The sequence below is a fragment of the Solwaraspora sp. WMMB335 genome (genome assembly GCF_049179075.1).
Lineage (GTDB): Bacteria > Actinomycetota > Actinomycetes > Mycobacteriales > Micromonosporaceae > Micromonospora_E.
The window spans coordinates 4311100-4539487 of the sequence record NZ_JBMHMF010000001.1; the positions used below are offsets into that span (position 1 = coordinate 4311100).

218 protein-coding genes, 7 tRNA genes, 4 pseudogenes and 1 riboswitch (1 of these 230 cut by a window edge) are annotated in these 228388 nt (G+C 69.6%); of the genes and pseudogenes, 87 read left to right on the forward strand and 142 right to left on the reverse strand.

All coding sequences use genetic code 11. The features are described 5' to 3' along the window. Together ACN27F_RS18535 and ACN27F_RS18540 are read left to right on the forward strand one after the other, a co-directional pair. On the forward strand, window positions 1-905 hold the end of the coding sequence (locus ACN27F_RS18535) for an LppU/SCO3897 family protein (RefSeq protein ID WP_421435034.1). It extends 1273 nt beyond the left edge of the window; 905 of the gene's 2178 nt are visible here — the last part of the coding sequence; its start codon lies beyond the left edge, outside the window; the stop codon is at window positions 903-905. Between the two features lie 49 nt (window positions 906-954). Beyond that, a complete protein-coding gene (locus tag ACN27F_RS18540; protein ID WP_421435036.1) occupies window positions 955-2802 on the forward strand; it encodes an NHL domain-containing thioredoxin family protein in 1848 nt (615 codons plus the stop codon). A 53-nt stretch (window positions 2803-2855) separates the two neighbouring features. On the opposite strand, the gene ACN27F_RS18545 is transcribed toward ACN27F_RS18540, so the two are convergent. Genes ACN27F_RS18545 through ACN27F_RS18555 form a run of 3 tightly spaced genes read right to left on the reverse strand, consistent with a single transcriptional unit; the run spans window position 2856 to window position 5161 of the window. Further along, window positions 2856-3605 (reverse strand): LamB/YcsF family protein, encoded by a 750-nt coding sequence (locus ACN27F_RS18545; RefSeq protein WP_421435039.1) that lies wholly within the window; start codon window positions 3603-3605, stop codon window positions 2856-2858. Next, a complete protein-coding gene (locus ACN27F_RS18550) occupies window positions 3580-4440 on the reverse strand; it encodes a biotin-dependent carboxyltransferase family protein (protein WP_421440294.1) in 861 nt (286 codons plus the stop codon). The genes ACN27F_RS18545 and ACN27F_RS18550 overlap by 26 nt, the downstream gene beginning before the upstream one ends. Window positions 4441-4453: 13 nt before the next feature. Then, entirely contained in the window at window positions 4454-5161 is a 708-nt protein-coding gene (locus tag ACN27F_RS18555) for a 5-oxoprolinase subunit B family protein (RefSeq protein WP_421435042.1), read from the reverse strand. Between the two features lie 86 nt (window positions 5162-5247). Between ACN27F_RS18555 and trhA the strand changes: the two genes are divergently transcribed. Beyond that, the gene (trhA, locus tag ACN27F_RS18560) at window positions 5248-5925 is read left to right on the forward strand and encodes a PAQR family membrane homeostasis protein TrhA (protein WP_421435044.1); all 678 of its coding nucleotides are present in this window, start codon (window positions 5248-5250) and stop codon (window positions 5923-5925) included. Between the two features lie 30 nt (window positions 5926-5955). Here the strand turns inward: trhA and ACN27F_RS18565 are convergent, their stop codons facing one another. Then, a complete protein-coding gene (locus ACN27F_RS18565) occupies window positions 5956-6234 on the reverse strand; it encodes a DUF6458 family protein (RefSeq protein ID WP_421435045.1) in 279 nt (92 codons plus the stop codon). Window positions 6235-6350: 116 nt separating this feature from the next. Here ACN27F_RS18565 and ACN27F_RS18570 point away from each other — a divergent pair, with 116 nt between their 5' ends. Further along, a complete protein-coding gene (locus ACN27F_RS18570) occupies window positions 6351-6851 on the forward strand; it encodes a SixA phosphatase family protein (RefSeq protein ID WP_421435047.1) in 501 nt (166 codons plus the stop codon). An 87-nt stretch (window positions 6852-6938) separates the two neighbouring features. Here ACN27F_RS18570 and ACN27F_RS18575 read toward each other — a convergent pair whose 3' ends face one another. From ACN27F_RS18575 to ACN27F_RS18590, 4 genes are all read right to left on the reverse strand, one after another. Continuing rightward, the gene (locus tag ACN27F_RS18575; RefSeq protein ID WP_282224681.1) at window positions 6939-7199 is read right to left on the reverse strand and encodes a DUF6458 family protein; all 261 of its coding nucleotides are present in this window, start codon (window positions 7197-7199) and stop codon (window positions 6939-6941) included. A gap of 101 nt (window positions 7200-7300) precedes the next feature. Further along, window positions 7301-9157 (reverse strand): acyl-CoA dehydrogenase, encoded by a 1857-nt coding sequence (locus tag ACN27F_RS18580; RefSeq protein ID WP_421435048.1) that lies wholly within the window; start codon window positions 9155-9157, stop codon window positions 7301-7303. Between the two features lie 424 nt (window positions 9158-9581). Then, entirely contained in the window at window positions 9582-10712 is a 1131-nt protein-coding gene (locus ACN27F_RS18585; protein ID WP_421435050.1) for a PP2C family protein-serine/threonine phosphatase, read from the reverse strand. A gap of 196 nt (window positions 10713-10908) precedes the next feature. Continuing rightward, window positions 10909-11577, reverse strand: a complete 669-nt coding sequence (locus ACN27F_RS18590; protein WP_421435053.1) for a septal ring lytic transglycosylase RlpA family protein — start codon at window positions 11575-11577, stop codon at window positions 10909-10911. Window positions 11578-11744: 167 nt separating this feature from the next. Between ACN27F_RS18590 and ACN27F_RS18595 the strand changes: the two genes are divergently transcribed. Further along, window positions 11745-12269, forward strand: a complete 525-nt coding sequence (locus ACN27F_RS18595) for a phosphoribosyltransferase family protein (protein ID WP_421440296.1) — start codon at window positions 11745-11747, stop codon at window positions 12267-12269. 59 nt (window positions 12270-12328) lie between these two features. Here the strand turns inward: ACN27F_RS18595 and ACN27F_RS18600 are convergent, their stop codons facing one another. After that, window positions 12329-12772 (reverse strand): hypothetical protein, encoded by a 444-nt coding sequence (locus ACN27F_RS18600; RefSeq protein ID WP_421435056.1) that lies wholly within the window; start codon window positions 12770-12772, stop codon window positions 12329-12331. A 47-nt stretch (window positions 12773-12819) separates the two neighbouring features. Between ACN27F_RS18600 and ACN27F_RS18605 the strand changes: the two genes are divergently transcribed. From ACN27F_RS18605 to ACN27F_RS18615, 3 genes are all read left to right on the forward strand, one after another. Next, window positions 12820-13566 (forward strand): glycosyltransferase, encoded by a 747-nt coding sequence (locus ACN27F_RS18605; protein WP_421435057.1) that lies wholly within the window; start codon window positions 12820-12822, stop codon window positions 13564-13566. A gap of 453 nt (window positions 13567-14019) precedes the next feature. After that, entirely contained in the window at window positions 14020-14304 is a 285-nt protein-coding gene (locus ACN27F_RS18610; RefSeq protein ID WP_421435060.1) for a hypothetical protein, read from the forward strand. Next, window positions 14292-14672 (forward strand): ribbon-helix-helix protein, CopG family, encoded by a 381-nt coding sequence (locus ACN27F_RS18615; protein ID WP_421435062.1) that lies wholly within the window; start codon window positions 14292-14294, stop codon window positions 14670-14672. Before ACN27F_RS18610 ends, ACN27F_RS18615 begins: the two co-directional genes overlap by 13 nt. 75 nt (window positions 14673-14747) lie before the next feature. Here the strand turns inward: ACN27F_RS18615 and ACN27F_RS18620 are convergent. Together ACN27F_RS18620 and ACN27F_RS18625 are read right to left on the reverse strand one after the other, a co-directional pair. Continuing rightward, window positions 14748-14821 (reverse strand) — tRNA-Gly (locus ACN27F_RS18620). A 95-nt stretch (window positions 14822-14916) separates the two neighbouring features. Further along, on the reverse strand, window positions 14917-15429 hold the full coding sequence (locus tag ACN27F_RS18625) for a pyridoxamine 5'-phosphate oxidase family protein (protein ID WP_421435064.1): 513 nt from the start codon (window positions 15427-15429) through the stop codon (window positions 14917-14919). Between the two features lie 89 nt (window positions 15430-15518). Here ACN27F_RS18625 and dcd point away from each other — a divergent pair, with 89 nt between their 5' ends. Continuing rightward, a complete protein-coding gene (gene dcd / locus ACN27F_RS18630) occupies window positions 15519-16097 on the forward strand; it encodes a dCTP deaminase (RefSeq protein ID WP_421435066.1) in 579 nt (192 codons plus the stop codon). A gap of 146 nt (window positions 16098-16243) precedes the next feature. On the opposite strand, the gene ACN27F_RS18635 is transcribed toward dcd, so the two are convergent. The 6 genes and pseudogenes from ACN27F_RS18635 to ACN27F_RS18660 form a co-directional block, all read right to left on the reverse strand. Beyond that, window positions 16244-17182 (reverse strand): NlpC/P60 family protein, encoded by a 939-nt coding sequence (locus ACN27F_RS18635; RefSeq protein WP_421435069.1) that lies wholly within the window; start codon window positions 17180-17182, stop codon window positions 16244-16246. Between the two features lie 98 nt (window positions 17183-17280). Then, window positions 17281-17423: riboswitch (cyclic di-AMP (ydaO/yuaA leader) on the reverse strand. A gap of 255 nt (window positions 17424-17678) precedes the next feature. Continuing rightward, window positions 17679-18719: an NlpC/P60 family protein gene (locus ACN27F_RS18640; RefSeq protein WP_421435071.1), complete on the reverse strand. Its 1041-nt coding sequence runs from the start codon at window positions 18717-18719 to the stop codon at window positions 17679-17681. A gap of 329 nt (window positions 18720-19048) precedes the next feature. Then, window positions 19049-19642, reverse strand: coding sequence for a VanZ family protein (locus ACN27F_RS18645; RefSeq protein ID WP_421435073.1), 594 nt, complete (start codon window positions 19640-19642; stop codon window positions 19049-19051). 23 nt (window positions 19643-19665) lie between these two features. Then, window positions 19666-20016, reverse strand: a pseudogene (locus ACN27F_RS18650) (heterodisulfide reductase-related iron-sulfur binding cluster); the annotation flags it as partial. 98 nt (window positions 20017-20114) lie between these two features. Beyond that, a pseudogene (locus ACN27F_RS18655) lies at window positions 20115-21996 on the reverse strand ((Fe-S)-binding protein); the annotation flags it as partial. A gap of 188 nt (window positions 21997-22184) precedes the next feature. Then, on the reverse strand, window positions 22185-22448 hold the full coding sequence (locus ACN27F_RS18660) for a cell division protein CrgA (RefSeq protein ID WP_421435074.1): 264 nt from the start codon (window positions 22446-22448) through the stop codon (window positions 22185-22187). A gap of 230 nt (window positions 22449-22678) precedes the next feature. On the opposite strand from ACN27F_RS18660, the gene ACN27F_RS18665 reads away from it, so the two are divergent. From ACN27F_RS18665 to ACN27F_RS18680, 4 genes are read left to right on the forward strand one after another with little or no spacing between them, the layout of a single operon-like run. After that, window positions 22679-23491 carry a DUF881 domain-containing protein gene (locus ACN27F_RS18665; RefSeq protein WP_421440298.1) on the forward strand — a complete coding sequence of 271 codons (813 nt, stop codon included), beginning with the start codon at window positions 22679-22681 and terminating at the stop codon, window positions 23489-23491. Further along, entirely contained in the window at window positions 23488-24609 is a 1122-nt protein-coding gene (locus tag ACN27F_RS18670) for a class E sortase (RefSeq protein WP_421435077.1), read from the forward strand. The genes ACN27F_RS18665 and ACN27F_RS18670 overlap by 4 nt, the downstream gene beginning before the upstream one ends. Before the next feature lie 3 nt (window positions 24610-24612). Continuing rightward, entirely contained in the window at window positions 24613-24939 is a 327-nt protein-coding gene (locus ACN27F_RS18675) for a hypothetical protein (protein WP_421435080.1), read from the forward strand. 14 nt (window positions 24940-24953) lie between these two features. Next, entirely contained in the window at window positions 24954-25604 is a 651-nt protein-coding gene (locus tag ACN27F_RS18680; protein ID WP_421435082.1) for an aminodeoxychorismate/anthranilate synthase component II, read from the forward strand. Between the two features lie 75 nt (window positions 25605-25679). Here ACN27F_RS18680 and ACN27F_RS18685 read toward each other — a convergent pair whose 3' ends face one another. From ACN27F_RS18685 to ACN27F_RS18730, 10 genes are all read right to left on the reverse strand, one after another. After that, window positions 25680-27821, reverse strand: a complete 2142-nt coding sequence (locus tag ACN27F_RS18685) for an iron ABC transporter permease (protein WP_421435085.1) — start codon at window positions 27819-27821, stop codon at window positions 25680-25682. Between the two features lie 7 nt (window positions 27822-27828). Further along, window positions 27829-28860 carry an ABC transporter substrate-binding protein gene (locus tag ACN27F_RS18690; RefSeq protein WP_421435087.1) on the reverse strand — a complete coding sequence of 344 codons (1032 nt, stop codon included), beginning with the start codon at window positions 28858-28860 and terminating at the stop codon, window positions 27829-27831. Between the two features lie 38 nt (window positions 28861-28898). Beyond that, window positions 28899-29708: an ABC transporter ATP-binding protein gene (locus tag ACN27F_RS18695; RefSeq protein ID WP_421440300.1), complete on the reverse strand. Its 810-nt coding sequence runs from the start codon at window positions 29706-29708 to the stop codon at window positions 28899-28901. Between the two features lie 113 nt (window positions 29709-29821). Then, window positions 29822-31630, reverse strand: coding sequence for a Stk1 family PASTA domain-containing Ser/Thr kinase (gene pknB / locus ACN27F_RS18700; protein ID WP_421435089.1), 1809 nt, complete (start codon window positions 31628-31630; stop codon window positions 29822-29824). After that, the gene (locus ACN27F_RS18705; protein WP_421435091.1) at window positions 31627-33069 is read right to left on the reverse strand and encodes a serine/threonine-protein kinase; all 1443 of its coding nucleotides are present in this window, start codon (window positions 33067-33069) and stop codon (window positions 31627-31629) included. Before ACN27F_RS18705 ends, pknB begins: the two co-directional genes overlap by 4 nt. Window position 33070: 1 nt before the next feature. After that, window positions 33071-34576 carry a penicillin-binding transpeptidase domain-containing protein gene (locus ACN27F_RS18710; RefSeq protein ID WP_421435094.1) on the reverse strand — a complete coding sequence of 502 codons (1506 nt, stop codon included), beginning with the start codon at window positions 34574-34576 and terminating at the stop codon, window positions 33071-33073. Next, a complete protein-coding gene (locus tag ACN27F_RS18715) occupies window positions 34573-36015 on the reverse strand; it encodes an FtsW/RodA/SpoVE family cell cycle protein (RefSeq protein WP_421440301.1) in 1443 nt (480 codons plus the stop codon). The genes ACN27F_RS18710 and ACN27F_RS18715 overlap by 4 nt, the downstream gene beginning before the upstream one ends. A gap of 78 nt (window positions 36016-36093) precedes the next feature. After that, on the reverse strand, window positions 36094-37527 hold the full coding sequence (locus tag ACN27F_RS18720) for a PP2C family protein-serine/threonine phosphatase (RefSeq protein WP_421435096.1): 1434 nt from the start codon (window positions 37525-37527) through the stop codon (window positions 36094-36096). After that, on the reverse strand, window positions 37524-38003 hold the full coding sequence (locus ACN27F_RS18725) for an FHA domain-containing protein FhaB/FipA (protein ID WP_421435099.1): 480 nt from the start codon (window positions 38001-38003) through the stop codon (window positions 37524-37526). Before ACN27F_RS18725 ends, ACN27F_RS18720 begins: the two co-directional genes overlap by 4 nt. A 2-nt stretch (window positions 38004-38005) precedes the next feature. Then, a complete protein-coding gene (locus ACN27F_RS18730) occupies window positions 38006-38812 on the reverse strand; it encodes an FhaA domain-containing protein (protein ID WP_421435101.1) in 807 nt (268 codons plus the stop codon). A gap of 245 nt (window positions 38813-39057) precedes the next feature. Between ACN27F_RS18730 and ACN27F_RS18735 the strand changes: the two genes are divergently transcribed. The 3 genes from ACN27F_RS18735 (at window position 39058) to ACN27F_RS18745 (ending at window position 41154) form a co-directional block, all read left to right on the forward strand. Beyond that, window positions 39058-39143, forward strand: a tRNA-Leu gene (locus ACN27F_RS18735). A gap of 134 nt (window positions 39144-39277) precedes the next feature. Continuing rightward, a complete protein-coding gene (locus tag ACN27F_RS18740; protein WP_421435103.1) occupies window positions 39278-40351 on the forward strand; it encodes an NAD-dependent epimerase/dehydratase family protein in 1074 nt (357 codons plus the stop codon). Next, complete coding sequence (locus ACN27F_RS18745; RefSeq protein WP_421440302.1) at window positions 40348-41154, forward strand: WecB/TagA/CpsF family glycosyltransferase; 807 nt, start codon at window positions 40348-40350, stop codon at window positions 41152-41154. The genes ACN27F_RS18740 and ACN27F_RS18745 overlap by 4 nt, the downstream gene beginning before the upstream one ends. Window positions 41155-41323: 169 nt before the next feature. On the opposite strand, the gene ACN27F_RS18750 is transcribed toward ACN27F_RS18745, so the two are convergent. Then, window positions 41324-41755 (reverse strand): hypothetical protein, encoded by a 432-nt coding sequence (locus ACN27F_RS18750; protein WP_421435105.1) that lies wholly within the window; start codon window positions 41753-41755, stop codon window positions 41324-41326. A 654-nt stretch (window positions 41756-42409) separates the two neighbouring features. Further along, window positions 42410-42667: a hypothetical protein gene (locus tag ACN27F_RS18755; protein ID WP_421435107.1), complete on the reverse strand. Its 258-nt coding sequence runs from the start codon at window positions 42665-42667 to the stop codon at window positions 42410-42412. Between the two features lie 391 nt (window positions 42668-43058). Here ACN27F_RS18755 and ACN27F_RS18760 point away from each other — a divergent pair, with 391 nt between their 5' ends. Continuing rightward, window positions 43059-43541, forward strand: a complete 483-nt coding sequence (locus ACN27F_RS18760) for an NUDIX hydrolase (RefSeq protein ID WP_421435109.1) — start codon at window positions 43059-43061, stop codon at window positions 43539-43541. A 239-nt stretch (window positions 43542-43780) separates the two neighbouring features. Here the strand turns inward: ACN27F_RS18760 and ACN27F_RS18765 are convergent, their stop codons facing one another. Continuing rightward, on the reverse strand, window positions 43781-44119 hold the full coding sequence (locus tag ACN27F_RS18765; RefSeq protein ID WP_421435112.1) for a hypothetical protein: 339 nt from the start codon (window positions 44117-44119) through the stop codon (window positions 43781-43783). Window positions 44120-44393: 274 nt separating this feature from the next. Here ACN27F_RS18765 and ACN27F_RS18770 point away from each other — a divergent pair, with 274 nt between their 5' ends. Then, complete coding sequence (locus ACN27F_RS18770) at window positions 44394-44780, forward strand: hypothetical protein (RefSeq protein WP_421435115.1); 387 nt, start codon at window positions 44394-44396, stop codon at window positions 44778-44780. 880 nt (window positions 44781-45660) lie between these two features. Here ACN27F_RS18770 and ACN27F_RS18775 read toward each other — a convergent pair. From ACN27F_RS18775 to ACN27F_RS18795, 5 genes are all read right to left on the reverse strand, one after another. Next, the gene (locus tag ACN27F_RS18775) at window positions 45661-45993 is read right to left on the reverse strand and encodes a PIN domain-containing protein (protein WP_421435118.1); all 333 of its coding nucleotides are present in this window, start codon (window positions 45991-45993) and stop codon (window positions 45661-45663) included. Window positions 45994-46090: 97 nt separating this feature from the next. Further along, window positions 46091-46351, reverse strand: a complete 261-nt coding sequence (locus tag ACN27F_RS18780) for a ribbon-helix-helix protein, CopG family (protein ID WP_421435120.1) — start codon at window positions 46349-46351, stop codon at window positions 46091-46093. 58 nt (window positions 46352-46409) lie between these two features. After that, on the reverse strand, window positions 46410-46841 hold the full coding sequence (locus tag ACN27F_RS18785; RefSeq protein WP_421435122.1) for a hypothetical protein: 432 nt from the start codon (window positions 46839-46841) through the stop codon (window positions 46410-46412). Then, window positions 46820-47488, reverse strand: coding sequence for a hypothetical protein (locus tag ACN27F_RS18790; RefSeq protein ID WP_421435125.1), 669 nt, complete (start codon window positions 47486-47488; stop codon window positions 46820-46822). Before ACN27F_RS18790 ends, ACN27F_RS18785 begins: the two co-directional genes overlap by 22 nt. Further along, the gene (locus tag ACN27F_RS18795; protein WP_421435128.1) at window positions 47488-47745 is read right to left on the reverse strand and encodes a hypothetical protein; all 258 of its coding nucleotides are present in this window, start codon (window positions 47743-47745) and stop codon (window positions 47488-47490) included. The genes ACN27F_RS18790 and ACN27F_RS18795 overlap by 1 nt, the downstream gene beginning before the upstream one ends. A gap of 336 nt (window positions 47746-48081) precedes the next feature. Between ACN27F_RS18795 and ACN27F_RS18800 the strand changes: the two genes are divergently transcribed. Next, entirely contained in the window at window positions 48082-48501 is a 420-nt protein-coding gene (locus tag ACN27F_RS18800) for a VOC family protein (RefSeq protein ID WP_421435130.1), read from the forward strand. 486 nt (window positions 48502-48987) lie between these two features. On the opposite strand, the gene ACN27F_RS18805 is transcribed toward ACN27F_RS18800, so the two are convergent. Together ACN27F_RS18805 and ACN27F_RS18810 are read right to left on the reverse strand one after the other, a co-directional pair. Continuing rightward, complete coding sequence (locus ACN27F_RS18805; protein ID WP_421440304.1) at window positions 48988-49176, reverse strand: DUF397 domain-containing protein; 189 nt, start codon at window positions 49174-49176, stop codon at window positions 48988-48990. 25 nt (window positions 49177-49201) lie between these two features. Further along, on the reverse strand, window positions 49202-50116 hold the full coding sequence (locus ACN27F_RS18810) for a DUF5753 domain-containing protein (protein WP_421435131.1): 915 nt from the start codon (window positions 50114-50116) through the stop codon (window positions 49202-49204). A gap of 486 nt (window positions 50117-50602) precedes the next feature. Between ACN27F_RS18810 and ACN27F_RS18815 the strand changes: the two genes are divergently transcribed. The 9 genes from ACN27F_RS18815 (at window position 50603) to ACN27F_RS18855 (ending at window position 57023) form a co-directional block, all read left to right on the forward strand. Next, a complete protein-coding gene (locus tag ACN27F_RS18815; RefSeq protein WP_421435133.1) occupies window positions 50603-50860 on the forward strand; it encodes a hypothetical protein in 258 nt (85 codons plus the stop codon). Window positions 50861-50942: 82 nt separating this feature from the next. After that, window positions 50943-51335: a DivIVA domain-containing protein gene (locus ACN27F_RS18820; protein WP_421435135.1), complete on the forward strand. Its 393-nt coding sequence runs from the start codon at window positions 50943-50945 to the stop codon at window positions 51333-51335. Further along, window positions 51332-53104, forward strand: a complete 1773-nt coding sequence (locus ACN27F_RS18825) for a hypothetical protein (protein WP_421435137.1) — start codon at window positions 51332-51334, stop codon at window positions 53102-53104. Before ACN27F_RS18820 ends, ACN27F_RS18825 begins: the two co-directional genes overlap by 4 nt. A gap of 8 nt (window positions 53105-53112) precedes the next feature. Next, the gene (locus ACN27F_RS18830) at window positions 53113-53244 is read left to right on the forward strand and encodes a hypothetical protein (protein WP_421435139.1); all 132 of its coding nucleotides are present in this window, start codon (window positions 53113-53115) and stop codon (window positions 53242-53244) included. Between the two features lie 143 nt (window positions 53245-53387). Continuing rightward, on the forward strand, window positions 53388-53675 hold the full coding sequence (locus tag ACN27F_RS18835; RefSeq protein ID WP_421435142.1) for a FitA-like ribbon-helix-helix domain-containing protein: 288 nt from the start codon (window positions 53388-53390) through the stop codon (window positions 53673-53675). Next, window positions 53672-54067: a type II toxin-antitoxin system VapC family toxin gene (locus tag ACN27F_RS18840; RefSeq protein WP_421435144.1), complete on the forward strand. Its 396-nt coding sequence runs from the start codon at window positions 53672-53674 to the stop codon at window positions 54065-54067. The genes ACN27F_RS18835 and ACN27F_RS18840 overlap by 4 nt, the downstream gene beginning before the upstream one ends. A 62-nt stretch (window positions 54068-54129) precedes the next feature. After that, a complete protein-coding gene (locus ACN27F_RS18845; protein WP_421435146.1) occupies window positions 54130-55542 on the forward strand; it encodes a hypothetical protein in 1413 nt (470 codons plus the stop codon). After that, a complete protein-coding gene (locus ACN27F_RS18850) occupies window positions 55539-56324 on the forward strand; it encodes a 3-ketoacyl-ACP reductase (protein WP_421435148.1) in 786 nt (261 codons plus the stop codon). The genes ACN27F_RS18845 and ACN27F_RS18850 overlap by 4 nt, the downstream gene beginning before the upstream one ends. Window positions 56325-56417: 93 nt before the next feature. Continuing rightward, complete coding sequence (locus ACN27F_RS18855; protein WP_421435149.1) at window positions 56418-57023, forward strand: hypothetical protein; 606 nt, start codon at window positions 56418-56420, stop codon at window positions 57021-57023. Window positions 57024-57096: 73 nt separating this feature from the next. Here ACN27F_RS18855 and ACN27F_RS18860 read toward each other — a convergent pair whose 3' ends face one another. Further along, entirely contained in the window at window positions 57097-57324 is a 228-nt protein-coding gene (locus ACN27F_RS18860; protein WP_421435152.1) for a DUF397 domain-containing protein, read from the reverse strand. Continuing rightward, the gene (locus tag ACN27F_RS18865) at window positions 57288-58169 is read right to left on the reverse strand and encodes a helix-turn-helix domain-containing protein (protein WP_421435155.1); all 882 of its coding nucleotides are present in this window, start codon (window positions 58167-58169) and stop codon (window positions 57288-57290) included. The genes ACN27F_RS18860 and ACN27F_RS18865 overlap by 37 nt, the downstream gene beginning before the upstream one ends. 394 nt (window positions 58170-58563) lie before the next feature. Between ACN27F_RS18865 and ACN27F_RS18870 the strand changes: the two genes are divergently transcribed. After that, the gene (locus ACN27F_RS18870; protein WP_421435156.1) at window positions 58564-58857 is read left to right on the forward strand and encodes a hypothetical protein; all 294 of its coding nucleotides are present in this window, start codon (window positions 58564-58566) and stop codon (window positions 58855-58857) included. A 21-nt stretch (window positions 58858-58878) separates the two neighbouring features. Here ACN27F_RS18870 and ACN27F_RS18875 read toward each other — a convergent pair whose 3' ends face one another. After that, the gene (locus ACN27F_RS18875; RefSeq protein ID WP_421435158.1) at window positions 58879-59745 is read right to left on the reverse strand and encodes a PASTA domain-containing protein; all 867 of its coding nucleotides are present in this window, start codon (window positions 59743-59745) and stop codon (window positions 58879-58881) included. 125 nt (window positions 59746-59870) lie between these two features. Here ACN27F_RS18875 and ACN27F_RS18880 point away from each other — a divergent pair, with 125 nt between their 5' ends. Further along, the gene (locus tag ACN27F_RS18880; protein ID WP_421435159.1) at window positions 59871-61166 is read left to right on the forward strand and encodes a hypothetical protein; all 1296 of its coding nucleotides are present in this window, start codon (window positions 59871-59873) and stop codon (window positions 61164-61166) included. 11 nt (window positions 61167-61177) lie between these two features. Here the strand turns inward: ACN27F_RS18880 and ACN27F_RS18885 are convergent, their stop codons facing one another. Both ACN27F_RS18885 and ACN27F_RS18890 read right to left on the reverse strand, forming a co-directional pair. Beyond that, complete coding sequence (locus tag ACN27F_RS18885) at window positions 61178-62659, reverse strand: glutamate--cysteine ligase (protein ID WP_421435161.1); 1482 nt, start codon at window positions 62657-62659, stop codon at window positions 61178-61180. A 310-nt stretch (window positions 62660-62969) separates the two neighbouring features. After that, window positions 62970-63545, reverse strand: coding sequence for a YceI family protein (locus tag ACN27F_RS18890; RefSeq protein ID WP_421435163.1), 576 nt, complete (start codon window positions 63543-63545; stop codon window positions 62970-62972). Between the two features lie 102 nt (window positions 63546-63647). Here ACN27F_RS18890 and ACN27F_RS18895 point away from each other — a divergent pair, with 102 nt between their 5' ends. Beyond that, window positions 63648-64139: a MarR family winged helix-turn-helix transcriptional regulator gene (locus tag ACN27F_RS18895; protein WP_421435165.1), complete on the forward strand. Its 492-nt coding sequence runs from the start codon at window positions 63648-63650 to the stop codon at window positions 64137-64139. A 266-nt stretch (window positions 64140-64405) separates the two neighbouring features. Here the strand turns inward: ACN27F_RS18895 and ACN27F_RS18900 are convergent, their stop codons facing one another. The 7 genes from ACN27F_RS18900 to ACN27F_RS18930 form a co-directional block, all read right to left on the reverse strand. Continuing rightward, window positions 64406-66994 carry an ATP-binding protein gene (locus ACN27F_RS18900; protein WP_421435167.1) on the reverse strand — a complete coding sequence of 863 codons (2589 nt, stop codon included), beginning with the start codon at window positions 66992-66994 and terminating at the stop codon, window positions 64406-64408. A gap of 92 nt (window positions 66995-67086) precedes the next feature. Continuing rightward, entirely contained in the window at window positions 67087-68247 is a 1161-nt protein-coding gene (locus tag ACN27F_RS18905) for an acyl-CoA dehydrogenase family protein (protein WP_421435169.1), read from the reverse strand. A gap of 45 nt (window positions 68248-68292) precedes the next feature. Continuing rightward, on the reverse strand, window positions 68293-69825 hold the full coding sequence (locus ACN27F_RS18910) for an acyl-CoA carboxylase subunit beta (protein WP_421435171.1): 1533 nt from the start codon (window positions 69823-69825) through the stop codon (window positions 68293-68295). A gap of 93 nt (window positions 69826-69918) precedes the next feature. Continuing rightward, entirely contained in the window at window positions 69919-70842 is a 924-nt protein-coding gene (locus ACN27F_RS18915) for a hydroxymethylglutaryl-CoA lyase (RefSeq protein ID WP_421440305.1), read from the reverse strand. 77 nt (window positions 70843-70919) lie between these two features. Then, window positions 70920-72269 carry an acetyl-CoA carboxylase biotin carboxylase subunit gene (locus ACN27F_RS18920; protein WP_421435173.1) on the reverse strand — a complete coding sequence of 450 codons (1350 nt, stop codon included), beginning with the start codon at window positions 72267-72269 and terminating at the stop codon, window positions 70920-70922. Between the two features lie 33 nt (window positions 72270-72302). After that, a complete protein-coding gene (locus tag ACN27F_RS18925) occupies window positions 72303-72917 on the reverse strand; it encodes a TetR/AcrR family transcriptional regulator (RefSeq protein WP_421435176.1) in 615 nt (204 codons plus the stop codon). A gap of 160 nt (window positions 72918-73077) precedes the next feature. Then, window positions 73078-73629: a YbaK/EbsC family protein gene (locus ACN27F_RS18930; RefSeq protein ID WP_421440307.1), complete on the reverse strand. Its 552-nt coding sequence runs from the start codon at window positions 73627-73629 to the stop codon at window positions 73078-73080. A 118-nt stretch (window positions 73630-73747) separates the two neighbouring features. Between ACN27F_RS18930 and ACN27F_RS18935 the strand changes: the two genes are divergently transcribed. Beyond that, window positions 73748-75352: a glycosyltransferase family 2 protein gene (locus ACN27F_RS18935; protein WP_421435177.1), complete on the forward strand. Its 1605-nt coding sequence runs from the start codon at window positions 73748-73750 to the stop codon at window positions 75350-75352. A gap of 23 nt (window positions 75353-75375) precedes the next feature. On the opposite strand, the gene ACN27F_RS18940 is transcribed toward ACN27F_RS18935, so the two are convergent. After that, entirely contained in the window at window positions 75376-76119 is a 744-nt protein-coding gene (locus ACN27F_RS18940; protein WP_421435180.1) for a hypothetical protein, read from the reverse strand. Further along, window positions 76116-76643 carry a SigE family RNA polymerase sigma factor gene (locus ACN27F_RS18945; RefSeq protein ID WP_421435182.1) on the reverse strand — a complete coding sequence of 176 codons (528 nt, stop codon included), beginning with the start codon at window positions 76641-76643 and terminating at the stop codon, window positions 76116-76118. Before ACN27F_RS18945 ends, ACN27F_RS18940 begins: the two co-directional genes overlap by 4 nt. Before the next feature lie 356 nt (window positions 76644-76999). On the opposite strand from ACN27F_RS18945, the gene ACN27F_RS18950 reads away from it, so the two are divergent. Further along, window positions 77000-78163, forward strand: coding sequence for a glycosyltransferase family 2 protein (locus ACN27F_RS18950; RefSeq protein WP_421435185.1), 1164 nt, complete (start codon window positions 77000-77002; stop codon window positions 78161-78163). After that, window positions 78160-80178, forward strand: coding sequence for a glycosyltransferase (locus ACN27F_RS18955; RefSeq protein ID WP_421435187.1), 2019 nt, complete (start codon window positions 78160-78162; stop codon window positions 80176-80178). Before ACN27F_RS18950 ends, ACN27F_RS18955 begins: the two co-directional genes overlap by 4 nt. Here the strand turns inward: ACN27F_RS18955 and ACN27F_RS18960 are convergent. From ACN27F_RS18960 to ACN27F_RS18975, 4 genes are all read right to left on the reverse strand, one after another. Next, window positions 80102-80806, reverse strand: coding sequence for a DUF5825 family protein (locus tag ACN27F_RS18960; RefSeq protein ID WP_421435189.1), 705 nt, complete (start codon window positions 80804-80806; stop codon window positions 80102-80104). The genes ACN27F_RS18955 and ACN27F_RS18960 overlap by 77 nt on opposite strands. A 37-nt stretch (window positions 80807-80843) precedes the next feature. After that, complete coding sequence (locus ACN27F_RS18965; protein WP_421435191.1) at window positions 80844-82799, reverse strand: RiPP maturation radical SAM C-methyltransferase; 1956 nt, start codon at window positions 82797-82799, stop codon at window positions 80844-80846. A gap of 268 nt (window positions 82800-83067) precedes the next feature. Further along, window positions 83068-84993, reverse strand: coding sequence for an alpha/beta hydrolase family protein (locus tag ACN27F_RS18970; protein WP_421435193.1), 1926 nt, complete (start codon window positions 84991-84993; stop codon window positions 83068-83070). Beyond that, complete coding sequence (locus ACN27F_RS18975; RefSeq protein WP_421435195.1) at window positions 84990-86300, reverse strand: MFS transporter; 1311 nt, start codon at window positions 86298-86300, stop codon at window positions 84990-84992. Before ACN27F_RS18975 ends, ACN27F_RS18970 begins: the two co-directional genes overlap by 4 nt. A 451-nt stretch (window positions 86301-86751) precedes the next feature. On the opposite strand from ACN27F_RS18975, the gene ACN27F_RS18980 reads away from it, so the two are divergent. Beyond that, window positions 86752-87105: a GNAT family N-acetyltransferase gene (locus tag ACN27F_RS18980; RefSeq protein ID WP_421435198.1), complete on the forward strand. Its 354-nt coding sequence runs from the start codon at window positions 86752-86754 to the stop codon at window positions 87103-87105. A 156-nt stretch (window positions 87106-87261) separates the two neighbouring features. Here the strand turns inward: ACN27F_RS18980 and ACN27F_RS18985 are convergent, their stop codons facing one another. The 3 genes from ACN27F_RS18985 to ACN27F_RS18995 all read right to left on the reverse strand — a co-directional run bounded on the left by ACN27F_RS18985 (window position 87262) and on the right by ACN27F_RS18995 (window position 90660). Beyond that, window positions 87262-88242 carry a trypsin-like serine peptidase gene (locus tag ACN27F_RS18985; RefSeq protein ID WP_421440309.1) on the reverse strand — a complete coding sequence of 327 codons (981 nt, stop codon included), beginning with the start codon at window positions 88240-88242 and terminating at the stop codon, window positions 87262-87264. A gap of 476 nt (window positions 88243-88718) precedes the next feature. Next, complete coding sequence (locus ACN27F_RS18990) at window positions 88719-90020, reverse strand: hypothetical protein (protein ID WP_421435200.1); 1302 nt, start codon at window positions 90018-90020, stop codon at window positions 88719-88721. Window positions 90021-90255: 235 nt separating this feature from the next. Further along, window positions 90256-90660, reverse strand: a complete 405-nt coding sequence (locus ACN27F_RS18995; RefSeq protein WP_421435203.1) for a hypothetical protein — start codon at window positions 90658-90660, stop codon at window positions 90256-90258. A 171-nt stretch (window positions 90661-90831) separates the two neighbouring features. Here ACN27F_RS18995 and ACN27F_RS19000 point away from each other — a divergent pair, with 171 nt between their 5' ends. Further along, entirely contained in the window at window positions 90832-92301 is a 1470-nt protein-coding gene (locus ACN27F_RS19000; RefSeq protein ID WP_421435205.1) for an acyl-CoA synthetase, read from the forward strand. Window positions 92302-92594: 293 nt separating this feature from the next. Beyond that, window positions 92595-93881 (forward strand): hypothetical protein, encoded by a 1287-nt coding sequence (locus ACN27F_RS19005; protein ID WP_421435206.1) that lies wholly within the window; start codon window positions 92595-92597, stop codon window positions 93879-93881. Window positions 93882-94039: 158 nt separating this feature from the next. Here ACN27F_RS19005 and ACN27F_RS19010 read toward each other — a convergent pair. The 6 genes from ACN27F_RS19010 to gyrB form a co-directional block, all read right to left on the reverse strand. Then, a tRNA-Ala gene (locus tag ACN27F_RS19010) sits at window positions 94040-94112 on the reverse strand. 50 nt (window positions 94113-94162) lie between these two features. After that, window positions 94163-94291, reverse strand: a complete 129-nt coding sequence (locus tag ACN27F_RS19015) for a DLW-39 family protein (RefSeq protein ID WP_421435209.1) — start codon at window positions 94289-94291, stop codon at window positions 94163-94165. A 35-nt stretch (window positions 94292-94326) separates the two neighbouring features. Beyond that, a tRNA-Ile gene (locus ACN27F_RS19020) sits at window positions 94327-94400 on the reverse strand. A 173-nt stretch (window positions 94401-94573) separates the two neighbouring features. Then, window positions 94574-95518, reverse strand: a complete 945-nt coding sequence (locus ACN27F_RS19025; RefSeq protein ID WP_421435211.1) for a DUF3566 domain-containing protein — start codon at window positions 95516-95518, stop codon at window positions 94574-94576. Window positions 95519-95521: 3 nt separating this feature from the next. Next, entirely contained in the window at window positions 95522-98047 is a 2526-nt protein-coding gene (gene gyrA / locus ACN27F_RS19030; RefSeq protein ID WP_421435212.1) for a DNA gyrase subunit A, read from the reverse strand. Window positions 98048-98169: 122 nt separating this feature from the next. Then, the gene (gene gyrB, locus ACN27F_RS19035; protein WP_421435214.1) at window positions 98170-100113 is read right to left on the reverse strand and encodes a DNA topoisomerase (ATP-hydrolyzing) subunit B; all 1944 of its coding nucleotides are present in this window, start codon (window positions 100111-100113) and stop codon (window positions 98170-98172) included. A 541-nt stretch (window positions 100114-100654) separates the two neighbouring features. On the opposite strand from gyrB, the gene ACN27F_RS19040 reads away from it, so the two are divergent. Next, a complete protein-coding gene (locus ACN27F_RS19040; RefSeq protein WP_421440310.1) occupies window positions 100655-101215 on the forward strand; it encodes a hypothetical protein in 561 nt (186 codons plus the stop codon). Window positions 101216-101257: 42 nt separating this feature from the next. Here ACN27F_RS19040 and ACN27F_RS19045 read toward each other — a convergent pair whose 3' ends face one another. The 5 genes from ACN27F_RS19045 to dnaA form a co-directional block, all read right to left on the reverse strand. Further along, the gene (locus tag ACN27F_RS19045; protein ID WP_421435216.1) at window positions 101258-101917 is read right to left on the reverse strand and encodes a DUF721 domain-containing protein; all 660 of its coding nucleotides are present in this window, start codon (window positions 101915-101917) and stop codon (window positions 101258-101260) included. Further along, on the reverse strand, window positions 101910-103094 hold the full coding sequence (gene recF, locus ACN27F_RS19050) for a DNA replication/repair protein RecF (protein ID WP_421435218.1): 1185 nt from the start codon (window positions 103092-103094) through the stop codon (window positions 101910-101912). The genes ACN27F_RS19045 and recF overlap by 8 nt, the downstream gene beginning before the upstream one ends. Window positions 103095-103098: 4 nt before the next feature. Beyond that, on the reverse strand, window positions 103099-103974 hold the full coding sequence (gnd, locus tag ACN27F_RS19055) for a phosphogluconate dehydrogenase (NAD(+)-dependent, decarboxylating) (protein ID WP_421435220.1): 876 nt from the start codon (window positions 103972-103974) through the stop codon (window positions 103099-103101). Window positions 103975-104006: 32 nt separating this feature from the next. Then, entirely contained in the window at window positions 104007-105140 is a 1134-nt protein-coding gene (dnaN, locus tag ACN27F_RS19060) for a DNA polymerase III subunit beta (RefSeq protein WP_421435223.1), read from the reverse strand. Window positions 105141-105903: 763 nt separating this feature from the next. Then, complete coding sequence (gene dnaA, locus ACN27F_RS19065; protein ID WP_421435225.1) at window positions 105904-107622, reverse strand: chromosomal replication initiator protein DnaA; 1719 nt, start codon at window positions 107620-107622, stop codon at window positions 105904-105906. Window positions 107623-108279: 657 nt separating this feature from the next. Between dnaA and rpmH the strand changes: the two genes are divergently transcribed. The 9 genes from rpmH to ACN27F_RS19110 all read left to right on the forward strand — a co-directional run bounded on the left by rpmH (window position 108280) and on the right by ACN27F_RS19110 (window position 116098). Further along, complete coding sequence (gene rpmH, locus ACN27F_RS19070; RefSeq protein ID WP_421435227.1) at window positions 108280-108417, forward strand: 50S ribosomal protein L34; 138 nt, start codon at window positions 108280-108282, stop codon at window positions 108415-108417. Between the two features lie 44 nt (window positions 108418-108461). After that, a complete protein-coding gene (gene rnpA / locus ACN27F_RS19075) occupies window positions 108462-108896 on the forward strand; it encodes a ribonuclease P protein component (RefSeq protein WP_421435230.1) in 435 nt (144 codons plus the stop codon). Then, a complete protein-coding gene (gene yidD, locus ACN27F_RS19080) occupies window positions 108893-109183 on the forward strand; it encodes a membrane protein insertion efficiency factor YidD (protein WP_421435232.1) in 291 nt (96 codons plus the stop codon). Before rnpA ends, yidD begins: the two co-directional genes overlap by 4 nt. After that, window positions 109180-110232, forward strand: a complete 1053-nt coding sequence (gene yidC / locus ACN27F_RS19085; RefSeq protein WP_421435234.1) for a membrane protein insertase YidC — start codon at window positions 109180-109182, stop codon at window positions 110230-110232. The genes yidD and yidC overlap by 4 nt, the downstream gene beginning before the upstream one ends. Before the next feature lie 181 nt (window positions 110233-110413). Then, on the forward strand, window positions 110414-111019 hold the full coding sequence (locus tag ACN27F_RS19090) for a protein jag (protein WP_421435236.1): 606 nt from the start codon (window positions 110414-110416) through the stop codon (window positions 111017-111019). Window positions 111020-111179: 160 nt separating this feature from the next. Further along, the gene (gene rsmG, locus ACN27F_RS19095) at window positions 111180-111827 is read left to right on the forward strand and encodes a 16S rRNA (guanine(527)-N(7))-methyltransferase RsmG (protein ID WP_421440312.1); all 648 of its coding nucleotides are present in this window, start codon (window positions 111180-111182) and stop codon (window positions 111825-111827) included. 567 nt (window positions 111828-112394) lie between these two features. Next, window positions 112395-113369, forward strand: coding sequence for a ParA family protein (locus tag ACN27F_RS19100; RefSeq protein WP_421440313.1), 975 nt, complete (start codon window positions 112395-112397; stop codon window positions 113367-113369). A 27-nt stretch (window positions 113370-113396) separates the two neighbouring features. Beyond that, window positions 113397-114482: a ParB/RepB/Spo0J family partition protein gene (locus tag ACN27F_RS19105; RefSeq protein ID WP_421435239.1), complete on the forward strand. Its 1086-nt coding sequence runs from the start codon at window positions 113397-113399 to the stop codon at window positions 114480-114482. A gap of 710 nt (window positions 114483-115192) precedes the next feature. Further along, complete coding sequence (locus ACN27F_RS19110; protein ID WP_421435240.1) at window positions 115193-116098, forward strand: hypothetical protein; 906 nt, start codon at window positions 115193-115195, stop codon at window positions 116096-116098. Here the strand turns inward: ACN27F_RS19110 and ACN27F_RS19115 are convergent. Beyond that, window positions 116012-116992: a D-alanine--D-alanine ligase family protein gene (locus tag ACN27F_RS19115; RefSeq protein WP_421435242.1), complete on the reverse strand. Its 981-nt coding sequence runs from the start codon at window positions 116990-116992 to the stop codon at window positions 116012-116014. The genes ACN27F_RS19110 and ACN27F_RS19115 overlap by 87 nt on opposite strands. Before the next feature lie 7 nt (window positions 116993-116999). Further along, the gene (locus tag ACN27F_RS19120) at window positions 117000-118313 is read right to left on the reverse strand and encodes a PLP-dependent aminotransferase family protein (RefSeq protein ID WP_421435244.1); all 1314 of its coding nucleotides are present in this window, start codon (window positions 118311-118313) and stop codon (window positions 117000-117002) included. 305 nt (window positions 118314-118618) lie between these two features. Here ACN27F_RS19120 and ACN27F_RS19125 point away from each other — a divergent pair. After that, window positions 118619-119254 (forward strand): annotated as a pseudogene (locus ACN27F_RS19125) (GNAT family N-acetyltransferase); the annotation flags it as partial. A gap of 20 nt (window positions 119255-119274) precedes the next feature. Here the strand turns inward: ACN27F_RS19125 and ACN27F_RS19130 are convergent. The 8 genes from ACN27F_RS19130 to ACN27F_RS19165 form a co-directional block, all read right to left on the reverse strand. Then, the gene (locus ACN27F_RS19130) at window positions 119275-120432 is read right to left on the reverse strand and encodes an N-acetylmuramoyl-L-alanine amidase (RefSeq protein ID WP_421435247.1); all 1158 of its coding nucleotides are present in this window, start codon (window positions 120430-120432) and stop codon (window positions 119275-119277) included. 215 nt (window positions 120433-120647) lie between these two features. Beyond that, complete coding sequence (trxA, locus tag ACN27F_RS19135; RefSeq protein ID WP_421435250.1) at window positions 120648-120971, reverse strand: thioredoxin; 324 nt, start codon at window positions 120969-120971, stop codon at window positions 120648-120650. 37 nt (window positions 120972-121008) lie between these two features. Next, window positions 121009-121965, reverse strand: coding sequence for a thioredoxin-disulfide reductase (gene trxB / locus ACN27F_RS19140; protein WP_421435253.1), 957 nt, complete (start codon window positions 121963-121965; stop codon window positions 121009-121011). A gap of 156 nt (window positions 121966-122121) precedes the next feature. Continuing rightward, a complete protein-coding gene (locus ACN27F_RS19145) occupies window positions 122122-123177 on the reverse strand; it encodes a hypothetical protein (protein ID WP_421435256.1) in 1056 nt (351 codons plus the stop codon). Then, window positions 123174-123866 carry an RNA polymerase sigma factor SigM gene (gene sigM, locus ACN27F_RS19150; RefSeq protein ID WP_421435258.1) on the reverse strand — a complete coding sequence of 231 codons (693 nt, stop codon included), beginning with the start codon at window positions 123864-123866 and terminating at the stop codon, window positions 123174-123176. Before sigM ends, ACN27F_RS19145 begins: the two co-directional genes overlap by 4 nt. Beyond that, window positions 123863-125404: a protein kinase family protein gene (locus ACN27F_RS19155; protein ID WP_421435261.1), complete on the reverse strand. Its 1542-nt coding sequence runs from the start codon at window positions 125402-125404 to the stop codon at window positions 123863-123865. Before ACN27F_RS19155 ends, sigM begins: the two co-directional genes overlap by 4 nt. A 472-nt stretch (window positions 125405-125876) precedes the next feature. After that, window positions 125877-127655 carry a murein biosynthesis integral membrane protein MurJ gene (murJ, locus tag ACN27F_RS19160; RefSeq protein ID WP_421435264.1) on the reverse strand — a complete coding sequence of 593 codons (1779 nt, stop codon included), beginning with the start codon at window positions 127653-127655 and terminating at the stop codon, window positions 125877-125879. A 78-nt stretch (window positions 127656-127733) separates the two neighbouring features. Next, the gene (locus tag ACN27F_RS19165; RefSeq protein WP_421435266.1) at window positions 127734-128735 is read right to left on the reverse strand and encodes a hypothetical protein; all 1002 of its coding nucleotides are present in this window, start codon (window positions 128733-128735) and stop codon (window positions 127734-127736) included. Window positions 128736-128794: 59 nt separating this feature from the next. Between ACN27F_RS19165 and ACN27F_RS19170 the strand changes: the two genes are divergently transcribed. Together ACN27F_RS19170 and ACN27F_RS19175 are read left to right on the forward strand one after the other, a co-directional pair. Next, window positions 128795-130285: a CCA tRNA nucleotidyltransferase gene (locus tag ACN27F_RS19170; RefSeq protein ID WP_421435269.1), complete on the forward strand. Its 1491-nt coding sequence runs from the start codon at window positions 128795-128797 to the stop codon at window positions 130283-130285. A 177-nt stretch (window positions 130286-130462) separates the two neighbouring features. Beyond that, complete coding sequence (locus ACN27F_RS19175) at window positions 130463-131311, forward strand: hypothetical protein (protein WP_421435271.1); 849 nt, start codon at window positions 130463-130465, stop codon at window positions 131309-131311. Here the strand turns inward: ACN27F_RS19175 and ACN27F_RS19180 are convergent. Genes ACN27F_RS19180 through ACN27F_RS19195 form a run of 4 tightly spaced genes read right to left on the reverse strand, consistent with a single transcriptional unit; the run spans window position 131284 to window position 135062 of the window. Next, a complete protein-coding gene (locus ACN27F_RS19180; protein WP_421435274.1) occupies window positions 131284-132819 on the reverse strand; it encodes a flotillin family protein in 1536 nt (511 codons plus the stop codon). The genes ACN27F_RS19175 and ACN27F_RS19180 overlap by 28 nt on opposite strands. 46 nt (window positions 132820-132865) lie before the next feature. Continuing rightward, window positions 132866-133390: an NfeD family protein gene (locus ACN27F_RS19185; RefSeq protein ID WP_421435277.1), complete on the reverse strand. Its 525-nt coding sequence runs from the start codon at window positions 133388-133390 to the stop codon at window positions 132866-132868. Between the two features lie 53 nt (window positions 133391-133443). Continuing rightward, window positions 133444-134544 (reverse strand): hypothetical protein, encoded by a 1101-nt coding sequence (locus ACN27F_RS19190; RefSeq protein WP_421435280.1) that lies wholly within the window; start codon window positions 134542-134544, stop codon window positions 133444-133446. Next, entirely contained in the window at window positions 134541-135062 is a 522-nt protein-coding gene (locus ACN27F_RS19195) for a SigE family RNA polymerase sigma factor (RefSeq protein ID WP_421435282.1), read from the reverse strand. The genes ACN27F_RS19190 and ACN27F_RS19195 overlap by 4 nt, the downstream gene beginning before the upstream one ends. Before the next feature lie 63 nt (window positions 135063-135125). On the opposite strand from ACN27F_RS19195, the gene ACN27F_RS19200 reads away from it, so the two are divergent. Both ACN27F_RS19200 and ACN27F_RS19205 read left to right on the forward strand, forming a co-directional pair. Further along, a complete protein-coding gene (locus ACN27F_RS19200) occupies window positions 135126-135701 on the forward strand; it encodes a GNAT family N-acetyltransferase (protein WP_421435285.1) in 576 nt (191 codons plus the stop codon). A gap of 26 nt (window positions 135702-135727) precedes the next feature. After that, on the forward strand, window positions 135728-136210 hold the full coding sequence (locus tag ACN27F_RS19205) for a methylated-DNA--[protein]-cysteine S-methyltransferase (protein WP_421435288.1): 483 nt from the start codon (window positions 135728-135730) through the stop codon (window positions 136208-136210). Between the two features lie 77 nt (window positions 136211-136287). Here the strand turns inward: ACN27F_RS19205 and ACN27F_RS19210 are convergent, their stop codons facing one another. Further along, window positions 136288-137367, reverse strand: a complete 1080-nt coding sequence (locus ACN27F_RS19210; RefSeq protein WP_421435291.1) for an inositol-3-phosphate synthase — start codon at window positions 137365-137367, stop codon at window positions 136288-136290. Between the two features lie 23 nt (window positions 137368-137390). Next, window positions 137391-138044: a PadR family transcriptional regulator gene (locus ACN27F_RS19215; RefSeq protein ID WP_421435294.1), complete on the reverse strand. Its 654-nt coding sequence runs from the start codon at window positions 138042-138044 to the stop codon at window positions 137391-137393. Between the two features lie 174 nt (window positions 138045-138218). Between ACN27F_RS19215 and ACN27F_RS19220 the strand changes: the two genes are divergently transcribed. From ACN27F_RS19220 to ACN27F_RS19230, 3 genes are all read left to right on the forward strand, one after another. Further along, the gene (locus ACN27F_RS19220) at window positions 138219-138719 is read left to right on the forward strand and encodes a DUF5318 domain-containing protein (RefSeq protein ID WP_421435297.1); all 501 of its coding nucleotides are present in this window, start codon (window positions 138219-138221) and stop codon (window positions 138717-138719) included. Between the two features lie 194 nt (window positions 138720-138913). Continuing rightward, entirely contained in the window at window positions 138914-141781 is a 2868-nt protein-coding gene (locus ACN27F_RS19225) for a transglycosylase domain-containing protein (protein ID WP_421435300.1), read from the forward strand. 190 nt (window positions 141782-141971) lie between these two features. Next, window positions 141972-143606, forward strand: coding sequence for a glycosyltransferase family 87 protein (locus tag ACN27F_RS19230; protein WP_421435302.1), 1635 nt, complete (start codon window positions 141972-141974; stop codon window positions 143604-143606). Here ACN27F_RS19230 and ACN27F_RS19235 read toward each other — a convergent pair. Together ACN27F_RS19235 and ACN27F_RS19240 are read right to left on the reverse strand one after the other, a co-directional pair. Then, window positions 143541-145472 carry a hypothetical protein gene (locus ACN27F_RS19235; RefSeq protein WP_421435304.1) on the reverse strand — a complete coding sequence of 644 codons (1932 nt, stop codon included), beginning with the start codon at window positions 145470-145472 and terminating at the stop codon, window positions 143541-143543. The genes ACN27F_RS19230 and ACN27F_RS19235 overlap by 66 nt on opposite strands. A gap of 12 nt (window positions 145473-145484) precedes the next feature. Continuing rightward, complete coding sequence (locus tag ACN27F_RS19240) at window positions 145485-146258, reverse strand: deoxyribonuclease IV (protein ID WP_421435306.1); 774 nt, start codon at window positions 146256-146258, stop codon at window positions 145485-145487. A 666-nt stretch (window positions 146259-146924) separates the two neighbouring features. On the opposite strand from ACN27F_RS19240, the gene rpsF reads away from it, so the two are divergent. The 4 genes from rpsF to rplI all read left to right on the forward strand — a co-directional run bounded on the left by rpsF (window position 146925) and on the right by rplI (window position 148582). After that, on the forward strand, window positions 146925-147215 hold the full coding sequence (rpsF, locus tag ACN27F_RS19245; RefSeq protein WP_421435308.1) for a 30S ribosomal protein S6: 291 nt from the start codon (window positions 146925-146927) through the stop codon (window positions 147213-147215). 88 nt (window positions 147216-147303) lie between these two features. Continuing rightward, window positions 147304-147834: a single-stranded DNA-binding protein gene (locus ACN27F_RS19250; protein WP_421435309.1), complete on the forward strand. Its 531-nt coding sequence runs from the start codon at window positions 147304-147306 to the stop codon at window positions 147832-147834. A 43-nt stretch (window positions 147835-147877) separates the two neighbouring features. After that, entirely contained in the window at window positions 147878-148117 is a 240-nt protein-coding gene (gene rpsR / locus ACN27F_RS19255; protein ID WP_091551811.1) for a 30S ribosomal protein S18, read from the forward strand. Between the two features lie 15 nt (window positions 148118-148132). Then, window positions 148133-148582 (forward strand): 50S ribosomal protein L9, encoded by a 450-nt coding sequence (gene rplI, locus ACN27F_RS19260; RefSeq protein WP_421435312.1) that lies wholly within the window; start codon window positions 148133-148135, stop codon window positions 148580-148582. Between the two features lie 97 nt (window positions 148583-148679). Here the strand turns inward: rplI and ACN27F_RS19265 are convergent, their stop codons facing one another. The 3 genes from ACN27F_RS19265 to ACN27F_RS19275 form a co-directional block, all read right to left on the reverse strand. Beyond that, window positions 148680-149858, reverse strand: a complete 1179-nt coding sequence (locus ACN27F_RS19265) for a hypothetical protein (RefSeq protein WP_421440314.1) — start codon at window positions 149856-149858, stop codon at window positions 148680-148682. Between the two features lie 91 nt (window positions 149859-149949). Next, window positions 149950-150843: an IS982 family transposase gene (locus tag ACN27F_RS19270; protein WP_421432554.1), complete on the reverse strand. Its 894-nt coding sequence runs from the start codon at window positions 150841-150843 to the stop codon at window positions 149950-149952. Between the two features lie 134 nt (window positions 150844-150977). After that, the gene (locus ACN27F_RS19275) at window positions 150978-151808 is read right to left on the reverse strand and encodes a hypothetical protein (protein ID WP_421435314.1); all 831 of its coding nucleotides are present in this window, start codon (window positions 151806-151808) and stop codon (window positions 150978-150980) included. Window positions 151809-153411: 1603 nt separating this feature from the next. Between ACN27F_RS19275 and dnaB the strand changes: the two genes are divergently transcribed. Further along, entirely contained in the window at window positions 153412-156900 is a 3489-nt protein-coding gene (gene dnaB, locus ACN27F_RS19280) for a replicative DNA helicase (protein ID WP_421435316.1), read from the forward strand. A 70-nt stretch (window positions 156901-156970) separates the two neighbouring features. Here the strand turns inward: dnaB and ACN27F_RS19285 are convergent, their stop codons facing one another. The 6 genes from ACN27F_RS19285 to ACN27F_RS19310 form a co-directional block, all read right to left on the reverse strand. Beyond that, window positions 156971-157333, reverse strand: a complete 363-nt coding sequence (locus ACN27F_RS19285) for a zf-TFIIB domain-containing protein (RefSeq protein WP_421440316.1) — start codon at window positions 157331-157333, stop codon at window positions 156971-156973. A 53-nt stretch (window positions 157334-157386) separates the two neighbouring features. Next, a complete protein-coding gene (locus tag ACN27F_RS19290; protein WP_421435319.1) occupies window positions 157387-158010 on the reverse strand; it encodes a phosphoribosyltransferase in 624 nt (207 codons plus the stop codon). A 50-nt stretch (window positions 158011-158060) separates the two neighbouring features. Beyond that, a complete protein-coding gene (locus ACN27F_RS19295; RefSeq protein ID WP_421435322.1) occupies window positions 158061-158435 on the reverse strand; it encodes a fluoride efflux transporter FluC in 375 nt (124 codons plus the stop codon). Next, on the reverse strand, window positions 158432-158851 hold the full coding sequence (locus tag ACN27F_RS19300) for a fluoride efflux transporter FluC (RefSeq protein WP_421435324.1): 420 nt from the start codon (window positions 158849-158851) through the stop codon (window positions 158432-158434). The genes ACN27F_RS19295 and ACN27F_RS19300 overlap by 4 nt, the downstream gene beginning before the upstream one ends. After that, window positions 158848-160221 (reverse strand): glycosyltransferase 87 family protein, encoded by a 1374-nt coding sequence (locus ACN27F_RS19305; protein ID WP_421435327.1) that lies wholly within the window; start codon window positions 160219-160221, stop codon window positions 158848-158850. The genes ACN27F_RS19300 and ACN27F_RS19305 overlap by 4 nt, the downstream gene beginning before the upstream one ends. A gap of 69 nt (window positions 160222-160290) precedes the next feature. Beyond that, window positions 160291-162822, reverse strand: a complete 2532-nt coding sequence (locus tag ACN27F_RS19310; RefSeq protein ID WP_421435329.1) for a putative bifunctional diguanylate cyclase/phosphodiesterase — start codon at window positions 162820-162822, stop codon at window positions 160291-160293. Window positions 162823-163267: 445 nt separating this feature from the next. Between ACN27F_RS19310 and moaC the strand changes: the two genes are divergently transcribed. From moaC to ACN27F_RS19330, 4 genes are all read left to right on the forward strand, one after another. Further along, on the forward strand, window positions 163268-163759 hold the full coding sequence (moaC, locus tag ACN27F_RS19315) for a cyclic pyranopterin monophosphate synthase MoaC (protein ID WP_421435332.1): 492 nt from the start codon (window positions 163268-163270) through the stop codon (window positions 163757-163759). Next, complete coding sequence (locus ACN27F_RS19320; protein WP_421440318.1) at window positions 163732-164238, forward strand: MogA/MoaB family molybdenum cofactor biosynthesis protein; 507 nt, start codon at window positions 163732-163734, stop codon at window positions 164236-164238. Before moaC ends, ACN27F_RS19320 begins: the two co-directional genes overlap by 28 nt. 97 nt (window positions 164239-164335) lie before the next feature. Beyond that, window positions 164336-165565, forward strand: a complete 1230-nt coding sequence (locus tag ACN27F_RS19325; protein ID WP_421440320.1) for a molybdopterin molybdotransferase MoeA — start codon at window positions 164336-164338, stop codon at window positions 165563-165565. Window positions 165566-165588: 23 nt separating this feature from the next. Then, a complete protein-coding gene (locus ACN27F_RS19330) occupies window positions 165589-166020 on the forward strand; it encodes a molybdenum cofactor biosynthesis protein MoaE (RefSeq protein WP_421435334.1) in 432 nt (143 codons plus the stop codon). Here ACN27F_RS19330 and ACN27F_RS19335 read toward each other — a convergent pair. The 10 genes from ACN27F_RS19335 to ACN27F_RS19380 form a co-directional block, all read right to left on the reverse strand. Further along, complete coding sequence (locus ACN27F_RS19335) at window positions 166007-167494, reverse strand: glycosyltransferase 87 family protein (RefSeq protein WP_421435335.1); 1488 nt, start codon at window positions 167492-167494, stop codon at window positions 166007-166009. The genes ACN27F_RS19330 and ACN27F_RS19335 overlap by 14 nt on opposite strands. 213 nt (window positions 167495-167707) lie before the next feature. Then, window positions 167708-168253: a DoxX family membrane protein gene (locus ACN27F_RS19340; protein ID WP_421435336.1), complete on the reverse strand. Its 546-nt coding sequence runs from the start codon at window positions 168251-168253 to the stop codon at window positions 167708-167710. 98 nt (window positions 168254-168351) lie between these two features. Further along, window positions 168352-169584 (reverse strand): AAA family ATPase, encoded by a 1233-nt coding sequence (locus ACN27F_RS19345; protein WP_421435338.1) that lies wholly within the window; start codon window positions 169582-169584, stop codon window positions 168352-168354. 140 nt (window positions 169585-169724) lie between these two features. Beyond that, on the reverse strand, window positions 169725-170567 hold the full coding sequence (locus tag ACN27F_RS19350; RefSeq protein ID WP_421435341.1) for an LppU/SCO3897 family protein: 843 nt from the start codon (window positions 170565-170567) through the stop codon (window positions 169725-169727). 135 nt (window positions 170568-170702) lie between these two features. After that, window positions 170703-171671 (reverse strand): LppU/SCO3897 family protein, encoded by a 969-nt coding sequence (locus ACN27F_RS19355; protein WP_421435344.1) that lies wholly within the window; start codon window positions 171669-171671, stop codon window positions 170703-170705. Window positions 171672-171797: 126 nt separating this feature from the next. After that, window positions 171798-175070, reverse strand: coding sequence for a UvrD-helicase domain-containing protein (locus ACN27F_RS19360; protein ID WP_421435346.1), 3273 nt, complete (start codon window positions 175068-175070; stop codon window positions 171798-171800). 116 nt (window positions 175071-175186) lie between these two features. After that, the gene (locus ACN27F_RS19365) at window positions 175187-176455 is read right to left on the reverse strand and encodes a metallophosphoesterase (protein ID WP_421435348.1); all 1269 of its coding nucleotides are present in this window, start codon (window positions 176453-176455) and stop codon (window positions 175187-175189) included. A gap of 18 nt (window positions 176456-176473) precedes the next feature. Continuing rightward, on the reverse strand, window positions 176474-176746 hold the full coding sequence (locus ACN27F_RS19370; RefSeq protein WP_421435351.1) for a MoaD/ThiS family protein: 273 nt from the start codon (window positions 176744-176746) through the stop codon (window positions 176474-176476). A 6-nt stretch (window positions 176747-176752) separates the two neighbouring features. Further along, window positions 176753-177787 carry a GTP 3',8-cyclase MoaA gene (gene moaA, locus ACN27F_RS19375; RefSeq protein ID WP_421435353.1) on the reverse strand — a complete coding sequence of 345 codons (1035 nt, stop codon included), beginning with the start codon at window positions 177785-177787 and terminating at the stop codon, window positions 176753-176755. A 26-nt stretch (window positions 177788-177813) separates the two neighbouring features. Then, window positions 177814-178710, reverse strand: a complete 897-nt coding sequence (locus tag ACN27F_RS19380) for a fructosamine kinase family protein (RefSeq protein ID WP_421435356.1) — start codon at window positions 178708-178710, stop codon at window positions 177814-177816. Between the two features lie 173 nt (window positions 178711-178883). On the opposite strand from ACN27F_RS19380, the gene ACN27F_RS19385 reads away from it, so the two are divergent. Beyond that, window positions 178884-180050 (forward strand): DUF4192 domain-containing protein, encoded by a 1167-nt coding sequence (locus ACN27F_RS19385; RefSeq protein ID WP_421435359.1) that lies wholly within the window; start codon window positions 178884-178886, stop codon window positions 180048-180050. Between the two features lie 37 nt (window positions 180051-180087). Here ACN27F_RS19385 and fdhD read toward each other — a convergent pair whose 3' ends face one another. Further along, a complete protein-coding gene (gene fdhD / locus ACN27F_RS19390; RefSeq protein WP_421435362.1) occupies window positions 180088-180957 on the reverse strand; it encodes a formate dehydrogenase accessory sulfurtransferase FdhD in 870 nt (289 codons plus the stop codon). Window positions 180958-181093: 136 nt separating this feature from the next. On the opposite strand from fdhD, the gene mobA reads away from it, so the two are divergent. Together mobA and ACN27F_RS19400 are read left to right on the forward strand one after the other, a co-directional pair. Then, on the forward strand, window positions 181094-181729 hold the full coding sequence (gene mobA / locus ACN27F_RS19395; RefSeq protein ID WP_421435364.1) for a molybdenum cofactor guanylyltransferase: 636 nt from the start codon (window positions 181094-181096) through the stop codon (window positions 181727-181729). Continuing rightward, entirely contained in the window at window positions 181726-181968 is a 243-nt protein-coding gene (locus tag ACN27F_RS19400; RefSeq protein WP_421435367.1) for a DUF6457 domain-containing protein, read from the forward strand. The genes mobA and ACN27F_RS19400 overlap by 4 nt, the downstream gene beginning before the upstream one ends. Before the next feature lie 17 nt (window positions 181969-181985). On the opposite strand, the gene ACN27F_RS19405 is transcribed toward ACN27F_RS19400, so the two are convergent. Next, on the reverse strand, window positions 181986-184265 hold the full coding sequence (locus ACN27F_RS19405; RefSeq protein ID WP_421435368.1) for an FdhF/YdeP family oxidoreductase: 2280 nt from the start codon (window positions 184263-184265) through the stop codon (window positions 181986-181988). Between the two features lie 176 nt (window positions 184266-184441). Between ACN27F_RS19405 and ACN27F_RS19410 the strand changes: the two genes are divergently transcribed. Continuing rightward, complete coding sequence (locus tag ACN27F_RS19410) at window positions 184442-185545, forward strand: T3SS (YopN, CesT) and YbjN peptide-binding chaperone 1 (RefSeq protein ID WP_421440322.1); 1104 nt, start codon at window positions 184442-184444, stop codon at window positions 185543-185545. A 79-nt stretch (window positions 185546-185624) separates the two neighbouring features. On the opposite strand, the gene ACN27F_RS19415 is transcribed toward ACN27F_RS19410, so the two are convergent. After that, on the reverse strand, window positions 185625-186086 hold the full coding sequence (locus ACN27F_RS19415; protein WP_421435371.1) for an Lrp/AsnC family transcriptional regulator: 462 nt from the start codon (window positions 186084-186086) through the stop codon (window positions 185625-185627). 59 nt (window positions 186087-186145) lie between these two features. On the opposite strand from ACN27F_RS19415, the gene ddaH reads away from it, so the two are divergent. Then, entirely contained in the window at window positions 186146-186985 is an 840-nt protein-coding gene (gene ddaH, locus ACN27F_RS19420; protein ID WP_421435373.1) for a dimethylargininase, read from the forward strand. A gap of 51 nt (window positions 186986-187036) precedes the next feature. Here the strand turns inward: ddaH and ACN27F_RS19425 are convergent, their stop codons facing one another. Beyond that, complete coding sequence (locus ACN27F_RS19425; RefSeq protein ID WP_421435376.1) at window positions 187037-188245, reverse strand: ABC transporter substrate-binding protein; 1209 nt, start codon at window positions 188243-188245, stop codon at window positions 187037-187039. Window positions 188246-188386: 141 nt separating this feature from the next. Here ACN27F_RS19425 and ACN27F_RS19430 point away from each other — a divergent pair, with 141 nt between their 5' ends. Further along, a complete protein-coding gene (locus tag ACN27F_RS19430; protein ID WP_421440323.1) occupies window positions 188387-189037 on the forward strand; it encodes a bacterial proteasome activator family protein in 651 nt (216 codons plus the stop codon). A gap of 47 nt (window positions 189038-189084) precedes the next feature. Here the strand turns inward: ACN27F_RS19430 and ACN27F_RS19435 are convergent, their stop codons facing one another. The 4 genes and pseudogenes from ACN27F_RS19435 to ACN27F_RS19450 all read right to left on the reverse strand — a co-directional run bounded on the left by ACN27F_RS19435 (window position 189085) and on the right by ACN27F_RS19450 (window position 193215). Beyond that, window positions 189085-189921, reverse strand: coding sequence for an HAD family hydrolase (locus ACN27F_RS19435; RefSeq protein ID WP_421435378.1), 837 nt, complete (start codon window positions 189919-189921; stop codon window positions 189085-189087). Window positions 189922-189925: 4 nt separating this feature from the next. Further along, window positions 189926-190741, reverse strand: a pseudogene (locus ACN27F_RS19440) (HAD family hydrolase); the annotation flags it as partial. Window positions 190742-190851: 110 nt separating this feature from the next. Then, a complete protein-coding gene (serS, locus tag ACN27F_RS19445) occupies window positions 190852-192117 on the reverse strand; it encodes a serine--tRNA ligase (protein ID WP_421435380.1) in 1266 nt (421 codons plus the stop codon). Between the two features lie 111 nt (window positions 192118-192228). After that, complete coding sequence (locus tag ACN27F_RS19450) at window positions 192229-193215, reverse strand: hypothetical protein (protein WP_421435383.1); 987 nt, start codon at window positions 193213-193215, stop codon at window positions 192229-192231. A gap of 74 nt (window positions 193216-193289) precedes the next feature. On the opposite strand from ACN27F_RS19450, the gene ACN27F_RS19455 reads away from it, so the two are divergent. The 3 genes from ACN27F_RS19455 to ACN27F_RS19465 all read left to right on the forward strand — a co-directional run bounded on the left by ACN27F_RS19455 (window position 193290) and on the right by ACN27F_RS19465 (window position 194972). Continuing rightward, a complete protein-coding gene (locus ACN27F_RS19455; RefSeq protein ID WP_421435385.1) occupies window positions 193290-193721 on the forward strand; it encodes an OsmC family protein in 432 nt (143 codons plus the stop codon). Window positions 193722-193853: 132 nt separating this feature from the next. After that, window positions 193854-194195, forward strand: a complete 342-nt coding sequence (locus ACN27F_RS19460) for a metallopeptidase family protein (RefSeq protein WP_421440324.1) — start codon at window positions 193854-193856, stop codon at window positions 194193-194195. Window positions 194196-194279: 84 nt separating this feature from the next. Beyond that, window positions 194280-194972, forward strand: coding sequence for an AIM24 family protein (locus tag ACN27F_RS19465; protein ID WP_421435387.1), 693 nt, complete (start codon window positions 194280-194282; stop codon window positions 194970-194972). 54 nt (window positions 194973-195026) lie between these two features. Here ACN27F_RS19465 and pheA read toward each other — a convergent pair whose 3' ends face one another. The 4 genes from pheA to ACN27F_RS19485 all read right to left on the reverse strand — a co-directional run bounded on the left by pheA (window position 195027) and on the right by ACN27F_RS19485 (window position 198120). Beyond that, window positions 195027-195983, reverse strand: a complete 957-nt coding sequence (gene pheA, locus ACN27F_RS19470) for a prephenate dehydratase (protein WP_421435390.1) — start codon at window positions 195981-195983, stop codon at window positions 195027-195029. 10 nt (window positions 195984-195993) lie between these two features. Then, window positions 195994-196587, reverse strand: a complete 594-nt coding sequence (locus ACN27F_RS19475; protein ID WP_421440325.1) for a hypothetical protein — start codon at window positions 196585-196587, stop codon at window positions 195994-195996. 106 nt (window positions 196588-196693) lie between these two features. Then, a complete protein-coding gene (locus ACN27F_RS19480) occupies window positions 196694-197176 on the reverse strand; it encodes a hypothetical protein (protein ID WP_421435393.1) in 483 nt (160 codons plus the stop codon). Window positions 197177-197367: 191 nt separating this feature from the next. Then, on the reverse strand, window positions 197368-198120 hold the full coding sequence (locus tag ACN27F_RS19485) for a hypothetical protein (RefSeq protein ID WP_421435396.1): 753 nt from the start codon (window positions 198118-198120) through the stop codon (window positions 197368-197370). Between the two features lie 165 nt (window positions 198121-198285). On the opposite strand from ACN27F_RS19485, the gene ACN27F_RS19490 reads away from it, so the two are divergent. Continuing rightward, on the forward strand, window positions 198286-199596 hold the full coding sequence (locus ACN27F_RS19490; protein WP_421435398.1) for an arginine deiminase: 1311 nt from the start codon (window positions 198286-198288) through the stop codon (window positions 199594-199596). Here the strand turns inward: ACN27F_RS19490 and ACN27F_RS19495 are convergent. From ACN27F_RS19495 to ACN27F_RS19550, 12 genes are all read right to left on the reverse strand, one after another. Further along, window positions 199567-200448 (reverse strand): DUF5926 family protein, encoded by an 882-nt coding sequence (locus ACN27F_RS19495; protein ID WP_421435400.1) that lies wholly within the window; start codon window positions 200446-200448, stop codon window positions 199567-199569. The two genes, ACN27F_RS19490 and ACN27F_RS19495, sit on opposite strands and share 30 nt — an antisense overlap. A 37-nt stretch (window positions 200449-200485) precedes the next feature. After that, window positions 200486-200917, reverse strand: coding sequence for an ATP-binding protein (locus ACN27F_RS19500; RefSeq protein ID WP_421435401.1), 432 nt, complete (start codon window positions 200915-200917; stop codon window positions 200486-200488). 11 nt (window positions 200918-200928) lie between these two features. Next, window positions 200929-202389, reverse strand: coding sequence for a sensor histidine kinase (locus tag ACN27F_RS19505; protein ID WP_421435404.1), 1461 nt, complete (start codon window positions 202387-202389; stop codon window positions 200929-200931). Between the two features lie 100 nt (window positions 202390-202489). Continuing rightward, window positions 202490-202825 (reverse strand): rhodanese-like domain-containing protein, encoded by a 336-nt coding sequence (locus tag ACN27F_RS19510; RefSeq protein WP_421435407.1) that lies wholly within the window; start codon window positions 202823-202825, stop codon window positions 202490-202492. A 10-nt stretch (window positions 202826-202835) separates the two neighbouring features. After that, window positions 202836-203891 carry an LCP family protein gene (locus ACN27F_RS19515; RefSeq protein WP_421435409.1) on the reverse strand — a complete coding sequence of 352 codons (1056 nt, stop codon included), beginning with the start codon at window positions 203889-203891 and terminating at the stop codon, window positions 202836-202838. A gap of 300 nt (window positions 203892-204191) precedes the next feature. Continuing rightward, window positions 204192-205430 (reverse strand): LCP family protein, encoded by a 1239-nt coding sequence (locus ACN27F_RS19520; RefSeq protein WP_421435411.1) that lies wholly within the window; start codon window positions 205428-205430, stop codon window positions 204192-204194. 91 nt (window positions 205431-205521) lie between these two features. Next, the gene (locus tag ACN27F_RS19525; protein WP_421435413.1) at window positions 205522-206499 is read right to left on the reverse strand and encodes an NAD-dependent epimerase/dehydratase family protein; all 978 of its coding nucleotides are present in this window, start codon (window positions 206497-206499) and stop codon (window positions 205522-205524) included. A 73-nt stretch (window positions 206500-206572) separates the two neighbouring features. Further along, complete coding sequence (locus ACN27F_RS19530) at window positions 206573-207226, reverse strand: flavin reductase family protein (RefSeq protein WP_421435415.1); 654 nt, start codon at window positions 207224-207226, stop codon at window positions 206573-206575. Between the two features lie 28 nt (window positions 207227-207254). Then, a complete protein-coding gene (locus tag ACN27F_RS19535) occupies window positions 207255-208973 on the reverse strand; it encodes an ABC transporter permease (protein WP_421435417.1) in 1719 nt (572 codons plus the stop codon). Next, entirely contained in the window at window positions 208964-209764 is an 801-nt protein-coding gene (locus ACN27F_RS19540; RefSeq protein ID WP_421435420.1) for an ABC transporter ATP-binding protein, read from the reverse strand. The genes ACN27F_RS19535 and ACN27F_RS19540 overlap by 10 nt, the downstream gene beginning before the upstream one ends. A gap of 135 nt (window positions 209765-209899) precedes the next feature. Then, on the reverse strand, window positions 209900-211543 hold the full coding sequence (locus ACN27F_RS19545) for a cation acetate symporter (RefSeq protein WP_421435422.1): 1644 nt from the start codon (window positions 211541-211543) through the stop codon (window positions 209900-209902). Between the two features lie 9 nt (window positions 211544-211552). After that, the gene (locus tag ACN27F_RS19550) at window positions 211553-212017 is read right to left on the reverse strand and encodes a hypothetical protein (protein ID WP_421435424.1); all 465 of its coding nucleotides are present in this window, start codon (window positions 212015-212017) and stop codon (window positions 211553-211555) included. Between the two features lie 195 nt (window positions 212018-212212). Between ACN27F_RS19550 and ACN27F_RS19555 the strand changes: the two genes are divergently transcribed. Together ACN27F_RS19555 and ACN27F_RS19560 are read left to right on the forward strand one after the other, a co-directional pair. Continuing rightward, window positions 212213-212563 carry a hypothetical protein gene (locus ACN27F_RS19555; RefSeq protein WP_421435427.1) on the forward strand — a complete coding sequence of 117 codons (351 nt, stop codon included), beginning with the start codon at window positions 212213-212215 and terminating at the stop codon, window positions 212561-212563. Between the two features lie 197 nt (window positions 212564-212760). Beyond that, a complete protein-coding gene (locus tag ACN27F_RS19560; protein WP_421435428.1) occupies window positions 212761-213327 on the forward strand; it encodes a GNAT family N-acetyltransferase in 567 nt (188 codons plus the stop codon). A 79-nt stretch (window positions 213328-213406) separates the two neighbouring features. On the opposite strand, the gene ACN27F_RS19565 is transcribed toward ACN27F_RS19560, so the two are convergent. The 8 genes from ACN27F_RS19565 to ACN27F_RS19600 form a co-directional block, all read right to left on the reverse strand. Further along, window positions 213407-213483 (reverse strand) — tRNA-Phe (locus ACN27F_RS19565). Window positions 213484-213593: 110 nt separating this feature from the next. Continuing rightward, a tRNA-Asp gene (locus tag ACN27F_RS19570) sits at window positions 213594-213667 on the reverse strand. Window positions 213668-213698: 31 nt separating this feature from the next. Then, window positions 213699-213771: transfer RNA gene (locus ACN27F_RS19575), tRNA-Glu, on the reverse strand. A gap of 144 nt (window positions 213772-213915) precedes the next feature. Continuing rightward, on the reverse strand, window positions 213916-214842 hold the full coding sequence (locus tag ACN27F_RS19580; RefSeq protein WP_421435430.1) for a polysaccharide deacetylase family protein: 927 nt from the start codon (window positions 214840-214842) through the stop codon (window positions 213916-213918). A gap of 102 nt (window positions 214843-214944) precedes the next feature. Next, complete coding sequence (locus ACN27F_RS19585) at window positions 214945-215919, reverse strand: MerR family transcriptional regulator (protein ID WP_421435433.1); 975 nt, start codon at window positions 215917-215919, stop codon at window positions 214945-214947. Beyond that, on the reverse strand, window positions 215909-216502 hold the full coding sequence (gene idi / locus ACN27F_RS19590; RefSeq protein ID WP_421435434.1) for an isopentenyl-diphosphate Delta-isomerase: 594 nt from the start codon (window positions 216500-216502) through the stop codon (window positions 215909-215911). Before idi ends, ACN27F_RS19585 begins: the two co-directional genes overlap by 11 nt. Next, window positions 216499-217989, reverse strand: a complete 1491-nt coding sequence (gene crtI, locus ACN27F_RS19595) for a phytoene desaturase family protein (RefSeq protein WP_421435437.1) — start codon at window positions 217987-217989, stop codon at window positions 216499-216501. The genes idi and crtI overlap by 4 nt, the downstream gene beginning before the upstream one ends. Window positions 217990-218023: 34 nt before the next feature. Then, complete coding sequence (locus ACN27F_RS19600; RefSeq protein ID WP_421435439.1) at window positions 218024-219235, reverse strand: polyprenyl synthetase family protein; 1212 nt, start codon at window positions 219233-219235, stop codon at window positions 218024-218026. Window positions 219236-219299: 64 nt separating this feature from the next. Between ACN27F_RS19600 and ACN27F_RS19605 the strand changes: the two genes are divergently transcribed. The 5 genes from ACN27F_RS19605 (at window position 219300) to ACN27F_RS19625 (ending at window position 223588) form a co-directional block, all read left to right on the forward strand. Then, window positions 219300-220283: a phytoene/squalene synthase family protein gene (locus ACN27F_RS19605; RefSeq protein ID WP_421435441.1), complete on the forward strand. Its 984-nt coding sequence runs from the start codon at window positions 219300-219302 to the stop codon at window positions 220281-220283. A 7-nt stretch (window positions 220284-220290) separates the two neighbouring features. Continuing rightward, window positions 220291-221586, forward strand: coding sequence for a cryptochrome/photolyase family protein (locus ACN27F_RS19610; protein WP_421435443.1), 1296 nt, complete (start codon window positions 220291-220293; stop codon window positions 221584-221586). A 30-nt stretch (window positions 221587-221616) separates the two neighbouring features. Continuing rightward, window positions 221617-222981: a dihydrolipoyl dehydrogenase family protein gene (locus ACN27F_RS19615; protein WP_421435445.1), complete on the forward strand. Its 1365-nt coding sequence runs from the start codon at window positions 221617-221619 to the stop codon at window positions 222979-222981. 96 nt (window positions 222982-223077) lie between these two features. After that, window positions 223078-223344, forward strand: a complete 267-nt coding sequence (locus tag ACN27F_RS19620; RefSeq protein WP_421435447.1) for a hypothetical protein — start codon at window positions 223078-223080, stop codon at window positions 223342-223344. 10 nt (window positions 223345-223354) lie between these two features. Continuing rightward, the gene (locus tag ACN27F_RS19625; RefSeq protein ID WP_421435449.1) at window positions 223355-223588 is read left to right on the forward strand and encodes a family 1 glycosylhydrolase; all 234 of its coding nucleotides are present in this window, start codon (window positions 223355-223357) and stop codon (window positions 223586-223588) included. Here ACN27F_RS19625 and ACN27F_RS19630 read toward each other — a convergent pair. Together ACN27F_RS19630 and ACN27F_RS19635 are read right to left on the reverse strand one after the other, a co-directional pair. Then, the gene (locus ACN27F_RS19630; protein ID WP_421435451.1) at window positions 223561-223827 is read right to left on the reverse strand and encodes a hypothetical protein; all 267 of its coding nucleotides are present in this window, start codon (window positions 223825-223827) and stop codon (window positions 223561-223563) included. The genes ACN27F_RS19625 and ACN27F_RS19630 overlap by 28 nt on opposite strands. A 46-nt stretch (window positions 223828-223873) precedes the next feature. Next, window positions 223874-224140 (reverse strand): hypothetical protein, encoded by a 267-nt coding sequence (locus tag ACN27F_RS19635; protein WP_421435454.1) that lies wholly within the window; start codon window positions 224138-224140, stop codon window positions 223874-223876. A 256-nt stretch (window positions 224141-224396) separates the two neighbouring features. Between ACN27F_RS19635 and ACN27F_RS19640 the strand changes: the two genes are divergently transcribed. Both ACN27F_RS19640 and ACN27F_RS19645 read left to right on the forward strand, forming a co-directional pair. Next, window positions 224397-225161, forward strand: a complete 765-nt coding sequence (locus ACN27F_RS19640; RefSeq protein WP_421435457.1) for a helix-turn-helix domain-containing protein — start codon at window positions 224397-224399, stop codon at window positions 225159-225161. Further along, window positions 225161-225346 (forward strand): DUF397 domain-containing protein, encoded by a 186-nt coding sequence (locus ACN27F_RS19645; protein ID WP_421440326.1) that lies wholly within the window; start codon window positions 225161-225163, stop codon window positions 225344-225346. Before ACN27F_RS19640 ends, ACN27F_RS19645 begins: the two co-directional genes overlap by 1 nt. Window positions 225347-225895: 549 nt before the next feature. Here the strand turns inward: ACN27F_RS19645 and ACN27F_RS19650 are convergent. After that, window positions 225896-226027 carry a hypothetical protein gene (locus ACN27F_RS19650; RefSeq protein ID WP_421435459.1) on the reverse strand — a complete coding sequence of 44 codons (132 nt, stop codon included), beginning with the start codon at window positions 226025-226027 and terminating at the stop codon, window positions 225896-225898. Between the two features lie 17 nt (window positions 226028-226044). On the opposite strand from ACN27F_RS19650, the gene ACN27F_RS19655 reads away from it, so the two are divergent. The 4 genes from ACN27F_RS19655 (at window position 226045) to ACN27F_RS19670 (ending at window position 227309) form a co-directional block, all read left to right on the forward strand. Further along, entirely contained in the window at window positions 226045-226293 is a 249-nt protein-coding gene (locus tag ACN27F_RS19655; protein ID WP_421435460.1) for a type II toxin-antitoxin system Phd/YefM family antitoxin, read from the forward strand. Then, window positions 226290-226673: a PIN domain-containing protein gene (locus tag ACN27F_RS19660; RefSeq protein WP_421435462.1), complete on the forward strand. Its 384-nt coding sequence runs from the start codon at window positions 226290-226292 to the stop codon at window positions 226671-226673. Before ACN27F_RS19655 ends, ACN27F_RS19660 begins: the two co-directional genes overlap by 4 nt. Window positions 226674-226929: 256 nt before the next feature. Then, window positions 226930-227133 (forward strand): hypothetical protein, encoded by a 204-nt coding sequence (locus ACN27F_RS19665; protein WP_421435463.1) that lies wholly within the window; start codon window positions 226930-226932, stop codon window positions 227131-227133. Beyond that, window positions 227130-227309: a hypothetical protein gene (locus tag ACN27F_RS19670; RefSeq protein WP_421435465.1), complete on the forward strand. Its 180-nt coding sequence runs from the start codon at window positions 227130-227132 to the stop codon at window positions 227307-227309. The genes ACN27F_RS19665 and ACN27F_RS19670 overlap by 4 nt, the downstream gene beginning before the upstream one ends. Window positions 227310-227904: 595 nt before the next feature. On the opposite strand, the gene ACN27F_RS19675 is transcribed toward ACN27F_RS19670, so the two are convergent. Beyond that, window positions 227905-228033, reverse strand: a complete 129-nt coding sequence (locus ACN27F_RS19675; protein WP_421435466.1) for a hypothetical protein — start codon at window positions 228031-228033, stop codon at window positions 227905-227907. Window positions 228034-228388: the final 355 nt, after the last annotated feature.

Sequence of the window (228388 nt, forward strand, 5' to 3'; positions counted from 1 at the left end):
GGTCGGCCGGACAGGCGGCGCAGCCGTTCGGGCCGCGTCCGACTCCTCCGGGCCAACCTGCGGCCCCGCCAGCCGCCGCCCCTCCTGGCGGCCCGGATGCCGCCGCTTTGGCCCTGCCTCATCTCAGCACCGCGGCGCACATCCAGCCGACCTCGCCGGCCGAGGCAGGCCGCGGCTACCGTCAATCCGGCGCGGCACCCTATGGCGACCTCGTCGACGCAGGCCAGGACGGTGTCGACGGCCCCGGGCGGCACGGCCGACCGGACGGATACCCGCCGATGGAGCCGTCGCACCAACCAGCTGGCTACGCGGGTGGCGTCCAGGCCGGCCCGGCCGCCGCGCACGCCGGTTCGGCACCGCCGGCCATGCATCCAGGTTCGGCACCGCCGGCCATGCATCCAGGTTCGGCACCGCCGGCCGGCGCCGGCCCGGCAACCGCCCAGTGGACGCCAGGTGAGGACCGAGAGCAGAACCGGTTCGACGCGTTCCGCCCGGACGAGCCGGGGGCCGGTGAGGCCAAGCCCGATCAGCCGGCACCACAGGTACGCAACGGGCGGGTTCTGGTAGCGGTACTGACGGCCGCGGTGCTGCTCGTCGCGGTGCCATTGCTGCTGGTGTGGCTGATCACCCGCCAGCCCGGCGGCGAGGCGGCGTTCAACCCGGCTGTCGGTGAGTGCGTCAAGCAGTCCGGCAACACGGCAGCGCCGGCCGACTGCGCCGAGCCGAACGCGTTCACCGTGGTCGCCAAGGTCGAGCGCGCCGACCAGTGTGACGACCCGAGCGCCCCGCATATCGAGGTGCCCGGCAACTCGGGCCAGGAGCAGGTACTCTGCCTGCGATCGGCGGCCGCCGAGCCGGCACCTGAAGAGGACGCGGCGGAGCCGGGCACGGAGTCCACCGGATGATGTCAGACCCGGCCGGCAGGCACCGGCAGGGCATGGCACGGTTGCCGGTGTGCTGAACTCACCGCGCGTGCGCGCGCCGCAGCTGAAGGGTCGCCGGTGGCTGAACACCGGCGACCGGGCGATCACTCTCGCCGACCTGCGCGGCAGGATCGTACTGTTGGACTTCTGGACCTTCTGCTGCGTGAACTGCCTCCATGTGCTCGACGAGCTGCGCCCGCTGGAGGACAAGTACGGCGACGTGCTCGTGGTGATCGGGGTGCACTCGCCCAAGTTCGCCCACGAACGCGAGCCTGCCGCGGTGGCCGCCGCCGTCGAGCGGTACGGCGTTACCCACCCGGTACTCGATGACCCCGATCTGGACATGTGGCAGCAGTACGCGGCGCGGGCCTGGCCGACGCTCGTGCTGGTGGATCCGGAGGGCTACGTGGTCGCCACGATGGCCGGCGAGGGCCATGCCGAAGGGCTCGCCCGCGAGATCGACGAACTGGTCCTGACGCACGAGGCCAAGGGCACCCTGCACCGTGGCAACGGCCCGTACGTGCCACCGTCGTCGGCAGACACCACGCTACGGTTTCCCGGCAAGGCGATCGTGCTCGACGACGGCCGGCTGCTCGTCTCCGACACCGCTCGGCACGCGCTCGTGGAACTGGCCGCGGACGGCGAAACGGTACTGCGCCGGATCGGCTCGGGCGAGCGGGGCCGTGCCGACGGCGACGCCACCACCGCTCGGTTCAGCGAGCCGCAAGGGCTGCTGCGGCTGCCTGCCGAGGTGGCTGCCGTCGTCGGCTACGACATCGTGGTCGCCGACACGGTCAACCACCTGCTGCGCGGGCTGGTAGAGGAGACCGGTGAGGTGCGTACGGTCGCCGGTTCCGGCCGCCAGTGGCGCTCCACTGTCGACTGGAACCCGCACGACTCCCTCGCCGTCGACCTCTCCTCGCCCTGGGATCTGGCCTGGTACGACGGCAAGGTGATCAGCGCGATGGCCGGCATCCACCAGTTGTGGTGGTTCGACCCGGTCAAGCGGACCGCTGGGATGTACGCCGGCACCACCGTCGAGTCGCTGCGCGACGGCCCGATTCCGGACGTGTGGCTGGCGCAGCCGTCCGGGTTGGCGGTCAGCGTCGACGGACGGCAGCTCTGGATCACCGACAGCGAGACCAGTGCGCTGCGCTGCCTCGCCGATGGCCGGCTGCGTACGGTCGTCGGGCAGGGCCTGTTCGACTTCGGCCAGGTCGACGGACCCGCGTCGAGAGCGTTGCTACAGCATCCGCTGGGGGTCTGTGCCCTGGTGGACGGGTCGGTGTTGGTCGCCGACACCTACAACGGTGCGCTGCGGCGCTACGACCCGGTCACCGACGAGTTGACCACGGTGGCCGACGGGCTCGCCGAGCCCAGTGACGTCCTGCTCACCGCCGACGGCGCGGTCTGGGTGGTCGAATCCGCCGCCCACCGGGTGACCAGAATCGCACCTGGTGCGCTCACCGCTGCCGGAGTGACCACCACTGGCGAGCGGCAGCGGACCGAACGTCCCGCGATGCTGGTCGCGCCGGGCACGGTGACCCTCGACGTGGTGTTCACTCCGGCACCCGGCCAGAAGCTGGACAGCGGTTTCGGTCCGCCGACCCGGCTGGAGATCTCCGCCGACCCGCCCGAGTTGCTCAGCGCCGGTGCCGGCATCGGCACCGAGTTGAGCCGGCGGCTGACCATCGCCTCATCGGCGAGCACCGGAGTACTGCAGGTAGTCGCTCAGGTGGCGACCTGCGACGCGAACGACCAGCACGCCGCCTGCCACCTGACCCGGCAGGACTGGGGCGTACCACTGCGGATCGACCCTGGTGGGGTGACCCGGGTGCCGCTGATCCTGCGCGGCGTCGATTTGGCAGCCGACGGCTGACGGCCGGCGACCGCCACGCACGCACGTTCGTGGCGGCCAGGCGAACGGGGCGGTCAGGCGAACGGGGCGAGCCGCTGGCCGGCCGCGTGTAGTGCGGCACGGATCAGCCGGGCCAGCTCGACCGCGCCCGGGGTGTCGCCGTGTACGCAGATCGACTCGGCGAGGCACGGGACCGGTGTGCCGTCGTGGGCGGTGACGGTGCCTCGTACCACCAGGGACAGAGCCTGTTCGACAGCGGCCTCGGTACCGTCGAGCAGCGCGCCGGGCGCTGACCGGGGCATCAGTCGCCCGTCCGGCAGGTACCCCCGGTCGGCGAAGCCCTCACCGACCGCCCGCAGGCCGGCACCGGTGGCCAGCTGCGCGAGAACCGAGCCGGGTGGACAGAGCACCGGCAACGCCGGATCGAAGTCCACGACGGCGGCCACGACCGCCGCGGCCTGCCCCTCGTCGACGCAGGCCGTGTTGTACAGCGCGCCGTGCGGCTTCACGTAACGCACCCGGTCACCGGCTACCCGGCAGAACCCGTCCAGGGCTGCGACCTGGTACAGCACGTCGTCGCGCAGCTCGGCGAATCCGTAGTCGATCCGCCGCCGCCCGAAGCCGGCCAGGTCGCGGTAGCCGACCTGGGCGCCGACGGCCACGCCCCGGGCGGTGGCCGCCAGGCACACCTGCCGCATGGTGGACGGGTCGCCGGCGTGGAACCCACAGGCCAGGTTGGCCGAGGTGACGATGTCCAGCAGGGCCTCGTCGTCGCCGAGACGCCAGATGCCGAATCCCTCACCCAGGTCCGCGTTGAGGTCCATGGAACTCCACGGTAGTGCCTGGCCGGGCCTGCGCCAGCGCGGTGACGTCGTCGACGACCGCGATCACCGGATAGCCGCCGGTGGTCGGATGGTCGGCGAGGAAGATCAGTGGCTGGCCGTCGGCGGGGACCTGCACCGCGCCGAGCACCAGCCCTTCGCTGGGCAGCTCGCCGGGCACGGACCGGGCCAGGGGGGTGCCGGTCAGCCGGGCGGCGACCCGGTTGCTCACCGGGCTGACCGTGTACGCGGTGCCGAGCAGCAGTCGGATCGCCTCCTCGGTGAACCAGTCCTGCCGGGGACCGAGCCGCACGGTGAGCCGCAGCGACTGCGCCGGCACCGACCAGGGCACCGGGTCGGTGGCCGGCACCAGGGCGGTCCCTGCGGTGCCGACCGGAAGCAGGTCGCCGTCGCGCAGTGGCGGTGGGCCGATGCCGGCGAGCGTGTCGGTGGCCCGGCTGCCGAGTACCGGCGTTACCGCGATCCCGCCGGCCACGGCCAGGTAGCCGCGTACCCCGTACCGGATAGGGCCGACCTCGACCACCGCGCCCGCCGGCACCGCGACCGCGGCCAAAAACGCGGCGGGCCGGCCGGCGACGCGCAGCCGGGCCGGGGCCCCGGTCAGGGCGACTCGGCCACCCGCCGGGAACCGAAGCGTGCAACCGGTCAGGGTCATTTCCAACGCGGCGGCGCCGGGCTGGTTGCCGACGATCCGGTTGGCCAGGGCCAGCGCCGGCTGATCGAGGGCACCGGCGCGCGGCACGCCGAGGTGGGCCCAGCCGGGCCGGCCACGGTCCTGCACCGTGGTGAGCGCGCCGGCCCGGACGACCTCGATCATCGCCGCCCCTCGGTCACCGCCCGCTCCGGTCACACCCGCTCCGGTCACGTGCGCTCCGATCGGCGTGGGCGAGCCTGACCCGGGTGCCGGGGACGAGCGTCGCCGGCGGATCGCGGTCGAGATCGAACAGGACAAGGTCGGTCCGCCCGACCAGTTGCCAGCCGCCCGGCGAGGCGCTCGGGTAGATTCCCGCGTACTCGCCGGCCAGCGCGACCGCCCCGGCCGGCACCGCCGGACGCGGGCTCGACCGGCGTGGCACGGCCCATTCGGCGGGCAGGCCGCTCAGGTACGCGAACCCGGGTGCGAAGCCGCAGAACGCCACCTGCAGGTCGGCGCCGGTGAGCCGGTCGACGGCGGTGGCCGGGTCGACGCCCCAGTGCTCGGCTACCGCAGTCAGATCAGGACCGTCGAACTGGACCGGCACGGTGACCAGGGGCGACAGCCGACCTGGCACGGATCCGGCAGCTGGGCTCGCCCCGGGTGGCCCGTTCCGGTGTCGTCCGTTCCGGGGTTGCCAACGTGCGAGCTGGCGCGCGGTGGCGGCCGGGTCGCTGAGCCCGTCGAGCAGGATGGTGCGTGCGGCGGGCACGATCTCCACGGCGTCGAGATCGCCCCGATCGCGCCGGTGGTGCAACTCGGCCCGCCAGGTCTCGATGTCGGCGCGCGCCGCAACGGTCCACTCAAGCAGCAGGGCGTGCCGCCCGGCGGTACGGATCCGCATGGGACCATCCTGCCGGCAGCTGGCAACCGGCGGACGTGAGGCGTTTCACTACCAGACGGTAACCTACGCTGCCGTAACCTGATCAGGTGACCACCGAAGCACCCCTGCGCCTGCGGCCGGTCGACATCGGCAAGCCCCGGATGCGTGGCTGGCTCCACACGTACGCGTTCTTCGTCGCCGCGGTCTGCGGGATCGTGCTCTGCGCGCTCGCCGCGACCCGGCCCGGGTGGGCCCCGCTGCTCAGCTGCGTGGTCTACAGCCTGACCGTGTGCGGCCTGTTCGGCACCAGTGCGCTGTATCACCGTCGGGTCTGGTCGCAGCAGGCATACCAGGTGATGCGCCGGCTGGACCACTCGATGATCTTCGTGTTCATCGCCGGCACGTACACCCCGTTCTGCCTGTTGCTGCTCCCCGGGCCGAGCGCGGCTTGGCTGCTCACCGTGGTCTGGGCCGGTGCGCTGGGTGGCGTCGGGATGAAGCTCATCTGGCCGCACCTGCCCCGCTGGGCCGGCGCTCCGCTCTATATCGGACTCGGTTGGGTCGCGGTCGTGGTGCTGCCCGACATCCTGCGAACCGGTGGAGTCACCGCCCTGGTCCTGCTGATCGTCGGCGGCGCGGCCTACAGCGTCGGTGCGGTCTTCTACGCGCTGCGCCGGCCCAATCCCTGGCCCACGATCTTCGGCCACCACGAGTTCTTCCACGCCTGCACGCTGGTCGCCGCGGTTTGTCACCACATCGCCATCTATTTCGCACTCTTCGCCTGACGAGGCGGCGCGGGCCGCAGCGCTGCCCCGTCACACCGGGTGTCCGGGGCGGCGGACCTCCCGGTACTGGTCCTCGACCACCCGGTCCGACTGTGTGGGGACGGCAGCCGGTTCTGCGGCCTCGGTGCGCTGGACCACCGTACGGCGACGGCTCTGCCACAGCCACAGAGTCAGCACGAGCCCGAACACGCCGGCCACCATCAGCACCCAGCCGACCGTGGTCAGATCAAGAAATCCCAGTTCAGCCTCGACCGCGAAGGCCAGGATGGCGCCCAGGGCGATGAGAAAGATGCTCCCGCCGATGCCCATTTCGTACCTCCTTGGTTACTGCCGACACCGTCGTGCCGGCGACGCGCCGCTCGCGAGGTAGCGGCGCGCTGGGATGTACCCAGGCGGCTCCGAGCCCAATCAGGCAAGCTGAAGGGATGACGCAACGCACAATCGTGCTGCTGCGCCACGCGAAGGCGGAGCAGCCTGACCGGGTGGCGGACGACGAGCGGGGACTCACCCCACGTGGGCATTCGGACGCGGCGCATGCCGGTCGTTGGTTGGCGGCCAGCGGTGCCTGGCCCGAGTTGGTCATCTGTTCACCGGCCCGGCGCACTCGGCAGACCTGGCAAGAGGTGTCCGCAGCGGGTGGGCAGGTCCCGGCCCGGTTCGAACCGGTGCTGTACGGCGGGACCGCCGGCGACCTGCTCGATCTGGTTCAGCGGTTGGATGACCAGGTAAACCGGGTGCTCGTCGTCGGGCACAACCCGACGATCTCCTACTTCTCAGCGTTACTGGATCCGGTCAACGCCAGCGACAGCGGCCTGCAGACCTGTGGCATAGCGGTGCACCGGTACGCCGGCACCTGGACCGGCTGCGTCCCGGAGGTGGCACCGCTGGTCAGCGCGTACACCGCCCGGGCGGCGAAGGTCAACTGAGCGGCGGGCACCGGCTCGAGCGGCAGGTGCGCACGCCCGCTACGCCCCCCGTCGGCAGGCAGACGTAGCGGGACGCCGACAGACCGGTCAATTCGGTGGCTGTGGGGGTTCTGCCGGCGGCGGCACCATCTGAGCGGGATGAGATAGTTTGTTCTCTTCGACGATCACCGTCCGGGCCCGGCGGCGGCGGTCGTTCCAGAACCAGAGCACGGTGAGCAGGATCGCCAGACCCGCAAGGATCAGCACCCAACCCACGGCCTGTACGTCGAGCCACCAGACGTCCGCCCGTACGGCGTACGCCAGGATGGCACCCACTGCGATGAGGAAGATTCCACTGCCGATACCCATGCGCTGCACTCCTTGTGCGGTCGCTACAAGTTGTGCGGTCGCCTGCTGAACTACCCGGGTAGGGGTCGGCGAAACGGCTGCCTACGGGTGGATGACATGACTCAGAAGGCCTCTTCGGGCAGTTCCATCAGGTCGAGCGTGGCTCCGGCGATGATGCGCCGGTCCGCACCGATGCGTGGCAGCACCTCACCGGCGAAGAACCGGGCCGCCGCCACTTTGCCCAGGTAGAAGTTGCGGTCGGCGGCGGAGATCTCGCCGGCCAGCGCGGTCAGCGCTACCTCTGCCTGGCGCTGCAGCAACCAGGCGATGACCACGTCGCCGAGGGCGAGCAGCAACCGGCGGGTGCTCAGCCCGACCTTGTACAGCGAGCGCGGCTCGCCGCCCTGCACCTCGCCGAGCCAGCCGGTCATCACCCCGAGGATGTTCTGCACCTCGCCGAGTGCCCGGCCCAGCGCCGCCCGCTCCTCCTTGAGCTGGCCGTTACCGCCTTCGGCCTCGATGAACGCCTGGATCTCGGCGGCCACGGCGAGCAGCGCCTGCCCGTTGTTCCGGACGATCTTGCGGAAGAACAGGTCGAGGCTCTGGATCGCGGTGGTGCCCTCGTACAGGGTGTCGATCTTCGAGTCGCGGACGTACTGCTCCAGCGGATAGTCCTGCAGGAAGCCCGAGCCGCCGAAGGTCTGCAGCGACTCGTGGCCGAGCAACTCGTACGCCCGTTCGGAGCCGCAGCCCTTGACCAGCGGCAACAGCAGGTCGTTGACCCGCTTGGCGAGTTTGACGCTCTCCTCGTCACCGGCCGCCGCAGCCAGGTTGATCTTGTCCTGCCAGCTGGCGGTGTAGCAGACCAGGGCACGCAGGCCCTCGGCGTACGACTTCTGCAGCATCAGCGACCGGCGTACGTCCGGGTGATGGGTGATGGTGACCCGGGGGGCGGACTTGTCGGTCATCTGCAGCAGATCGGCGCCCTGCACCCGGTTCTTGGCGTACTCCAGCGCGTTGAGGTAGCCGGTGGACAGCGTGGCGATCGCCTTGGTGCCGACCAGCATCCGGGCGTACTCGATGATCAGGAACATCTGCCGGATGCCGTCATGTACGTCACCGAGCAGCCAGCCCTTGGCCGGTACCCCGTGCTCGCCGAAGGTGAGCTCACAGGTGGTGGAGACCTTCAGCCCCATCTTGTGCTCGACGTTGGTGGCGAACACCCCGTTGCGTTCGCCAAGCTCGCCGGTTGCCGGATCGAAGTGGAACTTCGGCACGACGAACAGCGACAGTCCCTTGGTGCCGGGGCCGCCGGCGCCCTCGACGCCGACCGGGCGGGCCAGCACGTAGTGGATGATGTTCTCGCTCAGGTCGTGCTCGCCGCTGGTGATGAAGCGCTTGACACCCTCGATGTGGTACGACCCGTCCGGCTGGGGGGTGGCCCGGGTACGCCCGGCACCGACGTCGGAACCCGCGTCCGGCTCGGTCAGCACCATCGTCGACGCCCACTGCTTGTCGACGAAGAGCTTGGCCCACTCCTTCTGCTGTGGCGTGCCCTCGACGTACAGGGTGTGCGCGAACGAGGGGCCGGAGGCGTACATCCAGATCGGGGCGTTGGAGCCGAGCACCAGGTCGGCGAGGGACCACCAGAGGGCACGCGGAGCGTTGGTGCCGCCGAGCGCCTCCGGCAGATCCAACCGCCAGAACTCGGCGGACATGAAGGCGTCGAACGAGCGGCGGAACTCCTCCGGCATGGTCACCGAATAGGTGGTCGGGTCGAAGACCGGGGGATGACGGTCACCGACGACGAAGCTGGGCGCCAGCTCGTCGCGGGCCAGCCGGTCGACCTCGGCAAGGATGCTGCGGGCCGTGTCGACGTCCAGATCCGCGTACGGCCCCTGGCCGAAGGTCCGGTCGGCGCCGAAGACCTCGAAGAGGTTGAACTCCAGATCCCGCAAGTTGCTCTTGTAATGGGTCATGGCGTGCTGGCCCCCGCTTCCCGGACACGGTTACTGGTCAGTAACACCAACTGTATTACCGGCAGGTAGCTACGACAAGCGACCTATCACAGTGACCGGGACCACACCATCGCGACACCGAAGGCTTTCATGCTTATACATCCCATATACCGCTGATGAAGCTTGAGATGGCATGAGTCTGATTTGTTCCGCTACGCGAGCCGTTACCGACTTACATGGTTGTCGTTTGGCCCGATGCACGGCTTCGCAGAGTCGGGCAAAGTTAGGAGAAGGTGCAGATCGGACCAGGAGGCTGCCATGTCCATCATCCGACTACTCGATGTGTTGATCGATCCACTTGCCAGCCGCCGCTACGTCGGTCGGCACCGCGCACTCGCCGGGATGAGCTTTCTCCACGTCCTGCCGCAACACGTCTGACTCGGCATCAGCCTTCCGCTGCGCCAACCTCCCAGCTGGGCACAGACGTGGCTGGCACCGCGCCCGAGCCGGTGTACTCCATCAGCACCAGGGCGATGTCATCGTCGAGCCGCCCGTACACCCACTCGATCAGGGCGCTCTCCAGCGATGCCAGCCCATCCCCGACGGTTCCGTGGCCGAGCAGCCGCCAGGCCCGGTCCGCGGTGGGGAAGAAGGCACCGTCCCGGCGAGCTTCGCCCAACCCGTCGGTGAACAGCAGCAACCGGTCACCCGGTTCGAGGCGTTCGACCCGTGGACGTACCACCGGCATGAAGCCCAGTGGCGGCGCCGGTGCCGGCGGTTCGAGCGGGATCACCTGGCCACGGCGCAGCAACAGCGGTGCCGGATGACCGCAGTTGACGATGGTCAGCGTCCCACCGCGCTCCTCGACCAGGGCGGCTGTGACGAAGTCCTCGTCACCGACGCTACGGGCGACCGCCCGGTCCAGGTCGGCGACGATCGCCCGCAGGTCCGCCCGCTCGTAGGCCACGTGCCGGTAGGAGCCGAGGACGATACTGGCCAGCCGGACCGCGTCCAGGCCTTTGCCCCGTACGTCACCGATGATCATCCGTACTCCGTACGGCGTGTCCAGCGCCTCGTACAGGTCACCGCCGATATCCGCAGCGGCGGTGGCGGAGATGTACCGTCCCGCCACCGAGATGGTGCCGACCTGCGGGCCGATCGGGCGCAGCACCGCCTGCTGGGCCACCGAGGCCAGTCGGGACAGCTCGGCGATCTGCTCGGCCTGGCGTTCCCTGATCACCGCGACCGCGGCGGCCAGGCCGGTCGCCAGCGCGATACCGACCACGTTCACCGCGGTGGCCAGCGACACCATCTGCCCGGTGAGTGCGAAGGTGACACCGACCAGGGTGGCGAGCACCCCGGCGGACAGGACGACCCGCCAGGTCGCGAACGCCGCCGCGAGGAACGGCGCGGCGGCCACCAGCCCGACGTAGTTGGGGCTGGAGCCGTCGGCGATCTCTACCGCCGAGACGAGTGCGAGCAGCACAAGGGCCGCGCCGAGGCCGACGCGGGATCCAGCGCTGAGCGGGCGGCGGGCGCCCGTCGGGATGATGTGCATGGGTACGCGAAACAGCATGACTGATCGTTCGTGGTGGCCCAACGGGGTTGGCCCCTCGGTTGACCCGGTTCTGACCACCTGGGGTATTACACAAGATCGGCTCTCAGGTTCACGTACTGCGGCCGGCTTCCGGTTGCTCAACCTGGGGCCAAATCTCTAAACGGCACGGATGGCTACTGACCAGCGCCTTAATGCTGATTCGTGACTCAGTCTTTCAGCTGTTGCCGGCGAGCACCTCGTACCGGACATCCAGATGACCCAGGTCAAGAGCGGCAATCTTCGCGAAGGCCGCACGAGAGAGATCAAGACAACGGCCGTCCACGAACGGGCCCCGGTCGTTGATCCGCACCACGACCGCCGCGCCGGTCGCCGGATTGCTCACCCGGACCCGGGTGTCGAACGGCAGGCTCCGGTGCGCAGCCGTCAACCCGTCCGGATCAAAGGCCTCACCGTTCGCAGTGACCTGACCGCTGGCGTAGTAGGACGCGCCGCAGGTGCCACTGTCGACCACGGTCGCCGCCACGCTCGGCGAGCCCGACGTGGTCGACGGGGCCGACGGAGCCGACGCGGTCGACGCGGTCGACGCGGTCGACGGCGAGGGCGAGGGGCTCGGCACGGCAGACCGGTCGGCCCCACGGGCAGCCCGGGTCGACTCGGCCGATCGCTCCGCTTCGGGTCGCCCAGAACCGGCTGCCGACGGTGCACCTGCCGTTGGGGTCACCGTGGCGCCGGCCGTCGCGTCAGCCTCAGCGCCGGTGGTGTCGCTGGTCAGCCGAAGCCCGACCGCGGTGCCGCCGGTCAGCAGGCCGGCCACCAGAAGGGCGATCAGCCACGGCGCGACCCGCAACCGGCGGGCGTACGGATCGCGATGCCGCGCGGCCATGCGTACTCCCGTGCCTTCCGGCGGTAGACAACATAATCGCGGGCACCGTAGCCGGAGAAGCGCTTCCCCTGTCAAGCATCCATACTCGGTTGGTGGCCGACCGAGAGACTGACGCACCGCCGGCAGGCGGCGAGCGTACGGCGGCCCGTCCGGACGCCTTTCGGCGGATGCTGGTCGATGCCTTTCGTTGGCACGACCCCGGACCGACCAGCAGCCATCTGGTCAGCGACATTTCCGCGTGGTGGCGGGACCCGGTGATCATCGCCGGGATCGGACCGGCGCTCGCCGCGCTTGTCGCCTCCGATCGCCCCGATGTCGTGATGGCGCCGCAAGTCACCGGCCTGATCGTCGGGCCGCTGGTGGCAGCGGCGCTCGGTGCAGGTCTGGTACCCGCGTACAAGCACGACCCGCACCGTGCCCTCGCAGACGCTACGACCTGGGCCGCAACGGCCCCGGACTACCGTGGCCGGACGCTGCGGCTCGGCATCCGCGACCGGCACCTGCAGTCGGGCCAGCGCGTCCTGCTGGTCGACGACTGGGTCACCACCGGAGCGCAACTGCGCGCCATGGCCAGGATCGTCGCTGCCCGGTGCGCGACGGTGACCGGCAGCGCCGTGCTCGTCGCCGACTGCCCACCCGACATCGCCGACGAACTACACCTCCGTGCCCTGCTGCACAGCCGCGACCTCTGATGGTCCGTGCGGGCACTCGACCCCGACCGTTGCCTTCACGTCGGCGGCTGCTGGTGGAGTCACGGCGTCGCCTCGTGCCCCGGCCGGCCGACGGTGCGCCGTGCCTGCTTCATCTCGGCCTCGTGGATGTGTCGCCGCCCGGCCGCCAGTTCTTTCCGAGCAGCGCGCTCCACCTCCTGAAAGGCCGCGTAGTAGCCGTCGTCGAACTCCTCGACGATCTGGAACGTCCAGCGACCCGGCAGGACGTTGCGGCCGATCAGCTCACACTCGACCCGAGCCGAAAGGTGGTCGTGTCCGGCCTCGCGGAGCAACTCGACAACCCGGTCGAGAGTGGCGTCCGCGCCACCGATCAGCTGGTGCATCGAGTAGAGGTGGCCACGCGCGCGGTGCACCGCTTCCAAGGCTTTGCTCAGCTCGCCCAGCGCCGCCACGGTCGTATCGTCGACACCTGACGGACGGGAGTGTTCGGCATCGACCGACCGTGGATCCTGCTGCTCACGCATGAGGCCTTAATACCAGGGTGTAGCCGCACGATCGATAGAGTCGCCAGGTGGACACCCATCGGCAGACCGTCTCGGTGATCACACCGGTGCATCCCGCGAGCATCCCCTACCTACCCGAGGCGTACGAGTCGCTGTGTGCTCAGCAGATGCCCGCCGACTGGCAGTGGCGTTGGCTGGTGCAGGAAGATGGCACGACCGGCTCGGTCCGCCGAGCGCTCCCGACCGACATGCGGGTCAGCGTTGGGATGAACCGGCCGGGCGGCCCTGGTGTCACCCGAACCATGGCGCTGTCCAGGGCGGCCGGGGCGCTGGTCAAGGTCCTCGACGCCGACGACAGGCTCACCGAGGGCGTCCTCGCCCGTGACATAGCGGTGCTCGGCGCCGACCCCACCGTGGGCTGGGCCGTCTCGCGGGCACTCGACCTGCATCCGGACGGATCGACCACGGCGGTGGCCACCGATCCACCTGACGGGCGGCTCACCGCTGGTGCGCTGCACCGTGCCTGGTACGACAGCGACCGTCGACTGCCCGTCCATCCCGCGACCATGTGCCTGCGTACGGATCTCCTGCTCGCTCTCGGTGGCTGGATGGCACTTCCCGCATCCGAGGACACCGGCCTGCTGCTCGCGGTCAGCACTGTCAGCGATGGCTGGTTCATCGGCCAGGTAGGGCTGCTCTACCGGAAGTGGCCCGGACAAGCCACCAGTCAGGCAAGCCACTGGTCCCCGTCCGAACGTGCGACACGCATCAAGGTGATCGATGATCGTGTGGCCGCTCTGCAACGGGTCCAGTAGACGAGAAGATCGGCTTCAGTTTTCGGAACATCTTCGAGTTGCTGGACGGACGCGTGACCGCGCTCACGTCGCAGCCGGAGAGCGAGCTGGCCGCGGAAAGCAGAGGCTGGGTACGACCCCGACAGTCTCGCCCCTCGCTGGGTCGGCACACTGTGGTCCTGACCAGGGCTTCTGGACGTTGGAGCGGGTGACGGGGATCGAACCCGCACTGTCAGCTTGGGAATCGCCGGACACCGGCAGCTGCCGGGCTCGTCCCCCAGGTCACAGCGGCCCCACCTGGCCTGGGCTGGCCTTGATCATCCTGACCTACTGGCACGCCGATGGCACGGCCGGACAGCGCGCGGGGAACTTCCGCCGCAACGACAGGTCGAGCTGCGTGGCCGAGCCCTTGCCGGCGGTCGAGCGCACGTGTCATCCTAGCCAGGACAGGTTTCGTCGGACAAAATACGACGCGTGGCCAGGTACAGGTACTCGTGGGCGCAGTCCGCCAGCAAGCACAACATAGCGCAACATCGATCACGATACGTCATCGAACACTGCGGTCAACCGTACGTCCTCCCACCAGAACCCCCGGACCGACCCGAACGGCTCCTGTTCCTCGGCGACGACAGAGACGGCGTCGCACTCGAAGTCGTCGCCGTCGAGTTACTCGATGGGACGTTACGCGTGATCCACTCCATGGACATGCGACCCAAGTACAACCGGCTCTACAAGGAGGCGAAGCCATGGCGGGTGTAACGCGAGCAACGAAGGACCGAACGACCTCCACGACCTCTAACAAGACAAAGGCACCACGCCGGGCAACCACCACCGGAGCCCGGGCGACTCGGGCAGCCAGCCGACAGACCAAGAACGGTACGGCGCTCACGTCGCAGCTGGAGAGCGAGCTGGTCGAAGAAGCAGAGGCTGGGTACGACCCCGACAGTCTCGCCCCTCGCCGGGTCGGCAGACCGCCACTCTCCAGCAGCGGCGGCGCCTCGCACAAGATCAGCATCCGAGTTGATGACCAAACCTACGAAATGATCAAAAAGGTGGCGGAGCTGACCAACCGCAGCCCCAGCGAGTTGATCCGCGAAGTGCTGCAGGCCGCGTACCCGCGAAAGTAGGAAGCTGGCGGCGACCCCGCGCGCATACGACGGAAGCCCTGGTTGGGATTGTGGTCTCCACCAGGACTTTCGGTGTGGAGCGGGTGACGGGAATCGAACCCGCACTGTCAGCTTGGGAAGCTGATGTTCTGCCATTGAACTACACCCGCGAGCGGCACCACTCTACCTGGTTCGGTCGGCAGATGCGCAACAGGCCGAGCGGATAGCTGCCACGGTCGCGAGACAGCGGCCTCGGCGTTGGCCGTCAGCAGGCGACCGGGTCGGGCAGCGGGCTGCGTACGCTGTCGCTGGCCGGGTCGAGCCAGACCTGGACCGCCGGTTGGTCGACGGTCGCGAGTGTGATCCCGGCGGTGGTGTTGCGCCGCGCCACCATCGCCACGTCCACGGTGAACTCGAACAGCCGCCAGTCGACGTGCGGCACGGCACGTAGGTCGCCCGCGAGCCGGGCCACTTTCGCCACGTCGGTCACCGGGTGGGCGCGCCCGGCCAGGTACGCCTCGTCGTCACTCTGCTCCGGCGGGAACGAGTGCAACGCGTACCGCCCGTCACGCTCGAGGTCACGGCGCTTGGGCGAGTCGACGATGAAGCAGTACAACCCTTCATCGGTGATCACCGGCGAGATCGGGTGCACCCGTGGACCGCCGTCGGCTCGGACCGTGGCGAGGTAGCCGAGGCCGGGACCGTACTGCTGCATGAGGAGTCGGATCGCTGTAGCCAGCCGGGGCTCGTCGGCGGCGAACTCGGACCAGGTTGCCATGCACACAGTCTATCGAACACATGTTCTAAAAGATAGTTGGATCGGGCGGCCCGGCCAGTTGCCCGAGCCATGGTCGCTATGGTGTGACGATGCTCCTCTCCGACCGGGACATCGTCGCGGAGACCAAGATCGGCGGGCTCGCTCTCGAGCCGTTCGAACCAGCCCTCATCCAGCCGTCGAGCATCGATGTGCGGCTCGACCGCTACTTTCGGGTGTTCAACAACCACCTCTACACCCACATCGACCCGGCCACCCGGCAGGACGATCTCACGTCGCAGGTCGAGGTACCCGTCGGCGACCCGTTCGTACTGCACCCGGGCGAGTTCGTCCTCGCCTCCACGCTTGAGGTGGTGACGCTCGGCGACCGGCTCGCCGCCCGGCTCGAAGGCAAGTCCAGTCTGGGCCGGCTCGGCCTGCTGACCCACTCGACCGCCGGCTTCATCGATCCAGGTTTCTCCGGTCACGTCACGCTCGAGCTGTCCAACGTCGCGAACCTGCCGATAATGCTCTGGCCAGGCATGAAGATCGGCCAGCTCTGCATCTTCCGGCTCTCGTCAGCCGCCGAGCATCCGTACGGATCATCGGTCTACGGCTCGCGCTACCAGGGTCAGCGGGGGCCGACGCCGAGCCGGTCCTGGCAACGGTGGCAGACCTGGCCGACGGGATAGGTCCAAGACGGGATAGGCCGACCAGGTGTAGCGAAAGGCGTCCTCCCAAGCCGGGGGGAGGCATGGGAGGACGCCCTTCAAACGGCCGGTGCCGCCGCACGACGGGGGGATCCGCGGCTAGCGCCAGGCCATGGGGAGGAGTGAAGTTATCCGGGCCGGCCGTAGCTGTGCACGTCCGAACCGATCTTGCGCATCTGCACCGGGGAGCCGGCCTGCGGCGCGTGGACGATCCAGCCGTCCCCGACATACATGCCGACGTGCGACAGCCCGCTGTAGTAGAAGATCAGGTCACCCGGTCGCAGCTCGGACCGGTCGACGTACGCCATCACCTGCCGCTGCCGGGCCGCGTTGTGCGGCAGCGAAACGCCGCCCTGGCGCCAGGCCGCCGAGGTCAGGCCCGAGCAGTCGTAGCTGTTGGGCCCGGCTGATCCCCACACGTACGGCTTGCCGATCTGCGCGCAGGCGAAGGTGACGGCCTTGCCGGCCGCACCACCGGGGTAGGTGGCCGGGCAGGGTGCGGGCCGCAGCGAGCCGAGCGTGTTCGTCGACCCGTACGCCTGCAGCCGCAGTTCCTGCAGCCGGTCCACCTCGGCGTCGATGTCCTTGGCTTTCGCCGCCAACTGTGCTTCGGTCTGGGTCAGCTCCCCGATCAGTTCGTCGAGGGGCGCCTTCTGCGCGGCGTACTTGTCCTTGAGGTCGACGACCGCCTGTACGTCGCGGGCCTGCCTGCGGGCGAACTGGTCGAGCAGTTCCAACTGGTCGGCCAGGTGGGTGGGCTGGCCGCTGACCAGGATCGCGTTGATCGCCGAAGGGCTGCCGCCCTTGTACGACCGTGCGGCGAACTCGCTGACCCGGTCCATCGCCAGATCGATCTGGATCTGCAAGGGCTGAATCTTCTTACCGAGGGCCTCGGCCTGCTTCTTCTTCCCGGCCAGATCCTGACGTACGGCATTGTGCCGTTCGATCGTCGGTTCGAGTTCCGCCCAGACGTCGTCGATCTGGGCTTCGATCTGCGCCACGGTAGGTTGGGCCTGTGCGGGCGATCCGGCCAGCAGCAGTCCGGCGCTGGCAGCAACGGCTACCACCGCCCGAAGAATCTGTTGATGGGTACGCGGCGTTGTGCACCCGTGGTCCCGCTCGGACCATCCGGGGCGCCGCCGAGGGGCGCTCGTAGCCACCGGACTCCTTCTCCCCAGACCGCCTACCGGGTTAGCTGACGGGTTCGGGCGGAAAGGAGACGCCCTACCGCAGCTGATCCTGCGGATTCACCCCGAGTTACCGTGGGTCCCCGGCTCGTGATGTGTGACGATTAGGCGGTGTCGGGTCGAGGTCAACCTGGTTGGCTGACGTCATCTCGACTCGACGATCCCCAAGAGTAGAGAGCGCTGTTCTCCGTACGCAAGCGACGACGATGGACATTTCTTTCCGTAGGCAGATGATTGCTAATCGTGCAGTAGTCGCAGTCGCTCATGCGTTCGAATCGCGGCCTGCAGACCAGCGCCGCAGCACCGGCCTACCGGCATCGTCGACAGCCGCCGAGCACTGATCGATCCACCTCTACAACCAGCTGACCTGCAACAATCACCCGACCCGTTTGAATCCAGCGATCGGCATGTGGTCGATATTCGCCATTTGCACCGGTTGACCGGAGCTCGGCGCGTGCACCATCAGACCATTACCGATGTACACGCCTACGTGATGCAGATCACTGAAGAAGAAAACGAGATCTCCTGGCAGCGCCTCGGCTCGGCTGACCGACCTACCCTGGTTCCACTGCGAACCGGTGTAGTGGGTGAGACCCACCCCCGCACTCGACCAGGCGTACTGGGTAAGCCCTGAACAGTCGAATGCGTTGGGGCCGGTCGCGCCCCAGACGTACGGCTTGCCGATCTGCGCGCACGCGGTCGCGACCGCGGTGGCGGCGGCACCGCCGACCGAGGCCGCCGGGCAAGGGCCGGAGGCGCCCGACCCGCCGGTGTAGCCGGTTGTCTGGTAGGCGTCGGCCCGCATGTCTTCCAAACGATCGATCTCGGCGTTGATCGTCTTGCGCTTCGCGGCGAGTTCCTCGTCCTGCACCTTCTGCTTCGCGATGAGCTCGTCGAGGGTGCGCTTCTCGCTCAGGTACTGGTCCCGGGTGGCGAGCACGGTGACGATCTGCTCGTGCCGTTGCTTCGAGATCCGGTCGAGGACGACCAACTGATCAGCCAGGCTGGTCGGCGTCCCAGTGGTCAGTAGCGCGTTGAGTTCGGTGGACGGTCCGGTGCGGTAGTACCGGTTGGCCACCTCGCCGATCTCGTCGGACGCGAGATCGGCCTGTAACGACAGCGGGCGGATCCGCTCGTCGAGTTGGGCGACCTTCTTCTGATTCGCCTTCAGCTCACTGTGCACCTTGTTGTACTGCTCGATTACCGGCTCCAGCTTGAGCCACTGCGCGTCGAGTTCAGCTTCGATCTCGGCGAGGGTCGGCTCCGCCTGTGCGGCAGTTGCCGGCAGCAAGCCGACGCTGAGCAAGAGCAGAGCAGCGACGGCAGTTCGGGCGACGAATGCCGAACGATACTTCTTGCAGTCAAATTGCGACTCAGCGTAATCATTGGCGCGGTCTTGCGTGAGCACACGTGCCATTGGCAGCGACTCCTTCATATCGATCGCTGGGGCCTCCCAGGCGGGGGGACGGAGGCCGACATCCGCAGCGGTCGGTGCCCAACCTTATTGGAACGACCCATATTCGTTCAAGGCCGACTTTGCCCCCCTCGGCGATCGTCACCACCCAGCGCGACCGCCCCCGCAGAGTTGGCGTAGCGACACGAACACCCTCGGTTTGGCGAAACACCGCTACTCGGCCTCGCGCCGACCAGCGAATTGAAGTCAGACGATTCAGAATGTGGCGACCCTCGGAGCGGTCTGGGCGGTGGACGCGACCGTCGAGGTCGTCACTGCGTACCGCACGGCCGTCACCGCTGAGGTGTTCGCCGCGACCGACGTGGCGACCGACGGAAGCTGGCCGCCAGCCGGACGATTCCGCCAGCCGCCGCGCCGAGCAGTACGCCGGTGGCGTTGTTGACCCAGTCGTAGCCGACGCACTCACGGCCCACCCCGAGCATCGCCTGGGCGAGCTCGATCGCGGCTGGCACAAGAAGCAGCGCTCCGGTGGCCGGCAGCGGCCGGCGCACCGCGAGCACCGTGCAGAAGGCCAGCGGAACGAACATCGCGACGTTACCCACGCGCTCGCCGAGTGAGTCGATGGTGACCAGACCGGACCAGAGCACAGCCGGATCTGTGAGAGACCGGACGCAGGCCGCCACCATCTGGCTGTCAGCCCCTGACACCGACGCACCGGGCGCGACCGGCACTCCACCGGTCGGTGCGGGTGGCAAGGTCAACGCGGCGACGGCGGCCGCGCCGAGAAACAGTCCCAGGGTCGGCCAGCGGGCCCAGCCGAGTCGGTGGGCGAGCGGCCGGTGCACCAGCAGCCCGACCACGGTCAACAGCACCAGCGTCAGGAACGGCCAGGGCTGGGACAGAAATTCACGGGCCCAGCCCAGCACCCGCTGTCTCCCTACTCTTCGACCTACTCTTGGCGTGTCGTCGTCGATTCCACGGTCGGCGGTTGCGTGGTCGCCGGTTGCGTGGTCGCAGCCGATGGTACCGCCGGCTGCATCGACCTGAGCAGCACGGTTGCCACATCGACGACCTCGACGTTCGCGCCGGCCGTGCCGGCGGACTGCTTTCCGGTGAGACCGTCGCCGAGCATCGTGAAGCAGAACGGGCAGCCGACCGCGATCGTCTCCGCGCCGGTGGCCAGCGCTTCCTCTACCCGGTCGACGTTCACCCGCTTGCCGATCCGCTCCTCCATCCACATCCGCGCACCGCCGGCCCCACAGCAGAACGAGCGCTCGGAGTTGCGTGGCATTTCGCGCAACTGCCCGCCCGTCGGGCCTGCGGTCCCGGCCCGGTCCCCGCCCGTTACTGCGGCTCCAGCTGCGGCTGCGGCGCCGGCTCCGGCGCCATCGGCGGTCAACGCGGCGCCGAGGACCTCGCGTGGCGGGCTGAACACCCGGTTGTGCCGACCCAGATAGCAGGGATCGTGGTAGGTCAAGCCGCCGTCCACCGGAGTGACCGGAGTGAGCCTGCCGGTGGCCACCAGGTGTGCGAGCAGCTGGGTGTGGTGCACCACCTCGAAGTGCCCACCGAGTTGGCCGTACTCGTTGCCGAGCGTGTTGAAGCAGTGCGGGCAGGTCGCAACGATCTTGCGCTTGGCCGGCTCCCGGTCGCCGAACGCCTCGTTGAGGGTTTCTACGTTCTGCTGGGCGAGCATCTGGAAGACGAACTCGTTGCCGATACGCCGGGCCGGGTCACCGGAGCAGGTCTCGCCCTCGCCGAGGATCGCGAAGGCGACGCCGGCGGAGTGCAGCAGGGTGGCCACGGCGCGCGTGGTCTTCTTCGCCCGGTCCTCGAAGGCACCGGCGCAGCCGACCCAGAACAGGTACTCGAAGTCGTCGATCTCGCCGACCCGGGGCACCGCGAAATCGAGACCCTTGGTCCAGTCCTCCCGGGTGTTCGGTGGCGCGCCCCACGGGTTGCCCTTGTTCTCCAGATTGCGCAGCATGACGCCGGCCTCGCTGGGGAAGCTCGACTCGATCAGCACCTGGTAGCGGCGCATATCCACGATGTGGTCGACATGCTCGATGTCGACCGGGCACTGCTCGACACACGCACCGCAGGTCGTGCAGGACCACAGCACGTCCGGATCGATGACGCCGCCGTCGTCGGATCCGCCGATGAGCGGCCGGTCGGCCTCGGCCAGCGCCAGCGCATCGACCTTGGCCAACTGCTCCGGGGAGGCCTTCTCCTCACCGGCCAGGTCCTTGCCGCCGCCGGCGAGCAGGTACGGCGCCTTGGCGTACGCGTGGTCGCGCAGTGACAGCACCAGCAGTTTCGGCGACAGCGGCTTTCCGGTGTTCCAGGCCGGGCACTGCGACTGGCAACGACCGCACTCCGTGCAGGTGGTGAAGTCGAGCAGCCCCTTCCAGCTGAACTGCTCCACCTGCGCCACGCCGAACTGGTCCTTCTCCGGGTCCGCTTCCTCGAAGTCGAGCGGCTTGCCCTGGCTGGTCATCGGGCGCAGCGCGCCGAGCCCGGAGTTCGCTCTGGCCGGGTCACGCTTGAAGTAGATGTTGAAAAAGGCGGCGAACCGGTGCCAGGCGACGCCCATCGTCAAGGTCAACGCGATGACGATCAGCCAGGTCATCGAGATGAGGATCTTGACCAGGGCGGTGACGCTGATCGCCGTTTCGGACGGTGGCAGTACGGCGCCGAGGGCGTGGCTGACCGGAGTCGCCCAGATCGGGAAGTCGAAGTGGTCGGTGGCGACCCGGAACCCGCGGATCAGGAATCCGCAGACGAGTACGGTGAGCACGACCGCCTCGACGAAGTAGCCCTGCCACATCGTCGAACCGGTGAACCGGGATCGGCCACCGGCACGGGTCGGGCGGTTGGCGAGCCGGATGCCGATCAGCACGCTGATGCCCGCCAGGCCCAGGATCGAGATGAGCTCGGTGACCAGTCCATAGACCAACCAGGTGCCGATCACCGGGATGCCACCACCGGCGTGCACCACCTCGAAGTACGCCTCCAGCACCAGGATCGACAGCACGATGAAGGCGACCATGACGAGCCAGTGCGCCGCGCCGACCACGCTCCACCTGAGCATCCGGGTGTGGCCGAGGGTCTCGCTGAGCATCACCCGGGCGCGGGTGGCGGGATCCCCGGTACGGGTGGGGTCGGCCTGGCCGAGCCGGATGATCGACACGAACTGCCATACCGCCCTGCCGGCGAGCCCCACCGCGACCGCGGTCACGATGGCGGCGATGACAGTAGTGACGATCTGGACCGTGCCCATACGCTGGCCTCCCGGTGTGCTGCGGACAAGCGGCAGGGTGACCGGAAGGCCGGTCTGCCCTAGCTTACCGCTACGTTACCCACGAGTAACGTGAGCAATGTCGCAACGGGCCAGCCGTCCGGTACCGCCACCCTATGGCAGCAAACACCAGGTCATCACCGGGGCGCCAGTCGACGCCGGTGCGGGGTTCAGCGCCAGCGGGACAGTAGGATCAGAGAGCTCACCATGGCGCCGAAGCCGACGGCAAGATTCCAGTAGCCCCACGTCGCCACCGGGTAGGCCGTCTCGGACAGGTAGTACACGACCAACCAGCCGATGCCGAAGACGATCAACGCGACCGCGGTGATCGGCAACCAGATCGGGCTCGGCTTACGGCTGGCCGCGGTCTGGGTGGGCCGGACATCGGTCGGCGGGGTGTAGACCTTCTTCTTGCGAACCTGGGACTTAGGCACGACGCTCTCCTGGTGGCGGTCATCCGGCCCGGTAACCGGACGCAGCGGCGACGGTCCATGGCCAATAATGTTCACCGGCTAGCGTAGTCAAGTTGACGCGTTCCGGCCACGGACGGGGTAGGAACCGGACCGGCAACTGAGCACGACCAGCACCACCAGGCAAAACAGGCGACCCAGGTGGCCCACTATGCGGACAGCGGTCGATGGCCACCGGCACGGAAGGGGCTGCGGTGGAGTACACATCCGGCAGCGCGTCCTGGCGGGACGTGGTGAGCCGGGCGTTGCGTGGCCTCATCCGGCGGCGACCGGGCTACCGCCAGCCTGGCTGGGCCGCCGGCGTGCCCCTCATCGCGCTACTCGCCGGGATGCTGTTCACCACGACCGCGACCACCGCCGGGGGCACGACCCTGCGTGAGGACCGCCGCCCGCAACTCGCCCAGTTGATCAACGATCGCCGGGCGCAACTCGCCGCCAGCGAGGAGCGGGCCGCACAGTTGCGGGCCCAGGTCGACGAGCAGGCCGCGCTCGTCGCCGGCTCGGACGAGACCATCGCCGAACAGCAGGACCGGGTGGTGGCGAACCGGCCGGCCGCCGGGTTCACCGCGCTGGCCGGCCCGGGGATCGTCATCGAACTCGATGACGCGCCTCGGCTGACCGATCTACCCGACGGCGCCAGCAACGACGACCTGGTGGTACACCAGAGTGACGTACAGGCCGTGGTCAACGCGCTGTGGGCGGGCGGCGCCGAGGCCATGTCAATCATGGATGTACGGGTGCTCGCGACCAGCGCGGTACGCTGTGTCGGGAACACACTGCTGTTGCACGGCGGCGTATATTCGCCGCCCTTCCGGATAGCCGCGATCGGTGACCCGGCCGCCCTGCAGCAGGCGCTGGCCGAGTCGGAAGGGGTCCAGTTGTTCAGGGATGCCGTGCTTCACTTCCAACTCGGCTACCAGGAGACCGTGGAGCCCGAGTTGACCGTACGGGCCTTCGACGGCTCGGCGTCGCTGCGGTACGCCACCGTGCCGGGGTCGACACGATGACCCGTCCCGGGCCGCCGGTCGACGGCGGCCACGGCTTCTCTGGTCACGGCTACTCTGGCCACGGCGACAACGACCGCAGCAACGGATATCAGCACCAACCGGACCGTTACGGCCGCCACCAGGCGCACCATCTGGATGACGCGACGGCGGTGATTCCCCGGTTCGCCGGCCCGCGCCCGGCACCACCCGCCGACCCGCACACTGCCGCCCAGACCGCCCTCATCCCGGCGTATCCGAACGACCATGCGGCCGCCGCCACCAACGTGCTCCCGGTCGTGATCAGCAGCTACCAGCCACCCCCCGACGGCGACAAGCCGGCATTGGACGGGCACGAGCGGCCACCGTCTCGGCGGGGTGAGCGGGTGGTCAAATTGCGGCCGGAGCGCACCGGTGAGGGATACAAGAGCATCTATTCAGAGCTGACCCGGCCCACTGTCTGGAGCCGGCTACGCACCGCGGCGCGGTTCACCGGCGAGCTGCTGATCACCTTCGGGGTGATCGTGCTGCTGTTCGCCGGCTACGAGATCTGGGGCAAGTCAGTCATCGTCAACGCCCATCAGGAAGATCTCAGCGAGCAACTCGCGCAGCAATGGGCCGACGTGCCCGCCCCGGTGGTCAGCGATGGTCCGTCGCCCGCACCGGTCGCCGCTCCCGAGCCGCCGGTACAGGGCACACCGGTCGCCGGACTCTACATTCCCAAGATCGACAAGAGCTGGGTCGTGGTCGAGGGCGTCGGGCAGAACGACATCAGGTATGCCCCCGGTCACTATCCGAACAGTGCCCAGCCGGGTGTGATCGGCAATTTCTCGGTCGCCGGGCACCGCAACCGGGCCACCTTCTGGCGGCTGGACGAACTACGCGACGGCGACGTCATCGTCGTCGAGGACCGGGACACCTGGCACGTGTACGCCGTCACCCGCAACCACATCGTGCTGCCCTCGCAGACCGAGGTCGTCGCGCCGGTGCCCGGCGACCGCAATGCGAAGCCGACCAAGGCGATGCTCACCTTGACCACCTGCCACCCGAAGTTCGACAACTACCAACGGCTGATCGTGCACGCCACGCTGGTCCGCAGCCAGCCGAAGGCCGACGGCCAACCGGCGGAGCTGGGCGGTTAGCCGGTGTACGCGTGGATCTGGCGCAAGCTTCCGTTCGGGCTGGCCGGCAAACTGGTCGGCTCGGTGCTGCTCGCCGGTGTGGCGGTCGCGCTGCTGTGGTTCGTCGTCTTCCCCTGGGCCGAGCCCCTGCTGCCCTTCGACGACGTACAGGTCACCGACGGTGGCGTACCGGGTGGCGACCCGGCCGGTGACGGCTCCACCGGGGGCGACCCGTCCGGCGGGCAGCCCGACGGTGGTGACGCGCCGGACGGCGACGGCCCCGGCGAGCACGACCTGCCGTACGACACGGAGACGAACAATCCCGCACCACCTGAAGTAAACGGCGACTAGGGCTAGGTGGCCACGTGCGCGTACTGGTGATCGACAACTACGACTCGTTCGTGTTCAACCTGGTGCAGTACCTGGGCCAGTTGGGTGCCGAGTGCGAGGTCCGGCGCAACGACGAGATCACCGTCGACGAGGTCGGCCGGCTCGGGTCGGTCGGCGTGCTGCTTTCCCCTGGTCCGGGCACTCCGCAGCGGGCCGGCATCTGTCTGGACGTGATCGACCGGTACGCCGGCAAGCTGCCGATCTTCGGGGTCTGCCTCGGTCACCAGGCGATCGGGGCGGCCTTCGGCGGCGTCGTCGAGCGGGCGCCGGAGCTGCTGCACGGCAAGACGTCCCTGGTGCACCATGCGGGTGCCGGCGTGCTCGCCGGGCTGCCGGATCCGTTCACCGCGACCCGCTACCACTCCCTGGCGGTACGGGCCGAGACGTTGCCGGACGAGATCGAGGTCACCGGACGTACCCCGTCCGGCGTGGTGATGGCGATGCGTCACCGCAGCTTGCCGGTGGAGGGGGTGCAGTTCCACCCCGAGTCGGTGCTCACTGAAGGCGGCCACCTGATGCTGGCGAACTGGCTGGCCGTCTGCGGGCTACCGACCGCGCGGGAGCGCGCCCCGCAGCTCGCCGCCGAGGTGGAGGTCCGCCGCCGCGCCGCGTTCGCGGCCGCCTGACCGCCGTGGGCCCAGCCGCGCCAGCGGCCTGACCGCCGTGGGCCCAGCCGCGCCAGCGGCCTGACCGCCGTGGGCTCAGCCACGCGAGCGGCTCAGCAGGTAGACGAAGTACGGCGCACCGATGAGGGCGACTATCAGCCCGGCCGGAATCTGCGCCGGCGCGATCACGGTCCGCCCCACCGTATCGGCCAGCCCGAGCAGGACCGCGCCGAGCAGGACCGCCACCGGGACCGCCCGGACATGCCGTCCGCCGACCAGCGCGCGGGCGGCGTGCGGGGCCACCAGCCCGACGAATCCGACCACGCCGACGGCCGCGACACTCACCGCCGCGAGGATCGCCGTCACCGCCAGGGTGAGCAGCCGGGTCCGTTCCAGGGCGACGCCGACCAGCCGTGGTGTGTCCTCGTCGAGGGCCAGCAGGTCCAGCTCTCGCCGCAGCACGAATGCGACCGGTAGCGCGAGCAGCAGCGCCACCACCACCGGCAGCACCTGAGCCCAGCTACGACCGTACGTGGTCCCCGACAACCAGGTGTAGATCCGTGGCGTGTCCCAGGGGTTGGCGCGGATCAGAAGGAACGTCGTCAGCGCCATCGTCGCGTACCAGACACCGATGCCGACGAGCACCAGCCGGTCGGCGTCCAGCCCGTGCCGCCACGCTGTCCCGTACACCACACCGAACGCGAGCAGCGCCCCGCAGATCGCGGCTACCAGCAGGTTGCCGTTGTCGCCGGCACGACTCGTGACGACGACGACCGCCGCGAGCCCGGCGCCGCCGGTGATGCCGAGAATCCCCGGCTCGGCCAGCGGGTTGCGGCAGGTGGCCTGAACCAGGCAGCCGGCCAGCGCGAGCGCCCCGCCGGCAGCCAGCGCCGCCACCACCCGGGGTGCACGTTCGTCGAGCGCGAACGCGATCATCGGTGCGGCCCGCCCGTCGAGCCACAGCAGGATGTCGCCGGTGAGCAGCCAGGTGTGCCCGGCGAGCAGACCGACCAGCAGGGTGCCGACGGTGGCGAGCGCACCCGCGCCCAAGGTGAGCCGGAAACGCAGCTGGCCCCGGACGCGGGTAGCGGAGCCGGGCGGCCGACGGGTCGGACCGGAATCGCGGGCGCGGCGGGCAAGGACGACCAGCACGACGGCACCGGCCAGCGTGGTGGTGACTCCGGTGGGAACGGCGATCGCCCGGTCCGCGCCGAGCAGCGCCCGGATCAGCACGTCGGCACCCACCACGGCCAGCGCGCCCACCAGCCCGGCCGCCGGGATCAGCACGGCGTGCCGGTGCAGCACCGGGATCACGCGGGCCAGGAGCCGGGCGATCACGGGTGCGCAGAGTCCGACGAACCCGATCGGCCCGGCCAGGGTCACCGCAGCCGCAGTGAGCAGGACCGCCAGCCCGACACCGACCGCCCGGGTGCGGCGCACCGGCACGCCGAGCACGCCGGCGGTGTCGTCACCGAAGCCGATCAGATCGAGCCGGCGGGCGAGGAACAGTCCGCCGGCGGTGGCTACCGCCACGACCGGCGCGGCCTGCTGGAACGCGGTGAGGCCGAGTTGGCTCAGCGATCCGCTGCCCCAGGCGAACAGACCGGTGGTCTCCTGCTGGAAAAGGATCAGCAGGGCCGAGGTCGCCGCCTGCAGCGCCATCGCCACCGCCGACCCGGCCAGCACCAGGCGGGTGGTGGCGGCACCGGCCCCGCCGGCGAGGCCGAGCACGACGGCCGCCGCCAGCAGGCCGCCGGCGAAGGCGACAGCACCGGATGCCCAGATCGGCACGGCAAGCCCGAACGCCGCGACCGCGACGACCGCGAGGTACGAGCCGGCCGTCACCGCGAGTGTGTCCGGTGAGGCCAGCGCGTTGCGGGCGAGTGACTGGAACAGTGCTCCGGCTACGCCGAGGGCGAATCCCACCGTGATCCCGGCGGCCAGACGCGGCACCCGGGACCCGACGAGCAGGTCGCGGGTCAGGTCCGCCCGCGCCGACTCCCGGCCCGCGATGAACTCGATCAGATCGCGCAGCCCCAGGTCCGCGGTGCCCTGGGTGAGATGCCAGCCGGAGGTGAGCACCAGCGCGGTGGCCAGGATCGCGAGTACGGCAGCTGCGGCGACGAACCCGCCACCCCGGCGGGGTTGGCCGGTGTCGGGCACCGGGGAGGTGTCCTCCCCGGTGCCCGCCGGACGGCGCACCCCGCTGGCGGTTCGTGGCGGCGGACCGACTGCCACGGGTCGCTCAGCTGGTCAGCAGGTCGACGTACGCGTCGAGGATCTGCTGCGACGAGCGGGGCCCGCCGAAGGTCCAGACACCGGGCGGAAAGGCGTACACCCGGCCTTCGGTGACCGCCGGCAGCGAGTCCCATACGCTGTTCTTCGCCAGCTCGGCAAGTACGTCGCCGGCCGGATCGACGGTGCCGGTGTGGAAGAAGGTCGCCGCACCGACGGCCTGGACGCCTTCGATGTCGGTCTGGCCGAGCCCGTACACCGGGTCGACCTCTCCGGTCCAGGCGTTGGTCAGCCCGAGCTCCTCGCCGAGCTCACCGACCAGCGATCCCTGGCCGAACGGGCGCAGCGTGACGTTGCCGCCCTGGATCCAGCCGTCGAAGTAGATGAACTCGGTCGTCGCGAGGTCGGCGTCGACGACGTCCTGCTTGGCCTGTTCCAGACCGGTCGTGAACTCGTCGACCACCAGCTCGGCGCGTTCCTGCCGACCGGTCGCCTCGGCGATCAGGCTGAAGGTGTCGAGCATGTTCTGGATCGGGTCGGCGGTGTCCGCACCCTTGGTGGCCAGCACCGGCACGTCGTACTCGGCCAGTTGTTCGACGACCGCGTCGTCGGCGCCGAACGGCTCGATGATCACGAGGTCGGGGTTGGCGGCGAAGAGCGCATCCAGGTTCGGCTCGCCACGTCCACCGACATCGGCCGCACCGTCGGGTAGTTCCTCGGCGGTGTTCCAGGTGCGGTAGCCCTCGACATCGGCGACGGCCACCGGAGTCAGGCAGAGCGTGAGTACGTCCTCGATCTGTTGCCATTCGAGCACGGCCACCCGTTGCGCCGGCTGATCGAGTTCGACGGTGCGCCCGAGGGCGTCGGTGAGGCTGACCGGACCGGTCGATGTCGTGGTGGTGTCGTCAGCGCAGTCCAGGGACTCGTTCGCGGCCGGTGCCCCGGTGGCTCCGGTGCCGGGATCGGTCGTGCCGCAGGCACCCAGCAGCGTCGTCAGCAGAGCGGTGGCGCACAGGGTCGCCGTGGTGCTTCTGGTCTTCATCAATTCCTCGCTCGGGTTCGGGGTCGTTCGTGGGCCGGTCAGCTGTCGCGGCGTCGGCGTCTGCCTCGGGGCTCGATCCGGACCAGGCCGCTTCGCGGATCGACGGTGGTGTCGATCGGCAGGCCGTAGACCTCGGACAGGTGCTCCCCGGTCAGCACCTCGGCGGGGGTACCGGTGGCGCGGACCCGGCCGAGGTGCAGCAGTACGACCTGGTCGGCGACGGTCGCGGCGTGGTTCAGGTCGTGCAGGACGATCCCCAGTGCCGTCCCGTGCCGGTCCGCCAGGTCGCGGACCAGGTCGAGGGTCTCGACCTGGTAGCGCAGGTCGAGATGGTTGGTCGGCTCGTCGAGCAGCAGCACGCCGGTGTCCTGGGCGAGGCAGGTGGCCAGCCAGACCCGTTGCAGTTCCCCGCCGGAGAGCTGGTCGACCGCCCGTACGGCCATCTCGGTCACGCCGGTGAGGGCCATCGCGTGGTCGATCGCGGCGCGGTCGGCCCCGTTCAGCGCGGCGAACCGGCGCCGGTGCGGGTGCCGGCCGAACGCGACGACGTCGCGTACGGCCAGGCCCGAGGGGTGCGGCCGGGACTGCGACAGCAGGGTGACCCGCCGGGCGAACTCACGGGCGGACAGCGGTGCGACGTCGCGCGGCTCGCCTTCGCCGGGATCGAGGCTGACCTGGCCGGACTCGACCTTGTGCAGTCGGGCGAGCGAGCGCAGCACGGTGGATTTGCCGCTGCCGTTGGGCCCGATCAGAGCGGTCACCACTGCGGGTCGCAGCCGTACCGACACGCCGTGCACGACGGTGGTGCGTTGGTAGCCGAGCACCAGGTCGTCGCCGCACAGGGCCATCGAGGTCACATTAGGAAAGGCTACCCTAAATCAAGATCATGACAAGATACCGGATGCCCCGGCCAGGGCCGGGACATTCGCGTCCGCGCGGTCGAACGCTCAGCCGACGCCGGTCAGTCGACCAGTCCGGTCAGCCGTGATGTGGGCAGGAGACTGTCCACACCGACGCCGTCGCCGCCACCGTCACCGGGCGGTTCCGGGCTGGTCGGGCTCGGCGACGGGGACGGGGACGTCGGCGTGGGGCTCGGCGTCTCCTCCTCGGGCTCGCGCGGCTGCGACACCACGATCTCCACCCGCGAGTTGACCTCGGCATCGCCGTCGTTGGGACTCTGGCTGGTGACCCGGCCGGCGTCGGCGGGATCCACCTCCTGCCCCGGGACGACCCGCGGATCGAAACCGGCGTTGTTCAGGATGGAGACCGCTTCGCTCTGGGTCTTCCCGACCACGTTGGGCACCTCGCGCAGGTTGTTGAGCGAGATCTCGACCACGACGGTGCTGCCCACCTCGACCGACTTGCCCTGGTCAGGCACGCTGACCACCTGGTCCTTGGGCAGCTTGCTGGAGACTTCCTGGAAGTCGGGAACGAGCCCGCGCTCTTCCAGGGCCGACTCGGCCCCGCCGCGGGTGAATCCCTCCAGGTCGGGTACCTGAACGGTGCCCGGACCGGCGCAGACGGTCAGGGCGACCTGTGTGCCGGTCTCCACTTCCCCCGGATCCGGCGATTGGCTCAACACCGTGTTGACGGTGCACTCGGGATCCTCGCGCGGGCTGACGTCGGCGCTCAGCCCGAGGTCGTTGATCTGACGCTGGGCCTGCTCGATCGGTTGGTTGACCAGGTTGGGTAGGCTGACCGTCGGGGGCGCGTCATCGCCGGAGGTCGCCCAGATCAGCCCGGTGGCCAGCGCGATCACCGCGAGCACACCGAGCGCGCTGAGCCCGGCGATCACCATCGGCGACGTCTTGCGTGGCGGCGGGCCGCCGACCCCGCCGGAAATGCGCTGGGTGGTCGCCGTGCGACCGGCCGACGCCATGGCGACCGTCTCGTCCTCGCGCAGCACCGGGGTGGCCAGCACCGGCCGACCGCTGGCCGCCCGCAGCAGGTCGGCGCGCATCTCGCCGGCACTCTGATAGCGGTTGAGCGGGTTCTTCGCGAGCGCCTTGAGCACGATCGCGTCGATCGGCGGGGTGACATCGCGGTTGATATCGCTCGGCGCCCGCGGATCCTCCCGTACGTGCTGGTAGGCGACGCTGACCGGGCTGTCCCCGACGAACGGCGGGTGACCGCAGAGCAGTTCGAACAGCACACAGCCGGCGGCGTACACGTCGGAGCGGGCGTCCACCGACTCGCCACGGGCCTGCTCCGGGGAGAGGTACTGGGCGGTGCCGATCACCGCGGAGGTCTGGGTCATCGTCGTGGCGCCGCTGGCCAACGCCCGAGCGATGCCGAAGTCCATCACCTTGACCTGGCTGTTCTGCGTCAACATCACGTTGCCGGGCTTGATGTCCCGGTGGATGATGCCGTGCCGGTGGCTGAACTCCAGAGCGGCGCAGATGTCGGCGCAGATCTCCAGGGCGCGGCGCGGGTTGAGCCGGCTCTCGACGGCCAGGACTTCCTTGAGGGTACGGCCGTTGACGAACTCCATGACGATGAACGGCAGCGTCTCGCCGGTCGGGGCGTACTCCTCCCCGGTGTCGTACACCGCGACGATCGCCGGGTGGTTGAGCGAGGCGGCGTTCTGCGCCTCGCGCCGGAACCGTTCCTGGAACGTCCGGTCACGGGCCAGGTCGGTGCGGAGCATCTTGATCGCGACGTCTCGGCCGAGCCGCAGGTCCCGGCCGCGATGGACCTCGGCCATGCCGCCATAGCCGAGCAACTCGCCGACCTGGTACCTGCCACCCAGCAGGCGGGCCTGCGCGGTCATCGTCCTCGTCGTCCTTCGCTCATCTGGTCGTATCCTACCGAGCCGGGACCTCCCGGCCTCTCTACCGACGGTACGGCGCTTGCGGTTGGTTCGACGTGCCCGGCACTCATCTGGTTCTCAGCCGTGACCATTTGCCCCGCCGGTGGCCGTGGGCCTGCGGCGTTGCCGTGCTCCTTGATGAAAGCTGTGATCAGCCCGGCGCAGAGCAGTACGACGATCGCGCCGAGGATGATCGCCAGCACGGTGAAGACCTGCCGGTTCAGGGATCGTGGCTGCTGTGGCGGGGCGGGCGGACGGTGGTAGGCGTACGGGTTGTGCGGTTGGTGGGGCGGCGGCAGTGGTTGCCGTACCGGTGTGGCAGGGCGATGGTATCCGGCCGGATACCCGCCCGGCATGACCGGCGCGGCACCGGGTCGGGCGGCTGGCGGCGATCCGGGATATGCCGGCGGTAGCGGTGGGCGGGCTGCCGGCGGCTGGCCGATCGGCGAGACCGGCGCACCGGAGGTGGGTCGTTGGACCCCGTGACCGGCGGGGGGCCGGGGCGGCTGGGTAGCGGGCGGCCGGGGCGGCTGGGTAGCGGGCGGCCCGGGCTGTTGCGCGACCGGTGGGCGGCCCTGGCCGGCGAGCGTGGTGGCGGCTTGGCGGGAAACGGCGGCCATCGCCGCCGCGGTCGGCCAACGCGCGGCCGGGTCCTTCGCGAGGGCCCGCTCGACGATGGTCCGGACGACCGGTGGGATGTCCGACGGCAGCGGTCGCGGCATCTCCCGTACGTGCTTCATAGCGATTTCGAGTGGATTGTCGCCTTCGAACGGCCGCCGGCCGGACAGGCACTGGTACGCCACCACGCCGAGCGCGTAGACATCCGACGCCGGCATGGCGACCGCTCCGGACGCCTGCTCCGGCGAGATGTACGAGGCGGTGCCGAGCACTGACCCGGCCGCCGTCAACTGCCCGACCAACTCCGAGCGGGCGATGCCGAAATCCGTCAGCACCAGCGTGCCGTTCGGCCGTACCAGCAGGTTTCCGGGTTTGACGTCGCGGTGCACGATGCCCTTGTCGTGGGCCGCCTGCAGCGCGTCGGCGGCCTGGGCGACCAGCGCCATGGTGCGGGCCGGGGTGAGCCGGCCGACCCGGGACAAGGTCCGCGACAGGGCGTCACCCTCGACGTACTCCATGACCAGGAACGCGATCTGCTGGTCGCTGCCGTAGTCGTAGACGTCGACCACACCGGGGTGGTTGATGGTGGCCATGGTGCGGGCCTCGCCCCGGAAGCGTTCGGCGAACCCCGGCTCCTCCAGCAACGCCGGCAGCAGGCTCTTGACCGCGACGGTACGGCCGAGTACCTCGTCGGTGCCGCGCCAGACGTCACCCATCCCGCCGCTGGCGATGCGCTCGTCGAGCCGGTAGCGGCCGCCGAGCAGAACTCCCGAACTCAGCATGTCATCGCCCCTCACGCTCGGCGATGACCGCCCGCATGATCTGGCCGGCGATCCGGGCCGCCTCACCGCTGCCGCCGCCACCAGCGCCCTCGAGCAGCACGCAGACGGCGGAGATCGGCTGGCCGTCGGACATCACGTAGCCGATGAACCAGCCGTGGTCGTCGGTCTGCCCGCCGGCCTCGGCGGTGCCGGTCTTGCCACCGACGGTGTACCCGTCGATACGGGCGTTGCCGCCGGTGCCGTTGCGCACCACACTGACCATCATCTCCTGCAGGTCGGCGGCGACCGACCCGCTGACCGGCCGGCGCAGCTCGCGCGGATCGGCGGTGTAGTAGCTGCTGGTGCGGTCCGGGCCGAGCAGCTGCTGGACGACGTACGGCCGCATCTGGCGGCCACCGTTGGCGACCGCCGCAGCGATCATCGCACCTTCCAGCGGGGTCATCCGGACGTTGTTCTGGCCGATCGACGACTGGGCCAGGGCGGCACCGTCCTCACTGCCGTCCGGATTGGCGATGTCGCCGGTACGGCTGGCCGCCACCGGCAGCCCGCTGTCCCCGCTGGTCCGCCCGACGATCAGCTCCTCGTCTTCGAAACCGAAGTCGCGGGCCATCTGCTTGACCGTCTCGGCGCCGAGTTCGACGCCGAGCTTGGCGAAGCCGGTGTTGCACGACTCGGTCAGCGCCTCGATCAGCGGCACCTGCTCCTCGGGGCAGATCGACGCGGCGGCGTTGCGGATGTCGGTGCCCGAGTCGGGGTGGCGGTAGACCGGGCCGGCTGAGATCTGGTCGTTGATGCCGACCCCGTTCTCCAGCGCGGCGGCGGCGACCACCACCTTGAAGGTGGATCCGGGTGGGAGGACCTCGCCCAGCGCCCGGTTGCGCAACGGGCTGTCGGGATCGGCCTCCAGCGCGTCGTACGCCTCCTGCGCGACGCCGGTGTCGTGGCTGGCCATCGGGTTGGGGTCGTAACTGGGCAGGGACACCAGTGCCTGGATGGCGCCGGTCCGCGGGTCGACCGCGACGGCGGCGCCCTGGCTGGTGCCGACCCGGTTCTCCACCAGCTGGCGGTACGCGGTTTCCTGTGCCCGGCGGTTGATGGTCAGCAGCACGTTGCCGCCGCCGGTCTGTTCCCCGGTGAACAGGTCCCGGACCCGGTCGGCGAACAGCTGGTCGCTGGTGCCGGCCAGAAACTCGTTCTCGGCGCGCTCGATGCCGGTCGCGGCCAGGTTGACCGGCTGGTAGCCGATCACGTGGGCGTACAGCTCGTTGTCCGGGTACGTACGCAGGAACTTGAGCTCGCCGCCGGTCTCGGTGCTGGTCGCCAGGGCCCGGCCGCCGGCCTCGACGTTGCCGCGTTGCCGGTCGTACTCGGCGACCTGGACCCGGCCGTTGTAGTCGCTGTTGCGGTACTCGTCGGCCTTGTAGCCCTGGACCCAGTTCAGGTTCGCGAAGAGCAGCCCGAACAGGACCATGATGACCACGCCGACCCGGCGCAGTGGGGCGTTCACCGGCGGATCACCTCCGTCGGAGCGCCGTGCAGCTGGGCCGGTGGGCCGGCCGGGGCACCGGGTGGACGGGCGTCGGCCCCGGCGACCGGCCGGCGACCGGCGTCCGAGATCCGCAGCAGCAGTGCGATGAGCAGCCAGTTGGCCATCAGCGAGGAACCGCCGGCGGACAGGAACGGGGTGGTCTGGCCGGTGAGCGGGATCAGCCCGCTGATCCCGCCGACGATCACGAAGACCTGCAGGGAGAGGGTGAACGCGAGACCGCCGGCGAGCAGCTTGCCGAAGGAGTCCCGGACGGCCAGCCCGGCCCGCAGCCCACGCTCGGCGATCAGCAGGTAGATCACCAGCAGCGCGGAGAGCCCGAACAGGCCGATCTCCTCACCGATGCCGGCGAAGATGAAGTCGTTGTGCACCTCGGGCACCTTGAGCGGCTGGCCGCCGCCGGGACCGGCGCCGAACAGCCCACCGGTGCCCAGCCCGAGCAGTCCCTGCACCAGCTGGTAGCCGTCGGAGTAGGGGTCGGAGAAGGGGTCCAGCCAGATGTTGGCCCGCTGGTAGAAGTTGTAGAACGGCCCGCCGACGATGCCACCCAGGTAGTACGCCAGGAATGCGCCGCCGAAGAACAGCAGCAGGCCGATGATCAACCAGCTGACCCGCTCGGTGGCGATGTACAGGGTGACCACGAACATGCCGAAGTAGAGCAGTGACGTACCGAGGTCCTTCTGGAACACCAGGACCATCACGCTGAGCAGCCAGACCACCAGCACCGGCCCGAGGTCGCGGCCACGCGGAAAGTCGATGCCGAGCACCCGACGGCTGGCCAGGGAGAGCACTTCGCGTTTGCGGACCAGGTAGTAGGCGAAGAACGACAGCAGGGCCAGCTTCGCGAACTCACCGGGCTGGATCGAGAAGCCACCGACCAGGATCCACAGCTTGGCACCGTTGACCTCGGAGTACCGGGCGGGCAGCACCGCCGGGATCATCACCAGCACGATCCCGGTCAGGCCGAGGGTGTACGCGTACCGGGCGATGAGCTGGTGATCGCGGATCAGCACCAGTAGCGCCGTGGCCAGCACCACCGCGGCCAGGGTCCAGGCCAGCTGCCGGCCGCCGGTGCCGGCGAAGATCGGGTAGTCCAGCCGTTCGGCCGCCGGTTCCCGGGCCAGGTCGTAGCGGCGCAGGAAGCCGACTCCGATGCCGTTGAGCAGTGCCACCGCCGGCAGCAGGGCCGGGTCGGCGTGCGGGGCGAAGAAGCGTACGGCCAGGTGCAGTCCGAAGAAGACCGCGCCGAGCACGGCGACCGGCACCCAGAACCCGGCCCGCAGGGTGCCGAGCACCGCCGCCTCGGTGGCTGCCGCGTAACTGGCGACCACGACCAGCGCGATCGCGAGCAGGCCGAGTTCGGCGTTGCGCCGCGTCCGCACCGAACGGATCCGCGGCATCTCACCGGTGATGGCCGGTGGTGGGGCGGACCCGACTGGTGCCGTCACTGGGTGTCCTTCACGTCGTTCGCCCCGGTCTCAGTCGACCGTCCGGCAGCCGGCCGGATTCGTCACCGGCGGTACCGGCTCGACCGGCGGCGCGTCCGGGGTGCTCTCCGGGGCGCCGACCGGCGACGGGGTGCCGGTGACGGCGGGGTCCGGCGAGCCGGTCGTTTCCAGCGACGGCGTGGGTGACGGGGTAGGCGACGGAGTCGGCGTCGGGCTCGGGGTCGGCGGGCAGGTCGGCTTGAGGTTGGGGTTGTCCGGCTCGTCGCGGGTCAACTCCAACAGATGCCGCTGCGCCTCCACCTCGTTGCTGGCATGGATGCCCCGCTTGACCCGGTCCTGCGCGGCCGACGTGAGATCGTCCAGCTCGGTGGCGCTGGTCTCGTACACGGTGGAGAGGCTGACCCCGGCGACCTCGCCGGGCATGCCCTGGAAAATGGCCAACTGGCCGTCGGTGGTCGCCCCGACGTAGTACTGGCGCTGGGTGTAGGTCCACCCGGCCCAGAGTCCGCCGCCGAGGATGCCGACCAGCACCACCAGGACGATCGCGGCGCGGACCGGCCGGCGGCGGGGCCGTTGCGGATCGTCGTCGAGACCCGGCTCACCGGCGTTGACCTGCTCCGGGGCCGCCGCCCGGGGGGCGGACAGCGCCGAGGCCCGCGCGGCGGGGGTGGAGTCGTCGGCGGCGGTGGCCATGCCGCGGTCACGGGCGGCGGCCCCGCCGACGATCGGTGCCTGTTCGAGGATGCTCTGATCGGAGGCGTCGGCGACGACCACGGTGATGTTGTCCGGCCCGCCACCGCGCAGCGCCAACTGCACCAGCCGCTCGACGCACTGGTTCGGATCGGGGTACTCACGCAGGGTGTCTGCGATGGTTTCCGCGCTGACCACGCCGGACAGGCCGTCGCTGCAGATCAGGTAGCGGTCGCCGGCCACCACCTGGCGGACGGAGTACTCCGGGTCGATGTCGCGGCCGTCCAACGCGCGGGTCAGCAGCGAGCGCTGCGGATGGCTGCTCGCCTCCTCGGCGCTGATCCGGCCCTCGTCGACCAGCATCTGGACGTACGTGTCGTCCTTGGTGATCTGGGCGAACTCGCCGTTGCGTAGCAGGTAGGCGCGCGAGTCACCGATGTGCACCATGCCGATCTTGCTGCCGGAGAACAGCGTGGCGGTCAGCGTGGTGCCCATCCCCTCCAAGTGGGGATTGGCGTCGACGGTGTCGCGTAGGTGTTGGTTGGCGAGGCCGACCGCGGAACGCAGGGCGTCGACCAGCGCGTCGCCCGGCACGTCCTCGTCGAGCGGGGCGAGGGCCCCGATGACAAGGTTGCTGGCGACGTCACCGGCGGCCATCCCGCCCATGCCGTCGGCCACGGCAAGCAGCCGCGGCCCGGCGTAGACGGAATCCTGGTTCCCGTCACGGATCAGCCCGCGGTCACTGTGGGCGGCGTAGCGCAGGGTCAGAGTCATGGCCGTAACTCAAGAGATGTGCGGCCGATGCGGATCGGCACGGCGAGGGGTACGGGGGTAGGTCCGGTGACCTTAGCGCGGTCGAGGTACGTCCCGTTAGTGGAACCCATGTCCTCGATGAACCACTGGCCGTCCCGGGGCATCAACCGGGCATGCCGGGCGGATGCGTAGTCGTCGGTGATCACCAGGGTAGAGTCCTCAGCCCGACCGATCGTGATCGGCGACTCACCCAAGGTGATCCGGGTGCCTGCCAGTTGCCCGGCGGTCACCACCAGCTGGTGTGCGGCCCGCCCTCGCTTGACCTTCGCCGGTCGGGCCGGTGCCGCGCCGCCGACACCGCGGGGTGCCGCGACCAGGCGACTGGATCGGGCCCCGGCGAACAGATCCCGGCGGATCACTCCGACCACCGTGAACACGAAGATCCACAGCAGTACGATGAAGCCGATCCGGGCGACGGCGACGACGAATTCGGGCAAGGCTAGCCATCCACTCGGAACGTGAGCGTGGTCGTCCCGAGCTGGATCATGTCACCGGGGTTGAGGGCCACCGCGGAGACCCGCTGCCCGTTGACCATGGTCCCGTTGGTGGAGCCGAGGTCGGTGAGCACAACCTGTGACCCGTCGAAGTCCAGTCGGGCGTGTCGCCGGGAGATGCCGACGTCGGGCAGGCGCAGGTTCGCCTGGTCGCCGCGGCCGATCACGGTCGAGCCCATCTGCAGCGGATAGGTCCGCCCGTCACCGGAGACCAGTCGGATGTTGCGTCCGCCGCCGTGGCCCTGCTGCGGGGGGCCGTACCCGCCGCCCTGTTGCTCGTAGGGCGAATAGCCGCCACCGCCCTGCCCGCCGGGCATGTCGTACGCCGGTTGCTGCACCGGAGCGACGTCGCCGCCGGTGAACACCTCGGCGGTGACCCGGAACATGCCGGTGTCCAGCCCGTCGCCACGCTCGATCTCCACGATGACGTCGCCGTACACCGTCCAGGCCTGCTCGCCGATGAACTCGGCCTGGGACTGGGCCAACTCCTGGGCAAGCGCCGCCGCGTACGGAGCCAGCCGGCTGTGATCGTATGGCGAGAGATCGATTACGTAGCGGTTGGGCACCAGCGTACGCCCACCGGCCAGGATCGCCTTGTGCGCCTCCGCCTCCCGCTGCATCGCGTTGAGGATCTCCACCGGGTGCACGACACCCTTGAACACCTTGGCGAAGGCCCCTTCGACTAGGCCTTCCAGACGCTTCTCGAAGCGTTGCAGCACGCTCACCGGCTCCTCCTCGGGTTCCGAGGACATGATGGTATCCGGCCGTCGCCCGTGCCACCCGCACGCCGATCGACCACTGGTCCCGGCCTGTCCCGAACGGCCGGCCCGCCCCGTGCTACTCTTCGCCAGGCATCGCGGGCGATATTCCGCTCGGGACCGCCAGGGACAGCGTAATATGTCCCGGCACCTGCCAACGGGTGGGTCCGACCGACACCCCGCCGGGATCGGTCCGACCGGTCCGGGCTAGTCTCAACCGACTGTCCCGGGCAGCGTCCGGGGAAGTGGCGGAATGGCAGACGCGCACGGTTCAGGTCCGTGTGCCCGAAAGGGCGTGGGGGTTCAACTCCCCCCTTCCCCACCAGCGGTACGAGCGGGTTTCCCGCTCGTACCCTCTCATGCAGCGACAGAAGGCTCCGCCGTCGGCGGAGCCTTCTGCACATCCTGTCCGGATATGCTCTTGATCGTTCTCTCCACCCCCCAGCTCAGGAGTGTCGTGTGAGCGTCGCGTTGGTAACCGGGTCCGGCGGTCTGATCGGATCGGAGGCGGCCCGACACTTCGCCGGGCTCGGCCTGGACGTGGTCGGCATCGACAACGACATGCGCCGGGAGTTCTTCGGCGCCGAGGCCTCCACCGCCTGGAACGTCGAGACGCTGCGGCGTGACCTCGGCGCGGCGTACACCCATCAGGCCGTCGACATCCGCGACCGGGACGCCCTCGCGGGCCTGTTCCGCCGCTACGCGGACGACATCGCCGTGGTGATCCACACCGCCGCCCAGCCGTCGCACGACTGGGCGGTGCGCGACCCGTTCACCGACTTCGACGTCAACGCCGGTGGCACGCTGAACGTGCTGCAGAACGTGCGGGAGCACTGCCCGCAGGCACCGGTGATCCACTGCTCGACCAACAAGGTGTACGGCGACCGGCCGAACAGCCTGCCGCTGGTCGAGCAGGAGACCCGCTGGGAGATCGCGCCGGAGCACCCGTACGCCGGGGGGATCACCGAGGACATGCCGATCGACGCCTGCCTGCACTCGGTGTTCGGCGCGTCGAAGGTCGCCGCCGACGTGATGGTGCAGGAGTACGGCCGCTACTTCGGCATCCGTACCGCCTGTTTCCGGGGCGGCACGCTGACCGGGCCGGCGCACTCGGCGACCGAGCTGCACGGCTTCCTCGGCTACCTGATGCGATGCAACATGGAGCGGCGCACCTACAAGATCTTCGGGTACGGCGGCAAGATGGTGCGCGACGCGATCCACAGCCACGACGTGGTCTCCGCCTTCGAGGCGTTCTTCCGCGACCCGCGCCCGGCCGCGGTCTACAACCTCGGCGGCGGCCGGCACTCCAACTGCTCGCACCTGGAGGCGTTCGCGCTCGCCGAGCAGATCACCGGGCAGCAGATGATCACCGAGTACCAGGAGGCCAACCGGGTCGGCGACCACCAGTGGTGGATTGGATCCAACGCGGCTTTCCAGCGTGACTACCCTGGCTGGAAGCAGATCTACGACGTGCCGATGATCCTGCAGGAGATCTACCAGGCCAACGTCGACAAGTGGGTGCCCCAGAGATGATCGACAAGGGCAAACGCAACGTCCTCGGTGTGCTGGTCGACGCGGTCGACTACGACGCGGCGACGCGGCGGGTGGTCGAGGCCGCCCGGCACCGCCGGCCGCTGGCGCTGACCGCGCTCGCGGTGCACGGGGTGATGACCGGTGTGCTGGACCCGGCACACAACGCCCGACTCAACGCGTTCGACCTGGTCACCCCGGACGGCCAGCCGGTGCGCTGGGGGCTCAACCTGCTGCACGGTGCCGGGCTGACCGACCGGGTGTACGGCCCGACCCTGACCCTGCTGGTGCTGCGCCGCTGCGCCGAGGAAGGTCTGCCGGTCTACCTGTACGGCTCGACCGAGGCCACCCTGTCCCGCCTGGTGCCGCAGCTGGAGCAGCAGTTCCCGGCGTTGAAGATCGCCGGCGTCGAGCCGTCGAAGTTCCGGCCGGTCCGCCCCGGTGAGGACGCCGAGATCGCGGAGCGGATCCGCGACTCCGGCGCCCGGCTGGTGCTGGTCGGGCTGGGCTGCCCGCGCCAGGAGATCTTCACGTACGCGATGCGCCCGCTGCTGGACATGCCGCTGATGGCGGTCGGTGCCGCCTTCGACTACCACGCCGGGCTGCTGCGCCGCCCGCCCGAGTGGATGCAGCGGCGCGGCCTGGAGTGGCTGTGGCGCCTCGGCCTGGAGCCGAAACGGCTGTGGCGCCGCTACGTGATCCTCAACCCGGCGTATCTGAGCCGGCTCGGCGCGCAGAAGCTGGGCATGTGGCAAGCCACCCCACCGCCGAGCGCCACCGACCGCCCAGCCGACTTCACCGTCTGACCTGGGTTCGCCGTCTGACCCGGCTGGAAACGCTGTCGCGGACGCCGCGCTGAGCTGTCGCCAGGCAGAACGTTTCGCGAGTTGAGGGCTGACGCACGTTATTTTCGCGTTTAACGTGCGTCAGCCCTCAACTCGCGCACGGGATGGCGGGCTGCCGCGCATCGAGCAGCTACATGTACTGGGCGGCGGTCTGCTCGACTTCGCGGACGAACTCCTCCAGCTCGGCCTCGGTCCACTCCTGGTCCTGCAACAGCGTTCCGAGGATCACGATCTGCGCCGAGAAGGCTACGTCCGGAGCGATGTCATCAAGCAGGTCCGCTTCGCCGAGGACTGCTCGGATCATGCCCTCCATCGCCAGGGCGGGCAGCTGATGGCCGTCCGCGTACCGCTGCCGGGTCGTAGCGACGAAGGTGGCGATCTGCTGCAGGTCGGGTGTCTCGCCGAAGCGTCGTTGCACCGCGACGAAGAAGGCAGCGGTGTTGGTCTGCGGCCCTTCTCGTAGCCCTTTGTCGCCGACCTCGGCGAGGAGCCGATCGGCTGTGCCCCAGTCTCCCCGGGCCATGGCACGGATCAGGTCACTGAGTTTCTGGTCGGCGCTCACGTTTCAAGTACCTCGCTATCTGCTCGCGTGCGACGTTCACCGCACGGTTGACCGTGATGCCGGCGATCAGCCCGAGGATGAGGATATGGCCACCGGCCTCCGGTGAGTCGATCCGGACAGGATGGGTTGGGTTGGAACGACAGCGCTCGGCATGCCGGTGTGGCTGGTCTGTGCGCCGCTCGGGCCGCGTGGACCGCCGAGGACGCGGATCGCTTCTTGGCCCAGCTCAACCATGCCTTTGCCGGTGTCCTGTACATCTTCAGACTTGCGCGCCATCTTGTTGAAAAAGCTGCCGACGCCTCGGCGGGCGTCGGAGCGGCGGGTGGTGTCGGCGAGGAGTTCTTCGCCGGTCGGGCCGGTGAGCGTGGGTTCGGTGGGTGCCGAGCCGGGGGCGATACGGTTTGGCGTAGGCGTTGAGGTATCCGACGGCCTCCATGAGCAGGCGGGCGACCTTTCCTGCCTTGTCTGCGGCGGTCTTCCACTCGGTGGTGGCGTTGGTGACAGCGTGCGCCGACGCTCCGGCGCTCGCGGCGGAAAGGGACTGGTGCGCGTCGATCACTTCCTGCTGAGCGCGCAGGGCCGTCGCGGCGGCCGAGCTGAGACCGGTCGATGCCCGAGCGAGCTGCGCGATGACCTCGGGGACCGTACCGGCCATCACAAACCCGTGCGGTACGTGTCGACCAGTTCGATCCCCGCGTCCAGTCGGGCGACGGTCAGCTCGATCTCGCGGAGCGCGGACGTGGCCTCGGTCAGGGCGTCGGTAGCCAGTTCATGGTTACTGCCCTGACAGGTGTAGGTCGCCAACTCCAAGGCCTCGCCCGCTGCCGCAGCCGCCTGTCGCAAGGTGTTCCTGCCGCTGCGGGCGCTCTCCAGGCTCTTGCCCAGCTGAGCCTTGACCTCGTCGACGCTCACCGAGCCAGCCTCCCCGGTCGCGGAGCAGCCTCGCCTGAAGGTCGCTCACGTTCGTCAGGTACGTCCGACCATAGTCGACAAGCTACAGACCGGCGACCCTGCGCGACGAATATCGGTCACCCAGGGTGGTGTCGCTGCGGTCCGTCGGGCCTCGTTGTCGACTACCGGCTCTACCGAGGTAGGTACAGGGGCAAGCACGCCCGCTGATTTCGGGCGGCGTCCGGCGACCGGCCGCCCCATCCGTTGGCGGTCCAAGTCGGCGATGTTGAGGACGGGCGTTACTGAGCCCCCAGCCGCTTCCTCGGCGCGCGGATTCGCCGATGAGAGCGCGTCGGCCGGCACAGCGCAATGCGTTTGATGCACCATACTCAGACGTGGAAGTGTGTCGTCCATGGCTTCGCCGATTGCAATGGACACTGAGGGGAACGAGCTCCTGGATTTCCGCGTGGGACCCGAGCAGGATCTCGAGCGACTCGACCCCCATATTCCACTTCCTCTGTCCCTAGTAGTAGGCCAGCATCAGGGTTGTACGCTCCTTGTCTTCAACCGCTGGCGCAGGCAGTGGGAGCTACCCGGCGGCATGATAGATCGCGGCAAAACGCCTAGGGAGGCGGCGGTACGTGAGTTCGCCGAGGAAACCGGCCAGGACGCGCCGGTCATCGCCTACAGTGGCCTTGCCACGTTCCGGCTGAAGCCGGACAACCGCCTGGAGTATGCGGCGGTTTTCACAGCCGCACTCATCGGCCGCGCGCCGTTTGAACCCAATGACGAAGTAGACGCCATCCGATGGTGGGACGGTTCAGATATACCGAACCTGGCAGTGCTCGATGCCGAAATCTGCCGAATTACTGCAGCGCCGACGACAGTTCGGTGACGAATAGAACGTCCGGTCATGCCGCAAACCGTTCGCTACGCAGCGTAGCCTCTGTTGGCTTCCGCCCCGCCCGGACCTGCAGAGAACAGCGCACCTGATCGTGCGGGCACGAAAGGGCTCGACGGCAATTTTCTGTCTCGGCAGTTGGCCAGGCGGTTGCACCCATCTGAATCGTCTCGGCGCCCGACCAGGCCGCTGGACGCTGGACGCTGGACGCTGGACGCCGAAGTCAAGGGCAGTCAGTAATGCAGCATAAGGCCGACGAAGCAAAGTCCGGCAATGGCAGACAGGAGTAGCGGGACGCCCACGCTCATGATCCTACGTATCACCAGGACGGCACCCGACAGCGTCATCGCGGCAGCGAAAGCCAAGCCGTACCAGAAGCGATCCTGGATGTCCGCGAGATGAACCTGTTCTGTGTAGCCACGTCTTGCTCGGCCAAGCGAGTCCACAACCGGACCGCCGTTCATCCAGAACCACAACGCGATGTCACCAGCGACTCCTATCGCAAGCCCCAGGAGCACCCCGCCAAGAACCGAGGGCGCTGCTTCCCGTGGTCCCAGCTGCGGGTCCGACACGCCCCATCACCTCATCGACACATCTCGACTATCCGTGTCTGACGATAGAAGGGGCCACCAGGCGGCGGCAAGGTCGCCTGAGCGTACGGAACGCAGTCGGCAGCGTCCGGATCTCCCACAAAGCGCTCGTCACCGAGGGTGACGTCAGCGCCGGCCGCCGGTGTCCGAGTGCGCCGATGAGCGTGCGCGCGGAGATGTTCCGGCGAGACTACGATCACCGGCCATGGCGGTACGGGTACGGCGTCGTTCGGGCCTATGGTGGACGGCGGCGATCGTGGCCGTCGTACTGCTCGTCTGCTGGTCCGCAAACGTGTCCTTGAAGGCTTCCGCCCGGGACGAACGGCGTAAGGCGGACCAGAGCCTCGCAACCTACCTCGGGCTCATCGTGGCGGGCGATCACGCCGAAGCCCGGCTGATGCTCTGCGGCGAAGACGACGTGGTCCTCGCCCGGCTCGACGATACAGAGCTGACGGCCTGGACGGAGCACGGCATCAGATCCTTCGCCGTATCGGGAACCCGGCCCTGGTCCTCGATCGTCGACGGTCACGGGACGGTCTACGGCATCAATCTCACGTTCGCCACGGGAGCGACGGCCACCATCGACGTGATCGTGGAGATCATCGGCGGTGAACCATGCATCGGCACGAAGCTCCCCATCTGAATCAGTCCGGCCACGAGGGAAGGCAGGACGCTCAACCACTCATACCGCCGGTGACGCTCACCCGATCCCTACCAACAAGCCGCTGAGACGCTGAGCACCGTGCCCTGCGGTGCCCGCCGCAGTTGTGGTAGAGCGCTACAACCACTGCTCATCGATGTTGCCGGCGTACAGGTAGGCGATGCGGTAGGCCGACCGCGCGAACAACCCCCTCCCCCGAGTACACGACGGCCAGCAGACCCAGCCGGGTACCACCAGCCGTTCGCGATACCACAAACCTCTACGACCGGTTGCATGGCGGTCAGGTCGAGCTGGTCGACGGCAGAACCGGTCAGCCGGGTCACGGTGTCCGCGACGTCCATTGCCGCATACGCCAAGGCCAGGGCCCCAACCCAGCCGTCGATGCTGCTAGGCAACGGGACCCACCGATCATGATCGCCACCGGCGATACCGAACGTGCCGTCCGGACCAATCAGGAACGAGTACGGCACAGCGGTGCGTTGCGGTCCGGCCTCTAAAACCCCCTCTGGGGAAGCAAACGCGCCTTTCCCGCTCCGGCGTGTCCACGGTGAGCATCCGAGGGCCTGCGGCATCCTCGGGCATGCCCTGCGTGGACGGCAGGACAAGGCCACCCCATCGGACCCGACACCCATCGATGCGATCAATGACCTGGTCAGGAATCTGCGCCTCCTGCCACTTACGACGAAATTAACTCACCGGAGGCACGTCGAGCCACACTCCGTGAACAGCGACGAACGATCGCGCCCGGCTGCTCAAACCGGACGGCGGCCGACGCAAAACGCCACACATGCGCATGCTAACGACACCGGAGGCAGTCGGCCGGTCGGCTGGCAACGTCGGACTTTCCTCCGGCACCTGGCTTTCACAGGTCGTCGGGCAGGATCCGGAAAGCCGCATGGCTGCTCAACGGGCGGATGGCTCGGAAGTCCCGCCGGTCCAGCGTCACCACCGCATCTGTCTCGTACTGCTCGGCAAGCACGACGTTCACCGCGTCGGCGAGATCCAGCCTCAGCGCCGCGTACTGCGACTGGACTGTGCGGGCCCTGCGCAGCGCGGTCGCGGTCACCTCCGGGACCAGAACCCGAAGATTCCGTTCCTGACCCAGCAGCCAGTCCTGCACGGCATGCGCCGCCTTACGGTCCACGTTCCGGGTGATCATGTGCTCGACCTCCGCGAACACCAACGATGAGATCACCACGCCGACGCCCCGGCCAAAGCCCTGCGCGCAGCAGCATGCTCGGGATCGTCGATGTTGAACGCGGCCACTAGGCCAGAGGTGTCACCGACAACGATTATGCAGCGTGGTCGGCTGATCCATATTTGCGATCCGTAGCCTCCGCGACCGCTGCCCGCACGTCGTCGTCGCTCACTGGCCCTCCGAAACCGATCTCCGGTATGTCCCAGTCGCCCGACCAACGACGCGCCCGCAGCGCCGCGATACGGAACGCCTCCCGGAAGTACTCCGACTCCGGACGACCTTCCCTCGCCGCAGCCTCCTTGATGACCCTCAGATCGTCCTCGTCGACCATCACTGTCGTCTTCTTCAGCGCCATATGATTATGGTTCCTCAACCAGCAGGTGCGAGGACTTCCGCGATCCGGGTCCGCGCGGCTACATGTACTGGGCGGCGGTCTGCTCGACTTCGCGGACGAACTCCTCCAGCTCGGCCTCGCTCCACTCCCGGTCCTGCAACAGCGTGCCGAGCACGGCGATCTGCATCGAGAAGGCGGTTTCCGCGTCGATGTCGTCGATCAGGTCCGGCTCGCCGAGGGCTGCTCGGATCATGCCTTCCATCGCCAGGGCGGAGAACTGCTCGCCTTGCTCGTAGCGCCTCCTCGTGTCAGCAACAAATGAGGCAACTGCCCGAGGATCGTCTGACGAGCCGAACCTGCGGTTGACGGCGATCGCGAACGCCGCTCCAATGGTCTGACTGCCCCCAGCCCAGCCGAGCCGGTTGAGCTCGGCCAGGTGTCGATCAACCGATCCCCAGTCCTGCCTGGCCATCGCCCGGATGAGGTCACTCAGCTCTTGTCTTGCGACCATTTCTTCCGCAACCTCGCTATCTGCCTGCTGGCTATCTGGCCCGTCTTGTGGATCGCGATACCCGCTACCAGGCCGACAACGACCAGGTTGCCGGCGGCGTCGGCGGCGTCGATGCGGGTCGGCGTGGCATGGACGATCGAAGGAGAGGTGGTGCCTGCCGATTGCGTGCCCCCGCTGCCGGCTGGCGTACGGATTACCTGCGTGACCTTCTCCGCCACCTCGCCCATGGTCTTGGCACTGTCCTGGACGTCCTCTGACTTGCGCGCAAGCCTACCGAGGAAGCCACCGACGTTACGCTGTGCCTCGGAGCGCTTGGTGGTGTCGGCGAGGAGTTCTTCGCCGGTCGGGCCGGTGAGCGTAGGTTCGGTGGGTGCCGAGCCGGGGGCGATACGGTTGGCGTAGGCGTTGAGGTGCCCGACGGCCTCCATGAGCAGGCGTGCGACCTTTCCTGCCTTGTCTGCGGCGGTCTTCCACTCGGCGGTGGCGTTCCTGACAGCGCGCGCCGACGCTCCGGCGCTCGCGGCGGAAAGGGACTGGTGCGCGTCGATCACTTCCTGTTGGGCACGCAGGGCCGTCGCGGCGGCCGAGCTGAGACCGGTCGATGCCCGAGCGAGCTGCGCGATGACTTCGGCGACCGTCCCAGCCATCACAAACCCGTGCGGTACGTGTCGACCAGTTCCTCACCGACGTCCAGTCGGGCGATCGCCAACTTGATCTCGCGGAGCGCGGACGTGGCCTCGGTCAGGGCGTCGGTAGCCAGTTCATGGTTACTGCCCTGACAGGTGTAAGTCGCCAACTCCAGGGCCTCGCCCGCTGCAGCGGCCGCCTGTTGCAACGTGTTCCTGCCGCTACGGGCGCTCTCCAGGCCCTTGCCCAGTTGAGCCTTGACTTCGTCGACGCTCACCGAGCCGGCCTCCCCGGTCGCCGAGCCGCCGTACCGGAAGGCGACTCACGTTCGTCAGGTAGGTCTGACCATAGTCGACCAGCTACGGACCGGCGACCCTGCGCGACGGATACCCGTCACCCTGACTGGTGTCACTGCAGCCCACCCGGCCCAGCCCTCGTTGTCGACGCACCGGCCCTGCTGAGGTAGGCACGGCAGCAAGCAGGCGTCACAAGTTAGGGCTGCGTCCAGCTGGGCTGACCGCTCCCTTCGCGTACGGATCTGCCGATGTCTGGATGTTCGCTCGTCGATTTCGTGGTGTGATGACAGGGCCAGCACCGTGAGGAGGCGTCGTCAGTGTTTGACTATCCGGTTCTCATGCACACCGCCCTGGACGCCACCGACGCCCGGGCCCTCGCTGAGTTCTACCGGGAGTTCCTCGGACTGCAATACCGCCCTGGTGACGAACCTCCGGCTGACGGGACCACCGATGACGAAGACTGGCTCGTCCTGGTCGACGGCAACGGCAACCGCAAGCTTGCCTTTCAACAGGTGCCTACATTGGCGCGGCCGACCTGGCCGTCACACGACGTTCCGAAGCAGATGCACCTGGATCTCCGTGTACCCACCGTCAACGAGTTGGAGCGACACCGTCGACGAGCCGAGCAGCTCGGAGCCAGCTTGCTTTGCGACCGCACCCAGGATTCAGAGGAGCCCCTCTACGTTCTCGCCGACCCGGAGGGACATCCGTTCTGTATCCTCGTCGGCTCGGGGTAGGCCAACGTACGGATCTGCCGCGAAGCGGTCGTCACCGAGGGTGACGTCAGCGCCGGCCGCCGGTGTCCGAGTGCGCCGATGAGCGTGTGCGCGGAGATGTTCCGGCGAGACTACGATCACCGGCCATGGCGGTACGGGTACGGCGTCGTTCGGGCCTATGGTGGACGGCGGCGATCGTGGCCGTCGTACTGCTCGTCTGCTGGTCCGCAAACGTGTCCTTGAAGGCTTCCGCCCGGGACGAACGGCGTAAGGCGGACCAGAGCCTCGCAACCTACCTCGGGCTCATCGTGGCGGGCGATCACGCCGAAGCCCGGCTGATGCTCTGCGGCGATCGAGAATCTGAACCCGATGCGCTCGTAGCAGCTTGGCGGTTAAGGAATCGGCGAGCTCCTCGGCGGCAACGACCTGATCCACTTGCCGATCCTCGCGCCTGATGCGTGGTTTCCCGCGCCTGCCCAGACGCGAAGGGCCTTCTCTCTGCCTCGATCAGCGGGGAGCGTCGGGGTCGAGGTTGGCGAGAAAGGTCGTCCAGTCATGGGGAGCAAAGCTGAGGGTGGGGCCGGCAGGGTCTTTGCTGTCGCGTACGAGGACTGTGGCGGGGATGTTGGTGGCGACCTCGACGCATGAACCTGTGCTGTCTGATCGGGTTGACTTGCGGTACTGCGCGGTGGTCAGGACCTCTGAGGAGAGCGCGTCGTGACTACTGGGCACTGGATAGCTCCTTGGATCTCTGGCTGATCAGGTTCCTGGACGCGGTCTCGTTCAGGGCGCAGCGGTCGATGGCTGCCGCGGCAGCCTCAAATCGGCCGATATCGGACGGCTTGTGGGTCAGGAGGTGGCCGGTGAAGTTGTCCATGTAGGCCGTTGCCGGCCCGCCTTGCTCCGGGAACGTTATGACCGCGAACGGCCCCGTGTCGATGCCGTAGTGCGCGCCGACGCTGTACGGCACGACCTTGACGGAGACGTTCGGCAGGGCGCCCCGCTCGTTGATCTGCTGCAGTTGGCGGGCCATCACGGCTGGACCGCCGATGGTGCGATGCAGCACGGCCTCGCCGAGCACGACGGTGAAGTCGACGGGCCTGTCGGTTCTTGTCAGGATCTCCTGTCGGCGCATCCTGACAGCGACGCGGCGTTCGAACTCGGCATCTGCGGCCTTCGGGCCGTCGGAAGCCGAGATCCGGAGGATCTCCCGCGCGTACTCCTCGGTCTGCAGGAGTCCGTGGACGCGTTCGCCCTCATAGGCCCAGACCGCACGAGCGGCGGCCTCCAGGCCGATGTACATGTCGAAGCCGGGCGGGAGCACGTCGCGGAACCGTGAGAACCAGCCCTTGACCCTGGTTGCTGCTGCCAGCGCCAGCATCGTCGCTGTGGTCTCATTGTCCGCGCCGAACAACTCGGCCAGGGACTTGACGTCGTGGTCCTTGACCCGGACGCCGGGCAGACCGTTGATGATGCGGTGGGCGGTGGGGCGGGCGCGTTCCATGTGCTGGGCGGCCTGCTCGATCGTGATCGGTGTCCCGTCCTTGTTCCGCGCCTGTTTGCGCAGGTTCTGCAGCATCAGCGCCAAGCGCTGACGAGCCACGGCCGCGCCGGCATCGTCCCCATCGGCAGCCACTGTGGAGCCCCTCCCTCCGGCGCGTGTTGCGCTCTTGCCGAACGCGTCCGGAAAAAATTTAACACTGCACCCGGGTGATCTTGTCCGAGCGTAGCTGCCCGCCGCGGCTACGCCTCCAGCAGTGCAACAAAACCATGAAGTAAAAAATTGAATGTTGCGGTATTGCGTGATCGATGGTTGACTCTGTGATGCAACGAACCTTCGTGGACGGTTGATCAACTGGCCGGCCACGGGAACGCGGGGAGCGGCGAGTTCTTGATCGCTTTCCGCTTCGTCCCGTTGAAACCCCAGGTGGCCGGGTGGGTCGCGGCAACGGCCCGCCCGGGTCACGCCCAGCCCAATCGGAAGGGTTGATCATGGTGGCGTTTGCGGCACTGGCTTGCGGAGCTCTGCTCGGATTCTTCGTCGGGCTGTTCAGTTTCAAGATCAAATCTCGCTGGTGCCCCGACTGCGGCCGGACGACGGTGCCCGCAGCCGATCGGTAACGTGCCGGCCGATCGGTCCCCGACGGACCCCCGTCCCGGTGACGAACTGATCATCGACGGTCAGGCGAGTGTCCAGTTCGCGGCCGGGCGAGGCTTCCGGTTCCGGGTGACGGCAGTGGACAAACGCCAGACGTACCGGGGCTGGTTGTGGCTCGGCGGGTACGTGTTGGCGCCTGACGGCGAAGCCCGCGAACGGCGCGAGATCTTCGTCCAGCGGGCCGGCCTCCACTTCGCACCCAGCCTGCCCCGACACCGCTGACCAGGGCGGCGGCACGAGGTGCATCGCATCCTCTCGACCCGTACCCCTGAAGGTTTCGATCAATCGAAAGGTGGTTCCTGCTGTGCGTAGATTCTTTGACCTGTTCCGCCGGGCTCCGGTGCGGAGCCGGCGAACCCGGCGGTTGCTCGCCGAAATCGCCCGCCACAACCGGCGCACACCGACGCCACGTCCGCCGGTGCGGCGGGCACCGAACAACGTCGGCCACTACTACGGGCGGCCGGTGCGGCCGTCGATCAGTCCCGGCCTCGTCCGCGAGCGTCGGTTCGCCGGCCGGACCCGGCGCGGCTGCGACCCCACCGAGGTACGCACGTTCCTGCACGTGGTCGCCGACGAACTGACTGCCCTACGCGACGAGCTGGCCGCCACCCGCGACGAGAACGCCCGGATCAAGCAGGCGCTGCGGGACTGGCAGTCGCAGCAGTTCCAGGAATCGCAGGCGGGAGCGGCGGCATGACCGAGGTCAACGGAGTGCCGGCCGGCTCGATCCGCAGCGTCGGGTTCGGATCCGAGCGTCGGCGGGCGCAACTCGTCTTCACCGTCGCCAACCTCTACACCGGGGCGGTCGCCTCGACCAGCCTCGTCCCAGGCACGTTCACGCCGCTGCCCACGCCGTCGGGCACCTGGTGGCTGCCGTACGCGCCGATCGTCACCGACCTGGCGGCCCGCGCGGGGGTGGCTGCGGCAACGCTGCGCGACCCGGACTTTCCTGACGAGCCAGGCCGGCTGCCGTCGTCCGGGTTGATGCTGCCGGCGCAGTGGCAGCCCGGCATCGCGGAGCGGGACCGCCGCAGGTGGGAGGCGTCAGCCCTCGCCGACCGACGTACCTCGCCGTGGCTGGTCCTGATCGGCCGCAGCAGCGAACCGCCGGCACCGGACCATGCCCGGCTACTCGGCCGGCTGTGCGCACTCGCCGACCAGCTGCACGTCGACCTGGTGCTCGAAGCCCGACCAGCCTCGACCCGTGGCGGGCTGAGCTGGGACATCCGGTTCGAGCTTGCAGGCGGGACGGTGCCCGACTACCCGCACCGGTGGGCGGCCGACCTGCCGGCGGCGATCGCTTCGATCAGCCCGGAACGGGCCGCGTCCGGGCTGGCCGTGGCCGACTGGAACGTGCCCGCCCACTACCTCACCGACGGCGCGCTCACCCCGCACCCGGTGCCGGTCGGGCTCGACGGCCGCCCCGGCGGCCACGACCTCGATCAACTCGAACGGCGGATGGTCGCCGACGCCGAGCAGCACGGCGGCGCGCAGGCCATCTGGCGTAACCGGCGCTGGTGGCACACCAGCCTGCGACCCGACGACACCGAGCAGGGCGGGGTCGGCGGCAGGTTCCGGCGCGGCTGGGAACCGCCGGCACCGAAGCACTGGGGCGAGGCGATCCCCACCCACCCCTGCCCGCGCTGCACCGACACGGCCGACCCGCCGTACTGCACCGACTGCTACGGCACCCGCCGGGTCCGGCGCGGCGCGGTGGTCACCGTCACCGACCTGCGCGGCCGGACCGTGCACCGCAACTGGCGACCCGACGCCGACGGCCTTGCCCCGCCCACTCTCGCTCACACCGACCGACAGTCCGGTACCCAGGTGTGGCAGCTGCCCGAGCGCTACCGGATCGGCTCGCTCGCGGCACAGTTCGGCGTACAGCCGACCGACCTGACCGACCTCGACGGCGAACACGTCATCGATCAGCACCTGCGGATGGGTGTCAGTCAGATCGCCCCCGGCGGAGACCCGCTCGCCGCGTACCTCGCCGAAGCCGGCGCCGCCCACGACGGCGCCCGCATCCTGGCCCGCGCCACCGACTGGCCCGGCCTGACCCTCGACGAGCTCGCCCGCCTCGTCACTGGGCTCGGCCTCGCCCTGGATGTCACCGTCGTCGACCACCGCGACAGCATCGGCCGGCCGGAGCTGATGCAGGGCCACACCTGGTCGGTCCAGGTCGCCGACCCCGCCACACCCTTGACCATCGACCCGGTCCCCACCTGCGCCGCCCTCCCCGAAGCCGTCGCCCTGTGCAATCGCTACCTCTACGGCGCGCTGCGTGCCGCCGTCCCCGCCGACCCCGAACAGCCGATGTCCGTCCCACAACAGCCCGCCACCACCGGCCCAGCGCCCGACACCACCAGCTACGTCACCGAGGTACGCAGCCTCGCCGCCGACCACCCCGGCGAACCTGTCACCATCCGCATCCAACCCGACGGGACCCACACCACGAGCTGCTGATCCCACCATTGGCGGTTCGGCGGGCCGGGTTCCTGCGAGGTCCGTCCCAGGTCCTGCCGTCGTTGGCGGATGCCGACGTGATCCTGGAGCGCCGCGACGAGGAGAACCTCGTGCTGATGCGGGCCGAGCCTTGCCCATGACCTGCAGGGCCCGTTCGACGGTGACGGCCCGGTGATCGACAAGCCGATGTCAGAGGCGGCGTGACCGGCCGGGGTGAGCAGATCCTGCTGCCGCAGCCGGGGCGGACTTGACTATGCAGTCATAACGAATTCAAATTGAAGTCATGACTGTGGTGCTCACCATCCGCGACGTGCCGGAGGAGGTGCGGGACCTCCTGGCCCAGCAGGCTCGCGAACGCGGCCAGTCGCTGCAGGCGTACCTGCTGGCGGTCCTCAACCGTCAGGCTGACTTCTGCCGCAACCGGCAGCTCCTCGCCGAGCTCAGCGACGAACTCGACGACCGCAGCGGCGGAGCCGGACCGACCGCACCTGACGCCGCCGACCTGCTCGCCCGTTCCCGCGCTGAACGGGATTTCCCGGACTCCGCGCCATCCGGGCGGGACGTCGCGTGATCGTCGTCGACGCCTCGGTCCTCGCGAGCGTGCTCGTCTACAGTGACGACCGCGGCCGCAAGGCCCGCGCCGTCCTGGGTCGCGATCCCGAGTGGGCGGCACCGGAACACTGGAAGGTCGAGGTCTTCTCTGTCATGCGAGGGCTCGCCCTCGGCGGGAAGATCACCAACGAGATGGCGGCGCGGGCGGTCGACCGAATCGGCCGCCTCGGCGTCGACACCGTGCCGATCGACGATCTGCTCACCCGCATGTGGCAGGTCAAGGCGAACATCAGCGCGTACGACGCCCCCTACGTCGCCCTCGCGGAACGCCGCGCACTGACGCTGGTGACCGCCGACGGCAAACTCGCTCGGGCGGCGAGCGCCTACTGCCGGGTCGAACTCGTCGCATAGCGGGACGTGGGGTCCGGTGGTCAGGTCTTCCGCCTAGGCAAGCGCTTTCCTATGCTGATCCGATGATTCGGATCGACGACTCGCTAACCCCGGCCAGCCTGCAACCCAGGATCGACCGCCTCTGGGAAGCCTCCGCCCACAAGATCGACTCGATCGAGAAGACCTGCCCGCCAGGGTCGCCGTCGCCGGTCTTCACCGTCGACGGCCAGTACGCCGCGCGCGGCTGGACCGAGTGGACCCAGGGCTTCCAGTACGGCTCCGCCCTGCTGCAGTTCGACGCCACCGGCGAGCAGCGGTTCCTGGACTCCGCCCGCGAGTTGACCGTCGCCGTGATGGCCAGCCACGTCAGCCACATCGGCGTGCACGACCACGGCTTCAACAACGTCAGCACGTACGGCAACCTGTGGCGGCTGATGGCCGAAGGACGGCTCCCGCACGACCGCGCCGAGCGCGACTTCTACGAGCTGGCGCTCAAGCTGACCGGGGCGGTGCAGGCGGCCCGCTGGCGGGACACCGCCGACGGCACCGGCTACATCTACTCGTTCAACGGCCCGCAGTCGCTGTTCGTCGACACCATCCGCTCCTGCCGGGCGCTGGCCGTGTCCCACCTGCTCGGCCACGCACTGATGGGCGAACAGGACGAGCGGATCTCGCTGCTCGGCCGGCTGATCGAGCATGCCGCCAACACCGCCCGGTACAACGTCTTCTACGGCGACGGCCGGGACAGCTACGACCTGCGCGGTCGCACCGCCCACGAGTCGATCTTCAACGTCAACGACGGCCGGTTCCGCTGCCCGAGCACCCAGCAGGGCTACTCGCCGTTCACCACCTGGACGCGCGGGCTGGCCTGGGCCATGCTCGGCTTCGCGGAGCAGCTCGAATACCTGGCGGTGCTGCCGGACAGCGACCTCGAACCGTACGGCGGGCGGGCCGAGGTGACCGCGATGCTACTCAAGGCGGCCACCGCCACCTGCGACTTCTACCTCGAACACACGCCGACCGACGGCATCCCCTACTGGGACACCGGCGCTCCGGGTCTGGCCGCACTCGATGACTACCTGGACCGGCCGGCGGACCCGTACAACGATCATGAGCCGGTCGATTCGTCGGCCGCCTGCATCGGTGCCCAGGGTCTGCTGCGCCTCGGCCGTTACCTGACCGGGCTCGGCCAGGACGAGGCCGGGCGGCGCTACTGGCAGGCCGGCCTCACCGTGGCGAACACCCTGTTCGACGAGCCGTACCTCAGCGCCGATCCACGACACCAGGGCCTGATCCGGCACTCGGTCTACCACCGGCCCAACGGCTGGGACCACGTGCCGGCCGGTCACCGGGTGCCCAACGGCGAATCCAGCATGTGGGGCGACTACCACGCCCGGGAGCTCGCGCTCTACCTGCAGCGGGTGGCCCGCGACGAGCCGTACTACACGTTCTTCGGTCCGACCCGGTTCCCGTCGCCCGCGGCGGCGGCCCGGTGAGTCCAACGAGCGCCCGGGTAGCGATTGTCACCGGCGGCTCCCGTGGGATCGGGCGGGGGATCGTGCTCGCGCTCGCCGGGGCCGGGTACGACGTGGTGGTCAACTACGCCCGCAACGCCGCCGCCGCGACGGCGGTCGGCGAACAGGTCGAAGCGGCCGGCCGGCAGGCCCTGCTGGTGCCGGCGGACATCTCCGCCGCCGCCGACCGCGACCGGTTGGTGGCCGCGACGGTGGACCACTTCGGCCGGATCGACCTGCTGGTCAACAACGCCGGCATCGCGCCAGAGGTACGGGCCGACCTGCTCGAAGCCGGCGAGGAGTCGTTCGACCGGCTGATCGACGTCAATCTGAAGGGTCCGTATTTCCTGACCCAACTGGTGAGCCGGACGATGATCGACCAGTTGGCGCGGGGGGTGATCACCGCCGGCAAGATCGTCATCGTGTCGTCGATCAGCGCGTACACCGCCAGCGTGAACCGGGGTGACTACTGCGTGGCAAAGGCCGGCCTGGCGATGACCGCCCAGCTGTACGCCGCGCGGCTGGCCGAGCACGGGATCAACGTCTACGAGATCCGGCCGGGCATTGTCGCCACCGACATGACCGGCCCGGTGCGGGCGAAGTACGACGATCTGATCCTCAATCAGGGGTTGACGCCGATCCGCCGGTGGGGACAGCCGGAGGACGTGGGGCGGGCCGTGGTGGCGGTGGCGACCGACCTGCTGCCGTTCAGCACCGGCCAGGTGCTCGACGTGGACGGCGGTTTCCACCTGCGCACCCTGTAGTCGTCCTGGCGGGCCCTTACGGGTGGCGGGTGAGGGACGAGCCGGGGACGAGCCCGGATGTGCCGGCACCGGCCGGCCGGCAGGATCGGAGGCATGGCTTTCGATCTGCTCGGCTGGCTGGCGCTGGCCGCTGTCTGGCTGGTCGCCGCGCTCGTCGCCGACGGACTGCCGGCGACGACGAGCCCGGCCGCGTTGCGCCGGCGGGCCACCGGGCTGCTGGCACTGGTCCTGATCGGACTGGCGGGCCTCGCCGCCGCGTTCGGGTGGGGGCTGACGTCGTCCAACCCGGACGACGGCGCAGGGGCTCTGCGGGCGGCGGCGCTGGCCACCGCCCCGGCCCTGGTCGTCGCGGTGATGACGGTGCCGAGGCTGCGCCGGATCCGGACCGGTGCCGGCGCCCTGGCCACCGCGGCGGCACCGAATCCGCCCGGGTTGCTCGCCGAGGCGGCGCACCCGATGGCGGCACTGCCGGTGCTGGTCACCGGTGTCGCGCTGCTGCCTGCGGTGGCCAGGGCCACCGGTGCAGCGACAGTTGCCGCGGGTTCGACCGGCGGACTCATGCTGACCGGGATCGTGGTCGCCCTGGTCGCGGCCGGAGTCCGGCACGCGCTGCGGCACAGTCAGCTCGCTGAACGTGCGGTGACCGGACGCGCGCTGTCGCCGGCAGCACCCGTCCGGTCCGGTCCGACCACACGTTGAACAGCCGATCCTCGGACCGGCGGAGAAGGACCCGACCGCGTCCGCCGGAGTGTGGCGGACGCGGCTCCGGTGATCAGATCAGGTCGAACTCGCCGTCCTGAGCACCGCCGACGAAGGCGTCCCACTCGTCGGCGGTGAAGATCAGCACCGGTCCGGTCGGGTTCTTCGAGTCGCGTACCGCGATCGCCTGATCGACGAAGGCCACTTCGACGCAGTTGTCACAATTCGGACCACTGCGCGAGCTCTTACGCCAAACGGCCTGGCTCAGGTCGACCCGAAGCCCCTTGACCTCGATGTCCATAATGGCTCCTCTGCGCGTTTCGATATCAAGGCGACGGACTCGTCCGGAGGAAGAGCCGCCGCTCGAATATGATCAAATATGAAGAGATATTTGCGTAATTCGTCGGTTTTTTCGAGGAAGAGTCCGCCGGTGGCGTTCTCCGCGTAGACGACGTCCGCGTCGCTCGGCTCCGGGAAGTCGAGGATCGTGAACGTCCCATCCATGCCCGCGTGCGCTCCCACCTCGAAGGGGAGAACCTGCAACGTGACGTTGGACATGTCTGCCGCTGCCACCAGCCGGCGCAGTTGGGCACGCATGACCGCGTCGCCGCCGACCGGCCGGCTCAGCACCGCTTCATCGAGCACCACCCACACGTCGATCTGGTCGTCCTGAGTCAGTAACGACTGGCGGTTGAGTCGGACGTGGACGCGTTGCTCGACTTCTCCGTCGGTGATGTCCGGGCGGGCCGCCCGGATCATGGCCTGCGCGTACTCGGCGGTCTGCAACAGACCCGGGACCACCTGCTGCTCGTACGCCCGAACCGACCGCGCGGCCGCCTCGAAGCCGACGTAGGCACCGGTGAGTACCGTCGAGTAAGGATGCCACCAGCCCTTCTGCCGCGCCTCCCGGGCGATCTGCACCAGTTCCTCCGACTCGGCGCCGGACACTCCGTAAATCTCCAGCATGTCCCGGACATCACGCGGGGTCGCCGTGGTGTGCCCGGTCTCGATGCGGGAAATCTTGGAGGCGGAACACTCCAACCGCTCGGCCACCGTATCGATCGTGACTCCTGCGGTTTCCCTCCGCCGGCGCAACTCGGCCCCGAGTCTGCGGCGCCGGACAGTCGGGCTTCGGCGTTCGGTCACCGGGTCACCTCCGGACAGGGGTAGGGGCAGCCGGCAAGCCCGCTCGCGCGGTCGAGGACGAGATCCAACATCGTGAGCAGCCGTACGGCGCGAGGGTGGCAGCCGACGCGGGAGAATCACGTTCAGTCTGCCGCGCGTACATGTAGGACTTCAAGCAGCAATCCCGCGAGCGGTTTTCGCGGTACGACAGAAGCCATGTGCAACTTGCATCCGACGCGACGGTCGTGCAATCTTTCCGTAGGGCTTGCGTCACTCAGCGTTTATCGATCGCCCGTGCCGCCGCGGTGAAGCCGTGCCGCGACGGTGCCCCTGTCCGGCATACCCACGCCACGTCGTTGGCCGGTTCGGCATGCCCGGCTTCCGTCGAACAACGGCACTCGGAACAGGAGTCGATGTGCTACTCCCCCGCTCCGGAGAAGTCCTCCACGTCACCCGCGCGGCCAGCGTACAGTTCATCGAACCGCTTCTCTTCCGGGTCATCCGGGTGCACGACTGGCAGACCTACCACGGCTGGATCTGGCTCGACGGGTACGAGCTGAACGCGGCCGGCGACGCCGTGGACCGACGTTCCATCTTCGTCCGGCTCGACGGGCTGCGCCGGCTGCGGGCCGTGGCCGATCTGCCCGCCCGAGCGGCCAGCCGCCGGTCCGCTGCCCCGGCGCCGGCGGTGTCCGCCCGGGCCAGCTGAGACTCGGCTGGCCGACCCGGCTCAGTCCGCCTCGTCATCGTCGCCCTGTGGCTCGCCGGTCGGCTCGGTCGGCGCCGGACTCGGCTCCGGCGACGGGTCGGCGTTCGACGCGGCAATCACCAGCAGGACCTCGGTACCCGGCGGCACCTGCTCCCCGGCCGGCGGGTCGGTCTCGATCACCGTGCCGGCGGGCTGATCGGAATCCCGCCACTCCAGCTCGTAGTCCAGGTCGAGGCTGTCGAGTAAGGCGCGGGCCTGCGCCTCCGGCAGGCCGAGCAGCGGGGGTACGGGGACCAGCGGCGCGGCGGTGGTGGGCTCCGGGTCCGGTTCGGACTCCTCCGGTGTGGGCTCGGTCTGCTGTGGCGACGCCGTGGCGGTAGCCGACGGTGCCGGCGTCTGCTGGTCCTCGGCGCCCCCGTCGGTGAGCGTGCCGAGCCACCAGATCAGTACCCCGATCAGTGCGACCAGCACCAACACCAGGATGCCGATCAGGATCGGCAACCACCACGGCCGTCCGTCGCGGGCGGCACCGGGCGGCGGCCCGTCCCAGTCCCCGGGTCCGCCGCTGCCGGTGGCCGGTGGCCGTACCGGCACGCCGGCCCGGCCCGACCAGGCGGGTGGTCCTTGGTCGGGTGCCGTCGAGGTCTGGTCCGGCCCGGTGGCGTCCTGCGGCCGGGTGGCGTCCGGCGGCCGGGTCATCTCTCCGGGCCTGGTGGCGTCCGGCGGCGCACCCGCACGGGTGGCCCACGGATCAACCGGACGAGGCAACTGGCGGGTGTAGTCACCCGGTTCCCGCCCTGCTCCGTCCTTGGCGTCCCAGCCCTCGTCGCGACCGGCACCCGGACCTGTCGGGCCCTCACCCTGCGGATCTCGCGGCCTGTCGACCATGGCATGTCCCTCCGTACCAGCGGGCGTGACATTCGGTACCGGTCAACATAGCTAGCCCGAACCGGCGCGACGCGGGCGATGCCCACGAGTCGCCGGTGGCGGCCAAGCCCGCTACAGTGCCCGGCATGGCCGTACGAGGCTGGGGAAAATCGGTCGCCACCGCGGCCGGCATCGCCGCGGGCACTGGCGCCGCGCAACTTGGCCTGGGCTACGGCCTCGGCATCGTGGCATGGCTGCCGTCGGCCGACAGCAGCAGTGGTGAAGCCGCATGGGTGGCCAGCCTTGCCTGGGCGACCTGGATCACCGCGACATCGGTGGTGATCGGCGCGGTCGTCGCCGACTGGTTGGCGGCCCCGGCGACCGGGGCCGGCCGGCGGGCCGGCGGTGATCCGGCCGAGCCGGTCGACAACCTCGTCACCGCCAGCCTCTGGCGGCTGGCCCTCGCGGCCGCCGCCGCGGTCGGCGGCATGCTCACCGTCGCGCTGGTCGCCGTGCCGGCGCGCAGCGCCACCCGGGCAGACACCTATTCTCCGCAGACCATCGCCGCCGGTTACGCCATGGTCGGGGCGGTCGTCGGGCTGTTGATGGCGATCTGGGTGATCGCGTCACGGGCAGCGGCGATCAACGCGATCGCCACCGTCGGCTGGCTATGGCTGCTCGCCGTGGTCGCCGTAGTCGACTCGGTACTGTCCGGCACCGGGCTGACCACGGCTCAGCTCGGGGTCTGGCAGATCACCGAGGACAGCGACCACTACTGGTTCCGCAACTACTACCTGCCCGGTGCCGCCCTGTCGCTGGGCTCGGCGTTCATCATCGGCGCTGTTTCGGCATGGCCGGCCGCCCGTGACGCTCGCCGCCGGATCGGTGCGGCGGTCTCCGGCGGCGTGGGACCGGTCCTGATCGCGGCGGCGTACTTCCTGGCGGCCCCCCGGCTGATCGGGCCGCGGGCGGAGCAACTGTCGGCGCATCTGCTCGCCCCGTACGCGGTGATCGCCGGACTCGCCGGTTCGGTCCTGGTCACCGCGATCGCCCAACGGTTGGAGGCGTCGCGGCGGCGGCGAGCTGCCCGCCGCGATCAACCGCCGCCCCGGCCGACCGATCCGTCCGGGCCCGACCACCAGGCCAGTTCGGACCTGCCGACCATGCCCGCTCAACCGACCGGTGCCGAGCCCTCGCACGGATCGGACCGGTCCGGGTCCGCTGCGGCAGGTAGCGGCGACCAGTCCGCCCGCGCCGCGGTACCGAGTCCGTCGGTCCCGGAACCGAGCCCGGTCGCCAGCCCGAGCCCCGGTCCGGCACCGACGGCCGCTGGTTCCACGACCGGTGGCGCTGCGGCGGACCAGCCGGCGCGGGGCAGCGCCTCGGTCAGCGGCACCGCCCGCAGCCGCCGACCACGCCGCAGTGGGAACGCGGAAAGCTGATTCGGACGAGGTCAGCTGACCGGCCAGGTGTGTACCGGTTCGTTGCTGCGCTGCAGTTCGGCGTACCGCTGCAGCATCTCGTGCAGGGCGTCGGGGCGGGCCAGCCCGCGCTCCCGTTCCGCGCGCCACACCGACTCTGTCTGCCAGATGGCGCCGTTGCGGCCCGTTCGGCAGCGCTGCTCGATGATGCCGAGCAGCCGGTCACGGTGCGACGGGGCCACCCCGAACCGGTCCAGTCCGGCGTACGCCTTGGGTAGCAGCACCTGCAGGACCAGATCGGTGACCGGGATCTCGCCGAACTGCGGCCAGTGGATCTGCGCGGCGATGCCCCGCCGAGCGGCCTGGTGGAAGTTCTCCTCGGCAGCGCCGAAGCTCAGCTGGCTCCAGATCGGCCGATCGGCTTCGGCGAGCTCGCGGGCGAGGCCGAAGTAGAACGCGGCGTTCGCCAGCATGTCGGCCACGGTCGGTCCGGCCGGCAGAACGCGGTTCTCCACCCGCAGATGGGGCCGTCCGTGCATGATGTCGTACACCGGGCGGTTCCAGCGGTAGACGGTGCCGTTGTGCAGACGCAACTCGCGTAGCTCGGGTACCCCGCCACCCTGCAGCACCTCGACCGGATCCTCGTCCGCGCAGATGGGCAGCAGCGGTGGAAAGTAGCGGACGTTCTCCTCGAAGAGGTCGAATATCGAGGTGACCCACCGCTCGCCGAACCACACCCGGGGGCGTACGCCCTGGGCCTTCAGCTCGTCCGGCCGGGTGTCCGTCGCCTGCTCGAACAGCACGATCCGGGTCTCCGCCCACAGTTGTTTGCTGTAGAAGTACGGCGCGTTCGCCCCGAGTGCCACCTGCACCGCGGCGATGGCCTGGGAGGCATTCCAGTAGTTGGCGAAGGTGTCCGGCGAGACCTGCAGATGGAACTGCACACTGGTGCAGCCCGCCTCGGGTGCGATGGAGTCGGTGTAGGTCTGCAGCCGCTCGACGCCCCGGATGTCGAGCCGGATGTCCTCGCCACGGGCGGCTACGATCTGCTCGTTCAGCACGCGGTACCGCTGGTTGGTGGAGAGGTTGTTCAGCACCAGGTGCTGTGGGGTCAGGGTGGGCAGGATCCCGATCAGGATGATCGCGGCATCGACCTTGGCCGCCCGGTTCCCGGCTCGGGCGAGGCTGGCCTGCAGGTCGGCCTCGTAGTCGGCGAAGCCGTCCGCCTCGATCAGTCGAGGTCTGGCGTTCAGCTCCAGATTGAACTGCCCGAGTTCGGTCTGGAAGGTGGGATCAGCGAGATTTGCGAGAATTTCCGCATTGCGCATAGCTGGCTCGGCATCCGGATTCACCAGGTTGAGCTCGACCTCAAGCCCGGTCGTCGGCCGGTCGGCATCGAACTTGAAGTCGTCGAGCATCAGCGCGAAGACGTCGAGGCACCTCCGCACCTTTTGCCGGTAACGGACGCGGTCTTCCCGGCTGAACGACGCGCCCAACGCGACATCTCTGCCCATAATGCCCTCCCGGCGAGATGGAGTCGCCCGGCCCGTCCGAGCGCAGGCCGAACGGCGCGGCGAAGCCTGTCATCTGTGTGTGGTGCACCCCTGCTCGACCGCGACTGCCCCGGCTCCCCCTGCCGGACCGGCGTTGATCGCCCCAAGTGAGCGGGTCGAAGCGCTCGGTTTCACCTTTTCACATCCGGCGACCGTCTTCTACTGGGCTTGTCACAGACAGCGGCACCCCAGTCACTTCACAGGTGACCAGGGTGCCGCTGTTACGTCGCGGCTCAGGCCGGGCCGGGAGGCCGGCCGTCGGCCAGGGCGGTCAGCTCTGGCGGATGGCTTCGCCCTCGATCTCGATCTTGATCGTCTTGCCGACGAGTACCCCGCCGGTTTCCAGTGCGACGTTCCAGGTCAGCCCGAAGTCCTCCCGATCGATCTCGGTGGCGGCGGTGAACCCGAAGATGTCCTGGCCGAACGGACTGCGCCCGGCGCCCTCGAACTCGACGGTCAGCTCGACCGGCCGGGTCACGTCCTTGATCGTCAGTTCGCCGGAGAGCACGAACTCGTTACCGCTGTTCGAGGTGATACCGGTGCTGCGAAACTCGATGGCCGGGTACTTCTCGGTGTCCAGGAAGTCGCCGCTGCGCAGGTGGGTGTCCCGGTCAGCCTGCCCGGTGGTGATGCTGGCCGCCTGCAGGACCGCCGTGACCGACGACTGCAACGGGTCCTCGGCGACCGTGATGGTCGCGGTCGCTTCGGCGAACTCGCCGCGGACCTTGCTGACCATCATGTGCCGGGCGACGAACCCCACGCGCTTGTGCGCCTGATCGAGCTGATAGGTGCCGGTGGTCGGGATGACGATGCCGTTCCACTCGCGGGTGTTCTGGTCGGTGCTCATGGCTTCTGCCTCTCGGGGACACGTAGTTGAATGGCGAACATGTGCCTCAGCAACAATAGACTAGGCAATATTCCACCTGTCAAGCACTGCTAGGATGACCAGGTGACCGAGAACCTCGCCGGAGACCCGCGGATCACCGCGATCGGTCTCTTCTTCGAAGTCCACGCCGGGCTGTCCGCACGTTTCGCGGCACAGTTCGAGCAGCACGGCCTCTCGACGGTCGAGTTCGAGGTCCTCATGCGGCTGCGCCGGTCCCCGGAACACCAACTCCGGATGACCGACCTCGCCGCCCAGGCCGCCCTGTCCACCAGCGGCGCCACTCGCGTCGTCGATCGGATGGAACGCGACGGTCTGGTGTGCCGTCGTGCCTGCCCGTCCGACCGGCGTAGCTCGTATGCCGTCCTCACCCAGGCCGGTCAGCAGCGGCTCGACGAGACCCTGCCCGGGCATCTACAGCTGATCGAGCAGTGGTTCACCGGTCGACTCGAACCGCCGGTACGGACGGAGTTCCTGAACACCCTGCGGCATCTGCGCGACGCGGTCCATCCGGGCGCGACCGCAGGCAGTGACGCGACGACCGCCGCCACGCCGTGAGAAGAACTACCGTACGCCAGCACGGCACCGGCAGAACGACCGGCAGAAGTCACCATCGATTCGGACTTCCAGGTACGAAAGCCGCAAACGGCTTGGATGCTCCGGATACCGTGCCTACGGCCGGGAACGTAACGGGGGGTGCGGCGCGAAGTTCCGGACAGGCCAGTCCGGACTGGGGGTGGCTCCGCGCCAACCCGGGGGGCGTGTCGACGTCCGGCGGAGATCGGCTGCGACCTCCGCCGGACGTCCGCGTCGTGCCCCGGACGTCAGCTCAGTCCGGCGGCTTCCCGTTCATGCGGCAGCAGCGTGATCCCGGTTTCCCGGCACACCTCGGCCAATCGGTCGAGGACCATCGACCGGGCAGCCGCCGTCTCGGTGTTGGCAGCCAAGCCGACCAGTGCCTCCACCGCGTCGCGAGGGTTCGGCCCCTGCCCGATCGCCCGGGCCGCCACCGCGAACCACTCCACCGCCAGCTCCCGGTCGCCACGCCCGGCGGCGATCGTCCCCTCGATCAACACGCAACGCGAATCGTCGGGCGGGCCGCTCGGCTCGGCCCGCCCGACGGACCGCAGGTCCATCGCCTCGGCCGGCACCGCCTGCTCCCGCAGCTCGGAGAGGGCCTCACCGGCTTCGCCGAGCCGGCCGCTCTGCGCCAACGCCAACCCGATGGTGCCCAGCACCTGACGCCGGTGACTCGGATCGCCGAGGCTGGTCAGCGCGGCGAGCACCCGCCGGCCCAGGTCGACCGCCTGAGGGTGCCGGCCCTCCAACCGAGCGACCTCGGCGAGATGCGCCCGGGCGAGCAACCGCGCCCGGTCTTCACCGGATCTCGCCGCGAGCCGGTCCACCGCCGCCAGTCGCCGACGGGCCGCTCGCAGCTCGCCGGCCCGGATTTCGTGCCAGGCCAGGGTGTGCTGCGCCAGCGTCATGTCGCGGACCCGGCCGGTCCGCCCGGCCAGCGCCAACGCCGCCTGGGCGTGCTGGCGCGCCTCGTCGAACTGGCCGGCGGCCAGGCATGCCGCGCCGAGGGCACCCCGTGCGGCCAACTCACCGGCCGTTTCGCCGAGCGCGACGAAGGTGGCGAGCGCCGCGCGGGCGGCCGGCAGCTCCTGCGGACCGGCGTCGTGCTCCAGAGCGAGCTGAGCGACGCCGACCTGTCCCCATGCCCGCACCGCCGGATCCGCGTCCACGGTACGCGGATCGTCGAGCAGCCGGCGCAACCAGCGCCGGCCGGCTATGTCCCGACCCCGGAACCGCCACCAGCGCGGCAGGCTGGCGGCCAGCCGCAGTGCGGTGTGCGGATCGTCGTTGGCCGAATGGGCGAGCGCCGCCCACAGATCGCTGGCCACCTCGTCCAGCCGGTTCACCGTGGCGACCAGCTTGGCACCGGCCAGATCGGTGGTGGAGCGCTCGGCGAGGCGCGCGAAGAGCATTGCGTGCCGGCGCCGGATCGCGGACAGTTCGCCGTGCGCCGCCGCCCGCTCCGTCGCGAGGTCGCGCACCACATCGATGAGGCGAAACCGGTACGGCCCCACACCGCGAGCACCGAGCAGGCCCAGCGACATCAGCCGGTCGAGGAACGGCACCGGATCGATGTGCTCGCCGACCGGCGGTTCCTCGGCCAGCATGCCTTCGGCCAGTTCCACCGACCACCGGTTGCGGAACACCGACATCCAGCGCACGGCGCGGCGCTCGGCCGGATTCAGCAGGGCATAACTGGCAGCCACCGCGTCACGCAGGGTGACCGCCACCGCCTGCCGGGACGGCGGTCCCGCGAGGTCGAGCAGGCGGTCACCGTACCGGTTGAAGATCTCGTTCAGGTCCAGTGCCCGGCCACGGGCAGCGGCCAACTCGATCGCCAGCGGCAGCCCGCCGAGCCGGCGTACCAGTCCGACGAGTGCTCCGACCTCGCCGGGATGTACCCGCTCCCGGCGGACCTGCCGCAGCCGGGCCAGGAAGAGCTGTACGGCCGGGTACCCGGCGACCGCGTTCAGGTCGGCCTCGGTGTCCGCTGGTGGCACCTCCAGCGGGGCGACCGGCCAGACCCGTTCCCCGGGCAGTCCGACCGGGTGCCGGCCGGTAGCCACCACCCGTAGCGCGGGCGCCGCGCGGGTGAGCCAGTGCAGGGCGTCCGCGCTGGCCGCCGGTGCCCGCTCGACCGCGTCCACCAGTAGCAGCGCCGGCTCGCCGGACAGCCGCGCGGCCAGGTCGTTGGTGCGCCCGACACCGAACACCGTCGCGGTCGCGGTGAGTACGTCGCTGACCGTCGACCCGTCGGTGATCACGATGCCACCGGTGCCGCCCGGGTGCTTGTCCACGATCCGGGCGGCCACCGCCAGCGCCAGGCTGGTCTTGCCGACGCCGGCCAGTCCGACGAGGCTGATCAGCCCGCCGGTGTGATCGGTGGCGGTGAGCAGGCCGGCCAGCTCCGCGACGTCGCAGTCCCGCCCGATCAGTTCGCCCGGCGGTGGCAGGCCACGGCTGCGCCCGAACTCGGGCAACTCGGTCGTGGCTTCGTCGCCCTCGGTCCCGGCGCCACCGGCCGGGGTGACCGCCGCCAGCGCGGGCACCTGCTGGCGGGGGATCGACGGACGCGGCCGGATCGGCTGGCCACGGGCCGCCGTCTGAAACTCGTCGCGCTCCGCACCGGTCAGGTGAAGGGCCGCGACGAGCAGGTCCACGGTGGTCCGCTGGGGGCGGGATGAGCGTGCCCGTTCCAGGTCGCGGACGGTGCGCACGCCGACCCCGGCCCGCGCAGCGAGTTCCGCCTGGGTCAGCCCGGCGGCGAGCCGCCGGCTGCGAAGTAGTTCGTCGAACCCGACCCTGCTCTGGTCAGGAGCATGATCCGGACTCATGGCAGGGAAGCGTACGCACCGGGGTGTCGGATGGTCAGCAATCCGTCAGGCTGACGACCCGAATGAAACGGATTCCCGACACAACGTGCCGGTCAGCGGCCGTCGACCAGCCCAAGATCCCTTGCGATGATCATCCGCTGGACCTCGGAGGTGCCCTCACCGATCTCCAGAATCTTGGCGTCCCGCCAGAACCTGGCGACCGGAAACTCGTTCATGAAGCCGTATCCGCCGTGGATCTGGGTCGCTTCCCGCGCGTTCTGTACCGCGCACTCGCTGGCATGCAGCTTCGCCACCGCGGCCTGCCGTTTGAATTGCGCACCGGCGAGCATCCGCGCCGCCGCGTCGTAATAGGCCAGCCGGGAGGTATGCGTACGCACCTCCATGTCGGCGATCTTGAATTGGATCGCCTGGTAGGCCCCGATCGGCTGGCCGAACGCCTGCCGCTGGCGCGCGTACCGCAGCGACTCGTCGACGCAGCCCTGGGCGAGCCCGACGGCGAGGGCGGCGATGGCGATGCGGCCTTCGTCAAGAATGCGCAGGAACTGGGCGAAGCCCCGACCTCGTTCGCCGAGCAGGTTCTCCGCCGGCACCCGGCAGTCGTCGAACCTCAGCTCGTGGGTGTCCGAGGCACACCAGCCGACCTTGGAGTAGCCGGGGGCGACGGTGAAACCCGGGGTGCCGGCCGGCACGATGATCGTGGAGAGTTCCTTGGACCCGTCCGGCCGCACGTCGGTCACCGCGGTGACCGTGACCAGGCTGGTGATGTCGGTCCCCGAGTTGGTGATGAACGCCTTGGCGCCGTTGATCACCCACTCGTCGCCGTCGAGCACCGCCCTGGTGGTGGCACCGCCGGCGTCCGAGCCGAACCCCGGCTCGGTCAGCCCGAAGGCGGCCAACGCCGTTCCGCTGACCAGATCCGGCAGCCAGCGCTCACGCTGGGCGTCGGTGCCGAACCGGTGGATCGGCATGGCACCGAGCGAGACAGCCGCTTCGAGGGTGATGGCCACACTGGAATCGACCCGGGCGATCTCCTCCAGGGCCAGGCACAACGTGAAGTAGTCACCGCCCATGCCGCCGTGCTGTTCGGGGAACGGCAGGCCGAACAGGCCCATCTTGCCCATCTGACGGATGATGTCGTACGGGAAGGCGTGTCGCTCGTAGTAGTCCCCGATGACCGGGGCGATCACTTCCCTGGCGAAGTCGCGGACACTCTCCCGCAAGGCTTCCTGTTCGTCGGTCAGCCCGAAGTCCATCGAGTGCCCCCTTCTAGGCAGCGGCCGTCGCCGTGGCGGCGGCCGTCAGACCGGAGTGACGCCGTGCCGGCGTCGGGAGAAGTGCCGGTCCCGGCCGGCGGCGGCGGCGAACCGGCTGACCAGCTCGGCCCGCAACTGCTCGGGCCGGATGACACTGTCTATCACCAGTTCGCTGGCGAGCCGGACCAGATCGATGTCCTGTTCGTATTCGGCCCGCCGGGCGGCGACGAACTCCGCCCGCTCGGCCGGGTCCTCGATGGCAGCGATCTTGTTCGCGTACACGGCGTTGACCGCGGCTTCGGCACCCATCACCGCGATCTTGGCGGTGGGTAGTGCGATCGTCGCGTCCGGCTCGAAGCCGGGTCCGGCCATCGCGTACAGGCCGGCACCGTACGCTTTACGGACCACCACACAGATCTTGGGCACCGTAGCTTCCGAGATCGCACTGATCATCTTCGCGCCGTGCCGGATTATTCCCTGCTTTTCCACGGCCGTACCGACCATGAACCCCGGCACGTCGGACAGGAACAGCAGCGGCACGTTGAACGCGTCGCAGAGTTGCACGAACCGGCTCGCCTTGTCGGCGGAGTCGACGAACAACACCCCGCCCTTGAACATCGAATTGTTGGCGACCACGCCGACCACCTGCCCGGCCAGCCGGCCGAACCCGACCGTCAACTCGCGTGCCCACAGCGCCTGGATCTCCAGAAAGCTGTCCTCGTCGAGCAGCCCTTTGACGAAACGACGCATGTCGAAGGCCTGCCGCTCACTGGCCGGCACCAGCGCCGCCAGGTCGGCACCGGCGGGCGGGGCGACCGCCGCAGCCGCCGGTGGCGGCTGGGTCCAGTTCGGCGGCAGGTAGGACAGGTAGCGCCGGACCACCCCGAGCGCCTCGTCTTCGGACTTGCACAGGAAGTGCCCGACCCCTGACTCGGCACAGTGCACCCGGGCACCGCCCATCGCCTCCAGGGTGGTTTTCTCGCCGGTGACCATCTCGACCATGCGGTCCGAGCCGAGGTACATGCTGGCGTTGCCCTCGACCATCGCCACCACGTCGCAGAAGGCGGGGATGTAGGCGCCGCCGGCGGCCGACGGTCCGAACAGGGCGCACACCTGCGGAATCGCTCCGGAGGCCCGGACCTGGTTCCAGAAGATCTTGCCGGCGCCGCGGCGCCCGGGGAACAGGTCGACCTGATCGGTGATCCGGGCACCGGCCGAGTCGACCAGGTACACCATGGGCAGCCCGGCGGTGTACGCCCGCTCGATGATCCGGATGATCTTCTCCACGGTCCGCGCCCCCCAGGACCCGGCCTTGACCGTAAAGTCGTTGGCCATCAGGCAGACCTGACGTCCGTCGATGGTCGCGCTACCGGTGATCACCCCGTCGGCGGGCAACCCGTCGGCGAGTGCGTTGGCGTAGCGGCCGTCCTCGACGAAAGAGCCGGCGTCGACCAGCCGGTCCACCCGCTCGCGGGCGAACATCTTGCCACGCCCGGCGTTCGCGGCATGGTACTTCTCGGCGCCGCCGGCCCGGACCCGCTTGTCGAGCCGATCGAGCGTCTCACCGTCCAGCGTCACGCCGCCCCCTCGCCAGCCGCGGTACTAAACGATCGTTAGGGTAGCTTACCGGGTGGCACCGTCGCCACCGCCCGTCGCCACCGCCCGCCGCCATCACCCGCTGCGGTCAGCCCCCGCCGCGGTCAGCCGGCTACGCGGGCCGGCCCGCAGGACGCCCGACGGCAGCCGTCGGCCCACCAGGTCCTCGGCCAGCGCCGCAGCGGCCAGCAGCGCGTCCAGGTCGATACCGGTCCGCACACCCATGTCGTGCAGCATGTGCACCACTTCCTCGGTGGCCACGTTCCCGCTGGCACCCGGTGCGTACGGACAACCACCGAGCCCACCGACACTGGCGTCGAACTCGGTCACGCCGAGCTCCAGCGCGGCGAGCAGGTTGGCCAACGCCGTACCCCTGGTGTTGTGGAAGTGCAGCAGCACCGGAATCGCCGCCTGCCGGTCGCGCACCTCGGTGACCAGCTCACGTACCCGACGCGGGGTGGCCATCCCGGTGGTGTCGCCGAACGCCACCCGGTCGGCCCCGTCTGCGACCACCCGGTCGACGATGTCCGCCACCCGACGCGGGTCGACGTCGCCCTCGTACGGGCAGCCGAAGCTGGTGGCGACGATGACCTCGGCGTGTGCCCCGGCACGGTGCAGCAGCGCGATCAACTCCGCGATGGCGTCCAGCGACTCGGCGGTGGACCGGTTGACGTTGCGCCGGTTGTGCGTGTCACTGGCCGACACCACCACTTCGATCTCGGTGAAGCCGGCGGCCAGCGCCCGCTGCGCGCCGCGTACGTTCGGCACCAGGGCCGAGTACCGCACGCCCGGCTCGCGTCGGACCCGGCGCCAGACCTCGTCCGCGTCGGCCATCTGCGGAATCGCCTTGGGGTGCACGAACGAGACCGCTTCGATGCGGCGCACGCCGGTCGCCGACAACGCGTCCAGCAGCCGTACCTTGGCGTCGGTCGGGATCGGGTTCTCGTTCTGCAGGCCGTCACGCGGCCCGACCTCGCGGATCGACACGGACTCGGGGATGGGCGTCACTGCCATCTGTCAAGCTTCCCGCGCCCGTGCCGTCCGCTCAACGTGTCCCCCCTTGTCCCGCCCGACCGTCACCGCATCCGGCCGACGATGCCGGTGTCGTAGTCGCCGGAAACGAACTCCGGATTGTCCAGCAGCTCGGTGAAGAACAGCAGATTGCACTTCGGCCCGGTCACCTCGAATCCGGCCACCGCGGCCCGGGCCCGGGCGATCGCCTCGCTCCGGTCGGCCCCGGAGACGATCACCTTCGCCAGCAGTGAATCGTAGAACGGGGTCACCGTGTTGCCGGCGACGTACCCGGAATCCACCCGGACTCCCGCGCCCGACGGCTCCGACCAGCCGGTGATCGCGCCCGGACCGGGCAGGAAGCGCTTCGGATCCTCGGCGTTGATCCGCAACTCGATGGCGTGCCCGTGCGCGGCCAGCGTGTCCGGGTCGAAGGTCGGTTCCAGACCGGCGGCCACCCGCAGCTGCTCCGCCACCAGGTCGATGCCGTAGACCAACTCGGTCACCGGATGCTCGACCTGCAGCCGGGTGTTCATCTCCAGGAAGAAGAACTCGCCGGTGGTCGGGTCGAGCAGACATTCCACGGTGCCCGCGTTGCGGTAGCCGACCGCCGCGCCGGCCCGCACGGCCGCGGCCAGCAACTCGGTGCGCAACTCGTCGGAGACCGCCGGCGACGGCGACTCCTCGACCAGCTTCTGGTTGCGCCGCTGCACCGAGCACTCCCGCTCACCGAGTGCGGCCACCCGGTCGGTGCCGTCGGCGGTCCGCCAGCCGAGAATCTGCACCTCGACGTGGCGTACCCGGGGAAAGTAGCGCTCGATCAGCACGGATCCGTCGCCGAACATCCGCTCCGCGAAGGCGCGGACCTTGTCGTACTCGGTGCGCAGTGCCGCCTCGTCGGCGGCGACCGCCATGCCCATGCCGCCGCCACCGGCAGCCGCCTTGACCATCACCGGATAGCCGATGGTGGTCGCGGCGTCGAGGGCGCTCTCGACGGTTGCGGCCGGCTCGGTGCAACCGGCAGCCACCGGCACCCCGGCGGCCGCCATCAGGTTCCGAGCATTGATCTTGTCGCCCATCGCCTCGATCGCGTCCCCGTCGGGACCGACCCAGATCAGCCCGGCGGCCTGCACCGCTCGGGCGAAGTCGGCGTTTTCCGACAGGAAGCCGTAGCCGGGATGGACCGCTTGGGCACCGCTGTGCTTGGCGGCGGCGAGGATCGCATCCGCGTTGCGGTAGCTGTGCGCCGGGCTCGCCGGCCCGACGCAGATCGCCTCGTCGGCCTCGGTGACGAAGGGCAGTTCGGCGTCTGCCGTCGAATGCACGGCCACCGTACGCACCCGCAGCCGTCGTGCGGTGCGGATGATCCGCCGGGCGATCTCCCCCCGGTTGGCCACCAGCAACGATTCGATCATGTCCCTCCTCCTGCTCGGCCGTTCTCCTCGGGCTCAGCCGTGCAGGGCGGCGAGGGTGGCCGCCCGCAGCAGCGCGGCGCGCCGGTCCCGGTCGACCTCGCCGCCGAGGAACGGAGTGGAGTTCATCAGACCGAAGGCGGCGTGCGCGAGTACCCGGGCCTCGGCTGCGTCGAGTTCCTGGCGCAGGCCGGTGAGCACGCCCACCCACTCCTCGACGTACAGCCGTTGCAGCCGCCGGATCCGGCGACGGGGCTCCTCCGGCAGTCGGTCGAGCTCGTGCAGGTGCAGGGCGATGACCGCCGGATTGGCAAGCGCGAACTCGACATGGAACGCGATCAGTGAGGCGAGCGCGGCGGTGGCGTCCTCGCGATGTGCGGCCACCCGGGCCCGCCCGCCGTCGAGCAACTCCTCGCTGACCGGGATGAGCGCGGCGGCCAGCATCGCCTCCTTGCCGGCGAAGTGGTGGTAGAGCGCGGGACCGGTGACCCCCGCCGCGGCACCGATGTCGTCCATCGACACACCGTGGTATCCGCGGGCGGCGAAGAGCCCGACCGCGATCTGGAGAATCTCGTCCCGGCGGGACCGCCGTCGGGGAGGCGTCGGCGCGTCCGCCCCGTCTGCCGCCGATTCCTGCTGATCTACCGTCACCTGGCCAGCCTAACCGTAGGTCGATCCCGAGTTGAACGTTCGTTCAGTCGGCCAACGCGCGCCCGGCGGATCGCCGGCGGTCCACGCTGACCCGGCGCTGAGGTCCGAGGGTCACCGTACCGCCACCGGTGCCGGGTTCATCCTCCTGGTTACCGACCAGTCACCCTGCCGCTGTCGCCAGCCCTTCGACGACCCGAGCGTTCGGCAACACACCCAGCGCCGGGCCGGGCAGCACGATCTTGCTGTGCCGCACCCCGGAGCCGATCACCACATGCGACCTGGCGACCACCCGGGCATCGACCAGGATCGGCCACTCAGGCGGCAGGCCGATCGGGGTGATGCCGCCGTACTCCATCCCGGTCGACGCCACCGCGTCGGCCATCGGGGCGAAACTCGCCTTGCGGACGTCGAGCAACCGGCGCACCGCACCGTTGACGTCCGCCCGGGTCGTCGCCAACACCATGCAGGCTGCGTAGCGGGTGGTCCCACCGCGCTTGCCGACGATGATCACACAGTTGGCCGACTCGTCCAGGCCTACGGCGTACGCGGCGCAGAACTGTGCGGTGTCCGCCAGATCGGCGTCTATCGCACCCACCGCGACGTCGTCGACATCCACCGGCACCTCGGCCGACCACTGCCCGATCGCGGCGGCGACCGGAGCGGCCACCAGGTCGAGCCGGTTGCGCACCGGTTCGGTCTGCAGTTTTCCCAGCACGATCGCCATCATGCACCCAGCCCGACGGCGCCGCGGCATGGGGTGAGCGCCGCGCGCCGGCACCGTCGGAGAAACTAGATGGCGGAACCCGATTCGACAGCACCGAGAGGTGATCGTGGCCACGCCGAGGGCGAGCGTCGTCGTACCTGTCTACAACACCGAAGCCTGGCTCGGTGCGGCGTTGGCGTCGATCGACCGTCAGCCGCAGCGCGAGTCGATCGAGGTCGTCATCGTCGACGACGGCTCGACCGACTCGTCGAGCGAGCTGGCCCGCGACTACGCCCGGCGGACGACCGGGACCAGGTACGTGCGCCAGGACAACGCCGGGCTCGGCGCTGCCCGCAACCACGGAGTACGCCTGGCCGGCGGGACCTACCTGGGCTTTCTCGACTCCGACGACCTCTACCCGGCCGGTGGCCTGCACCACCTCGTCGACTTGGCCGAACGCACCGAGGCCCAGATCGCGGTCGGGGACATGCACGGCTTCCCGCCACGGCCGAGCCCACCGTGGCGGGCCGAGATCGTCGGCCCGGCCCGCACCATCGGCTCGCTGGCCGAGGCTCCGCTGCTGGTCGGCAACCCGTCCGCCTGCAACAAGGTGTTCCGTCGGGACTTCGTCGCGACGATCGGCGTCGAGTTCACCGAGGGTAGCGCGTTCGAGGACGTACTGTTCACCGTGCCGTCGCTGCTGCGCTCGACCCGTACGGCGCTCAGCCCGGAACTGGTCTATCTCTACCGGCAACGCGGCAACGGTTCTTCGATCATGGACGGCCGGTTCCAGCCGACCAAGATCATGCAGCACCTGGCCATAGTCGAACGCCTGGTGGCCGACCTGGCCGGCGCGGATCCGGGCAGTGTGCGGGCGGTGCACCGGTGGGTGGCGTACATGCAGTTGAGTTACGCCGCACGGGCCGCCGAGCGGATGGACGACGAACAGCTCGACGAATTCACCCGGCGGATGGCCAAGCTGCTGGCCGACGTGCCGGTGCCGGTCGCCGCCGAGTTCGCTGCGAATCCACGTGCCGGGCTGCGCGCGGTCGCGCTGTACGAGCAGGACCCCGGCCAGGTCCGCCGGCCACGCCACGACGGGCCGGTACGGCTGCGCGGTCGGGCGCTCTACCTCGACCACCCGGCGCTGGAGCGCTACCGGGACCTGCTGCACGTGGCGGCACCGACGATGGTCGTGGACAACGTCCGTCGGGTCGGATCCGACGGTGTCGGTGAGACCGTCCGGTTGACCGGCCGCTGCACCCTGCCCGGCCCGGGTGGCAAGCCGGGGCAGGCACGCGCCGACCTGATGCTGGAGATCGGCGACAACCGGCTGCGCCGACCGCTGCTCGTGGCCGGTGACCCCATCCCGGATCCGTTGTCGGTGCCGAGCGACCTGCGCTGGCAGGTCGATCTGCCGCTGGCCGGCCTGCCGAGAGGTCGGTACGCGCTGCGCGTCGTCGCCCGCGACGAGGGGGCCGAGCTCGCCCTGCGGCCGCAGCACGGGGCACCCGGCACCCGGGCGGTGCTGACCCCGCGACGGCGGGCTGTATGGGTGGCTCCGGGACGGCGCGGGCTACGCCTGGTCGTGACCGATCCGCTGGTCACCGCAGCGGCCACGCCAGCCCGGTGGAGCCGGCTGGCGCGGTTCCAGGCCGGGCAGGTGGCCCGGCGCGGAGTACGGGTCGCCCGGATCGGCCGCCAGCGGCTGCGCCGGCTCACCACCCGGTAGCGGCCACACCGGCCAGCATCACGCTAGCCAGCGGCGAGGGCCGTGGCCAGCCGCTCCAGCGTTTGCCGGGCGGCGGTCACCGAACCGGGATCCGGCAGGTGGAGCGTCGCCACGATGTCGCCACGGCGGACCGACAGGAAATAGGAGATCGTCGTGCGTGCCTGCGGGTAGTCGATCCGGCCCCGCACGAGCAGCCGGTGCGGCTGGCCCGCGCCGGTGTCCGCGTCCGTATCCGCATCCGTATCTGCATCCGCGTCCGCATCCGTGTCCGCATCCGTGTCCAGTGGCTCGAACGAGATCCTGCCGCGGCCGAACCGGTACGTAGGGCAGCGCCGTAGTACGGAGCGGGCGTCGACCAGCGCCTGCCGCGCCCACTGCGGGTCGTACACCTCGATGACGACGAGCGCTGGCGTGGTGAACGACGGGTGCTGGTAGATCCGTTGGGCAGCGGCGCGCCGGTGCGCCAGCGCAGGGTAGTCCCGGTCGCGGTAGCCGGGGCAGTCGTCCTGCGCCCACGGCCAGCGGGGCACGCCCAGCTTCTCGCGACGCTGCGACCAGCCTGGACCGAGCGTTTCGGGGCTGATCATGACGTTTTCGGGATCGGTCCCGCCAGGGTCAGCGACACCCGGGTCGGCGACGCCGGTGCCGGACGGCGGTGTCGTCGCCTCGGGCGAGTGCCCGGCGCATCCGGCGACCAGCAGAACCATCGCCACCGCCGCTACCACGACGCCGGGTACCGCCCGGACGGATCGCGACCGGACTGTCACGCATCCTCCACGAGCAGATCGGCACGGCTGTCGCCGAGCAGTTGCCGCAGTCGGGCCAGTGACCGCCGGCTCTGTGTCTTGACCACGGACACGGAGACTCCCAGTACCTCGGCGACGGTCTCCACGCTCTGGTCCTCCCAGTAGCGCAGCACCACGATCGCCCGGTCCCGGGGCGGCAGGCAGCCGAGCGCGTCGATCATTGTCAGGCGCAGGTCGGACCGGCCCGGCTCGGCCCGGTCGGTCCCGTCAGGCGGGCCGGCCATCACGAGTTCCTGGCCGCTGAGCCGGCGCCGGTGGTCGAGCACCACCCGCAGCAGCACCTTACGGCTGTACGCCTCGATGTTGTCGGCGCGGGAAATCCGCTTCCAGACAACGTACATCTTGGTCAACGTCGTTTGGGTGAAGTCCTGCGCCAGATGCCAGTCACGGCACATCAGATAGGCGGTACGCCGCAGTCGCGGGGCGGCCGTCGTGGCGAACGTCACGAACTCGTCGTCCGGTGCGGCGAGTTCGTCGGCCGTCACCCCTCGCGCGGTCCAGACACGAGGGGCCACTTCGACCGACGCTGGTCGTGGTTTGCCTGCCAGACGCCCCGGCAAGGTCGTGTCAACCACGCCGTACCCGTTGCACGCTCATCGCTGGGCGCCCTCCCCGCCGTGGAGCCGTCGATCTGGGTTTCCGCCCCCGCAGAAATAGACGTGTCGGCGAACGGTGCGGGTGACACAGCTAGGGAGTTGCCTGACGTTTACCGTCAACTCATCAACTGTTGGCTCCGCGATAGGGTCCCCTTCCCCTACTCAACGGATGCTGTCCGCCCGGACCGACGCGTCCCGGACCGACGGCGTCGCGGACAACCGCATGGGAAGGCGAGCGTTCTCCGATGGCCCTGTTGAGCCTGATCATCCCGGTCTTCCGGGTGGAGAGATACCTCGCCGGGTGTCTCGACTCGATCCTGCGCCAGCACCGCCCCGACATCGAGATCATCGCGGTGGACGACGCCTCGGACGACGGGTCGAGTGCCATCCTCGCCCGCTACGCCGAGCGTCACCCGGAGATCATCGTGGTGGCCATGGAGCGGAACTCCGGCCTGGGAGCCGCTCGCAACGTGGGCATCGCCCACGCGACCGGCCGGTACGTCTGGTGTGTCGACAGCGACGACTGGCTGCCCGAGGGAGCGCTGGCGGCGGTCGTCGACCGGATCGCTCAGACGGAACCGGACATGCTGATCACCGGCTACGCCCGGGTGTACGACGACGGCCGGGTCGAGGAGCACCCGGTGACCGCGATCGCGCCGGGCCGCCCGCTGCCGGAGGCGTTCGCCTTCGCCGACGAGCCGGGACTGCTGAACATGCTCTGGATCGCCTGCAACAAGATCATCAAGCGGGACCGGTTGGCCGACACCGGCATCACCTTCCAATCCGGCTGGTACGAGGACGTGTCGTTCGTGGTGCCGTTGATGGTCGCCGTCGACCGGATCGCCGTCCTGGACCGCGACTGCTACGCCTACCGGCAGCACCACAACGGCGCGATCACCCGCACCGTCAGCGACCGCCACTTCGAGGTCTTCGACCAGTGGCAGCGGGTCTTCACCTACCTCGACACCCACCCCGGCCACGCCGCCCCGGTCCGGGGACCGATCTTCGGCCGGATGATCTGGCACTGCCTGCAGGTCCTCGGCCACCCGCACCGGGTACCCCGGCGCAGCCGGCGACGCTACTTCCGATGCATGGCCCAGCTGTACCGCCGGCACCTGCCGGCGGACGGCTATGCCGTCCCGACCGACGGCAACGAGGCGGTCAAGTACCGGCTCGTCGCGGCGAACGCCTATCCTGTGTTCGAGGTGTTGATGGCCGGCTGGCTGCTGCGCAAGCGGTTGTCACGCCGGGCGGCACGGCCGACCGGTGGGCGAGCGGCCCCGGCTTCCCCGGGGCCGGCCACAGCCGCCTTCGCCACAGCCGCCTTCGCCAGGTTCAGCGGCGACCAGGTGGCCGGCGACCAGGCGACCGGCGACCGCCGGACCCATCAGGAGGAGACGGTCAGGTGACACGCGGTGCCGGCACGGATGCCACCAGCCCGGCCAGCACCAGCCTCACCTGGCGGCTGACCGGCCTCGCCCGACCCGGCCCGGTCGAGCGGCTCGACCGGGCCGTCGGCCTGCGGGTGCTCTGGCTACCCGGCACCGCCCGGGTGTGGGTGCTGGCCGGCACCGTTGACCGGCTGCGGGATCTGGCGCACCATCCGGACGCCGACCGGCCCGTCCGGGCCGCGACGGTGGTCGTCGCCTGGTGGCGGTATCCCCGACCGGGCTGGTCCGGCGCGGTCGGCACGCTGCGGAAACTGCGTCGGCAGCGGGTCGGTCTGCCCCGGCTACGCCGGGGTTCGGCGACGGTCCGGCTCGGCCTGACCGCACCGGCACCGCTGCGTGACGTGGTACGCGCCGCGCTCCGTGCCCTCGACGGCGACCACCCGATGCCCGCACCGGCCAGCCCGGCGGTCACCGCCGAGGGAAACATCCCGGCGTATCTGCCGGCTACGGCCGCCGTCGTCGGCACCGGCGGGCGCCTGCCGGTCCGCGACGACATCCGCGCGCACGACCTGCTGTTGGCCGGCCCCGGCGCGGCCGACCCGGTGGCGGCCGGTCCTGGAGCGGCCGGTCCTGGAGCGGCCGGTCCTGGAGCGGCCGGTCCTGGAGCGGCCGACCGGCGTGACGAAGCGGCCGATGCACCGTACGGCACACGTCTGGTCGGGACCGGGCATGTGCTGCACCCCACCGCCGGCGCACCGGTGGTGCTGATCGACGCCGGGCGGGTCAACCCGCGGGGCAGGCACATGTCGGCGTACCGCCCGGAGGCGGCCGAGGTCACCCTGGAGTTCGCCCGTGGTGACCGGGCCGGTCGCGCCCGACGCACGACGGCGACGACCGGACCGACTCGCCACGGGTCGCTGACCGGTCCCGGGCTGGACGCCACCACGCTGGCCGCGCTGCGGCGGGTCCGAGCGGTGCACTGCCGGCTGGTGCCCGGCGAGCATCCGGCGCAGACCGCAGGGCTGCTGGTGCAGCTGGCCGCCACCGGGGTGCTGCTGCACGCGCCGGTGCTGCCACCGGCCGTACGGGACCTGCTCGACCCACAGTTGCGAGACCTGATCGCCGCCCCACCGCCGCAGCCGGATCTGGTCGCGACCGCCGCGTTGGCGACCGAGGCGCGCAGCGTGCGGCAGCGCCGGGCGGCGCTGCGCGGGCACGCCGCAGGGCTGCGGCTGCCGGAGTTCGCCGCCGGTGACGTTGCGGCGCTGCGCCGGCCGCCGTCGGTGAGTGCCATGCTGGTCACGCGACGGCCGGAGTCGGTAGCCACGGCGCTGGCGGCGATCACCGCGCAGACGTACCCGGAGATGGAGATCATCCTCGGCCTGCACGGCATCGACCTACCCGAGCCGGCCCGGCTGGCGCTGTCCGAGTGCGGTCGCCCGTTCGAGGTGGTACACCTGCCCGGCTCGGCCGACTTCGGCGCGGCGCTCGGGGCGGCCACCCGCCGGGCCCGGGGCACCCTGGTGACCAAGTTCGACGACGACGACAGCTACGGGCCCGAACACGTCTGGGACCTGGTCCTGGCCCGGCACTATTCGGGAGCCACGCTGGTCGGCAAGGGCGCCGAGTTCGTCTACCTGGAAAACCAGCAGGTCACCCTGCGCCGTCGGTCCGGCGTCGCCGAGGCGTACGGTGATCTGGTCGCCGGCGGTACGATGCTGCTGGCAAAGGGTGACCTTGAGGCGGTCGGTGGCTGGCGGCCGGTGCCGCGCTCGGTCGACCTGGGCCTGATCGAGCGGCTGCGGTCGGAGGGTGCGACGATCTACCGCACCCACCCGCTCGGCTACGTCTACCATCGCCGTCCCACCGGGCACACCTGGGATCCGGGTGAGAAGTACTTCGTGGACAGCGCGTACGCCCGCTGGCCCGGCGTGCCGGCGGATGCACTGGACGACCTCACACCACCATCGACGGCAGTGGCCAGCGACGCAGCCGGTGCGGCAACCAGACCAACCGGTCACCGGTCTTCGTGACCAGGCCCTCCTCGCCGAACTCGCGCGCGATGTCCAGATTCACGTCACTGATCCGGGCCCCGTCGAGAAGCCGTTCCAGCACCGCCAGATACTCCGGATCGTCGATGGTCAACAGGTTGAGCCGACCAGAACGACGGTCCCTGACCTGCACGAAGCCGGGACCTCGGCGGTAGACGCACTTGTCGAAGTAGAAGGCGTCTCGCCAGGCGGTCAGCTGTGCCGCCGCCGGATCCGACCCGGCGGCCGGTGCCGACTCCGGCGGGGCCGGGTGCAACTCCAGTCGGGCCGGTACGTGCAGGTGGCTGTAGACCCGCCACAGCTCGTCGTCGCCGGCGGGCAGCCGCACCGACCAGTCGACGGCGATCGCGCGACTGGTCAGCTCCCGGACCAGCACCAGGCGTCGTACCGCGTCGGCTGCCGCGGTCGGATCCGTGACGGTGAGGTCGACCAGGCCAGGCAGCGTCACCTTCCGTACGCCCTGGTCGATCCATTGCACGACGGTGTCGGACACCGACTCGCCGAGTCGGGCCGGGCCGATGTCGATGCCCGGGATGGCGGCGACCGCCGGGTCGTGGTCCCGGTGCAGCCGCACCGTGACCGGTTGTTCGGCCAGGTCGATGCTGGTCAACGCGAGGCTCCTTCCTGTCGGCGGCGAACCGGACCGATCAGACGGTGGTGAGTTCGGGTTGCCGGGCCTGCTCCGCGGCGGCTGATTCTCCGGCCGCCTGCGCCTGCGCCGCCGCCCGCTCCTGGTGCAGATGATCGATGCGCAGCAGTTCCTGGTTCATCGCCTGCGGTGCGATCTGGATGAACTGGTCGTTGTCGGTGAAGACGATGCCCAGTTCCAGCCAACGGTCCAGCAACGCGGCGACGCTCGCCTCCGGTACGGAGATCCGCTTGGCCAGCGAGGCGACGGAGTGTGGCTGGTCCAACTGCCGGAACGCGGCGATCTCGGCCGGCTCGGTCAGCCGCAGCACGTGCCAGTCGAAGTGCCGCCGCTGGCTGACCAGCACGATCTCGGTACCGAGGTCATGGTGGGTGAGCCGACTGCGGGCGTACTCGTGCTGCCACTCGGTGACCGTCCGGTCCAGCCGCTCGGCGAGATCCTCGCCGATGCCCTGCGTCGGGGTGTCGAAGATGTAGGCGAGGTCCATCAGCTCCGATTCCGGCAGATCGTAGATCAGCAGGTACTGGGCGGCCGGGCGCAGGTCGGTGAAGCCCAGGTCGGGCCGGACGAAGTACGGGCTGAACCGCTCGATGGCGATCCGGGTGCTGCCGTCGGCCGGGCAGAGATGGTGCAGTGCCGGCATCTGGTCGATGACCGCCTGGTAGTCCGCGTCGTTCTCGCCCGGGAAGCCGTACAGGTAGTTCCAGGCGATGGTGATCCCACTGGTCTCGGCGTCGCGCAGCATGCGGACGTTGAGGCAGCCGGTCACCCCCTTGTCCATGATCTTGAGCACCCGGCTGCTCAGGTTCTCGATGCCGGGTTGCACGCTGACCAGCCCGGCGTCGGCCAGGGCCTGCACCTGCGGGCCACGCATGTTCGACTTGATCTCGTACTGCAGGCGCAGGTCGTAGTCGGACTCGGCCAGCCGGGGCAGCAGCGACGTCACGTAGCTCATGTCGAGGATGTTGTCGACGACGAACATGTCGAGCACCTGGTGGCGCTCGGCGAGCCCGATGATCTCGTCGTAGAACTTGCCCGGGTGCTTGCTGCGGAACTGCATGAAGGAGCCGTTGAGCCCGCAGAACGTGCAGTGGTGTTTCTCCCCCCACCAGCAGCCCCGGGCGCCCTCGACGACGAGGCGTGGCTCGACCCAGTTGCGGGCCTTCGAGGCGGCCAGTCGCTCGAAGTAGCCGGTGTAGTCCGGGCTGACGATCTCGGCCGGCGGCAGCGGGGTGGTGCTGATCGGGTTGGCGACATGCCGGCCATCCGGTCCCGCCCAGCACAGACCCTCGATCCGGGCGAATTCGTCGGCGCCGGCCGGCTGGCCGCAAGCCTGCTCGCCGGCCAGCACGGTGAGCAACGCGGGAAAGGCGACCTCGCCTTCGCCGCGGACCACGAAGTCCATGAACGAGAAGTTGCGGTGCAGCGCCGCGCCCTGCTCGCCGTCGCAGTTGGCCCCGCCGAACGCGGTACGGATCCGCGGATCGAGCCGCTTGACCGCCTTGGCCGTGGCCAACGCCGCCGTGTTCTGCTGAAACGTCGAGGTGAAGCCGACCACGTCGGGCGCCCGTTCGACGATCCGAGCGGCGAGTTCGTCGACGAACTCCGGCACCATCCGGTGCAGTTTCAGGTTGCGGTCGAGGTCGCGTTCGGACATCTGGCCCTGCACACGTCGGATGAACTCGTCGACCCGCCACTGCGGGTCGTCGTACAGCGCGGAGGAGAAGACCCAGTCGCCGCAGCCGGAGAAGTAGGTGTACAGCGAATAGTAGTAGTAGTCGGTGAGCCCGAAGTCGGTCCGCTCGACCACCCAGTCGACGAAGTCGAGGTTGGCGTGGATCACCTCGACCTGCGCGTCCGGCATCTTCTGGCGGACGCTGTTGGTAAGGATTCCGAGTGCCAGCGACGGCACGTCGATGGACGTCCATGGCATGTTGACCAGCAGGATCCGCACGTCAGCTTTCCCTTCCGCGGGGTCGGGTTGGGTGGGTCAGGGCGGAGGCGTCCGGATGGCGCCGCGGCGCGGCGGGACCGGGCGCCTCCACCCCGTACGGCCGGATCAGAACCTGACCTTGACCGAGACCGTGACCGTGACGTTCGCGCTGCGAAGCTGGTCGCGGTTGCCGTTGATCGGGTCGTTCTCGACAACGTTCTTCCGCATGCCGTTCACCTCCTCTCCGACATCGGGGGTCGTACCGGGCCGCGTGCGGGAAGTGGATCGGTCAGCCGGCCGGGCGCGCCATGGCGAGCGCGACCGCGGTGGCCTCCTCCTGCACGCCGTCGAAATGCCGCTGCATGAACAGCAGCACGGTCTGCATCAGCGCCAGATGGCTACGGGCGTCGAAGTCCTCGTGTCCGGCGCGGCGACGGACCAACTGGTACGGGACCCGCCGGGTGCCGAGCAGGGTGGCGTACCGCTCGACCGGCTCCGGTGGGCAGCGCACGTCGTCCGTGGCGACGGCCAGCAGCACCGGTGCGCGCACCTGGTCGACGTAGCTGATCGGGGACGACTCGGCGTACCGCTGCGGTACCTGGTCCGGGGTGCCGCCGAAGAGCTTCACATCGAGCGCCCGCACCGCCGGGGTGGCCGCCTCGAACGCCGCCGGATAGTCGGCGATCGGGCTGATCGCCACGCCGAGGCGCCACAGCTTCGGCTGCACGCCGAGCGCGAGCAGCGTCAGGTAGCCGCCCCAGGAGGTGCCCCACAACGCGACCCGGCCGGCCTCGATCGTGCCGTCGACGACCAGGTGCTCCCGGACCGCCGCGAGATCCTCCAGCTGGGTCAACCCGACCCCGGCGCCGAAATCGTTGCGCCAGGCCGAGCCGTAGCCGCTGGATCCCCGGTAGTTGACCCGTACCACCGCGCAGCCGGTGCTGACCAGCACCTCGACCAGCGGGTCGTAGGCGTCCCGGGCGTGCTGCGACGGCCCGCCGTGGACGAGGAAGACCGCCGGGTGAGTACGCCGCCCGTCGAGCGGGCTGGCCAACAGGGCGTGAATCGGGCCGCCGGGACCCGGCACCCACAGTTCCCGGCGCTCGCAGTCGTCCACGGTCGCCTGCTCGACCCCGCCGGCAGCCGGCCGGGCGGCCGGTTGTTGCCCGGCCGGTTGCTGCCCGGCCGGTTGCTGCCCGGCGGGGTCGCGATCGGCATCCGGGACCACGCGTTCGGCCTGGTACTCCGGCAGCCGTACGTCGGCGGTGGACCGCAGTTGCGGCGGCGTGAGTGAGTCGGTCCAGATGTAGACGACGTCGCCGTCGGGCCAGACCGCGGCATCGAGCACGCTGCCGGGCACGGTCGAGAGCACCACCCGGCTACGGCGATCGAGATCGACCTCGTGCAGCAGGCTCTGCGCGTACCGGTCGTGGCGGATCAGCACCCGCCGGCCGTCCGGGTACCAGCTCGCGGTGATCTCGGTGTCGAACCGGCACCAGTCGTGCGTCTGCACGCCTACCTCGGCGGTCCAGGTGGCGGGAAAGAAGAGCCCGTCCTGCTCGACGACGAGCAGCAGCCGGGGCTGTGCACCGGTCGGAGCGAAGCCGAGTCCCCACACCCGCCGGTCGGTCCGGCCCGCCACCCGGCCGACGATCGCCCCGTCGGCGTCGACGACGGTCACCGCATCGGTAGCGGCAGCATCGGTGCCGATCGCCGCGAATCGGCCGGTGTGGTCCAGGTCGATCAGGTAGGCGTACCCGGGGATCCGGGCGAGTTCGCGAGCACGTTCGTCCGGATCACGCCGGTGCAGGGTGAGCCCGTCGTCGTCGGCGAGCCCGACCAGGGCGGTGCCGTCGTCGGCCATCGCGATGCCGCCGTGCCGGGCGGCGGCCACCCCGGGCAGCGCCGGATCGGACCACCCAGCCGGATCGGACCGCCCAGCCGGCGCCGGTCCGGACGGGAAATCGCAGGTACGCCAGACCCCCACCCCGGCGAGGTCGTCGTCGAACCACCACACGGTGTCGCCGGCCGGGTCCAACGCCGCCCGGATCGTGCCGGTCGGGCGCGAGGTGATCTGCGAGACCGATCCCGAATGCCGGTCCCAGGCAAGAATCTGGCAGCGGCCGTCGGCGTCACCGACATAGACGACACGGTGGGCGGCGTGCTCGGCCACCACTGGCAACGCCGGGTAGAACAGCCGGTAGCCGTGGCTCATCCGGACACCTCCTGGGCCTCTGGCACGTCTTTGCCGCCTGGCAGGTCTTCTTTGCCGCCCGGCACGTCATCGGTTTCCGGGGCGCCGGTGCCGGCGCGCAGTTGACGCAGGTTGGCGGTGGTGTAGGCGGCCAGCAGGGCGAGCGCCGCAGCGAAGATCAGCGCCACCGCGGTCGGGCTGTACCAAGCGACGAGCAGGCCGGCGATCAGCGGCGCGGGAGTCTGCAGGATCTCTCCGCTGGTGCCCATCACCGTGCCCACCCGCCCCTGCAATTCGTCCGGGGTCAGCGCGATGACCCGAGACTGGAAGATCACCCCGAGCAGCGGGCTGAGTAGGAACACGAGGCCGAACAGCAGCCCGTACGTCCAGGTCTGCCGGGCCTGGGACATGGCCACGACCAGGGCGACCATCGCCCAGGAGGCGACCACGATCACGGTCATCGGGCGAACCTTGCTGAAGATCGCCGGTGCGGCGAGCGCACCGGCCAGACCGCCGACGCTGGCGAGGGTGAGGATCAGACCGATCGACGCCGCCGGTGCGCCCTGCCGACCGGCGGTCAGGATGGCGTAGTAGATGAGGGCCCCGAAGGTGAAGTTGATGCCGGCGGCCCAGATGGTTACGAAGCGCAAGAACGGTTGCTGCCAGACGAAACGTAGACCGTTCCGCAAGTCTGCGAGGAAAGACGTCCGTTCCGTACGCTCCGGGGTGAGGTCGGTGCGGATAGCCGAAAGAAAACAGGCAGCCAAGAGGTAGGAGGTCACATCAACCAGGAACGGCACCCAACGGCCCAGCTGGTATAGGGCACCGCCGATCAGCGGCCCGGCTATTTGTACGGCGTGATTGCGGGCCTCCAGCCGGGAAAGCGCCTTCTTGTCGTCGGCCGGCAAGACCCGACGGATGGATCCGGCACCAGCTGACTCATAGCCGCTCTGGGCGAGCCCTTCGACGAAGGCCGCACCAGCCAGCACGGCGAGGGTGGCCGTGCCCGACGCTACCGCTACCAGTACCACAGCCATCGCGATGGCAGCGATTACTAGGGAGGTGACCATCATCCGCTTGCGCGGTAGCCGGTCGGCGAGTACCCCAGCGGCTGGAGCGGCAATGAGCCTGCCAGCCAGCGCCGACGCCCCGACCAGACCGGCCGCTGCCGGTGAGTTGGTGACCGCCAAGGTCACCAGCGGAAATACGATGCCCGATGTTTGCGAGCCCAGCTGGTCGATCGCTCCGGCAATCCAGTAGAGCCGGAAGTCACGGCTCTTGCGACCCTCTTGGGCGGGCGTACGATCTGCGGCAGATTCAGCGCTCATCGCTTTGACCACATGGATGACATCAATGTCCAGGATCGTTGATTAGGACTGTCTTGGCTAGGCATTACGCACCGTGCTGAAATCCACTGACCGGCCCTCGATAGCCGTGATCAGAGGCTAACAGCACCCCGATCGGTGCGCAAGCATGTAAATACATCCAGTGACCACGGGCGGCTATGCGCGGACCTTTGGTCTAGGCACGGAGGTATCCCCTGAGAATCGACGCTGTACGCAGGGGCAAATATTTGCCACGCGCCTGCCACAAACAACAACTCTGTTGATCTAGGCGACGAAGTAGGCGATGTCCCCGGAACCGGGCATTGACACTGTTGTGCGGACAAGACCGGGATGACGGCTGATGTGGGACTCAGTCCAGTGCCGGCGGGTACGACCTCCTCGGCCTGGCGGACACCCGCAGCATGGCCACTCCCACGACGGGTACTCGTCAGTCATGGTGTCCATCGTTGGCACCGCACACCGACCAGCCCGGGCCCTGCCCTGGGTACGCCAGATCACGCAACGCCGGTCGGGCCAGCCCGCACCGGACGGGACTGCCGACGCCCCGCAGGTGGCGGTGATCGTCGCGTTGGCCGTGCAGCCGCAGTGGCGAGGCAGCAAGATCGGGGCGGAACTCGTACGCCGCTTCGTCGGAGATGCCCGGCGGGCCGGGGCGGCAGAGGCCGAGCTGGTCACCCCGGTCGGGCCGGCCGGAGCGACCGGGTTCTACGAGCGGCTCGGCTGGGAGCCTGGACCGTACTGGCGGACGCGGAACGGCGATAAGCTCCGTGCCTACCGCTGTCGCTGAATCAGCCCGACTGATCTAGATCGTTGTGATCGCCATCCTCGCGAAATTATCGCGTAACGTGGATGGCGCTCACAACGAACGGGTTCTCGGCCTACTTTTGGTGCCTACGGGCCGGGCGCCCCAGCCGGAAACTGGGACCCCCGGCACCACTGGACGTCACGCCGGGGACAGACCCTCAGCGAAGTCGTACAGGCTCTTGATGTCGTTGTCGAAGTACGGCCCGTCGAATTGGCCATTGCCCGGGTTGTCACCGTGGCTCACGACGCTGTTGATGTACCCGTAGCCGGTCTGGTCGTTGTACTCCTGCAGCCAGGGTCCGCCGCTGGAGCCGTAGGTCATGTTGCAGTACATCCGGATCTGCTGACCGCCGGGGTTCCAGGTGCTGCTCTGGCAGTAGTACTGGCTCTCGCCACCGCCCAGGTTGGACGGGTAGCCGAGGGCTGTCGTCGCGACGCCGTAACCCCAGTTCCAGCGCATGCCGTGACCGCCGACCGTGTCGACGACCTTCAGCCCGTACGAGCCGCCGTTGGCCATGATGGCGATGCCCATGTCCTCGGCGTAGCTGCCGCTGTTGATCCACGCGGTGCGGGTGTTGAGGCTGGACGCCACGAACGTGCCGAACGGCCGCGAACCGTTGCGGTAGCGGGGCACGAACTGCCAGTTGCTGTACCACTGACCGCCGGGGCCCTGGTGCACGCAGTGACCTGCGGTCATCACCAGCCGCCGCTTGCCGCTGGCGACGGTGCTGGCCGAGCAGGAGGCGGTGCCGCCGGTGGGGGTGGTGAAGTAGACCTTGCCGACGGCCAGCGACTCGTTCAGCAGGATCCCGACGTCGTCACCGCTGTCGATGCTCGGCTTCACCGGCGCGACCGCGCCCGCCGGTCCGTCCGGGCGCGCGGCCCGGCTCGGCGTCTCGGTGGCCTGTGCCGAGCCGGCGAAGGTCAGGTCGACGGCCGATGCCATCCGCTCCGCCGTCCAGAACTCGGTCACCTCCTTGGCGATCTTCTCGCTGGTGATCGCCCGTCCGTCGCTGGTGCGGGCGACGGTGTACGTGTTGCCGTTGCGCTCGTAGGTCGACGGCGCCGCTTCGGCAGCTGGCGCGCCGGTGACCACCAGCGCGAGTGCCAGGCCGGCCATTGTTGACCAGCGCAGGGTGGACTTCAAGACAACCTCCCTTGTCTCGGTGCCCCATCTGGGCCGGTCGCCAGCGTATTTACACATCTCCATTGATCACAATGGCATTTAAATGACTGATCACCGACACAACCGCCAAGCATCCTTTCACCTGGGCAGATTCAACGTCCCGTTCGCCAGGTTGACCAGATTGTCAGGCGCTTCGACAGATCAACAGGGAAAGTGTGTCGTTTTTATCCGAAGCATCGCGAAATACAGTTGAAATAAACATCTGTCAATGCTGCTTAAAATGTGGCTGGCCCCTGACAGGTTTCGGTCAGCCGGTCGACAGCTCCTGTTCGACATGACTGGAACGGATTCGTTCTGGTCGACCAGCCCGATCCCCGCGACGTAGCCGCGGACCTGGGCCTGCAGCTAGGTCAGCTGCTGCCAGGGCACCGGGTGGGCGTCACGGTACCGCACCCCCTTCATCAGATCCGTTACGACCCGTCCGCGCCGTCCGGCTTGATCGGCTCGGCTGTCACGGCGCAACACCGGACCACTGTCGCGGTGATTGCCGCCCCGGCTGCTAGGCCGGCCGCGAACCATGCCGAGGACGGGAGCTTCCCCGGCCTAGCCGCAGTGCGGTCCTCGACCCCACGATCCTCGCGGCACAGTCCCCCGATCGCACGGTCCCCCATCGCACGGTCCCCCATCGCACGGTCCACAGCGTCGCGGTCGGTGTTGAAGCTCGCCACCAAGTCGACACCGGCCGTCTCGTTGCTACTCACCGCACGTTGAAACATCAGGTTGATCCCGGTCACCAGGACAAGCAGGCTGAACAGGCTCCAGCAGATCCCGAGGATCCGCGTCTGCCAGGACTTCGCCTCGATCCCGTCCGGCGAGAACGGCAACAAGTGGCTGGTCAGCCAGTAGAGCGCGTTGGGCAACGTGTTCGGCCGGTCGGCACAGCCATCCGGGCAGAGTGCCCGTTCTGTCTCGACAATGGCGTCCGCCGACCAGAACAGGCCGAGGGTTGCCACGAAGACGAGCAGCAGCAGGCCGGGAACCATGGAGATCCGCCGGGTCCGAGGATCGGCGAGGCGGGCGTGCTCACCGAACACCACGACGGCCGGTTCACCAGGACCGGCCCGATGTGCGTACGGGTGGTCCGCCAGCGCCTGCTGGGCGGCGGCGGTACTGATCCGCCGGAGGTCGACCAGCACCGCGTCACCGGACGCGACCCGTTCAGCGGCGGCCATCAACGGTCCCGTCTGCCTCCAGTCTGCGACGTGCAGTAACTCGACCGACCAGTGCTGGTCCAACACGCGGTCGATGTGGCGCCGGTGGCCGAACCCCCGGACGAACGCCACCGCCTCGCGAGTCATGTAGACGACCATGAACAGCATGTACACGAGCAGCGCGGCGAGGATAAGCGCCAGCACGGCCGTGACGGACCAGCTCACGTGGCGCAGCGCCGTACTGACGACGGCGGCGGCGGTCAGGGATGCCGCGCTGGCCGTAGCGGCTACCCCCGCCGGCCAGTATTCGACGATCCAACCGGCCAGCCGCCCTGGCCGGTTGGAGATCGGTCCGGCCGGCGGTCGCAGCAGGCAGAACGCATCCGGCGAGCGCCAGATCAGGCGGCCGCCGCGGTCCGCAGCCCAGATCTGCCAGGCCAGCGGCGGGCGCCGCCGGCAGACGCCCGAGATGAATCGCGGCCGGAGCAACAAGCGCACCGCCCGGCTGCGGTCCGCCCGACCGATCGCTCGGGCCGCCGCACGACAATGGACGATTCTCACCCGTCCATTGTCGCTACCGACGACGACCCCTGGCGGTACGCGAGCCGCTTCGGACTAGCATTCTCCTGTACTGGCAAGAATACTTTCACCCCATCCACGAGTCGATGACCGTCGATGGCAGAGAGTGGGCGGCCGTGGCGCGGGGATCTGGCGAGCGGGTACGTCAGCGTCTCGTGCTCGCCGGTGGTGGTGGTGGCCGCCGCTGTTCCGTTGCCGTGCTCCCGGCGGCTGCGATTCAGTCCCAGGTCACCGACCAGATCGACATACCGTTCGGGACCGCAGGGACGTCGACGTACTCATCGATCAGCCCACTTGTGATCCCACTCGAGTCCAGCCCGTCGACCCACGACTCGCAGATCGCCTCATCGGCCGAGGTGCAGATGGCGACTGCCTCGCCGGTCAACTCGTCGGTCTCCAGCGTCTCCGGATGCAACTGCACCCGTACCCAGGCGACGTCGTCACGCTGCTCGATCTCCCGGAACCGCTCCGCGAGCTCGGCCAGCGGCGGTCGACCGTACTCCCACTGGTTGGCGGCGATGGACTCTTCTTCGTCGTTACCGTCGAAGAACTCCGAAACGGTGATCAGCGGCAGAACCTCCGCGTCGCCTGCCCGCCGTACCAGCTCCGCAATCGAAATCACGGTGCGCAGTTTGCCACCCCGGTCCGGTCGAATACAGCCCGGCCAACCGGTCGTACCGCGACGACGGTCACGATGGCAGCCGCACCGGATCGGCGGGTGGCGGTCCTGCGACGGATGCGCCGGTCCGGAGGTGGCGAGTCGGCTGGTCCGAGCCCCCGCCACAATGGCGGCATGGCGCTGCTACTCACCTCGCTGGCCGAGACCCGTCGCGACACCGACACCGGTGCCCGGCCAGCGTCTGCTGCCGCCTTCGGACAAGCCAGCCGGCCGGATGACCTATCGGCAGCGGTGACCGTTGCCGGTCGGTCGCTGTCCCGGGCCCAGCTCGTTGCCGCCGCAGGCGCGGTGGCCGGCGACGTCGCCGGGGCAGAAGCCGTCGCGATCGTCGCCACGGCGACGTTGGAGACCATCGTCGCGGTGACCGGTTGCCTGCTGGCCGGTACACCGGTCGTACCGGTGCCCGCCGATGCCGGGCCAGTCGAACGCGGTCACATCCTGCGCGATTCCGCAGCCGAGCTGGTGCTCGACCCGCACGGTCCATCCGCCCCGGACCGGCCGCAGCTCCCGGTCGTACCGGTTGATCTGGCCCGGCGCGGAGACCCGCCGGCCGGTCCGGAACCCGGCGGCGGGGCCACCGCCCTGATCCTCTACACCAGCGGCACCACCGGGGCGCCAAAGGGCGTACCGGTCACTCACGACGCCATCGCCGCAGACCTGGACGCGCTCGCGCAAGCGTGGGCGTGGACGGCCGACGACACGTTGGTGCACGGACTACCCCTGTTCCACGTGCATGGACTGGTGCTCGGTGTGCTCGGCGCCCTGCGCATCGGCAGCAGGCTGGTACACACCGGCAGGCCGACGCCCGGTGCGTATGCCGCAGCCACCGGCGGCACCCTCTACTTCGGCGTACCGACCGTCTGGTCACGCGTCTGCGCAGACCGGTCTGCGGCCCGGGCACTCCGCGGGGCCAGACTGCTCGTCTCCGGCAGCGCGCCGCTACCCGCATCGGTCTTTCAGGAGCTGACCGACCTGACCGGCCTGCGGCCGGTCGAGCGGTACGGGATGACCGAGACCTTGATCACAGTAAGCAGCCGGGCGGACGGCGAACGCCGTCCGGGATGGGTGGGTACGCCACTGCCGGGCGTCGAGACCCGCATCGTCGATGACGAGGGGCAGGCGCTACGGCCTGACGGCGAGAGCGTCGGCGGGCTACAGGTACGCGGCCCGATGGTGTTCGACGGTTATCTCGGCGCGGCAGGCCGGCGGGACTTCACCGCTGACGGTTGGTTCCGGACCGGGGACGTCGCCACCGTCGGCACCGACGGCTGGCACCGCATCGTGGGGCGCGCCTCCACCGATCTCATCAAGAGCGGTGGCTATCGGATCGGGGCAGGTGAGGTAGAGAACGCGCTACTCGCGCACCCGGCCGTACGTGAGGCGGCCGTGGTCGGCCTGCCCGACCCGGATCTGGGCCAGCGGGTGGTGGCGTTCGTGGTCGCCGAGGGAGTCACACCCGAGCAGTTGATCGACTTTGTCGCCACCCAGCTTTCCGTCCACAAGCGCCCCCGACAGGTCCGTATCGTGGGCCAGCTGCCCCGCAACGCGATGGGCAAGGTGCAGAAGAAGCTCCTGGTCGACTGAGCATCTGCTGAGGTGCCGTGCCGAGCTGGCGGCGATGCCTCGCCCGGGGCCGGCTCGGGGCCGCCCCGCATCAGCCGAACGGCTGATGCGGACAGTTCAATGCCGGCACCATAAGTTTTCTTTATTGCCAGCTCAAGAATTCATCATTTCTCGCCCTGAAGTTGATTCTGCATTGAACCGATCCCTAACGTGAACGTAGGGCCCGAGCAGGCCTCCAGCAGCGTACAAAACGATTGCTGATCCCCGAGCCAAATGCAAGTGACCAGCACGGCGAGCGTTCGGAAGGTAATCACATGGGACGGTCGGCTCACAGACGCGCGACCACATCAGGAGCGGGCGGTCGAGCACGCCGCGCGGTCATCGCAGCAGCCACCCTCGCCGCGTTCGGTGTCCTGATCGCCGTCAGCCAGATATCCAGCGCCGGGACGGACCGCGACCGTCCCGAACAGATCAACGGACTCGACGTACTCGGCAACAGTTGCGAGAACAGCGATCTGCCCGACCACACTGGCTTCCAGGAGGGCGGCCAGTGCGTGTCGACCGCGTTCGGGGAGGTCGGCGACGCCGACCAGAACCCGACACTGCTCATCACCGAGGCACCGGAGTCGGTGGGCGTCGGCGAGCCGTTCCAGTTGCGGGTGAGCACCCGCAACCTGGTCCGGGACCGGTTCCTGCCAGCTGCGCAGGGTGGCTACTACGTCGAGTCGGCCCTCCTCACCCCCGAGGGACTCACCCGTGGACATTTCCACACCGCGTGCCGAATGCTGACCAGCACGACCGAGGCACTTGACCCGGAGCCGGTGCCTGCGTTCTTCGTCGCAACCGAGGATGGTGGTGGTGGGGCCGAGCCGGACATCGTGACCATCCAGGTGTCGGGCCTGCCGCAGGAGGGTATCGCCCAATGCGCGTCGTGGGCTGGTGACGGCTCACACCGGATCCCGATGATGCAGCGGGCCAACCAGACGCCGGCGATCGACGCGGTCCGCATCCAAGTCGGGGGAGCCGGCGACGGCCAGCCGGAGGAGCAGCCCGGAGAGGAGCCAGGTCCTGGCGAGGGTGAAGACGACGACACCCCGGGCGAAGAAGCACCGGGCCAGGAGGACCCGCAAGAAAGCCCGGCCCCGCAAGATCCGCAGGAGGGAGAAGATCCGGCGGAGCAGGATCCCGACGAGGAACAGCCGGAAGAGTCTCCGAGCGAGGAGCCGGCACCGGAAAGTCCGGAAGCCTCCCCGACCGCTCCAGAAGACGACGGCACTCCCGAAGCGCCCGCCGAGCAGGACGAGGACGACCAGGCGCCGACCCCGGCTCCGATCGTGACCGAGCCAACCGAATCCGCGCAGCCGAGTCCGAGCGCTGATCCGATCCCGACCGAGACCGAGACCCCGGACACGGGCGGCCTCAATGCCCCCGCGACGGACAACCTCGCCGACACCGACGACTCGGCGGACGCTGATGCGCCACTGGCGCTCACCGGTGCGAACACGATGAGTGTCCTGTTCGTTGGGCTCGCCCTGATCGCCGGCGGGGTTCTCGTCGTGCATCTCACCCAGCGACGCCGCTATTCAGGCCCGCGTCGCTGACCAGTCAGTCCCTGCTACAGATGGCTGTTGCCCGTCGCCGATCGGCGACGGGCAACAGCCATCTTGACTTGATGTGCAACTCGTCGGTGCTGTCTCACCCGGGTTGGCGAACGCCATCCACAGCCGATGTCACACCGTCACGGTCCAAGAGCCTTGGGTGGAGCCGAGGGGACTTGAACCCCTAACCCCTGCCTTGCAAAGGCAGTGCTCTGCCAGTTGAGCTACGGCCCCGGAGCTAACTCGGCGTCACCTGTCTGGCGGAGGGCGACGCCGGTGCCAGGTCAGCGAAGATCGGGAGAGGTCGTGGCTTCATGCCACAGTGCCCGCTCGTCGCTGGTTTCCTTGACTTTCTTGGCGATCAATGCGGCTACCCCGATGACACCGGCAATGATCAGGAGTTTCTTGACCATGGGGCCGGACCCCCTCACCCTAGACTGTCGTGGAGTGGGGCTAGCTGGAATCGAACCAGCGACCTCAGAGTTATCAGCTCTGCGCTCTAACCGACTGAGCTATAGCCCCGTACGCGACGAGCAAGGTTACCGCACCGCAGTGTCCCGCCCAAATCTGGGCGAGGCAGCGGTCCACCGGGCAAACCGTGGCGACCCACGGAGGTTACCGGATCGTGGACGGTCGGGGCCATCGGGTATCGACGGCCCGGCCGCGTCCGCGTCGGCTTGCCTCGACGATGGTCGTCAGTCCCGCTCGGCGAGCGTCAGTTCGACACCGCCGACCAGGTCGGCGCACACGTTGTAGATGAATGCGCTCAGCGTCGCCAGCGCCGTGTAGAGCACCACGTTGACCAGTCCGAACAGGGCCGCCGTGCCGATCACCCCACGCGCGGTGATCCGGAACGACGGTCCATCGGCGCCGGCGCTGATCAGGTCGCTCAGACTGGCGTTGACGCTCTGGAACACGCCCATCGCGTCCAGCGCCAGGTAGAGCACGGACGTCGCAACGATCACCACGATGAACAGCACCAGGGAGACCGCGAACGAGAACTTCATCACCGACCATGGGTCGATCCGCTTGAGATTCAGCCGGGCTCGTCGTGGTCCGCGGGACGCCGCCGAGCTGACGCCAGGTCGGGAAGTTCGGGCCCCGTCGCCGACCCGGGCCGCGCCCACCGCGGCGGCACCCGCGGCGCCGACCCCGATCGTCCGTACGGTCGGTGCGCCGAGGCCACCACGGCCGGTGGCTCCGGGCTGGGCCGGGCCAAGACCGCTACCCGGTCGGGAACCGACACCGACACCGCTGGCCGCCGTCGCCCCGAGGGCTCCACCGGAGAAGCCGCTTCCAGAGCTGGCCGGTGGAGCCGATGGAACTGGTGGTGCTGAGGTCACGGGCGGGACCGGCCTTCCTGACGAGGCGGCAGCGCCGCCAGCTGAGGATCCGGCGGGCCCACCGGGGCGGGTCGCGGAATCGGTGGAACCGTCAGCACCGGCCGCGTCGTCCGACGGGCCGTCCGGCGGTGGCGGCATCCCGGGGGCCCGGGTGAACTTCCGCGACGGCGAGTCAGCGGGGACGCTCGCCCGGCCGACAGCAGCCCGGCCGGTGGCCGTTGCTGCGGCGGCGGACTCCTCGTCGGCCGACGTTGCCGAGGCCTCCGTGGACCCCGACTTCGCCTGGGTCTCGGTCATCAACTAGTCCTGTTCGTCAGGCTCGTCGGCATTGCGAGCAATGGCCACGATAGTTACGCCGTCTGGGAGGTCCATGAGCTTGACCCCCATTGTGTTCCGATCCCTCGTACGTCGTACAGGCTTCACCGGAGTCCGGATCACGCCACCGTTGCTCGTGATCGCGAACAGTTCGTCGACCGGACTGATGACCACCGCACCGACCAGGCCACCCCGGCGCTCGGTGATTTTCGCAGTGAGCACGCCCTTGCCTCCCCGGCCCTGGACCGGATACTCCTCGATCGGAGTCCGCTTCGCGTACCCCCCGTTGGTGGCCACCAAAACATCCAGGTCCATACCCTCCCGGACGACCGCCATGGCCAGCAGCTCGTCGGTGTCGGTGAACCGCATGCCGATCACCCCGGACGTTGCCCGCCCCATCGGCCGCAGTGCCTCGTCCGTCGCGTTGAACCGGATGGCCTGGGCGTTCTTCGACACCAGCAACAGGTCGTCGGTGGCCGAGGCGAGCGCCGCACCGACCAACTCGTCCGCGTCGCGCAGGTTGATACCGATGATGCCGCCCGACCGGTTGGAGTCGAACTCTTCCAGTTTGGTCTTTTTGACCAGGCCATTACGGGTCGCCAGCACCAGGTAGGGAGCTACCTGGTAGTTCGGGATCCGGATCACCTGGGCGATGTGTTCGTCCGGCTGGAACGCGAGCAGGTTCGCGACGTGTTGACCACGAGCGGTACGCGACGCTTCGGGTAGTTCGTACGCCTTGGCCCGATATACCCGACCTTTGTTGGTGAAGAACAGCATCCAGTCATGGGTGGATGCGATGAAGAAGTGGCTGACGATGTCATCCTGGCGCAGCGTCGCCCCACTGACACCCTTGCCGCCGCGCCGCTGCGAACGGTAGAGGTCGACCTTGGTCCGCTTGGCGTACCCGGTGCGGGTGATGGTGACCACGACGTCCTCGCGGGCGATGAGATCCTCCATCGAGACCTCGCCGTCGAACGGCATGATCTTGGTCCGACGCTCGTCGCCCCACTTGGCAACGATCTCGCCCAGCTCCTCGGAGACGATTCGCCGCTGCCGTTCCGGCTTGGCCAGGATGTCCTTCAGGTCGATGATCTCCAGCTCGATCTTGGCGAGCTCGTCGATGATCTTCTGACGCTCCAGCGCGGCCAGTCGGCGCAGCTGCATGTCCAGGATCGCGGTGGCCTGGATCTCGTCGACGTCGAGCAACTGCATCAGGCCCTGGCGGGAGTCCTCCACCGTCGGGGAGCGTCGGATCAGGGCGATCACCTCGTCGAGCATGTCCAGCGCCTTGACCAGGCCGCGCAGGATGTGCGCGCGTTCCTCGGCCTTGCGCAACCGGTACGCGGTCCGCCGCCGGATCACGTCGATCTGGTGCTCGACGTAGTAGCGGATGAACTGCGCCAGGTTGAGTGTGCGCGGCACCCCGTCGACCAGCGCCAGCATGTTGGCGCCGAAGGTCTCCTGCAGCTGGGTGTGCTTGTAGAGGTTGTTCAGCACCACCTTGGCGACCGCGTCGCGCTTGAGCACGAGCACCAGCCGCATGCCGGTACGTCCGGAGGACTCGTCGCGGATGTCGGCGATCCCGGCGAGCTTGCCCTCCTTGATCAGCTCGGCGACCCGTTCGGCGAGGTTGTCCGGGTTGACCTGGTACGGCAACTCGGTGACGACGAGCGAGGTCCGACCCTTCTTGTCCTCTTCGACCTCGACCACCGCCCGCATCCGGATCGAGCCGCGCCCGGTGCGGTACGCCTCCAGGATCGGGGTGGTGCCGACGATCAGTCCGGCGGTCGGGAAGTCCGGCCCCTTGACGATCTCGATCAGCGCGTCGAGGGTGGTGGCCTCGTCGGTGTCCGGATGCTCCAGGCACCACTGCACCGCGCCGGCGATCTCCCGCAGGTTGTGCGGAGGGATCTTGGTCGCCATCCCGACCGCGATGCCCTCGGACCCGTTGATCAGCAGGTTGGGGATCCGCGCCGGCAGGATCACCGGCTCCTTGGCCCGGCCGTCGTAGTTGTCCTGGAAGTCGACGGTGTCCTCGTCGATGTCCCGCAGCATCTCCATGGCCAGCGGGTCGAGCTTGCACTCGGTGTAGCGCATCGCGGCAGCCGGGTCGTTGCCCGGGGAGCCGAAGTTGCCGTTTCCGTCGACCAACGGGTAGCGCAGCGACCAGGGCTGGGCCATCCGGACCAACGCGTCGTAGATGGCCGAGTCGCCGTGCGGGTGGAACTGACCCATCACGTCGCCGACGACCCGGGAGCACTTGACGTAGCCCCGGTCCGGCCGGTAGCCCGAGTCGAACATGGCGTAGAGGATCTTGCGGTGTACGGGCTTGAGGCCGTCCCGCACGTCCGGCAGCGCCCGCCCGACGATCACGCTCATCGCGTAGTCGAGGTACGAGCGTTGCATCTCCACTTCTAGCCCGACCGGCTCGATGCGGTCGTGGCGGGCAACCGCCGCTGCGGCCGCTGCGCTGTCCGACTCGCTGTCGAAGGACTCGGGAGTATCCGTCACAGTTAACCCTTATCAGAGTGAAACCGTCATATCGCTGTGGATAACGGCTGTGGAATCTGGCGAAGCTGTGGATAACTCGATCGGAGCGACCCAGGTTACGGGCCACGACCCGATCGTGATCGCTAGATGTCCAGGAACCGTACGTCCTTGGCGTTGCGTTGGATGAACGAGCGCCGCGCCTCGACGTCCTCACCCATCAGGACGCTGAACAACTCGTCCGCGGTTGCGGCGTCGTCGAGGGTCACCTGGCGGAGCGTACGCGTTGCCGGGTTCATCGTGGTCTCCCACAACTCGGGGTAATTCATCTCACCCAGACCTTTGAACCGCTGGATGTCGTCCGGCTTGGCGTTGGGCTTCTTCTGCTGGCGCAGCGCGATCAACCCGTCACGTTCACGGTCGGAGTAGGCGTACTGCGCGTCGTCGCCCTTCCGGTTCCACTTGATCTTGTACAGCGGAGGGGCGGCCAGGTAGACGTGGCCCAGTTCCACCAGCGGACGCATGAACCGGAACAGCAGGGTCAGCAGCAGGGTCTGGATGTGCTGGCCGTCCACGTCCGCGTCGGCCATCAGCACGATCTTGTGGTAGCGCAGCTTCTCGATGTCGAAGTCGTCGTGGATGCCGGTACCCAGCGCGGTGATCAGCGCCTGGACCTCGTTGTTCTTCAGCACCCGGTCGATCCGGGCCTTCTCGACGTTGAGGATCTTGCCCCGGATCGGCAGGATCGCCTGGGTCCGCGGATCACGCCCCTGCTTGGCCGAACCGCCGGCCGAGTCGCCCTCGACGATGAAGACCTCCGACTCACGCGGGTCGGTGGACTGGCAGTCGGCCAGCTTGCCGGGCATCGAGCCGGACTCCAGCAGCGACTTGCGCCGGGCCAGCTTGCGGGCCTGCTGGGCGGCGATCCGGGCGCGGGCGGCCTGGGTGGCCTTCGTGATGATCATCTTGCCTTCGGCCGGGTTGCGGTCCAGCCAGTCGACCAGCCACTCGTTGCAGACCCGCTGCACGAAGCTCTTCACCGGGGTGTTGCCCAGCTTGGTCTTGGTCTGCCCCTCGAACTGCGGGTTGGCCAGCTTGACCGAGATGATCGCGGCCAGCCCTTCCCGGATGTCCTCACCGGAGAGCTTCTCGTCGCCCTTGAGCAGCTTCTTGTCGGTGGCGTACTTGTTGACCACGCTGGTCAACGCCGCCCGGAAGCCCTCCTCGTGGGTGCCGCCCTCGTGCGTGTTGATGGTGTTGGCGAAGGTGTAGACCGACTCTCCGTAGGATTCGTTCCACTGCATGGCGATCTCGACCGACATGCCCTCTTCCTCAGCGCCGAACTCGACGACGCTTTTGTGAATCGGATTCTTCGAAGCATTCAGGTGTCGGACAAAATCTGAAATGCCGCCTTTGTAGCAAAAAGTAACCTCGCGGGCCTTGCCGTCCTCGCCGGCCGCCCGCTCGTCGCGGAGCTGGATGGTCAGACCCCGGTTGAGGAAGGCCATCTCCTGCAGCCGGCGGTAGATCGTCTCGAACGCGAACTCGACCGTCTCGAAGATCGACGGGTCGGGCCAAAAGGCGACCGCCGACCCGGACCGGTTGGTCGTCTCGCCCTTGTCCAACGGCGTGGGCTTGGAGTTGGTGTACTGCTGCCGCCAGACGTACCCGTCCTTGTGGATCTCCACTTCCATCCGCATGGACAGGGCGTTGACCACCGAGACGCCGACCCCGTGCAGACCACCGGAGACCGCGTACGCCTTGCCGTCGAACTTGCCACCGGCGTGCAGCACGGTCAGCGCGACCTCGACACCCGGCTTCTTGAGCTTGGGGTGCAGGTCGACAGGGAATCCGCGACCGTTGTCGGTGACCCGCACGCCGCCGTCGCCGAGCAGCACCACCTCGATGGTGTCGCAGTAGCCGGCCAGCGCCTCGTCGACCGCGTTGTCCACGACCTCCCAGACCAGGTGGTGCAGGCCGCGCTCACCGGTGGAACCGATGTACATGCCCGGACGCTTGCGGACCGCTTCCAGGCCCTCCAGCACGGTGATCGACTCGGCGCCGTACTCCTGCTTCTTCTGCGCTGCCACCCTCAGCCACTTTCTCGCGCACCTGGCCGTGCGGCGCAGGACGCGGGGTTCGGCGGACGTCCAGCGGTGAGCGCGCAACGGCACCATGGCCGACAACCCGATTCCGGGTGGATCGCCGACGGGTGGCGAAACGCGCCGATCGCCGCGGTGCGTCCACGGATCACGAACGGCTGGAAACCGTGCACTACGGCGATCGCGACCGACGGCGGCCATCGGCTGATGACCCCAGCGGTCCAGATCGTCGCACCGCGCGGTTTCCCTCGTCTCTGCCTACGATCCTACTGTGCCGAGCCGAGATCACAGGGACGCGGCACCCCCGTAAAGCGGCTGAGAGGTTCGTAGCCGGCCGCACCCCACCCACCGCGACCACCCCCACACGCGCGAGGTGTGGACACGGAGACGGGTACGGGTCGACGGGGCACCTTGAGGTGAGACGTCAGCCCGGTTGCCGCTACAGTGCCGCTACCGCTCAGGCGCGCCGGGCAGCGGCACAGGTGCACTCCCGATACGCGCCACCGGCTGGAGAAGGGTGACGCTTGCCATGGGGTTGGACAACGTCGCGGTGCAGTGGCCACGGCTCGGCGAGTACTACGAGCCAGTCGCACCGGCCGAGTTCGTCGACTTCGGTGACCTGGCCGAGCAGGCCGACGTCGCGGCACCGACCGCCGCGCTCGCCGGATACATCGCCAAGACCGGCAGCGTGCGGGCGACGGCGTACACCGAACTGGTCGATCTGCTGCTGGGCCTGACCGGGGTGCTCTACGCCACCGAGGCGGCCGAGGAAGACGAGGATCCGGTCATCGACCCGGACGGCTGTGCCTGGATCGCCGGTGGGCTGGAGCGTTTCGTCGACGGTCACGACCGGTACGGCGAGACCGTCACCTTCGACACGGTGGCCGCCGTGTTGCGTGACGCCCTCACCGATGCCCGTCTGGCCGAGCAGCAACTGCGCTGGCTGGACAGCAGACTCGACGCGCTTCGCGACGACGCCGGCGACGCCCCGCAGTGGAGTTTCCCCCGATCGGAACTCGCCGTGTTGTCCCGCTTCTACCGCCGGTGCGCCGACCGCGGGTTCGCGGTCTACGCCGACGCCGAGTCCTGACCGCGCCTCGACGCCCGTCCACCGCCCGGGGGCATCGTGCGGTCAGCCGTACGTGTCGCGTGGTCCGCGGCCGCGGACCCGCCGCGGTCCCTTCGACCACGACGGTGCGGCCGGGCCGTGGATGTGCAACCGGTGTACGACGTTGTGCCCGACCTCGTTGGCGATGCGCTGCAGCAGGGACCGGGCAAGCAGCCGCAACTGCGTCGCCCACGCGGTCGACTCCGCTTCCACGGTCAACTCGCCATCTTCCAGCTTGACCGGACGGCTGTGCTTGGCGATCTCCGGCCCGACCACCCGTTCCCACGCCCCGAAGACGGTGGCCTCGGCTGCCGGGCGCTGCCAGCCACGGGCCTTGACCAGCCGGGCGAGCACGTCACCGAACAGTTGCGGATCCCGCGGGTCCGGGCCGGCCCCGGAGTAGCCCCGCAACCGGCGGCTGCCGGACCGGGTGCCCGACCCGGCAGGGCCGCCGTCGGCCGCCGAGCCCGCCGCGGGATCGCGCTCGTCAGCACGGGTACGGCGGCGGGGGCGGCCAGCTTCCCGGCGGGCCTTGGCCGCGTCGAGCACCGCCCGGGCCAACTGCGGACCGGGCGCTGCCGCCGGTCCGCCAGCCCCGGTAGCCGGCTCAGCGGCCGACTCGGCGACCGACTCGGCGACCGACTCAGGCGGAACCGGCTGGCGTTGCCGTGGTTCGTCAGGCACGGCGCACCTCCCCCGAGGTCACTTCGAACCGCGTGCCGCGCAACTGCAGCGGCACGTCCTCGGCGACCGCGCAGGTCACCAGCAGTTGGCCGGCGCCGGACACCAGTCCGGCGAGACGCTCCCGCCGCCCGCCGTCGAGTTCGGCGAATACGTCGTCGAGGACGAGCACCGGTTCGATTCCCTCGGCGCGCAGCAGGTCGTACGCGGCCAGCCGCAGCGCCAACGCGCAGGACCACGACTCGCCGTGGCTGGCGTACCCCTTGACCGGCAGGCTGCCCAGACTGAGCTGCAGGTCATCGCGGTGTGGTCCGACCAGGGTGACCCCTCGTTCGACTTCGTTGCGACGGGCCTGCCGCAGTGCGTCGAGTAACGCCGATTCCAGCGCCGGCCGGTCCGGGGCCGGGCCCGTAGGCTCGGCGGGCCCGGTGCCGTCCTGCGGCAGTGCCCCGATGCCGTCGTCCGGTAGCTCGATCGAACAGCGGTAGCTCATGCCCGCCGGGGCGCTGCCCGCCGCGACCGCGTCGTAGGCCTTGGCCAGGTGCGGTGCCAGGGCGGTGACCAGCGCCAACCGGCCGGCCAGCAGGTCGGCACCGTGCCGGGCCAGATGCGCGTCCCACACGTCGAGCGTGCCGAGATCGCCGCCTCGCGTACCGCCGGTCTTGCGGGCCAGGTACGCGCTGCGCAGCAGTGCGTTTCGTTGCTTGACCACCCGGTCGTAGTCGGCTCGTACCGCTGCGAACCGCGGCATCCGGGTAACCAGGAGATCGTCGAGATACCGGCGGCGTTCCGCCGGATCACCCCGGACGATCTCCAGATCCTCGGGCGCGAACAGCACCAGGCGCAGCGCGCCGATCACGTCCCGCGCCCGGCGGGCGGGAGCCCGGCCGAGCCGGGCCCGATTGGCCCGACCGGGCACAATTTCCAACTCGACCAGGAGTTCGCGGGTGTCGTGCATGATCAGACATCGGATGATGGCCGATTCGGCGCCCACCCGGACCAGCGGCGCGTCGGTGGCCACCCGGTGGCTGCCCAGCGTGGCCAGGTAGCCGAGCGCCTCGATGAGGTTGGTCTTGCCGACGCCGTTGCGCCCGACCAGGACGCTGCCGCCCGGTTCGAAGGCCAGCTCGACCCGCTGGTACGAGCGGAAGTTGATCAGTTCGAGCCGGCGGACGTACACGGTGTCAGGGGCTCGACTGGACGGCGTGCCCGCCGAACTGGTTACGCAGCGCGGCCACCGCCTTCATCGCCGGCGAGTCCTCCTGCCGGGAGGTGAAGCGGGCGAACAGTGACGCGGCGATGACGTTCATGGGTACGCCGAGCCGGATCGCCTCCTCCACCGTCCATCTGCCTTCGCCGGTGTCTTCGGCGTACCCCCGCAAGGCGGCGAGCTGCGGATCCTCGTCCAGCGCGGCGTCGAGCAGGTCGAGCAGCCAGGACCGCACCACGGTGCCTTCCCGCCAGGACTTGATCACCCCGGGTACGTCGGTGATCAGGTCGGCCTGCCGCATGAGCTCGTAACCCTCGGCGTAGGCGTGCATCAGCGCGTACTCGACGCCGTTGTGCACCATCTTGGCGTAGTGCCCGGCACCGACCGGACCGGCGTGCGCGAAACCGTACGAACCGGCCGGCTTCAGCGCTTCGAAGATCGGCATCAGCCGTTGTACGTGGGCCGCGTCGCCGCCGACCATCAGGCCGTAGCCGTTCGCCCGGCCCCACACCCCGCCGGAGACCCCGACGTCGAGATAGCCGATGCCGTGGCGGGCCAGCCGCTCGGCCCGGGGCGCGTCGTCGGTGAACTTGGCATTGCCGCCGTCGATCACCAGGTCGTCGGGGCCCAGCAGCTCGCACAACTGCTCGACCACCGTGTCCGTCACCGTAGCCGGCACCATCGTCCAGACCGCGCGGGGAGGGGCCAACCGGTCGACGAGATCGGCCAGGCTGGCGACGTCGCTGACGGCTGGATCGCGGTCGTACCCGGTCACCTCGTGACCGGCGTCACGTAGCCGGTCACGCATGTTGCCGCCCATCCTGCCCATGCCGACGATGCCCAGTTGCACGGTGGTTCCCCCTCGGTCGGTGCTGATCCTTTCTAGCGGGTTACCCGGATCGGCATGATCAGATAGCGGTAACCGGGGATGATCTGCCCGTCATCGTCGGCCGGTGCGATCACCGCTGGTTTGAAGGCGTCCACGAAGGTGAAGACCGCGGTGGCGGACTGCAGGTTCTGCAGCCCGTCGATGAGGTACTGCGGGTTGAACCCGATTGTCAACGCCTCGCCGGTGAAGGTCGCCTCCATGGCCTCGCTGGCCCGCGCCTCCTCGGTGTTACCGGCTTCCACCACCAACCCGTCCGAGTTGAAGCTGAGCAGCACCGGGGTGGTGCGCTCGGCGACGAGCGCGACCCGGCGAACCACCTCGACCAGGGTGGCGACGCTCACCCGGGCCTCGGCGTTGTGGCTGGTCGGGAAGAGCGAACGCACCGGTGGGTAGTTCGCACCATCGAGCAGTCGGCTCGTCGTACGTCGGGTGCCGCCGGCGAATCCGATCATCCCTTCGCCGGCACCGCCCTGCGCCAACGCGATCGTGACCGCACCGCCGATCGGTCCGAGAGTCTTCGCGGTGTCGGCCAGCGTCCGGGCCGGAACCAGGGCGTTGAGGCTGATGTCGGAATCTCCGGGCTGCCAGTCGATCTCGCGGATGGCCAGCCGGTAACGGTCGGTCGCCAGCATGGCCAGTGCCGGACCGTTGAGCTCCAGCCGGACCCCGGTCATCATCGGCAGCGTCTCGTCCCGACCGGCGGCCACGGCGACCTGGGCGACCGCGGCGGCGAAGACCGGGGCGTCGACCGTGCCGGCGCTCGCCGGCATCTCCGGCAGCGTGGGGTAGTCCTCGACCGGCATGGTCGGCAGGGTGAACCGGGCACTGCCGCAGACCAGTTCCAAGTGGGCACCGACCGCTGCGATGTCGACCGGCTTCGCGGGCAGCGATTTGGTGATCTCGGCCAGCAGCCGGCCGGACACCAGCGCCGCTCCGTCGGCGTCGCCCTGGACATCGACCGTGACCTGGCTGGAAACCTCGTAGTCGAACCCGGAAACCTGCAACGCACCGTCGGTCACCCGGAGCATCGCGCCGGCCAGCACCGGCACCGACGGCCGATTCGGCAGGCTCTTCGCGGTCCACGCCACCGCGTCGGCGAGCGCGTCACGCTCCACCCGGAACTTCATGCCTTGCCTCCGCATTCATGCCGTGCCTCTGGGTCATTCAAATGATCTTCTGTGGTGCCAGACCCCTGACGTGGTCCTCGGCGGCTCGGACTGTCCCGGACAGCGGACCTCACCGAAACGATACTGCCGTCGGTCGACAGAGCCGCAACGATACCGCCGGCACCGGACGGACCTCCCGAACGATAGGCCAGTCCCTGGCGGGCGTGCGGCCACCCCCGGGTCGTCCGCGGGTCCACCGGTGCCCGGACGACCCCGGTCGGTCGGCCATCCACAGAATCCCCAACGCCGATGATTGGGTTTCGTTGTCTAGAAGATAAATCTCGTCGTCTTCATCGGCCCTGTGCACTCTGTGGACATCTCACGTTCATACAGCTCAGAGGCCCGGACACCGGTGGACAGGCTGTGGAGAAGGATGGGTGAAACCCCGGTTGCCGTCCACAGGCTGCCCGGCTGCACACAGGCTGCCCAGGTTATCCACAAGTTATCCACCGGTTGTCCCAAGGGTCTGTCCCCAGCTGTGGGTATCCGTGGCCGGGCGGACCGGCCCGTTGTCCCCAGAACCTTCAACAGCCGATGCACAGGGTGCCGGCCGGCTGTGGACAAAAGGTTACCGTCAGTGATGGTCCACAGCGATTTCCCCAGAAGTTGTCCACAGCCTGTGGACGACGGGCCGAAAAGAACCAGGGGGTTATCCACCGATCGTGGATAACCCCCTGTGGAAAACTGGGGAAAAGGTATGGACGGCCGCACCGGACCCGGGCGCCTAGGTGTTCTGCTTGATCCGGTTGGTCAGCTCGGCGATCTGGTTGTAGAGGGACCGGCGCTCGGCCATCTGCTGCCGGATCTTGCGGTCGGCATGCATCACCGTCGTGTGATCCCGCCCGCCGAACGCCTGGCCGATCCGCGGCAGCGACAGGTCGGTCAACTCCCGGCACAGGTACATGGCCACCTGCCTGGCGTTCACCAGGACGCGGGAACGCGAGTGCCCACGCAGGTCCTCGAGGCTGACACCGAAGTAGTCGGCGGTGGAGACCATGATCTGGTCGGCGGTGATCTCCGGCCCGGCGCCGTCGGGGATGAAGTCGCGCAGGACCTCCTCGGCCAGCCCCAACTCCACCGGCGAGCGGGTCAGGCTGGCGAACGCGGTCACCCGGATGAGCGCACCCTCCAACTCTCGGATGGAGTTCGCGATCCGGGAAGCGATGAACTCGAGGACGTCCGGCGGGGCGTACAGCCGCTCCTGGGCTGCCTTTTTCTGCAGGATCGCGATCCGGGTTTCCAGGTCCGGCGGCTGGATGTCCGCCAGCAGCCCCCACTCGAAGCGGGTCCGCAGCCGATCCTCCAGGGTGGCCAGCTGCTTGGGCGAGCGGTCCGAGGTGATCACGATCTGCTTGTTGGCGTTGTGCAGGGTGTTGAAGGTGTGGAAGAACTCCTCCTGCGTCCGCTCGCGGTTCTCCAGGAACTGGATGTCGTCGATCAGGAGGATGTCGACGTCGCGGTAGCGGCGCTGGAACGCGCTGGTCTTGTCGTCACGTAACGAGTTGATGAAGTCGTTGGTGAACTCCTCGGTCGAGACGTACCGGACCGAGCGGGCGTGGCCGAGCGTGGTGGCATAGTGGCCGATCGCGTGCAGCAGGTGCGTCTTGCCGAGTCCCGAGCTGCCGTAGATGAACAGCGGGTTGTACGCCTTCGCCGGCGACTCGGCGACGGCGACCGCCGCAGCGTGCGCGAAGCGGTTGGACGACCCGATGACGAATGTCTCGAACATGTACTTCGGGTTGAGCCGGTTGCCGCCGGTGTCGATACCCGGCCCGATCAGCCGGCGGTCCTCCCGACCGGTGCCGCGGTGCTCCGGCACGCGGCCGGGCCCGCTGTCCGGCGGGCCGGCCGCCAGCGCCGCACGGGCGGCCGGCCCGCCAGTGACGTACTCGTCGCCGAAGAGGGCCTCCTGGCCGGTGCGGGCGGTCGGCACCAATGGCGGCCTGGCCGGATCGGCCGGCACGTCGGGGTGCGCTACCCCGGGACGGGCGGGCTGGCCGTCCGGCGCGGCCGGGTCGGCGCCGACCATGTCGGTGGTGTGGCCGTCCGGCCGGTACCCGGCGGTCGGGTAACCGGGATCAGCGGGCGGCAGCTCTGGCTGGAAATCGACTGACTCCGCCTGGTACGGGCGGCCGTCGGTGGCGGTGCCGTACACCGTGCCCACCGGCCGGCCGTGGTTGTCCTCGGGTGGCCGGACGGTGACCGCGACCTGGATAGGTTTGCCCAGCCGGCGGGACAGCGCTTCGGTGATGGCCGGGCGCAGTCGTGATTCGATCACGTCGCGGGTGAAGGCGTCCGGAACGGAGAGCAACGCTGTGTCTTCGACAATGGCGCGTAGCCGGGTCAGCCGCAGGTAGGCCCGCTGCTGCGCAGAGACGATCTCATCCGCCAGCTCGTCCGTGGTCGCCATCCAGACCGCGCCGAGGTCTATCGTCTCGGCCACCGTCGCGCCACCCCCATCGCATCCGAGTACCCGGCGTCCGGCACCCGCGGTGCCAACTACCGGTCGGGACCGGTCCCGCTCTCGAAACAGGTACGACGAGCCATGCCGCGGGCCGCTGAGCTGACCGTCATCCACAAGTTATCCACAACCTGTGTGTACTACTGGCTGCGGCTCCCCGCTGTCCGCCGGAGCTGCCCCCCTGCCGATCCGACGTCTTGTGATCACCACCGCTGGCGGCCGATCCGGCCACCCGATTTGTACCGATGAAGCGGCACCAGGTGCTTCCTGATGCTTGACCGGCAATCGGGCACGCTAACAGCGTCATCCACAACCGTTCAACCGGCAGTCGCCGGTTACCGTGTCGGCATCAGTGAAAACGGCGTGCGGCGGCAGGCCAGACCGGCGGACCACCCTTGGCCCGGGCCTCGGGCCGGGGGTGCCAGGTCTCCCTCTGATAGGCTGTCGGAGTGTGCTGTGCCTTGTCGCGGAACGGCACTCTAGTTGGCTGAGCTGCACGATGTCGCTGAGCCGATCTCGCGGGCGGGGCCGATCTCGCGGGGCGGGATCGTGGCGAGGCGAAACCGTGGCCAGCTCCTCCAACGGGACTGATCACCCGACTCCGGCCCGGCCGGAGCTGCACCTGACGGAGAGTCTGACGTGAGCAAGCGCACCTACCAGCCGAACAACCGCCGGCGCGCGAAGACCCACGGCTTCCGGCTGCGGATGCGTACGCGTGCCGGCCGCGCCATCCTGTCCGCCCGCCGCGCCAAGGGCCGGACCCGCCTGTCTGCCTGACGCCCACCGGGCGTCGTGGATGCAGCGCGAGGAGCTCAGCCGCCATGTTGGCCGCCGATCAGCGCGTACGGCATCGTGCCGACTTCACCGACGTCATGCGTGGGGGGCGCCGGGCGGGCCGGGATTCGCTCGTCGTACATCTGCTGCTGCCGTCCGTAGCTGGTCCGGATAGCCGGCGCGTGCCAGCACGCGCCGGCTTCATCGTCTCCAGAGCCGTGGGGAACGCGGTGACTCGGAACACAGTACGGCGTCGGCTACGTCACCTGGTCCGAGCTCGGCTGCCGCACCTGCCCGCCGGCACCATGCTGGTCGTCCGGGCCCTACCGGCCGCGGCCGGACGACCAGCCACGCGACTCGCCGCCGACCTCGACGCGGCCTTGCGGGTCGCGCGATCCGCGCGACCCGCCGGCCGGTCTTCAGGCCGCCGGACCCGCAGGTCGCCGTCGGGTGCCGGCGGTGGCCCCGGGGAGGCCCAGTGAGCGGCGACAACGACCTGCCGCGACCGGCGACACCGGGTGGCCGCCTGCTGACAGCGGCAATCGTCGCGTACCGTCGTTGGATAAGCCCGGCTCTGCCGGCTCGCTGTCGGTTCTACCCGTCGTGCAGCGCGTACGCCCTGGAGGCGGTCGCCCGGCACGGAGCACTGCGGGGGGTGCTGCTGGCGTTCTGGCGGCTGCTGCGCTGCCACCCCTTCCACCCCGGTGGATATGACCCGGTACCGATGCCGGGCGGCCGCCGTGCCGATGCGACTGGAGCCCCGAATTGAGTCTCGACTGGATCTACTGGGCGATCTCGTGGATCCTCCTGTTCTGGCACTCGGCCTGGGACCGGATCGGAGTGCCCGCTGGGGAGGTCCTCGGCACCAACTGGTCCTGGATTCTGGCCATCGTGTTCCTGGTGGTCACCGTCCGGGTGATCCTCTTCCCGGTCTTCGTCAAGCAGATCAAGTCGCAGCGGGCCATGCAGGCCCTGCAGCCGAAGGTCAAGGAGCTGCAGGAGAAGCACAAAGGCGACCGGGAGACGCTCCAGAAAGAGATGATGGAGCTGTACCGGGTGGAGAAGGCGAACCCGCTGATGGGTTGCCTTCCGATGTTCCTGCAGATCCCGGTCTTCCTGGGGCTTTTCCACATCCTGCGGCGGCTCAACCCCGAGCGCACGGTCAACATCGACATATATGGATGGAGTGCGGAGCAGTTCTACGACGCCTCCAAAGCCAACCTGTTCGCCGCGCCGATCGCCGGCAAGTTCGGCTCGACGGCGGAAGAGCTCGTCGCGATGGGTGCGAGCGGCGTCACGGTCAAGGTGGTCGCCGGGATCCTCGTCGTCATCATGATCCTGACGACGTACCTGACCAGCCGGCAGATGATCCTCAAAACGGGATGGGCCGAGGACCCGCAACAGAAGATGATCCAGCGGCTGATGCTCTACGGCATCCCGGCCTCGCTGTTGATCTCCGGTGCGATCTTCCCGATTGGCGTGATCATCTACTGGGTCACCAACAACCTGGTCACCCTCGGCCAGCAACAGTGGGTGCTGCGCAAGTTCCCCCCGCCGCCGATGCCCGCAGGCAAAACAGCCAAGCCGGTCGCGAAGCAGACGGGTGGCCGTCCGCCGGCGAAGCCGGGCGCCACGACCGCCGGCAAGCCGGTGCCGGGCGACAGCAAGGCGAAGCCTGCGGGGATCTTCGCCCGCAAGGCGAACGGCGCCCAGCCTGAGCCGGCGGCACCAGCGCCAGCCCGCGAAGGGCTCAAGCCCAAGCCCGGTGCCAAGCCGGTCAATCCCAAGAAGCGGCGACCGGCCAAGCGTCCGGGATGACCGACAGGCATACGGCCCGATGCCACCCATGGCTGCGACTCCGGACAACGGTTGACCGCCCGGCGGTGGCAACCGCAGCCGTGCCATGCAGACGTCCCCGAGAACGTGCCGCCCGTACGCGGCGTCCTCGGGAAACCAGCGGACCGAACCGGTCCGGCCGAGCGAGTACGGAGATGACACCGTGACCGATACCAGCCTGCCCAGTGCCGACCAGGCGATCGACGAGAAAGCAGCCGCCACGAACGCGTTGGCCGATGCTGACGATGCTCTCGACGACACGGTCGGCGCCGGCGGCGACAACACCTCCTCTCCGGCTGAGGTCAGCGAGAACGAGCTGTTCCAGCAGAGCGAGATCGCCGCGGACTACGTCGAGGGCCTGCTGGACATTCTCGACTACGACGGCGACATCGACGAGTTGGTCTCCGCCGGTCGACCGGTGGTGGAGGTCGTGGGTGGCCAGCTCAACCCGTTGATCGGCCAGCGCGGCGCCACCTTGGAGGCACTGCAGGAACTCACCCGCCTCGCCATCTTCCGGCAGACCGGTAACCCGAGTCGCCTGCTACTCGATGTGGGCGGCTACCGGGCGAACCGCCGTAAGGAACTCGCCGCGGTCGCCCGGAACGCGGTCGAGAAGGTCAAGGAGTACGGCGAGCCGGTGCGGCTCGAGCCGATGTCGGCCTTCGAGCGCAAGTGCGTACACGATGTGGTCAACGCACTCGACGGCGTCCTCAGCGAGTCCGAGGGCGTTGAGCCGACGCGGCGGATCGTCGTCCGGCCGGCCGACTGAGCCCTCGGTGGTGCAGATGCCCCGAACGACCGACCAGGCGGCGACCGGCCCGGACAGCGATGACCTGTCCGGGCCGGTCCCGCTTGGTGCCAGCGGTGACGTCCCGAACGGGCTTGGACCGGCACCCGCCGCGGCTGCGGCGGTCTTCGGCGCCGGGCGAATGGAGCTAGCCACCCGATACGCCGAACTACTCGCGACCGACGGCGTATTGCGTGGCCTGATCGGCCCGCGGGAGGTGCCGAGGATCTGGGAGCGGCACCTGCTCAACTGTGCCGTGCTTGCCGAGTTGATCCCTATCGGCACCACGGTGCTGGACGTGGGTTCCGGGGCCGGCCTGCCCGGGATCGTTCTGGCTATCGCCAGACCCGATCTGACCGTCGTGCTCCTGGAACCGATGGCCCGTCGCAGCGCCTTTCTCCTCGAAGCCGTCAACGACCTCGACCTGGCGCAGCCGGTCGAGGTCATCCGGGGCCGCGCGCAGGAGCTGCAGCGCAGTAGCGCCGGTGGTGTGGCGCCGATCGTGACCGCACGAGCGCTCGCCCCACTCGACCGGCTGGCGACCTGGTGTCTGCCGCTCGCCAGTCCCGGTGGGCGGTTGCTCGCGATGAAGGGCAGTTCAGCCGGGGCCGAGATCGAGAAGTATGCGGCAGCGGTGCACCGAGCTGGAGGAGCGGTTCCCGTTGTCCGCCACTGCGGGGAGCGCTGGCTTGACCCGCCCACCACAGTCGTCGAGATTGCCCGACTCCCGGAGCGCCCACGACCCGGCACCCGAGGAGGTGCCGGACCTCGCTCCGTCAAGCATGGCTGATCGCCATTCGCTGACGATCGGTGCCAGGTGATTCGGTGGGCCAGGGAAACGTGACCGAAGCGGCTATCGGCTAAGGCGAGAAAGGTAAATGTTGTGCCACGTCGCACTGCAGGACGTGGCCACGCCGGCCCTGGTCCCCGTAGGCTGGCCGCGCGTCGATAGTGTGGACCGGGCGGCAGTGCGCAGCCGTATGACTTCCTGCCGCTTGATGCCGGACCGCACGCCACGCCCGAAAGCGCGGACGTGAGCGCTGGCGGTGCCGATCCATCCGAGGCGGGCAGGGATGACACGGTGCATGACAACGGTAATTACGACGATTCGCAGGTGATCGGCGACGGTCGTCGGGTCGGCGATTCCGCGATCGTTTCACGTGAAACGGCCCTCGAACGTGGCTGGCCGAACGAGAGATCGGACGCTGTCGTGAACGGCGGACCGGGACGCGCTCCCGGTGACCGTCGAGCGAACGGCAGTACCACGGCCGACGGCACGGTCTCGCCACCCCCTGACTCGCTCGATGCGGGCCGCCGGCCGGCCGCCGATGATCGGCCGAGGAGAGAGGATTCCGCTGTGAGTACGGCCTCTCCGCCGCCGGTCGACGCACTGAGGCACCCGCCCGAGCCGATCACTGATGGCCCGTACGTTTCACGTGAAACACCGTCCCGGGAAGAGGATGATCCCCCCTTGGCTATGGAGGCTTTGCGCGCCGTGCAGATTCTGAACCCCAGTGGCGAGGTGACCATGCCCCGGCCTGACCGGATGCGGGTCATGTGCGTTGCCAACCAGAAGGGCGGCGTCGGCAAGACGACCACGACAGTCAACCTCGCGGTCGCTCTGGCGCTGCACGGCAACCGCGTGATGGTGGTAGACCTTGACCCCCAGGGCAACGCCTCGACGGGACTGAACGTCCCGCATCACGCTGGCGTACCGGATGTCTATGACTGTCTGATCGACAACGTTCCGCTCGCCGAGGTCGCCCAGCCGGTGGAAGGACTGCCGAACCTGTGGTGCGTGCCCGCGACGATCGATCTCGCCGGGGCCGAGATCGAGCTCGTGTCCGTCGTAGCGCGTGAGTCCAGGCTGTCCCGGGCGATCGCCGCGCATCCGGTCGAGCTCGACTACGTATTCATCGACTGCCCTCCGTCGTTGGGCCTGCTGACGGTCAACGCTCTCGTCGCCGCCGAGGAGGTACTGATCCCGATCCAGTGCGAGTACTACGCCCTGGAAGGCCTGAATCAGTTGATTAACAACATCAACCTGGTCAGGCAGCACCTGAACCCGACGCTCGACGTGTCGACCATCCTGCTTACGATGTATGACCGCCGGACCAGGTTGGCGGACGCGGTCGAGCAGGACGTCCGTAACCACTTCGGCAACAAGGTCTTGCAGGCGGTCATCCCCCGGAACGTCCGTGTATCGGAGGCTCCGAGCTATGGCCAGTCGGTGATGACCTACGATCCCGGATCACGAGGCGCGACGAGCTATTTCGAGGCGGCTCAGGAAATCGCCGAGCGCGGGGTGGCCCGACTGGGCCGGAATGTCTGACAGGGTTGGTAGAGCGGGAGGCAGGGCATGAAGAACCGTCCGAAGGGCGGGCTCGGTCGAGGGCTCGGTGCGCTGATCCCCACCACTCCCGCTCCGATCCAACCTGCGGCTGACGGGGCAGGAGCTCCAGCCGCGAGTCCACCTGCTGCGATCCGGCCGCATGCCGCCGCTCCCTCCCGGCACCTCGTCGGTACGGACGACGCAGGACAACCGCCAGTGGAGCAGTCAGTCGCGGAACAATCGTCGCCGGCCGGCCTCTCACCGGTACCGGGGGCTCGGTTCGCCGAGCTTCCGGTCTCCGCGATCGTTCCGAACCCGAAGCAGCCACGGCAGGTCTTCGACGACGAGGCTCTCGAGGAGCTCAAGGTCTCGATCGAGCAGGTAGGTTTCCTGCAGCCGATCGTGGTTCGCCAGCTCGCGGACGGGGAACAGTACGAGCTGGTCATGGGCGAGCGTCGGTGGCGGGCTGCCCAGGCCATCGGTCGCGATTCCATCCCGGCGATCGTGCGGGACACCCGGGACGACGCCATGCTCCGGGACGCGCTCCTGGAGAACATCCATCGGGCGAATCTCAACCCGCTGGAGGAAGCGGCTGCCTACCAACAGCTGCTCGACGAGTTCGGCGCCACCCACGAGGAACTGGCGCGGCGCATCGGCCGGAGCCGTCCGCAGATCTCCAACACGATCAGACTGCTGAACCTCCCCGCTCAGGTCCAGCGCCGGGTGGCGGCCGGTGTGCTCTCCGCCGGTCACGCCCGAGCGTTGCTCGGACTCGACGACATCGACGCGCAGGACGCGCTCGCACTTCGAATCGTTGCCGAAGGACTGTCGGTACGCGCCACCGAGGAGCTGGTGGCGCTCGCCGGTGCCGAAGGGCCCGCCAAGACCCCGTCGACGACCCAGCGCCGGCCAAAGCCACATGCGCCCGGGCTGAACGACCTGGCCGACCGGCTGTCCGACCGGTTCGACACGCGGGTGAAGGTCGACATCGGGCGGAGCAAGGGAAAGATCACGATCGAGTTCGCGACGGTGGACGACCTCGAACGCATCGTCGGCATCATCGGTATGGACAACGGCGACGACGCCGACGGGTCAGACAGCGACGAGCACTGACCCGACCGCAACCTCACGCGCGTCCGGCGCGGTCACCCGGCACTGTGTCGGTGGGACCTGCGCCGGACGCGTTTGGTTTCACGTGAAACGCAGGTGGCGTGCGATCCCCGGATCCTGGGCGGTGCTCGACGCGATCTCCGCCGTCGGCCGGTTCCACGTGAAACGGCCGACGGCGGCCCGGCTGTTGACCCGGCACGGCCTGGCTGTTGACCCGGCACCTCGGCCCGGTGGGCCTGCCGTGCGCGGATGAGATCCGGTTGCGTCTACCGGATGAGTTCTACCCCGTTGGGCCTGGCGTGGCGTCCAGACGGGGGCGGAAATCATGGCGGAGAGGCCCGCTCGCCGGATCGGTGACCGTGGCGAGCGGTCGATCAAGTTTTCCACAGGCGTTTTCCACAGGCAGCCCGGTTTCACGTGAAACTGCGGGTAGAGCCCAGTGCGTACCTGTGGATAACTCGGTGGACGGCGTCGGTGCCGAAGCGTGATCGGACAGCAGACCGTCTGGGCGTGGCCTCTTCTTCGTGACCGCTTCGTCGGTGTGGGTTCCCGTCGCGGGCAACGACCCAACGGAAACTCAGCCGGTGTTTCACGTGAAACAGGGGGATGTCGCGGCGGTTCGATCGGCCGCGTCCCGACCTCCTCCCTCGGTGCTCGGGGCCAGCCGGAACGGGGGAAGGACAGCTGACACAGACTCGGTTAGGGTCAGCGGCGTGCCACACACCCCAGCCTCGGTTCCCGACTTCGCGAGATGGCCGTCCTTCCCGTTCGAGGGTGATCTGCGGGTCAAACAGCTCAACGACCCCGTCGACGCCGAACCTCCTCGAAAAGGCGAGGGCCTGGCCGAGTGCTCCTCCTGCGCCGCGCCGGATGACGCGTACATCTGGGTCAGCGAGCGCTGGCGCGTGCGCGCCATGGACCGCCCGACGGGACTGCCCATGGTCCTCATCCTGGAATCCAGGTCGCACTTCGACCTCGGAGATCTACCCAATCTGCTGGCCGCCGAACTCGGCGTGATGACGGTCCGGCTCGAACGGGCGATCCGTTCGCTCGACGGCGTCGCCCGGGTGCACGTCAACCGGTGGGGTGACGGCTCGGCCCATCTGCACCTGTGGTTCCTCGCCCGGCCGTACGGGCAGTTGCAGTTGCGGGGCACCTTCCTGTCGCTGTGGGACAGCATCCTGCCGCCCATCCCGGAGTCTCGCTGGCGGGAGAATCTGGCGTTGGTCGCCGCCTGGCTCGCCGAGTTCGGGGGACGCCCGCTGGCCGAACCACCGCGGATCGAGTGGCGTGCCCCATCGAGTCTGACGGAACAGGGAAGCGCGGCGTTCGACTCCGACGACGCGACCGATATCGCGGAGACAGCGACAGCGGCGGACGAGACCCGTGGACAGACCGAATCGGTGCTGGCGATGGAACTGATCGAGCCGGCCACGGATCTCGGACTGCTGCCCTCTCAGCAGTTGTCGTCCCAGCAGAGCGAACGGGACGACCAGGAGAAGGCGATCGCAGGGGCGGCCCTGCCGCCTGGATCAGGATCTGACGCCGGCCGCGCGGGTCACCAGCGTGGCGAGCAGGCTGCCGAGGTCCAAGCCGGCAGCCTGGACGGCGAGCGGTAGCAGCGACGTCTCGGTCATCCCAGGCGACACGTTGACCTCGAGCACGTGCGGCCGGCCGTCAGTATCGACGATCATGTCGACCCGGGAGAGATCACGCAGTCCAAGTGCCTGATGGGCCGCGACCGCGGTCGCGGCCACCTCCTTGGCGACGTCCGGGGTCAATCGGGCGGGCGCGTGCCACGTCGTCAGTCCGGCCGTGTAGCGGGCCGCGTAGTCGTAGACGCCGTTGCGGGGGACGATCTCCACCGCAGGAAGGCTCTCCGGTCCGGTGCCCTGGTCCACTACCGAGACCGCTACGTCCATACCGGCGACATAACGCTCCACCAGAGCGGTCGAGTCGTAGGCGAAACAACCGACCATCGCCGCGGACAGCTCGTTGGCCTCACGTACCACGGCAGCACCCAGTCCGGAGCCACCCTGGGCGGGTTTGACCATCAGCGGCAGACCGAGCCGTTCGACGATCCGCTCCAGGACGGCGACCGCGCCGAGTTCGGAGAACCGGTCGTGCGGCAACGCCACCCAGTCCGGCGTGGGAATCCCTGCTTCCCGCAGCACCGCCTTGGCCGACGGCTTGTCCCAAGCGAGGCGGGCCGCCCGGGCGTCGCATCCGACGTACGGCACGCCGCACAGATCGAGCACGCCACGTAGCGAGCCGTCCTCACCGGTCGCGCCGTGCAACGCGATCACTACCGCGTCCGGGGGGTCGGCCCGCAGGGCCGGTAACAGCGCCACGTCGGCATCGCGCTGTTCGGCGTCGAGGCCGGCAGAGCGTAGGGCATCGAGGACCCGCCGGCCTGATTTCAGGGAAACGTCCCGTTCGTAGGAGAGGCCGCCTGCGAGTACCAGCACTCGCAGGTCGGCAGGGGGCGTAACGGCATCCGGTCGTGGGCTCATTGCCGAATCATGCCAAGTCGGGCCCTGGCGTGTCCGCGCCGGGGCGCTGCCGACGCGCGACACTGCCGGAGACCGGGCCGAACACCTTGCGCATGGCCGCTTCACGCTCCATGACACCGGCCAACCGGCGGACGCCTTCCCGGATCCGTTCCGGCGGCGGGTAGGAGAAGTTGAGCCGCATGTGCCCGGCGCCGGAGCCGTCGGCGTAGAAGCCGGTGCCCGGAACGTACGCCACCCGGGCAGCGATCGCCCGGGGCACCATCGCCTTGGCATCCAACCCTCCCGGCAACGATGCCCAGACGAACAGACCACCGCTGGGGCGGGTCCAGCTGGTCCCGGCCGGCATCAAATCCGCCAGCGCCCCCAGCAGCGCGTCCCGCCGCTCCCGGTAAATCTCCCGGTACGTCTTGAGCTGCTCGCGCCACGGCATGGTGGCCAGATAGGTGGCTACCGCCGCTTGGGCGTACGCGCTGGGGCACAGGATCTGAGCTTCACTGGCAATGACCAGTTTCTCGCGTACCGCGTGCGGGGCGAGGATCCAGCCCACCCGCAGCCCTGGCGCGAAAGTCTTGGAGAACGTGCTCAGGTAGAACACGCCCTGGCGGCGGCGGGCCCGCAGCGGTGCGGGTGCCTCGCCGTCGAAACTCAGCTGGCCGTACGGGTCGTCTTCGATCACCAGCAAGCCGGCCCGCTCACAGATGTCGAGTACGCGCTCTCGACGCTCGTCGGTGAGCGTCACACCGGCCGGATTCTGATAGGTCGGGATGGTGTAGAGGAACTTGGCCCGCCGGCCGGACCGGGCTACCTCGGTGATCGCCTGTTCGAGCGCGTCCGGGACCAACCCGTCGTCGTCCATCGGTACGTGTACGACCTGAGCCTGGGCGGCCTGGAACACGCCGAGCGCACCGACGTACGTGGGGCCTTCGGCGAGGACCACGTCACCTGGGTCGAGGAACAGCCGGGAAACCAGGTCGAGTGCCTGCTGACCGCCGACGGTCACCACGACGTCCTCCGGTGACGCGCCGGTGGAGACGTCGATGCCGGACAGCGACATCACCTCGCAGATCCGCTCTCGCAGATCGAGAGTTCCCTGCCCGATGCCGTACTGGAGGGTGGCGTTGCCGGTCTCGGCGGCCAGTCGACCGAGCATCTCACCGACCGCGTCGAGGGGGAGCGCAGCGATGTACGGCGCTCCGCCGGCGAGCGACACCACCTCCGGCCGGCTGGCGACCGCGAAGAGCGCACGGATCTCCGAGGCGGTCATGCCGCGCACCCGGCGGGCGTAGCGGTCGGTGTAGTCGTCGAGCGTCGTGCCGGTCATGACCTCACCTCGATATGCGATGCCGCGGTGGTTCGTTTGCCCCGGTGGGTGCCCGGCGGACGACCGCGACACGCACTGATCGTCTGATCGTAGTCCGGCGTGTCGCCGTACCGCTGCGGCATTCCGGTGCCGAACCACATGTCGAGCCAGCCAGTCGAGATTGGCCCAACAGTCATCATGGAACTGTCCGACCTCTCCCCTGACGCGTGGTTGCGGCGTACGATCGCTGGTTGGGACTACGGAGACGGCGCGTGCTGAGACTCGGCGGGTTTCAACACTTGACCGGTTTGGTGGGGGATGCGCCAATGTCGCGACGCCTGGTCAGCCTGACTTTGGATACTTTGGAGGATTTGCCCCGTTCCTGCCGGGCTTGTATCTTCTGGGAACTTGATCCGGTCGCCGCCGACCGGGCCTGTGCCTCCGGAGATCCTGCTCTGGAGAAGGAGGCGTGGGTCTCCCAGACGCTTCTCGAATGGGGCTCGTGCGGCAAGCTCGCCTACGTCGACGGGGTGCCCGCCGGCTTCGTCATGTACGCCCCGCCGGCATACCTGCCCCGCTCGATGGCCTTCCCGACATCACCGGTTTCCGCCGATGCCGCGTTACTCACCACCGCACACGTAGCAACTCCCTTCGCCGGTGGCGGTCTCGGCCGGATGCTGGTGCAAGGGGTGGCCCGGGACCTCACCAAGCGGGGAATTCGGGCGATCGAGGCGTTCGGTGACGCCAAAGCGGATCCGGAGACGGAGAGCTCAGGTTGCCTGGCACCGGCCGATTTCTACCTCTCGGTCGGGTTCAAGACTGTCCGGCAGCACCCGCGCTTCCCCCGGCTCCGGCTCGAGTTGCGGACCGCGTTGTCATGGAAGTCGGATGTGGAGTACGCGCTGGAAAAACTGCTCGGGTCGATGAGTCCGGAGAGCCTGCTGAGGCCGGCGACCCGGGCAGCCACCCGGACGGTCACCAATCAGGCGTCCGCAGCGGCACCTACCACGGCCCGCAACGACCGTACGTCGATCGACCCGGTCGGCACGTCGAGTTCGACCGGATAGTACATCCGTTGCACGGCGGCCACCAGTGCCTCAGCCACCTGATCGCGAAACGTCGGCTGGACGAGCAGCGTCCGATCCGCGGCGGAGGTCAGGTAGCCGACGTCCACCCGGACGGCCGGCATCCTGGTCAACCGCAGCAACTCCCACGTCTTGGCGTGCACCTGACAGTCCCGCAGGCCGGTGCGTACGACGATCTCCCGTTGCACGAGGCCGGCCAGTCGCTCACCCACGGTCGATGTCACCCCGCTGCCGGTGCCGTAGTGGTAGGTGGCCACCCCGCTCGCGTCAGGATTGCCATGACCGTCGACGTGCAACGAGACGAACAGGTCCGCGTCGACGTCGTTGGCGATGCGGGTACGGGCCGGATCGCTCAGCACCGTCTGGGAGGTCGGCCCCCTGGTCAGGTGAACCTGCATCCCGGCAGCAGCCAGCCTGCTCTCCAGCCGGGCGGCCAGGTCGTAGACCAGGTCAGCCTCGCTCCAGCGGGAACCCCCGTCGGGCACCACGACGCCGTGGTCCGGACCACCGTGCCCGGGGTCGAGCACGATCGTCTTGCCGAACAGATTCGGCCCGGACTCACGCAGCGCATCGGACTCGCGTAGCCACTGCGGACGTCCGCCGATCACCTTGCGCCCCAGCCGGCGTAACGCGTGCATCGTGTACGGCCCGCAGGCCCCGTCAGCGGTCAGGCCCACCTCCCGCTGAAACTGGGTGACTGCGCCAGCGGTACGTCCGCCGTACACGCCGTCCGCCCGCCCGACGTCGTACCCCATTTCCAGCAGGCGTTCCTGCAGCGCCCGGACGTCCTCGCCGACCAGCGGATCGGGCACGGCGTGGTGGAGCGCCCGATCACCGAGCCGCCAGCGCGCCGCGTCCAGGGCCCGCCAGGTCTCGGCCCCGACGCGGCCGTCGGTGCTCAGTCCACGGCCCTGTTGGAAGGCCCGGACCGCGTGTTCGGTGGATCTGTCGAAGAGATCTGCTCCCGGACTGGGCGGCAGCAGGTCGAGGTTGACCAGGATGGCCCTGATCTCGGCCACGGCGGGACCCCGATCGTCACGGCGGATAGCGCGCACAGGACGCCGACCTCCCCCCTGCACTGGCAGACGATCGGAGCGTAACCCGGCCACCAGCCGGCCTGCCGGGGATACGCCGATGCGGCCCGTACGCGTACGGACCCGGGACGGACCGTCGCGGTGCGGCGGGAGAGGCCCCGGACCGGCGACGACAAAGCCCGGGTCCGGACGATCCGGACCCGGGCTCGCGACGAGGACGTCAGCTGGCAGAACCGTCAGAAGGCGGACTCGATAAGCTTCACCAGGTCACCCTTTGGCCGTGCACCAGCCACCGACTGCACCGGCTCGCCGCCCTTGAACACGGTCAGCGTCGGGACCGACATCACCCGGTATTTGCGGGCGATCTCGGGGTTTTCATCGATGTTGAGCTTGACGATCGACACCTTGTCCCCCATCTCGGTGGCGATCTCCTCAAGCAACGGTGCCACCTTGCGGCACGGCTGACACCATTCAGCCCAGAAGTCGACCAGTACCGGCTTGTCGGACATCAGTACGTCGTTGGTGAAGCTGGCCTCTGTGACGGCTCTGGTAGCTCCCACGAAAATCCTCCTCCTCGACCGGCCCCGCACGGGCAGGTCAGACCTCTTCGAGTGTGGCGAGAAAGCGCTCGGCGTCGAGTGCGGCCGCACATCCGCTGCCGGCGGCGGTGATGGCCTGCTGGTAGGTGTGGTCCACCAGGTCGCCGGCGGCGAACACGCCAGGCACGCTGGTCCGGGTGCTCGGCGAGTCGACCAGTACGTAGCCATTTTCGTCGAGTTCCACCTGGCCGCGGAACAACTCGCTACGCGGGTCGTGCCCGATCGCGACGAAGACTCCGGTCACGTCGAGGGTCTTCGCCTCGCCGGTGTGCGTGTTGCGGATGCGGGCTCCGGAGACCTTGCCGTCGGCGCCGACGATCTCCTCGACGACGCTGTTCCACTCGACCCGGATCTTCTCGTTGCCGAGTGCCCGAGCCGCCATGATCCGGCTGGCCCGGAACTCGTCCCGGCGGTGCACGATGGTGACGGACTCAGCGAACCGGGTGAGGAAGGTCGCCTCCTCCATTGCCGAGTCACCACCACCGACCACCACGATGTGCTGGCTACGGAAGAAGAAGCCGTCACAGGTGGCACAGGAGGAAACCCCGTGGCCGAGGAACTCCTGCTCGCCCGGTACACCGAGCGGCCGCCAGGCGGAACCGGTGGTGAGGATGACTGCCTTGGCGCGATAAGCGGTCTCGCCCACGTAAACCGTGCTGCTTTGAGTTGCCCCTGGTGTTCCGGTGTCCGCGAGCTCCACCCGGGTCGCGTCATCGGTGACGAACTCCGCACCGAAGCGCTCCGCCTGCTTGCGGATCGAGTCCATCAGCTCGGGGCCCATGATCCCGTCGGGGAATCCGGGGAAGTTCTCCACCTCTGTCGTGGTCATCAGCGCTCCGCCGGACTGCACCCCCTCGATGACCAGCGGATTCAGGTTGGCGCGTGCGGCGTACACCGCGGCGGTGTAGCCGGCCGGACCCGAGCCGATGATGATCAGGTTGCGGACCTCGTCCACTGCCGACTCCCAAGATGTGAGTGTTGCCGCGCCGTCCTGGTGCCAGCCGACCAGCTGCGTGGCCGGCCGATCGGCACCTGTGGAGCAGAACGCCGCGGCATCTAGGCGTCATTCCCGGTCCGGCGTCGCGTGGGCGATGTCACGCAGCCGGCAGGGTCACCCTACCTGTGCCGAGTATCGGGTATCCGCGCCGGCGACGGGCTCACCACAGCCGGGTCCGCTCACCCAGACCCAGGACCTGCCGACCGTGTCGGTGAACGCGATGACCAGGGCCGGTCGTCCTTCGAAGGCGGCGTAGTCCACCAGGCTGACATCAAGGACACCACCGTGCTCGGCCGAGACCGCAGCGAGACACTCGGTGAGTGCCGTCGGACGGGCCAACCGGGCGAGCCCGGCCGGCGTCGGCCCGGGTTCCTGCAGGACGGTGTCCTCACCCGGTCCTGACTGCCCGGCGAAATCACCGGACTGTCCGGCCACGGTCGGCCCGATCGTCGAGCGGCGGTAGTCGGTGCCGCTGGCCAGCACCCGGCCCGGAGACTGCGGGCCGGTGGTCTCCATCATCGTGGTCGGCGGGTCACTTCGGGCGCTCTCTGCCTGTGGCTGACCGTCCGACGCGCCGCCGGCGCTGGTGCTCGACTCGTCCGTGGCCGCACCGGTGAAGATCTGGTTGAGTCCCAGTCCGGCGAACGCGACGGCCGCCGCGGCCACCGCGACCGGTGCCGCGTACCGCTGCCAACGGCTCCGACCGGACCGACCCGGCCGGGTAGCCGACCGGGGCGTGGCGGGACGCTGTCCCGGCCGGTTCTGCCGGGCTGGCTCCGCCCTGGTGACGACCGCCGGGCCCGCCGTCGCGTCGGCCAGCGGACTCGCCGTCGCATCGACCGTCGGTGCCACCGCCGAGTCGGCCGTAGTCGAGTCGGCCGTAGCCCGGACCGGAGCTTGCCCCCCCGCCGTGAGCGGCTCCGCGGCCAGAGCGGCGTTGAGCCGGTCCGCGACGTCCTGTGGTATCGACTCGACGCCGCTGCCCCATTCGGCCAGCACCGTCTGGACCAGTTGGGACGCGTCGAGCAACTCGTCGTAGGCGGCGGCCCAGGCCGGCCGCTCCTCGATCAGGGTAGCGACCAGAGCCTGGTCCAGGGTGCCGTCGAGCGCCCCACCGACGTAGTCGGCGAGCAGATCCCGATCGACCTCCGTGAACCGGTCGGCGGTCACTGTTCCTCCTTACCGCGGTCACCTCGGGCGGACCCAGATGGGACGTCGCCGACCCGCTGCGGGTTCCGTGGCGTGAGCGACGGCACTGAACCGCGTGGCGGCACGACCCCGGCCTGCGCATGTTGGGGCCGTAGGTGACCGAGCATCCCGGCCAGCCGGGCCCGGCCGCGGGCGCATCGGCTCTTGACGGTGCCTTCCGCGACCCCGAGCATCGTCGCCACCTCGGCGACCGGATAACCCTGTACGTCGACCAGCACCAGCGCCGTCCGCTGCTCGACCGGCAACTCGGCCAAGGCCTGCCGAACGACCAGCGCCGTGTCGTGATCGACCTGCGGTGCCGCCGGTTCGGCCCCGCGCACCGAGTCGTCGTCGCGACCACCATCAGGCAGCGGCACGGTGGGATGCGCCTTTCTCCGCCGGACCCGGTCGAGGCAGGCGTTGACCACGATCCGGTGCAGCCAGGTGGTGACCGCGGCATCGCCGCGGAACCGGTTGGCACCGCGATGCGCGGACAGCAACGCGTCCTGCAACGCGTCGGCGGCCTCCTCGCGATCGGCCACGGTACGTAGGGCCACCGCCCATAGCCGGTCCCGGTGCCGATGGACGAGTTCGGCAAAGGCTTCCGGGTCACCCTCGACGTGAGCCCGGAGCAGTTCGCTGTCGCCGAGGTCAGCCCGGCCGGCGGTCATGGCCCCTCGACCGTGATCTCCTGGACCCCGATCTGGTACCGCTCCCCGCCGATCGAGGGAAGCTTGGTGATCCACACCAGGAGGTACTGGTAGGTCTCGTCGGGGGAGAAGCCGCTGAAGGTGAGCGTCGCGCCCTCGGCGTTCTCGAACGGCTCGCCGATCCGATCGGTGAACGTGTCGAGCACCTCGTTGTCACCGTCGCGGGTAGCGCCCGGATCGTTTGGGCCGGCCAACAGCTCAGCGGAGGCGCCAGCGGCCGAGAGCTCCACCTGGACCGCGGTGACCGACCGGGGCTCCCCCAGATCGACAAGCACACCCATGCCCCGCTTCAGGTTGCCGAAGTTGGGGTTGCGTTCGTAGGCGTCGGTCGTCCACCCGGTGGTGGAATCACCGTCCACGGCTGCCTCGACCCCCTCGAGTTCGTCCCGCGCACCGTCGGCGTCGACGATGCGGACCTGGTCGGCACCGAGCGAGATGGGCTGGGGCTGCGGCGGCGGGGTGCTCTCCGAGGACGCTCCGGGAGTGGCTGTGGCCTGGCCGCCTGGCGCGGTGGGTGACGACTCGTCCGGCCCGCTGTTGTTCGCCAGTGCGCTGATCCCGAAGAACAACCCAGTTACCGCGATCACGAGCAGCCCGGCGACCCCGGCCGCAATCTTGCGCCGCGAAGACTGCGTCGACTCGGTGGCGTCCTCGGCGGCCGCGAACCGCAGCGGTCCGACGCTGTTGTCGAAATAGTGCTCCTCGGTAGCGGCGTCGAGCCTACTCAGCTCGGCGGCCAGCACCTCCGACGTTGGCAGCGTGAGCCGCGGATCGAGCAGATCCATGGTCAGGTCGTCAAGGTAGGCGGGAATGCCGGAACGGAGCTGACGGGGTGCGGCCACCGCGCCGGTTGCGTCCCGTACGGCATCCGGCAGTGTGGTGCGGCCGGCCTCGTGCTGTGGCCAGTGCCCGGTCATCGCGAAGTAGAGCACCCCGCCGATCGCCCGGATGTCGGTGTCGAAGGTGTCCGACCCGTCAGCCCGGGCATCGGCCAGCACCACCCGACCGTCGTGACCGACCATCACCGTGCCTGGGTGGATGTTGCCGTGCACCATTCCGGTGGCGTGCACCGCAGCGATGGCCGAGGCCACCGAGTGGGCGATCATCGTTGCTCGGACCGCGTCGAGTGGGCCGGCTGCGGCGATCACCTCGCGGAGCGAGTCACCGTCGACCCACTCTCGGACCACGTACGCACGCTGCCCTTCGTCGATCGCGTCGTAGACGCCGACGAGATTGGAGTGGACGACGCGGCTGGCGCGAACGGCAGCCTGCAGCATCTCCATGGCCGAATCGCCACCGGGGTAGCGCAGCACCACCGCGACGGGACGTCGAAGGACCACGTCGACACCGCGCCAGACCTGCCGGCCAGCACTGTCGTTGTTGACATGCTCAGCAAGCTGGTACCGCTCGGCGAGAACTTCGCCGAGCGTGGGCGCATCGAAGGCCATCATCGGCGGATTGACCTCATCCGCCTCTTGACCTTCGCCGACCTGGGTCACCCGTCCTCCTTCGCTGATCGTCGCGATCAAACGGCCGGTGTAGTTGTCAGGTCTCCGGCGCGTCGACCCGGTGTCTTGGCGTAGGACGTCGACTTCTACGTTAGGTGCCGGACGCATCCGTTCAGAGCGACCTTACCTGGGTTCCGATGCGACCAACATGTCAGCTTGCCGCAGTACCCGCAACGCCGACCCGGTTCCTACCCGGGACGGTCGGTCACCGGCTGTCACCATCTGCCGGCGCCCCGGGCCCCCGCCGGTCCGGCGGCGCGCCGGTCCGGCGGCGCGCATAACCTCTCCGGCAAGGATACGTTGTACCGGCTGTAGCCGGAAAGTCGCCACAACGGTCGGCCACCGCCTGTGACAACACCTGCTCCCCGAGTTATCCACAGCTTCCCACCTGCTGTTGAGCGTCTGCGGGAGAGTTATCCACAGGATAATCCACAAGCCGACCAGACACCCGGTCGCGGTGCTGTCACCGTCGCAGCCGCCCCCGGACCATGGCCAGCAGCTCGGCCACTTCATGGATCCGCAGCGCGACCGCGAGACCTAGATAGGTCAGCCCGACGGCGGCACCGCCAGCCGCCAGTTGAACGAGCGCCATGAGCCGACTCGGTGTGTCCGTACCGGGCAGCACCGTCACCACGAGCAGGCCGGCGACCGCCGCACCACCGGCCGCGACCGCCACCTTGCCGAACGTCAGCGCGATCGCGCCAAGGCCGATCCGGCCGACCCGACGGCGCAGCAACCAGGCGGAGACACCGGCGGCGACGAGGTACGACACCGCGTTGCCGATCATCAGCCCGGCTGCGGCGAACTGTACCGACAACGCGATGAACAGGGCTACCTGGACCGCTACCCGTAACGCGACCACCGGAATGTTGATCAATGCCGGGGTCCGGGTGTCCGGCAACGCGTAGAAGGCGAAGGTGAAGAGCTGGCTGACGGCGAACGGCACCAGCGCCACCGCGGCGGCGAACAGCACCACCGACGTGGCCGAGGCAGCCTCGGTCGAGTACGCGCCGTACCGGAACAGCGAGAACGAGATCGGGGTGGCCAGGACCGCGTAGCAGACGGCGATCGGCGCGAGCACCGCGGTCACGGTCCGGGTGCCCCGGGACAGGTCGGCTGCCATGTCGGCGTACCGGCCGTCGGCGGCGGCACCGCTCATCCGTGGCATGAGCGCTGTGATCACCGACACCGCGATGATGCCGTGCGCCGTCATCAGCAGCAGGAAGACGTTGTTGTAGATCATCGGGCCGGCCTCGTCGGCGTCGCCGGCCCGGTTCAACAGGTTGAAGACCACGACCAGACCGAGTTGGCTGACCGCGACGTAACAGAACATCCAGATACCGAGCCGGCCCAGCTCGGCGAGGCCCAACGCCCGGAAGTCGAACCGCCAGCGCCACCGGAACCCGACCTTGCGCAACGCCGGCAGCAACCCGGCGGCCTGCACCACGACGCCCAGCAGCGTCCCACCGCCGAGCAGCACGATCCGACCGGCGGTCATCTGTCCAGGGCCGACGACCTGCGCCCCGAAGATCGCGATGTAGGCGCCGAGAGTGGCGATCACCACCAGGTTGTTCAGGATCGGTGCCCACATTGGTGCCGCGAAGTGGCCACGGGTGTTCAACAACGCGCTGACCAGTGCCGAGAGGCCGGTGAAGAAGATCATCGGCAGCATCAGGTAGGACAGCACGGTGACCAGCCGCCGGAACTCGTCGGTCGTCTGGTCACTGGCGTACACCAGGGCGAGCAGCGGCGCGGCGGCCATCGCCATCAGGGTGGCCACGCCGAGCGCGAGCACGGCCAGCGACAGCAGCCGCTGGGCGTACGCCTGCCCACGGTCCGGATCGGCCCTGCGCCGTCGCACCAGCACCGGCACCAGGACACTGGTCAGGATGCCGCCGAGCAGGAATTCGTACACCATGCCGGGAAAGATCTGCGCGGTGGTGTACGCGTTGCCGACCAGCGATCCACCGAGCGCAGCGGCCAGCACCAGCGTCCGTAGGAAGCCGGTCCCCCGGCTGACCAGGCTGCCCAGCGCCATGATCGCGCTGTTGCTGGCGGCGCTGCCGCCCTCGTCGCTATTCGGCGCGTTGGTCGCACCGGCTCTGTCGGCCCTGTCGGCCTGGTCGGCTCTGCCCGCCTGGTCGACCGCAGCCGGATCCGTCGAGATCAGCGTGGCACCTTCCGGATCCAGGCCGCCTTGTCCGGAGCCGGCGTTCGCACTCCGGTACAACCCGCTGCTCATCGGACCTCCACCCCGCCGGCACGCCGGGCCTGTCGTCGACCACGCCGGGACCGTCGTCGACCAGACGCAAGCTCGACCCTATCGGCCGTCATCGTCGGCCGGGACGATGCCCAGCAGTGCGTCGACCACCCACGCCGATTCGGCCGGCACCAGCGGCTCGGCGAGCGCGTCGAGCAGGGTCGGATGGTCGCAGCCGGCATCCTGCAATGCCTGGCCGAGCGCTGGTACGCAGGCCAGGTCACCGGTTTCGCGGATCCGTCTGGCCAGCGGCAGGACGGTGCGTGGATCCCGCCACCGGGCATCGAGCAGCCGGCGGTGCCGCGCACCGGCCCGCCGGACCAGCTCCGCCACCAGGTCGAACGGGAACGACTCGGCACCGAGGACCCGACCGGGTCCGCCGCCGTCCGGCTGCTGGCCGGCCACCCAACCCCAGCCGACTGCGTAGCGCCATTGCACCTGAGCGCCGACATCGAGGTGGTCGCGCACATGTCGGGCCACCGACGCGTCGTCGAAGATCCTCGGATCGGGGGTGGCCGGTGCCGGCCACCACCGCGCGGCGGCGAACAGGTCGAACGGCGGCTGCTCGGCAATCGGGCGTCCGTCGGCGGCGTGGCCAACCGGCTGCCCTGCGGGCGCCTCGACCGTGACTGGCCGACTCAGACCGCGCAACGCGCAGGTGAGCATCGTCGCCGCCCGGTCCGCCTCGGCCGGGTCGTCGGTCGGTGCGTAGCGGTGTAGTAACGCCACCAGCGGCCCCGGGTGTGACCAGGCCGGATCATCCAGGGCGAGAACCTGGCCGATGAGGTCCAGCTCCGCCCAGCGCAACACCGCGGCGTACGGCCGCGCGGAATCCAACCGGGCCAGCGGCACCGGTTCGGAACCACCCGGTTGGCGTAGTCCGAGCAGGCATTCCCCGTACCCGAGGTCGATCTCCAGCACCAGGCCGTAGCCGCCGGCCACCGGAATCGACACCCGGAGCTCGGCGCCATGGTCCGGCGCCGGCTCGCCGGGCGGCGGCAGGTACGCCGCCCAGAAGGCCGGATCTGCGATAAGGCTGCCCAGATGTTCGGGAATCGGCACGGTGATTCATCCTGCCCGCCGGCTGCGCGCACGGCCACTGCGGATAGTCTGGCGATCCCATGTCCGAGACTTCCGCGCCCCGCGCCACCACCGAATCTCACGCTGCGGCCGAGTCGAGCGACCTGACGGCGGTGCAGCGCAACGCCGTCGCCGAGCTGCTCCGGGTCTCCCCGGTCGCCGACGAGTTGGGCCGCCGGTTCAGCGCCGCCGGACACGAACTGCACCTGGTCGGCGGCTCGGTGCGGGACGCGCTGCTCGGCCGGCTTGGAAACGACCTCGACTTCTGCACCGACGCGCATCCCGACCAGACCCTGCGGGTACTCAAGGGGTGGGCGGAGGCGACCTGGGAGACCGGTCGTGAGTTCGGCACCATCGGCGCCCGGCGGGGCGGCCTCACGCTGGAGATCACCACGTTCCGGGCGGAGGCGTACGACGGGGTGACCCGTAATCCGGTCGTGGCGTACGGCACCGATCTGGTTGACGACCTGCGGCGGCGTGACTTCACCATCAACGCGATGGCGGTCAGCCTGCCGGGGCACCACTTCACCGACCCTTACGGCGGGATCGACGACCTGGCCGCGAAGGTGATCCGTACCCCGGGAACCCCGCAGGAATCCTTCGGCGACGACCCGCTGCGGATGCTGCGGGCGGCCCGGTTCGCCGCGCAGCTGCGTTTCGCCGTACATCCACAGGTGCGCCGGGCGATGGCCGCGATGGCGACCGACCTGGACCGGATCACCGCGGAACGGATCCGGGAGGAGTTCACCAAGTTGCTCTGTGGTGCCGACCCGGTCGGTGGACTGCGGCTGCTGGTGGAGTCCGGGCTGGCCGATCGGTTCCTGCCGGAGCTGGCCGGGCTGCGCCTGGAGATCGACGAACACGCGCAGCACAAGGACGTCTACGAGCACACGCTGACCGTGGTGAGCAACGCGGTCCGACTGGAGTCCGGTGACTGCGACTTCGTGTTGCGGATGGCCGCACTGATGCACGACGTGGGCAAGCCGGCGACCAAGGCGGTCGGGCCGGACGGCCGGGTCAGTTTCCACCACCACGAGGTGGTCGGCGCCCGGCTGACCCGCCAGCGGATGAAGGCGCTGCGTTATCCCAAGGACGTCACCGGGCAGGTGGCCAAACTGGTCGGGCTGCATCTGCGCTTCTACGGGTACGGCCGGGGCGAGTGGACCGACTCGGCGGTGCGCCGCTACGTCACCGACGCGGGAGACCAGCTGTCGCGGCTGCACAAGTTGACCCGCTCCGACTGCACCACCCGCAACCGGCGAAAGGCGGCCGCGCTCGCCGCCGACTACGACGCGCTGGAGGACCGGATCGCCCGGATCCGGGCCGAGGAGGACCTCGCCCGGGTCCGGCCAGACCTGGACGGCAACACCATCATGGAGTTGCTCGGCGTACCGCCGGGTCCGGTCGTCGGACAGGCCTGGCGGCATCTGAAGGAACTTCGGTTGGAACGCGGGCCGCTGGACCGTGACGAGGCCGAGGCGGAGCTGCGGCGGTGGGCCCGGGCCGAAGGGATCCTGCCGGACGCCGGTTAGCCGCACATCCCGCCCGGACCGGCGGTTACCGGGCGCTGTCCCGCTCGGCTACCGTCGCAGGGGCGGGCGCGCGATGATCATCGCGACGTCCGTACCGTGCTGGGCGTCCGCCGCACGGAACGCGGACAGTCGATCAAGCCGGGAGGGTAGATGCAGCCGTGTGCGGCCTGCGGCGGCATGACGATCAACCAAGCGGGGTACTGCACACAGTGCGGCACCTTCCGTGGCCTGCCGGTGGCACCGCATCCGGGCTATCCGGGTCAGCCGCAGCCGACCAGCGGCGGCCCTGGCTACCCGGCCCAACCAGCCGCCGCTCATCCGGGCAGCGGCGTACCGTACCCCGGTAGTGGTGCACCGTACCCGGGCAGTGGCGCAGCGTACCCGGGGAACGCCGTGCCCTATCCGGCCAGCGGCGCACCGGTCGGCTACCCGGCTGCGGGCGGCGGCTACGGTGGGTATCCAGTCTCCGCGCCGCCGCCCAATCGGGGCCGCTCGTATCTGGTGCCGCTGGTCGCGCTCGGCTCGACGTTCGCCGTGCTGGTCGCGGCGATCGCGGTGGTCCTGGTGATCCGCAGCGCCGGCGGCTCCACCGCAGCCCCGACCGACATCGACCCGTGCGTGGTCGGCACCTGGCAGGTGGACTCCCACCGGGAGGAGGTCGCGTTGGACGAGCCGTTCGGCAAGACGACCTTCACCGGCACCGGTCCGGGCGCCGTCGTCGAGTTGGGCGCGGACGGTCACGGGGTGACCGACTACGGCGACGGCACCACCTTCGAGGGGACGGTGTCGGGGATCACCGTGACCCTCACCTTCGAAGGGCGGATCACCTTCCGCTACAAGGCGGTCGACGGCACCGTTTCGTTCGAAGGCGTACGCGCGGACGGCACGGTGTGGTTGAGCGCGCCGGACGTCGAGTCGCAGAACGAACCACTCGAAGCGTCGTCCGATCCGGCCAGCTACGAGTGCGACGGTGACCGGCTGACGCAGCGCACCGCCTTCTACACGGTGGTGATGTCCCGCCGTTGATCGCTGGAGCCGGCCGTGACGCCCGCCGCGCCACCGGTCGGGCCGTCCGTGCCGCCGAGCCGGGCGAGCAGTCCGGCCAGGTCGATCCCGGTGAGATCGTTGCCGAGCTGCAGGCCCTGGGCCACGTTCGTGGCCACCGATTTGGCCAACGACGACGCCCCGTCGGTCGAGATCACCGTCATCTTGTCGATCGCACCGATCGGAGCACTGGCCGCCTGCACCACCTGCGGCAGGACCTTGACCAGCAGATCCAGCACGGCGGCCTCGCCGTACGCGGCGAACGCCTCTGCCTTGCGGGCCATCGCCTCGGCCTCGGCCGCGCCACGCGCCCGGATCGCCGCCGCCTCGGCCGCGCCCTCCCGCTCGATCGCCTCGGCGATCGCGCTGCGCCGTCGCTGCTCGGACTCGCCCTCCTTGGCCCCCTCGATCGCGTTGGCCTCGGCCAACGCCGCCCGGCGGGCCCGCTCGCCTTCACCGGTGAGCCGGGACTGTTCGGCAGCGGCCTGCGCGGCGGCGATCGTCGCCTGCCGCTGGGCGTCCGCGGCGAGGACCGCGGCGGCGCGGGCCGCCTCCGCCTCCTGCTCCACCCGGTACCGTGCGGCGTCCGCCGGCTTGCGCACCTCGGTGTCGAGCTGGCGCTGCTTGAGTTCCGCGTTACGTTCGGCAACCTTCTGCTGCTCGGAGAGAATCGCCTGGTCCCGCTCTGCCTGGGCGAGCGGGCCCGCGGCCGCCGACCTCGCCTTGGCGGCGTCGATCTCGGCCTGGATCCCCGCCTGCTTGAGCGCCAGGTTGCGGTTGGCCTCCGCGATCACCTCCTCGGCCAGCAGCCGCTCCTGCTCGGCGGCCTGCCGGGCGCGTGCCTCGGCGATCGCCGCGTCCTTGAGCACCCGGGCCGCCTCCGGGCGGCCGAGGTCCTGCAGGTAGGAGCCTTCGGCGATGATGTCCTGCAGCTGGAAGGTGTCCAGCACCAGGCCCTGGTTGGTCATCGAGTGCTCGGCTTCCTCGGCGACCGCGCTGGCGAACGCGGCCCGGTCCCGGATGATCTCCTCGACGGTGAGCCGGCCGACGATCGAGCGCAGCGCACCGGCCAGGACCTCACGGGTGAAGTCCTCGATCTCGTCCTGCTGGTGCAGGAAGCGCTGCGCGGCGGCGCGGATCGCGTCCTCCGTCCCGCCGATCTTGACGATCGCCACACCCTGCAGGTTGGCCCGGATGCCCTGCTTGCTGACCGCACCGGTGATCTCGACGTGGATCCGGCGGCTGGACAGGTCCAGCACCTGTAGTTTCTGCACGACCGGCAGGACGAACACCGACGCGCCCATCACCACCTTCTGCCCGGACAGGTCGGTGGACCGGGAGCCGTCGAGCGCCTGGGTGGTGCGCCCCTTGCGGCCGGTGACGATGAACGCCTCGTTGGACCCGGCCACCTTGATCCGGGAGAGCACGAACAGAATGAGTACGACGACCAGCGCGACGGCACCGATGATCGCGATGAACAGAGGGGTCATCAGAGTCCTTTCGTGGATACTCCGGCGGGGGAGGGGCGTCTGTCGGCTACCGGCCGCTGCCCGGTGTTTCCTCGACGATGACGCTGGTCGCGCTCAGCACCTCGACCACGAAGACCTGCGTGCCGAGCGGGACGTCCCGCTCGGCACGGGCGCTGAGCTTCACCGGCTGGCCGCCGACGTGGGTGCGGATCTCGCCGTACCCGCCGGGGCGGATCGGGGTGATCACCACGCCGAGCAGGCCGACCAAATCGTCGCTGGTCGGGGTGGCGTCGGTCGGCATGTCCCGGGCGGCACGGGACAGCCGCAAGGTCAGCCAGGCGACCGGCACTGCGGCGAGGGCGCCGACCGCGAGCGCGCCGACGGTCGGCACCGGCCCACCGCCCAACAGTTCGCTGGCGATCGCGGCAGCGAATCCGAAGGCACCGGCGAAGCCGGCCACCACCTCGACCGACACCGGACCGTCCGCACTGATGTCACCGAGGTGCAGCAGCTCGCCACCGAGCAGGCCGATGGCGAGCACCACCACGCCCAGCCCACCGATGACGAGGAATACGAGCGTCGCCGTCTGCACACCCGGCACGGTATCCGTCACCTGCAACAAGGCGGCCCTGACGAAGTGCCCGGTCAGCCGGGCCCGACCGAGAGCTGGGTACCGGTCAGCCGGTCAGGCAGCAACTGCCGGACCAGGACGTCACCGGCCAGGTCCGTCAATTCGACGTATCCGTTCGACCGGGTGTCCAGCAGCCGGTCCGGGCCGACCCAAAACATCTGCTCGCTGGGCAGTCCGCCGCGCACCTCGCCGGTGCCGGTGTCGACCAGTTGTGCCCCATGCTGACCCTTGACGACTGCCTGACGATCGTCCGGTGAGAACGACCAGGGGCCCACCACGTCGCCACGGATCGGCAAGAAGCGGGTGGGGCGGCCGTCATCGGGGGAGAAGAACTGGATGCCCCGGCGGGCGTGCGGCAGTGATTCCGATCTCGGTTCACCCGGGTCGGTCTGGCTCAGCGCCACCTCGTCGCCGCCGCGCGCCCAGGTGAACCGGCAGACGTCGGTGCACAGGTGGGCCTGGCTGATGTCCACCGGGAAGGTCCGCACCACCCCGTCGGCCGCCGCTACCGTGGCGAAGGCCTGCTCGCCGCTGTCCTTGTCGCTGATCGTCACGAGCAGTCGGCTGCCGTCCGGGGACCATTGCGGTTCGAGGATGTGTTGTCCGGTCTCGAACCACCGGACTTCGTCGGTGGCCAGATCGAGCAGGCCGATCTGGCGGGGACGGCCCTCCTGGGTCACCGCGACGACATCACCGTCCGGGCTCGGTACGACCTGCTGGAAGCCGGCGATGTCGCGATAGCGCCCGGCGTGTCGGTCGAAGACCATCGCCGGCTGGCCGGTGGCGGCCGACGCGGAGGCACCGAGGACGATCCATCCACCGGGCAGTTCCAGCGGGCGCGTCGTCCAGTCCGGGTCGACGGTGTCGATCACGGACGGCGTGCCGGTCAACGGTGCGGCGGTCTCCTGTTCGCTCCGTGAGAGCAGCCGGTGGGGCGCTGTCGTGGCCGCGATCGCGAGGATCACGACCAGTCCGATCCCCGCTCGCCGCCGCCGCCGGATCCAGCGTCCGCGGCGGATAGCCGCGCGTGCCAACGGCTCGGGGCCGGCCGACGGCCCGGAGCCGGCCAGATCGTGAACGGCGGCGCGGAGCAGTTGTTCGGCGTCGCGGCTCATCGCGGTGCCGCCGATCCCGTCGAGATGTCGTCGAAGGCGGGCACCAGGGTACGCAGTTTCGCCAGCGCCCGATTGGTCTGACTGGCGACCGTGCCGGCCTGGCAGCCGAGAACGGCGGCTGTCTGCTCCACGCTCAGATCCTCCAGGTAGCGCAACACCAGCACCGCACGCTGCCGGGGCGGCAGCATCCGAAGCGCGTCACGCAGCATCAGCCGGACAGTCGTGTCGTGATCGTCGGCGCCGGGCGCGCGGCGGTCGGGCGGCGTCGCGACCGGCACCTCCGGGCGACGGCTACGCCACCGCCAGCGGGAAACCTGTTCGTGGTACAGGATCCGGCGTACGTACGGTTCGGCGTCACCGCGAATCCGGTCCCATCGGGCGTACGCCTTGGCCAGGGCGGTCTGTGTCAGATCTTCGGCCGCGTGCCGGTCCCCGGTGAGCGCGTACGCCACCCGCAACAGCGCGGTACCGCGATCGGCGACGAACGCGGTGAAATCCTGATCCCTCGCCCGGCTCACGGACCACCTCCACATAGCCCAGACGCACCCGGACCGGGATTGTTTGCATGCGACGATGCGTCGGTGGACAGGCCGGTGGAGATCAGGATTCGCAGTGTGCTCGGGGATGCGGAGATGACGGCGATACCGCACCTCGACACGTCGTTCTCCACCGCGTCCGTGTACCAGGTCACTGCCGGCGACGACGGGTTCGTGCTGCGCGAAGTGCCGGTCTCACCACCGCTGCGCAAACGGTACGACCTGACCGAAGGGCTGACCATCGGGTCGCAGCCGTGGGACCTGTTCGCGCTGGCGGTGATCGACCGGATACCGATCGGCTTCATGGCCACCACCTACGAGCGGTGGACCGGCCGGCAGGTGCTCAACGAGCTACACGTGGCCCCGGCACACCGGCGGCGCGGGGTGGCCCGGGAACTGCTCAGCGTGGTGCGGTTCACCGCGCGGGAGAACGGTGCCCGGGAGATCTGGTTGGAGACCCAGAACGTCAACCCCGGCGCGGTACGGGCGTACCGTCGGCTGGGCTTCACCCTCACCGGCGTCGACACCACCCGCTACCTGCCGCCGTACGCCGACGAGATCGCGCTGTTCATGTCGGCGGCGGTGCCGGCGCAGCCACCGCCGGACCCGCGCGAGCGGTGAACGCCACGGCGGGCGAGAATCAGCGGATGCGGTGGGCGGTGTTCGACTCTCCGATCGGCGCGCTGTCGGTGGCCGCCGACGAGGCCGGCGTCTGCCGGGTGCACTTCGGGCGTACCGACGGGGTGGCCGGTGCCGCACCGGCGGACCCGGTGCTGGACGTGGCGCTGGCGGAGCTGCGGGCCTACTTCGCCGGGGAGTTGAGCCGGTTCACGGTGCCGCTGTCGGTGCGGCGGGGCTCGGAGTTCGAACGTGCGGTGTGGCGGCGGATGACCCGGATCCCGTACGGGCAGACCGAGACGTACGGGGCGGTCGCCGCCGCGCTCGGTGATCGGCAGGCGGCCCGGGCGGTCGGGGTGGCCTGTAACCGCAACCCGATCCCGGTGATCGTCCCTTGCCACCGGATCGTCGGCGCCGGCGGCAAGCTGGTCGGCTTCGGCGGTGGGCTGCCCCGCAAGCGGCATCTGCTGGAGTTGGAGGCCGCGGTGGCGCTGCGGCAGGCCTGGAGCTGACGGTCGCCCGGTCTGGGCGCGAGGGGACGGGTCACCGGTAGGTGGCGACCCGTCCCGCAGACAGCGCCCTCAGGTGCTCAGCGTTCGATCTTGCTGGCGATGAAGTCCTCGACGGCCTGGCGGGCGTCGTGGTCGGCGTACTGCTCCGGCGGCGACTTCATGAAGTAGGAGGAAGCCGACAGGACCGGCCCGCCGACGCCCCGGTCCAGAGCGATCTTGGCGGCCCGCAGCGCATCGATGATCACACCGGCGGAGTTGGGCGAATCCCAGACCTCCAGCTTGAGCTCGGCGTTGAGCGGGGTGTCGCCGAATGAGCGGCCCTCCAGCCGGATGTACGCCCACTTGCGGTCGTCCAGCCACGGCACGTGGTCGGACGGGCCGATGTGCACATCGCTCTTGGCCATCTCGTGCGGAACCTGGGAGGTCACCGACTGGGTCTTGGAGATCTTCTTGGAGACCAGCCGGGTGCGCTCCAGCATGTTCATGAAGTCCATGTTGCCGCCGAAGTTGAGTTGGTACGTGCGCAGCAACTCGACACCGCGGTCCTCGAACAGCTTGGCCAGGGCGCGGTGCACGATGGTCGCACCGACCTGGCTCTTGATGTCGTCACCGACGATCGGCAGGCCGGCGTCGGTGAACTTCTGCGCCCAGGCCGGGTCCGAGGCGATGAAGACCGGCAGCGCGTTGACGAACGCACAGCCGGCGTCGATGGCGGCCTGGGCGTAGTGACGGGCGGCCTGCTCGGAGCCGACGGGCAGGTAGCAGACGACCACCTCGGCACGGGCGTCGCGCAGCGCCTGGGCGATGTCGACCGGCTGCTGGTCGGACTCCTGGATGACCTCCCGGTAGTACTCGCCGACACCGTCGAGGGTGGGGCCACGCTGCACCAGCACCCCGGTGGGCGGTACGTCGCAGAAGGTGATGGTGTTGTTCTCGCTGGCGTTGATCGCCTCGGCGAGGTCCATGCCGACCTTCTTGGCGTCGACGTCGAACGCCGCGACGAACTCCACGTCCGAAACGTGGTAGTCGCCGAAGGTGACGTGCATGAGACCCGGGACGCGGTCGTTGGGGTCGGCGTTGCGGTAGTACTCCACACCCTGGACCAGGGACGAGGCGCAGTTGCCTACACCGACGATGGCGACGCGGACGGAGCCCATCGCGTTTGCCTCCTTCTTGTCTTTCACGGCCGCTCCGGCTCTTCGCTTGGCCGTCCAGGCGAAGCTTCCCTGGGCTGTCCAGGCGGAGGCGGATCGTTTCCTGCGGGATCGGGATGGCCGGTGCGTGGGGTCCGACCGGATCGCTCGTTGGCGATCAGTTCCTCCAGCCAGCGGACCTCACGCTCGCAGGCGTCGAGTCCGTGCCGCTGGAGTTCGAGGGTGTACGCGTCGAGGCGTTCCGCGGCACGACTCAGCACATCGCGGAGCCCTTCCCGGCGTTCCTCGACCTTGCGCCGCCGCCCCTCCAGAATCCGCAGCCGGGTGGCCCGGTCGGTCCGGGAGAAGAAGGCGAAGTGGACGCCGAAGCCGGTGTCCTCGAACGTCTCCGGTCCGGTCTGCGCGATCAACTCGGCGAAGCGTTCCTTGCCCTCGGCGGTGATGGTGTAGACGACCCGCCCTCGGCGACTGGTCAGAGCCGGTATCTCCGGGTCGGAGGCCGGAGTGTCGCCGGCCTGTGTGATGAGCCCGTTGGCCTGTAGCCGGCGCAGGGTCGGGTAGAGCGATCCGTAGCTGATCGCCGCCCGAATGGCACCGAGCTTGGCTACGAGCTCCTTGCGGAGTTCGTAGCCGTGCATCGGGGACTCCTGCAGCAGGCCGAGGATGGCGAGTTCCAGCACGCTTACCCCTCCTACCTGGTGGTCTGCCTGCAGTATCCGGTGCGATGTATCGGACCGATACATCGACACGGTAGACGGGATCGAGACAGCAGGCAAACAGTTCTCCGCACCGGAGAGGTGACTCTGCGTAACGACGGTCGCCAAGTTCTGCCGGGACCGCGTACGCTCGGTGCCATGCGTTCGCAGCGACAGGTCGTCGACTACTCGCTCCAGCGGCGGTCGGTGCTGCGCGAGGTCATGTCGGGCCGGGTAGGTACGTACGAGGTCTGTGACGCCTCGCCCTACCTGAAGAACGCCGCACGGTTCCACGGTGAGCCGACCGAGCAGCGGTGCCCGATCTGCCGCCAGGAGAATCTCACCCACGTGCACTACATTTACGGCGATGAGCTGAAGCAGTCCGCAGGGCAGGCGCGCAACCGGGCCGAGTTGTCCGTCCTTGCGATGACTCTGCGTGAGTTCCAGGTGTACGTCGTCGAGGTCTGCCGTCTCTGCAACTGGAACCACCTGGTGGAGCAGTTCCTGCTGGGCCGGGCCGGGCTGGCCGCCGTCGGCCCCGAGGACGAGGTCGGCGGCGATCGACTCGCGGCCTCCGCCGGCGGGCGGGGCGGCGCCGCGCCGTCCACCACCAACGTCGGAGTGCCGATGAGCAAGCGAAGGCGAGAGACCCACCGGTGAACCTGAGCGCCCGGCCGCTGCGTAGGCACCAGAGAGTGGGCAGGGCAATGTAAATGGTTAACCGGACAAGTCACGATATTTCTGATGAAGTGGCTTTCAGCTGCTGGCGTCCGTCCGGCGTCGGTAGTGGGCCAACTCACGGCAGACCGGTGGTGTCGCGCGTGCACATCACCGCAACCGGCAGGGTGTGACACATGAACTCGTACGGCGACCCCAACTCCGCCCACGGGCGTGCCTATGGATCAGGCACCGGCGGCGGATACGGATCTGAGCCGGATGACTACCGGTGGAGCCACGGTCCGGAGGACGACGACTCCGTGCCGCAGCGGCCCCGGGGCGGGCGTGCCTCCGTCAGCGGAAGCGCCTCCGTCAGCGGCGCTCCGGCCGGGCGTGCCTCGGTCGGCGGTGCCCCCGCCGGGCGTGCCTCGGTCGGTAGCGCGTCGGTGAGCGGCGGTGCCCCCGCCGGGCGTGCCAGCGTCGGCTCCGCCCGGGCACCGGGCTACGACGACCCGTACGGCACCGGCCGGTCCGCCGGCCGTGCGTCGATCAGCGGTTCCGCGCCGATCAGCGGGCCCGGTTCGGGCGCCGCCGGCCGAGCGACGGTGGGGCGGGCCAGCGTACGTCCGGTTTCGCCGGCTGACGGGTTCGGCGGTGGACCGGGTGGACCGGGTGGCCCAGGCGGCCCAGGCGGACCGGGCGGGCCCGGTGGGCCGGGACGCCGGGGCCGGGGAGGCGGCCGTAGCGACCCGGCCGCGGTCAAGAAGGCCAAGCAACGCAGGCGGATCAACCTTCTGATCGCCGCGTTCGCCGTACTCATCATGATCACCGGCGGTGCCGTCGTCGGCGTCACCTACTACTCGACCACGGTGCCGCTGCCCCAGCAACTCGAACTGCCGCTGGCCAGCACGATCTACGCCAACGACGGAACCAGCCGGATCGCCAAGCTCGGCGAGGTCAACCGGGTGTTCGTGACCGTCGATCAGATTCCGGAGTACGTACAGCGGGCGGTGGCCTCGGCCGAGGACCGCAAGTTCTACGATCACTCCGGCATCGACTACGTCGGTATCGCCCGGGCCGCCTGGAACAACTTCACCGGTGGCAGCCGGCAGGGTGCCTCGACGATCACCCAGCAGTACGCGCGTAACGCGATGGATCTGCAGGGCGTCTCCTACGCGCGCAAGGTGCGCGAGGCGGTGCTGGCGTCGAAGCTCAACGATCGGTACGAAAAGTCCGAAATTATGGGCTTCTATCTTAATACCATCTACTTCGGCCGGGGTGCCTACGGCATCGAGGCTGCCGCGCAGGCGTACTTCGGTAAGTCGGTCAGCGACCTGTCCGTCGCCGAAGGCGCGGTGATCGCGGCGGTCATCAAACAGCCGGAGCCGGACACGGTCAGCGGGCACCAGGGATACGACCCGGCGGTCAACGAGGTGGATGCCAAGGGTCGTTGGGAGTACGTGCTCGCCGGCATGGTGGAAAAGGGCTGGCTCGACCCGGCCGAGCGTCCTACGGAGTACCCAGAGGTCAAGGCGGTCGACCCGAACAGTTGCATCATCGACTGCGGGATCAACACTCCCGAAGGCAACGTCATCAACTACGTCCGGGACGAGATGGTCCAGATGGGCATCTGCACCCCGGAGAGCTGCTCCGAGGAACTCCGCAAGGGCGGTTACAAGATCACCACGACGATCGACCCGAAGATGCAGGCCGCCGCCAAGAAGGCGGCCTGGCGCCAGGCCAAGGGTTCGGCCATGGAGGGTCAACCGGAAAACCTGATGGCGGCGATGGTGGCGATCGATCCGGAGACCGGGCGGGTGCTCGCCTACTTCGGTGGCGACAACGGCACCGGGCACGACTACGCCGGGCGTAACCTGGAGAGCGGGCAGTGGACCGGCGGGCATTCGCCCGGATCGACGTTCAAGATCTATACGTTGGCGGCCGCCCTGGACAACGACATCTCGGTCGACTCGCACTGGAAGGCCAAGAACTTCAAGGTCGAAGGGACCGAGATCCAGGTCCAGAACGCCGGCCGCACCCCGCCGTGCGGCGACTGGTGCTCGCTGGAGTTCTCCACCGTCCAGTCGTACAACGTGCCCTTCTACCACGTGACCGAGCAGATCGGCGCCGACAAGGTCGTCGGGATGGCGAAGGCCGCCGGCGTCAGCATGATGTGGAACACCGCGGACAACAAGCCGTACGACCTGACTTCGGTGGATCCGAAGGAGGTCGCGCCGTCGCCGTTCTTCAACGTCGTCGGCTACGGGCAGTACCCGATAACCGTGCTGGACCACGCGAACGGCGTGGCGACCTTTGCCAACCGGGGGGTCTACAACAAGGCTCACTTCGTGGTCGGGGTCGAGCAGAAGAACCTGGTCACCGGCGAATGGGTCAAGGTCGGCGGGGAGCAGCTCAAACCCGAGCAGACGGTCCGCACCGAGGTGGTCGCCGACCTCACCGACGTGCTCACCAAGATCCCCACCGACATCGGCAAGAGCCTCAACGGTGGCCGGCCGGTCGCCGGCAAGACCGGCACGTGGGAGCTGAACGAGTCCAGCGGCGACAACGGCGACGCGTGGATGGTGGGCTACACCCCCCAGGTCGCCGCCGCGGTCTGGGTCGGCAACGTCGGTGACCGCAAGGCGATCCGCGACAAGAACGGCAACAGCATCGGTGGTGCCGGCCTGCCCGCCACCATCTGGCAGCGCTTCATGAACGAGGCGCACAAGGGCATGGACATCGAGCAGTTCCCGCCAGCCCGGGAGATCGGCAGCGTCGATGCCGGCAACGGCGCGTCGCCGGCCCCGCCGCAGCCGGAGACACCGGAGCCGGGCCGTGGCGGCATCTGTGACGGCCCGCTCGGTGACCTGCTCTGCCCCGGCGGCAACAACGGCGGTGGCAACGGCAACGGCGACGGCAACAACCGGGACAACGGAAACGGTGGTGGCCAGGACGGCGGTGGCGGCCAGGACGACGGCGACACCGACGACGATCTGAATCTGTTGCCCGGTGGTGGTGTGGGCGGCGGGTCAGGGGTCACGCCGGTGCCGGCCGCACCCGGCTGACCGACCGATCACCGGAGCCGGTCGACCGACGTACCGGGCCCGATTCATCGACATACCGAGATTTGTGTGACATGACGGCCGGCGACCAGGGCAGTTGTCCTGATCGCCGGCCGTGTCGCGGCAGCGCCCTGGTCCGACATGCCGATCCTGGGCAGACGAAAGCCCGTCCGGTACGGCAGGATTCCTGTTCATGAGCGTGCAGCCGCCGAACGATATCGATGAAGCCGAGCGGGACGGCCGGTCCGGCGACGACCAGACAGCGACGGCCGGTGCGCCGGTCGACCACCCATCCCACAGCGACGGGTTCGTCCGCGGCCTCGCCGAGGCGATCGGAGGTCCGATCGGCCGGCACGCGGCCGGCCAGGACCGGCCGGCATCGCGCAGCGGCAGGTTCTGGACCGCTGCCCGGATCGTTCTGGCGCTGATCTGTCTCAGTCTGGCGGCGCACTGGGTGCAGAAGTCGCCCTGCATGGACGGAGCCTGGCACAGCAACATCCAGTACACCCGGTTCTGCTACACCGACGTGCTCGCGCTCTACTACGCGGAAGGACTCAACGAGGGCAAGGTCCCCTACCGTGACCACCCGGTGGAGTATCCGGTGGTGACCGGCTACTTCATGGGCCTGATCGGTCTGCCGGTGCACGCCATCGGCGCGGACCGTCCGGAATTCAACCAGGCGATGTGGTTCTACAACCTGAACGCTCTGGTGCTCTGCGCGCTCGGTGTGGCCACCGTCGCGATGATCCTCGCGTTGCGCCGACGGCGACCCTGGGACGCCGCGATGTTCGCGCTCGCCCCAGCTCTGGTGCTGACCGCCACGGTCAACTGGGACATGTTGCCGATCGGCTTCGCCGCCTTCGGGTTCTACGCGTGGGCGAAGCGGCGACCGGTACTCGCCGGGGTGTTGCTGGGCATCGGCGGAGCGGCGAAACTGTGGCCACTGTTCCTGCTCGGCCCGGTGCTGGTGCTCGGCCTGCGGTCGGGCCGGGTCCGGGCCGCTGTCAGCGCGATCGTCGCCGCGGCGGTCGCCGTGGTCGTGTTGAACCTGCCGGTGTGGCTGTTCGCCCGCGACGGCTGGAGCCGCTTTTTCGAACTCAACGCCGAGCGGCCGATCGACTGGGGCACGCTGTGGTACATCGGGCGCTACCTGGATGGGAAGTGGTCCGCCGGCGTGCCCGGCGACCAGGGGCCGTTCCAGTGGCTCAGTGCCAACATTCCCACGCTCAACAACCTGTCGTACGCGTTGTTCGCCGTCGCCTGCCTGGGTGTCGCGTTGCTGGCCATGCTCGCGCCACGGCGGCCGCGGCTCGCGGCGCTCGCCTTCCTGGTGGTCGCCGCCTTCCTGATCTTCAGCAAGGTCTGGTCGCAGCAGTTCAACCTGTGGCTGCTGCCGCTGATCGTGCTCGCCCGGCCCCGCTGGGGTGCCGTCCTCGCCTGGCAGCTCGCCGAGGTCGGGTACTTCTTCGCCTTCTACGGGCAGTTGCTCGGTACGGCCACCGGCTCCCAGATCATTCCGGAAGGCGTCTTCGTGCTTGCCGCAACACTGCGTCTTGCCACCGTTGTGGCACTTTGCGTGTTCGTGATCCGCGACATCCTGCATCCGGAGCTCGATGCGGTGCGCACCAACTATCCGGACGATCCGGATGGCGGCGTGTTCGACAACGCGGCGGACACCGACTGGGCACAGCGCCTACGGGCCTGGTTCAGCGCTGGTGGCGGAGCCCGGGGCAGCGGCGGTGGTGCCACCGACCGCAGCGGCTCACAGCCGGTAGACGACGGTGTCGCCGATGTCCGCCCGCGTGATACCAAGGCCGTCAACAGGTAGATCGACAGAGGTCTGCCACGGCGTACCGAGCACCTCGTCGCGCCGGATCACCACCGTCCGTACGCCGAGCTCACGCAGGTAGCTGACGCTTGCCGGATCGGGGAAGGCCTGCACGATCTCGCGTACCTCGGCCAGCCGGCGCGGAGTGAACCCACTCCCGCCGTTGACCACCGGCTGGAACCGGGTGGTCGACCAGAGCATGACGTGCTGGTCGAGGCTCTGGCTACTGGGTAGGACGAGTATCGGTCCGTCGTCGACCCGCATGATCTGCGGTTGCTCCGGCACCACCGGATGCGGCGTGGCGTTGATCCCTTCGATCAGGACCAGCGACAGCGGCAGCAGTGTGGCCAGCCGCAGCAGCACACCGGGCCGTTCGGTGACCCGTTCCCGGGCGATGTCACCGACCCGGTGCACGACCGCGGCGACCGCGCCTGCGGCGAGGATCGCCAGCAGCAACGTTGCCCAGAGCATCATCCGGCCCGGGGTGCGGATGCCGTCCCAACCGGGCAGGTACTCGAACAGCAACCCGTATGTGTAGGTCCCGCCGAAGAACTCGGTGCCCATCGCCAGCGCCCCGCTCAGCAGCACCCCGCCGAGCAGCAACAGCCGCTGCCGCAGTGTCCAGATGGAGAAGATCAGTCCGGCCAGGGCAAGTGCGTAGAGCACGAAGCCGGGCAGCAGGGTCATCTCCGGGTGCCAGGGCAGGGTGGCCCTGGCCTCGGCGTGCAACGTGCCCCAGACCCAGGATTCGCGTGGCGCGGTGAAGAACCCGGACACCGGCGGTGAGTAGTTCTCCAGGTCGTCAATGGTGCGGGCGGCGTTGGGGTGCAGTTCGGCGACCCGGAAGTACGGCAGTGCCAGCAACACCCCGACCGCCGCGAACAGCGCTCCGCCGGCCAGGTCGGCGAGCAGCAGCACAGCGCCGAACGGCTTGCGCTGCGGCCAGAACCAGGTTCGCCGTACGACGTACATGACCAGGCTGACCAGACAGATCACGGCCAGGACGTAGATGAACGGCAGACCGATGCCGAACCCGAGGCTGATCTGCCAGGCAGCGGTCAACCAGCCGCCGAGCGCCCAGCCGATGCTGCGCCGCTGCGGCCGGTAGCCGTAGCGTAGCGACCATCCGTGTCCCCGAGCGAGCATGGCCAACGCCAGCGGGATGCCGCCGTTGGAGACGATGTGCAGGTGCCCTGCCTGGGCGAGCAGCCACGGCGTGTACGCATAGGCGGCACCGCCGACGGCGGCTGCCGTGCGTCCCGCTCCGAGCTGGCGGATCAGCGCGTACCCGCCGAGCGCGGCCAGCGCGTGGGCGAGTACGAACACGATGTTGTAACGCAGGACCGCCGCGACCGGTCCTTCACCGATCATGCCAGCCGGCGCGTAGCCGAGCAGGGTGTCGGAGAACGCGAAGCTCCATGGTTCTGGATAGAACGTGTTCGACTGCCACAACTGGGTTGGATCGGTCAGCAAGATATGGCCTGACCAGGCCATCTGCCACGCCTGCAGCGTCGGATCCCAGATGTCCTGTGGGATGGTGTACAGCGGATAGCGCAACGTCGGCCAGGTCATCACGACCGCCAGGACCACTGCGGCGGCCCCGGCCAGGGTCCACTCGTGGGTGAGGCGACGGCCGACCGCCCGCGCCGCGCGCCGCAGTCGGGTCGGCACCCGCTCCGGCTCGGGACCGAACGCCACGAACGGGTCCGTGAGCTCCCTCGTCGGCTCCGGCTCCGAGGTCTTGCCGTCCGGCTCCGAGGTCTTGCCGTCCGGCTCCGGGATGGTGGTTGGCGGCTCGGGCGGTCCGGATCGTCCGGCGGCGGTCGTGCCGTTGTCCGAGACCTGCTGCGGCTGGCTGCTGCTCATCTGGCGTTCCTGCTAGCCCAGCCGGTTCCGGAGGTAGCTGATGTCGGTGCGCTGTCCGTCGACGCCACCTGGAGTCTCGACGATGACCGGCGCGTCGGCAGCCCGGATCGCGGCCACGATCAGCTCGGGATCGATCAAGCCGTTCTGGAGGTTCTCGTGGCGGTCGCGCCCGGTGCCGAATGCATCCTTGGAACCATTGGCATGGATGAGATCGATCCGGCCGGTGATCGCTTTGACCCGATCCACGATGCCGAGCAGATCCTCGCCGGCCGCGTGGGCATGGCAGGTGTCGAGACAGAATCCGGCATCGAGCGCACCGACGACGTCCCACAACCTGGCCAGCGCGTCGAACCGGCGGGCGCAGGCGTTCTCGCCACCGGCGGTGTTCTCGATGAACACCGGCAGGGGCAGTCCGGTCTGCTCCTCGGCGAAGGCGAAGGCCTTGCGCCAGTTCTCGACGCCGAGCGCCGGATCGTCACCCTGGTTGACGTGCCCACCGTGCACGATCAGGCCCTTGGCACCGACCTCGCTGGCGGCGGTGAGGTGGCTGACCAGGAGCTTGCGACTCGGGATCCGGATGCGGTTGTTCCGCGTGGCCACGTTGATCACGTACGGGGCGTGGACGTAGACCTCGACATCGCCCGCCCGCAGCCTGGTTGCGTCGGGACGCGGCTTCGGCGCCTGCCAGCCCTGTGGATCGGACAGGAAGAACTGAACGGCGTCGGCTTGGCGGTCGGCGGCGTCGGCGAGCGGGTCGGTGGGATCGACGTGGGCTCCGATTCGCATGGGGCGAGCCTACGTGGCCTGCCTGACGACGCGAGGACGGCACGGCACGGGTGACGGCCGTCCGGGCGACGGCGCGTCACCGGCACCGGTCCGTCTCGTTGAGCCCGTAGATATCCGCATCCCGGCTGCCCAGCCGGTGCGGCACCGCGCCAGGCCCAGGGGGAGGACGTGCCGTCGCAAGTTTCGCTCGGATCCCGCTTGGCGGACTCCTGGCTGGCGGACCTGATCGGGCAGGAACAGCCAACCGGACTATTGGCTCTTCTAGCTATAATTGCAGTGATTGGCGTATCAGCAGCTGCTATCAGGGTTATTATCGTTCAACACGGGCAACGGACGCGCCACCCGTCGTGACCGGCCCGACCGACGCCGGGTGCGGCGGTGAACCGGACGCACAAGTGAACAGGCTCCGCGGGGCGTCTCATGTCCAACCTCGTCGGTGTGGTCGTTCCTCCCCAGGTCCCACCCAAAGAATGCGGACAGGACGCCCCGCGGTTCGTATCCGTCCGGCCCCACCCCGGTCGGCGGCCCGCGCGCGTGGCGGCGGCCGCCACCGGCTATCCTTGTCCGGTTGCGTTGGCGTCGGACCGTCCGACATCCCACGCGGCGACGCTGGACCTCCTGCCACGGAAGGACCGTGGCCGCCAGCCCATAGGAGGTGAGTACGTCTTGCGTCATTACGAGATCATGGTGATTCTCGACCCGAGCCTTGAGGAGCGTACGGTTGCGCCCTCGCTCGACACGTATCTGAACGTGATCCGCACCGCCGGCGGTTCAGTCGAAAAACTCGACGTCTGGGGCCGTCGCCGTCTCTCCTTCGAGATCGACAAGAAGGCAGAAGGAATTTACGCCGTCATCGACCTGCAGGCCTCCCCGGATGCCGTCGCTGAGCTGGACCGTCAGCTGCGACTCAACGAGTCGGTGCTGCGTACCAAGGTCATCCGGCCGGAGACGCGCTGACCGCGCTGCGTCAGCAGCGCGGCGCCCGGACACATCGTCGGTCCTGTCACAAGGCTCTGGCAGCCTTGGCTCGGGACAACGACCTCATGTGCGCGAGGAGATGGTCATGGCAGGAGATACCACGATTACGGTCATCGGCAACCTGACCGATGACCCTGAGTTGCGCTTCACCCCCTCCGGGGCGGCGGTCGCCAAGTTCCGGGTCGCCTCGACGCCCCGGTTCATGGACCGTGCCTCCGGCGAGTGGAAGGACGGCGAGCCGCTCTTCCTGTCCTGCACGGTCTGGCGTCAGGCGGCGGAGCACGTCGCCGAGTCACTCCAGCGGGGCACCCGGGTGATCGTCTCGGGCCGGCTGCGTCAGCGGTCGTACGAGACCCGCGAGGGTGAGAAGCGGACCGTCATCGAGTTGGAAGTGGACGAGATCGGCCCGTCGCTGCGGTACGCCACGGCGAAGGTGCAGAAGATGTCCCGCTCGGGTGGCGGCGGCTTCGGTGGTTCCGGAGGCGGCGGCAACAACCAGGGCGGCGGTTTCGACGATCCGTGGGCCACCGCGGCGCCGGCCGCAGCCTCCTCCGCCCGTTCCGGCGGCGGCAACTTCGACGACGAACCCCCGTTCTGACGTGGCGAGCAACGCCCCGCGATCCAAATCAGGAGCAAGGAAGATGGCCAAGGCTGCGGCGCTTCGCAAGCCGAAGAAGAAGGTGAACCCGCTCGACAAGGACGGGATCACCTACATCGATTACAAGGACACCGCGCTGCTGCGCAAGTTCATCTCCGACCGGGGCAAGATCCGTGCCCGCCGGGTCACCGGAGTGACCTCTCAGCAGCAGCGGCAGATCGCCCGTGCGGTCAAGAACGCCCGCGAGATGGCGCTCCTGCCGTACACCACGACGGCTCGCTGAGCGGAGGCACCCGGAATGAAGATCATTCTTACTCAGGAGGTGTCTGGGCTCGGGTCCCCAGGGGACATCATCGAGGTCAAGGACGGCTACGGCCGCAACTACCTGCTCCCACAGGGATTCGCGATCTCTTGGAGCAAGGGGGCCGAGAAGCAGGTCACCTCGATCAGGCGAGCTCGTTCCGCACGCGAGATCCGCGACCTCGGACACGCCAACGAGGTCAAGGGACAGTTGGAGGGCCTGAAGGTCACCCTGACCGCGCGGGCCGGCGAAGGCGGCCGCCTGTTCGGCTCGGTCACTGCGGCCGAAGTGGTGGACGCGGTCCGGACCGCCGGCGGTCCGGCACTTGACCGGCGACGGCTGGAGATGCCCGGCCACATCAAATCGGTCGGTTCGTACCCGGTCAAGGTGAAGCTGCACCCGGACGTCACCGCCCAGTTCAGCCTCGACGTGCTCCAGGCCAGGTAGCCCGGGACCACTGCACGTCTACCGCGGGTGGCCGCGCCGGAGATCCCGGCCAGGCCACCCGCGTTCGTACCGGCGGTCTGTCGACCGGCGGTACGTCCTACCGCAGGGTGCTGGAAACCACCACCGGATCACCGTTTCCGAGGTAGAAGATGCCGGGGTAGCCGGCGGTGGCGAAACCATGGTTGATGTTGCGCCGCAGCACCGAGTCGGTCAGCCGTAGCGTGCCGGAGCGGTCGTTGCTGACGAAGAAGATCGCGCCGCCGCCCTCCTGCGCTTCGTTGTCTTCGATGACGCTCCCGGCGACATGCACCGTGAACTGGTTGCCGTCGGCGTAGATCGCGCCGCCGCTGCCGCCGCCCGGGGTGCCGGGCTTCGCCGGGTTCGCGCCGTTGCCGACCGCGGCATTGTGGGTCAGAACGCTGTTCAACACCGTCCACGAGACTCCGATGCTGCTCAGCGCGCCGCCGTTGGCGCACACCCCGCCGTCGCCGGCCGCGCCACCGAAGGTGCTGTCGACCACGTAGACCGGCTGATCACGCCACTGATCGAGCACTCGGATCGCGGCACCGCCCAGGTCGGCACCGGTCCGGTCGCAGCGATTGCGGACGAACGTGGACTTCACTACCCGGAACTGTCCACCTCGGACGAAAATCGCGCCGCCACCGCCGCCGTCGACCGCCTCCCCGGTCGCGTCGCCGTCGGCGAAGGTGATGTTCTGCACCACCAGCTCCGGATGATCCTGGTCGTTGCAGTGCGAAGTGGTCCAACCCTGCGCCTCGTCACAGGTGTTCATGTAGAGGATCCGGCGCGCGCCACCGCCGCTGAGCGTCACCTTGCCGCCGCCGTCGAGCACCACCTGCCGGCTTGCCGCATTGCGGACCTTCGCGGTACGCGTCATCGTGATGGTGATCGGGTCCGGACCACAGGAGAAGGTGATGATTCCGCCAGCGGCGACCGCTGCGACCACGGCGTCGGACGTACAACTGGCGGGTGTGCCGTCGCCGACGGTCCGGGTCGGCCGGCTCGTGTCGACCGCCGCCGCACCGGCCGGCACCGCTGCCCCACCGGCCGGGTTGCCGGCCGCCGGGCCCGCTGCCTGAGGTCTGGGCGAGCCGCCCGGCGCTGTCGGGCTCGAACCCGGGGCCGTGCCCAATCCGGCGACACCCGACGGGTCCGCCGCGGGGCCCGGGGCTGCTGCCGCCGCAGACGTGGTCGGCTCAGCGGTGGCCACGCCGGGGGCGTCGGGCGCTGCCGCGCCGCCGCACCCGGCCAGCATGGAGCCGAGCACCGCAATGGTTACCAACCGCAGAATGGTCGGCTGTCTGATCCGCACCGACCGATCCTAGACGAGTAGTTCCGAAGTTCGGTCAGTGGTCGTAGGCGATCAGTGACCGGGTGACGGGTGCGCCGGTCTTGTTGTTGTGCCAGATCGCGGCGGCCATCGCGAGGAGGCGTTGAGCGACGCGTACGGCGACACCGGTGAAGGTCCGGCCGCCGTGTTGTTCAAGGTCGAGTTGGCCTTTGAGGGTGTCGTTGACCGACTCGATCAGCTGGCGGACCTTCTTGAGCAGCGGTTCGCCGTGGCGGGTCTTCTCCTTCTTGCGGGACGGGCGTAGCAGGGTGATGCCCTGGTCGGCGAGGTTCCGCTCGAAGGGTCCGGACGCGAAGCCCTTGTCGCTGATCAGCAGGATGCCGTCGTGTTCGGCGACGACACCGGCCTCGACCTCCAGCATCGCGGTGAGGACCTCCCGCTCGCCGAGCTTCGGGTTGGCCAAAGCCCACAGGATCGGCATCCCGGTCGGGGTGCAGACCAGGTACAGGCGCAGTCCCCAGAAGAACCGGGAGTGGGAGGCGCAGTAGCCGTATCCGGCCCAGCCGGCCAGGTCCGAGCGTTGCACGGTGGGGCGGGACATGCCGCACGGCACCGGGGTAGAGTCGACGATCCAGTGGTTGTCGAACCAGAAGTCACTGTCGCGGGCCAGGGCCCGGATCGTCTTCTTGATCAGTGGTAGCGCGGCGCGGAGCCGTTTGTTGTAGCCGGGTCGTTGTGGCAGGTAGGGAAACCAGGGGCGTAGGTGGATGCGGGCGTAGCGGATCCAGTGGGCTTCCGAGCGGGCGCCGAGCAGGACCTGCGCCACGGCCAGGCACACCAGCTCCGAGTCGGTCAGCAGCGGTGGTCTGCCGCGCCACCGGGGCGTGCGGATGGTGTCGTCGATCTTGACGTACAGTGCGGTCAGGAGGGTGTCCAGGTCTTGCGTCACAACACGATCTTGGACACCCTCTCTTCACGCCCGGACATCGACCCCTGACATCGGAACTACTCGTCTAGGAGCCGTCGTGTGCCGCAGGCCAGGACAGCTGGTCGCGGATCCGCTCGACGCCCGGCATCGCCGGGTCATCCGATCGGCTGCCCGGTGATCGCGCTGGCCAGTACCGTCGACATCCCACCGCCGATGACGGCCGCCGCGAGCCCGACACTGGCTGCTCGCCAGGTCCCGCTGACCCAGCGAATCAACGCGGCCAGGACCAGCGAGATCATCAGCGCGTAGGCGAACTGCGGTGCGGCGGTCAGCAGTGAGTTGATCGCCTGGGTGCGAGCCGAGAGACAGTCGCCGTCCAAGCCGGGCACGCAGTCGGCGTTGGCCGGGGTCCCGTCAAGCGTCAGGCTCCAGATCAGGAACGCGACCACCGGTACGGCGTACCAGGCGGCCGTGTAGAGCAGCGACGACAGGTATCCGCCCTGGTCCGCGTCGATCAGTTCGTCGTCGATGCGGTACGTCAGCCGTCGCTGCGACGGCAGTTGGTAGCTGGGGCGGGGGCGCTGCTCGGGCAAGGCCCGCGACCGTGGAGCGCTAGGCAGGGCGACGGCCGGCGAACGGGGTGCCGACGCCGGTGCCTCGACCCAGCGCGGATCGTCTGCGGCAAGTCGGGTGCCGGACCAGAAAGTGCCTTCCCTGCCGGGCACGGCCTGCGGCCAGGGGTCAACCGCCGGCGACTGCCCGTCGAAACCGGCTTCCTGCGCGGCGCGCCGTTTCCGGGCGCCGATCCGGCTGCCGGGCGGCCAACTCGCCGGATCGTCACCGCGGTGCCATTCGGTCGTGTAGTCGTCGGCACCGCGCCAGCCCTCGGCCAGGTTCGGGTCGCCACGCCAGTCGCTGGGATCGTTCCGGACCAGATCGCCTCGACCGCGGCCGTCGCCGCGGGCCAAGCCGTCGCGGCGAATCACGCTGTCGGCAGGCGGACCCTGGTGCGCTGGTCCAGGGCCAGCGCCGATCGCCCGCGGACCGTCCGACCAGCTGTCCGGACGCTCAGCGGCCGTACGGCGCCGGGACTGCGCCCGGCGGGACCCCGCCCGGCGGGTCGACGGCGGTGACCAGTCGCTGACGTCGCCGGTGGCCGATGACCATCGGGCGCTGCCGGCGGCGTCGGTGGTCCGTGACCATTGGCCGGTGTTGTCACTCGCCGCGGACCATGTGCCGGTGTCGTCCGTCGGCTGTGACCACCCGGTGGTGTCATCGGGTCGTCGGGACCATCCGGTGGTGTCATCGGATCGTGGCGACCACCGGTCGCGGCGATCCGATGGAGCCGACCACTCAGTGGTGTGGCTGCTGTCGCGCGTCCACTGAGCCGATGATTCGGTTTCACGTCGGTCGGGGTCCGGCCGCCAGGGTTCGATATCCGTGTTGCGCCGTCGCCGGCCAGCGACCCGACTCGAATCGGCCCGCCGGCCGGCGTCGCGCGCAGGCGACGGCGAATTCGCTCTGGTCGACCAGCCCTGGTCGGCGGCGGACGGGTCGGCGGCCGGCCCGTCCGACCAGATCGCCTCCGGGTTCGGGGCCACCGGTGGCAGGTCTCGCTGCCAGCCACCGCGATCGCCGGAAGCGGGACTGTCCGTTGTCGGCTCGGCCGGGGCGCCGCGCCGTCCCCGACCCGCGCGCCGGCTGTCGGACCGCCTGGGCGACGGCCAGTCACCAGCGGCTGAATCGGTGGCCGAGGCCGCAGGTAGTTCGTAGCCGTGCGACCTGCGCCGACTGCGGACTGGCTCGTCCGGGATCTGCCATGAGCTGTCCCGGTGCCGGCCGCCGCCACTGGTCGGGGCGGCCGGTAGCGCCCGCCGGCTCGGCTCGCCCGGTGGGGACTCGTCCGGTCGCCGGTCGGTGGACCCCGGCCAGCCGCTGGTCTCGGACCAGCGGCTGGTTCCAGACCAGCTCTCGGTTTCCGGTTGGCGGCGCCGGCCGCGTCGCGGCGACTCCCCCGGCTCGCCCCGTCCGGCGTACCTTTCACCCGACTCGGTATACCTTGCGTGACGGGGTGGCTTTTCTGAGTCATCTTCGGTGGCATCGCCGGGCCAGCGGGTGGCTTGGTGCCACTCGCGGGGAGGGCCGTCGCCGTACTCCCAGTCCCGGTAGTCCACCGCCGGAGCCTCGCTCCTTCACTGTCGAGCCGTCATCGGCCACGCCGGCGCGAATCAGCTACCGCGATAGTAGCCGGTAGGCCGCCCAGCAGCCTGGCAGAGATTTTTGTCCACCGGGTGTGGATGATGAAACACCAGTTCAGGTGGCCTACGGTGGCGTCGCCATCGAGTTTTCCACAGCCTGTGCACAACCTTGTGCACAGGCTGTGGCGCGCTATCCACAACTTGTCCCTAGGTTCATCCACCCTTGCGTTTGAGTCTGTCCACCGGCAGTCCGTATCGTTTCGCCAGTCCTCCCGCAGCGATGCGACCTCCCCCAGTCGCCCCTGGCAAGCGGCGAGGGATGGCGGTTGGGACCCGACTGTCGTACCGAGGCAGTTCACTGTTCGGCAGGGCGTTAGGAAGGGGGTGCCGGATGTCCATCACCGAGGATCTGCCGGCCGACGTCCGGCCGACGCGTCCGGCCGGCCCACCCGGCCCACCATCCGGCCCACCCGGCCCGCCACCCGGCGGCGGCCAGTTCGACCGCACTCCGCCACAGGACATCGCCGCCGAGCAGTGTGTTCTCGGTGGCATGCTGCTGTCCAAGGACGCGATCGCGGACGTGGTCGAGATCCTCAAGCCCAACGACTTCTACCGGCCGATCCACGCGACGATCTTCGACGCCGTGCTGGACCTGTACGGTCGGGGTGAGCCGGCCGATCCGATCACGGTCGCCGCAGCCCTGGCCGACTCGGGCGACATCGGTCGCGTCGGTGGTGCTCCGTACCTGCACACCCTGATCGCCAGCGTGCCGACCGCCGCCAACGCCGCCTACTACGCCCGGATCGTCGCCGAGCGCGCCGTACTCCGACGGCTGGTCGAGGCCGGGACCCGGATCGTCCAGCTCGGCTACGGGTCGGCCGCGGGCAGCGGCCGCGACGTCGACGACGTCGTGGACCTGGCCCAGCAGGCGGTGTACGACGTCACCGAGCGGCGGGTCAGTGAAGACTTCGCCGTGCTCGCCGACATGCTGCAGCCGACCCTCGACGAGATCGAGGCAGTCGGTGCCCAGGCCGGCGTGATGACCGGCGTACCGACCGGCTTCACCGACCTCGACCGGCTGCTGAACGGCCTGCACCCGGGCCAGTTGATCATCGTCGCCGGCCGTCCGGGCCTGGGCAAGGCGCTGGCTCTCGACACACCTCTGCCCACACCGACCGGTTGGACCACGATGGGTGCCGTCGTCGCCGGTGATCAGCTCATCGGAGCCGACGGTCGCCCGACGGCCGTGGTCCGCACCTCGGAAGTGCTGCTCGGCAGCCGGTGTTTTGAGTTGGAGTTCTCCGACGGATCGACGATCGTCGCCGACGGCGATCATCTGTGGCAGGTGACGCATCGGCCGGCCGCAGTGACCCCGAGCCCGTCGACGATGGCCATGGCCGGTGCGGTTGCCCGGGCAACCGCCGGCCCGGCAGATGCGCCGACTCGGGCGGCGACGACGGAGGTGACGACCACCGCCCGGCTGGCCGACATGCTCAACAGCCTGGCCGACCGGCCGTCCACCATCGCGGTGGCGAACTGCCGGCCCTTGGAACTGCCCGACCAGGACGCGGTGCCGGTGCCGCCGTACGAACTGGGTGTTCAGCTCGCGGGCGGGGATCCGGCCGCGGACGGGGGCACCGACGACCGGCAGATCCCCGATCCATACCTGCGCGGGTCCCAGCGCCAGCGTCGTGCACTGCTGGCCGGCCTGCTCGATACCGCCGGCACGGTGAGTCCGGGCGGTCTCGTCGAATACCGGTCGACGTCCCGCCGGCTCGCCGATGGCGTCCGGGAGCTGGTGGTCAGCCTCGGTCACCACTGCACCCTGTCGGCGGCCAGCGTGCATGGCCGGACGACCACTCCGCCCACCGTCTACACGGTTACGTTCGATCCCGCCGAGGATGTCTTCCTCGCGGCGGCGCCGGCCGCCGTGGGCTCGCGCTACCAGGCGTGGCCCGACCGTTCCGGAGCTGCCCAGCGGTACGTCACCGCGGTCCGGCCGGTGCCCAGCGTCGCGGTCAAGTGCGTCACGGTGGACAACGACGATCATCTCTACCTCGCCGGTCGGTCGATGATCCCGACACACAACTCCACCGCCTCGATGGATTTCGCCCGCAACGCGGCGATCCGGCACGGCTGCGCCAGCGCGATCTTCTCGCTGGAGATGAGCAAGGTCGAGATCGTCATGCGACTGCTGTCGGCCGAGGCCAAGGTGCCACTGCACGTGCTGCGCTCGGGCCAGCTGTCCGACGACGACTGGACCAAGCTCGCCCGGCGGATGGGTGAGATCAGTGAGGCTCCGCTGTTCGTCGACGACACGCCCAACATGAACCTGATGGAGATCCGGGCCAAAGCGCGCCGGTTGCGTCAGCGGCACGACCTCAAGATGATCGTCGTCGACTACCTGCAGTTGATGACGTCGCCGAAACGCACCGAAAGTCGTCAGCAGGAAGTAGCGGACCTGTCTCGTGGGCTGAAGCTGCTGGCCAAGGAGGTGGAGTGTCCGGTCATCGCGGTCAGCCAGCTCAACCGTGGTCCGGAACAGCGCACCGACAAGCGACCGCAGCTGTCCGACCTGCGGGAATCCGGCTGTCTGACGGCGCAGACCCGGCTGATCCGCGCCGGTGACAACTCGGAGATCACCCTCGGCGAGTTGCACGCCACCGAGGCGAGGAACGTTCCGGTCTGGGCTCTTGACGAGAGCCTGCGGTACCGCCCACACACCCTGACCCACGTCTTCCCGAGCGGCCGGCGCACGGTCCACCGGTTGACGCTGGCTTCCGGCAAGCAGATCGACGCCACGGCGAACCATCCCTTCCTCACCGTCGCCGGCTGGGTGCCACTGGGTGAGCTGGCACCCGGTGCCCGGCTCGCGGTGCCGCGACACCTGCCGCCGCCGTTGGACGTACGGCCATGGGACGACGCGCAGCTAGCGCTGCTTGCCCGTTTGTTGGGCGGCGGTGCGTGGCCTGGTGGCGCCGCCGGCGGAAGGGCAATTCCCCAGCGGGTCTTCGGCCTGCCCAAGACGCAGGTGACGATCTTCCTGCGGCACTTGTGGGCGGTCGGCGGATCGGTGCGGATCGCCGAGTCGGGCGACCGGGGTCGGATCACCTTCGGGTCAACCAGCCGGCGCCTGATCGAGGACGTCTCTCGGTTGCTGCTGCGGTACGGCATCACCGTTCGCCTGCGAGTCGGTCCGAAGGCGTACGAGTCGGCTCCGCGGGCTGCCCGAGGGGCGCGATCTGTGGCCGCCGGGGCACGGCCGGAGTACGCGCTGGAGATATCCGGACGCGACGATCAGCTCCGGTTCCTGCGTGAGATCGGCGGATTCGGGGAGCCGGCCGTCGGCTGTGCGCGACTGCTCGCGGCCCTGGCCGGCGTACCGGGCGGGGGCAGCGGAGCCCAGGTGCCGCCACACGTCTGGACCGATGTCCGCCAGATTCTCGCCGGAGACGTTGCCACCGCCGGCCGGACCACCGCCGGCCGGACCACCGTTGCCGCCGGCAGGCGTGCCGTGACCAGCTCCCGGCTCGCCGAGATCGCTGCCGTGCTCGACGTCGCCGGCCTCGATTTGCACGCCACGAACGATGTCAGCTGGGACGAGATCGTCGCCATCGAACCGCTCGGCGAACAGGACGTCTTCGACGCCACAGTGCTCGGCACGCACAACTTCATCGCCAACGGCATCGCCACGCACAACTCCATCGAGCAGGACGCCGACGTGGTGATCCTGCTGCACCGCGACGACTACTACGACAAGGAGTCCCCCAGGGCGGGAGAAGCGGACTTCATCGTCGCGAAGCACCGGAACGGGCCGACCGACACGGTCACCGTTGCCGCGCAACTCCACCTCTCCCGCTTCGTCGACATGGCGATCTAGCCGATCTACCAGTGCTGGGCGGGTGCCGGACGGGGCACCCGGGCCGGCATGCCGCCGGATTGGCGGGAGCTCAGTCGAAAAGCTGGTTGAGAAAGCTCTTGTGCCGCTTGTGCCGGTAATGCCCGTGGTAGCCATGGTGACCGTACACCGGTGCCGGCGGTGGGTAGACCGGTGCCTGCGGGTAACCAGGCTGGTGGGGCGCGGGCGGCGGGGGCGGCGGTGGTGGGTAGCCGCTGGCGGGCGGAACCACCGGTGGGCGTCCGGGCTGGCCGCCCTGGCTGCCGTTGAACGCCGCTTCGGCGTCGAGGAGACGCTCCAACTCGCCACGGTCGAGGAAGATGCCCCGACACTCGGTGCACTGGTCGACGGTGACCCCACTGCGCTCGTACTGCCGCATCGCGCCGTGGCATTTTGGACAGGTCATCTGCATGATTCGACGGTACCGGGTCCGGTCATCGCCTGCCGACAGGTGGCGCTGCGGCGACGTCAGCCGACCGGCAGCGCGGCGACCTCGTCGTCGGAGACCTGGTGGAAGTCCAGGTAGTACTGGCCGACGGCGCGGAAGTCATCAGGGCGCAGCGGGCAGACGATCTCGTCGACGGCGTTGCGCAGGGCAGCGACTGCCTCGGGCGAGCCGACCGGTGCGGCCAGCACCACCCGTCCGGCCCCGAGCTTACGACTGACGGCCACTGCGGCGCGTGCCGTCGCCCCGGTGGCCAAGCCGTCGTCGACCAGCACCGCAGTCCGTCCACTGAGTTCCAGCGGTGGCCGGACACCGCGGAACGTCCCCTCGCGGCGGCGCAGCTCGGCGGTTTCCGCCGCGGTCACCTGCGCGATCTGATCAGCATCGAGCCGGTCGGCGACCTCCGGGTTCAACACCCGTACCCCGCCCGGACCGATCGCGCCGAAGGCGATCTCGGGTGCCGAGGGCATCCCGAGCTTGCGGATGACCAGCACGTCGTACGGCACACCGAGTCGCTGCGCGATGACTGCGGCCACCGGTGCGCCACCCCGTAGCAGCCCGAGAACGGTGACGTCGGGCCGCCCGGACAGGTGTGCCAGCTCCCGGGCGAGTTCCTCGCCGGCATCGCTGCGATCGCGGTACGCCATGCTTCTAGGTGTACGCCGGATTCGGCTCGCCCGCCTGCGGTAGCCGCAATCTACCGCGTCAGCAACTCGGCCAGCCGGTAGCCGCCCGCTGCCATCGCCAATCCGAGAAGCAGCGTGCCTGCGGCGTAACCCGCCGCCAGCCATCGGTCGCGCCGGGCACCCGCGCCGCGCTGCACCACCTCGTACGCGAAGGTCGAGTAGGTGGTGAGCGCACCGCAGAAACCGGTGCCGAGCAACCTGGCGATCCATCCGCCAGCGGCCAGACCCGCACCGGCGACCAGCCCGAGCAGCAGGCTGCCGGTCAGGTTGACCAGGAACGTCCCCCAGGAGCCGGGCCGACCGAGACCGACCGCGATCCGGTCGGCCAGGTAGCGCAGCACGGCACCGACGGCACCGCCGAGCATGACCAGCAGCAACGCCGTCATGCCCGCGCCGCCAGCCGGATCGCCACCGGTCGGGCGAAGGCCCTGCCCAGCCAGACAGCCGACAGCGCACCGACGAGGGTGCCGGCGGCGTACCCACTGGCCAGCCAGGGTCGCCCGGCGGCGAGCAGGTCCCGCACCTCCAGCGACTGGATCGAGAAGGTGGTGAACCCGCCGAGTACGCCGGCACCGAGAAACGGCCGGAGCAGCCGGTGCGGCCGGGGATGCGTGGTGACCAGTTGCATCAGAAAGCCGATCAGGAAGCAGCCGGCGAGGTTGGTGACCAGGGTCGACCAGGGGACGCTGCCGGGCGTGGCCGGCCAGGCGGTGGCCAGACCGTAGCGGGCGAGGGCACCCAGCGCACCACCACCGGCCACCGCTGCCAGCAGGGCGGGCGTGACGGACCCGGTCGGAATCACGCCGGTCTCCCCGAGGTCTGCTCCGCCCGGATCAGCGCGGGGGCCCAGCTCAGCAGCGCGATGGGATAGAGCAGGTAGCCGAACCTGGTGGCGGGCATCAGCATGATCGCGATCAGTAGGCCGACCCCGCAGACGGCGGCGGCACTGGCCGCGGTGCGGGGCGGGTGCCGGATGAGCCAACCGGCGATGGCGAGCCCGGCGAGCAGGAGCAGCGCACCGGCTACCGCCCGTCCGCCTGGCAGCCAGGTGGCGATGAGCTGTCCAGGCAGCGGCGAGGCGGCCGGCGACGACACAAGGCCGGCACCGAGCGGAAAACCCAGCACGTTGTGCACCAGCGCGGTAGCGTCGAGCGCCGCTGCGGGAAGCAACGCCAGGATCGGCAGGCCGAGGCCGCCGGTGGCGAACTGGAGCAGCGACCGGCGGGTCGCGGCATGGATGAGCAGCACCGCGAGGATCGGCCAGGCGAACAGCTTCAGCGCGGCCGCGGCGCCGACCGCCGCACCGGCACCGGCGTAGCGGCGGGCCGCGCACAGCGCCAGCGCGAGCAGGGCCAGGGCGAGGACCGGCAGATCGTCGCCGCCGGTGCTCAGGGTCAGGGCGCAGACCGGTAGGACGCTGCTGAGCTGCGCGGCCCGGACCAGCGCCGCGTCACCTGTCGAATCATCCGCGGTGTTGGCCGCCGCCTCGGATGTGGTCCCGCCGGCCGGGCGAATCAGCCGATGGACGATGACCAGCGCCACGGCGGTGGCGGCGACGGTGACGGCGGCGAACCAGATCCGAGCGTCGGTCCACCAGACGGTGCCGGCGAGTGCCCGGGGAATCCCGAAGACCACCATCCCGGGCTGGTACGGCAGGTAGCCGAGTAGCTGCTCGCCGGCCGGCAGCGCGGCGATCTGCTGCTCGGACAGGTACGGGCTACCGGTGGCGAGCAGCCGTGCACCACCGTCCTCGACGACGAGCACTTCCTCCTGCGCCCGGTCGGTGCGCCCGGCGGCCCGCTCGGCGGCCTGGACGACCAGCGGTACGGCGACCGTCGCCGTCCAGGTGAGTCCGGTCAGCCAGGCCCGTGTGGCCAGACCGGTGAGCGCCGCCACCAGCGGCCCGGAACGCTTGGCCACCACCACATGACGGCGGGTGAGCGGACGACGCAGGGCGAGCTGGGCGAGCACGGCGAGGCTGGCGACGGCGTAGCCGACCGTCGCGACCGTTCCCCAGGCACGGTGCGCGACCAGGGTGGAGGTGGCCGCGGTGAGCCCGGCGAAGCCGGCCGAGAACAGATACAGGCCGAGATCGCCGATCAGTCCGCCCGCGGCATCGTGGATCCGCTTGACGCGGTGGCGGACTGTGCTGCTGGCCGCCGCGACGCTCACAGCGGCAAGTCTCGCAAATAGTCGGGGTCGGCGTGACGCGGTGGGTCACCGGCTCTGGCACGACCTGCCTCACGCCGGTAGATGGGGCATCATCTCGGGGCGACCGCGCCCGGCGGCCCGCCGGGACTGCGCGAGGTGGATCACGGCGCCCTCGTCGTGCAACGGGCTGGCCAGGACGCCGGGACGGCCGTCTGATCCGCATTGCAGCGCGGTGAGCAGCCGGTGCGCCGGCATCGGGCGGGTGAAAAGATGTCCCTGCCCGGCGGCACAGCCCATCGCCCAGAGCGCCCGCCGTTGTGGCTCGCTCTCCACGCCCTCGGCCACGACGGTCAGTCCGAGGCTGCGGCCGAGATCGATGGTGGAGCGGATGACGGCGACGGCCTCGCTGGAGGTCTCCATCGCCAACACGAACGATTGGGCGATCTTCAGCTCGTGCACCGGAACGCGGGACAGGAGCGACAGCGACGAGCAGCCGGTGCCGAAATCGTCCAGGGCGAGCCGGACGCCGGCGTCGCGCAACTGTCCTAGTACCTGGTCGACCACCTCGAGCTGACTGATGGTGAGGGTTTCGGTCAGTTCCAGGATGAGCTGCTGCGGTGCGATGTCGTGCGCACGCAGTCTGGCCAGCACGGCACTGGGGAACCGCGGATCCAGCAGGCTGCGCGGGGAGAGGTTCACCGCGACGGGCAGCGTGAACCCTGCCTCGGCCCAGGTGGCTGCGGCGACGAGCGACTGGTCGAGGACCGCGTCGGCGAACGCGGGGAGCAGGCCGGAACGCTCGACGGTCTCCAGGAAGCGCCGCGGGTCGAGCCGTCCCCGGTCGGGGTGCTGCCATCGGGCCAATGCCTCAGCGGCGAGGACCTCGCCGCTGGCCAAATCGACGATCGGCTGGAAGCTGACGCTGAACTCGTGCTGGGCGACCGCGCGGGGCAGATCACCGCCGAGCGCGAGCCGGCCCACGTCGGCGGTGTCCCGGCCGCGATGGTAGGTGGCGATCCGGCTACCGGAACGTTTTGCCTGGTACATCGCGACGTCTGCGCGGCGTAGCAACTCCGCCATACCACCGCTGCCGGGTGCGATGGCGATGCCGCCGCTGGCCTCGACGCTGATCCGCATGCCGTCGAGTTCCATCGGTTCGCAGATGGTGGCGAGCAACGTGTCGGCCCGGTGGGTGGCGATGGCGGGCGCGGGCAGGGTGGTCAGCAGCACGGCGAATTCATCGCCGCCGAGGCGGGCTACGAGGTCGCCGGTCGCGGCGGCGGCGGACAGCCGTCGCGCCACCTGGATGAGCACCTCGTCCCCGGCTGCGTGCCCGAGCGTGTCGTTGATCTCTTTGAAGTGATTGAGATCGATGAGCAGGAGGGCGGTGATGCCTTCGGCGTGCCGCCGACCGAGTAGTTCCGCACCGTGCTCCATCAGCCGGCGGCGGTTGGCCAGCCCGGTGAGCGCGTCCTGCGCGGCCTGCTGGGCGTGCCGCGCGGCGTCACGGGTCAGCTTCTGGTACGCCTCCGCGTTGCGCACCGCGGTGCACAACGCCGAGGCGAAGGTACGCAGGGTGTAGTGCTCCCGTTCGGAGAGTTTGACCGGACCGGTGAAGCAGAGACGGAGCGTGCCGGTGCTGTCCTCGCTGTCGGCGCCGGTGAGCGGCAGGGCGACGATGGTACGCATCCGGGCGGTCGGCGCGGTGGTGGGTGGCCCGTCGTAGCGCACACCGTCACTGTTGCCCTGCACCAGCCGGGCCGGATCGTTGAGTTCGACCTCCACCAGGTTCGTGGAGAACAGTTCGGCCGCCTGTACCGCGGCGGTGGACAGCACCTTGTCGAGGTCGACAACGTTGAGTGCGTCGGTGGCCCGGGCCAGGCGTTGCCACGCCTGCTGGTCTGCCCGGGCCCGGGCCTGCCCGGCGTGGGCGAGATGGACGCAGAGGATCAACGGTGGGATCGCGACGAGCAGCCACTGGTCGGCGACCAGGATGCTGAGGGTGCCGAGGATCAGCAGGTATCGCACCAGGGCGCTGGCGACCCGGAGACTCCAGTCGTCAAGGAACAGCCGGTGCACCTTGGTGCCGGTGTCGAGGGCGATGACCGGCAAGGTCAGCATCTCGTCGAGCACCACCGCGACGCTGTAGGCGACGGCGAGCGGGACCACCATGCTGGCCAGATCGTCCGGCGGCCATCGCCAGTCCAACAGGTGTAACGCGATTCCCGCCGCGCTGGCGACCAACATGTTCTTGGCGATGGCGAACGCTGCCTTGATCCGCGGGAGGCTCTGGGTCGCCAGGGCGATACCGACGCCCAGACCGGTGCAGAGCACGACCAGTGGGGCTTCGGCCACCGCGAGTCCGACGACGATTGCGGTTTCGCACCACGAGATCGCGTGTGCGGTGGAGCGGATCCGCAGGTGCCATTTGACGACGAACCCGACCGCCACGAGGAAGATCAGCGTTGCCGTGGACGCCAGGTCGGTGACGTTGGCGGTCATCGTCCCGGCGACGAGATAAAGCGCGACGATGCCGGCAAAGAAAGCACAAACGACGACGAGACCGACAAGCGGCCAAAGCCGCCGATCGGTCTCAGCGTCGCGTCGGTCTGTACGAGTCACACCCGTTCCTGCATTCAACGGGGAAGCGTTGCGTGCCTCGCAAGACTACTTGTCGTGACCCGTTGGCAACAGGTCTCATAGCCACTCGTGTCCGCGCATCGCGACCTCCTCTAGTCGATTTACCAGGATTGACCTGGTCTATTTGGTTCGACGAGAGCAAGCTTAAGTTGCGTTTTGCCAGTTGCATACTCATAAATGTCCATATGCGCAGATTAAGGGAAGGTTGGAGGGTTTTGTCACCCTGTGTCCGGGAGTATTTACGGAACGCTTTCGAACAGTGTTCGTTCATACTCTTAGGTTTTCCTTATGGCTGGACCCGGCTCCTTAGCGGCTGCCTCCCCGGTCGGGCGCAGTACCGGTCCGAACCGAATCCTGCAGACAACTTTGCCTGGTACTCGTGCGGGTGGGCCAGAGCAGACCGGCCCTTCTCGCTAGGCTCGATCAGGTGACCGGAACACAGAACCTCACCCATGTCGATGAATCGGGTGCCGCCCGGATGGTGGACGTTTCCGCCAAGCAGACGACCGCTCGTCAAGCCGTTGCCGCCGGCTGGCTGCGGACCACCGCAAAGGTGATCGAACTGGTGCGCCGTGACGGTCTGCCCAAGGGAGACGCGCTCGCGGTCGCCCGGATCGCCGGGATCATGGGCGCCAAGCGAACCCCGGACCTCGTCCCGCTGTGCCACCCGATCGCTCTGCACGGCGTCGTGGTCGATCTGGTCCTGCACCCCGACTCGGTCGAGATGACCGCCACCGTCCGTACCGCTGATCGCACCGGCGTCGAGATGGAGGCGCTCACCGCGGTGGCCACCGCCGGACTCGCCTTGATCGACATGGTCAAGGCGGTCGACCCGGCGGCCAGCCTGGACAGTATCCGGGTACTGCACAAAACCGGTGGCAAGACCGGCGACTGGCACCGACCGGCGGACCGGCCGTGAACCGACGCGCCCGGGTGGTGATCGCATCCAACCGCGCCGCCGCCGGAGTCTACTCCGACACCAGCGGACCGCTGCTGGTGTCGGGACTGCGGGAGCTCGGCTGCCAGGTTGACGAGCCGGTGGTCGTGCCGGACGGACCGCCGGTCACCGAGGCGCTGCGCCAGGCGATCGCCGACGGGATCCACGTCGTCGTGACCAGCGGCGGCACCGGCATCAGTCCGACCGACCGCACCCCGGAAGCGACCCGGGCGGTACTGGACTACGAGATTCCCGGTATCGCCGAATCGATCCGGGCGGTCAGTCGCTCGGCCGTCCCGGCCGCCGCGCTGTCGCGGGCCACGGCCGGCGTGGCGGGCCGTACGCTGATCGTCAACCTGCCCGGCAGCACCGGAGGCGCGCGCGACGGACTCGCGGTGCTCGGGCCGATCCTGGCCCATGCGCTTGACCAGTTGAGCGGTGGCGACCATTCCCGTGGATGACCGATAGGCTCGACTGGTGACCGCGCAACCGCACGCCGGCGTCTCCGCCGGCCCGGGCGCACCATCCGCGCCTGTCGACTGGGCGCAGGCCCGCGCGCTGTGCTTCGCGGCCGGCCGGGCCGCCCGCCGGCCGGCCGCGCAGGTACCGCTGCCGCAGACCGACGGCTGCACCTTGGCCGCGCCGCTGACCACCCTCACCGACCTTCCGGCGTTTGCGACGGCGAGCGTCGACGGCTGGGCGGTCCGCGGTGTCCCGCCCTGGCGAGTGGTCGGGCAGGCGCTCGCTGGCGGCGTGCCGCCGGCATTGACCGAGGACGGCACCGCGATGCAGATCGCCACCGGCGCGATGGTGCCGGCCGGTGCTACCAGCGTGCTGCGGATCGAAGAGTCGAGCCGCGACACCGACGGCCGGGTATCCGGTGCGCCCCGTCCGCAACCGGAGTGGCGGGTGCCCGGCGAGGAGGCGACCGTCGGCGAGGAGCTGCTGCCGGCCGGCACACCGGTCGATCCGGGGGTGATCGGTCTCGCCGCCTCCTGCGGGTACGACAGCCTGCCGGTGCACCGGCAGATCCGAGCGGCGTTGCTGGTGTTCGGCGACGAACTACTGACCGCCGGCCGGCCCGGCGCCGGCCGGGTCCGTGACGCGCTCGGCCCGGCCGTGCCGGCATGGCTGCACCGGTACGGCTGCGAGCTGTCCCCGCCGGCGGTGACCGGCCCGATCGCGGACACCCTTGACGCGCACGTCGACGGTCTGCGTACCGCGTTGGCCGATGCCGACCTGGTCTGCACCACCGGGGGCACCATGCACGGCCCAGTCGACCATCTGCACCCCGCGTTGCGTGAGCTCGGTGCCGAATACGTGGTGAACACGGTCGCGGTCCGGCCCGGATTTCCGATGCTGTTGGCCCGGGTCGGCGCGAGCGATGGCCGGCAACGGTTCGTCGCCGGCCTGCCGGGAAACCCACAGTCCGCCATCGTCGCGCTGGTGTCCCTGGTCGCGCCGTTGGTCGCCGGGCTGCAGGGCAGGCAGGCACCGACGCTGCCCCGGCACCGCCTCGGTGCGCCCGTACCCGGTCGGGGCGACTTCACCCACCTGGCGCTGGTCCGGACGGACCCGCTGACGGGTACGGCGCACCCCGTGCCGTATACCGGCTCCGCGATGCTGCGCGGGTTGGCGGCCGCCGCCGGGTTCGCGGTGATCCCACCCGGCGCTACGGGCGTGCCCGGTGACGAGGTCTGCGTCGTACCTCTGCCGCTGCTGCCCGGGGAGCGGCCGTCGGCGCAACTCTGCGGGCAGCCTCAGCGACCTGCGCGGGAACCCCGGTGAGCGGCGCGGGAAGAGGAGCTGTCGTGACCGATGCCGGCCGGCTCGCCCTGGTGTCGGTGAGCGCTGAACCGCTCGACCTCGCCGCGCACGAGGCGGCGGTCACCGACCGGCGGGCCGGCGCGGTGGTCTCGTTCCAGGGAGTGGTCCGCGACCATGATCACGGCCGGGCCGTCACCGGGCTGGAGTACGAGGGTCATCCCAGCGCCGAGCAGGTGCTGCGCGAGGTGGCCGCCGAGGTGGCCGCCGACCCGGCGGTGTACGGGGTGGCCGTGTCGCACCGGCTCGGCGTACTCGCCATCGGCGAGGTGGCGCTGGTCGCCGCGGTGAGTACGGCGCACCGGGCCGCCGCTTTCGCGGCCTGTGCCCGCCTGGTCGACGAGGCGAAGGCCCGGCTGCCGATCTGGAAACGTCAGGTCTTCGCCGACGGCACCGAGGAGTGGGTCAACTGTCCGTAGTCTGTGGCTGCCGCAGGCGCGACTGCTGGATCCGCGGGCCGGGATCGGCGTAGAAAGCGGGTTCGGCGCCGGGGCGCCACGGTAGCGCCGCGACCAGGACGATCAACGCCAGCCCGAGGGAGTTCTCCATCACGACGCCGAAGAGGCCGTCGTGATAATGCGACACCTGCGGTAGCTGGTGCTCGTACGGCCAGATCGGCGAGACCAGGAAGAGCAGGTAGAGCCCGACCGCTGCGGCGGCGTGCCGCAGCCCGGTCAGCGTGGGGAACCAGATCGGCGTACGTAGGCCCGCGACGCCGCTGATGCCCGCTCCGGTCGGTGGGTAGGTGCTGCGGGAGATGAGTCCACGGCTGGCACTGCGGCGGCGCAGCGCCGCATCGGCCAGCACGATGACCGCCGGGATCACGAACACCAGATGATGTGACCAGCTGATCGGGCTGATCACGTTGGCGGTGAGCCCGATCAGGGTGAACGCGGTCAGTTCGTCGCCGTCGGCGTGGGCGTGCGCGGCCCGGGAGAGCCCGAGCGCGAGTAGCAGCGAGGCGAACGACAGCCAGAGCAGCCCCGGGGTCTCCATCGAGTCGTAGAGCCGGGCCAGCACACCGGCGAGGGACTGGTTCGGCGTCATGTCCGACACCCCGACCCGGCTGGTGTCCCAGATGATCGAGGTGAAGTAGACGGTCGACTCGTGTGCGGCGACGAGCATCGTGCCGGCGGTGACCGCGATCGCCGTACCGATCGCGGTACTCGCCGCCCGCCACTGCTTGGTCACCAGCAGATAGACGATGAACAGCGCGGGGGTCAGCTTGATCGAGGTGGCCAGACCGATCCCGGCACCTGCCCAGATGCCGCTGAAGAACATCCGGCGCATCGGGCCGCCGGTGCCGAACCGGTGCGGCACCGGTGCGGCCCGCCAGCGAAGCGCTATCAGATCCGCGATGATCAGCATGAACAGCAGCAGGTTGACCTGACCGTACCCGAGGGTCTCGCGGGAGGGCTCGATCGCCACCGCGAGCGGCACCGCCAAAGCCACGGCGAACCATCGGGACCAGCCGCAGCGGTCCGCGATCGGGCCGATCAGCGCCGTCAGCACGACGGTGAGTGCGGTGATGCCGAGCAGCACGTTGAGCCAGCCGGCGGTGACCATCGGCACCAGCGCCATGGGCAGCATGGTGAGGCCTGCGAACGGTGGATAGGTGAAGCCGAGGGTGGTGTCCGGCGCGATGAACTCGTAGAGCTCCGCGCCACCGGCCCACCAGGTCACCGCGCCGTGGTAGATGCGCATGTCGAAGAAGTTGTACGGCCGGCCGAACTCGCCGATCGCCTGCCAGGCGGCGTACCAGGCAAGCGCGACCAGACCGAGCCGAACCAGGGTGGCGCGATCGACGTTGCGCATGCTCCGGCGCGTCGGAGCGAGTTGGTCCCGGCGCAGCGGGGCCAGACGACGGACCCGTCCTCGGACGTCCGTCACCATGATGAACCCACCCCCGGTTACCGTTCGTGAAGCTGTCGCAGATGCCCATCTGAGCCTAGAACGGACCGGAGTGCGTTACGGCGTGCGTTACCCTACCGTGTCCGATCCCACACTAGTTCGCGATATTTCCACCACGTTAACGCTCTGTGGCGTCTTCGCCATGTTTCGTGGTCCTCGATGCACAACTACCCAACGAAGTCCGATATATACAGGTCAGCGCGGGAGGCGACGGCCGGCCGCGACCGAACGGAGCGCGATCCTGGTGTCCCGCCGGGCCCCGTGCATCGCCCGCCGAACCGATCGGCGGCCCCGGCGCACCGCGTGACCGGTGCGCCAGCGCAGGCCAGGCTGGCCCTGAGTATCCGCCGCAGCGAGCAGCAACCCGCCGAAAAGGCCGAGATTCTTGAGGAACTGAACTCGGTGGGTTTGCCGCTCGGCGGGATCGGACGCTGACCAGAACGGATGTCCAGCGATGGTGGTGGGCACCAGCGAGGCCGCGAGTACAGCGGCGGCCGGACGGGTCAGCCGGCCGGTGGCGAGCAGCAACCCAGCGGCCAGCTGAGTCGCGCCATGTAGGCGGACGAGTCTGTCGGCATCGGCCGGCAGGCGTGGGTCCGCGCGTTGCAGCACCGGCCCGAGCCGGTCGGTGACCGGCTTCGCCCGATCGACGTACGGCTGCGGATCGACTGCCGCTCGGGCGCCGCTGACGATGAAGATGCCACTGAGTAGCGCGCGAGCAGTGGTGCGTACGGGTCTCATGCCCCCAGTCATACCCGCCCGGCCGCTTCGCTACCCCGCGAACGGGCCGCTGAGTCCGGGTGTGGCCGGCTACGCCGGCTGAGTCCGGGTGTGGCCGGCTACGCCGGCTGAGTCCGAAGGTAACGGCCGAAGTGCGGGACGGTGAAGGCGACCGTGCCGCGTTCCCCGGAGTAGATCAGGCCCTTCTTGATCAGTGCGTCCCGCGCGGGTGACAGGCTCGCCGGTTTGCGCCCCAGCGCACGGGCGATTTCCGCGGTGGGCACGGCCTCGTCCGGGTCAGTATCGGCGGCATCGGTGCTGGCCAGGGCAGCCATCGCCCGCATGTACTCCCGCTCCGCCGGGGTCGCCCGCTCGAAACGTGAACCGAAGAATCCGACCGCGAGTTCGGCCTCCGCCTCCGGAGCGGCGACCTGGACATCGCCGGCCGTCACCGGTGAGCGCGGGGCATGGTCCCAGGTCGCCTTTCCGTACGCCTGGACGAAGTACGGATACCCGCCGGACTTCTCGTAGAGCAGGTCGAGTGCCTTCGACTCGTACTCGACCTGCTCCCGGGCGGCCGGCGCGGTCAGCGCCTGATCGGCGGCGATCCGGTCGAGCCGGTCGATGCGCTGATAGCGGAACAGGCGCTCGGAGTAGGACTTGGCCGCGGACAGCGCCGCCGGCAGATGCGGTAGCCCGGCACCGACCACGATCAGCGGGCCGCCGAGTTGGGAAAGCTCGTGACAGGCCGCGCAGAGCGCGGAGATGTCGTCGGCGCTGAGATCCTGCATCTCGTCGATGAACAGTGCGATCCCGGTGCCTACGTCGGTGGCGACGGCGGCGGCGTCGGTGAACAGCTCGACCAGGTCGATCTCGATGTCGCCGGAGTCGGCCCGACCGGTCGCGGCCGGCACGTCGATGCCGGGCTGCCAGCGGTCACGCAGCCGGGCCTGACCGCCGCGCCCACTCCCGGCCGCCGGGGCGGCACGCAGCGCGAAGGCCTTGAGTACGCCGAGAAAGTCGTCGATGCGTTCGGGTGCCCGATGGTGCGGGGCGAGTTCACGTACCGCCATGTGCAGCGCCGCCGCCACCGGTCGGCGCAACGACTGGTCCGGCCGGGCTTCGATCTTGCCGGTGCCCCAGAGTCGGGAGATGGCCTGCGAACGCAGCGTGTTGAGCAGTACCGTCTTGCCGACGCCGCGCAGCCCGGTCAGCATCAGGCTGCGCTCCGGCCGGCCTCGGGCGACCCGCTCCAGAACAACCTCGAAGACGTCGAGTTCGCGTCCCCGGCCGGCGAGTTCCGGCGGGCGTTGGCCGGCGCCGGGAGCGTACGGGTTCCGGATCGGATCCACGTATGGCACCGTATCGGGTCGTCTAGCGCCAGCGCTAGAACCGGGTATATCCCGTCAGCGTGTTGGGCCTCGTGCAAAGACTAGGGCTCTCTAGCTACAGCGCTAGAGAGCCCTAGTCTTTGCGATCGATCTGGCCCGGCTCAGAGTTCCTTCATGCACAGCACGTAGTCGAGGATCGTCTGGTCGCTGTCGTGGGTGTAGGTGGTGTCGGTCTCGGGGTGGCCGAAGACCGGGTCGTCGCAACGCTCGGTGTCCGTGGTCAACGGGATCCGGGAGAGCACTTCGAACGTGCCCGGGCCGCATGACACCTTGCGCAGCACCGCGTCGTCCTCGGTGCCGTCGTTGACCACACAGTCGCCGACCACGATCAGCTCGCTGTCGCCACCGGTGGTCGGCGTCGTGGCCGGCTCGTCGGTCTCCTCGGGCTCCTGCGGCTCCTGCGGCGTGTCGGGAGAAGCGCTTGCCGACGGCCCGTCACTGGCGAAGTCGCTGCCATCGTCGGCGAACGCGAAGAAGGCGACCAACCCGCAGCCGCAGAGCAGCAACAGCACCACCGCGCCGACCACCAGCCCAATGATCAGACCGGTCCGTGACTTCTTCGGCGCGGGGGCACCCGGCATGCCCATCGGCGGACCACCCGGCATGCCGGGTGGGGGCGGCCCCCAGCCCGGGGGCGGATAGCCGCCCGCCCCGGCCGGCGGCGGATACGAGCCACCGCCGGAGGCAGGCGGATACGAGCCGCCGCCCGACGTGGGCTGATACGTCGGGTACGGGGTGGTGGGATCGGGATAGCCACCACCGGAGACCGGCTGGGCACCGGGTGGCGGCGGGTAGCCGGCTCCCGGGGGGTACTCGCCCGGCGGCGGGTAGGGGGAGCTGGGCGGGTAGCCGGGGGATGGGGGGTACGCGGGTTGGCCGGGCTGACCGGCGGGGTCGTCGGGCTGTCCCGCACCGGGATAGCCCGGCGGACCGTAGCTGGACATGATCTCCCTAGCGTTGTCGCTGCAGTGGTCGGGATGTGCTGGCAGCGGGGCGTGGACCAACCGTGCTACCAGGCACGGTAACCAACGGCGGCCAGCCGCCCGGACCTGCCTTGCCGCACCGGGGCCGGTAAGCGGTCACCGTTCCCTCAGGCACAGGACGAAGTCCAAGGCGTCGAGTTGGCTGTTGAAGAAGTACCAGTTCGTGTAGCCCTCGACGTCGGCACACTTGGTCTTGGCATCATCCTCACCGTCGGTGATTCCGTCGAAGCGGGCGAGCACTTCGTAGGTGCCGGAGTCGCATTCGGCGATGGTCAGGGCCGGAGGATCGTCGGCCGACTCAGCCTCGTTGCGGACGCACTGCCCTTCCTGGACGAAGCGGGCATCGTTCGACGAAGTCGGCGTCGGCGTCGGGGTGGGCTGCTCCGGTTCCGGCGACGGGCTGGCCGTCGTCGACGGATCCTGTGACGAAGAGACCTGCGGCTCGGCCGTCGACAACGCCTGCTCCGACCCGTTGTCCCCCGACTCGGACCGGGTCATCAGGTAAACTCCGACGGCCCCGCCGCCGCAGAGCAGCACGGCTACCCCGATCAGGACAGCGATCAGCGCACTGCTGGTCCTGCGGCCCTTGCCGCCACCCTTGCCGCCCTGTCGTCCCGGTTCGCCGCCTGGATCCCAGGCCGGTTCGGCCGTCGGATAGTCCGGCTGGCCCGCTCCCCGCTGCCAGGTCGCTTCGTTGGCACCCGACCAACCCGGTCCGGCCTGGGTCGAGGCCTGCCAGCTGGGATCCCCGGCCGGCGAGGGCTGTCCGTACCCCTGCCAGGTCGGATCGTGCGCCGGGCCCTGGCTGGTGTGCCAGTTGGGATCCGCGGCCGGCTGGCCGGCCTGCCAGTTGGGATCCGCGGCCGGCTGGCCGGCCTGCCAGTTGGGATCGGACCCGCCCTGCCACGGGTGGGTCGGTCCGCCGGCAGGCGTGTCACCACCCCAGGGGTCGTTCGTACCCCACGGGTCGGAAGGTTCCCGGTAGTGCTCCGGCTGCTGCCGGTCGGGCCACCGGTCGGGCTGTTGACCCGGGTACGGCCCGCCGGGCGGTCCGTAGTGCGACATGTCCTGTCCTCCTGCACGGCGGGATGGGTCCCTGACCACCCGCTTGGCACGGCGATGATGACGTCACCGTAGCGTGAGCACCCGGGGGGCTCACCTCCCCGAAGTGGGCCAACTCGCGTCCGGTCGTCACAGCAGCCGGAGTTGGCGGTCCTTGGGACGGCGCGGACCCTCGTCGCCGAGCCGGTCGAACAGCCCGGCGTCGATCGCGTCCAGGAACGGCGTCGGGCGGGTTTCCCGCTCGTGACCATGCCGGGTTCGCTGGCGGGCATGCGACACGTAGAGCCGGTCCTGTGCCCGGGTCAGGCCGACGAAGAACAACCGGCGCTCTTCGGCGATGTCATCGTCGTCGGGTGTACGGCCGGGGAAGCGCAACGGCAGCAGCCCATCCTCGCAACCGACCAGGAAGACCACCGGGAACTCCAGGCCCTTGGCCGCGTGCAGGGTGAGCAGGGTGACCGCCTCGGCGCGCGGGTCGAGCGCGTCGACCTCGGCATTGGTGGCCAACTGGGACAGGAGCATCGCCAGGTCGTCGCCGCAGCGTCGGGCGAGCGGGGTGAGCAGATCGACCGCCGCCCAGATGTCCGCCGGGACCAGTTGCGGGCCGGATGGCGCATCCAGGGTGGGTGTGGTGAAGCGGTCCGCCAGCATCTGCCCGGCGAGGCGGACCCGGGCGGCGAGCGAGCCGTCCAGGCCGCTGCTGGCGTGCCGCAGCTCCCGGGCGATCGCCGCGACGCCGGGCCGGTCGCGCAGCCGGTTGTGCGACCGCTTCTGCACCGGCACCCCGGCCCGGCTCAGCGCGTCCACGATCGGCCCGGCCTGCGCGTCGGTGCGGTACAGCACGGCGACGTCGGAGAAGGACACGTTCGACGCCTGCCCGTCGATGCGACCGGAATCCAGCGACCGATGGGAGACCCCACCAACCAGTTCGTCCACCGTCCGTACGACGAACGCCGCCTCTTCGGCCACCGTGGCGGCGGGGTAGAGCCCGACCAGCGGGGCCTGTGGATCCAGCCGGGCGGGTTCCAGCCGGCGGCCACGAACCAGCGAGCTCGGCGCGATGGCCTGCACCGCGGCGGCCAGGATCGGGGCGGCCGACCGGTAGTTTCTGGCCAGCCGGACCAGGCGCGCGTCGACGAAGTCCTCGGAAAACCGCAGGAAGTAGCGCACATCGGCACCGCGGAACGAGTAGATGGCCTGATCCGGGTCGCCGATCGCACACAGGTTGCCGTCCGCCGGGCTGAGCAACCGCAGCAGGTCGTACTGGTCGGCGTCCACGTCCTGGTACTCGTCGACGAAGATCCACCGCCAGCGGTCGCGGTATCGCTCGACCAACGCCGGGTCGTCGCGTAGCAGCTGCAGCGGCAGCGTGACCAGCTCGTCCAGGTCGACCAGGTTCGCGGCGCGGAGCAGCTTGACGTATGCCGCGTCGTCCTCGCCCGCCTCGGTGCGGGCCTGCGTACGCTCGCTGTCGTCGGCGATCCGGAAGTCCGCCGGCAGCCCGGCGGCCCGTGGATCGTCACGCAGGATGGCCAGGCCGAGGGAGTGGAAGGTCGCGACCGTGACGTCCTCGGCCACTGGCCCGAGCAACCCGTCGAGCCGGGCCCGCAGCTCCTCGGCGGCCCGGCGGGTGAAGGTGATCGCCAGGCAGTGCTCCGGATACACCCCCAGCTCGGCACAGAGGTACGCGATCCGGTGGGTCAGCGTCCGGGTCTTGCCGGTACCTGGGCCGGCCACGATCAGCAACGGGCCGCCGGGCGCGGAAGCGGCCACCCGCTGCATCGCGTCGAGCCGGTCCAGCAGCCCGGTGCCGACCTCCTCCATCCCGGCCAGCATCGGTTCGAACGGTTCGTGGGGCGACAGCGGCGGGGGCGGTGGGATCGGTGGCGGCGGCGGATCGGTGGCGGCCCGCGCCGCCGGCCGACCTGCCGCCCGACCCGCTGTCCGGTCCGCCGGCAGGCCTGCCCGAGTGCCGCGCCGCCCGCCCGCACCGGCGGCTTCGCGGGCAGGCGCCGACCCGGTGGCCGGTCGCTGTTGCGGCACGGGTACGTCGAACAGCGTGTCCGCCTGTGCGGCCCCTGCCCGGTGGGCCAACTCCTCCGGCGCGAACAGGGTGATCACGCCGTACTCGCCGTCGTAGCCGGGCACCCGGCGGACCTCGCCGCGACGCAGCCGCCCGATCGCCTCGCCGAGTAGTTCGCCGCCGGCCCGCCGGACCTCGTCGACCGGCACCTTCGTCAGGATGTCCAGCTCCGGCCCGAGCGTCGCGACCAGGTTGTTGACCTGCCCTTCGACCGTTTTGGACCGGGCGCCAACCTTGTTGATCTCGCCGATGATCTCGGGCAGCGTGACCAGGTGCGTCACCCGCTTGGCGGTCGCCGGCCGGTGCCCCTCGGCCCGGTCGGCGAGGTCTTCCACCCGGCTGAGTACGCCGATCGTGAGCGGCTTGCCGCACTCGGGGCAGCGCCCGCCGGCTGCCCGGGTCTGCTCCGGTGCCCAGTTGATTCCGCAGTTGCGGTGCCCGTCGGCGTGGTACTTGCCTTCCTCCGGGAAAAACTCGATGGTGCCGACCAGCCCGTCGCCGGTGCGCAGCGCTTCGCGGACGGCGTAGTAGTCCAGCGTGCTGTTGAACACGGTTGCCTCACGGGCCAGCGCCGGCGGGGAATGCGCGTCCGAGTTCGACACCAACTGGTACCGGTCCAGGCTGGACACCCGCCAGTTCATCGCCGGGTCGGACGACAGCCCGGTCTCCACGGCGAAGATGTGGTCGGCCAGGTCGGCGTAGCAGTCGGCGATCGCATCGAAGCCGGACTTGGACCCGAGCGCGGAGAACCATGGCGTCCAGATGTGTGCCGGCACCAGGTAGCCGTCCTCACTGGCCTCCAGCGTGATCTCCAGCAAATCGCGGGAGTCCAGCCCGAGGATCGGTCGGCCGTCGGAACCCAGGTTGCCGATCCGCCCGAGCGCGGTGTTGAACCGCGCCACCGCATCCAGATCCGGCAGGTAGACCAGGTGGTGCACCTTGCGCGTCCGGTCGTCCCGCTTGTAGATCGTGGAGATTTCCACGCTGAGCAGGTAGCGCACCGGGTTGGCCTCGGCGTCGCTGGCCAGCCGGGGTGGCAGCCGGCGGGCGACGTCACGCTCGGCCTGCGGGCTGAGTCGGTACAGGCCCGGCTCGGCGGGGCACAGCGACTCACGCAGGTGGTCGAACCACGCCGGGTGGGTGAAGTCACCGGTGCCGAGCAGACCGACCCCCTTGCGCCTGGCCCACCACGCCAGGTTCGACATGTTCAGGTCGCGGCTGCAGGCGCGGGAGTACCGGGAGTGGATGTGCAGGTCGGCGACGAAGGATCCGGGTCCCGTGGCGGAGCCGGGGGCAGACACGGCGCTGTACGGGGGCACGCCGCATCCTGTCACGGGCCGGTGCCGACCGGCGTGTCGCCACGCGCGGAAACCTCACGAGACGTGACTTACATTCGCCGGAGAACCTGTCGTGCCGCACCACCTCAGGGTGCAGATCAGCGGGTGCGCAACTCGACCAGTGACACCTGCGGCGGTGCGCCCACCCGCACCGGCGGTCCCCAGAAACCGGCCCCGTTGGTGACGTACACCTGGGTGCCGTCGACTTCGCCCAGTCCGGACACGACCGGCTGCGCCAGCCGGACCGCCAGGTTGAACGGCACGATCTGCCCGCCGTGGGTGTGCCCGGACAACTGCAGGTCGACGCCGTACCGGGCGGCCTCGGCGGCCTGCACCGGTTGGTGGGCGAGCAGCACCACCGGGCGGTCGGGGTGCCGGTCGGCGAGCGCCCGCTCGTAGTCCGGTCCGGCGAGCGGGCCGGAACCGGGCGCCATGGTCTCCCCGGTCGGATCGTTGACTCCGGCGAGGTCGATCACCCCGCCCGGAGTGACGATCTCCCGGCGTTCGTTCACCAGCACCTGCAGTCCCAACCGGTCCACCTCGGTCACCCATTCCTCGACGCCGGAGTAGTACTCGTGGTTGCCGGTGACGAAGAAGCTGCCGTAGCGGGCGCGCAGCCGGGCCAGCGGGGCGGCCACCGTACCCAGCTCGGTGACCGTTCCGTCGACCAGGTCGCCGACCACCGCGACCAGGTCCGCGTCCAGACTGTTGATCAGGTCGACGATCCGGGCGGTGTGCGCCACGCCGGTCAGCGGCCCGATGTGGATGTCGGAGACGGTGGCGATGCGCAGGCCGTCCATGGCACGCGGCAGCCGGGCGAGTGGGACCTGCACCCGGTCCAGCCGGGGTGGGCCGAGCGCGGTGCGCACGCCGTACCCGGTGATTGCGGCGGCGGTCGACCCGGCGACGATCGCGGTAGCGCGGGCGAGCAGCAGCCGCCGACCAGGATCCGGTGCCACGCCGTCGTCGGGCGGGCCGGCGGCTGGTCCGCCGGGCACCGGTGGCCCACCGGGTGCCGGTGGTGCCGCCACCGGGACCGCACCCACCCGGGTGACCTGCCGGGCCCGGACGCGCGCCAGCAGCCGGACGGTCAGCAGCGGCACCTCCAGCACGACCAGGACGACCAGCAGGTAGAACATCACCGCCAGCCATACGTACCCGGGCCAGGCCAGCCAGGACATGCCGGCGGACCGCGTGCTCACCAGGGTCACCGGCACCAGGACCGCCAGCGCGGCGGTCGCCAGCGTGCCGGCCCGCCGCCAGCCGCCGGCCCGGGTCGTGTCGCGGATGAGCCGCTTCCACAGGTAGAGGTGAATCAGGCCGGTGACGAAGGTGAGCGTGCCCACGAATCCCAGCACGGCGAGCATCTGGGCAGGTCCTCCTCGTCAGCCGCCAGCGAATGGCGGAAGCACGTCCACGATGGCGCCGGACGGCAACGGCGTGTGGTGATCGCGCCACGTGACGCCGTCGACCAGAAAGCTCGCCACCGCCAGTACGCGGGCGAGCCGTCCGCCGTGCCGAGCGGCGAGCTCGGCGGTGAACGCCAACCGGTCCAGTCCGGCGGGCACCGTCTCCTCGGCACACCCGGCGGCAGCTCGGGCGCCAGCGAAATAACGTACCGTGACCGGGTCGGAGCCGGTCGGCATGTCCTGACTCATCGCCGGTCAACCGCCGATCGCCGACATCGGCCGGGCCGGCTGCAGAAACGTCGGATCGTCGATGCCGTGCCCGGCCCGCTTGCCCGACATGGCGACCTGCCAGCGCCGCGCCAGTTCCGCGTCGTCGGCACCGCCACGCAGCGCGGTACGCAGGTCGGACTCGTGCCGGGCGAACAGGCAGTCGCGGACCTGTCCGTCGGCGGTCAGCCGGGTCCGGTCGCAGTCGCCGCAGAACGGACGGGTCACCGTGCCGATCACCCCGACCCGGGCCAGTCCGCCGTGCGGACCACTGCTGCCGGCCACCAGCCAGGTCTCGGCCGGTGCACCGCCCCGTTCGGCCGGGTCGGGTAGCAGGGCGAACTCGGCCGTCAACGCGTCGAGGATCTCGGCGGCGGTGACCATCCGACTACGATCCCACGCCTGCTGCGCGTCGAGCGGCATCTGCTCGATGAACCGCAACTCGTAGCCGTGGTCGAGGGCGAACCGCAACAGCGCCGGCGCCTCGTCGTCGTTGATCCCGCGCAGCAGCACGGAGTTGATCTTCACTGGGGTGAGTCCGGCGGCCGCCGCGCCGGCCAACCCGGCAAGCACCTCAGCCAGTCGTCGTCGGTACGCCAGCCGGGCGAACCGCTCGGCGTCGAGGGTGTCCAGCGACACGTTGACCCGGTCCAGCCCGGCATCGCGCAGGCCCGGAGCCAGCCGGCCGAGCCCGATACCGTTGGTGGTCAGCGAGAGCACCGGGCGGGGGCGCAGCCCCGCCACCGCGGCGACGATCCGGGTCAGGCCCGGCCGCAGCAGCGGCTCGCCGCCGGTGAAGCGCACCTCGGTCACCCCGAGCAGCCGTACCGCTACGCCGACCAGTCGGATCACCTCGTCATCGGTGAGAATGTCGGGGCTGGGCAGCCAGGGCAGCCCTTCCGGTGGCATGCAGTAGGAGCAACGCAGGTTGCACCGGTCGGTCAGGGAGACCCGCAGATCGGTGGCCACCCGGCCGTACCGGTCGGCGAGCCGGCCCGTGCCGGGCCGGGTGCTCTGCTCCATGCGCCGACGGTAGCGCGCCCGGCGGCTCAGGCTGCGACGAGTGCCTGCCGGGCCGCGCCGGCCACCGCCTGCCGGTACGCCGCGCCGAACAGCGCGGTGTGCACCAGCAGCAGATGCAGTTGGTGCACCGGCACCCGGGCCGACCAGCCGTCGGTGAGTGGCCACTCCTGCTGGTAACCGGCGAGGACACGGTCCAGGTGCGGTGCCCCGCCGAACAGGGCCAGCTGTGCCAGGTCGGTCTCCCGGTGTCCACCGTGCGCGGCCGGATCGACCAGATGGCAGCGCCGGTCCGCGCCCCAGAGCAGGTTGCCCGGCCACAGGTCGCCGTGCACCCGGGCGGGCGGTTCGTCCCCGCCGTACTGGTCGATCCGGCCGATCAGCTGCTCGACCAGCGCGACCTCCGCGGCGGACAGCGCACCGTTGTCGACCGACAGCCGCAGGTACGGCACCAGCCGACGCTGGGCGAACCAGGCCGACCAGGGACGGTCCGCAACTGGTGTGTTGTCCTGCGGCAGGGCACCGATGAAGCCGGTCCACGGTGCACCGAAGTGATCCGCGCCAGCCCGGTGGGTGATCGCCAGTTGCCGGCCGAACGACTCGGCGGCCTCGGCGTCCGGCGGGCCGGGGTCGACCCAGTCCAGCGCCAGCAGTCGCGGTAGCGCGGCGACGACCGCCGGCACCGGTACGCCATCGGCCTCCCGCAGCCAGCGCAGACCGTTGGCCTCGGCGGCGAAGAAGCCGTCCGGCATCGGCGTGCCGGCCCCCTGCGGCCAGGTCTTGGCGAACACCGAGTTGCCGTCGTCGAGGGTGAGCCGGCTGGCCGAGCAGATGCTGCCGCCGGAGACCGGCGTCTCCCGGATCCGCTGGTGGGTGAGGAACGTCGGCAGGTGCTCCGGATGGGCCCGCAGGTACGCCAGATCCATAGCCGTACGGTAATCGCGGCCCCGCCGGTGTGCGTACCGTAGTTACGCGCGCCCCTGGCGGATCCACCTGACCAGTGAGAATACTCTCTGTATCTGTGGACGACCCGGCGTGTCGTCCACAGGTCGCAGGTCGGTGTTCGCGCGCAGTGACGGCTCGCCGGGACAGTTCCGGTATGACCTCGAACGAGCACGTCACCCTGACCGTACGCGACCCGGCCGATCTCATCGCGGCGGTCCCGTACCTGATCGGGTTCCACCCCGCCGACAGCATCGTGGTGGTCGGCCTGCGTGGTGCCTCCGTCGCCTTCGCCGCCCGCACCGACCTGCCCGCTCCGGCGACCTCCGTGGACGCGCAGGCCGCGCTGGCCGCCCAGGTGACCGAGATCGTCGACCGCCAGCGGATCGACGCCGCGGTCGTCGTCGGCTACGGGCCGGCCGAGACCGTCACGCCGGCCCTGGACCAGACCACGATCGGGTTGCAGCGGCTGAGCATCCCGCTGCTCGACGCGCTACGGGTCACCGGTGACCGGTACTGGTCCTACTACTGCCACGACGTGACGTGCTGCCCGCTCGACGGCCGGCGCATCGATTCCACGGTCAATCCGTTGGCGGTCGCCGCCACCGTCGCCGGCCAGGTCGCGCTGCCCGACCGGGCCGCGCTGCAACGCCAGGTCGAGCCGGTGACCGGCACCGCCCGCGAGTCCATGCGGGACGCCGCCGGGCGTGCCCGCGCCCGCTACGCGGACCTGATCGCGCAGGCCCCGACCAGTGACCTGCTCGGCTCCCGTACGTTGCGCCGTGCTGGCGAGACCACGGTCCGCCGGCTGCTGGACGGCCAGCGTCGCGGTGTCGCGCCGACCGACGACGACGTGGCCTGGCTCGTGGTGCTGCTGACCGACCTGGCGGTGCGGGACTTCGCCTGGGAACAGATCACCGACGATCAGTGGCAGGTCACGTTCTGGCAGGACGTCCTGCGTCGGGCCGAGCCCGAGCAGGTCGCCGCCCCGGCCAGCCTGCTCGCGTTCGCCGCCTGGCGGGCCGGCAACGGCGCGTTGGCCCGGGTGTCGCTCGACCGGGTGCTCGCCGAGCAGCCGGACTACTCGATGGCCCGGCTGATGGACGACGTGCTGACCCGTGGGATCCCGCCGGCGGCCCTCGGTGACTGGCCCAAGCCCTCAGCGGGTCGCCCGCCGGAGTCCGGTCGCCGTTCCGGTGGGTCGGCTCGTGGACCCGGCGGCGACGCGGCCCGGCGCCGCCCCGGCGGCGAAGCCCGCGACCGGGCCCGGCCTGCCCGCCAGGCCCGGCACCGGATCCGCCCCGGTGGACGCCGCCGGCCGTGATGCCGGCGGTGTCGCCCCGATGCCGCACGCGACAGTCCTAGCCGCTGAACCGTTCTGCCCCGGCGTACACATTCATCGTCGTTCCCCGCAGGAAGCCGACCAGCGTCATCCCGGCTTCCTCGGCGAGCGCCACGGCGAGGCTGCTCGGTGCGGAGATCGCGGCCAGCACGGGAATGCCGGCCATCCAGGCCTTCTGGGTGAGCTCGAAGCTGGCCCGGCCGGAGACCAACAGGACGTGTCCACGCAGCGGCAGCAGTTCTTCCCGGGCCGCCCAGCCGATCAACTTGTCGACCGCGTTGTGCCGGCCGACGTCCTCGCGGACCGTGCGTAGCTGTCCGTCGGAGGTGAACAGCCCGGCGGCGTGCAGCCCGCCGCTGCGGTCAAAGCCGCGCTGGGCGGCGCGCAGCCGCTCCGGTAGGGCGGTCAGCACCTCGGGGGTGAGTGTGGTCTGATCGGCGGTGACGTCGAAGCGCGAACGGGTCCGGACCGCGTCGATGCTCGCCTTGCCGCATACCCCGCACGAACTGGTGGTGTAGAAGCTGCGGGCGGGGTCGGTCTCCGGCGGTGGTACGTGTCCAGCGAGCGTGACGTCCACCACGTTGTAGGTGTTCGGGGTGTCGGTGCCGGCGCACAACTGGGCGGTGACCACGTCGCCCACCGACCCGATCACTCCCTCGGTCAGCAGGAAACCGATCGCGAGATCGATGTCGTGTCCGGGCGTCCGCATGGTGACGGCCAGCGGGCGCCGCCGCGCCGGGCCGGCCGGACCGACCCGGATCTCCAGCGGCTCCTCCCCGGCGATCGTGTCCATCCGGCGCACCCGGCGGCCCTGCCCGCCATCGCTGCCGGCACCCCGAGTGCCGACCTCGATCCGCAGCACCGTCCGGCGTTCACTCGCCCTGCCCATGTCACCCATCCTGCCTTGCCAAGCGCACCTCGAAGGCATCCGCGGGGTCCGGGACCAGCGCACAGACGCGGCATCGCTGACCCTCGCGGGCACCCCTGGCGGCGCTGAACGGCTGTCCAGGGATACCGTCGGAGCCGTGGCGGGATTCGGCGCGGTGGTACTGGCCGGCGGTGCGGCGCACCGGATGGGCGGGGTGGACAAACCGGGTGCACCGGTGGGTGGAGTGGCCATGCGGGACCGGGTGCTGGCGGCCGTCACGCACGCCGCTCCACGGATCGTCGTCGGCCCACTGCCCTACCCGCCGCCGGGTGTGCTGGTGGTACGCGAACAGCCACCCGGTGCCGGCCCGGTGGCCGCGACGGCGGCCGGCCTCGCCGCCGTCGAGCCCGCCGTCGACTCCGCCGTCGGTCCGGGCGCCGGGTCCGCGCCCGAGCTGGTCGCGTTACTCGCCGCCGACCTGCCGCTGCTCACCGCCCGCGCCGTCGACCAGCTGATCAGGACGGTACGACAGCAGCCGGTCGACGGGGCGCTCTACGTCGACGACACCGGCCGGCGGCAGCTGCTCTGCGGTGTGTGGCGGACGGCTCGGTTACGCGACGCGATCACCCGACTCGCCGCGCAGCGGGTCGGCGACGTGACCGGAGCATCGATGCGATCTTTGCTGTGCGGTCTCGACGTCGCCGAGGTGACCTGGCGCGACGACGGCCCGCCACCGTGGTTCGATTGCGACACCGAGCAGGACGTCCGGCGAGCCGAGGAGTGGTCACGATGAGCGACACGATGCGGCACTGGGTGGCGTCGGCCAGCGCCGAACTCGGGCTCGGCCCCGACGACGTACCGGTGCCGGTGGTACTGGACCTGGCCCGCGACGTGGCGCACAACGTGCTGCGGCCCGGGGCGCCGGTCACCGCGTACCTGTTGGGGCTGGCTGTCGGCCGGGGTGCCGACCCGGCGCAGGCCGCCGCCCGGCTGGCCGCGCTCGCCCGCACCTGGACCGAGCCGGTCCAGTGATCGGTGATCGGTGACCGCTAGGCCGGGGTGGCTGGTTCGAGCCGGATGATGATCTGCTTCGACGTCGGCGTGTTCGAGCCGCTGGCGGTCGAGTCCAGCGGGACCAGCACGTTCGCCTCCGGGAAGTACGCTGCGGCGCAGCCTCGGGCCGTGGGGTAGGCGACCGTCCGGAAGCCGGCCGCCCGCCGCTGTGCCTGGTCGGACCATTCCGACACGAGGTCGACCAGGTCACCGTCGGCGAAGCCGAGCGCGGCCAGATCGTCCGGGTGCACGAAGACCACCCGGCGCCCGCCCCGTACCCCGCGATAGCGGTCGTCCAAGCCGTAGATGGTGGTGTTGTACTGGTCGTGGCTGCGCATCGTCTGCAGCAGCAGCCGGCCCGGCGGCACCTCGATCACCGACAACGGGCTGACCGTGAACGCAGCCCTGCCCGACGGGGTGGCGAAGGCGCGCCGGTCGCGCGGCGGGTGCGGCAAAACGAAGCCGTCCGGCTCACCGACCCGCCGTTCGAAGTCGACGAAGCCGGGCACCACGTCGGCGATCACCGCCCGGATCGATCGGTAGTCCGCCTGGTACACCTCCCACGGCACCGGCGAATCGGGCAGCGTCGCCCGGGCCAGCCGGGCCACGATCGCCACCTCGGACAACAGCTCGGCAGCGGCGGGCACCAGCCGGCCCCGGGAGGCGTGCACCGCCGACATCGAGTCCTCGACCGTGACGAACTGCTCTCCGCCGGCCTGCCGGTCACGCTCGGTGCGGCCCAGGCAGGGCAGGATCAGCGAGGTCCGACCGGGCACCACGTGTGAGCGGTTCAGTTTGGTCGACACGTGCACGGTCAGGGCGCACGAGCGCAGCGCCGCCTCGGTCACCGTGGTGTCCGGGCTCGCGGCGGCGAAGTTCCCGCCGAGTGCCATGAACACCCGTACGTCGCCGTCGCGCATCGCTCGGATGGTGCCGACCGTGTCCAACCCGGTGTGCGCCGGCAGGTCGACGCCGAGCCGTCGGCCGAGCGCCGGCATCCAGGCCGGCGGCTCGTGCCAGATGCCCATGGTCCGGTCGCCCTGCACGTTCGAGTGCCCGCGCACCGGGCACAGCCCGGCACCCGGCTTGCCGATCATGCCGCGCAGCAGCTGTACGTTGACGATCTCGCGGATCGCGTCGACCGAGTCCTGCCGCTGCGTGAGCCCCATCGCCCAGCAGACGATGGTCGCGTCGGACTCGGCGAACAGTCGGGCCACCTCGGTGATCTGCGCCCGGTCCAGCCCGGTGGCGGCGTCCACCACCGACCAGTCCAACTCGGCGCGGGCGGCGCGGTAGTCGGGGTAGCCAATGGTGTGTCCGGCGACGAAATCGGCGTCGACCGCGTCCCGCTCGACCAGCAGCGCACCGATCGCCTGGAACAGTGCCAGGTCGCCGCCGATGCGGATCTGCAGGAAGTGGTCGGCCAGCGCGGTGCCGGCACCGACCAGTCCGCCGGCGCGCTGCGGGTTGCGGAAACGCAGCAGCCCCGCTTCGGGCAGCGGGTTGACCGCGACGATCGTGGCGCCGCCGCGCTTGGCCGCCTCCAGGGCCGACAGCATGCGGGGGTGGTTGGTGCCCGGGTTCTGCCCGACCACCACGATCAGCTTCGCCCGGTGCAGGTCGGCCAGAGTGACCGAGCCCTTGCCGATGCCGATGGTGCTGAACAGGGCCAACCCGGACGACTCATGGCACATGTTGGAGCAGTCCGGCAGGTTGTTGGTGCCGAGCGAGCGGGCGAACAGCTGGTAGAGGAACGCCGCCTCGTTGGAGGTGCGCCCGGAGGTGTAGAACGCGGCTCGATCCGGCGAGTCGAGCGTGTGCAGCTCGGCGGCGACCAGCCGGACCGCGTCGTCCCAGCTGATCGGGGCGTAGTGGTCGGTGTCGGGCCGGCGTACCACCGGGACGGTCAGCCGGCCCTGCTGGCCGAGCCAGTGGTCCGATCGGGTGGCCAGTTCGCTGATCGGATGCCGGGCGAAGAACTCGGGTGTGACCCGGCGCAGCGTCGCCTCTTCGGCGACCGCCTTGGCGCCGTTCTCGCAGAACTCGGCGTGTGAGCGCCGTTCGGCGGCCGGTTCCGGCCAGGCGCAACCGGGGCAGTCGAAGCCACCGGCCTGGTTGACCCGCAGCAGGGTCAGCGCGGTGCGCCGTACCCCCATCTGGGCGACGCCGGCCCGCAGCGCGTGGGTGACACCCGGCAGCCCGGCCGAGGTGGTCGCCGGGTCGCCGATCCGTAGGTCGCGGTCGCCGGTGTCGTCGCGGGGGGCGGGACGGGCCATGCCGTGACAATCTCACATGTTGCGCTTTGCGTCGATCCGGCAAATGTCGTAACAGCAGGTCAGCAGTGGTACGTGCCAGCCCGCCGACGTGCTGGCGGCTATCCGACCGTGACCGGGGCTAGCCGGTGTGGTAGTCGACGTAGGTAGGGTGTGCGCACAGCGTGCTAGGGCTGATCATGGTGGGGGAGCAGGTGCCGGCATCAGGAGACCAGGCGACCGGGAATCAACCATCGGCGCGCGAGCCGCTCCTGCTCGACGAGCCGAGCACCGCCGACCTGCGGGAGAAGGTGACTCAGGCGTGGCGCGACTTCGCCGCCTCGGTGGCCGCGACGCTGCCCACTCTGCCGGCCGGCGCGCAGGTCGTGCTCACCCTGGATCCGACCGCGTCCGGCACCGGCGACGCGATCTACTCGGTGAGCCTGCGGATCGGGCTGCAGGACCGGCTGAGCGCGTCGGCGGTCAGCAACGCGGCCCTGCCGGCGGCCTACCGGATGGACCGCACCGCGGTGGCCGATCTGGTCGCGCTCGGTTGGTCGCCACCGGGAGTGGTGCAGGGCTCCGGTGACAACTTCGGCCTGGCCACCACCGTCACCGAGGCGAACCAGCTGGCGTCGATCATCACCCGGACCCTGCGCGACGTCTACGGCGCCCCGCATCCGGCGTTCCTGGTCTACTCGGTGCGCGATGACAACGACGCATCGGTCGATGTCGAGCCGTTCGGCACCGCCCGGCCGGAATCGTCCCTCGACGGCGATTTCAACCTGCCGGCCGACGACCCGCTCTCCGACGGCGCCGACGGCGCCGCCGACGACGACGACATGCTTCCGCTCGACGAGCAGGTCCGCACCGTGGTCGCCACGATGATGCGCAGCACACCGGAGCACCTGCACGTGGACGCGGACGGCGACATCGGCATCCGGGCCGGCTCGGCGATGGTGTTCGTCCGGATCCGGGAGAACCCGCCGCTGGTCGACGTCTTCTCCCCGGTGCTCACCGAGATCGAGCCGACCGAGCAGCTCTACGTGAAACTCTCCGAGTTGACCAACCGGATGCCGATCGGCCGGCTCTACTGCACCAACGACACGGTCTGGGCGTCCGTCCCGGTTTTCGGCCGCAACTTCCAGCCGACTCACTTGATGCTGGCGGTCCAGGTGATGACCGGGCTGGCCGACGAGTTGGACGACCGGTTGCACGGCGAGTTCGGCGGCAAGCGCTTCTTCGGCGATGGCGACAAGCCGTCGCGCGAGACGGGGAGTCACCGGACCGGCATGTATCTGTGATTGTCACCGACCAGGCGTTTCCGATCTGATTCGGCATACCCGGTCGGTCGGCCGGTCAGTCGGCCGGTCAGTCAGCCGGTCAGTCGGTCGGCGTGGCCATCGGCGGTGGCGTGTCGACCAACCGCGACAGCACGATCATGCTGCGGGTCGAGGTGATGAACGGTTCGGCCCGCAGCCGTTCCAGGGCCTGTTCGAGGTGGGCGATGTCGGCGGCTCGCAGATGCACCAGCGCGTCGGCCTCGCCGCTGACCGTGAAGGCACCGATCACTTCCGGATGCCGTCGGGTCGCCGCCGCGATCTGGGCCGGCGTGGTGCGTCCGGTGCAGAACAGCTCGATGAACGCCTCGGTGGTCCAACCCACCGCGGACGGGTCCACCAGCGCGGTGAAGCCGCGGATCACACCGGCCGCGCGCAGCCGGTCGACTCGGCGTTTGACGGCAGGCGCGGAAAGCGACACCCGGGCACCGATGTCCACGTACGACGAACGGGCATCAGCCACCAACGACGCAATGATCCGCTGGTCGATCACGTCAATTTGCAATGTTTGGTCCTTTGAGCGCAACGATCCTGGCTTCTTATTGCGTGACAGCCTACCTACTCTTGGTTTCCGTGACCCAAGCGCGCGCTGCCACCGGGCCTTCCAGGGTCTACCTGATGTGTCCGCCGGAGCACTACACCGTGACGTACGCGATCAATCCGTGGATGAACCCGCAGGTCCCGGTCGACACCGAACTCGCTGTCAAGCAGTGGGAGCGGCTGCGCGAGACGCTTGGCGGGCTGGGCCACCAGGTACATCTGCTGCCGGCCCGGTCCGGCCTGCCCGACATGGTGTACGCCGCCAACGGCGCCTTCTCGGTGGACGCGACGGTGTACGGAGCCAGGTTCACCCACGCGCAGCGGGCCGCGGAGGCCGATGCACACCGTGATTTCTACCGGGAGCTCGGGTGGCGGTTCGTGCAGCCCACCGAGACGAACGAAGGCGAGGGGGACCTCGCCTACCTGCCGGCGGCGTACGGGGGCACCATCCTCGCCGGCTACGGCTTCCGCACCGATCCGGACGCGCACCGCCGGGTGCAGGAGACACTCGGCCGGCCGGTGGTGTCGCTACGGCTGGTCGACCCGTACCTCTACCACCTGGACACGGCCTTGGCCGTGCTCGACGACGAGAACGTGGCGTACTACCCGGAGGCGTTCTCCCCGGCGTCACAACGGGTGCTGCGCCAGTTGTTCCCGGACGCGCTGCTGGCCAGTCGGGCCGACGCGTTGGAATTCGGGCTGAACCTGGTCAGCGACGGGCGGAACGTGGTGCTCAGCAGCGAGGCGACCGGCATGGCCGGCAAACTGGCCGCCGCCGGCTACCAGCCGATCCTGGTCGAGTTCAGCGAACTGCTCAAGGGCGGCGGCAGCGTGAAGTGCTGCGTCGCCGAGTTGCGCGGCTGAGCGGGCTGCCGCGAGCGTCCCGCCCGAGCGGGCCGCAGCGGCGTGAACCGGTCAGCCCAGCGTGGCCAGCTCGGTGATCAGTACGTTGGACAGCACCGTTCCGTCCCGCAGCACCTCCCGCAGGTACCACTTCTGTTGCGGAGTCCGTGGCTGGTTGAACTGCCACGGGCCGCGCGGGCTGTCGATCTGCCCGATCCGGCCGAGCGCCAGGTTGAGCTCCTGGGCGCTCACCCCCGGATCCGTCGTACGGATCGCCTTGTCGAGCACCTGTGCCGCGTCGTACGAGGCCATGGCGTACGTGGTGGGCGAGGCACCGAACCGCTTGCGGTAGCCGCTGGCGAATCGCAGGTTCGCCGAGTTGTCCAGGTCAGCTGAGTAGTTGAGGGCGGTCACGATTCCGGTCGCCTCATCGCCCAGTTGGTCGACGACCGTGCCCTCGGTCAGGAAACCCGGCCCGTAGATCGGGCCGTCGTAGCCCGTGTCGCGCAACTGGCGGATGAACGCCACCGCCGCGGAGCCGGTGAAATAGCAGTAGACCGCCGCCGGATCCTGGCTGACGACCTCCCCGATCGCCTCGGTGAAGGTGTCTCGGCCGGGATTGGGCGTGGGGTCGGCCCAGATGACCGGGGCCGCGATCCGCTCGTCGCTGGTTCCGAACGCCTCCCGGAAGCCCTGCACCAGGTCGCGGCCTGCCGGCTGGTCGGCCGCGACGATGGCCACCTGGCCGTCGTCCGGGACTTCCCGGGCGAGGTACGCCCCGAGCGCGAGTCCGGGCTCGTCCGAGACGTACGAGGTCCGCCAGATGTAGACCACGCTCTGCAGGTTTCGTGGCGAGGCGTTCGAGCCCACCAGCGGCACCTGCGCCTGCTCCACGGTGTCGCGGATGGCGAGCATCACAGCGGAGTTCGCCACCCCGGTGAGCGCGAGTACCTGCTGTTTGAGCAGTGATTCGACCGCTGCCTGGCCGGATTGTGGGGTTTCTCCCTCGTCCGCGATGACCAGATCGACCGGGCGACCGCCGAAGCGGCGCTCGTTGTTGTCGAGAAAGAGCTGGAATCCGTTGAGCATTTCGTCGCCGATCGGCTTGTAGCCACCGGTCTGCGGCACGATCAGCCCGATACGTACCGGCTCGTCGCTGATCAGCCCGGTTTCCTCTGCGGAGTCGTCGTCGCCCGTGCCGACGCTGCACGCGCTGGCCAGTCCGGTCGCGCCGAGCGCGGCCAGCAGCTTCAGAGCCTGCCGGCGGTCGATGTGGGGCACAGGAGGTCGTCCTCTCGCAAGGGGTGCGACGGGCCAGGTCAACGGTCCACTCGGCGTTCTACCCGCTCGGGGAGCATTCCGTCAATGCCAGGCAGCCAGGTTGGGGGACCGGCGAGCGCTCCGGCGGCCGGCTGCGTCAAGATGGGAGCCATGACCGAGACACCACGCTCCCCGGAAGAGACCGACGAGTCGGCGCGGCCCGCAGGTGCCGGAAGCCGGCCCGGCGCGGTGGTGGTGGTCGGCCCGGACGGCCGTCCGGTCGGCACAGTGGGCACCGGAACCACCGCCGAGGACGACGCCCCCGACTCGGACGACCCGTCGCGCCTGATCGAGCAGCCGGCCAAGGTGATGCGGATCGGCAGCATGATCAAACAATTGCTGGAGGAGGTGCGTGCGGCGCCGCTGGACGAGGCGAGCCGGCAGCGGCTGCGTGAGATTCACCAGCGGTCCATCCTCGAACTCGAGGACGGCCTCGCCCCTGAGCTGCGCGAGGAGTTGGAACGGATCTCGCTGCCCTTCGAAGACGGCACGACACCGAGCGAGAGTGAGTTGCGGGTCGCTCAGGCACAGTTGGTCGGCTGGCTGGAGGGCCTGTTCCACGGGATCCAGGCGGCGCTGATGGCCCAGCAGATGGCGGCCCGGTTGCAGCTTGAGCAGATGCGCGGCGGAGGCCGCCCCGCGTTGCCGGTCGGGCCCGGCGGCATGATTCCCGGCATGCCAGGCCAGCCGGGTCAACCTGGGCAACCGGGAGCGCCTGGCGAAGGCGGCAACCGGACCGGCCAGTACCTCTGACCCGGTACCTCTCTCTGTCCGGCAGGCCCGGCCGCCCGTCGGCGCCGTCAGGCGTCCGCCGACGGACGCGGGTTCTCCTGGTGCGTTGTCACCTCCAGGTACGCCGCCACCCCGTCGTCGGCGTTCGACGCGGTCACCGCGTCGGCAATCTCCCGTACCGCCGGGTGGGCGTTGGCCACCGCGACCGCTCGACCAGCCCAGGTCAGCATCGGTACGTCGTTCGGCATGTCGCCGAACGCGACCACCTCGGCGGCGTCGACACCGAGCCGGGCGCAGAGCCAGGCCAGTCCGGCGGCCTTCGTGACGCCGGCCGCCGAGATCTCGACCAGGCCCGACTTCGACGAGTGGGTGGCCTCGGCGAGGCCGGCCAGGGCGCCGGCCACGATCCGGACGAACACCTCGGAATCATCGTGACCGCTGCGGGCGAGCAGCTTGACCGCTGGTGCGGTGAGTAACTGGTCGGGATCGGTGACCAGCCGCGCCGTCGGGTGGTCGCTGTTCCAGTGCGCCGGCCAGTCGGTGCCGTGCCGCATCAACCGGCCGTCCTCCACCTCGACGGCGAAGACGACATCGGGGACCTCGGCGCGCAGCCGCCGGGCCACCTCGGCCATGATCTCGGGATCCAGTGGGTCGGCACGCAACACGGAATCTGTCTGCGGGTCGTAGACCACCGCTCCGTTGGCGCAGACCGCGGGCACCGGCTCCCGGAGCTGTTCGTAGACGGCGGGCAGCCAGCGTACCGGCCGGCCGGTGACCAGAATCACCTGGCCGCCGCGGTCGGTGAAGCTGGCGAGTGTGGCCGCGGTCCGGGCGCTGAGCGACTTATCGGGTCGCAGCAGTGTCCCGTCGAGGTCGGTGGCGACCAAGCGCGGTTGCACTTCCATCACCGGACAGTAACCGATCGAGATAAATCGCTACGCCATCATCGTCATTACGTAGTGTAACCTCATCGGCGGCCCGGCGGACCGTCGGATGCGCGTTGGACACGGCCACCCGTGCCCACCCGGCCCAGGCGAACATCGGCAGGTCGTTCGGCATGTCTCCGAAGACGAGCACGTCGGCGGGATCGACGCCGAGGGCTTGGGCGACCACCGCCAGTCCGGTCGCCTTGTCCACGTCCGACGGGCTGATCTCGACGAATCCGAGTCCGGCCTGAGTGATCGCGGCCAAGTCCGGCGGGATGATCTGCCGCGCGGCGGCGAGCAGGGCGTCGACGTCGTGCGACGGTGTCCGCGCGAACGCCTTGATCACCTCGCCGGTGAGACACTGCTCGCGGGTCCGCGTCTCGAACCTGTCCGGATACCGCCACTGCGGGTCGAAGTCACCCCACAGCGGCGCCTCGTGCTCATCCGAGGCCTCCACCATCACGATGAGCGGGCCGACCACCGCCTCCAGCCGCTCGATCACCTCGGCGAGCACCTCGCCGGACAACCGCTCGTCACGCAGCACCCGTGGCCCCGCCGGATCGCTCTGATCGACCACCCGTCCCCCGCCGGCCATCACCAGGTAGTCGGCTGCCCGGATGTCGTTGCGGGTCAGTTCGATCAGTCGGGGACCGCGTCCGGTCGCGCCGACCACCGGGATGCCGAGCTCCCGGGCCCGGTCCAGGACCTGGTGCGTGTACGCGGAGACGGTCTCGTCGCTGCGGACCAGTGTGCCGTCGAGGTCCGTCGCGATCAGTTTGGGTAAACCGGGGCGCGGCATGCTGTCCTCCTTGATCCCCGGGTCGGACGGGGCCGCAACCGTACCTCGGGTATCGCGACCAAACCATGACTTTCCTGCTAAGTCACGATGCACACTGCTGGTCAGTCGACTCACCCGGTGGTGACCGGCTCCAGCACGTCGCGGCCGCCAACGTACGGTTGCAGTGCCTTGGGCACCCGTACCGAACCGTCGGACTGCTGGTGGTTCTCCAGGATCGGGATCAGCCACCGCGTCGTCGCCAGCGTGCCGTTGAGTGTCGCCGCCGGTTGGCTACGACCGTCGGCGTCCCGGTAACGGATGTTCAGCCGCCGGGCCTGGAACGTGGTGCAGTTCGAGGTCGAGGTGACTTCCCGGTACCGCCCCTGCGACGGCACCCACGCCTCACAGTCGTACTTGCGGGCCGCGCTCACCCCGAGATCGCCGGCGGCGACGTCGATCACCCGGTACGGCACCTCGACCTTGGCCAGCATCTCCTCTTCCCAGGCGAGCAGCCGCAGGTGCTCGTCGTGGGCCTGCTCGGGCCGGCAGTAGGAGAACATCTCCACCTTGTCGAACTGGTGCACCCGCAGGATGCCGCGTACGTCCCGGCCGTACGATCCGGCTTCCCGTCGGAAGCAGGACGACCAGCCGGCGTAGCGCAGTGGTTCGTCCAGGTTGAGGATTTCGCCCGAGTGATACGCCGCCAGCGGCACCTCGCTGGTGCCGACCAGGTACAGGTCGTCTGCTTCGAGCCGGTAGATCTCACTGGCGTGCTCACCGAGGAAGCCGGTGCCCTCCATCGACTCCGGCTTGACCAGCACCGGTGTGATCGTCGGGGTGAGACCGAATTCGACCGCCTGCGCGATGGCCAGCTGCAGCAGGCCCAGCTGCAGCAGCGCGCCGACTCCGGTGAGGTAGTAGAACCGGCTGCCGGAGACCTTGGCGCCGCGTTCGACGTCGATCGCACCGAGTGCCTCACCGAGCGCGAGGTGGTCGCGGGGGGCGTCGATGGCCGGCCGGTCGCCGACCTCGCGGAGCACCACGAAGTCGTCCTCGCCGCCGGCGGGTGCGCCGGGCTCGATCAGGTTGGGAAAGGCCAGCTGCGCCCGGCGCAGTGCCTGCTCGGCCTCGGCCGCGATGGTTTCGGCCGATTTGACCTCGGCCGACAACTCCTTGGTACGCCGCAGCAGCTCAGCCTTTTCGGACGCAGCCGCTCGCGGGAGTTGCTTGCCCAACTGCTTCTGCTCGGCGCGGACCGCCTCGAACCGTTGCACTGCGGACCGGCGTGTCTCGTCGGCGGCGAGCAGGTCGTCCACCCGGGACTCGGACGCGCCACGAGCCCGCTGGCTGGCACGGAAGACGTCCGGATCGTCACGGAGCAGACGCAGATCTATCACGGTCACCAACCCTACCGGGCGGCGTTTGCGCCTCGCGTGCCAGTTTTCCTGTCAGCGAACCGCTGTCAGCCGGCCGCTGTCAGCCGGCCGCCGGCTGGCGCCGCCCGGGAGTCATCGCCGTGGCGGCTGGTACGGCGTCGTGTCGGTGTCGGTCCGGACGAACGGCGCGGCCGGCCCGACCGTCAGGTTCGCCGGACCGGCTGGCTGCGACCCGGTGGCCGTGGCACTGCGGCTTCCCGGACGTCGCCACGGCAGGTCGGTGCTGTCCGGCGACCCGGCTGCGGTCTCGCCGGCCACTGCGGTCTCGCCGGCCACTGCGGACCCGGCCGCCGCGCCGGGCGTATCCGGCGATCGCGTGGAACGGCTGCTGAGATACAACGCCAGCGCCAAGGCGGCAATACTCACGCCAGCGGCCGCCAGACCGCTGCCGTACCCGGACTCGATGGTCAGCTCTGAGCCGATACCCAGCGACGACCGGGCGACGCCTTCCAAATCCAGCGCGGTGGCGGCGAGCAACACCAGTATGCCGCCACCGAGCGCCAGCCCGGCGACACGCGCGTCTGGGCGTACCCGTGCCGAGCCGAACAACACCAGCGCCATGGCCATGAGCAAGGTCAACAGGCCGAACAGGTAGCCGGCGCCGTACCCGCCGATGTCGGCGACTCCCATGGCGTCCGAGTACGGCCCGCCGCCGGGGATCACCACCTCGGGGATCTCGATGGTCACCCAGTTTCCGGCCAGGGAGGCGGCACCGGCAAGGCCGCCGAGCACCGCCAGCGCGAGGATCAACCTGCGTGCCTGGTCCGGCCCGAGTAGCCGGTGGCTGCCGCTGCGGGTCTGGTCGGCAAACCGGTCGGCGAGCTCGCGTAGGGCGTCCGGCCAGCGGCTGGCCCTGCTCTGCGGATCCGCTGTCGAACCGCCGATTTCGACGACGGCCGCCGACGTGTCGAGTACGGGACCGGCCGTCGACCCGGATGGCGTCGGTTGCGCTGTCGAACCGCCGTCGGTGGGGCCGGTGCCGTCCGGCGGGTTTCCGGCCAGGTCGCCGTCAGTCGAGCTCCGGTCGGTGCCGGGCGAGCTCCGGTCGTTGTCGGGCATCGGGTCCGACCCTCCTCCGTGTCCCTTCCCCTGGCATCGTCGCACCGGGCGGCACGGTGAGCTAGCGTCAAGGCATGCCTATCCGTACCGCATCAGCCCGCTGGCAGGGCAATCTGACCGAGGGTTCCGGGACTATCCGCACTGGTAAGGGCGGTTACGAGGGGAACTATTCATTCCGGTCCCGTTTCGAGGAGGGCGAGGGCACCAATCCCGAGGAGTTGATCGGGGCGGCACATGCCGGGTGCTTCTCGATGGCGTTCTCGAAGGGACTGGCGGATGCCGGTTTCCCCCCGGCTTCGGTACAGACTACTGCGTCGGTGCACCTGGACAAGACCGACGCCGGGATGACCGTCACTCGGATCGATCTGCAGACCGTGGGCGAGGTGCCGGGCATCGATCCGGACACGTTCCTCAAGCTGGCCGAGGCGGCCAAGGCGAACTGCCCGATTTCCCGCCTGCTGTCCCCTGGTGCGGAGATCACCCTGAACGCCAGCCTTTCCGTCTGACCCTCTTCGCCCCCGCTACCCGACGATCTTGGACTCATTGAGGGCATTTGTCTGCTTTGTCGATCGATGAGTCCAAGATCGCGCGGATGGGGCGGTGGGTGGTGCGGCAGAATCGTCCAGGTGCCGGTCGAGATGAGCCGTGAGCGGTTCGAGGATCTCGTCGGAGAAGCCTTGGACGAGGTTCCGGCAGGGCTGCTCCGCCTGATGAGCAACGTGGTGATCCTGGTGGAGGACGAGTCGCCCGACGGCGAGGCGGAGTTGCTCGGCCTCTACGAGGGCCATGCCCTGACGACTCGGGGTTGGGACTACGCGGGCGTCCTGCCCGATCGGATCCTGATCTTCCGTAACCCGATACTGCGCATCTGTGACACCGAGGTCGATGTCGTCGACGAGATCGCGATCACGGTGGTGCACGAGATAGCCCATCATTTCGGCATCGACGACGAACGGCTACACGCCCTCGGCTGGGGATGAGCCAGGAAGGTCCGGCCGGGCGATGACGCGTGCTTGCGCCGGTTACCTACCCTTCGGTCGATCACCGAAGACCAGGAGGAACCCATGCGAAGTGTCCTGTTTTCCGCCGACCATCTGGAGAAGGAGTCGGCCCAGCCCGGCCTCCGCCTGCAGAACTCGAAGATGTTGAAGATCGAGCTCAACGGCGAGGCGATGGCTCGGACCGGGGCGATGGTCGCCTACCAGGGACACGTTCAGTTCCAGGCGCTCGGCGCCGGCGGTCTCGGCAATTTCCTCAAGCAGAAGCTCACCGGTGAAGGCGTCCCGCTGATGAAGCTGACCGGGCAGGGCGACGTGTTCCTCGCCAACGAGGCCGCCGACGTGCACCTGATCGATCTGGAACCGGGCGATGCCCTGTCGATCAACGGGTCCAGTGTGCTGGCCTTCGACTCGACCCTGCAGTACGACATCCGGATGGTCCAGGGGATGGGCTTCGCCTCCTCCGCCGGGCTGTTCAACTGTGTCTTCAGCGGTCAGGGCCGGATCGCGATCACCACCAAGGGCACCCCGGTGGTGCTGAACGTCGACCAGCCGACCTACGTCGACCCGCAAGCGGCGGTGTGCTGGTCCGCCGGGCTGCAGACCGGCTATCACCGGGCCGAACAGCTCGGCATCGGCACCCTGCTCGGGCGGCGAACCGGTGAGGCGTTCACGATGAGCTTCGCCGGGCAGGGATTCGTGATCGTCCAGCCGTCCGAGGAACCGCCGGTCCGTGGTGCCGGACAGATGCAGCACTGATCGGCACGTACATACCGAACGTACGTGCCGATCAACAGCGGCACACCGGCCGGATCAGCCCAGCTCACCGGCCCGGATCCGGGTCAACCAGGCCGCTGCGGTCGCGTAGTCGTCGTCCCGCTGTGTCGTCGGGCCGGGCGTGGGCCCGCCCGGCGCTGCGGGCGGCCAGTCGTGCCGGGCGTACGAGCCGAGAAAGCGCACGTCGGCGCAGACCCGGTGCAGACCGCGTAGCGCTTCGCCGAGCCGGTCGTCGGCGACGTGGCCGGCACAGTCGAGGAAGAAGGCGTACCGCCCGAGCGCCTCGCCGGTCGGGCGGGACTCGATCCGGGTCAGGTTGACCTGACGTACGGCGAGTTCCATCAGTACGGCGAGCAGCGCGCCCACCCGGTCGTGGGCGATGAAGACCGCCAGCGTGGTGATGTCGTCGCCGGTCGGTGGTGGCGGCGGACCGGGGCGTTGCACCAGGACGAACCTGGTCACCGCGTCGGTGTGGTCGGCGATCTTGTCAGCCAGCAGGGTCAGGCCATGGCTGGCGACACCGATCGGCGCGCAGACCGCCGCGTCGAACTCGCCGGCGGCCGTGCCGGCCGCGGCCGCGCCGTTGGACAGCACGTCGACGACGGTGGCGTCCGGCAGCTGGCGGCGCAACCAACCACGACACTGGGTGGATGCCTGCGGGTGGGCTCCGACGCTGCGTACCCGCTCCAGGAGCATGCCGGTCCTGGCCGCCAGTACGAACTCCACCGGCAGGACCACCTCACGGGTGATCATCAGCGGGTCGCCGCCGGTCAACTCGTCGAAGGTGACGCCTACCGCGCCGCCGATCGAGTTCTCCAACGGCACCAGCGCCGCGTCGACGGTGCCGGCCCGTACCGCGTCCAGCGCCTCTCCGACGCTGCGGGCCGGCACCCGCACGCCCTGCTCGGCTGCGGTGATCGTACGTAGCGCCTGCTCAGCGAAGGTGCCTTCGGGTCCGAGATAGGCGAATCGGGTCGGTGCGTGGACGGGCATGCCGGCCAGCCTACGGAGTCACCAGCGGAATCGTCACCGAGTCGCACGCAAGGGTACGGATTCCGGCCGGGGCGTTGACCCGAACCGCGATGGTGCAGACGTTGGTCCCAGCGGTGACCAGCGAGACTGCCGTCGGCGACCCCTCGGTGACCACTTGGAGCGGCTCGCGGTCGGGGACCTGCACCACGGTGTACTGCCAGCTGCCCGCACATCGGGGTGCCATCCGTACGCTGACCTGCGCATTGGCGGGAAGCAGACCGTCCGTGCGGCGCAGCAGCGCGACGATCCGGTCGGCGGTGGGTCGGCCGGCGCAGTCCACGGCAAGGCCCGTCGGGAAGGCGGTGCTGCGAGTCGGGCTGGGCACCGGGTCGGTACCGACGGGCGCGATGGTGATCGGCGGCGCGCTGGTGACCGGTGCGCCGGGATCGGCCGGCACCCGGTCGGTGGTGCCCGGCAGCGCACCTCCGGGGGCTGATTGCCGTAGTTCAGGTGGTTTGCCGCAGCCACCGACCGCGAGAGCGCTGACTGCGAGAGCACTGATCAACAGCAGACCGCACCTAGCCGGCGACTCCCGTCGGATGTCGGTGTGGCGACGCCGGTGCATGGACGGCACCAGCTCATGGTATGCGTTGAGGCACGTCTGCGGTGACCGGTCTCGGTCAACCGGTCGAGGCCGCACAGCCTTACCGGTGGACCCGATGCCCGATGGGTCAGCCGCTGGTGAAGGCGGTCGAGATCGGTGCGAAGAAGGTGAGTGAGCCGACCACCTTCTTGCCGGTCCACACTGGAGTAGCGATTGCGTCTACTGTTCCATCGCCGTGCGCGGCCACGGCGCCGCCGGCGACCCGGAGCAGGCCGCGGGCGAGTCGTCCGGAGGTCAAAGCGAGCAGCGGCGGAATCTTGTCGATTTCTGCCTCGTCGAGTTCGCCGCGCTGGGCGGTGAAGTCGACAAGCCGTAGGCCGTCCAACAGAGGGTGCCCGGCGACCTTGCCCGGCTCGCCGAGGCCGAGCAGCTCACAGCACGAACGGGACGCCGCCGCGATGACCAGTTCCTGGTTGATCACCAGGCAAGGTTCCAGGGCGACCGTGGCGGCATCGGTCCACAACTGGAAGTTGTCCACGTGCAGCGGCTCGATCGGCTCACGGGCCTGCGACACCAACGGTTCCGAGATTGAGAGCTCGACGTGCGCCACCGCGCCTCCCCTGATCCGCTGGACAACCGCAACGCTAACCGGTCCCTGCCTCGTCCGTCGACTGACGGCCAAGGTCGACCTGACGGCCGGGCAGGCCCACCGGCTTGCCGAGTGAGCACGGACACGCGCAGCGGCAATGCTAGGGGTGGCAGCGGACGTAGGCCGCAGGGAGGCTAGCGCCTCAGGCGAGGCTACCGTCGGCTGGTCGGCTTGTCAGCGGCCGAACGGCCGGCGCCGTACCACCGGTAGTCGGCCGCTGAACGGTACGGAGCGTTGAGCCAGGTGCTGGGGTGACGGGCAACCTGGCTCAGCTTGTCGGCGGTCGCCGCGCTGATCCGGCTGCCACCGGCGATGAGCAGCCGGTCCAGCTCCCGGTGCGTGGTGACCATGCACTCCTTGGGCAGGCCGTAGACGCTGATCACCCCGGAACCGACGAAGGTGAGTACCGGAGCGACCGGGATGGTGTGACCGACCGCGGCGGACATCGCCTTGCTCGCCCGCTTCGCGTCCCGTCGTGCTTCGGCTACGTACTGCGGACGCTTGCCGTTGATCTGCACCACGTCGCCAGCGACAAGTACCCGGCTACGTCCATGGTCGACGACGGTCACCGCGAACAGTCCGCTCGGGCCGATCGCGAGAAATCCGGCCCGTTCCCCCCGGCCTGCGGTGTCCAGGCCGAGCGCTTGGTCGGGGGTGTCGGTGCGCGGCCAGACCACGGTGTGCCAGGCCGGCCCGAGGTGTTCGAGGCGGTGCAGGGCACGAGCCCCGGCCGCCTCCATCCGTCGGGCGCCGCGTTCCGCCCGCCGGCGGCGGGCCCACTCCATCGGCGACGGCCGAATGGCCTCCAGCGTGCCGGGGGGAGACTCTTCCAGGGGACGCGCGTCGGGGCGCTGTGGGAGAGCCCGCTGGGCGGGCAGGACACGACGCTCGTGGAAGACAGTCATCACGACCTCCGGCAAAAGGTCCCCTGGGCATGGACTACCACTACCGTACGTGGTGGTCCCGGTACTGAAGCAAGACGCCGAGCCGGAGTGAGTAGGGATGAATGCCCTATTCACCGAAGGACTCTTTCCGCACATGGTGCCAAACGCCTGCCGTAGGCTCCGGCCGTGACGCACTACGTCGACAGTGAGGTCGGCCACCTTCGGACCGTGCTGCTGCACCGGCCGGCGGCTGAACTGGCGCGGCTGACCCCCGGCAACAGCGGCGCTCTGCTCTTCGACGCGATCCCCTGGGTCACCCGGGCGCAGGAAGAGCACGACATCTTCGCGACTGTACTGCGCCAGTACGGCGTCGAGGTGCTCTACTTCGAAGAACTGCTGGCCGAGACGCTCGCCGCACCGTCGGCCCGGGCCGAGGCGGTCCGATCCGTACTCGCCGGTGGCCACCTCGGCGACACCCTGGCCGACCGGGTGTCCGACCAGCTCGGCTACCTCGACCCGGCGGCACTGGCGCGGGTGCTCGTCGCCGGTGTCGCCCGCAGCGAGCTCCGACCCGACGGCGCTCGTCCGCCGAGCCTGGTGTTCACGCTGTTGAGTCCGACCGACTTCGTCATTCAACCGTTGCCCAACCTACTGTTCACCAGGGACTCGTCGGTGTGGATCCGGGACCGGGTCGCGGTGACCAGCCCAGCCATGCCGGCCCGCCGCCGGGAGAGCCAGTTGGCCGACCTGATCTACCGGCACCATCCACGGTTCGCCGGCACCGAGCTCATCTACCGGCCCTCGCAGGAGCGTCTCGAAGGTGGTGACGTGTTGCTGCTGGCGCCCGGCGTGATCGCGATCGGGGTCGGCGAACGGACCACCCCGGCCGGCGTGGAGCGGCTGGCCCGGCAGGTTCTCACGGCTGGTCTGGCGCACACCATCCTGGTGGTGCCGATCGCCCAGCGTCGAGCCACCATGCACCTGGACACCGTTTGCACCCTCGTGGACGTCGACGCCGTCCTCATGTACCCCCCGATAGCCGAGGCGTTGGTCGCGTACACGGTGATCCACAACGCCGCCGGCGAGCTCCGGGTCGACGGACCGGCCCCGTTTCTCCACGCGGCCGCTGACGCGATGGATCTGAATCGGCTCCGGTTGGTCGGCACCGGCCTCGATCCGGTGACCGCCGAACGGGAGCAGTGGGACGACGGCAACAACACTCTGGCCCTGGCACCCGGGGTGTGTGTCGCTTACGAGCGCAACACCGCGACCAACGCGGAGCTGAGCCGGGCCGGCATCGAGGTGATCACGATCCCCGGTGCCGAACTGGGCTCCGGACGGGGCGGACCGCGCTGCATGTCCGCGCCGCTGGTGCGGGACGGCTCGCCGGAGGTCCGCGTCGCTGGTGCGCAACGGCCACCGGGCCGCGTCGGCGGCGGGCGCGGCGCGGCGGGGCCCAGCGCTGGCCTAGCGCAGGGTGAGTTGACGACCCAGTAGTCCCTGCCGGGCTCGGCGGGCCGCCCCGTCGAGCGGACCGGCACTGGTCAACGCCTCCGCGTAGCGCTTGGCGAAATCTGCCAGCGGCCTTTCCCACTCGTCGGCTCCCGGCCCGGCCGGCAGGTCCCAGACCGGGACAAGCAGGCCATGCGCCCGAAACATTCCGGCGAACCGGGTCTGGGGGCCCAGCGGGAGATCCCCGGACGCGCCCAGCACGGCCAGCGCGTCCAGCGCACGGTCCTCCTCCTCGGGCACCACCCACCGTACGTGCGCCCGGTCACCGACCCGACACCAGTACGCGGCCGGTGCCGAAGCCATCCGGCTGGTCGGATAGATCGACGCGTCGGCCCGCTCCAGCGACGCCTGCACCGCCGGGTCGGCGGCGGCCTCGCCGGCCACCCAGAACCCGAAGCTGTCGTGCAGGGTCACCGCCAACGTGCCTGCGGCCAGTACGTCCTGCAGCCGCGGGCCAGGTCCGGGCAGGGCAGGCACGGACACCGGGCCACCGGGTTCGGTGTCCAGCGCGGCGAGCAAGGCCGCCGCCAGATCCCGTGAGACGTCCCCGGACTGTGCGTGCCGCTGCATACCGATCATGATCTGGTTGTCGGCGCGAACGATCGCCGGCACCGCCATCGGCAGCACCGTGGCCAGAGTCACCTGCCGGTCGCCGTAACGCTCCGCGAGTCCGGCGGCGAGAGCCAACGGCGCGGTGGCGGCCGGCACCAACTCACGCAACGCCACCCAGTCGGCCTCGTCGGCGAGGCCTGCGAACGGCCGGGGCACGAAGATGTCACGGACCTTCTCCCGCTTGCCGCCGCCCACGGACCGCTGCTGCTTCCGGCGCTTGCTCACGGGGAGCAAGCCTAGAGGATCGCGTACGACGCTGAACTCACCCCGGGCCCTGCGGGGCACCGAGTTCGGCCCACACGGACCGTCCGGAACCGGTGTCGGCGACCCCCCACCGCTGGCACAGAACCGCGACGATGCCCAGTCCGCGACCGTTGAGCGACTCCGGTGTGGTCCTGCGCTGCTGTGGACGCAGGACGGAGCCACCGTCGGTGACCCGAAGTCGTACCGTGCCGCTGCCGGCGGGCAGCGGGACCAGCTGACAGGTGACCCGGATCATGCCGTCGGGCAGTGGCCGGGCATGCCGGACCGCGTTGCCGACCAGCTCGGCGACGACGGTCATCACGTCTGCCAGCAGACCGGCGTCGATCCGGCCGGCGAGCATCGCGGTGAGCTGACGACGAGCCAACCGGGCACCGCGGGCGTGGTGCGGTACCAGGACACTCCACGTCAGTCCCGCCAGTGCCGCAGTCACGCCGCCTCCCTTCACCCGCGGGGCAGCCGCACCTCGGCGACAGTTCCCCCGCCACTGCGTGGTCGCAGAGACACCCAACCGTGCTGGCGTTCCACGATCTGTCGGACCAGGTACAGGCCCAGACCGGCACCGGGATAACGCCGTTGATCCCCGGACTCGCCCTGCCAGAACCGGTCGAACGCCCGTTCCACGTGCTCAGGAAGTACCCCGATGCCGCGATCACTAATCCGGAACAGGACGGTGCGTTCGTCGGCCGCGGCCGTCAGCTCGATCCGCGTGCCCGGCGGCGTGTACTTGTCCGCGTTGGTGGCCAGCTCGGTGAGCACGGTCGTCAGGCTGCCACGGTCGCCGAATGCCTTCGGCAGGTCGTCGGGCAGCGTCATGGTCAGCCGCCGACGTAGCTCGGTCGGAAGGACATCGACCGCCGCTCGTAGCGCCTCGACCAGGTCGAACGGGGCTGCCGGGGCGCCGCTGGCCGGGCCGGCGTCGTTCGCGGCCGACAGCAGCCGGTCGACGAGCCGGGCGAGTTCGGTGGCCCGCTGACCCAGCACCCGGGCGGCGGCGCGCCGGTCGGCGTCGCTCAGCGAGTACCAGTGCTCGCTGAGCGTCTCGGCGTATCCCTTGATGACCGTGACCGGTGTTCGTAGCTCGTGGCTGGTCACCGCGATGAACAGATCGACGTCGTGGTCCCGGCGGTGCTGGTCGGTGATGTCGCGGAAGGTGACGACCCGCGATTCCGCGATTCCGGGCAGCTCACCCGAGGCGATCCGCAGCCAACGTCCGTCCGGTAGCTGGTGGTCGACGACCTGGCCCGGAGGTGGGACCGGCAAGGGCACTGGCCGGTCCAGGCGGTCCTCCGCCGAACTGCCGGTGAGCTGCTCGGCAGCGGGGTTCCACAGCCGTACGCGGGAGTCCTTGTCGATGATCGCGAGCCCGTCGGCGAGCGCGGCGACGACCGGCCCGTCGCCGTGTACCGGCAGTCCGGTCTGGCCGCCGTACAGATGGGCGATGCAGGCCGACAGGTAGGTGATGAGGGTGTGGTGTTCCGGCCCTGTCGCGCCGTCCGCATCCCGGTAGTAGGCATGCAGGCTGCCGATGAGCACGCCGCCGAGCTCGGCCCGGGCGAACAGCGCGCGGTGCAGCCCGCGCCCGCCGATCTGGTGGGCCTGCTCGGCGGACAGGGCGCTCACCGGCACCTCGGCGGTGCGGGGACCGGCCAGGATCCGGGCGTTGGTCGGCTCGGACAGATCGATCGGCCGACCGACGGCCCACTCGGCGGCGCCGACGGCGGCGATGATCCGGCCGCCGTGCGGTCCGTACTCGGCGAACGAAGCGCCGTCGGCACCGAGCGCCTGCTGCGCCAGCCGGAGGAGATGGTGCAGCACCGGCAGCCCCGACTCGCCGTTGTTGATCATGTCGAGGACCGCGGTGTGACCAGCGATCAGGCTCGGGTAGTCGGGCTGTTCCGGCATGCTTGTGAGTCTGCCGCGTGCCAACCGATTTGGGCAGTGCCCCGGGCCGGTCGACGCCGGGCCGGTCGGCCGCGGGCGCACGTCCGGCGTGGTCGGCGGCCTACAGCACGCGCGGCGCCTGGTCGGTTTCGCTCACCATCGGGCGGGAACAGGCCGCCCAGTCCTGCATGCCGCCGGTCAGGTTGCGGACGTTGTCCCAGCCATGCTGGTGGAGATACGCCACCACCTGCCCCGACCGGCCGCCGGACCGGCACACGACCACCACGTCGACGTCGGTCGGGATGTCGGTGAGCCGGTGTGGGACGTCCATCATCGGCAGGTGATGGGCACCGGGCGCGTGCCCGGCGGCCCACTCCTCCGGCTCGCGTACGTCGAGCAGGTAGGCATCGGCCGGGACCTCGGCGGCGCCGACGGCGGGGATCGATGGTCCGAACATGGGCACCAGCCTATTGCTGGTCGGCCAGCACGGTGGGGTTGGCGAAGATGAACTCGGCCAGGGTGTCGTTCTTCACGGCCCTGAACATCTCTCGGCTCAACGGGGTGAGCTCCTCGCGGCCCTCGTCGTTGCCGTTGAAGCTGCCGCCGTTGGTGCGAAGCATGACCAGGTCGTTCGCGGCGACACCACGCAGGGTGAAGACGAAATCGGCGATCGGCACCTCGCCGACGTCGAGCACGAACGCCTCGCCGGCGGACTTGATCAGCTCACCCAGCTTGAGTGGGTTGGTGGCGATGCCGTCGGCCATCGCCTTCTTGGCCATCCCCTTGAGCAGCTTCTGCTGGTTCTTCTGCCGGTCGTAGTCGCCGTTGTCCAACCCGTACCGCTGTCGGGAGAAGTCCAGGGCCTCCCAGCCCTGCATCTCGCGACAACCCTTCTTGTGCACCACCTGCTGCTTGTCGCCGCTGACCTTCTCGGCGTCGCTGTTCCACATCGGCTTGCCGTCGACCAGCGTCATGTGGATCGACGGGGTGTCCTCGTCGACGCAGATCGGGATGGTGCCCAGGCTGTCGATGACCGACCGGAAGCCGCTGAAGTTGATGATCGCGGCGCCGTCGAAGCTGATCCCGGTCAGGTTCTTGAGGGTTTCCGCCATCAGCCGGGCACCACCGGAGTGCCCGGCACCGTTCTGCGCGCCGTGGAAGAACGCCTCGGTGGCCTTGGCGGTGCCGCCGCCATAGCCGCTGGCGGGGAACGGCGGGACCGTGACCTCCGTGTCCCGAGGGATGGAGATCAGGTACGCCTGGTCATGGGTGGCGGGGATGTGCAGGATGATGATGGTGTCGGCACGGGTGTCCGACTCCTCCCAGCTGGCCCGGTGGTCGATGCCGAGCAGCAGCATGTCGATCGAGCCTTCGAGGCTGTCACCGCCTTCGGCGTCTGTCTTGCCGGCCACCCCGAGCAGATCCCGCTGCTCGATGTTGCTGGTCGCCTGGTCGATCACCCACTTGCTGCCGACGATCGCGGTTCCGCTGATCATCATCAGCACGGCGCCGAGGATCACCATGGTGCGTGCCCAGCCGGGATCCTTACGTCGGGTCCGTTTTCCGGTGGCTGGGCTCCGGCGACCGGTGCTGACGGATCCTGACCGTCCGCTCGGCCGCCGGCCGGTGCCACCTGGCGCGGCAAGCGGGCTGGCTGACTCGTTCGACGACGAACGTCGGCGGGTCTGAACCGGCATGCCTGCTCCTGAGGGCGTGACAATAGGGCGTGCCCACTGTACGGACCTTCGATGGAAAGTGCGACCCTAGAAAGGTTTCAAATTCGTGTCGGATCGGTTCGGCTACTCGGCGGACATCAAGCAGTATCACTCAGTTGTCGCATCTGGACCGGGCGTGACATTGGCCGCGACCCAGGCGGTCATCTCATCGGCTGCCATGGCCTGATACATCGCCAGTGCCTTCTCCCGGTCGGAAACCACCACCGACTCGCCGTTGATCGTCTCGCTGCCGTTGTGCGGGCTGGTCAGGAACTGCAGGTTCTCCCCGCGCAGCTTCCGGAACTGCAGCGCCATGTCTACCAACGAGAACCCCTCGTCGACGGTCACCGCCTTTGTCGTCGCCTTGAGGAACGAGTTCAGTTTGGCTGGGTTCGACAATGTGCCGGAACTCACAGCCTTGTCCATCAACGCTCGGAGAAACTCCTGCTGATGCCGCATCCGGGCAAAATCGCCGTCCGGGAACTGCTTGCGCTGGCGGATCCAGTCGAGCGCTTCGTCCCCATTCATGTGGTTGACACCCTGGCTGAACTGCCGGTACGGCTTGTGGATCGAAGTCGTGTCCTGCTCAACCATCAGGTCGACACCACCGAGCGCGTCGGTGACCTCGACGAACCCGCCGAAGTCGATCGCCATGACGTGGTCGATCCGTACGTCGGTGAAGCACTCCACGGTGCGGACGGCCAGCGGTATGCCGCCGAAGGCGAACGCCGCGTTGATCTTCGCTCGCTCCCCGGTCTCGCAGGCCGCCGCCGCGTCCGTGGGAATCGGGACGTACAGGTCACGCGGAATGGAAACCAGGTACGCGCGGTCGTGTGAGGACGGGATGTGCATCACGATGATGGTGTCCGCCCGCCACTTGCCAGCCTGGTCCACCGGCGCGTCCGGATCCCGCGAGTCCGTGCCGATCAGCAGGATGTTCAGCGCCCCATCCACCGAGGCGGCCGGCCGGCCCTCGGTGATCGCCGAAAACGGATCGGTGCGGGCGAGGTCGCGGTCCAGCCCGCGCGCGTACGCCCACAGCCCGCCGCCGGCGATCAGCGCCAGCAGGACCAGCGCGACGACGCCCACCAGCGCGATCCGGCCCCAACGCGGCCGCAGTCGGCGCGGCGCACGACCGTACCCCGCGCCCGGGTAGCCGGGCGGTCCGCCGGTCGCGGCACCGGGGACCTGCGCCCGACCGCCGGCTGTGGCACCGGGGACCTGCGCCCGACCGCCGGGCATGGTGCCGGGGACCTGCGCCCGACCGGCACCGTGCGACGGCGGCTGCCCCCGACCTGTCCCTGGGACGCGGCCGGACTGGTTACCGTGCGGGCTGCTGACTGGCATGCACCCAAGCGTACGTACCGAACGCTCGTGCACCATCGATCCGACTCGGGGCAGCGGCCGCGAACGCCAGCTCAACCCCTGGGTGCTGGCCTCACGACAGCCGCTGGCGGAAGTACGCGATGGTGCGCCGCAGCCCGTCCTGCGGCCCGACCGTCGGCTGGAAACCGAGCACCGCACGGGCCAGGGCGAGGTCCGGGCGCCGCATCTCCGGGTCGTCCGAGGACCGGCTCACGAGATCGATCGTCGATCGGCTGCCGACCAGCTCGACGATCAACTCGGCCAGGTCACGCATGGACAGCTCGTGTTCGGTGCCGCAGTTGATCGGCCCGGTCTCGGTGGAGTCGAGCAACGCCACGATCCCGGTGACCAGGTCGTCCACGTAGCAGATCGACCGGGTCTGGGCGCCGGTGCCGTGCACGGTGATCGGCTCGCCGCGCAGCGCCTGGCTGATGAACGTCGGGACGGCACGGCCGTCGTCCGGGCGCATTCGTGGACCGTACGTGTTGAAGATCCGGACGATGCCGGCGTCCAGCCGACGGTAGCGGTGGTACGCCATCGTCGCCGACTCGGAGAACCGCTTCGCCTCGTCGTAGACGCTGCGCACGCCGATCGGATTCACGTTGCCCCAGTACGTCTCCGGCTGCGGGTGCACCAGCGGATCCCCGTAGGCCTCCGAGGTCGACGCCAGGACGAACCGGGCACGGTCGGCGACCGCGCGGTCCAGCAGGTGCAGGGTGGCGAGTGAGCCGACCCGCAGGATCTCGATCGGCAGCGTGGTGAAATCGGTCGGGCTGGCCGGTGACGCCAGGTGCATGATCGCGTCGAAGCGTTGCCGGACGGCCGGGTGATGGTCCGGCAGCCCCTCGCTCACGTCCGCCTCGACCAGGGTGAACAGCGGCTGCTCGGCGAGGTGGGCGACGTTGTCCTTGGATCCGGTGATGAAGTTGTCCACCGCCACCACCGTGCAGCCCCGGTTGAGCAACCGGTCGACCAGGTGGGAGCCGACGAAGCCCGCACCGCCGGTGACCAGCACGCGGTGACCGTCGCGGAATCGGGGATCAGGCACCATGGCTCAGAGCCTAGTGGTAGGACCGGACGGTTCGCCGGTGCCACCCGCGATCGTGAGCTGCGTCGATCCGGCGTCACCGGGTGCCGGCGAGGACCCGATACCGACCGCGATAGTGGATCAACGGGCCCGGGTCGTCGCCGTCGCTGACGGTGACCGATTCGATGGTGGCCTGCACGAGCAGGCCCCAACCGCACGGCCGGACGTCATCGACCCGGCAACCGGCCCAGCCGGTGACTTCCGGCAGCACCGGGCCGTATGCCGTGTGCTGCCAGTCCATGCCCTTGAACAGCCCGCCGGGCGCCGGCATCAACCCGGCGAACCGGTCCGCCAGTTGCCGGTGGGCCGGACCTAGCGGAGCGACCGCGAACCGGCCGAGCTCGTCGATCGCGGCCCACAGATCGGACTCCCCGTCCAGCACACCGAGTAGTCGCGGCGGATCACCGTCCGCCACCATCGTTGACGCGACGGTCAGCCCGGCGATCGGGGCGGACCACCCTTCTCGGCCGGCGGAGGGGCTGCCGGCGGTGTGGCCTTCTCGGCCGGCGGAGGGGCTGCCGGCGGTGTGGCCTTCTCGGCCGGCGGAGGGGCTGCCGGCGGTCCAGAGAGTGACCGGGGCCGCCAACCGGCCTCGTAGCCGGCGAGCTGGTGAGCGCTCGTGCTCCGGGGTGGTGAATGGGTCTCGGTGGTGGATTTCGGCACCAGGCTCGGGATGATTCACGTGAAACATTGTGGCCGACTACGCACGGCCAGGCCGGCTACCGCCGTGGGGTGACGGAGGCGACCAGCTCCGGCATCCGCCGGTCGAGTACATCTCCGGTGATGGACAGGCCAAGGAACACGGCTGCCAGGCCGTACCCGATGCCGACCGGCAGTGCCAGCCAGAGCCAGACGTCGCCGAGCAACGCCGTGGCGACCACCATCGGCACGGCAGCCGCCGCCGAGGCGACCATCGCGACGAACGCGAGCAGGCTCTTCGCCACCCCGGCGCCGCTGTTGAGCGCGAACGGGTTCGACGTCTCGGGGAGCGAGTAGGCACCGAGCACCGAGGTGACGAGGTTCACCGCCAGCCCGGTCCCGTACGTGGCCAGCAGTGTGCCCGCCGCCACCGGAATCCAGCCGGGTTCGCCCAGGAACAGGCCGAGCACCACGGCGATGACCAACAGCATCGGCACGAGGTAGATCGAGAACCCGACGACCCGGGCGCGTAGTTCCAGCCGTCCCGGCACCGCCGCGATGACGTTGGCCGCGTACGCACTGCCGTCGAAACCGAACTGGTTGGCCAGCGTCACCGCGGCCAGCGCACCGACGAACAGCATGGAGAGGCTGACCGTGGTGGCTGACGCGGCCGGTCCGGCGGACAGCGTCGCCGGCTCGGAACCGAACGTGAACGTGCCGGAGCTACCGACGTTCACCATCACCGGTACGAAGACTCCGACGACCGCGACGGTGATCAGGTTGGCCCGTCGGCGCATGTCCCGCCACCAGTAGCGCACCTCCCGGGCGACCAGCGCGCCGTACCGGTCCGGTGGCAGCCAGCGGAGCAGCCGGGGAAACAGCTGTCCCACCGGCGCACCGACCTCACCGGTCACCGCCTTGGCCGCACCGGCACGGGCGGTGCCGACCATCGCCGATTCGAGTGAGCGCGACCACCACCAGAGCAGGCCGACCACGGTCGCGGCAGCGATGGCGAGTTTCACCGGCACCGCCCAGAGCCGCCCCTCGACGACATCGAATCCGACGGTGTACGGCGCGGCCAGCGGTGTCCACCCGATGACCCGGGCGATGCCCGCCAGCCGGTCCCAGTCGGCGCTGCCCAGCCCGCCCACGATCAGCAGTTGCAGCGGTCCGAGCAGTGCAGCCAGCACCGCCAGCAGCACCGCAGCCAGGTCCCGTACCTGCCGGGAACGCAACATGCCGGCGAAGGCGCTGGTGACCGCCCGGCTTCCGGCCACGCATACCAGCAGTCCGACGGCGACCCCGATCAGCTGCGCCAGCCCGGCCAACGGCCCGCCGAGCAGGATCGCGGTGAGTACGGTGCCCAGGGTCGCCAGGGCGACCGCGATCGCCGGTACGCCGACCATCGCCGCGGCCAGCAGCCCGGTGACCAGGGTCCGGCGGGACAGCGGCAGCAGCGCGAATCGGGCGGGGTCGAGCGTCTCGTCGACTCCGAAGAAGACCAGTGGCAGCAGCAGCCACCCCAATACCAGCAGCGTCCCGCCGAAGCCGGTGGCGAGCACCATGCCCTGTGCACTGCCGGCGAGGCCGGGAGCGGCGAAAACCAGGAACCCGTTGCCGGCGAGCCAGAGCCCGGCGATCAGTCCGCCGATGAACATGGCGATCCGCCAGCCCTGACCACGCAGGTTGTTGCCCATCACCCGAAGTTTCAGCCGGGCGAAATGGCGGGCCCGTACCGGCCGCGGGCCGGCCGACCCGGTCCGCGGGCGAAGCTCGGGCGAGGCCGACGTCACAGCCACGACAGTTCCTCACCGGTGGCGGTGCGACCACCGACCACCTGGACGAAGACCTCCTCCAGGGACTGCCCGGCGCGTACCTCGTCCAGCGGCCCGAACCGCTTGATCACTCCCTCGGCGAGGATCGCGACATGGCTACAGAGCCGCTCGACCACGTCCATCACGTGGCTGGAGAAGATCACCGTGCCGCCGCCGGCGACGTACCGTTGCAGAATGTCACGGATCAGCGCGGCCGAGACCGGATCGACCGCCTCGAACGGCTCGTCGAGCACCAGCAACCGTGGCGCGTGCAGCAGGGCACAGGCCAGTCCGATCTTCTTCTTCATTCCGGCCGAGTAGTCGACGACCAGGGTGCGGCCGGCATCGGTGAGGGCGAGCACGTCCAGCAACTCCACGGCCCGCTGGTCGACCACTGTCGGGTCCATGCCGCGTAGCAGGCCGTGGTAGGCGAGCAACTCGGCTCCGGTGAGCCGGTCGAACAGGCGGACACCATCCGGCAGTACGCCAAGCAACTGCTTGGCGGTCACCGGGTCGGCCCAGACGTCGTGGCCGAGGACGTACGCGCTGCCGGCGTCCGGACGCAGCAGGCCGACCGCCATCGACAGGGTGGTCGTCTTGCCCGCTCCGTTCGGACCGAGCAACCCGTAGAACGACCCGACAGGCACGTCCAGGTGCACGCCCGACACGGCGACCTTGGCGTCGAACCGTTTGGCCAACCCACGTAGCGCGAGGGCCTGGCCGGCCGGATCGGCCGCGGCAGCCAGGTCGGCCGGGGCCTGCTGAGCGCGTGTCATGTCCCGACCGTAACCGTGATCTGCCAGGTTCCGCTCCCGCTGCAGGACGATCCAGGGCTCGTGCCCGAGCACGACGATCGCCCGGACGACCTATGGTCACGGGCAGTCGCGTCAAGGACGCATCAGGACACAGGTCTACGGGCGCAGGCTCTCCGGCGCGTGCAACCGCAACATGGTGGCGTTGAGCTGGCCCGGCAGCCGGCGTCGGGTGAGCACCGACACCAGCACCATCACCGCGAACGCCAGCGGCACGGTCCACGCCGCCGGCTGGGCCACCAGGACAGCAGGCCATCCGGTCAGTTCCGGACCGAGGACGGTGCACAGCACCGCACCGATCGCGGCGCCCCCACCGACGATCACGCCCGCTGCCGCACCGGCGTCGGTCAGCCCTCGCCACCAGATACCCAGCACCAGCAGCGGGCAGAAACTGGACGCCGCCACCGCGAACGCCAACCCGACGACCTGGGACACATCCAGGCCGGAAACGTTCAGCGCCAGTAGCATCGGCACCGCCCCGGCGACCAGCGCGGCCAGCCGGAACCCACGCACCGATACCCGGCGCAGCACATCGGTGGACACCGCTCCGGCGACGCTGGTCAGCAGCCCGGACGAGGTGGACAGGAACGCGGCGAACGCGCCTGCGGCGACCAGCGCCGCGAGCAGTTGGCCCAGCAGCCCACCGCCGAGCGCGGCCTCCGGCAACAGCACGACCACGGCGTCTGATCGACCGGTCATCAGCAACTGCGGGGTGTAGATCCGGCCGAGCACCCCGTACAAGGTGGGAAACAGGTAGAAGAGGCCGACCAGGGCGAGGACGACGAGGGTCGTACGACGGGCGGCGGCCCCGTCGGGGTTGGTATAGAACCGCACCAGTACGTGCGGCAGGCCCATCGTGCCGAGGAAAGTGGCCAGGATCAGTGAGTACGTGGCGAACAGGCCCTGGTCGCCGGCTCGTGGATCGCCGGGCAGCAACCAGGTCAGGCCGCGGTCGGCGTCGACGGTGGACACCTGCGGCACCGGGTCTCCGGCGGCGAAGCTCAGCTGCGTACCGGGCAGCACCTGCTCGGTACGTCCGTCGGCGTAGCGCAGCGTCGCGGGCTGCTCGACCACGACGGTGGTCGACTGGTTGAAGGCCGCACCCTCCGGTGGCGTGACCGGCGGGCGGCCGTCGGCCTGCCACTGCAGCGCCAGGAAGATCGCCGGTACGGCGAGCGCGGTCAGCTTCAGCCAGTACTGGAACGCCTGCACGAAGGTGACCGCCCGCATCCCACCCAGCGCCACGTTGGCGGTGACCACCCCGCCGACCAGCAACGCCCCCAGCGGGTACGGCGCCCCGGTCACGGTCGCCAGCGTCAGCCCGGCCCCCTGCAGTTGCGGCAGCAGGTAGAACCAGCCGATGAAGATCACGAAGACGGTCGCGAGCCGGCGCAGCCAGCGCGACCCCAGTCGGATCTCGCAGAAATCCGGCAGCGTGAAGGCGCCGGAGCGGCGCAACGGGGCGGCCACGAACAGCAGCAACGCCAGGTATCCGGCGGCGAATCCGACCGGGTACCACAGCACGTCGACGCCGTACTTGAGGATCAGTCCGGCGATGCCGAGAAACGATGCCGCCGACAGGTATTCACCGCTGATGGCGGCGGCGTTCCACGACGGGCTCACGGTGCGCGAGGCGACCAGGAAGTCCGAGGTCGTTCTGGCCAGCTTCAACCCGTAGAAACCGATCGCGACGGTCACCATGGTGACCGCCACCAGCGCCGGAATCATGTACGGGTTCGACATGTGCTTCGCTCAGCGCTCCGGTCGCCGGACCAGCGCGATGAAGTCCTGCTCGTTGCGCTCGGCGAGATACACGTAGGTGAAACCGACGGCGACCAGGAACGGGAAGGCGGCCACCCCCAGCAGCAGCCACGGCAGATTGATCCCGGCGATCTTCATGGTGCCGACCGTCGGCGCGACCGCGAACAGCAGCGGCAGTGCGCCCAACCCGATCGCCACCACCAGCGACAGCCGCAGCGCGAGGGCGAGCTGAGCGCGGATCAGACCACGGACCAGGGCTTCCCCGACCTGGGTCTGCTCGGCCAGGTCGGTGCGGGACCGATCGGCGTAACCACGCCGGCCGACCTCGGCGAGTACGACGCGCACCCGGCGAGATGGCTTCGGCGGTAGCGGTGCGCCGGCCGCCGCCGCCACCAGCGGCGGCGCGTCCGCTGACGGTGACCCGGGTGGGCGTTCCGCGCTGTCGTCTTCGGCCATGCCGGCAGTCTCGTGGCCCGTCGCAATTTGTCAAGCGCCGCTCACACCTCACCCCGTGCGCAGCGGCGCGCAAGCGACCTCGCGGGAAAGAGTCGTTTCTGATCCGTAATTGCTACCGCAGCCACGGTTTTCGCCAGCGCACCGGTCTACCCCCTCCCCTCGCCTGGACCGGCCGTTGGCCATAGGCTCGCCGTCGTGAACCATCCCGCCGTCGACGCGTGGGAGGCCTGGGATCCGGCGGCGGGCAGGTGGCGGTTCGACATATTCCGTGAGCCGCACGATGGGGACGTCTGGCTCTGCCGCCGCGACGAGCAGCGGATCCGTCGGCCGTACCGCGAGATCATCCGATGTACGGAGGATGGGATCCCGTACCTGGCCATCGAGGTCGTGCTGCTGTTCAAGGCAAAGCACACGCGGGACAAGGACGAGACCGATTTCACCGGTGTGCTTCCGCTGCTGTCCCGGGCGGAACGTGGCTGGCTGGACGCGACGCTCGGTCTGGTCCATCCGGATCATCCGTGGCGTGCCCGGCTGCGGTCGTACTGACCCACGATGGACTTGGCCGGCTGTTCACCGACCAGGTGGTGCGCCAGACCGGATATGGTCCACGCGCGGCAAGCCGCCGGCTGCGCCGGAAACCGAGGAAAGTATGCCGCGGGTCGCGGACAGTCTGGCGAATCAGTCGGATGTGGTCTGGACCATACATCGCGTCTTTCGTCAGTCCGTCGGGTCACACTCGGGCCATGACGTTGACGACTCGGATGCTGACGCGGGAGACCTGGGACGACTTCGCCGTGCTCGTCGAGGCCAACAACGGTGTGTGGGGTGGTTGCTGGTGCATGGGTTTCCATCCGGAGGGCGTCGGTGCTGGGCACACTCGGGAAGGAAACCGGGAGGCGAAGCGCCGGCACGTGATGCGCGGAACGGTCCACCAGGCGCTCGTCTACGACGGCGAGCGCTGCGTCGGCTGGTGCCAGTTCGGCCCCCCGCCGGAACTGCCCAACATCAAGAACCGGCGCGTCTACGACCGGGGGATCGACGACTTGCCGGATTGGCGGATCGGCTGCATCTTCACCAACACGAAGGACCGCGGCAGGGGCGTCGCCGCAGCTGCGGTCGCGGCGGCACTCGGGGAGATCCGGCAGGCCGGCGGCGGCGTCGTGGAGGCCTATCCGGAGCAGACCGAGGACCGGCCGCCGCAGCGTGGCGCCTACCTGCACACCGGGCCGGAGGAGTTGTTCGCGCGGTACGGCTTCACCCGGGTACGAAAGATCGCGAAGTGGCGGTGGGTGATGCGCACCACGGTCTGATCCGGCTGCGGTTGCCGCGAGCAGAACGCCCACCGTGCGTTTCCGCAGGTGGGCGATGCTCAAGGCCCGGCGAAGGGCTTGGTGGCCAGGGGCGGGGTCGAACCGCCGACCTTCCGATTTTCAGTCGGACGCTCGTACCAACTGAGCTACCTGGCCGTGCACCCGAGTCATGTTACCTGCCTGCGACCGGAAGCGCCGGACCGGCCGTCATGCCCGAGAAACGCCAACGCCGCGCGTTTGGGTGACGCACGGCGATCTGCGCTGCGCGGTCCTGACGGGACTTGAACCCGCGACCTCCGCCTTGACAGGGCGGCGAGCACTCCGACTGCTCCACAGGACCTCGTACTACTCCGACCGATGCTGGCCGGTTGTGCCCCCAACGGGATTCGAACCCGTGCTACCGCCTTGAAAGGGCGGCGTCCTGGGCCGCTAGACGATGAGGGCGGCCCCATCATCATCGCACATCGCGACTGTGCATCGCACATGCCGACGCTGATGGTCGTGCTCCCATCCGGCCCCGCCGGAAGCTTGCGAAAGCATACGCGACGAGCATGCCCCCGGCCAAACCAGATCGGCGACCCGGATGGATCAAGGAGAGAGGCTAGCACCGAGCAGGGTGATGCCGTGGCGCTGCCTGAGCTCGGTGAGCGCCGCCGGCAGGACGGCCACCGTGGCCGAGCGGTCCCCGCCGCCGTCGTGCAGCAGGATGATCGATCCCGGGCGGGTCTGGGCCTGGATCCGGTGCAGAATCTCCTCCTTGGTCGGTTTGTCCCAGTCTCGCGGATCGACGTGCCAGTCGAGTGACACCATGTCCAACTCGCTGGCCACCTCTACCGCGGCCGGCGTCCACGCGCCGCCCGGATGGCGGAAGTGTCCGATCGGTACGCCGGGGACCGCCTTGCGGATCTCCTTGTTGGTACGCAGCAGGTTCGCCCGGATCTCCGCCGGTGCCATCAGTCCGAGGTTCAGTTCGTGGCCCCAGCTGTGGTTACACAGCGAGTGCCCCTCCCTGACCATCCGGGCCACCAGTGCCGGATAGCGTCGCACCTGGGTGCCGATCAGGCAGAACATCGCCTTGACCCCGGCCGCCCGAAGCTCGTCGAGCACCTGCGGGGTCCACTGCGGGTGCGGGCCGTCGTCGAAGGTCAGTGCCACCCGCGCGCTACCGGTGAAGCGTTGCAACAACTCCTGGTCGACGGTCGGACGTGGCGACGGGCTCGACGCCGGCCCCGGCGACGCGGCCGGCCCCGGCGACGCGGCCCGCCCCGGCGACGCGGCCGGCCCCGGCGACGGCCCCGGCGACGGCGAGGGCGAGGGCGAGGGCGGCGGCGAGGGCCGGTCACCCTCGCGCGCCTGCTCGGAGCCCGCACCGGCGGTTGGCGCTGGGCCCAGCCCGACCGTGACGGACCATTGCGGTGTGGCCTGGCGCGCGGCTCGTACGGCGGCAATGCTCTCGCTGCCGACGAGGATCGCGAACACCGTCAGACCCGCCGCGAACACGGCGCGTTTCGACATGTCGACTCCGGACAAGGGGTGGATGCAGGCGGAGCGAACCAACACGCTAGTCGACGGAGGCGAACGAATCGACCCTTCCGCCGGTCTGTTCGGCGTCGCCGGCTATCCGGCCGTAGCGTCGGCCGACCGACACAACTCGACGGCGTCCACCAGACTGGCAACGTGGGTCGCCTCGGCCGGCAGTCCGGCCAGCGGCCAACCCGGACCGGCGGCGAGCAGCAGTAGCGGACGGTGCCGCCCGCTACGGGCGGCCACCAGTTGTGCGGGGTTCGCGGTGTCCGCTGCGTGCGACCAGATCACCACCGCCGCTGGTCCGGTGCGGTCGATCGCGGCGCTCAGCGCCGGTGGGGGAACCCGCGCGCCGAGCAGCCGGGCCGTCACTCCGTCCTCCTGCAGCGCGGCGGCCAGTGCCTCCAGGGCGAGCGTGTGTTGTTCCTCGTCCGCGCAGGCCAACAGCACACCCGCCCCGCCCCGATGCAGTCCGCCCCGCCTGCGGTCCAGTCTGGCGAAGGCGTCCGAAACGCAGCGCGACAGCAGATGCTCCACCTCGACGAAACCGGCGGTGGCCGAGTACCGGGCACCGATCGCGGCGAGCACCGGGCGGATCACCGTGTCCCAGGTGGCGATCACCCCATCGTGGCGCAACGACTGTTCGATGATGTCGCGCATCGCGACGCTGTCCAGCCGTACCGCTGCCCGGGCCAGCCCGCGCACGGCCGGCGGCGCCGTGCCGACGCCGAGGGTGAATCCCCCGCCCGGACGCCGCAGCCCGCCGACCCGCCGCGACCCGGTGCCGGTCGGGGGGATGCCCGCAGCGCCGCCGTCACCGGCGCTGACGCCCGGAGACCGGGGGATCCGTCGGGCCCAGGCAGCGGCCTCCGCCGGTGCCACGCCCTCGGCGGTCAGCCGGCGCATCACCTCCAGCCGGGCCAGATCCTCCTGGCTGTAGCGGCGGTGGTGGCCTTTCACATGCTGCGTCGGGCCGAGGCCGTAGCGCTGATGCCAGGTACGCAGCGTCGTCACGGCGACCCCGAGCCGGCGTGCCACACTGCCCGCGCTCAGCGCGTCATTGCCCAACCGGTCGCTCCACGGCTACGTCGTGGTTCGACGGGCCGTCGACGGAGCGGGCGAAGAGGCGGCCGGCGACTCCGGCAAGCCACGGCGCGTACCTGTCCGGGGAGCCGTCGAGGTCGCCGCGCAACTCCTCCGCGGTCATCCACTGCAATCGCGCCACCTCGTCGGGATCCGGGCGCAGCCGGGTTTCCGGGTCGAGTGCGCCGAGCAGCACGTGGTCGTACTCGTACTCCACCCGTCCCGTGACGGGGTCCATGGCCCGGTAGGTGTGCACCCCGATCTCGGTCAGCTCGACCGTGGCCACACCGATTTCTTCGCCTAGCCGTCGATTGGCCGCTGCGGCGAGCGACTCGCCCGGCTGTGGATGGCCGCAGCAGGTGTTTGCCCACCGGAGCGGGAACCGGGTCTTGACCGCCGCTCGCTGCTGCAGCAGCAGCCGACCGGCCCCGTCGAGCAGGATCACCGAGAACGCCCGATGCAACCGGCCCGGTGGCTGATGGGCCTCGGCGACCGAACATGATCCGACCGGCTGTCCGACCTCGTCGACCAACTCGACCAGATGGCTCTCCCGCGAACCGGCGGTCATCGGGCACCTCCAGCACCGGTGATCCGGCTGGCGGCCAGCTTGCCGGAGATCAATACCATCGGCACGCCGACCCCGGGCTGTGTGCCGGAGCCGACGAAGACCACATTATCCAACCCTGGGTGCAGGTTGCCGGGACGAAACGGGCCGGTCTGGAACAGGCTGTGCGCGGCCGCGAACGGTGTCCCGGCCGCCATGCCGGCGTCCGCCCAGTCCGCCGGGGTGACCACCTGCCGCACCGCGACGCCGTCGGCGAAGCCGCGGTATCCGCGCTCCTCAAGCGTGGCGATCAGTTCGTCGGCGTACCAGCGGGGCAGCTCGCCGCGCCAGTCCAGACCGGTGCCGCGGGCGAGGTTCGGCACTGGAGCCAGGACGTAGTACGTGTGACCGTCGGTCGGTGCCACGGCCGGATCGGTCCGGCTCGGATTGGTCACCAGCAGGGACGGATCGGACATCAACTCCCCACGGCGAATCACCTCGTCGAAGGTGCCCTTCCACAATCGCCCGAAATGAATGTTGTGATGGGCGATACGCTGGTAGCCCTGCCGGGAGCCGATGTGCAGCACCACACACGACGGTGAGTAGCGCAGCCGACGCGCCCGGCTGGCGGGCAGCAGGTCCCGGTACGCGATCGGCAGGTCGGGGTTGAGGACCACCACGTCGGCCGGGATCCGGTCGTGGTCGGCGGTGAGCACTGCCCTGGCCCGTCCACCGGCGGTCTCGACCCTGGTCACCGTGGTGCCGTACCTGATCCGCACGCCGTGCTTCTCGGCCGCGCCGGCCAGCGCGCGGGGCACGGCGTGCATCCCGCCGCGCGGGAACGACACCCCGGCGACGGAGTCCAGATAAGCGATGACGGCATAGATGGCCAGGGCGTCGTGCGGGGCCAACCCGGCGTACATGGCCTGGAAGGAGAAGATCCTCCGGGTACGGGGGTCGGCGAAGAACTGGCCGATCTTGGTCTGCATCCGCCGGAACGCTCCGGCGGCGAGCAGCCGCAGCAGGTTGACGGTGAGCAGGTCGCGCGGACCGTCCAGGTTGCGGTCGATGAAGTCGGTCCGTTCGAGTTGCCACAGCCGCCGCGCGTAATCGACGAACCGTAGGTAGCCGTCGGCTTCACGGGGACCGCAGACCCGGGACACCTCGGCCGCCATCCGGGACGTGTCGGTGATCACGTCGAGCGTCGACCCGTCCGGGTAGTACGCCCGGTACGCCGGTTCGAGCGGGATGAGCTCCAACCAGTCCGACAGCTTCTCGCCGACCGCGCTCAACGCCTCGTCGATCAGTTCCGGCATGGTCAGCACGGTCGGTCCGGTGTCGAACTCGTACCCGTCGACCACCCGCCGGCCGGCCCGGCCGCCCGGCACCGACTCCCGCTCCAGCAGCGTGACCTGCCGCCCGGTGCCGGCAAGATGCAGCGCGCACGCCAGCCCGCCGAGTCCGGCGCCGACCACGACCACCCGCTCGGTCGCTCCGGTCACGGTACGCATGCCGCGACCCACCTCCTTATGAGCTGTGCTCACATCATGCCTGTCTGGTGGCGGCGGCGGTCGCCAGGCCGGCGAGAGCGCTGCGGGCGCCGCCGGCCAACACGGCGGCGTTTGCGTCCAGCGCGGCCAGCGCCTGCCGTACCCGCTGCTCGATCATCTGCTCGACCCGGGCGGCGGCTCCGGTCTCGACGACGATCTCGGCGAGCCGGGCGACCCGCCGGCTGGCCTGCTCGCCGTCACCGGTCGGCAGCCGGGACAGTTCGGCCCGTTGCGCGCTGGTGGCGAGCTCACGCGCGATCAGGAGCAGGGCGGTCGGCTTGCCGGTCCGCAGATCGTCACCGGCGGGTTTGCCGGTCGTCGTCGGGTCGCCGAAGACTCCGAGCAGGTCGTCGCGTAGCTGGAAGGCCTCGCCGACCGCGACGCCGTACCGGCTGTAGACGGCCCGGATCGCGGATCGGCGCTCGACCCCGGCCGCACCGACCGGCATCGAGCCGGGTGCCACCGGGCCAGCCAACGCCGCGCCCAGGTGCAGCGGCCGGAGCACGGTGTAGCAGGCGGTCTTGTGCCGGGCGACCCGCAGCGCCCGTTCGACCGACCAGTTGCCGGCGTCGTTGTCGCCGAGGATGTCGAGGTACTGCCCGGCGATGGTCTCCACCCGCATCTGGTCGTAGCAGCGGCGCACGGCCAGCATCGTCGTCGCCGGGACGTCGGCCATGGCGAGCAGTCGGTCCGCCCAGACCAGGCAGAGGTCACCGACGAGGACGGCGCCGGCCTCGCCGAACCGCCCGGGATCACCGGTGCGACCGGCGCGGCGGTGCTGGCCGGCCAGCCGACGATGGGCGGTGGGACGGCCGCGCCGGGTCGCCGAGGCGTCCATCACGTCGTCGTGGACCAGGGCGAACGCGTGGAGCAGTTCGAGAGCGGCCAGGGCCGGCAGGATCGGATCGGCCGGCGCGTCGGAGCCGACCACACCGCGCCATCCCCAGTAGGCGAAGACTGGGCGCAATCGCTTGCCGCCGCCGAGTACCGCATCTCGAGCGACCTGGCCGAACGGGCGCAGCGCCGGGTCGACCGCGTCGAGTGCGTCGAGTTCGGCGGAGAGGAAATCGATCAGGGTGTCCTCGACCGCACCGAGGAGTGGCTCACGGCGGTGGCCGGGTGATCCGTTGGCGGCCGGGCCCAAGGTGGCCGATCCGGCGTCGGCAGCCACGGTGCGGGTGTTCCCGGCAACTGCGTGATTGGCCACGCGATCGAGCGTACCCTAGGGTCTGAATTTGCGTCGATTGTTGCGTCGTTTCGGAGGCGATCCTGTGAGCACTGATCTGGCAGCGGCCTATGCCCGCTGCCGTGAGCTGCACAAACGGCATGGACGCACCTACTATCTCGCGACCCGGCTGCTGCCGAGGTGGAAACGACGTCATGTCCACGCCCTGTACGGATTCACCCGCTACGCCGACGAGATCGTCGACCGCATGGACGCCCCGCCCGGCGTGGAACGTGCCGCCGCGCTCGACCGGTGGTCCGACCGATTCCTCGCCGGCCTGCACGGCGCCCCGGTAGACGACCCGCTGCTGCCGGCCGTGCTGCACACCATCGCCGTGTTCGACCTGGACAAGGCTGACTTCACCGCGTTCCTGCGCAGCATGGCGATGGACCTCACGGTGACCTCGTACCCGCGCTACACCGATCTGCTCGACTACATGGAAGGTTCCGCCGCGGTGATCGGCACCATGATGCTGCCCATCCTCGGCAGTACCGATCGCACGGCCGCCCGCGAGCCGGCCCGGCAACTCGGCTTCGCCTTCCAACTGACCAACTTCATCCGGGACGTCGCCGAGGATCTGGCCCGGGGGCGCACCTACCTGCCCGACGAGGACCTGGCCATGTTCGGCGTCACCCGCGCCGACCTGAACCGGGCCGCCCACGCCCGAGCGGCCACCGCGTCGATCACCGAGCTGATCGAGTACGAGGTGACCCGTGCCCAGGCCCACTACGCGGCTGCCGCGCCCGGCGTCACCATGCTCGAACCCGCCTCCCAGGCCTGCATCCGCACCGCGTACGCCCTCTACGGGGGGATTCTCGACGAGATCGCCGCCCGTGGGTACGACGTGTTCGCCAGTCGGGCGGTGGTGCCCAACCACCGGCGCGCCGCCGTCGCGCTGCGTGCCCTGCTCACCCCGGCCGGCACCCCGGTCCCGCTGCCTGGTCCGGCCCTGGCCACACGCGGCCCGGCGACACCCGACCTGCCGTCGGCGGCCGACCTGCCGCAGGTCGCCCCGACCGCCACGCCGTAGTCCGCGCATGCGTACCGCTGTCGTGCTGTTCACCCGCGACCTGCGGGTGCACGACCACCCGGCGCTGGCCGCCGCCTGCGCCACCGCCGAACGGGTCGTGCCACTGTTCGTGTTCGATTCGCGACTGGGCGGGCGTTCGGCGAACCGGGACCGGTTTCTGCGGCAGAGCCTCGACCACCTGCGTGCGGCGCTGCGTGAGCGCGGCGGCGACCTGATCGTGCGGTACGGCGATCCGGTCGGCGAAGCGATCCAGCTGATTCGTGCGGTCGATGCCGAAGGAATCACGCTCTCCGCCGACGTCAGCCACTACGCGCGCCGCCGCGAGCGGCGACTACGGGTCGAATGCGAACGTCACCGGATCGCGTACCGGGCCTTCTCCGGGCTGACCGTGGTCGATCCGGCCACGCTCAGCCCGGCCGGCGGCGGCGATCACTACAAGGTGTTCACCCCGTACCACCGGGCCTGGAGCGCTGCCGGCTGGCGGGCGGTCTGCGCCCCGCCGGAGCGGATCCGGCTGCCGGGCGGGCTCGCCACCGGCCGACTGCCCGACCTGGCGGCCGGGGAATCCCCGCGGGCCGCCGCCGGTGGCGAGCCCGCCGGCCACCGCCGGCTAGGTGACTGGCTGGCCAACCTCGACCGGTACGGCGACCAGCACGACGACCTGGCCGGCGACGCCACCTCGCGACTCAGCCCCTACCTGCGGTTCGGCTGCCTGTCCCCGCTGACGGTGGCGACCGCCGCCGGCGACCGAAACGGCCCGTTCGTCCGGCAGCTGTGCTGGCGCGACTTCTACTACCAGGTCGCGTTCGCCTTTCCTGACCTGGCCACCACCGCCTACCGGCGCGGCGCCACGGAACAGTGGCGCTACGACAGCGGGGCCCTGGACGCATGGCAGGCCGGGCGCACCGGCGTCCCGATCGTCGACGCCGGCATGCGCCAGTTGCGGGCCGAAGGCTGGCTGCACAACCGGGCGCGGTTGATCACCGCCGGATACCTGACCAGGGAGCTCGGCCTGGACTGGCGCGACGGACTGGCCTGGTACGCCCGTTGGCTGCTCGACGGCGATCTGCCCAACAACGCCGGCAACTGGCAGTGGGTCGCCGGCACCGGCAACGACACCCGCCCGCACCGGCGGTTCAACCCGCTACGTCAGGCACACCGCTTCGACCCGGCCGGGGAGTACGTCCGCCGGTGGGTGCCGGAGTTGGCCGGCGTCGACGGGCCGGCGGTCCACGAGCCGTGGAAACTGCCCGACGGCCTGCGTCGCACCCTCGACTACCCGGCACCGCTGTCCGACCGTTGACCCGCGGCCGTGAGGTGACATGCTGCACCGATGAGCGAGCCGCAACAGGTGGACGTCGTCGTCGTCGGGTTGGGCGTGGCCGGTGAGGAGGTCGCCGGCCGGCTCGGCCAGGCAGGCCTGGACGTGGTCGGTGTGGAGCGCCGGTTGGTCGGCGGCGAGTGCCCGTACTGGGGCTGCGTACCGAGCAAGATGATGATCCGGGCGGCGAACGCGCTCGCCGAGGGCCGCCGGATCGACGGCCTGGCCGGCACCGCCGACGTCCGACCGGACTGGACGCCGGTCGCCCGGCGGATCCGCGACGAAGCCACCGCCGACTGGTCCGACACGACCGCCGTCGACCGGCTCACCGGCAAAGGGGTACGGGTACTGCACGGCACCGCCCGGCTCACCGGACCCGCACGGGTCGACGTCGACGGGCAGGAGTTCACCGCCCGCCGGGGCGTGGTCGTCGCCACCGGCACCGTGCCGGTGGTGCCGCCGATCGACGGACTAGCCGGTACGCCGTACTGGACGAACAAGGAAGCGATCGAGGTCACCGACCTGCCCGAATCGCTGGTCGTGCTCGGCGGCGGGGCGATCGGGCTGGAGCTGGCCCAGGTCTTCGCCCGGTTCGGCGTAGGGGTGACCATCGTCGAGCCCGGCGAGCGGCTGCTGGCCCGGGAGGAGCCGGAGTCGTCGGCGTTGGCCGCCCGCGCCCTCGGCGACGACGGGGTACGGATCCGGCTCGGCAGCCGTGCCGAGCGGATCGAGCACCGCGACGACACGTTCGCCGTGCACCTGTCGCAGGGCGGCCCGGAAAGCGGGCAGCGGCTGCTGGTCGCCACCGGCCGGCGCAGCGACCTCGGCGGCCTCGGCCTCGACACCGTCGGCCTGGATCCGGCCGCCCGGCACCTGCCGGTCGACGAGCGGATGCGGGTCGCCGACGGGCTGTGGGCGGTGGGTGACGTCGCCGGCCACGGCGCCTTCACCCACCTGGCCATGTACCAGGCGGACGTGGCGGTGCGCGACATCCTCCACCAGGGCGGGCCGGCCGCCGAGTACCGCGCGGTCCCCCGGGTCACCTTCACCGACCCGGAGATCGGAGCGGTCGGCCTGACCGAGAGTCAGGCCCGTCAGCAGGGCATCGACGTGCGTACGGCGGTCACCGACGTCGCCGAGTCGTCCCGGGGCTGGATCCACGGGCCGGGCAACGACGGCTTCATCAAGCTGGTCGCCGACGCCGACCGGGGCGTGCTGGTCGGGGCGACGTCGGCGGGACCGACCGGCGGCGAGGTGCTCGGCGCACTCGCCGTCGCCGTGCACGGTGAGGTGCCGTTGACCAGCCTGCGGCACATGATCTACGCGTACCCGACGGTGCACCGCGCCATCCAGTCCGCCGTACAGCAGCTCACCTGACCTCATGATCACTTGATGGAAATTCGGGCGACACGCCGATGGCGTCCCAGTTTTTCGTCATGTGATCTTGGGTCGGCCAAGGAATGATGTCCATCCATGAGACGCTTCCCGGGCGGCTTCCTTTTCGGTGTCGCCACCTCCGGTCACCAGACCGAGGGCGACAACACCAGCAGCGACACCTGGTTCCTGGAGCACGTCGGGCCGACGGTCTTCGCCGAGCGGTCCGGCCGGGCCTGCTTCTTCAGCGAGGCGTTGGATCGCTACGCGGCGATCGTCGACAGTTGCGCGCGGCGGCTGGCTGGACCCGGCCGCGCCCGAGCTGTTCGCCCGGTACTGCGACCGGGTCATACGCCACTTCGGTGACCGGATCACCGTGCTCGGTTACTGCCACTGGGCGCCGCTGAACAACTTCGAGTGGGCCGCCGGCTACCACTTCCACTTCGGCCTGCACACCGTCGACCGGGAGACGTCCGTCCGTACCCCGAAACCGAGCACCGCCCGCTACGCCGCCATCGCGACCAGCCGTACCCTGCGCTGGCTATTCGGGCCCTGCGCTGGCATGCGGCGGTACGCCGCCGGTCAGGTCATGCCGTGCGGCAGCCGGTAGCCGCACTGCTGGCCGTAGGTCATCAGTGGACGCAGGGCCGGGACCAGGACGGTTGCTTCCGAGGACCAGCGGTGTCCCCGGTTGCCGTCGAGTCGGCGGTGCCGGGCCGTCGCACGGCTGCGCTGTTGCTGCCCGAGCCGTTCGCGGCGCAGGTATTCGAGACGCTTGGACGCCATCGACCGGCCGGAACGCCAGTCCAGCCAGCGCAGCCACCAGTCACGTATCATCTCGGTGATCATCTTTTCTCTCCTTGATCAATTGTCATGTCGACTGCCGTTTGGGCAGTCAATAGAGTCCATGGCGTCGGACGAATATCTCCCGCCGCTCGGCTGCATATCCATGCTCGTCGATGGCATAGCCGGTGAGCCAGACCCAGCCGTGGTAGGTCGGTTTTTGATCGACCGAGATGACGCGGAATCGAATTTGTCGGTCGCCGGCGAACTGTATGCTCGCCTCCCGGCCGATCAACAGCACGTCCCCTGAGTTCGGTTCCGGTGTCCGCAGCAGCCGGCTACCCACCGGGCCTTCCATCGCCACGTGGCCGCTGGACACCGTCGGCGTCCCGTTCCATCGGCCATGTCGTACGCCCACAGTTGGGGCACCATCTCGACTTCACTCTGAATGACCACAGCCCGGCGCAGAAGCCGAGCAGTGCCGCCCCGACGACCGCGCCCAACTCCACCGTCGACACCCCCACTCTTCACGTCGCCTTTTGCCATCGTCATCCACCCTGGACGCGCTCACCGACATAGGGCAACATGAAAGTGGTTGAGGTAAAGGTGAGCCCAGATTATTGGAGGTTATAAACATGGCTGAACTGCCTGCGCAGCTTCGACAGCTCCGGCTGTCCCAGCGCATGAACCAGACCCAGTTGGCGAAGGCGGCAGGCGTGTCGAAGTCGCTGATCGCCAGCTTCGAGACCGGCCGGCTGGTGCCGAAGGAGGACACCGCGACGGCTCTCGACAAGTTACTGAACTCCGGTGACCAGATTCAGCAGCTGTCGAAGGAGGGCAGAGAAGACCGCCAGCCGTGGCTGCGCTCCTGGGTCGAGCACGAGCGACGCGCGGTGTTGCTGAGGGCCTGGGAGCCCACGTTGGTTCCTGGGCTACTGCAGACCGAGGCGTACATGCGGCAGGTCTTCGCTGGCGTGCCGTCCAACAGGGGTCGGTTCGAAGAGGTGGTCGCGACCCGACAGGTGCGGCAGCGCGCGGTGCTGGACCGCGATCCCCCGGTGGATCTGGTGGTCCTGGTCGAGGAGACGGCGTTGCGTCGTGGTCCGCGCGAGGTGATGAAGGATCAGCTTGCCCACCTGGTCGACCTCGGGCATCGGCCGACCGTCCGGGTCCGTGCGGTCCCCGAATCGGCCGGGCTCCACGCTGGCCTCAGCGGGCCACTGGCATTGGCGACCATGAGCGACGGGAGGCGGGTCGGTTACCTGGACGACCTGCTGCGTGGACGCCTCGCCACCGCTGCTGGTGACGTACTCGAACTGGAACTAATCTGGGAAGCAGTCAACGAGTTGGCGCTGTCCGCCGACCAGACCCGAGACCTGATGTTAAGGATGATCCAGTGATCAATGAACCAGCATGGCGGAAGTCGTCGCGGTCGAACGGCGCATCCGGCAACTGCGTCGAGGTGGCCGACAACCTGCCCGGCCGGGTGCTGGTCCGGGACACCAAGGACCGCGACGGCGGCACCCTGACCTTCGGCCCGTCCGCCTGGCGCTCCTTCGTCGAGCTGGCCAAGCACCACCACTGACCAGCCACCACCCCTCTGCCGACGTCATCGAAGCGCCGACCCTGCTGCGAGCGGGCCGGCGCTTCCTCACGCTCGCGCTGCGGCGGCTCACCACCGGCTGGCGCTACACCGCGCCGCTGCCGACATGCCTGTCTACCTCGACCACCTACGGCAGCGGCCAAATCCTGATCCGTTGGCTCAGCGCGCTGGACGAACCCAGCGGTATTGCTCCTGTAATCATCAACTACCCCGGCATGGGCGTCGAGCCGCGCCTGCTCTGGTGTCCGGATCATCAAGCACCGAACCCTGCCAGGGTCGGTGCCCGGTCGGATCAGGCAAGCCGCTGCGATCAGCGAGGCCCGCCATGCCGGTGCGGCAGTGCACCGCGATGTGACGCCTATCGGTGAGCCGGCTGTGCAGTAGGTCCAGCAGCGGCCGCGTCAGCGCATTCTTGGGAACCCCGAGATCATCGATCGGGAAGCCGTGAAACTCCAACCCGGCTTGGACGGCGGCGACGTCCTCCCCGGACACGCCCATGCCCTTGCGGGCGATCTGCGCGTCGAAGTCGATCTAGTCGAGCAGGTCACGGGTGCGCTGGCTGTCGTAGCCGCGGTCGAGGTGGGCGGTGATCTGCTGCGGCCAGTGGTGGCGCAGTTGGCGGCTGCTCTGCTCGCCACAGCGAGGTGCCGGCTGGTAGCACATGTGCTACGGTCAGATGTATGCATGAGGTCGGGCTGCGGGAGATGCGTCAGAACGCCAGCGACCTGGTACGCCGGGCGCAGGGCGGCGAGCGCGTGACGATCACCGTCGCCGGGCGACCGGCAGCCGTACTCGGCCCGGTCAGCCCACGAACCTGGCGCGAGTGGGACGACCTCGCCGGCGTGTTCGACCAGCCCACAGACCCAGGGTGGGCGGACGACCGCGACCTGCTCGACAACGCCGTCACCGATCCCTGGATCGAGCGGTGAGCCGTGGCATCCTCGACACCAGCGTCCTCATCGCCACAGATGTGACCCCGATCCCCGGTGAACTGGCCATCAGCGTCGCCAGCCTCGCCGAACTCCAGTTCGGTGTCCTGGTCGCGAAGACCGCCGAGGCGAGGGCGCTCCGGTTGGCGCGGTTGAGCGCCATTCAACGCCGGTTCGATCCGCTTCCCGTCGATGAAGCGATCGCCGACAGCTACGCACGGCTGGCCGCATGCGTCGTCGAGACCGGCCGCCAGCCGCGAGCCAGGGTGATGGACCTGCTCATCGCGGCAACCGCACACGCCCATGACGCCGCCGTCTACACCCGCAACGCCGACGATCTCGCAGGACTCGAAGACCTCATCACGATCCACACGATCTGACTCTGCCGCCGGGACCAGCTGGGTCACCCGCCTGTACACCGACGCGAAGGCCTCCGGCTACCGGGTCATCGCGGAAGTCGAGGAATACCTGCCGGTCCGAGAGTTTCCCAAGCAGGCCGGCCCGGGACAACGCCAACCCCGCCCAACCGAAGGCCTCCCACGACCGCGCCGGTCACCAAAGCATCGTCGCCGCCGGCGCACCCCCTACCTCGGTACCGGTTTCGGCGACGCACAGGCCAAGATGTCAAATGCCTGCATGTTCGGACTTCGCGCACAACTGCCGGCAGCCATCACCCTGGGCGAGGTCGCTACGAAGATGCAGGCCCTGGCCCAGCTCATCCGGCAACTGGCCGCCGTCGAGCCCTTGCAACAGGCGAGCTTGCCCCTGCTGCTCCTTCTTGCCGTGGTCCGTAAACTGGAAGGCGGGATTGATCTTCGCTGGGCATGCTGGTGGCCATGAAGCTTGCTGAGGCTCTTGCGCTGCGAGCGGGCGCGGCGCGCCGCGCCGAACAACTCCGTGCCCGCATCGTCGCCAGCGCGCGACTACGCGGGCAGGCCGACGACCTCGCCCGGCAACTTCGCGAGATCGACACTTTGATCCAGCGGACGAACTGGGAGGCTGACCTGCTGGACTGAGCCCCGAGTTGGGTCACGTTGACGATCATTTTCTGATCTCGGCGCTGTGACCTGCCGTGTTGCTCGCGACCGTGTCGAAATCTGCGCACTAACCGACACCCTGACCTCGGCGCAATGTTCCATCTTGGCGACTTCCCTACGCCCCGGAAGAGACACGGGCATCCGATGTGGATGATCAAGCCTACCGGAAGAGCCGCAAGGTCGCCGACCACGACGTGCCCACCAGGACCCACGCCGGCGGATGCCAGGTATCCGCCCACGCCGACACGCCGCCATCCCGTGCGAAGGTGCTCCTCCAGCCGGGGCGCTCAACGGGCGGCACCGCTGCCACCAGCGGAAAAGCCGCACCGATCGTCGTACGCACCACATGACCCCAGTCGGGTCACTCACGGTGACCAGGGAGTTGGAGCCGGCCCGGGTAACCACGGGATCTCCATCGCGAGTGGACTCTGGCACACCTCAAAAGCCAGGGATGACGTCAGTCTGGCTCCACTCGCCGCGGACATGACGATGGCTGGACGGGGGCAGCACGACGCAGTGCCCGAAATGGGCAGGAGGTGACATCACATTCGTGACCGTGCGTGGTTACGCCGGCTCATCCACCGACGGTCAGCCGCCGTCCAGCCGGACGCAACGGGCTGAGCGGCGGCAGGCAACGGGTAAGCCGGCAGCTGAGCACGGCGGCGGCATGGTGCATCCCGACCCGGGCCACGTTGACGATCACCTTCCGGTCTCGGCGCGGCGACCTGCCGTGAAGTATCCGTCAAGCCGACGCGCCGCTATCCAGTGCGAAGGTGCTCCTTCAGTCGGGGCGCTCAACGGGTGGCACCGCTGCCACCAGCGGAAACGCCGCACCGATCGTCGTACGCACTACATGACCCAAGTCAGGCGGCAACTTCGCGAGATCGACACTTTGATCCAGGGGTTCGACTCCCCACCACACATCGCAGGCCCAGCACAGCACACAGGTGACGGCGAACACGCTCGATGCCCGCACTGATCTGCCGCGATGCGTCCGTCGCCCTTCGGCGTTGTGCGACGGACGGATCGGCCGGGCGATGGAAAGAGACCTGCGCGGG

Bases quoted from the DNA above. Each gene is read 5' to 3' on its own strand.
- ACN27F_RS18545 (WP_421435039.1), bottom strand. From the start codon at position 3,605: ATGGACCTCAACGCGGACCTGGGTGAGGGATTCGGCATCTGGCGTCTC.
- ACN27F_RS18550 (WP_421440294.1), bottom strand. From the start codon at position 4,440: ATGATCGAGGTCGTCCGGGCCGGCGCGCTCACCACGGTGCAGGACCGT.
- ACN27F_RS18555 (WP_421435042.1), bottom strand. From the start codon at position 5,161: ATGCGGATCCGTACCGCCGGGCGGCACGCCCTGCTGCTTGAGTGGACC.
- ACN27F_RS18565 (WP_421435045.1), bottom strand. From the start codon at position 6,234: ATGGGCATCGGCGGGAGCATCTTTCTCATCGCCCTGGGCGCCATCCTG.
- ACN27F_RS18570 (WP_421435047.1), top strand. From the start codon at position 6,351: ATGACGCAACGCACAATCGTGCTGCTGCGCCACGCGAAGGCGGAGCAG.
- ACN27F_RS18575 (WP_282224681.1), bottom strand. From the start codon at position 7,199: ATGGGTATCGGCAGTGGAATCTTCCTCATCGCAGTGGGTGCCATCCTG.
- ACN27F_RS18580 (WP_421435048.1), bottom strand. From the start codon at position 9,157: ATGACCCATTACAAGAGCAACTTGCGGGATCTGGAGTTCAACCTCTTC.
- ACN27F_RS18585 (WP_421435050.1), bottom strand. From the start codon at position 10,712: ATGCTGTTTCGCGTACCCATGCACATCATCCCGACGGGCGCCCGCCGC.
- ACN27F_RS18590 (WP_421435053.1), bottom strand. From the start codon at position 11,577: ATGGCCGCGCGGCATCGCGATCCGTACGCCCGCCGGTTGCGGGTCGCG.
- ACN27F_RS18595 (WP_421440296.1), top strand. From the start codon at position 11,745: ATGCTGGTCGATGCCTTTCGTTGGCACGACCCCGGACCGACCAGCAGC.
- ACN27F_RS18600 (WP_421435056.1), bottom strand. From the start codon at position 12,772: ATGCGTGAGCAGCAGGATCCACGGTCGGTCGATGCCGAACACTCCCGT.
- ACN27F_RS18615 (WP_421435062.1), top strand. From the start codon at position 14,292: ATGGCGGGTGTAACGCGAGCAACGAAGGACCGAACGACCTCCACGACC.
- ACN27F_RS18625 (WP_421435064.1), bottom strand. From the start codon at position 15,429: ATGGCAACCTGGTCCGAGTTCGCCGCCGACGAGCCCCGGCTGGCTACA.
- dcd (WP_421435066.1), top strand. From the start codon at position 15,519: ATGCTCCTCTCCGACCGGGACATCGTCGCGGAGACCAAGATCGGCGGG.
- ACN27F_RS18640 (WP_421435071.1), bottom strand. From the start codon at position 18,719: ATGGCACGTGTGCTCACGCAAGACCGCGCCAATGATTACGCTGAGTCG.
- ACN27F_RS18670 (WP_421435077.1), top strand. From the start codon at position 23,488: ATGACCCGTCCCGGGCCGCCGGTCGACGGCGGCCACGGCTTCTCTGGT.
- ACN27F_RS18690 (WP_421435087.1), bottom strand. From the start codon at position 28,860: ATGAAGACCAGAAGCACCACGGCGACCCTGTGCGCCACCGCTCTGCTG.
- ACN27F_RS18695 (WP_421440300.1), bottom strand. From the start codon at position 29,708: ATGGCCCTGTGCGGCGACGACCTGGTGCTCGGCTACCAACGCACCACC.
- pknB (WP_421435089.1), bottom strand. From the start codon at position 31,630: ATGACCGCGCAGGCCCGCCTGCTGGGTGGCAGGTACCAGGTCGGCGAG.
- ACN27F_RS18705 (WP_421435091.1), bottom strand. From the start codon at position 33,069: ATGCTGAGTTCGGGAGTTCTGCTCGGCGGCCGCTACCGGCTCGACGAG.
- ACN27F_RS18715 (WP_421440301.1), bottom strand. From the start codon at position 36,015: ATGCCGCGGATCCGTTCGGTGCGGACGCGGCGCAACGCCGAACTCGGC.
- ACN27F_RS18720 (WP_421435096.1), bottom strand. From the start codon at position 37,527: ATGACTCTGACCCTGCGCTACGCCGCCCACAGTGACCGCGGGCTGATC.
- ACN27F_RS18730 (WP_421435101.1), bottom strand. From the start codon at position 38,812: ATGTCCTCGGAACCCGAGGAGGAGCCGGTGAGCGTGCTGCAACGCTTC.
- ACN27F_RS18745 (WP_421440302.1), top strand. From the start codon at position 40,348: ATGATCGACAAGGGCAAACGCAACGTCCTCGGTGTGCTGGTCGACGCG.
- ACN27F_RS18760 (WP_421435109.1), top strand. From the start codon at position 43,059: ATGGCTTCGCCGATTGCAATGGACACTGAGGGGAACGAGCTCCTGGAT.
- ACN27F_RS18780 (WP_421435120.1), bottom strand. From the start codon at position 46,351: ATGGCGCTGAAGAAGACGACAGTGATGGTCGACGAGGACGATCTGAGG.
- ACN27F_RS18785 (WP_421435122.1), bottom strand. From the start codon at position 46,841: ATGGTCGCAAGACAAGAGCTGAGTGACCTCATCCGGGCGATGGCCAGG.
- ACN27F_RS18790 (WP_421435125.1), bottom strand. From the start codon at position 47,488: ATGGCTGGGACGGTCGCCGAAGTCATCGCGCAGCTCGCTCGGGCATCG.
- ACN27F_RS18825 (WP_421435137.1), top strand. From the start codon at position 51,332: ATGACCGAGGTCAACGGAGTGCCGGCCGGCTCGATCCGCAGCGTCGGG.
- ACN27F_RS18835 (WP_421435142.1), top strand. From the start codon at position 53,388: ATGACTGTGGTGCTCACCATCCGCGACGTGCCGGAGGAGGTGCGGGAC.
- ACN27F_RS18845 (WP_421435146.1), top strand. From the start codon at position 54,130: ATGATTCGGATCGACGACTCGCTAACCCCGGCCAGCCTGCAACCCAGG.
- ACN27F_RS18855 (WP_421435149.1), top strand. From the start codon at position 56,418: ATGGCTTTCGATCTGCTCGGCTGGCTGGCGCTGGCCGCTGTCTGGCTG.
- ACN27F_RS18860 (WP_421435152.1), bottom strand. From the start codon at position 57,324: ATGGACATCGAGGTCAAGGGGCTTCGGGTCGACCTGAGCCAGGCCGTT.
- ACN27F_RS18875 (WP_421435158.1), bottom strand. From the start codon at position 59,745: ATGGTCGACAGGCCGCGAGATCCGCAGGGTGAGGGCCCGACAGGTCCG.
- ACN27F_RS18880 (WP_421435159.1), top strand. From the start codon at position 59,871: ATGGCCGTACGAGGCTGGGGAAAATCGGTCGCCACCGCGGCCGGCATC.
- ACN27F_RS18885 (WP_421435161.1), bottom strand. From the start codon at position 62,659: ATGGGCAGAGATGTCGCGTTGGGCGCGTCGTTCAGCCGGGAAGACCGC.
- ACN27F_RS18890 (WP_421435163.1), bottom strand. From the start codon at position 63,545: ATGAGCACCGACCAGAACACCCGCGAGTGGAACGGCATCGTCATCCCG.
- ACN27F_RS18900 (WP_421435167.1), bottom strand. From the start codon at position 66,994: ATGAGTCCGGATCATGCTCCTGACCAGAGCAGGGTCGGGTTCGACGAA.
- ACN27F_RS18905 (WP_421435169.1), bottom strand. From the start codon at position 68,247: ATGGACTTCGGGCTGACCGACGAACAGGAAGCCTTGCGGGAGAGTGTC.
- ACN27F_RS18920 (WP_421435173.1), bottom strand. From the start codon at position 72,269: ATGATCGAATCGTTGCTGGTGGCCAACCGGGGGGAGATCGCCCGGCGG.
- ACN27F_RS18950 (WP_421435185.1), top strand. From the start codon at position 77,000: ATGGCCCTGTTGAGCCTGATCATCCCGGTCTTCCGGGTGGAGAGATAC.
- ACN27F_RS18970 (WP_421435193.1), bottom strand. From the start codon at position 84,993: ATGAGCCACGGCTACCGGCTGTTCTACCCGGCGTTGCCAGTGGTGGCC.
- ACN27F_RS18975 (WP_421435195.1), bottom strand. From the start codon at position 86,300: ATGAGCGCTGAATCTGCCGCAGATCGTACGCCCGCCCAAGAGGGTCGC.
- ACN27F_RS18980 (WP_421435198.1), top strand. From the start codon at position 86,752: ATGGTGTCCATCGTTGGCACCGCACACCGACCAGCCCGGGCCCTGCCC.
- ACN27F_RS18985 (WP_421440309.1), bottom strand. From the start codon at position 88,242: ATGGCCGGCCTGGCACTCGCGCTGGTGGTCACCGGCGCGCCAGCTGCC.
- ACN27F_RS19000 (WP_421435205.1), top strand. From the start codon at position 90,832: ATGGCGCTGCTACTCACCTCGCTGGCCGAGACCCGTCGCGACACCGAC.
- ACN27F_RS19005 (WP_421435206.1), top strand. From the start codon at position 92,595: ATGGGACGGTCGGCTCACAGACGCGCGACCACATCAGGAGCGGGCGGT.
- ACN27F_RS19015 (WP_421435209.1), bottom strand. From the start codon at position 94,291: ATGGTCAAGAAACTCCTGATCATTGCCGGTGTCATCGGGGTAGCCGCA.
- ACN27F_RS19025 (WP_421435211.1), bottom strand. From the start codon at position 95,518: ATGACCGAGACCCAGGCGAAGTCGGGGTCCACGGAGGCCTCGGCAACG.
- ACN27F_RS19040 (WP_421440310.1), top strand. From the start codon at position 100,655: ATGGGGTTGGACAACGTCGCGGTGCAGTGGCCACGGCTCGGCGAGTAC.
- dnaN (WP_421435223.1), bottom strand. From the start codon at position 105,140: ATGAAGTTCCGGGTGGAGCGTGACGCGCTCGCCGACGCGGTGGCGTGG.
- rnpA (WP_421435230.1), top strand. From the start codon at position 108,462: ATGTTGGCCGCCGATCAGCGCGTACGGCATCGTGCCGACTTCACCGAC.
- rsmG (WP_421440312.1), top strand. From the start codon at position 111,180: ATGGAGCTAGCCACCCGATACGCCGAACTACTCGCGACCGACGGCGTA.
- ACN27F_RS19105 (WP_421435239.1), top strand. From the start codon at position 113,397: ATGAAGAACCGTCCGAAGGGCGGGCTCGGTCGAGGGCTCGGTGCGCTG.
- ACN27F_RS19115 (WP_421435242.1), bottom strand. From the start codon at position 116,992: ATGAGCCCACGACCGGATGCCGTTACGCCCCCTGCCGACCTGCGAGTG.
- ACN27F_RS19120 (WP_421435244.1), bottom strand. From the start codon at position 118,313: ATGACCGGCACGACGCTCGACGACTACACCGACCGCTACGCCCGCCGG.
- sigM (WP_421435258.1), bottom strand. From the start codon at position 123,866: ATGACCGCCGGCCGGGCTGACCTCGGCGACAGCGAACTGCTCCGGGCT.
- murJ (WP_421435264.1), bottom strand. From the start codon at position 127,655: ATGAGCAGCGGGTTGTACCGGAGTGCGAACGCCGGCTCCGGACAAGGC.
- ACN27F_RS19170 (WP_421435269.1), top strand. From the start codon at position 128,795: ATGTCCGAGACTTCCGCGCCCCGCGCCACCACCGAATCTCACGCTGCG.
- ACN27F_RS19175 (WP_421435271.1), top strand. From the start codon at position 130,463: ATGACGATCAACCAAGCGGGGTACTGCACACAGTGCGGCACCTTCCGT.
- ACN27F_RS19180 (WP_421435274.1), bottom strand. From the start codon at position 132,819: ATGACCCCTCTGTTCATCGCGATCATCGGTGCCGTCGCGCTGGTCGTC.
- ACN27F_RS19190 (WP_421435280.1), bottom strand. From the start codon at position 134,544: ATGAGCCGCGACGCCGAACAACTGCTCCGCGCCGCCGTTCACGATCTG.
- ACN27F_RS19205 (WP_421435288.1), top strand. From the start codon at position 135,728: ATGCGGTGGGCGGTGTTCGACTCTCCGATCGGCGCGCTGTCGGTGGCC.
- ACN27F_RS19210 (WP_421435291.1), bottom strand. From the start codon at position 137,367: ATGGGCTCCGTCCGCGTCGCCATCGTCGGTGTAGGCAACTGCGCCTCG.
- ACN27F_RS19220 (WP_421435297.1), top strand. From the start codon at position 138,219: ATGCGTTCGCAGCGACAGGTCGTCGACTACTCGCTCCAGCGGCGGTCG.
- ACN27F_RS19225 (WP_421435300.1), top strand. From the start codon at position 138,914: ATGAACTCGTACGGCGACCCCAACTCCGCCCACGGGCGTGCCTATGGA.
- ACN27F_RS19230 (WP_421435302.1), top strand. From the start codon at position 141,972: ATGAGCGTGCAGCCGCCGAACGATATCGATGAAGCCGAGCGGGACGGC.
- ACN27F_RS19235 (WP_421435304.1), bottom strand. From the start codon at position 145,472: ATGAGCAGCAGCCAGCCGCAGCAGGTCTCGGACAACGGCACGACCGCC.
- ACN27F_RS19240 (WP_421435306.1), bottom strand. From the start codon at position 146,258: ATGCGAATCGGAGCCCACGTCGATCCCACCGACCCGCTCGCCGACGCC.
- rpsR (WP_091551811.1), top strand. From the start codon at position 147,878: ATGGCCAAGGCTGCGGCGCTTCGCAAGCCGAAGAAGAAGGTGAACCCG.
- rplI (WP_421435312.1), top strand. From the start codon at position 148,133: ATGAAGATCATTCTTACTCAGGAGGTGTCTGGGCTCGGGTCCCCAGGG.
- ACN27F_RS19265 (WP_421440314.1), bottom strand. From the start codon at position 149,858: ATGCTGGCCGGGTGCGGCGGCGCGGCAGCGCCCGACGCCCCCGGCGTG.
- dnaB (WP_421435316.1), top strand. From the start codon at position 153,412: ATGTCCATCACCGAGGATCTGCCGGCCGACGTCCGGCCGACGCGTCCG.
- ACN27F_RS19290 (WP_421435319.1), bottom strand. From the start codon at position 158,010: ATGGCGTACCGCGATCGCAGCGATGCCGGCGAGGAACTCGCCCGGGAG.
- ACN27F_RS19295 (WP_421435322.1), bottom strand. From the start codon at position 158,435: ATGACGGCGTTGCTGCTGGTCATGCTCGGCGGTGCCGTCGGTGCCGTG.
- ACN27F_RS19335 (WP_421435335.1), bottom strand. From the start codon at position 167,494: ATGGTGACGGACGTCCGAGGACGGGTCCGTCGTCTGGCCCCGCTGCGC.
- ACN27F_RS19340 (WP_421435336.1), bottom strand. From the start codon at position 168,253: ATGAGACCCGTACGCACCACTGCTCGCGCGCTACTCAGTGGCATCTTC.
- ACN27F_RS19350 (WP_421435341.1), bottom strand. From the start codon at position 170,567: ATGTCCAGCTACGGTCCGCCGGGCTATCCCGGTGCGGGACAGCCCGAC.
- ACN27F_RS19355 (WP_421435344.1), bottom strand. From the start codon at position 171,671: ATGTCGCACTACGGACCGCCCGGCGGGCCGTACCCGGGTCAACAGCCC.
- ACN27F_RS19365 (WP_421435348.1), bottom strand. From the start codon at position 176,455: ATGCTCGCCGTGCTGGGATTCGTGGGCACGCTCACCTTCGTCACCGGC.
- ACN27F_RS19370 (WP_421435351.1), bottom strand. From the start codon at position 176,746: ATGAGTCAGGACATGCCGACCGGCTCCGACCCGGTCACGGTACGTTAT.
- moaA (WP_421435353.1), bottom strand. From the start codon at position 177,787: ATGGAGCAGAGCACCCGGCCCGGCACGGGCCGGCTCGCCGACCGGTAC.
- ACN27F_RS19380 (WP_421435356.1), bottom strand. From the start codon at position 178,710: ATGGATCTGGCGTACCTGCGGGCCCATCCGGAGCACCTGCCGACGTTC.
- ACN27F_RS19385 (WP_421435359.1), top strand. From the start codon at position 178,884: ATGACCTCGAACGAGCACGTCACCCTGACCGTACGCGACCCGGCCGAT.
- fdhD (WP_421435362.1), bottom strand. From the start codon at position 180,957: ATGGGCAGGGCGAGTGAACGCCGGACGGTGCTGCGGATCGAGGTCGGC.
- ACN27F_RS19400 (WP_421435367.1), top strand. From the start codon at position 181,726: ATGAGCGACACGATGCGGCACTGGGTGGCGTCGGCCAGCGCCGAACTC.
- ACN27F_RS19405 (WP_421435368.1), bottom strand. From the start codon at position 184,265: ATGGCCCGTCCCGCCCCCCGCGACGACACCGGCGACCGCGACCTACGG.
- ACN27F_RS19410 (WP_421440322.1), top strand. From the start codon at position 184,442: ATGGTGGGGGAGCAGGTGCCGGCATCAGGAGACCAGGCGACCGGGAAT.
- ACN27F_RS19430 (WP_421440323.1), top strand. From the start codon at position 188,387: ATGGGAGCCATGACCGAGACACCACGCTCCCCGGAAGAGACCGACGAG.
- ACN27F_RS19435 (WP_421435378.1), bottom strand. From the start codon at position 189,921: ATGGAAGTGCAACCGCGCTTGGTCGCCACCGACCTCGACGGGACACTG.
- ACN27F_RS19450 (WP_421435383.1), bottom strand. From the start codon at position 193,215: ATGCCCGACAACGACCGGAGCTCGCCCGGCACCGACCGGAGCTCGACT.
- ACN27F_RS19455 (WP_421435385.1), top strand. From the start codon at position 193,290: ATGCCTATCCGTACCGCATCAGCCCGCTGGCAGGGCAATCTGACCGAG.
- ACN27F_RS19460 (WP_421440324.1), top strand. From the start codon at position 193,854: ATGAGCCGTGAGCGGTTCGAGGATCTCGTCGGAGAAGCCTTGGACGAG.
- ACN27F_RS19465 (WP_421435387.1), top strand. From the start codon at position 194,280: ATGCGAAGTGTCCTGTTTTCCGCCGACCATCTGGAGAAGGAGTCGGCC.
- pheA (WP_421435390.1), bottom strand. From the start codon at position 195,983: ATGCCCGTCCACGCACCGACCCGATTCGCCTATCTCGGACCCGAAGGC.
- ACN27F_RS19475 (WP_421440325.1), bottom strand. From the start codon at position 196,587: ATGCACCGGCGTCGCCACACCGACATCCGACGGGAGTCGCCGGCTAGG.
- ACN27F_RS19485 (WP_421435396.1), bottom strand. From the start codon at position 198,120: ATGACTGTCTTCCACGAGCGTCGTGTCCTGCCCGCCCAGCGGGCTCTC.
- ACN27F_RS19505 (WP_421435404.1), bottom strand. From the start codon at position 202,389: ATGCCGGAACAGCCCGACTACCCGAGCCTGATCGCTGGTCACACCGCG.
- ACN27F_RS19510 (WP_421435407.1), bottom strand. From the start codon at position 202,825: ATGTTCGGACCATCGATCCCCGCCGTCGGCGCCGCCGAGGTCCCGGCC.
- ACN27F_RS19515 (WP_421435409.1), bottom strand. From the start codon at position 203,891: ATGGTGATCCTCGGCGCCGTGCTGATGATGATCAGCGGAACCGCGATC.
- ACN27F_RS19520 (WP_421435411.1), bottom strand. From the start codon at position 205,430: ATGCCAGTCAGCAGCCCGCACGGTAACCAGTCCGGCCGCGTCCCAGGG.
- ACN27F_RS19525 (WP_421435413.1), bottom strand. From the start codon at position 206,499: ATGGTGCCTGATCCCCGATTCCGCGACGGTCACCGCGTGCTGGTCACC.
- ACN27F_RS19530 (WP_421435415.1), bottom strand. From the start codon at position 207,226: ATGTTTCACGTGAATCATCCCGAGCCTGGTGCCGAAATCCACCACCGA.
- ACN27F_RS19540 (WP_421435420.1), bottom strand. From the start codon at position 209,764: ATGACACGCGCTCAGCAGGCCCCGGCCGACCTGGCTGCCGCGGCCGAT.
- ACN27F_RS19545 (WP_421435422.1), bottom strand. From the start codon at position 211,543: ATGTCGAACCCGTACATGATTCCGGCGCTGGTGGCGGTCACCATGGTG.
- ACN27F_RS19550 (WP_421435424.1), bottom strand. From the start codon at position 212,017: ATGGCCGAAGACGACAGCGCGGAACGCCCACCCGGGTCACCGTCAGCG.
- ACN27F_RS19560 (WP_421435428.1), top strand. From the start codon at position 212,761: ATGACGTTGACGACTCGGATGCTGACGCGGGAGACCTGGGACGACTTC.
- ACN27F_RS19580 (WP_421435430.1), bottom strand. From the start codon at position 214,842: ATGTCGAAACGCGCCGTGTTCGCGGCGGGTCTGACGGTGTTCGCGATC.
- idi (WP_421435434.1), bottom strand. From the start codon at position 216,502: ATGACCGCCGGTTCGCGGGAGAGCCATCTGGTCGAGTTGGTCGACGAG.
- crtI (WP_421435437.1), bottom strand. From the start codon at position 217,989: ATGCGTACCGTGACCGGAGCGACCGAGCGGGTGGTCGTGGTCGGCGCC.
- ACN27F_RS19610 (WP_421435443.1), top strand. From the start codon at position 220,291: ATGCGTACCGCTGTCGTGCTGTTCACCCGCGACCTGCGGGTGCACGAC.
- ACN27F_RS19615 (WP_421435445.1), top strand. From the start codon at position 221,617: ATGAGCGAGCCGCAACAGGTGGACGTCGTCGTCGTCGGGTTGGGCGTG.
- ACN27F_RS19620 (WP_421435447.1), top strand. From the start codon at position 223,078: ATGAGACGCTTCCCGGGCGGCTTCCTTTTCGGTGTCGCCACCTCCGGT.
- ACN27F_RS19630 (WP_421435451.1), bottom strand. From the start codon at position 223,827: ATGATCACCGAGATGATACGTGACTGGTGGCTGCGCTGGCTGGACTGG.
- ACN27F_RS19640 (WP_421435457.1), top strand. From the start codon at position 224,397: ATGGCTGAACTGCCTGCGCAGCTTCGACAGCTCCGGCTGTCCCAGCGC.
- ACN27F_RS19650 (WP_421435459.1), bottom strand. From the start codon at position 226,027: ATGTGCTACCAGCCGGCACCTCGCTGTGGCGAGCAGAGCAGCCGCCAA.
- ACN27F_RS19655 (WP_421435460.1), top strand. From the start codon at position 226,045: ATGCATGAGGTCGGGCTGCGGGAGATGCGTCAGAACGCCAGCGACCTG.
- ACN27F_RS19665 (WP_421435463.1), top strand. From the start codon at position 226,930: ATGTTCGGACTTCGCGCACAACTGCCGGCAGCCATCACCCTGGGCGAG.
- ACN27F_RS19670 (WP_421435465.1), top strand. From the start codon at position 227,130: ATGAAGCTTGCTGAGGCTCTTGCGCTGCGAGCGGGCGCGGCGCGCCGC.